Source organism: Massilia sp. BAP21, assembly GCF_057801335.1.
Map to the genome: position 1 here is coordinate 3,609,730 of NZ_CM173596.1, position 227,617 is coordinate 3,837,346.

General features: G+C 65.7%; 195 protein-coding genes, 1 tRNA gene, 1 other RNA gene and 1 riboswitch (2 of these 198 running past the window's edge). Of the genes, 131 read left to right on the forward strand and 66 right to left on the reverse strand.

Features of this window, described 5'->3' with window-relative positions; translation table 11 throughout:
- On the forward strand, window positions 1-47 hold the final stretch of the coding sequence (locus tag ACWYRN_RS15940) for a CsbD family protein (protein WP_488688571.1). 130 nt of this gene lie to the left of the window's left edge; the window shows 47 of its 177 coding nt (coding positions 131-177); its start codon lies beyond the left edge, outside the window; its stop codon occupies window positions 45-47.
- A gap of 96 nt (window positions 48-143) precedes the next feature.
- Here ACWYRN_RS15940 and ACWYRN_RS15945 read toward each other — a convergent pair whose 3' ends face one another.
- Window positions 144-1,238: an AI-2E family transporter gene (locus ACWYRN_RS15945; RefSeq protein WP_488688572.1), complete on the reverse strand. Its 1,095-nt coding sequence runs from the start codon at window positions 1,236-1,238 to the stop codon at window positions 144-146.
- Window positions 1,239-1,436: 198 nt separating this feature from the next.
- Between ACWYRN_RS15945 and ACWYRN_RS15950 the strand changes: the two genes are divergently transcribed.
- Complete coding sequence (locus tag ACWYRN_RS15950; RefSeq protein ID WP_488688573.1) at window positions 1,437-1,622, forward strand: CsbD family protein; 186 nt, start codon at window positions 1,437-1,439, stop codon at window positions 1,620-1,622.
- A 118-nt stretch (window positions 1,623-1,740) separates the two neighbouring features.
- On the opposite strand, the gene ACWYRN_RS15955 is transcribed toward ACWYRN_RS15950, so the two are convergent.
- The gene (locus ACWYRN_RS15955) at window positions 1,741-2,937 is read right to left on the reverse strand and encodes a right-handed parallel beta-helix repeat-containing protein (RefSeq protein ID WP_488688574.1); all 1,197 of its coding nucleotides are present in this window, start codon (window positions 2,935-2,937) and stop codon (window positions 1,741-1,743) included.
- A gap of 393 nt (window positions 2,938-3,330) precedes the next feature.
- On the reverse strand, window positions 3,331-5,550 hold the full coding sequence (locus ACWYRN_RS15960) for a S9 family peptidase (protein WP_488688575.1): 2,220 nt from the start codon (window positions 5,548-5,550) through the stop codon (window positions 3,331-3,333).
- Window positions 5,551-5,682: 132 nt separating this feature from the next.
- Here ACWYRN_RS15960 and ACWYRN_RS15965 point away from each other — a divergent pair, with 132 nt between their 5' ends.
- Entirely contained in the window at window positions 5,683-6,222 is a 540-nt protein-coding gene (locus ACWYRN_RS15965) for a hypothetical protein (protein WP_488688576.1), read from the forward strand.
- Between the two features lie 10 nt (window positions 6,223-6,232).
- Here ACWYRN_RS15965 and ACWYRN_RS15970 read toward each other — a convergent pair whose 3' ends face one another.
- Window positions 6,233-7,639: an MATE family efflux transporter gene (locus ACWYRN_RS15970; protein ID WP_488688577.1), complete on the reverse strand. Its 1,407-nt coding sequence runs from the start codon at window positions 7,637-7,639 to the stop codon at window positions 6,233-6,235.
- A gap of 167 nt (window positions 7,640-7,806) precedes the next feature.
- Between ACWYRN_RS15970 and ACWYRN_RS15975 the strand changes: the two genes are divergently transcribed.
- Together ACWYRN_RS15975 and ACWYRN_RS15980 are read left to right on the forward strand one after the other, a co-directional pair.
- Window positions 7,807-8,718: a DnaJ C-terminal domain-containing protein gene (locus tag ACWYRN_RS15975; protein WP_488688578.1), complete on the forward strand. Its 912-nt coding sequence runs from the start codon at window positions 7,807-7,809 to the stop codon at window positions 8,716-8,718.
- A gap of 87 nt (window positions 8,719-8,805) precedes the next feature.
- A complete protein-coding gene (locus tag ACWYRN_RS15980) occupies window positions 8,806-9,435 on the forward strand; it encodes a type 1 glutamine amidotransferase domain-containing protein (RefSeq protein WP_488688579.1) in 630 nt (209 codons plus the stop codon).
- A 111-nt stretch (window positions 9,436-9,546) separates the two neighbouring features.
- Here the strand turns inward: ACWYRN_RS15980 and ACWYRN_RS15985 are convergent, their stop codons facing one another.
- From ACWYRN_RS15985 to ompA, 6 genes are all read right to left on the reverse strand, one after another.
- Entirely contained in the window at window positions 9,547-9,960 is a 414-nt protein-coding gene (locus ACWYRN_RS15985; RefSeq protein ID WP_488688580.1) for an STY0301 family protein, read from the reverse strand.
- A 479-nt stretch (window positions 9,961-10,439) separates the two neighbouring features.
- Window positions 10,440-10,798, reverse strand: a transfer-messenger RNA (tmRNA) gene (gene ssrA / locus ACWYRN_RS15990).
- Window positions 10,799-10,969: 171 nt separating this feature from the next.
- Window positions 10,970-11,590: a glycine zipper 2TM domain-containing protein gene (locus ACWYRN_RS15995; RefSeq protein WP_488688581.1), complete on the reverse strand. Its 621-nt coding sequence runs from the start codon at window positions 11,588-11,590 to the stop codon at window positions 10,970-10,972.
- Window positions 11,591-11,822: 232 nt separating this feature from the next.
- Window positions 11,823-12,527, reverse strand: coding sequence for an HAD family hydrolase (locus ACWYRN_RS16000; protein ID WP_488688582.1), 705 nt, complete (start codon window positions 12,525-12,527; stop codon window positions 11,823-11,825).
- Window positions 12,528-12,543: 16 nt separating this feature from the next.
- Window positions 12,544-13,245, reverse strand: coding sequence for a bifunctional 2-polyprenyl-6-hydroxyphenol methylase/3-demethylubiquinol 3-O-methyltransferase UbiG (ubiG, locus tag ACWYRN_RS16005; RefSeq protein WP_488688583.1), 702 nt, complete (start codon window positions 13,243-13,245; stop codon window positions 12,544-12,546).
- 140 nt (window positions 13,246-13,385) lie between these two features.
- Window positions 13,386-14,093 (reverse strand): outer membrane protein OmpA, encoded by a 708-nt coding sequence (gene ompA, locus ACWYRN_RS16010; protein ID WP_488688584.1) that lies wholly within the window; start codon window positions 14,091-14,093, stop codon window positions 13,386-13,388.
- A gap of 408 nt (window positions 14,094-14,501) precedes the next feature.
- Here ompA and gyrA point away from each other — a divergent pair, with 408 nt between their 5' ends.
- The 17 genes from gyrA (at window position 14,502) to cysM (ending at window position 33,901) form a co-directional block, all read left to right on the forward strand.
- Window positions 14,502-17,117 carry a DNA gyrase subunit A gene (gyrA, locus tag ACWYRN_RS16015; RefSeq protein WP_488688585.1) on the forward strand — a complete coding sequence of 872 codons (2,616 nt, stop codon included), beginning with the start codon at window positions 14,502-14,504 and terminating at the stop codon, window positions 17,115-17,117.
- Between the two features lie 168 nt (window positions 17,118-17,285).
- A complete protein-coding gene (locus tag ACWYRN_RS16020; RefSeq protein ID WP_488688586.1) occupies window positions 17,286-17,828 on the forward strand; it encodes a DUF2059 domain-containing protein in 543 nt (180 codons plus the stop codon).
- Window positions 17,829-17,844: 16 nt separating this feature from the next.
- On the forward strand, window positions 17,845-18,933 hold the full coding sequence (serC, locus tag ACWYRN_RS16025) for a 3-phosphoserine/phosphohydroxythreonine transaminase (protein ID WP_488688587.1): 1,089 nt from the start codon (window positions 17,845-17,847) through the stop codon (window positions 18,931-18,933).
- Between the two features lie 209 nt (window positions 18,934-19,142).
- Window positions 19,143-20,213: a prephenate dehydratase gene (gene pheA / locus ACWYRN_RS16030; protein WP_488688588.1), complete on the forward strand. Its 1,071-nt coding sequence runs from the start codon at window positions 19,143-19,145 to the stop codon at window positions 20,211-20,213.
- 25 nt (window positions 20,214-20,238) lie between these two features.
- Window positions 20,239-21,342 carry a histidinol-phosphate transaminase gene (gene hisC, locus ACWYRN_RS16035; RefSeq protein ID WP_488688589.1) on the forward strand — a complete coding sequence of 368 codons (1,104 nt, stop codon included), beginning with the start codon at window positions 20,239-20,241 and terminating at the stop codon, window positions 21,340-21,342.
- Window positions 21,343-22,257, forward strand: coding sequence for a prephenate dehydrogenase (locus ACWYRN_RS16040; RefSeq protein WP_488688590.1), 915 nt, complete (start codon window positions 21,343-21,345; stop codon window positions 22,255-22,257). It begins immediately after the preceding gene.
- A complete protein-coding gene (gene aroA, locus ACWYRN_RS16045) occupies window positions 22,254-23,591 on the forward strand; it encodes a 3-phosphoshikimate 1-carboxyvinyltransferase (protein ID WP_488688591.1) in 1,338 nt (445 codons plus the stop codon). The genes ACWYRN_RS16040 and aroA overlap by 4 nt, the downstream gene beginning before the upstream one ends.
- A gap of 22 nt (window positions 23,592-23,613) precedes the next feature.
- A complete protein-coding gene (gene cmk, locus ACWYRN_RS16050) occupies window positions 23,614-24,276 on the forward strand; it encodes a (d)CMP kinase (RefSeq protein WP_488688592.1) in 663 nt (220 codons plus the stop codon).
- Between the two features lie 181 nt (window positions 24,277-24,457).
- The gene (gene rpsA / locus ACWYRN_RS16055; protein WP_229439863.1) at window positions 24,458-26,134 is read left to right on the forward strand and encodes a 30S ribosomal protein S1; all 1,677 of its coding nucleotides are present in this window, start codon (window positions 24,458-24,460) and stop codon (window positions 26,132-26,134) included.
- A gap of 31 nt (window positions 26,135-26,165) precedes the next feature.
- Window positions 26,166-26,471 (forward strand): integration host factor subunit beta, encoded by a 306-nt coding sequence (locus ACWYRN_RS16060; RefSeq protein WP_056344442.1) that lies wholly within the window; start codon window positions 26,166-26,168, stop codon window positions 26,469-26,471.
- Window positions 26,472-26,829: 358 nt separating this feature from the next.
- A complete protein-coding gene (locus ACWYRN_RS16065; RefSeq protein ID WP_488688593.1) occupies window positions 26,830-27,138 on the forward strand; it encodes a LapA family protein in 309 nt (102 codons plus the stop codon).
- A 68-nt stretch (window positions 27,139-27,206) separates the two neighbouring features.
- Window positions 27,207-28,382, forward strand: coding sequence for a lipopolysaccharide assembly protein LapB (gene lapB / locus ACWYRN_RS16070; RefSeq protein WP_488688594.1), 1,176 nt, complete (start codon window positions 27,207-27,209; stop codon window positions 28,380-28,382).
- Between the two features lie 2 nt (window positions 28,383-28,384).
- Window positions 28,385-29,362, forward strand: coding sequence for a D-glycero-beta-D-manno-heptose-7-phosphate kinase (gene rfaE1, locus ACWYRN_RS16075; protein WP_488688595.1), 978 nt, complete (start codon window positions 28,385-28,387; stop codon window positions 29,360-29,362).
- Between the two features lie 298 nt (window positions 29,363-29,660).
- Window positions 29,661-30,014 carry a ComEA family DNA-binding protein gene (locus tag ACWYRN_RS16080; protein WP_488688596.1) on the forward strand — a complete coding sequence of 118 codons (354 nt, stop codon included), beginning with the start codon at window positions 29,661-29,663 and terminating at the stop codon, window positions 30,012-30,014.
- Window positions 30,015-30,169: 155 nt separating this feature from the next.
- Window positions 30,170-31,543, forward strand: coding sequence for a M20/M25/M40 family metallo-hydrolase (locus tag ACWYRN_RS16085; protein WP_488688597.1), 1,374 nt, complete (start codon window positions 30,170-30,172; stop codon window positions 31,541-31,543).
- Between the two features lie 375 nt (window positions 31,544-31,918).
- Window positions 31,919-32,899: an IS110 family RNA-guided transposase gene (locus ACWYRN_RS16090; protein WP_488688451.1), complete on the forward strand. Its 981-nt coding sequence runs from the start codon at window positions 31,919-31,921 to the stop codon at window positions 32,897-32,899.
- 99 nt (window positions 32,900-32,998) lie between these two features.
- The gene (gene cysM, locus ACWYRN_RS16095) at window positions 32,999-33,901 is read left to right on the forward strand and encodes a cysteine synthase CysM (RefSeq protein WP_229438727.1); all 903 of its coding nucleotides are present in this window, start codon (window positions 32,999-33,001) and stop codon (window positions 33,899-33,901) included.
- Window positions 33,902-34,015: 114 nt separating this feature from the next.
- On the opposite strand, the gene ACWYRN_RS16100 is transcribed toward cysM, so the two are convergent.
- From ACWYRN_RS16100 to ACWYRN_RS16120, 5 genes are all read right to left on the reverse strand, one after another.
- Window positions 34,016-34,363, reverse strand: a complete 348-nt coding sequence (locus ACWYRN_RS16100) for a hypothetical protein (RefSeq protein ID WP_229438728.1) — start codon at window positions 34,361-34,363, stop codon at window positions 34,016-34,018.
- Window positions 34,364-34,818: 455 nt separating this feature from the next.
- Window positions 34,819-36,009 (reverse strand): lytic murein transglycosylase B, encoded by a 1,191-nt coding sequence (mltB, locus tag ACWYRN_RS16105; protein ID WP_488688598.1) that lies wholly within the window; start codon window positions 36,007-36,009, stop codon window positions 34,819-34,821.
- Window positions 36,006-38,027, reverse strand: a complete 2,022-nt coding sequence (locus ACWYRN_RS16110) for a transglutaminase TgpA family protein (protein ID WP_488688599.1) — start codon at window positions 38,025-38,027, stop codon at window positions 36,006-36,008. Before ACWYRN_RS16110 ends, mltB begins: the two co-directional genes overlap by 4 nt.
- Complete coding sequence (locus tag ACWYRN_RS16115) at window positions 38,024-39,043, reverse strand: DUF58 domain-containing protein (RefSeq protein ID WP_488688600.1); 1,020 nt, start codon at window positions 39,041-39,043, stop codon at window positions 38,024-38,026. The genes ACWYRN_RS16110 and ACWYRN_RS16115 overlap by 4 nt, the downstream gene beginning before the upstream one ends.
- A gap of 5 nt (window positions 39,044-39,048) precedes the next feature.
- The gene (locus ACWYRN_RS16120) at window positions 39,049-39,969 is read right to left on the reverse strand and encodes an AAA family ATPase (RefSeq protein ID WP_488688601.1); all 921 of its coding nucleotides are present in this window, start codon (window positions 39,967-39,969) and stop codon (window positions 39,049-39,051) included.
- Window positions 39,970-40,139: 170 nt separating this feature from the next.
- Here ACWYRN_RS16120 and ACWYRN_RS16125 point away from each other — a divergent pair, with 170 nt between their 5' ends.
- The 4 genes from ACWYRN_RS16125 (at window position 40,140) to ACWYRN_RS16140 (ending at window position 44,721) form a co-directional block, all read left to right on the forward strand.
- Entirely contained in the window at window positions 40,140-41,069 is a 930-nt protein-coding gene (locus tag ACWYRN_RS16125) for a histone deacetylase family protein (protein ID WP_488688602.1), read from the forward strand.
- A 454-nt stretch (window positions 41,070-41,523) separates the two neighbouring features.
- Window positions 41,524-42,402 carry a hypothetical protein gene (locus ACWYRN_RS16130; RefSeq protein ID WP_488688603.1) on the forward strand — a complete coding sequence of 293 codons (879 nt, stop codon included), beginning with the start codon at window positions 41,524-41,526 and terminating at the stop codon, window positions 42,400-42,402.
- On the forward strand, window positions 42,392-43,666 hold the full coding sequence (locus tag ACWYRN_RS16135) for a choice-of-anchor X domain-containing protein (RefSeq protein ID WP_488688604.1): 1,275 nt from the start codon (window positions 42,392-42,394) through the stop codon (window positions 43,664-43,666). The genes ACWYRN_RS16130 and ACWYRN_RS16135 overlap by 11 nt, the downstream gene beginning before the upstream one ends.
- A gap of 161 nt (window positions 43,667-43,827) precedes the next feature.
- The gene (locus tag ACWYRN_RS16140) at window positions 43,828-44,721 is read left to right on the forward strand and encodes a hypothetical protein (RefSeq protein ID WP_488688605.1); all 894 of its coding nucleotides are present in this window, start codon (window positions 43,828-43,830) and stop codon (window positions 44,719-44,721) included.
- 254 nt (window positions 44,722-44,975) lie between these two features.
- On the opposite strand, the gene ACWYRN_RS16145 is transcribed toward ACWYRN_RS16140, so the two are convergent.
- Entirely contained in the window at window positions 44,976-45,257 is a 282-nt protein-coding gene (locus ACWYRN_RS16145; protein WP_229438737.1) for a hypothetical protein, read from the reverse strand.
- A gap of 170 nt (window positions 45,258-45,427) precedes the next feature.
- On the opposite strand from ACWYRN_RS16145, the gene ylqF reads away from it, so the two are divergent.
- Window positions 45,428-46,348, forward strand: a complete 921-nt coding sequence (ylqF, locus tag ACWYRN_RS16150; RefSeq protein WP_488692826.1) for a ribosome biogenesis GTPase YlqF — start codon at window positions 45,428-45,430, stop codon at window positions 46,346-46,348.
- A gap of 152 nt (window positions 46,349-46,500) precedes the next feature.
- On the opposite strand, the gene ACWYRN_RS16155 is transcribed toward ylqF, so the two are convergent.
- Window positions 46,501-47,316 carry a DODA-type extradiol aromatic ring-opening family dioxygenase gene (locus tag ACWYRN_RS16155; protein ID WP_488688606.1) on the reverse strand — a complete coding sequence of 272 codons (816 nt, stop codon included), beginning with the start codon at window positions 47,314-47,316 and terminating at the stop codon, window positions 46,501-46,503.
- Between the two features lie 180 nt (window positions 47,317-47,496).
- A riboswitch (cobalamin riboswitch) is annotated at window positions 47,497-47,723 on the forward strand.
- Window positions 47,724-47,793: 70 nt separating this feature from the next.
- Between ACWYRN_RS16155 and ACWYRN_RS16160 the strand changes: the two genes are divergently transcribed.
- From ACWYRN_RS16160 to ACWYRN_RS16185, 6 genes are all read left to right on the forward strand, one after another.
- Window positions 47,794-49,740: a TonB-dependent receptor family protein gene (locus ACWYRN_RS16160; RefSeq protein ID WP_488688607.1), complete on the forward strand. Its 1,947-nt coding sequence runs from the start codon at window positions 47,794-47,796 to the stop codon at window positions 49,738-49,740.
- A gap of 12 nt (window positions 49,741-49,752) precedes the next feature.
- Window positions 49,753-50,811, forward strand: coding sequence for a FecCD family ABC transporter permease (locus ACWYRN_RS16165; RefSeq protein ID WP_488688608.1), 1,059 nt, complete (start codon window positions 49,753-49,755; stop codon window positions 50,809-50,811).
- An 8-nt stretch (window positions 50,812-50,819) separates the two neighbouring features.
- The gene (locus ACWYRN_RS16170; RefSeq protein ID WP_488688609.1) at window positions 50,820-51,623 is read left to right on the forward strand and encodes an ABC transporter ATP-binding protein; all 804 of its coding nucleotides are present in this window, start codon (window positions 50,820-50,822) and stop codon (window positions 51,621-51,623) included.
- Complete coding sequence (locus ACWYRN_RS16175) at window positions 51,620-52,495, forward strand: cobalamin-binding protein (RefSeq protein ID WP_488688610.1); 876 nt, start codon at window positions 51,620-51,622, stop codon at window positions 52,493-52,495. Before ACWYRN_RS16170 ends, ACWYRN_RS16175 begins: the two co-directional genes overlap by 4 nt.
- 364 nt (window positions 52,496-52,859) lie before the next feature.
- Entirely contained in the window at window positions 52,860-53,525 is a 666-nt protein-coding gene (locus ACWYRN_RS16180; protein ID WP_488688611.1) for a thiol:disulfide interchange protein DsbA/DsbL, read from the forward strand.
- Window positions 53,522-53,836, forward strand: a complete 315-nt coding sequence (locus ACWYRN_RS16185; protein WP_488688612.1) for a hypothetical protein — start codon at window positions 53,522-53,524, stop codon at window positions 53,834-53,836. Before ACWYRN_RS16180 ends, ACWYRN_RS16185 begins: the two co-directional genes overlap by 4 nt.
- Window positions 53,837-54,048: 212 nt before the next feature.
- Here the strand turns inward: ACWYRN_RS16185 and ACWYRN_RS16190 are convergent, their stop codons facing one another.
- Window positions 54,049-55,344: an ATP-binding protein gene (locus tag ACWYRN_RS16190; protein WP_488688613.1), complete on the reverse strand. Its 1,296-nt coding sequence runs from the start codon at window positions 55,342-55,344 to the stop codon at window positions 54,049-54,051.
- 435 nt (window positions 55,345-55,779) lie between these two features.
- Here ACWYRN_RS16190 and ACWYRN_RS16195 point away from each other — a divergent pair, with 435 nt between their 5' ends.
- Both ACWYRN_RS16195 and ACWYRN_RS16200 read left to right on the forward strand, forming a co-directional pair.
- Window positions 55,780-56,622, forward strand: a complete 843-nt coding sequence (locus tag ACWYRN_RS16195) for a MipA/OmpV family protein (RefSeq protein ID WP_488688614.1) — start codon at window positions 55,780-55,782, stop codon at window positions 56,620-56,622.
- A 2-nt stretch (window positions 56,623-56,624) separates the two neighbouring features.
- The gene (locus tag ACWYRN_RS16200; RefSeq protein ID WP_488688615.1) at window positions 56,625-57,323 is read left to right on the forward strand and encodes a hypothetical protein; all 699 of its coding nucleotides are present in this window, start codon (window positions 56,625-56,627) and stop codon (window positions 57,321-57,323) included.
- 6 nt (window positions 57,324-57,329) lie between these two features.
- Here ACWYRN_RS16200 and ACWYRN_RS16205 read toward each other — a convergent pair whose 3' ends face one another.
- Window positions 57,330-58,016, reverse strand: a complete 687-nt coding sequence (locus ACWYRN_RS16205; protein ID WP_488688616.1) for a response regulator — start codon at window positions 58,014-58,016, stop codon at window positions 57,330-57,332.
- A gap of 452 nt (window positions 58,017-58,468) precedes the next feature.
- On the opposite strand from ACWYRN_RS16205, the gene ACWYRN_RS16210 reads away from it, so the two are divergent.
- From ACWYRN_RS16210 to ACWYRN_RS16225, 4 genes are read left to right on the forward strand one after another with little or no spacing between them, the layout of a single operon-like run.
- Window positions 58,469-59,323 carry a HEAT repeat domain-containing protein gene (locus ACWYRN_RS16210; RefSeq protein ID WP_488688617.1) on the forward strand — a complete coding sequence of 285 codons (855 nt, stop codon included), beginning with the start codon at window positions 58,469-58,471 and terminating at the stop codon, window positions 59,321-59,323.
- Between the two features lies 1 nt (window position 59,324).
- A complete protein-coding gene (locus ACWYRN_RS16215; RefSeq protein ID WP_488688618.1) occupies window positions 59,325-60,260 on the forward strand; it encodes a hypothetical protein in 936 nt (311 codons plus the stop codon).
- Between the two features lies 1 nt (window position 60,261).
- The gene (locus ACWYRN_RS16220) at window positions 60,262-61,275 is read left to right on the forward strand and encodes an ATP-binding cassette domain-containing protein (RefSeq protein WP_488688619.1); all 1,014 of its coding nucleotides are present in this window, start codon (window positions 60,262-60,264) and stop codon (window positions 61,273-61,275) included.
- Window positions 61,272-62,033, forward strand: a complete 762-nt coding sequence (locus ACWYRN_RS16225; RefSeq protein ID WP_488688620.1) for a hypothetical protein — start codon at window positions 61,272-61,274, stop codon at window positions 62,031-62,033. The genes ACWYRN_RS16220 and ACWYRN_RS16225 overlap by 4 nt, the downstream gene beginning before the upstream one ends.
- Window positions 62,034-62,120: 87 nt before the next feature.
- Here ACWYRN_RS16225 and ACWYRN_RS16230 read toward each other — a convergent pair whose 3' ends face one another.
- The 3 genes from ACWYRN_RS16230 to xseA form a co-directional block, all read right to left on the reverse strand.
- Window positions 62,121-63,584, reverse strand: a complete 1,464-nt coding sequence (locus tag ACWYRN_RS16230; protein WP_488688621.1) for an aminotransferase class V-fold PLP-dependent enzyme — start codon at window positions 63,582-63,584, stop codon at window positions 62,121-62,123.
- 587 nt (window positions 63,585-64,171) lie between these two features.
- Window positions 64,172-64,750, reverse strand: a complete 579-nt coding sequence (locus tag ACWYRN_RS16235; protein WP_229438751.1) for a superoxide dismutase — start codon at window positions 64,748-64,750, stop codon at window positions 64,172-64,174.
- Between the two features lie 93 nt (window positions 64,751-64,843).
- Window positions 64,844-66,205, reverse strand: a complete 1,362-nt coding sequence (xseA, locus tag ACWYRN_RS16240) for an exodeoxyribonuclease VII large subunit (RefSeq protein ID WP_488688622.1) — start codon at window positions 66,203-66,205, stop codon at window positions 64,844-64,846.
- Window positions 66,206-67,456: 1,251 nt separating this feature from the next.
- Between xseA and ACWYRN_RS16245 the strand changes: the two genes are divergently transcribed.
- The 7 genes from ACWYRN_RS16245 (at window position 67,457) to ACWYRN_RS16275 (ending at window position 73,721) form a co-directional block, all read left to right on the forward strand.
- Complete coding sequence (locus tag ACWYRN_RS16245) at window positions 67,457-68,062, forward strand: MotA/TolQ/ExbB proton channel family protein (protein ID WP_229438753.1); 606 nt, start codon at window positions 67,457-67,459, stop codon at window positions 68,060-68,062.
- Window positions 68,062-68,502, forward strand: a complete 441-nt coding sequence (locus ACWYRN_RS16250) for an ExbD/TolR family protein (RefSeq protein ID WP_488692827.1) — start codon at window positions 68,062-68,064, stop codon at window positions 68,500-68,502. Before ACWYRN_RS16245 ends, ACWYRN_RS16250 begins: the two co-directional genes overlap by 1 nt.
- A 60-nt stretch (window positions 68,503-68,562) precedes the next feature.
- Window positions 68,563-69,597 (forward strand): tetraacyldisaccharide 4'-kinase, encoded by a 1,035-nt coding sequence (gene lpxK, locus ACWYRN_RS16255; RefSeq protein WP_488688623.1) that lies wholly within the window; start codon window positions 68,563-68,565, stop codon window positions 69,595-69,597.
- Window positions 69,578-69,748: a Trm112 family protein gene (locus ACWYRN_RS16260; protein ID WP_229438755.1), complete on the forward strand. Its 171-nt coding sequence runs from the start codon at window positions 69,578-69,580 to the stop codon at window positions 69,746-69,748. The genes lpxK and ACWYRN_RS16260 overlap by 20 nt, the downstream gene beginning before the upstream one ends.
- Before the next feature lie 5 nt (window positions 69,749-69,753).
- Complete coding sequence (kdsB, locus tag ACWYRN_RS16265) at window positions 69,754-70,506, forward strand: 3-deoxy-manno-octulosonate cytidylyltransferase (protein WP_488688624.1); 753 nt, start codon at window positions 69,754-69,756, stop codon at window positions 70,504-70,506.
- Window positions 70,507-70,726: 220 nt separating this feature from the next.
- Window positions 70,727-71,383: an adenylate kinase gene (gene adk, locus ACWYRN_RS16270; protein ID WP_488688625.1), complete on the forward strand. Its 657-nt coding sequence runs from the start codon at window positions 70,727-70,729 to the stop codon at window positions 71,381-71,383.
- A gap of 187 nt (window positions 71,384-71,570) precedes the next feature.
- Window positions 71,571-73,721, forward strand: coding sequence for a sodium-translocating pyrophosphatase (locus ACWYRN_RS16275; RefSeq protein ID WP_488688626.1), 2,151 nt, complete (start codon window positions 71,571-71,573; stop codon window positions 73,719-73,721).
- Window positions 73,722-74,001: 280 nt separating this feature from the next.
- On the opposite strand, the gene ACWYRN_RS16280 is transcribed toward ACWYRN_RS16275, so the two are convergent.
- Complete coding sequence (locus tag ACWYRN_RS16280) at window positions 74,002-74,529, reverse strand: DsbA family protein (RefSeq protein ID WP_488688627.1); 528 nt, start codon at window positions 74,527-74,529, stop codon at window positions 74,002-74,004.
- A gap of 82 nt (window positions 74,530-74,611) precedes the next feature.
- Complete coding sequence (locus ACWYRN_RS16285) at window positions 74,612-75,910, reverse strand: acetyl-CoA hydrolase/transferase family protein (RefSeq protein ID WP_488688628.1); 1,299 nt, start codon at window positions 75,908-75,910, stop codon at window positions 74,612-74,614.
- A 180-nt stretch (window positions 75,911-76,090) separates the two neighbouring features.
- Here ACWYRN_RS16285 and ACWYRN_RS16290 point away from each other — a divergent pair, with 180 nt between their 5' ends.
- The 7 genes from ACWYRN_RS16290 to ACWYRN_RS16320 all read left to right on the forward strand — a co-directional run bounded on the left by ACWYRN_RS16290 (window position 76,091) and on the right by ACWYRN_RS16320 (window position 87,164).
- Complete coding sequence (locus ACWYRN_RS16290) at window positions 76,091-76,774, forward strand: hypothetical protein (RefSeq protein ID WP_488688629.1); 684 nt, start codon at window positions 76,091-76,093, stop codon at window positions 76,772-76,774.
- A gap of 112 nt (window positions 76,775-76,886) precedes the next feature.
- The gene (locus ACWYRN_RS16295) at window positions 76,887-77,645 is read left to right on the forward strand and encodes a 3-hydroxyacyl-CoA dehydrogenase (RefSeq protein ID WP_488688630.1); all 759 of its coding nucleotides are present in this window, start codon (window positions 76,887-76,889) and stop codon (window positions 77,643-77,645) included.
- Between the two features lie 119 nt (window positions 77,646-77,764).
- Window positions 77,765-79,600 (forward strand): gamma-glutamyltransferase, encoded by a 1,836-nt coding sequence (ggt, locus tag ACWYRN_RS16300; protein WP_488688631.1) that lies wholly within the window; start codon window positions 77,765-77,767, stop codon window positions 79,598-79,600.
- A gap of 167 nt (window positions 79,601-79,767) precedes the next feature.
- Window positions 79,768-84,132 carry a two-component regulator propeller domain-containing protein gene (locus tag ACWYRN_RS16305; RefSeq protein WP_488688632.1) on the forward strand — a complete coding sequence of 1,455 codons (4,365 nt, stop codon included), beginning with the start codon at window positions 79,768-79,770 and terminating at the stop codon, window positions 84,130-84,132.
- Between the two features lie 12 nt (window positions 84,133-84,144).
- On the forward strand, window positions 84,145-84,861 hold the full coding sequence (locus tag ACWYRN_RS16310) for a response regulator (protein WP_488688633.1): 717 nt from the start codon (window positions 84,145-84,147) through the stop codon (window positions 84,859-84,861).
- A gap of 124 nt (window positions 84,862-84,985) precedes the next feature.
- Complete coding sequence (locus tag ACWYRN_RS16315) at window positions 84,986-86,662, forward strand: AMP-binding protein (protein WP_488688634.1); 1,677 nt, start codon at window positions 84,986-84,988, stop codon at window positions 86,660-86,662.
- Window positions 86,652-87,164, forward strand: a complete 513-nt coding sequence (locus tag ACWYRN_RS16320; RefSeq protein ID WP_488688635.1) for a MarR family winged helix-turn-helix transcriptional regulator — start codon at window positions 86,652-86,654, stop codon at window positions 87,162-87,164. The genes ACWYRN_RS16315 and ACWYRN_RS16320 overlap by 11 nt, the downstream gene beginning before the upstream one ends.
- A gap of 48 nt (window positions 87,165-87,212) precedes the next feature.
- On the opposite strand, the gene ACWYRN_RS16325 is transcribed toward ACWYRN_RS16320, so the two are convergent.
- Complete coding sequence (locus ACWYRN_RS16325; protein ID WP_488688636.1) at window positions 87,213-87,851, reverse strand: DedA family protein; 639 nt, start codon at window positions 87,849-87,851, stop codon at window positions 87,213-87,215.
- A gap of 263 nt (window positions 87,852-88,114) precedes the next feature.
- Here ACWYRN_RS16325 and ACWYRN_RS16330 point away from each other — a divergent pair, with 263 nt between their 5' ends.
- A complete protein-coding gene (locus ACWYRN_RS16330; protein WP_488688637.1) occupies window positions 88,115-89,164 on the forward strand; it encodes a sugar-transfer associated ATP-grasp domain-containing protein in 1,050 nt (349 codons plus the stop codon).
- A 6-nt stretch (window positions 89,165-89,170) separates the two neighbouring features.
- Here ACWYRN_RS16330 and ACWYRN_RS16335 read toward each other — a convergent pair.
- Window positions 89,171-89,245: transfer RNA gene (locus ACWYRN_RS16335), tRNA-Arg, on the reverse strand.
- Between the two features lie 222 nt (window positions 89,246-89,467).
- Between ACWYRN_RS16335 and ACWYRN_RS16340 the strand changes: the two genes are divergently transcribed.
- The 28 genes from ACWYRN_RS16340 to ACWYRN_RS16475 all read left to right on the forward strand — a co-directional run bounded on the left by ACWYRN_RS16340 (window position 89,468) and on the right by ACWYRN_RS16475 (window position 126,747).
- Entirely contained in the window at window positions 89,468-91,390 is a 1,923-nt protein-coding gene (locus ACWYRN_RS16340) for an ATP-binding cassette domain-containing protein (RefSeq protein WP_488688638.1), read from the forward strand.
- Window positions 91,391-91,619: 229 nt separating this feature from the next.
- Window positions 91,620-92,816: an XrtB/PEP-CTERM-associated polysaccharide biosynthesis outer membrane protein EpsL gene (gene epsL / locus ACWYRN_RS16345; protein ID WP_488688639.1), complete on the forward strand. Its 1,197-nt coding sequence runs from the start codon at window positions 91,620-91,622 to the stop codon at window positions 92,814-92,816.
- A gap of 10 nt (window positions 92,817-92,826) precedes the next feature.
- The gene (locus ACWYRN_RS16350; RefSeq protein WP_488688640.1) at window positions 92,827-94,209 is read left to right on the forward strand and encodes an undecaprenyl-phosphate glucose phosphotransferase; all 1,383 of its coding nucleotides are present in this window, start codon (window positions 92,827-92,829) and stop codon (window positions 94,207-94,209) included.
- A 203-nt stretch (window positions 94,210-94,412) separates the two neighbouring features.
- A complete protein-coding gene (fcl, locus tag ACWYRN_RS16355; protein WP_488688641.1) occupies window positions 94,413-95,387 on the forward strand; it encodes a GDP-L-fucose synthase in 975 nt (324 codons plus the stop codon).
- Window positions 95,388-95,467: 80 nt separating this feature from the next.
- The gene (locus tag ACWYRN_RS16360; RefSeq protein WP_488688642.1) at window positions 95,468-96,559 is read left to right on the forward strand and encodes an EpsD family peptidyl-prolyl cis-trans isomerase; all 1,092 of its coding nucleotides are present in this window, start codon (window positions 95,468-95,470) and stop codon (window positions 96,557-96,559) included.
- 31 nt (window positions 96,560-96,590) lie between these two features.
- Window positions 96,591-97,379 (forward strand): polysaccharide export protein EpsE, encoded by a 789-nt coding sequence (gene epsE, locus ACWYRN_RS16365; RefSeq protein ID WP_488688643.1) that lies wholly within the window; start codon window positions 96,591-96,593, stop codon window positions 97,377-97,379.
- Window positions 97,380-97,392: 13 nt separating this feature from the next.
- Window positions 97,393-98,802, forward strand: a complete 1,410-nt coding sequence (epsF, locus tag ACWYRN_RS16370; protein ID WP_488688644.1) for a chain length determinant protein EpsF — start codon at window positions 97,393-97,395, stop codon at window positions 98,800-98,802.
- A gap of 9 nt (window positions 98,803-98,811) precedes the next feature.
- Window positions 98,812-99,678 (forward strand): chain length determinant protein tyrosine kinase EpsG, encoded by an 867-nt coding sequence (gene epsG, locus ACWYRN_RS16375; protein ID WP_488688645.1) that lies wholly within the window; start codon window positions 98,812-98,814, stop codon window positions 99,676-99,678.
- Entirely contained in the window at window positions 99,679-100,608 is a 930-nt protein-coding gene (gene xrtB, locus ACWYRN_RS16380; protein WP_488688646.1) for an exosortase B, read from the forward strand.
- Entirely contained in the window at window positions 100,605-101,483 is an 879-nt protein-coding gene (gene epsI / locus ACWYRN_RS16385) for an exosortase-associated protein EpsI, B-type (RefSeq protein WP_488688647.1), read from the forward strand. The genes xrtB and epsI overlap by 4 nt, the downstream gene beginning before the upstream one ends.
- Window positions 101,480-102,997 carry an O-antigen ligase family protein gene (locus tag ACWYRN_RS16390; protein WP_488688648.1) on the forward strand — a complete coding sequence of 506 codons (1,518 nt, stop codon included), beginning with the start codon at window positions 101,480-101,482 and terminating at the stop codon, window positions 102,995-102,997. Before epsI ends, ACWYRN_RS16390 begins: the two co-directional genes overlap by 4 nt.
- 17 nt (window positions 102,998-103,014) lie before the next feature.
- Entirely contained in the window at window positions 103,015-104,565 is a 1,551-nt protein-coding gene (locus ACWYRN_RS16395; RefSeq protein ID WP_488688649.1) for a lipopolysaccharide biosynthesis protein, read from the forward strand.
- 1 nt (window position 104,566) lies between these two features.
- Entirely contained in the window at window positions 104,567-105,934 is a 1,368-nt protein-coding gene (locus ACWYRN_RS16400; RefSeq protein WP_488688650.1) for a glycosyltransferase family 4 protein, read from the forward strand.
- The gene (locus ACWYRN_RS16405; RefSeq protein ID WP_488688651.1) at window positions 105,924-106,703 is read left to right on the forward strand and encodes a glycosyltransferase family 2 protein; all 780 of its coding nucleotides are present in this window, start codon (window positions 105,924-105,926) and stop codon (window positions 106,701-106,703) included. Before ACWYRN_RS16400 ends, ACWYRN_RS16405 begins: the two co-directional genes overlap by 11 nt.
- Before the next feature lie 313 nt (window positions 106,704-107,016).
- Window positions 107,017-109,254 carry a heparinase II/III domain-containing protein gene (locus tag ACWYRN_RS16410; protein WP_488688652.1) on the forward strand — a complete coding sequence of 746 codons (2,238 nt, stop codon included), beginning with the start codon at window positions 107,017-107,019 and terminating at the stop codon, window positions 109,252-109,254.
- A gap of 217 nt (window positions 109,255-109,471) precedes the next feature.
- Window positions 109,472-110,737 carry a glycosyltransferase gene (locus ACWYRN_RS16415; protein ID WP_488688653.1) on the forward strand — a complete coding sequence of 422 codons (1,266 nt, stop codon included), beginning with the start codon at window positions 109,472-109,474 and terminating at the stop codon, window positions 110,735-110,737.
- A complete protein-coding gene (locus ACWYRN_RS16420; RefSeq protein ID WP_488688654.1) occupies window positions 110,719-112,002 on the forward strand; it encodes a phenylacetate--CoA ligase family protein in 1,284 nt (427 codons plus the stop codon). Before ACWYRN_RS16415 ends, ACWYRN_RS16420 begins: the two co-directional genes overlap by 19 nt.
- A gap of 127 nt (window positions 112,003-112,129) precedes the next feature.
- Window positions 112,130-113,242 (forward strand): glycosyltransferase family 4 protein, encoded by a 1,113-nt coding sequence (locus tag ACWYRN_RS16425; protein ID WP_488688655.1) that lies wholly within the window; start codon window positions 112,130-112,132, stop codon window positions 113,240-113,242.
- Entirely contained in the window at window positions 113,239-115,200 is a 1,962-nt protein-coding gene (locus ACWYRN_RS16430; protein WP_488688656.1) for a heparinase II/III family protein, read from the forward strand. Before ACWYRN_RS16425 ends, ACWYRN_RS16430 begins: the two co-directional genes overlap by 4 nt.
- Window positions 115,201-115,285: 85 nt before the next feature.
- On the forward strand, window positions 115,286-116,392 hold the full coding sequence (gene wecB, locus ACWYRN_RS16435; protein WP_488688657.1) for a non-hydrolyzing UDP-N-acetylglucosamine 2-epimerase: 1,107 nt from the start codon (window positions 115,286-115,288) through the stop codon (window positions 116,390-116,392).
- 7 nt (window positions 116,393-116,399) lie between these two features.
- Complete coding sequence (locus ACWYRN_RS16440; protein ID WP_488688658.1) at window positions 116,400-117,143, forward strand: WecB/TagA/CpsF family glycosyltransferase; 744 nt, start codon at window positions 116,400-116,402, stop codon at window positions 117,141-117,143.
- Window positions 117,144-117,307: 164 nt separating this feature from the next.
- Window positions 117,308-118,312, forward strand: a complete 1,005-nt coding sequence (gene galE / locus ACWYRN_RS16445; RefSeq protein ID WP_488688659.1) for a UDP-glucose 4-epimerase GalE — start codon at window positions 117,308-117,310, stop codon at window positions 118,310-118,312.
- 128 nt (window positions 118,313-118,440) lie between these two features.
- The gene (locus ACWYRN_RS16450) at window positions 118,441-119,610 is read left to right on the forward strand and encodes a nucleotidyltransferase family protein (RefSeq protein WP_488688660.1); all 1,170 of its coding nucleotides are present in this window, start codon (window positions 118,441-118,443) and stop codon (window positions 119,608-119,610) included.
- Window positions 119,607-121,025 carry a mannose-1-phosphate guanylyltransferase/mannose-6-phosphate isomerase gene (locus ACWYRN_RS16455; protein ID WP_488688661.1) on the forward strand — a complete coding sequence of 473 codons (1,419 nt, stop codon included), beginning with the start codon at window positions 119,607-119,609 and terminating at the stop codon, window positions 121,023-121,025. The genes ACWYRN_RS16450 and ACWYRN_RS16455 overlap by 4 nt, the downstream gene beginning before the upstream one ends.
- A gap of 145 nt (window positions 121,026-121,170) precedes the next feature.
- The gene (locus ACWYRN_RS16460; protein WP_488688662.1) at window positions 121,171-121,890 is read left to right on the forward strand and encodes a PEP_CTERM-anchored TLD domain-containing protein; all 720 of its coding nucleotides are present in this window, start codon (window positions 121,171-121,173) and stop codon (window positions 121,888-121,890) included.
- Between the two features lie 10 nt (window positions 121,891-121,900).
- Window positions 121,901-122,959, forward strand: a complete 1,059-nt coding sequence (locus tag ACWYRN_RS16465) for a TIGR03790 family protein (RefSeq protein WP_488688663.1) — start codon at window positions 121,901-121,903, stop codon at window positions 122,957-122,959.
- A gap of 198 nt (window positions 122,960-123,157) precedes the next feature.
- A complete protein-coding gene (locus ACWYRN_RS16470) occupies window positions 123,158-126,145 on the forward strand; it encodes an ExeM/NucH family extracellular endonuclease (protein ID WP_488688664.1) in 2,988 nt (995 codons plus the stop codon).
- 17 nt (window positions 126,146-126,162) lie between these two features.
- Window positions 126,163-126,747 (forward strand): NF038129 family PEP-CTERM protein, encoded by a 585-nt coding sequence (locus tag ACWYRN_RS16475; protein WP_488688665.1) that lies wholly within the window; start codon window positions 126,163-126,165, stop codon window positions 126,745-126,747.
- Between the two features lie 86 nt (window positions 126,748-126,833).
- Here the strand turns inward: ACWYRN_RS16475 and ACWYRN_RS16480 are convergent, their stop codons facing one another.
- Window positions 126,834-127,127, reverse strand: coding sequence for a hypothetical protein (locus tag ACWYRN_RS16480; protein WP_488688666.1), 294 nt, complete (start codon window positions 127,125-127,127; stop codon window positions 126,834-126,836).
- A 318-nt stretch (window positions 127,128-127,445) separates the two neighbouring features.
- On the opposite strand from ACWYRN_RS16480, the gene ACWYRN_RS16485 reads away from it, so the two are divergent.
- The 13 genes from ACWYRN_RS16485 (at window position 127,446) to ACWYRN_RS16545 (ending at window position 138,629) form a co-directional block, all read left to right on the forward strand.
- Window positions 127,446-127,877 (forward strand): hypothetical protein, encoded by a 432-nt coding sequence (locus tag ACWYRN_RS16485; RefSeq protein ID WP_488688667.1) that lies wholly within the window; start codon window positions 127,446-127,448, stop codon window positions 127,875-127,877.
- Window positions 127,878-127,931: 54 nt separating this feature from the next.
- Entirely contained in the window at window positions 127,932-128,954 is a 1,023-nt protein-coding gene (locus ACWYRN_RS16490; protein ID WP_488688668.1) for a hypothetical protein, read from the forward strand.
- Window positions 128,955-129,121: 167 nt separating this feature from the next.
- Window positions 129,122-129,562 (forward strand): type II secretion system major pseudopilin GspG, encoded by a 441-nt coding sequence (gene gspG, locus ACWYRN_RS16495; RefSeq protein ID WP_488688669.1) that lies wholly within the window; start codon window positions 129,122-129,124, stop codon window positions 129,560-129,562.
- A 48-nt stretch (window positions 129,563-129,610) separates the two neighbouring features.
- Complete coding sequence (locus ACWYRN_RS16500) at window positions 129,611-130,798, forward strand: type II secretion system F family protein (protein ID WP_488688670.1); 1,188 nt, start codon at window positions 129,611-129,613, stop codon at window positions 130,796-130,798.
- A gap of 35 nt (window positions 130,799-130,833) precedes the next feature.
- Window positions 130,834-132,492, forward strand: a complete 1,659-nt coding sequence (locus tag ACWYRN_RS16505; RefSeq protein ID WP_488692828.1) for a GspE/PulE family protein — start codon at window positions 130,834-130,836, stop codon at window positions 132,490-132,492.
- Entirely contained in the window at window positions 132,485-133,297 is an 813-nt protein-coding gene (locus ACWYRN_RS16510) for a hypothetical protein (protein ID WP_488688671.1), read from the forward strand. The genes ACWYRN_RS16505 and ACWYRN_RS16510 overlap by 8 nt, the downstream gene beginning before the upstream one ends.
- Window positions 133,294-133,851, forward strand: coding sequence for a PilN domain-containing protein (locus tag ACWYRN_RS16515; RefSeq protein WP_488688672.1), 558 nt, complete (start codon window positions 133,294-133,296; stop codon window positions 133,849-133,851). Before ACWYRN_RS16510 ends, ACWYRN_RS16515 begins: the two co-directional genes overlap by 4 nt.
- Entirely contained in the window at window positions 133,848-134,417 is a 570-nt protein-coding gene (locus ACWYRN_RS16520) for a hypothetical protein (protein WP_488688673.1), read from the forward strand. The genes ACWYRN_RS16515 and ACWYRN_RS16520 overlap by 4 nt, the downstream gene beginning before the upstream one ends.
- A complete protein-coding gene (locus tag ACWYRN_RS16525) occupies window positions 134,414-134,926 on the forward strand; it encodes a hypothetical protein (RefSeq protein ID WP_488688674.1) in 513 nt (170 codons plus the stop codon). Before ACWYRN_RS16520 ends, ACWYRN_RS16525 begins: the two co-directional genes overlap by 4 nt.
- A complete protein-coding gene (locus tag ACWYRN_RS16530; protein ID WP_488688675.1) occupies window positions 134,926-136,932 on the forward strand; it encodes a secretin N-terminal domain-containing protein in 2,007 nt (668 codons plus the stop codon). The genes ACWYRN_RS16525 and ACWYRN_RS16530 overlap by 1 nt, the downstream gene beginning before the upstream one ends.
- Before the next feature lie 74 nt (window positions 136,933-137,006).
- Entirely contained in the window at window positions 137,007-137,471 is a 465-nt protein-coding gene (locus ACWYRN_RS16535; RefSeq protein ID WP_488692829.1) for a type II secretion system protein, read from the forward strand.
- A 4-nt stretch (window positions 137,472-137,475) separates the two neighbouring features.
- Window positions 137,476-137,862 (forward strand): prepilin-type N-terminal cleavage/methylation domain-containing protein, encoded by a 387-nt coding sequence (locus tag ACWYRN_RS16540; RefSeq protein WP_488688676.1) that lies wholly within the window; start codon window positions 137,476-137,478, stop codon window positions 137,860-137,862.
- A 50-nt stretch (window positions 137,863-137,912) separates the two neighbouring features.
- The gene (locus tag ACWYRN_RS16545; protein WP_488688677.1) at window positions 137,913-138,629 is read left to right on the forward strand and encodes a type II secretion system protein; all 717 of its coding nucleotides are present in this window, start codon (window positions 137,913-137,915) and stop codon (window positions 138,627-138,629) included.
- Here ACWYRN_RS16545 and murJ read toward each other — a convergent pair whose 3' ends face one another.
- Complete coding sequence (gene murJ, locus ACWYRN_RS16550) at window positions 138,630-140,180, reverse strand: murein biosynthesis integral membrane protein MurJ (RefSeq protein ID WP_488688678.1); 1,551 nt, start codon at window positions 140,178-140,180, stop codon at window positions 138,630-138,632. It abuts the gene before it with no gap.
- 209 nt (window positions 140,181-140,389) lie between these two features.
- On the opposite strand from murJ, the gene rpsT reads away from it, so the two are divergent.
- Window positions 140,390-140,656, forward strand: coding sequence for a 30S ribosomal protein S20 (rpsT, locus tag ACWYRN_RS16555; RefSeq protein WP_056339242.1), 267 nt, complete (start codon window positions 140,390-140,392; stop codon window positions 140,654-140,656).
- 248 nt (window positions 140,657-140,904) lie between these two features.
- Here the strand turns inward: rpsT and ACWYRN_RS16560 are convergent, their stop codons facing one another.
- Window positions 140,905-141,708 (reverse strand): DUF2243 domain-containing protein, encoded by an 804-nt coding sequence (locus ACWYRN_RS16560; protein ID WP_488688679.1) that lies wholly within the window; start codon window positions 141,706-141,708, stop codon window positions 140,905-140,907.
- A gap of 365 nt (window positions 141,709-142,073) precedes the next feature.
- Here ACWYRN_RS16560 and ACWYRN_RS16565 point away from each other — a divergent pair, with 365 nt between their 5' ends.
- Window positions 142,074-144,305 carry an NADP-dependent isocitrate dehydrogenase gene (locus ACWYRN_RS16565; protein WP_488688680.1) on the forward strand — a complete coding sequence of 744 codons (2,232 nt, stop codon included), beginning with the start codon at window positions 142,074-142,076 and terminating at the stop codon, window positions 144,303-144,305.
- A gap of 310 nt (window positions 144,306-144,615) precedes the next feature.
- Here ACWYRN_RS16565 and ACWYRN_RS16570 read toward each other — a convergent pair whose 3' ends face one another.
- Window positions 144,616-145,182, reverse strand: coding sequence for a pseudouridine synthase (locus ACWYRN_RS16570; protein WP_488688681.1), 567 nt, complete (start codon window positions 145,180-145,182; stop codon window positions 144,616-144,618).
- A gap of 180 nt (window positions 145,183-145,362) precedes the next feature.
- Between ACWYRN_RS16570 and icd the strand changes: the two genes are divergently transcribed.
- Window positions 145,363-146,619: an NADP-dependent isocitrate dehydrogenase gene (icd, locus tag ACWYRN_RS16575; protein ID WP_488688682.1), complete on the forward strand. Its 1,257-nt coding sequence runs from the start codon at window positions 145,363-145,365 to the stop codon at window positions 146,617-146,619.
- Between the two features lie 78 nt (window positions 146,620-146,697).
- On the forward strand, window positions 146,698-146,949 hold the full coding sequence (locus tag ACWYRN_RS16580; RefSeq protein WP_488688683.1) for a hypothetical protein: 252 nt from the start codon (window positions 146,698-146,700) through the stop codon (window positions 146,947-146,949).
- A gap of 61 nt (window positions 146,950-147,010) precedes the next feature.
- Here ACWYRN_RS16580 and cspE read toward each other — a convergent pair whose 3' ends face one another.
- Complete coding sequence (gene cspE / locus ACWYRN_RS16585; protein ID WP_020653506.1) at window positions 147,011-147,214, reverse strand: transcription antiterminator/RNA stability regulator CspE; 204 nt, start codon at window positions 147,212-147,214, stop codon at window positions 147,011-147,013.
- A gap of 332 nt (window positions 147,215-147,546) precedes the next feature.
- Here cspE and clpS point away from each other — a divergent pair, with 332 nt between their 5' ends.
- The 4 genes from clpS to ACWYRN_RS16605 all read left to right on the forward strand — a co-directional run bounded on the left by clpS (window position 147,547) and on the right by ACWYRN_RS16605 (window position 155,780).
- Window positions 147,547-147,849 carry an ATP-dependent Clp protease adapter ClpS gene (gene clpS, locus ACWYRN_RS16590; protein WP_229438817.1) on the forward strand — a complete coding sequence of 101 codons (303 nt, stop codon included), beginning with the start codon at window positions 147,547-147,549 and terminating at the stop codon, window positions 147,847-147,849.
- On the forward strand, window positions 147,846-150,146 hold the full coding sequence (gene clpA / locus ACWYRN_RS16595) for an ATP-dependent Clp protease ATP-binding subunit ClpA (protein ID WP_229438818.1): 2,301 nt from the start codon (window positions 147,846-147,848) through the stop codon (window positions 150,144-150,146). Before clpS ends, clpA begins: the two co-directional genes overlap by 4 nt.
- A gap of 429 nt (window positions 150,147-150,575) precedes the next feature.
- Window positions 150,576-153,929, forward strand: coding sequence for a S41 family peptidase (locus tag ACWYRN_RS16600; RefSeq protein WP_488688684.1), 3,354 nt, complete (start codon window positions 150,576-150,578; stop codon window positions 153,927-153,929).
- A 243-nt stretch (window positions 153,930-154,172) separates the two neighbouring features.
- Window positions 154,173-155,780 (forward strand): methyl-accepting chemotaxis protein, encoded by a 1,608-nt coding sequence (locus ACWYRN_RS16605; RefSeq protein WP_488688685.1) that lies wholly within the window; start codon window positions 154,173-154,175, stop codon window positions 155,778-155,780.
- A gap of 30 nt (window positions 155,781-155,810) precedes the next feature.
- Here the strand turns inward: ACWYRN_RS16605 and ACWYRN_RS16610 are convergent, their stop codons facing one another.
- Window positions 155,811-157,004 carry a trans-sulfuration enzyme family protein gene (locus tag ACWYRN_RS16610; protein ID WP_488692830.1) on the reverse strand — a complete coding sequence of 398 codons (1,194 nt, stop codon included), beginning with the start codon at window positions 157,002-157,004 and terminating at the stop codon, window positions 155,811-155,813.
- 2 nt (window positions 157,005-157,006) lie between these two features.
- Window positions 157,007-158,395 (reverse strand): pyridoxal-phosphate dependent enzyme, encoded by a 1,389-nt coding sequence (locus ACWYRN_RS16615; protein WP_229438821.1) that lies wholly within the window; start codon window positions 158,393-158,395, stop codon window positions 157,007-157,009.
- A 368-nt stretch (window positions 158,396-158,763) separates the two neighbouring features.
- On the opposite strand from ACWYRN_RS16615, the gene ACWYRN_RS16620 reads away from it, so the two are divergent.
- A complete protein-coding gene (locus ACWYRN_RS16620) occupies window positions 158,764-159,450 on the forward strand; it encodes an Lcl C-terminal domain-containing protein (RefSeq protein WP_488688686.1) in 687 nt (228 codons plus the stop codon).
- A 77-nt stretch (window positions 159,451-159,527) separates the two neighbouring features.
- Here ACWYRN_RS16620 and ACWYRN_RS16625 read toward each other — a convergent pair whose 3' ends face one another.
- Window positions 159,528-159,767, reverse strand: a complete 240-nt coding sequence (locus tag ACWYRN_RS16625; protein ID WP_488688687.1) for a DUF2251 domain-containing protein — start codon at window positions 159,765-159,767, stop codon at window positions 159,528-159,530.
- Window positions 159,768-159,904: 137 nt separating this feature from the next.
- Here ACWYRN_RS16625 and ACWYRN_RS16630 point away from each other — a divergent pair, with 137 nt between their 5' ends.
- Window positions 159,905-160,363 (forward strand): DUF2127 domain-containing protein, encoded by a 459-nt coding sequence (locus ACWYRN_RS16630; RefSeq protein WP_488688688.1) that lies wholly within the window; start codon window positions 159,905-159,907, stop codon window positions 160,361-160,363.
- On the opposite strand, the gene ACWYRN_RS16635 is transcribed toward ACWYRN_RS16630, so the two are convergent.
- The 4 genes from ACWYRN_RS16635 to prpR all read right to left on the reverse strand — a co-directional run bounded on the left by ACWYRN_RS16635 (window position 160,353) and on the right by prpR (window position 164,485).
- Window positions 160,353-161,201, reverse strand: a complete 849-nt coding sequence (locus tag ACWYRN_RS16635; RefSeq protein WP_488688689.1) for a hypothetical protein — start codon at window positions 161,199-161,201, stop codon at window positions 160,353-160,355. The two genes, ACWYRN_RS16630 and ACWYRN_RS16635, sit on opposite strands and share 11 nt — an antisense overlap.
- Window positions 161,202-161,218: 17 nt before the next feature.
- Window positions 161,219-161,686 carry a hypothetical protein gene (locus ACWYRN_RS16640; RefSeq protein ID WP_488688690.1) on the reverse strand — a complete coding sequence of 156 codons (468 nt, stop codon included), beginning with the start codon at window positions 161,684-161,686 and terminating at the stop codon, window positions 161,219-161,221.
- Window positions 161,687-161,706: 20 nt separating this feature from the next.
- A complete protein-coding gene (locus ACWYRN_RS16645) occupies window positions 161,707-162,633 on the reverse strand; it encodes an ADP-ribosylglycohydrolase family protein (RefSeq protein ID WP_488688691.1) in 927 nt (308 codons plus the stop codon).
- A 217-nt stretch (window positions 162,634-162,850) separates the two neighbouring features.
- Window positions 162,851-164,485: a propionate catabolism operon regulatory protein PrpR gene (gene prpR / locus ACWYRN_RS16650; protein ID WP_488688692.1), complete on the reverse strand. Its 1,635-nt coding sequence runs from the start codon at window positions 164,483-164,485 to the stop codon at window positions 162,851-162,853.
- 201 nt (window positions 164,486-164,686) lie between these two features.
- Between prpR and prpB the strand changes: the two genes are divergently transcribed.
- From prpB to ACWYRN_RS16675, 5 genes are all read left to right on the forward strand, one after another.
- A complete protein-coding gene (gene prpB, locus ACWYRN_RS16655) occupies window positions 164,687-165,571 on the forward strand; it encodes a methylisocitrate lyase (protein ID WP_488688693.1) in 885 nt (294 codons plus the stop codon).
- Between the two features lie 22 nt (window positions 165,572-165,593).
- A complete protein-coding gene (gene prpC, locus ACWYRN_RS16660; protein WP_488688694.1) occupies window positions 165,594-166,748 on the forward strand; it encodes a bifunctional 2-methylcitrate synthase/citrate synthase in 1,155 nt (384 codons plus the stop codon).
- Between the two features lie 27 nt (window positions 166,749-166,775).
- Entirely contained in the window at window positions 166,776-169,376 is a 2,601-nt protein-coding gene (gene acnD / locus ACWYRN_RS16665) for a Fe/S-dependent 2-methylisocitrate dehydratase AcnD (RefSeq protein ID WP_488688695.1), read from the forward strand.
- A 289-nt stretch (window positions 169,377-169,665) separates the two neighbouring features.
- On the forward strand, window positions 169,666-170,856 hold the full coding sequence (gene prpF / locus ACWYRN_RS16670; RefSeq protein ID WP_488688696.1) for a 2-methylaconitate cis-trans isomerase PrpF: 1,191 nt from the start codon (window positions 169,666-169,668) through the stop codon (window positions 170,854-170,856).
- Between the two features lie 174 nt (window positions 170,857-171,030).
- Entirely contained in the window at window positions 171,031-173,901 is a 2,871-nt protein-coding gene (locus ACWYRN_RS16675; RefSeq protein WP_488688697.1) for a sensor domain-containing protein, read from the forward strand.
- A gap of 24 nt (window positions 173,902-173,925) precedes the next feature.
- Here ACWYRN_RS16675 and xth read toward each other — a convergent pair whose 3' ends face one another.
- A complete protein-coding gene (gene xth, locus ACWYRN_RS16680; protein WP_488688698.1) occupies window positions 173,926-174,690 on the reverse strand; it encodes an exodeoxyribonuclease III in 765 nt (254 codons plus the stop codon).
- A gap of 454 nt (window positions 174,691-175,144) precedes the next feature.
- On the opposite strand from xth, the gene ACWYRN_RS16685 reads away from it, so the two are divergent.
- The gene (locus ACWYRN_RS16685) at window positions 175,145-175,489 is read left to right on the forward strand and encodes a phiTE_015 family protein (RefSeq protein WP_488688699.1); all 345 of its coding nucleotides are present in this window, start codon (window positions 175,145-175,147) and stop codon (window positions 175,487-175,489) included.
- Complete coding sequence (locus ACWYRN_RS16690; protein WP_229438838.1) at window positions 175,489-175,677, forward strand: DUF1653 domain-containing protein; 189 nt, start codon at window positions 175,489-175,491, stop codon at window positions 175,675-175,677. The genes ACWYRN_RS16685 and ACWYRN_RS16690 overlap by 1 nt, the downstream gene beginning before the upstream one ends.
- Before the next feature lie 259 nt (window positions 175,678-175,936).
- Here the strand turns inward: ACWYRN_RS16690 and ACWYRN_RS16695 are convergent, their stop codons facing one another.
- The gene (locus ACWYRN_RS16695) at window positions 175,937-177,433 is read right to left on the reverse strand and encodes a leucyl aminopeptidase (protein ID WP_488688700.1); all 1,497 of its coding nucleotides are present in this window, start codon (window positions 177,431-177,433) and stop codon (window positions 175,937-175,939) included.
- A 79-nt stretch (window positions 177,434-177,512) separates the two neighbouring features.
- Here ACWYRN_RS16695 and lptF point away from each other — a divergent pair, with 79 nt between their 5' ends.
- Genes lptF through ACWYRN_RS16710 form a run of 3 tightly spaced genes read left to right on the forward strand, consistent with a single transcriptional unit; the run spans window position 177,513 to window position 180,261 of the window.
- On the forward strand, window positions 177,513-178,664 hold the full coding sequence (lptF, locus tag ACWYRN_RS16700) for an LPS export ABC transporter permease LptF (protein ID WP_488688701.1): 1,152 nt from the start codon (window positions 177,513-177,515) through the stop codon (window positions 178,662-178,664).
- Window positions 178,661-179,854: an LPS export ABC transporter permease LptG gene (lptG, locus tag ACWYRN_RS16705; RefSeq protein WP_488688702.1), complete on the forward strand. Its 1,194-nt coding sequence runs from the start codon at window positions 178,661-178,663 to the stop codon at window positions 179,852-179,854. Before lptF ends, lptG begins: the two co-directional genes overlap by 4 nt.
- Complete coding sequence (locus tag ACWYRN_RS16710) at window positions 179,854-180,261, forward strand: sirohydrochlorin chelatase (RefSeq protein WP_488688703.1); 408 nt, start codon at window positions 179,854-179,856, stop codon at window positions 180,259-180,261. The genes lptG and ACWYRN_RS16710 overlap by 1 nt, the downstream gene beginning before the upstream one ends.
- On the opposite strand, the gene ACWYRN_RS16715 is transcribed toward ACWYRN_RS16710, so the two are convergent.
- Window positions 180,233-181,285: an alpha/beta hydrolase gene (locus ACWYRN_RS16715; protein ID WP_488688704.1), complete on the reverse strand. Its 1,053-nt coding sequence runs from the start codon at window positions 181,283-181,285 to the stop codon at window positions 180,233-180,235. The genes ACWYRN_RS16710 and ACWYRN_RS16715 overlap by 29 nt on opposite strands.
- Before the next feature lie 270 nt (window positions 181,286-181,555).
- Here ACWYRN_RS16715 and ACWYRN_RS16720 point away from each other — a divergent pair, with 270 nt between their 5' ends.
- Window positions 181,556-182,002 carry a hypothetical protein gene (locus ACWYRN_RS16720; protein ID WP_488688705.1) on the forward strand — a complete coding sequence of 149 codons (447 nt, stop codon included), beginning with the start codon at window positions 181,556-181,558 and terminating at the stop codon, window positions 182,000-182,002.
- A gap of 42 nt (window positions 182,003-182,044) precedes the next feature.
- On the opposite strand, the gene cobA is transcribed toward ACWYRN_RS16720, so the two are convergent.
- From cobA to ACWYRN_RS16750, 6 genes are read right to left on the reverse strand one after another with little or no spacing between them, the layout of a single operon-like run.
- Window positions 182,045-182,758, reverse strand: coding sequence for a uroporphyrinogen-III C-methyltransferase (gene cobA / locus ACWYRN_RS16725; protein WP_488688706.1), 714 nt, complete (start codon window positions 182,756-182,758; stop codon window positions 182,045-182,047).
- 12 nt (window positions 182,759-182,770) lie between these two features.
- Window positions 182,771-184,102 (reverse strand): sulfate adenylyltransferase subunit 1, encoded by a 1,332-nt coding sequence (locus ACWYRN_RS16730; protein WP_488688707.1) that lies wholly within the window; start codon window positions 184,100-184,102, stop codon window positions 182,771-182,773.
- Entirely contained in the window at window positions 184,102-185,040 is a 939-nt protein-coding gene (gene cysD / locus ACWYRN_RS16735) for a sulfate adenylyltransferase subunit CysD (protein WP_488688708.1), read from the reverse strand. Before cysD ends, ACWYRN_RS16730 begins: the two co-directional genes overlap by 1 nt.
- Window positions 185,041-185,076: 36 nt before the next feature.
- Window positions 185,077-185,793, reverse strand: a complete 717-nt coding sequence (locus ACWYRN_RS16740; protein ID WP_229438848.1) for a phosphoadenylyl-sulfate reductase — start codon at window positions 185,791-185,793, stop codon at window positions 185,077-185,079.
- A gap of 10 nt (window positions 185,794-185,803) precedes the next feature.
- Window positions 185,804-186,364, reverse strand: coding sequence for a DUF934 domain-containing protein (locus ACWYRN_RS16745; protein ID WP_488688709.1), 561 nt, complete (start codon window positions 186,362-186,364; stop codon window positions 185,804-185,806).
- Window positions 186,357-188,042 carry a nitrite/sulfite reductase gene (locus ACWYRN_RS16750; protein ID WP_488688710.1) on the reverse strand — a complete coding sequence of 562 codons (1,686 nt, stop codon included), beginning with the start codon at window positions 188,040-188,042 and terminating at the stop codon, window positions 186,357-186,359. The genes ACWYRN_RS16745 and ACWYRN_RS16750 overlap by 8 nt, the downstream gene beginning before the upstream one ends.
- Before the next feature lie 170 nt (window positions 188,043-188,212).
- Between ACWYRN_RS16750 and ACWYRN_RS16755 the strand changes: the two genes are divergently transcribed.
- Window positions 188,213-189,151 carry a CysB family HTH-type transcriptional regulator gene (locus tag ACWYRN_RS16755; RefSeq protein ID WP_488688711.1) on the forward strand — a complete coding sequence of 313 codons (939 nt, stop codon included), beginning with the start codon at window positions 188,213-188,215 and terminating at the stop codon, window positions 189,149-189,151.
- Between the two features lie 5 nt (window positions 189,152-189,156).
- Entirely contained in the window at window positions 189,157-189,801 is a 645-nt protein-coding gene (locus tag ACWYRN_RS16760) for a class I SAM-dependent methyltransferase (RefSeq protein ID WP_488688712.1), read from the forward strand.
- A 218-nt stretch (window positions 189,802-190,019) separates the two neighbouring features.
- Here ACWYRN_RS16760 and ACWYRN_RS16765 read toward each other — a convergent pair whose 3' ends face one another.
- The 4 genes from ACWYRN_RS16765 to ACWYRN_RS16780 all read right to left on the reverse strand — a co-directional run bounded on the left by ACWYRN_RS16765 (window position 190,020) and on the right by ACWYRN_RS16780 (window position 194,636).
- Complete coding sequence (locus ACWYRN_RS16765; protein WP_229438853.1) at window positions 190,020-191,033, reverse strand: porin; 1,014 nt, start codon at window positions 191,031-191,033, stop codon at window positions 190,020-190,022.
- Window positions 191,034-191,163: 130 nt separating this feature from the next.
- Window positions 191,164-192,318, reverse strand: a complete 1,155-nt coding sequence (locus ACWYRN_RS16770; RefSeq protein WP_488688713.1) for a PAS domain-containing sensor histidine kinase — start codon at window positions 192,316-192,318, stop codon at window positions 191,164-191,166.
- Window positions 192,319-192,534: 216 nt separating this feature from the next.
- On the reverse strand, window positions 192,535-193,296 hold the full coding sequence (locus ACWYRN_RS16775) for a LytR/AlgR family response regulator transcription factor (protein WP_229438855.1): 762 nt from the start codon (window positions 193,294-193,296) through the stop codon (window positions 192,535-192,537).
- A 77-nt stretch (window positions 193,297-193,373) separates the two neighbouring features.
- On the reverse strand, window positions 193,374-194,636 hold the full coding sequence (locus ACWYRN_RS16780) for a sensor histidine kinase (RefSeq protein ID WP_488692831.1): 1,263 nt from the start codon (window positions 194,634-194,636) through the stop codon (window positions 193,374-193,376).
- A gap of 323 nt (window positions 194,637-194,959) precedes the next feature.
- Here ACWYRN_RS16780 and ACWYRN_RS16785 point away from each other — a divergent pair, with 323 nt between their 5' ends.
- Complete coding sequence (locus ACWYRN_RS16785; protein ID WP_488692832.1) at window positions 194,960-195,895, forward strand: exopolyphosphatase; 936 nt, start codon at window positions 194,960-194,962, stop codon at window positions 195,893-195,895.
- 324 nt (window positions 195,896-196,219) lie between these two features.
- Here ACWYRN_RS16785 and ACWYRN_RS16790 read toward each other — a convergent pair whose 3' ends face one another.
- The 3 genes from ACWYRN_RS16790 to ACWYRN_RS16800 form a co-directional block, all read right to left on the reverse strand.
- Complete coding sequence (locus ACWYRN_RS16790) at window positions 196,220-198,622, reverse strand: sensor domain-containing protein (protein ID WP_488688714.1); 2,403 nt, start codon at window positions 198,620-198,622, stop codon at window positions 196,220-196,222.
- Between the two features lie 142 nt (window positions 198,623-198,764).
- Entirely contained in the window at window positions 198,765-200,030 is a 1,266-nt protein-coding gene (locus ACWYRN_RS16795) for a nitronate monooxygenase (RefSeq protein ID WP_488688715.1), read from the reverse strand.
- A gap of 163 nt (window positions 200,031-200,193) precedes the next feature.
- On the reverse strand, window positions 200,194-200,679 hold the full coding sequence (locus ACWYRN_RS16800) for a YajQ family cyclic di-GMP-binding protein (RefSeq protein ID WP_229439434.1): 486 nt from the start codon (window positions 200,677-200,679) through the stop codon (window positions 200,194-200,196).
- Window positions 200,680-200,816: 137 nt separating this feature from the next.
- On the opposite strand from ACWYRN_RS16800, the gene murB reads away from it, so the two are divergent.
- Complete coding sequence (gene murB / locus ACWYRN_RS16805; protein WP_488688716.1) at window positions 200,817-201,845, forward strand: UDP-N-acetylmuramate dehydrogenase; 1,029 nt, start codon at window positions 200,817-200,819, stop codon at window positions 201,843-201,845.
- 161 nt (window positions 201,846-202,006) lie between these two features.
- On the opposite strand, the gene ACWYRN_RS16810 is transcribed toward murB, so the two are convergent.
- The gene (locus ACWYRN_RS16810) at window positions 202,007-202,996 is read right to left on the reverse strand and encodes a GGDEF domain-containing protein (protein ID WP_488688717.1); all 990 of its coding nucleotides are present in this window, start codon (window positions 202,994-202,996) and stop codon (window positions 202,007-202,009) included.
- Between the two features lie 150 nt (window positions 202,997-203,146).
- On the opposite strand from ACWYRN_RS16810, the gene ACWYRN_RS16815 reads away from it, so the two are divergent.
- Window positions 203,147-203,872 carry an SDR family oxidoreductase gene (locus ACWYRN_RS16815; RefSeq protein ID WP_488688718.1) on the forward strand — a complete coding sequence of 242 codons (726 nt, stop codon included), beginning with the start codon at window positions 203,147-203,149 and terminating at the stop codon, window positions 203,870-203,872.
- Window positions 203,873-203,885: 13 nt separating this feature from the next.
- Here ACWYRN_RS16815 and ACWYRN_RS16820 read toward each other — a convergent pair whose 3' ends face one another.
- The 7 genes from ACWYRN_RS16820 to ACWYRN_RS16850 form a co-directional block, all read right to left on the reverse strand.
- Window positions 203,886-204,440: a hypothetical protein gene (locus ACWYRN_RS16820; RefSeq protein WP_488688719.1), complete on the reverse strand. Its 555-nt coding sequence runs from the start codon at window positions 204,438-204,440 to the stop codon at window positions 203,886-203,888.
- A 140-nt stretch (window positions 204,441-204,580) separates the two neighbouring features.
- Window positions 204,581-204,898 (reverse strand): YkgJ family cysteine cluster protein, encoded by a 318-nt coding sequence (locus ACWYRN_RS16825; protein ID WP_488688720.1) that lies wholly within the window; start codon window positions 204,896-204,898, stop codon window positions 204,581-204,583.
- A gap of 130 nt (window positions 204,899-205,028) precedes the next feature.
- Window positions 205,029-206,261 carry an argininosuccinate synthase gene (locus tag ACWYRN_RS16830; RefSeq protein ID WP_488688721.1) on the reverse strand — a complete coding sequence of 411 codons (1,233 nt, stop codon included), beginning with the start codon at window positions 206,259-206,261 and terminating at the stop codon, window positions 205,029-205,031.
- A gap of 130 nt (window positions 206,262-206,391) precedes the next feature.
- Entirely contained in the window at window positions 206,392-207,318 is a 927-nt protein-coding gene (argF, locus tag ACWYRN_RS16835; RefSeq protein WP_229439420.1) for an ornithine carbamoyltransferase, read from the reverse strand.
- 180 nt (window positions 207,319-207,498) lie between these two features.
- Window positions 207,499-208,386, reverse strand: coding sequence for a ribosome small subunit-dependent GTPase A (gene rsgA, locus ACWYRN_RS16840; protein WP_488688722.1), 888 nt, complete (start codon window positions 208,384-208,386; stop codon window positions 207,499-207,501).
- The gene (locus ACWYRN_RS16845) at window positions 208,383-208,712 is read right to left on the reverse strand and encodes a 4a-hydroxytetrahydrobiopterin dehydratase (RefSeq protein WP_488688723.1); all 330 of its coding nucleotides are present in this window, start codon (window positions 208,710-208,712) and stop codon (window positions 208,383-208,385) included. Before ACWYRN_RS16845 ends, rsgA begins: the two co-directional genes overlap by 4 nt.
- Window positions 208,709-209,971: a M48 family metallopeptidase gene (locus tag ACWYRN_RS16850; protein WP_488688724.1), complete on the reverse strand. Its 1,263-nt coding sequence runs from the start codon at window positions 209,969-209,971 to the stop codon at window positions 208,709-208,711. The genes ACWYRN_RS16845 and ACWYRN_RS16850 overlap by 4 nt, the downstream gene beginning before the upstream one ends.
- 48 nt (window positions 209,972-210,019) lie before the next feature.
- On the opposite strand from ACWYRN_RS16850, the gene orn reads away from it, so the two are divergent.
- Window positions 210,020-210,640: an oligoribonuclease gene (orn, locus tag ACWYRN_RS16855; protein WP_488688725.1), complete on the forward strand. Its 621-nt coding sequence runs from the start codon at window positions 210,020-210,022 to the stop codon at window positions 210,638-210,640.
- An 81-nt stretch (window positions 210,641-210,721) separates the two neighbouring features.
- Window positions 210,722-213,187, forward strand: a complete 2,466-nt coding sequence (locus ACWYRN_RS16860) for a hybrid sensor histidine kinase/response regulator (protein WP_488688726.1) — start codon at window positions 210,722-210,724, stop codon at window positions 213,185-213,187.
- Window positions 213,188-213,302: 115 nt separating this feature from the next.
- Here ACWYRN_RS16860 and ACWYRN_RS16865 read toward each other — a convergent pair whose 3' ends face one another.
- Window positions 213,303-214,268: an MBL fold metallo-hydrolase gene (locus ACWYRN_RS16865; RefSeq protein WP_488688727.1), complete on the reverse strand. Its 966-nt coding sequence runs from the start codon at window positions 214,266-214,268 to the stop codon at window positions 213,303-213,305.
- Window positions 214,269-214,436: 168 nt separating this feature from the next.
- On the opposite strand from ACWYRN_RS16865, the gene ACWYRN_RS16870 reads away from it, so the two are divergent.
- Both ACWYRN_RS16870 and ACWYRN_RS16875 read left to right on the forward strand, forming a co-directional pair.
- Window positions 214,437-215,564 carry an HPP family protein gene (locus ACWYRN_RS16870; RefSeq protein WP_488688728.1) on the forward strand — a complete coding sequence of 376 codons (1,128 nt, stop codon included), beginning with the start codon at window positions 214,437-214,439 and terminating at the stop codon, window positions 215,562-215,564.
- Window positions 215,565-215,660: 96 nt separating this feature from the next.
- A complete protein-coding gene (locus ACWYRN_RS16875) occupies window positions 215,661-216,812 on the forward strand; it encodes a sensor histidine kinase (RefSeq protein ID WP_488688729.1) in 1,152 nt (383 codons plus the stop codon).
- A gap of 160 nt (window positions 216,813-216,972) precedes the next feature.
- Here the strand turns inward: ACWYRN_RS16875 and ACWYRN_RS16880 are convergent, their stop codons facing one another.
- Window positions 216,973-217,665: a UPF0149 family protein gene (locus tag ACWYRN_RS16880; RefSeq protein ID WP_488688730.1), complete on the reverse strand. Its 693-nt coding sequence runs from the start codon at window positions 217,663-217,665 to the stop codon at window positions 216,973-216,975.
- An 88-nt stretch (window positions 217,666-217,753) separates the two neighbouring features.
- Here ACWYRN_RS16880 and ACWYRN_RS16885 point away from each other — a divergent pair, with 88 nt between their 5' ends.
- From ACWYRN_RS16885 to ACWYRN_RS16895, 3 genes are all read left to right on the forward strand, one after another.
- Window positions 217,754-218,764 carry a serine/threonine protein kinase gene (locus ACWYRN_RS16885; RefSeq protein WP_488688731.1) on the forward strand — a complete coding sequence of 337 codons (1,011 nt, stop codon included), beginning with the start codon at window positions 217,754-217,756 and terminating at the stop codon, window positions 218,762-218,764.
- Between the two features lie 61 nt (window positions 218,765-218,825).
- Complete coding sequence (locus tag ACWYRN_RS16890; RefSeq protein ID WP_488688732.1) at window positions 218,826-219,269, forward strand: DUF3592 domain-containing protein; 444 nt, start codon at window positions 218,826-218,828, stop codon at window positions 219,267-219,269.
- A gap of 104 nt (window positions 219,270-219,373) precedes the next feature.
- Window positions 219,374-221,773, forward strand: a complete 2,400-nt coding sequence (locus tag ACWYRN_RS16895) for a coiled-coil domain-containing protein (RefSeq protein WP_488688733.1) — start codon at window positions 219,374-219,376, stop codon at window positions 221,771-221,773.
- 260 nt (window positions 221,774-222,033) lie between these two features.
- On the opposite strand, the gene ACWYRN_RS16900 is transcribed toward ACWYRN_RS16895, so the two are convergent.
- Together ACWYRN_RS16900 and ACWYRN_RS16905 are read right to left on the reverse strand one after the other, a co-directional pair.
- The gene (locus ACWYRN_RS16900) at window positions 222,034-222,453 is read right to left on the reverse strand and encodes a DUF8785 domain-containing protein (protein ID WP_229439396.1); all 420 of its coding nucleotides are present in this window, start codon (window positions 222,451-222,453) and stop codon (window positions 222,034-222,036) included.
- A gap of 139 nt (window positions 222,454-222,592) precedes the next feature.
- Window positions 222,593-223,660 (reverse strand): DUF475 domain-containing protein, encoded by a 1,068-nt coding sequence (locus ACWYRN_RS16905; RefSeq protein ID WP_488688734.1) that lies wholly within the window; start codon window positions 223,658-223,660, stop codon window positions 222,593-222,595.
- A 148-nt stretch (window positions 223,661-223,808) separates the two neighbouring features.
- Between ACWYRN_RS16905 and ACWYRN_RS16910 the strand changes: the two genes are divergently transcribed.
- The 3 genes from ACWYRN_RS16910 to ACWYRN_RS16920 form a co-directional block, all read left to right on the forward strand.
- Window positions 223,809-224,228 (forward strand): divergent PAP2 family protein, encoded by a 420-nt coding sequence (locus tag ACWYRN_RS16910; RefSeq protein ID WP_488688735.1) that lies wholly within the window; start codon window positions 223,809-223,811, stop codon window positions 224,226-224,228.
- A 244-nt stretch (window positions 224,229-224,472) separates the two neighbouring features.
- On the forward strand, window positions 224,473-225,621 hold the full coding sequence (locus tag ACWYRN_RS16915) for an efflux RND transporter periplasmic adaptor subunit (RefSeq protein ID WP_488688736.1): 1,149 nt from the start codon (window positions 224,473-224,475) through the stop codon (window positions 225,619-225,621).
- A gap of 3 nt (window positions 225,622-225,624) precedes the next feature.
- Window positions 225,625-227,617 carry the 5' portion of an efflux RND transporter permease subunit gene (locus ACWYRN_RS16920; RefSeq protein WP_488688737.1) on the forward strand. Its footprint extends 1,259 nt past the window's final position, so only the first 1,993 of its 3,252 coding nucleotides appear in the window; the start codon lies at window positions 225,625-225,627; its stop codon lies off the right edge, out of view.

Genomic DNA, 227,617 nt, shown 5'->3' on the forward strand with positions numbered 1-227,617 from the left:
AGGAGAAGGTCGGCGACGCCAAGGACATCGTCAAGGGCAACCGCTAAGCGCGCCGCGCCCAACCGCGCCTTTCAATGAACAACAGCCGCGATGCGTCGCGGCTGTTTTGTTTTATGCGGGCGCCATCCGCGCCCGTGCTGCATTCATGACTTGTCGTCTTCCTCGACCTTGTCTCCCAGCATATCTTCCACGTACAGCATCTGCACCAGCACCTTCAGCGCGGCCGTCAGCGGCGTCGCCAGCGCCACGCCGGCAAAGCCGAACAGCGTGCCGAACACCAGCTGCATGGCGATGATGAGCGCCGGCGGCAAATCGACGGCGCGCGACTCGATCATCGGCTGCAAAATATAGCCCTGCACCAGCTGGATGCCGGCGAACAGCAGGACCACGTACAACGCCATGTCGGGACTGATCGAGAACGCGATCAACACCGCCGGCACGCCGGCCATGATGGGCCCGACGTAGGGAACGAAATCCAGCAGCCCGGCAATGATGCCGAGGATCAGGGCCAGCGGCACGCCCAGCAGGCTCAGGCCGACCGAGGTGACGACGCCGACGATCAGCATCGAGACCGAGGTACCCAGCAGCCAGCTCGACAAATTGCCGCCCATTTTTTGCAGCACCTGGCGCGCGCGCGGACGTTTCGGCTGGGGTATCAGCTTGACGAAGCCGCTTGTATACAAGTGTGGCGAGGCGGCGAAATAAATGCCGACAACCATGATGATGACCACGTTGCCGATGGCGCCGAAGATGCCCGTAAAGAACAGCCCGGCATTCGGCATCATCGAGGACATCTGCTTCATGGCGTCTTCCGGTGCAGGCAGTTCCGAGGCCAGGCGCTGCAGGATCGGATGCTGCTTGACGAATTCCTGCAGCTTGCCGATCGACTGCGGCACCGCCTCGGCCAGCTTGTTCGACTGTTCGGCGATCTGCGGCGCCATGGCCCAGCCGCCCAGCCCGATCACCGCGAACAGCAGCAGCACCACGATGGCCAGGGCGATGGGCCGCTTGATGCCGGTGTAGCGCGCCAGCAGTTGGCTCAGCTTATACAGCAGGACAGAAAACAGGATGCAGGCGAAGAGTAGCAGCAGGGCATCGACCGCGAACCAGGCGGCGGCCAGGCCGAGGATGAAGAGGACGCCGACGCCGTCAATGATGGCGGTGCGTTTCATCAGCTTGCGCTTGGGTATGGCTTCGGGTTCACCGCGGCCGGGGAGAGTGGACATCTGTTCATTCATGCTGGTGCTCGATTATCAAAAGGATAATGTCAGCCTACCATCACGTAAGGACAACCGGCGCATGGATGGGCATCAAGGTGCACTTCTGCGATATGGACGAGCTGTGTGCGTGGCCGTACAGATGGGCAGGTTGGGCGGGCGTATTCTGGACCCATCGCGCGGCACATCGACCGCGCCTTTTACGCAAGGAGAACGACCATGAACGAAGATCAAGTCAAAGGCAAACTGAAAGACATCGGCGGCAAAATCCAGGAAGAAGCCGGCAAGCTGGTCGACAACAAGGAAACCGAAGCGAAAGGCCTGAAGAACCAGGTCGAAGGCAAGACCCAGGAAAAATACGGCGACGCCAAGGAAACGCTGAAAGACGGCATCGACCGCATCTAATGCACCTGGCCGCCAGGCCGCGCCGGGTTATCCCGGCCGGCGGCGGCCTGTAACGAAAAACGGGCCCCGGCGTCTGCGACGCGCGGGGCCCGTTTGCTGTTGATTTTGCCGCCGGCGATTACTGGATTTCGTAGGCGCCGATGTCGATCGTGCCACCCTTGGTCGAACGCGAGGAGTAGGTCGCGGTGTGCTTGTAGCTGGCAGTCGGCTTCAGGGCCAGGCCGCCGGCCGAGTTGCCCGGGTTCGAGCCGGCATTCACGATCTGCGCGTTGCTTGCCGGGCGCAGGTCATACGTTGCCTTGTTGACGAAGTTGCCTGCCACCGAGCGGTAGTTGGTCTTCTGGATTGCCGTGGCCTGGGCCGTGACCGTGCCGCCGCCGACGAAGATGTTGTTGATTAGCTTGGCTGGCGTGGTTGCGTTGCGGATCGTAACGAAGGTGCCGCGCGAGCTTTCGTCGTTGACGAAGGTATTGTTGATCACGTACAGGTCGGTCTTGCGGGTGCCCACGCCTTCTTCGCCGTACGACACCATGGCCGGGTTGTTGTTCGACGCCGGTTGCTGGATCACGTTGCCGATCAGGTAGGTGGTGCCGCCGTTCGGCACGTTGACTTCGTAGCTCGGCTTGCCTGCCGCGGTGCTGCCGGTTTCGCCCGAGCGCAGGCTCGAGAAGCGGTTGTAGGCAATCATGTTGTACAGGCCACGGGTCTTCAGGTTGTGGCCGACGTTTGCGTCGTGCGAGAAGTTGTAGCGGAAGTAGAGTTTCGCGACCTTGCCGATGTACACGTTGTGGGTGTAGCCGTCGCCGCGGCCGTTGCGGCCGAACTCGTTGTATTCCATGGTCACGGTGCTGGCTTCGTTCACGCCGCTCAGGACACCGTTCTCGTTGTCGTGCAGGAAGGAGCGACGCAGCGTGAAGTTGGTGCCTTCCAGGCGCAGGGCGGCGCCATTCTTGTCGGGGACTGCGGCGCCCGACATCTCGACGTTGTCGATCGTGATGTCATTGCCGCGCACGACCCAGATCGCCTTGCCGCCGGAATGCTTGCCGCCGGCCTTGATGTGCGGACGGCCGTTCACGCCACGGATGGTGAGCTTGCTGGCGGAAATCGCGCAGACGTCGCCGGAATAGGTGCCGGCCTGGATGTCAACGGTGTCGCCGGTCTTGGCGGCGGCAAAGGCCTTGCATGGGGTGGCGTAGGTCTTGCCTGCGCCCACGCTCAGGGTAGCAGGCGAAGCCGGTGCCGCGATGGCGGCGCCGAGCACGAGAGCGGAGGCGGCGAAAGCGATGCGGTTGGTGCTGATGCGGATCGATTGCATGGTATTCCTCGTGTAATGCACGCTCTGGAGAAGAGCGTCTGTGAGATCAGGAACACGCAGAATACCGTGCGGAATTAATTCCGTGGGGACATAATTTGTTACAGGAAACCTAAACAGCCGAGTTCAATTTATCACATTCCTATAGGAAAGAACGTGCTTTAAAGCATGCGAATCGGGTACGAAAAAATATTGAACAACGTCGCCTGAACGCAACAGAAAGTGTTGACTTTTTGCGTAATGACGAACTAATTAATTCCTCTTCGGAAAGACATTTTTTCCACGAGGAAAAAGTAAAGGCCGGAATAGCTACAATTCATGCGGCTTTCCGGCCTTTTGCCAGGGTTCAAGCAAAGTGCGCGAGCTTGCCGCAACCTTGCCGATAACAGATAAGCATTACTGCGGTGCGGTACCGCCCAGGTTCTTCTTGAAGAAGGCTTCGATCAGGCCATACACGTGGCGCTGGCTGGTACGGCCCGAGATGCCGTGCTTGGCGCCCGGATAGGTCATCAGGTCGAACTGGACGTTGCGCTTGACGAGTTCGTCGATCAGGCGGGTGCTGTTGGTGAACAGGACATTGTCGTCAGCCATGCCGTGGATCAGCAGCAGCGGCGACTTCAGGCCATCCAGGTGGGCGAATACGCCGCTGCGCGCGTACGCGTCCGGGTCCGACTTCGGCGTGGCGCCGACGAACTGTTCCGTGTAGTGGGTGTCGTACAGTGCCCAGTCGGTGACCGGCGCCACCGACACGCCCATCGCGATCTTGTCCGACGCCGCCGCCAGCAGGCGCAGGGTCATGAAGCCGCCATAGCTCCAGCCGAACACGCCCACGCGCTTGGGATCGACAAAGCTCTGCTGGGCCAGCCAATCGATGCCGGTGACCTGGTCTTCGACTTCGTTCTTGCCGAGGTTGTTATAGATGACGTCGGTGAATTGGCGCTCGCGGCGGCTCGAACCACGGTTATCCAGGCGGAACACCACGAAGCCTTGCTGGGCCATGTACTGGTCAAAATAATTGCCCCAGGTACGGGTCACGCGCTGCGAGTGCGGGCCGCCGTAGGTGAACAGGAAGACCGGGTACTTTTTCGTCGCATCGAAATTGGCCGGCTTGATCATCGAGTAGTGCAGGGTTTGGCCATCGTGCGCCTTGATCGTGCCGAATTCGGTCGGCAGCAAGTCGGGCAGGTACTTGGCGAACGGGTGGTTCGCGTTCAGCTCATTGTGCTGCAGCCACTCGACCATGGCGCCATCGGCGCGGCGGATCGACACTTGCGGCGGGGTGGTCGGGTTCGAATAGGTATCGACAAAGATCTTGCCGTTGCCTGCGAACGCGGCCTCGTGCCAGCCGTCGCCCTTGCTGATGCGGACCGGCTTGTTGGCGTTGCTGCCGTTCAGGGCCAGCGCATAGGTCTGCTTGTCGATGACGGCGTCGCGGTTCGACGACACGTACACCTTGCCGGCCTTTTCGTCGACGGCCAGCACGTTGTCCACGCCCCATTCACCGCTGGAAATCGGGTTGATCAGCTTGCCGTTCAGGTCGTACAAATACAGGTGGTTCCGGCCGCTGCGCTCGGAAGCCCAGATAAAGGCCGGGCGGTTCTTCAGGAAACGCAGGTCGTTGTGGATGCTGACCCAGGTCGGCGAGGTTTCGGTGAGCAGGGTGCGCTGGGCCAGGCTGGCGGCGTCGACGGCCACCAGGTCGAGGCGCTTCTGGTCGCGCGTCTGGCGCTGGTAGGCCAGGGTCTTGCCGTCGGCACTCCAGTCGGCGCGCACCAGGTAGATGTCCTTATCCGCGCCGAGGTCGACTTTGCGCGAGACGCCGGTGTCAGGCGACACGATGAACAGATCCACCAGCACGTTCGGGTCGCCGGCGGCAGGGTAGTGCTGGTCGATCACTTCGGTGCGGTCGGCAAAGATCTCGAAGCGGCGCGCCACCGGCACCGGCGCTTCGTCGTAGCGTTTATAGGCAATGGCCGAATCGTCCGGCGCCCAGTAATAGCCGGTGGTCTGGTCCATTTCTTCCTGGGCGATGAACTCGGCTTCGCCGTTGTGCACGGTGCCCTTGCCGTCCGTCGTCAGCTGGCGCTCGGCGCCGGTTTTGAGGTCGATGACGAACAGGTTCTGGTTGCGCACGAAGGACACGTAGCGGCCCTTCGGCGAAATCTTTGGATCGAGCACATTGCCCGAGGCAACCTTGCGCGCGGTGTCGGGGCTGGCGACATCGACCAGGTACAGGTCGCCGGCGATCGGCACCAGCAGTTGCTTGCCGTCAGGCGACCAGCTGTAGGAGATGATGCCCGACAGGCTGGCGGTACGCGCGCGTTCGCGGCGCGCCTTTTCCTCGAGCGACAGTTCCTCGTTCGGGACCAGTTTCTTGGAGTCGACCAGGCGGCGCGTGGTCTTGTCCTTCATGTTGTATTCCCACAGGTCTTGCTGGAACTGGTTGTCGTCGCGGCCGCGCAGGAAGGTGACGCGCTCGCCGTCGGGCGAGACCTTCAGGGTTTTCACGCCGGGACCGGCAAGCGAAGGCTCGCCATGGATACGGTCGAGGGTCAGGCGTTCCGCCGAGGCGGGCGCTGCCGCAAGCGCGGCCAGCAGGCAAAGGATTAAGCGCATTGTGTGTCTCGTTAAAATTAGCTAAATGCAACGGACGAGACAATAACAGAGGTGGCCTCCAAAAGCAGTATGTATCGCCTCTCTCACGGCTGGGTTTGCAACTATACTGCTTGTAAATTTATAAGGAGAACCATGAAGACACGCATCATTGCCCAGTGCGCCGCGGCCCTGGCCGCGCTGTGCATGAGCGCAGCGGCGATGTCCTTGCCGCTGGCGCAGTTCGAGGGCCAGTACAACCTGGTGTCCTCGACCACCGAACCCGATTCCAGCTGGCGCTATACCAAGGGCCGCATCGCGATCAAGAAGCTCGACGACCGGCACGTGTCCATCCTGCACGCCTGCGAATGGATGAAGAGTCCGAAGGAAGTCTGCAGCCAGCGCTATGTGGCGCAATGGCGCAACGGCGCGATTTATCTGCAGGACAGGAATACCTGGCACGAGCGCATGGGCTTCGAACCGGCGGCGCGCCGGCTGACCGTGCTGACGCAGGGCGTCGACGGCACGCTGCGGCGCGATGTCTACGAAGCGACGACGGCTCCGCTGACCGACAGGGCGCTGGTGCGCCGCATGAAGCGCGAGCAGGACGCGGTGGACGACCTGATCGACGAGCCGGCCTTCGGCGAGTTCGGCAAGTGGGAATACCGCAAGAATCGCATCGAGGTCGCACGCTGAGCCAGGCCCTTCAGGCGAGGTGCGCTGCGCGGACCTTCTGACGCGACAGGCGGTCGAAGGACCAGGTCAGCAGCACGGCGGCAATCGTCAGGCCCAGTACCAGGCCGATCCAGAAGCCGGTGGTTTCCATCGGCGCCGCCGGCGACAAACCGAACCAGGCCGGCGCAATACCCAGGATATAACCCAGCGGCAGCGAAAAGCCCCAGAAGGCGACCAGCTGGATGATCATCGGCGGGCGCGTCACCTGGTAGCCGCGGATGGCCGAGGCGGTGGCGACCTGGGTTGCGTCCGACAACTGGAACAACGCTGCGAACAGCAGCAGGTGCACGCAGGCTTCCTGCACCGCCGGGTCCGAGGTATAGGCGCGCGCGATTTCCCAGCGGAAGATCGCGATACAGGCCGCCGACAGCACGCCGAAGGCAACCGACATGCCCACGCCGACCCAGGCGACGAAACGCGCGCGCACCGGATTGCCTTCGCCCATCGCCTGGCCGACGCGGGTCAGCAGGCCGATGCCAAAGCTCATGGGCACCATGAACACCAGCGAGGAAAAGTTCAGCGCCACCTGGTGCGCCGACACCTGCACCACGCCGAAGCGCGCCACGAGCAGGCTAATCAGGCCGAAGGCGCTGACCTCGGCAAAATAAGTCACGCCGATCGGCAGGCCGAGGCGGAACATCTCGCGAATCTCCTTCCAGTCCGGCCCTTCCATCTTCGTGAACGGGTAGGTCATGCGGTAGGCGCTGGAGAACTTGATCCACATCACCATCGCGACCAGCATCAGCCACATGCCCACCGCCGTCGACACCGCGCAGCCAACCGCACCCAGCTGCGGGAACCCCCAGTTGCCGAACACCAGCAGCCAGTTGCTGGCGATAACGAACAGCAAGCCGAAGATGGCGATGATCATGATCGGCTTGGTCTGGTTGATGCTGGTGGTGTAGCCATACAGCGCGCGGTAGCAGGCAAAGGCCGGCATGCCAACGCTGGTCACGTGCAGGAACAGGGACGCGCGGTCGGTCACTGCCTGGTCGAGGCCGATGTGGTCGAACAGCAGGGTGGCCAGGTTGGCCGCGAGGCAGGCGACCAGGCCGACGATCAGGCCCTTCCACAGCGACTGGCGCACCGAATGCGGAATCCTGTCGTAGCGGCCGCCGCCGATCTCGTGGGCGACGACGGTGTTAATCGCCATCATCGTGCCCATCACGGTGACCAGCACGATCGACCACACCGATGCGCCAAGCGACACGGCGGCCAGCTCCTCGGCGCTGACGTGGCCGGTCATCGCCACGTCGGCCACACCCATGCCCACCGTCGCCAGCTGCCCGACCAGCATCGGCCAGGACAGCTTCCAGAGCGTGGCGATTTCGGCGCGGACGGGGGAAGAGGTATTGCTGAGTGTGGCGCTGCTGCTCATGGGCGATTTCTTGCTCTTGGAAACCCTCGATTTTACTGGCTAAGCGACAAGTTCGTGGGGGCAGGTGTCTGGCGTGCGCCGCAATGGTGCGAGGGTAGACATCTTTAATTTTGTATTGACGGCCCCATATGGGACGCATTCGTGAACACTGCTTTTGGGAGTGCACTGTGGAATACAAGGACTATTACGAGACCCTTGGTGTCGACAGGACGGCGTCGGCAGACGACATCAAGAAGGCGTACCGCAAGCAGGTGCGCAAGTACCACCCGGATGTCAGCAAGCACAAGGACGCGGACGCGAAGACAAAGGAAATCAACGAGGCCTACGAGGTGCTGGGCGACGCCGACAAGCGCGCCGCCTACGACGCCCGTGGACGTGCCTATGCGGGCGCACAATACGCGGGTGAGCAGTACGAGGCGCCGGACTGGAACGGGCATTTCGACTTCGGCGGCGCCGGTGCCGACGAGTTCTTTGCCGATCTGTTCGCCAAGGCCGGCGGTACGCGCCGCGGCGGCTTCCAGATGCGCGGCGACGACATCCACGCCGCCATTACCATCGACTTGGCGGACGCCTACCACGGCGCAACGCGCACCGTGAACCTGCGCCTACCGCAGCAGGACGGTCGCGGCCGTACGGCGCTGCGCGACAAGACGCTGAACGTGACCATTCCGCGCGGCGTGACGCCGGGGCAGCAATTGCGCCTGGCGGGGCAGGGGCATGAAGGGCATGGCGGCGCCGGTCCGGGCGATTTGTATCTCGAAATCCAGTTCGCGCAGGATGCGCGGTATCGCGTGGACGGTGCGCACGTGTACGAAACAGTGCCGGTGACGCCGTGGGAAGCAGCGCTGGGCGGCAGCGTGTCGGTGCAGACGCCATCGGGCAAGGTCGAGGTGGCGCTGCCGGCCGGCTCGCAGAGCGGGCGCAAGCTGCGGCTAAAGGGCAAGGGGATTCCGGCAGCGACGCCAGGGGACCTGTTCCTGGTGCTGGAAGTCGTGCTGCCGCCGGCCGACAACGACAAGGCGCGGGCGTTTTACCAGGCGATGGCACGCGACCTGGCGTTCAATCCGCGCGTCGCGTAGCGTGCCGCGTAGCGCGCGCCATTTCCCGATGCGGCCTCCTACAATCGATAACAAATGATTCACAGTTATTCATCTTGAGGAGGTCGTATGGAGCAGAGTAATCATGGCGGCGTTGACCAGGCGGTCGAAGGCGTCGGTGTGGCACGCACGCTGCAGGGCAAGCGCATTGCCGTGCTGATGACGGACGGCGTGGAGCAGGTCGAATACACGGGGCCGCGCAGCTTTCTCGAAGAGCAGGGCGCGCAGGTGATCCTGGTTTCGCCGAAGGGCGTGGGCGAGGAAGTACAGGGCATGAACCACGACCAGCCGGGGGACACCTTCAAGGTCGAGATGAACGTCAAGGATGCGGTGCCGGGCGACTTCGATGCGCTGGTGCTGCCGGGTGGCGAAGAAAATCCGAAGCTGCTGCGCAAGGACGCGGACTCGGTGGCGTTTGTGCGGAATTTCTACGCCGAGGACAAGCCATTGGCCGCGATCTGCCATGGGCCGTGGGTGTTGATCGATGCGGGGATTGCCGAGTCGAAGCACCTGACCAGCTATCCCGAAATCCAGGACGACATGCGTGCGGCCGGGGCGGAATGGGTCGACCAGGAGGTGGTGATCGACGACAAGCTGATCACGAGCCGCAAGCCGGATGATATTCCGGCGTTTAACGAGGCCTTGTTCAAGGCCTTGCGGGTGGATCCGCAGGCTGCGGATGCGGGCGCGAGTTCGTGATCTGAAACGTATCGATATTGCGCTGGCGAGTGCCGGCGCAATGCCCGATTGCTTGCTTCTTCGTCGATACCTCAGCGATTGTATGCGCCGGTTATCCCTTGCCGGCTTGCCTTAATCCCGGCAGATGAGTTTTACAGTTGACGCATCTGGAAACTTTGGATTCTTGTGTGTCAGCTCACATGCCGTGGCGGTATCCGCTACACGGCGCATCAGTTGCACATGCCCGTAATAGCAGACGAACCATTTTCCGGGTGGACGCTGATCGCGCTCGAAGCCAAAGTGCGTGACAAAGCCGCCTTTGATCCGCCGTTCGCTTCCGCGCAGTTCACCACGACGTTGAATTGGCCCGGCGTACATGCCACCGCCGTCGAGTGGAATCCCGGCAGGTACGAGGCCGGTTTCCCATTGTCCGCTTTGTGGAAGCGCGATGTCTTCCGCCGGATAGCGGGCAGGGCATTCGATGTGCTGCTCTGCAGCGAATGCCGGAGGGCATAGGGAAAAGATCGCAAGTAAGAGTGTTTTCATTTCACGACGTAGAAATGGTCGGCGTTATCGGAATCGTCGATTCGGTTTCCTGCCGAATGCAACTGCGCTCCACGTGGATAAATGCTGCGTGCACTGATTCTTGGCTTTCGGGTCCACTGGTCCCGGGATTCGCCTTCGATGGAGCTACAGGTATGAGGCGCTTGTCGTGATGTTTCAGGGTATGTGCAGGAGGCCATTTTGCGTTCATGACGGCGCACACGATTTGATTGTGCTTAACGCAAAGGGATGACATCCGGGAGTGAAACATGCGAGAAGGGAACCACCCGATGGATCGTTTGCAGCAGACGAACCGGGAAACCTCGCAGTAGATGCGCGAGTTGCTCACGGGTTAGTTACAGCGAAGGTCGAATCCGCTATTCACCCTACGCGTCCGTGGATTCAATGCCGACTATCTGGCACAAGGTATTCAAAAACAAAGCCCCGTTGACTTGCGCCAACGGGGCTTTGTTTTTGAATACTGGTGGAGGCGGCGGGAATCGAACCCGCGTCCGCAAGCACTCTACAGACAGTTCTACATACTTAGCACTATCAATTAATTTAACCTGGACAACGGGGATGTGCACCCTTTGTACAAGCGAGTTACCTTAAATTTCGGAAGCACCCAAGTAACCCGAGTGATTCCTAGCCTCTGTAAATGACTCTACTTGCCTTGCGGCCCACCCCAGAGGCGAGGTAGTGTAGAGCTAGCAGCAATTAAGCTGCGAGTGCGTACGAGTTATCGTTTGCAGTTATTGATTTCTGGGTGTATTTACGAGGTAACCAGCCCTCGGTATGCCCTGCGCTGCTTTGCAACCCACGTCGAAACCAGGTCGCCCCCCAACGAAAGAACCTTCATTGTACTCCAAAGCGGGTACGTGTGCACTGCGTGTTGCTTCCATGCGTAACGCTAGCAATGATCACCGTTCCGCGTGGGCACAGCGTGCCCACCCTACGGTCCACGCTGGCGGAAGAACTGCTGCGCGTTAGCGCGGCAGTTCCTTGCGTCGGCTTAGCGGTTGCCGGCGTTGCGCTGGGCGATCTCGTTGCCGAGGTAGCCGCCGCCGATCACACCGGCCAGCGTTGCCAGCTTCTTGCCATTGCCGCCGCCAACCTGGTTACCGATCAGGCCGCCGATGACGGCGCCGGTGGCAACGCCGACGTAGCTCGGGCCTTGCTGGACCGGGGCCGGGGCCGGCGCCGGGTGGTAGGCCGGTTCGGCGTAGCGGACCGGCTGCGGGGCAGGGCGGTGCTCGACGACGCGCGGCTTTTGCACGACGGTCTGCTTGACCACGGTGTGCTTCACCACTGGCGCCGGTTCCTGCTTGACCACGATCACCGGGGCGTTGGCGGTGGCCGGCTGGATGGTGGTCGTCGTGCCTGGGGCGGCGCTGACAACGACCGGGGCCGGGGCAGCTGCCAGCTGGGTCGGCTGCAGCTGGGCGGAAATCGGGGCTGCCAGCGGGGCAATCGGGGCGGCAGCCAGCGGGACGGCTTGCGGCTCGGGTGCGCTGCGCGACGAGGGCAGCAGGCCGGTAATGGCGGCGGCGCCGGTCAGGCTGACGATGATCACCGAGGCGGCAGCGGCGGCCATCAGGGGATGGATACGGGTGGTGGCTTGGGTGGTGGTCATGTTCTCTGCTCCATGTGGTGTTGCGTTGTTCGATGGATGCAGATTACGGAAATCGACGGTTACACGGTAGACCTGAGGCTGTATCAGTCGTAATCAGATGTAAGGGCGGGTAGGGTGGGCCGGGCCGCGAAAGGCGGGTGTCCCGTTCACGCGTTCAGATGGAGATAGGGAGTCGCAGCGGGGCTGCATAGGGTGGGGGACGCGTGGACGGCGAAGCCGTCCACCCTACGGTTCACGCAGCCGATACGGCTGGGGCGGAAGTCACTGAAAGCGAACGCAGCAGTTCGAGCAGATCCAGCGGCGTGGCGCACAGGAAGTCGGCACCCCAGGTCGACGGTTCGACCGAGCCGCAATAGCCCCAGGCGCAGGCGACGGTGACCATGTTGGCGGCGCGGCCGGCTTCGATGTCGCGCAGGTCGTCGCCGACGTACCAGCAGTGCTCGGGCGCGATGCCGAGGCGGCGGGCGCCTTCCAGCAGCGGGGCCGGATGCGGCTTCGAAAACGGCATCGTATCGCCAGACACGATACACCCCGCGTGGTCAAGCTTAATCTGCGGAATCAGGGGGTCGGTGAAGCGCGCGGGCTTGTTGGTGACCACGCCCCAAGCCATGTCGGCGTCCGTAATGCCCTGTAACAGTGCGTCGACGCCCTCGAACAGGGTGCTGTCGACGGCCATGTGGTCCTGGTAGCGGTCGAACCAGGCGAGGCGCAATTCCTCGTAGCCGGCGTCGCCCGGCGCCAAGCCGAAGGCGGCGCCGATCATGCCGCGCGCGCCGGCCGAGGCGGTGGGGCGCAGGATGGCGTAGGGCGTGGGCGCGAGGCCGCGCTCGGTGCGCAGCCAGTTGACGGCGGCGGCGAGGTCGGGCGCGGTGTCGGCCAGCGTGCCGTCGAGGTCGAACAAAACGGCGCGCGGCGCGGGCGTGGCAGGGGAGGTCATCGTGTCTGGCGCAGGGTCAAAGCGGTTTCGTGCACGCCACCATGTAGTTCACATCGGTGTCGTTGTTGAGCGAATAGATCTTGGTGAGCGGGTTGTAGCTCAGGCCCTTCATGCCGTCCACCTGCAGGCCGGCCAGGCGCAGGTATTGCGACAGTTCGGCCGGGGTGATGAACTTGCCGTAGTCGTGGGTGCCGCGCGGCAGCATGCGCAGCACGTATTCGGCGCCGATCACGGCCAGCAGGTAGGCCTTCGGATTGCGGTTGATGGTCGAGAAGAACAGCTTGCCGCCCGGCTTCGCCAGGGCAGCGGCGGCGCGCACGATGGAAGCGGGATCGGGCACGTGCTCGAGCATCTCCATGCAGGTGACGACGTCGTACTGGCCGGGTTCCTCTGCGGCCATGTCTTCGGCGGCGATCAGCTTGTAGCGCACTTCCACGCCCGACTCCAGGCTGTGCAGGTCGGCCACTTTCAGCGCCTTTTTCGACAGATCGATGCCGGTGACCTTCGCGCCCTTGCGCGCCATCGATTCGGACAGCACGCCGCCGCCGCAGCCGATGTCGATCACGTTCTTGCCGGCCAGCGGCGCGCGCGCGTTGATCCATTCCAGGCGCAGCGGATTGATTTCGTGGAGCGGTCGGAATTCCGAGGTCGGGTCCCACCAGCGGTGGGCCAGTTCACTGAATTTCGAGATTTCGAGGGGGTCGGCGTTCGTAGTCATAGGTCGGAATAATAGCGGGAAACTCTGCGCCGTGAGGTACAAGCGGGCGACAAAAGTGCCGGGGACGAAAAAAACCCCGCGTGAGCGGGGTTCGAAAGCTTGTTGCAAGCGGGTGGCAGGCCACCCGCTCCTACGCCCGATTACTGCTGGCGGCTGCGGGTGCCGACCACTTCGATCTCGACGCGGCGGTTCTTCGCACGGCCTTCCGAGCTCTTGTTGTCTGCAACCGGCTGGCCTTCGCCCTTGCCTTCGGTGTAGATGCGGTTGGCATCGACGCCCTTGCCTTGCAGGTAGGCCTTGACGGCTTCGGCGCGGCGGATCGACAGTTTCTGGTTGTAGGCATCGGTGCCGATCGAGTCGGTGTGGCCGACGGCGATGATGACTTCCAGGTTCATGTCGCCCAGCTTCGAGGTCAGTTCGTCGAGCGAAGCCTTGCCTTCCGGCTTCAGGACGGCCTTGTCGAAGTCGAAGAAGGCGTCAGCCGAGTAGCTCACTTTTTCCGAGGTCGGGACCGGAGCCGGTGCCGGGGTTGGTGCCGGTGCCGGCGGAGCGGCTTCGACCGGCGGCGGCGGGGCCACGCACTTGCCGTTTTCGAGTTTTTCAGGCGGGACGCACAGCGGCGCGTCGCAGCCAGGGACCGCGTCGGCCGGGGTCCAGTAGCCGGTACGCCAGCACAGGCCGAAAGGATCGCGCGCGATCACGCCGCGGCTGTCCTGGACGTAGGCGCTGTACGGCTTGTTCGCCTGGATGTCGGTGGTCAGCGGCGCGTATGGCGGTGCGCTTTGAGCAAACGCACTGCCAGCCATCGCTGCCGAAGCTGCGAGCATGAGGGTTGCAATTTTCTTCATATTTTTCTTCCTTTCGGTTTTAAATCTATCCGTTGCGGGCTGGGCATACGCACTGACGTAAGCAGAATATTAACATCCATGCAGCCGTGTACGGTTCGCATTGCGAAATTAGCAATTAACTTCTCATCCATTTTGCCATATGCGCCATGACCGCACGACCGCACGATGCCCATTTGCGGTGCATCACATTTTGACACGTTGTTTCTGCGCAACAATGCATTGCCAGAGCACGCTAGCTTGACGAAGGTTTATGACAAGCATGTGTCAAAAGGTCAATTGTGTGTACTTGGCAAGTGGCTGGCGGAGAAGAAGAGTTGCCTGCGAATTACGCTGCGGGAGGGGCGCCCATGGTAAAATCCTCCGCTTGTAATTCATAAATCCACAGCCTGAAAGCAGTCGACACGCCCAATGGATCAATTCGCAAAAGAAACAGTCCCGATTTCCCTCGAAGAAGAGATGCGCAAGAGCTATCTCGATTACGCGATGAGCGTGATCGTGGGCCGTGCGCTGCCGGATGTGCGCGATGGCCTGAAGCCTGTGCACCGCCGTGTGCTCTACTCGATGCACGAGAGTAATTACAACTTCAACCGCCCGTACGTGAAGTGCGCGCGCGTGGTCGGCGACACCATGGGTAAGTACCACCCGCACGGCGACTCGTCGATCTACGACACGCTGGTGCGCATGGCCCAGGACTTTTCGCTGCGCTACACGCTGGTCGACGGCCAGGGTAACTTCGGCTCGATCGACGGCGACAGCGCGGCGGCCATGCGTTACACCGAGTGCCGCCTGGACAAGATTTCCAGCGAGCTGCTGGCCGACATCGACAAGGACACCGTCGACTACCAGCCGAACTACGACGGCAAGGAAAAAGAACCGACCGTCCTGCCGACCAAGATCCCGAATTTGCTGATCAATGGCTCGTCGGGCATCGCGGTCGGCATGGCCACCAACATTCCGCCGCATAACCTGTCGGAAGTCATCAACGGCGCCCAGCACCTGCTGCGCAACCCGGACTGCACCATCGACGAACTGATCGAGCTGATCCCGGCGCCGGACTTCCCGACCGCCGGCATCATCTACGGCGTCTCGGGCGTGCGCGACGGATACCGCACCGGCCGCGGCCGCGTGGTGATGCGCGCCAAGACCCACTTCGAAGAGTACGGCAAGGATGGCGGCCGCGTGGCCATCATCATCGACGAGCTGCCGTACCAGGTGAACAAGAAGTCGCTGCTCGAGCGCATCGCCGACAACGTCCGCGAGAAGAAGCTTGAAGGCATTTCCGACATCCGCGACGAGTCCGACAAGTCGGGCATGCGCGTGGTCATCGAACTCAAGCGCGGCGAAGTGCCGGAAGTGGTGCTGAACAATTTGTACAAGCAGACCCAGCTGCAAGACACCTTCGGCATGAACATGGTCGCGCTGGTGAACGGCCAGCCGAAGCTGCTGAACCTGAAGCAGATGCTGGAGTGCTTCCTGTCGCACCGCCGCGAAGTGGTCACGCGCCGCACCGTGTTCGAGCTGCGCAAGGCGCGCGAGCGCGGGCACATGCTGGAAGGCCTGGCGGTGGCGCTGGCGAACATCGACGACTTCATCGCCATCATCAAGGCGGCGCCGACGCCGCCGGTGGCGAAGGTCGAGCTGATGCAGCGCGCCTGGGATTCGTCCCTGGTGCGCGAAATGCTCACGCGTACCGACCTCGGCGCGTCGGGCGGCATCGAGGCCTTCCGTCCCGAGCACCTGCCGAAGCACTACGGCATGCAGCACGACGGCCTGTACAAGCTGTCCGACGAGCAGGCCCAGGAAATCCTGCAGATGCGCCTGCAGCGCCTGACCGGCCTGGAGCAGGACAAGATCGTCAACGAGTACAAGGAAGTGATGGCCCACATCGCCGACCTGCTCGACATCCTGGCGCGTCCGGAACGCGTGACGACCATCATCAGCGACGAGATGGCCCAGATCAAGTCGGACTACACGGAAAACGGCAAGGACGCGCGCCGCTCGGCCATCGAGCACAACGCCAACGAGCTCGAGACCGAAGACCTGATCACGCCGCAGGACATGGTGGTCACGCTCTCGCACACCGGCTACATGAAGTCGCAGCCGATCGCCGAATACCGTGCGCAGAAGCGCGGCGGCCGCGGCAAGCAGGCGATGGCGACCAAGGACGAGGACTGGATCGACCAGCTGTTCATCGCCAACACCCACGACTACATGCTGTGCTTCTCGAACCGCGGCCGCATGTACTGGCTGAAGGTGTGGGAAGTGCCGCAGGGTTCGCGCAACTCGCGCGGCAAGCCGATCGTGAACATGTTCCCGCTGCAGGACAACGAGAAGATCACCGTGATCCTGCCGCTGTCGGGCGAAAACCGCACCTTCCCGGAAGACCATTACGTGTTCATGGCGACCTCGCTCGGCACCGTCAAGAAGACGCCGTTGCGCGACTTCAGCAACCCGCGCAAGGCCGGCATCATCGCGGTCGACCTCGACGAGGGCGACTTCCTGATCGGCGCCGCCCTGACCGACGGCGAGCACGACGTGATGCTGTTCTCGGACGGCGGCAAGGCGGTGCGCTTCGACGAGAACGACGTGCGTCCGATGGGCCGCCAGGCGCGCGGCGTGCGCGGCATGAACCTGGAAGAGGGCCAGAACGTGATCGCCCTGCTGGTGGCCGAGAACGAGCAGCAGTCGGTGCTCACCGCCACCGAGAACGGCTTCGGCAAGCGTACCCCGATCCTGGAGTACACCCGCCATGGCCGCGGCACCAAGGGCATGATCGCGATCCAGCAGTCCGAACGCAACGGTAAAGTGGTGGCCGCGACCCTGGTCGACGTCAACGACGAGATCATGCTGATCACCACCGGTGGCGTGTTGATCCGCACCCGCGTGGCCGAGATCCGCGAGATGGGCCGTGCGACCCAGGGCGTGACCCTGATCGCGGTGGAAGACGGCACCAAGCTGTCGGGCCTGCAGCGCGTGGTCGAGACCGATCTCGAAGAGGTCGAACTCGAAACGCCGCCGGAATAAGGCGGGGCCGGGCATGATGCGAGCGACGTGTTGCGCACATCGATCTGTCCCGGCCGTGTCGTGTATTCTGTGTTCCAAAGACCGCCTGTGCGCTTCCTCTTCCGGGGTCGCGGCAGGCGGTTTTTTATTTGACCGGCCATCAGAGCCGCTACCTGAAGGAGAACAACAATGAAGAAATTCCTCGCCGCCTTTGCCACCGTGATCGCCCTGAGCGGCGTCGCCCCGGCGTATGCCGCGCCGGCCGTCGACCCGCAGGTCAGCGCCGCCGTGCGTTCGATGTTCGAGGCAATGAAATACCGCGACCTGATGACGGCTACCTTCGCCCAGATGGAAGCCGCGCTGCCGGAGAACATGCGCGCCGGCGCCACCGCCGCGATCAATGCCGACCCCAAGCTCGATGCCGAGGCGAAGCAGGCAAAGCTGGCCGAACTGGAAAAAGAGGTTCCCCAGGTCCGCGCGGCCATCCACCAGGTGTTCAACGCCCCTGGACTGATGGAGGAAATGCTCGACGCCTTGGTGCCGCTGTATGCCAACACCTATACCCTGGAAGAAGTGCGCCAGATGAGCGCTTTCTACCAGAGCCCGGTCGGCCAGAAGATGCTGGCCACCACGCCGAAGCTGATGGGCGAAGGCATGGCGATCAGCAACCAGATCATGGCGCCGCGCATCAACAAGCTGATGCAGTCGCTGACCAAGGACGCCAAGAAATAAGACAGAAAGGACCACGATGACCCAGGTATTCAATTTCTCCGCCGGCCCGGCCGTCTTGCCGAAGGCCGTGTTGCAGCAGGCCGCCAGCGAAATGCTCGACTGGCAGGGCAGCGGCATGTCGGTGATGGAGATGTCGCACCGTGGTCCCGAATTCATCTCGATCTACCGGCAGGCCGTGGCCGATTTGCGCGAGCTGCTGGCCGTGCCGGCCAACTACCGCATCCTGTTCATGCAGGGCGGGGGGCTGGGGCAGAACGCCATCATCCCGATGAACCTGCTGGGGCGCGTGCGCGAGCCGGCCGTGATCGACTTCGTGCACACGGGTTCGTGGTCGGGCAAGTCGATCAAGGAGGCGGCGCGCTATGCGCAGGTAAATGTCGCGGCGTCTAGCCAGGCCGGCGGCTTTGTCTCGGTGCCGGCGCCGGAATCGTGGCAGCTGACCGAGGGCGCGGCTTACCTGCATGTGTGCACCAACGAAACCATCGACGGGGTTGAATACAACTTCGTGCCGCAACCGCTTGCCGGCGTGCCGCTGGTGGCGGACATGTCTTCGCACATCCTGTCGCGCCAAATCGACGTGTCGCAGTACGGTGTGATCTTTGCCGGGGCGCAGAAGAACATCGGGCCGGCCGGGCTGACGCTGGTGATCGTGCGCGAGGATTTGCTGGAGCATGCGCTGCCGATCTGTCCGTCCGCCTTTAACTGGAAGAACGTCGCCGAGCACGAGTCGATGTTCAATACGCCGCCGACCTACGCGATCTATATCGCCGGCCTCGTGTTTGCGCACCTGAAGGCGCAGGGTGGCGTGGCGGCGATGGAAGCGCGTAATATCGAAAAGGCGCGCCTGCTGTACGAGGCGCTGGACCGGGACGATTTCTATGCCAACCGCGTGGATGAATCATGTCGCTCGCGCATGAATATCCCCTTCTATTTACGCGACGAATCACTGAATGAGCAATTCCTGGCCGGCGCCAAGGCGCGCGGGCTGCTGCAGCTGAAGGGCCACAAGTCCGTCGGCGGTATGCGGGCATCCATTTACAATGCGATGCCGATCGAAGGTGTGCAGGCACTGGTCGATTATTTGAACGAGTTTGCGGGGCGGTAAATGTCGGCCTATGGCCGATGGTAAATCGCTTTTGATTTTCGTAGGGTGGGCACCTGTGCCCACGCTGTCTCATCGCTTGATATGCGGCGGCACCCGACTTCGGCCAGGCAATCGCTGCTCAACCGCCGTACCGCGTGGGCACAGGTGCCTTACGTGGCCCGGCCCACCCTACAACTGCGAACACCACACCAGTCTTAACTAGCACAACAATGAACGACAAACTCCTCCCCCTGCGCCAGCAGATCGATGCCATCGACGCCCAAATCCTCGAGCTGCTGAGCCAGCGCGGCCGGCTGGCCCAGGAAGTCGGCCACGTGAAGGCCGAGACCGACGCCCCCGTGTTCCGCCCCGAGCGCGAAGCCCAGGTATTGCGCGGCGTGGCCGAGCGCAACGGCGGTCCGCTCAACGACCACGACCTGCAGACCATTTTCCGCGAAGTCATGTCCGCCTGCCGCGCCCTCGAAAAGCGCGTCACGGTCGCCTACCTCGGCCCGGCCGGCACCTTCAGCGAGCAGGCCGTCTACCAGCAGTTCGGCAGCGCCGTCGAAGGCCTCCCTTGCGCCTCGATCGACGAAGTCTTCCGCGCCGCCGAAGCCGGCACCGCCGACTTCGGCGTGGTTCCGGTCGAGAACTCGTCGGAAGGCGCGGTCAACCGCACGCTGGACCTGATGCTGGCCACCACCACCATCATCAGCGGCGAAGTCTCGATCCCGGTCCACCACAGCCTGATGAGCAAGAGCGGCAGCATGGACGGCATCACCACCATCTGCGCCCACTCGCAGGCGCTGGCCCAGTGCCAGGTCTGGCTGAACCTGCACCACCCCGGCATCGCGCGCCGCGCCGTGGCCTCGAATGCCGAAGCGGCGGTGATGGCCAGCCGCGACCCGTCGGTGGCGGCGATTGCCAGCGAAATGGCGGGCGAACAGTATGGGCTCGGCGTGGTGCAGGCCCACATCCAGGACGACCCGCACAACCGCACGCGCTTCGTGGTCATTGGCCAGCACGCCACCACGCCCTCGGGCAAGGACCGCACCTCGCTGGTGCTGGCGGTGCCGAACAAGGCGGGCGCCGTCTACAACCTGCTGGCGCCGCTGGCCACGCACGGCGTGTCGATGAGCCGGTTCGAATCGCGCCCGGCGCGCACCGGCAACTGGGAGTATTACTTCTACGTCGACGTCGAGGGCCACCGCCAGGACGCGCCGGTCGCGCGCGCCCTGCAAGACCTGCAGGACAATGCCGCCTTCTACAAGCTGCTGGGTTCCTACCCGGTCGGCCTCTAATTTTTATCTTTTTTGAGATCTCACCATGACGCAATTCGGTCCAGAGTACGTTCGTGCCATCGCCCCTTACCAGGCCGGCAAACCCATCGCTGAAGTCGCCCGCGAATTCGGTCTCGACGAAGCTTCCATCGTCAAGCTCGCATCGAACGAGAACCCGTTCGGCGTGCCGGAATCGAGCAAGGCCGCGATGGCGAAAGCGGCAGCAGAGCTGGGCCGCTACCCGGACGCCAACGGCTTCGAGCTGAAGTCCGCGCTGGCCGAACGCTACGACGTGCCGGCCGACTGGATCACCCTCGGCAACGGCAGCAACGACATCCTGGAAATCGCCGCCCACGCCTTTGTGCAAAAGGGCGAGGCGGTGGTGTTCTCGCAGTACTCGTTCGCCGTGTACGCACTGGCCACGCAAGGCGTAGGCGCGCGCGCCATCGTGGTGCCGGCGGTGAAGTACGGCCACGACCTCGACGCCATGGCCGCCGCCATCGATGCCGACACCCGCCTGGTGTTCGTGGCTAACCCGAACAACCCGACCGGCACCTTCATCGGCGCGCAAGAGATCGAAGCCTTCCTGAACAAGGTGCCGGCGAATGTGATCGTCGTGCTGGACGAAGCCTACAACGAGTACCTGGCGCCGGAAAACCAGTTCGAGTCCGCCAGCTGGGTGCGCAAGTACCCGAACCTGGTCGTGTCGCGCACCTTCTCCAAGGCCTATGGCCTGGCCGGCCTGCGCGTCGGTTTCGCGATTGCCCAGCCGGCGGTCACCGATTTGATGAACCGCATCCGCCAGCCCTTCAACGTGAATTCGCTGGCCCAGGCGGCGGCGATTGCCGCCCTGAACGACAAGGAATTCCTGGCCAAGGGCGCCGAGAACAACGCGGCAGGCTACAAGCAGCTGACCGCCGCCTTCGATGAGCTGGGCCTGGAATACGTGCCGTCGTTCGGCAACTTCGTGCTGGTGCGCGTCGGCGACGATGAGGGGGCCGGTGCACGCGTGAACCTGGCGCTGCTGAAGCAGGGCGTGATCGTGCGTCCGGTGGGCGCCTACGGCCTGCCGCAATGGCTGCGCATCTCGATCGGCCTGCCGCAGGAAAACGCGGCCTTCATCGACGCGCTGAAGAAGACGCTCGCGTAAATGCTGGGCAAAGTCGTCATCGTCGGCGTCGGGCTGATCGGCGGGTCGTTCGCGCTGGCCCTGAAAGCCGCCGGCGCCGTGCGCGAAGTGGTGGGCCTGGAGCGTTCGCCGCAAGCGCTGGCGCGTGCGCTGGAGCTGGGCATCGTTGATGTGGCGACCACCTCGCCGCAAGAGGCGATGAATGGGGCCGACCTGGTGCTGCTGGCCGCACCGGTGGCGCAGACGGCGCGGATACTCGAAGCGCTGCTGCCATACCTGGAGCCGGGCACGGTCATCACCGACGCCGGCAGCACCAAGTCCGACGTTGCCGCCACCGCGCGCGCCGTGCTCGGCGAGCGCGCCAGGCAGTTCGTGCCCGGCCACCCGATCGCCGGCCGCGAAAGCAACGGCCCCGACGCCGCGCTGCCCGATCTCTACCATGGCAAGAAAACGGTGATCACGCCGCTGCCGGAAAACGCACCGGGCGACGTCGGCCTGGTGGCCGCCGCCTGGCGCCTGTGCGGAGCGGTCATCCACACGCTCACGCCCGAACAGCACGACAGCGTGTTCGCCGCGGTCAGCCATTTGCCGCACCTGCTCGCCTTTGCCCTGGTCGACGACATCGCGCAGAAACCGCATGCGGACCTGCTGTTCCAGTACGCCGCCAGCGGCTTCCGCGACTTCACGCGCATCGCCGGCTCCTCGCCCGAAATGTGGCGCGACATCAGCCTGGCCAACCGCGATGCACTCCTTACCGAGCTGGATGCATATCTGGCACAATTGACAGCATTGCGCGCACGCCTGGCCGCGAACGACGGTCCCGGGCTGGAAGCCATCTATACGAATGCGCAGCGCGCCCGCCGGGCCTGGAGCGAGGCCATCGAGACAGCCGAGCCTCCGGTCCCAGGATCAGCTTCAAATCAGGAACCTCAATGACGCAGCAAAAGCCGAAACACTACCCGCAGCACATCGACCTGGAACCCGTGATGCACGTGGAGGGCACGGTGCGCCTGCCGGGTTCGAAAAGCATTTCGAACCGCACGCTCCTCCTTAGCGCGCTCGCCGAAGGCACGACCACGATCCACGACCTGCTGGCCTCGGACGACACCCTGGTCATGCTGGGCGCGCTGCGCTCGCTCGGCATCGAGTGGGAAGAGATCGACGAACGGACCATCATCGTCCACGGCAAGGCCGGCGAGCTGCCGAACCACGAGGCCGACCTCTTCATGGGCAATGCCGGCACCGCGATCCGTCCGCTGACGGCGGCCCTGGCCGTGATCGGCGGCAGCTACACCCTGCACGGCGTCTCGCGCATGCACGAGCGCCCGATCGGCGACCTGGTCGACGCCCTGAACGAAGTCGGCGCCCAGATCGAGTACACGGGCGAACCGGGCTTCCCGCCGCTGCACATCAAGCGCGGCCACATCCACGCGAACCGCATGTCGGTGCGCGGCAACGTGTCGAGCCAGTTCCTCACGGCCCTGCTGATGGCTGCGCCGCTGATGACGCGCGGCCACGCCGTCACCATCGACGTGGAGGGCGAACTGATCTCGAAGCCCTACATCGAGATCACCCTGAATCTGATGCGCCGCTTTGGCGTCGAGGTGGAGCAGGCCGGCTGGTCTTCGTTCACCGTGCAGCCGGGTCAGCGCTACCGGAGCCCGGGCAGCATCCACGTCGAGGGCGACGCGTCCTCGGCTTCCTACTTCCTGGCCGCCGGCGCGATCGGCGGCGGGCCGGTGCGGGTCGAGGGCGTGGGCGAGCACAGCATCCAGGGCGACGTGCGCTTTGCCGACGCGCTGGAGCGCATGGGCGCCACCATCACGCGCGGCGACAACTGGATCGAGGCGCGTTCGAACGGTGTATTGAAAGCCATCGACGCCGACTTCAACCACATTCCCGACGCGGCGATGACGATTGCCGTGGCCGCGCTGTATGCCGACGGCACCAGCACCCTGCGCAACATCGCCAGCTGGCGCGTAAAGGAAACCGACCGCCTGGCGGCGATGGCGACCGAGCTGCGCAAGGTCGGCGCCATCGTGGAAGAGGGCGCCGATTACCTGCGCGTGACCCCGCCGCACGAACTGCTGCCAGCCACCGTCGACACCTACGACGACCACCGCATGGCGATGTGCTTCTCGCTCGCCGCGCTCGACGGCAAGGCGCGCCGCGGCAACGCCATGCGCATCAACGATCCGAAGTGCGTCGCCAAGACCTTCCCCGATTACTTCGAGGCGTTTGCCGGCATCGCCAGGAACGAATTGTTTTGAACTGTTTTTAAAAAGAAAAATCATGTCTAACTCCCACATCCCCGTCATCACCATCGACGGCCCGACCGCCTCGGGCAAGGGCACCGTTGCCGCGCGCGTGGCCGACCGCCTCGGCTACCACCTGCTCGACTCGGGCGCGCTGTACCGCCTGACGGCGCTGTCCGCGATCCGTACCGGCGTTGCGCTCGACGACGAACACGCGGTGGCGAAACTGGGCGCCGAGCTGCCGGCTACCTTCGCCAACGGCGACATCTTCCTGGCCGGGGAAGAGGTGGGAGCGGCGATTCGCGCCGAGGAAGTGGGCAATAGCGCCTCGAAGATCGCGGCCTTGCCGGCGGTGCGCCAGGCCCTGTACGCGCTGCAGCTGGGCTTCCGCAAGGCGCCCGGCCTGGTAGCCGACGGGCGCGACATGGGAACCGTCATCTTCCCGAACGCCCGCCTAAAAGTGTTCCTGACCGCAAGTGTGGAAGCACGTGCGGAACGCCGATATAAGCAATTGATTGGCAAAGGAATTTCTGCTAATATGGAAGGTCTGCTGGCTGATTTGCAGGCGCGCGACGAACGCGATACCCATCGCAGCGTCGCCCCGCTGGTGCCGGCAGAGGGTGCGTATATCCTCGATACGTCAGACATGACGGTCGATGAAGCAGTGGAACAAGTGCTCCATTGGAACGCATTGTTGTAAATACCTGGATGTTTCCGGATGCTTTAATTCGGACCCGTAGTACAGCCGTAAAGGAGCCTGTGAGGCGTTTGCCGCACGGGCATTTGTTTCAACCTGACCCAGTTCAGAACCACACCATCGCTGGTCCTGCTGGCTAACATGTAAATCACCTATGTCTACTGCAACCACCCAAGATACCGGTATGGAAAGCTTCGCAGCCCTCTTCGAGGAATCGCTGCAACGCCAGGATATGCGTTCGGGCGAAGTCATCTCGGCTGAAGTCGTCCGCCTGGATCATAACTTCGTCATCGTCAACGCTGGCCTGAAGTCGGAAGCCTTCATCCCGGTCGAAGAATTCAAGAACGACCAGGGCGAACTGGAAGTTCAAATCGGCGATTTCGTTTCCGTGGCTATCGAGTCGCTGGAAAACGGCTTCGGCGACACCATCCTGTCGCGCGACAAGGCCAAGCGCCTGGCGTCGTGGCTGGCACTGGAAAAAGCGATGGAATCGGGCGAAATCGTCACCGGTACCGTCAACGGTAAAGTCAAAGGCGGCCTGACCGTCCTGACCAACGGCATCCGTGCCTTCCTGCCGGGTTCGCTGGTCGACACCCGTCCAGTCAAGGACACCACCCCGTTCGAAGGCAAGACCCTGGAATTCAAGGTCATCAAGCTGGACCGCAAGCGTAACAACGTCGTCCTGTCGCGCCGCGCCGTCATCGAAGCATCGATGGGCGAAGAACGCGCCAAGCTGATGGAAACCCTGAAAGAAGGCACCGTGGTTACCGGCGTCGTCAAGAACATCACCGACTACGGTGCGTTCGTTGACCTGGGCGGCATCGACGGCCTGCTGCACATCACCGACCTGGCATGGCGTCGCGTGCGTCACCCGTCGGAAGTCCTGTCGGTTGGCCAAGAGATCACCGCTAAAGTCCTGAAATACGATCAAGAGAAGAACCGTGTTTCGCTGGGCGTGAAGCAACTGGGCGATGACCCATGGACCGGTCTGTCGCGTCGTTACCCACAAGGCACCCGCCTGTTCGGTAAAGTCACCAACCTGACCGACTACGGCGCGTTCGTCGAAGTGGAACAAGGCATCGAAGGCCTGGTCCACGTGTCGGAAATGGACTGGACCAACAAGAACGTGGCCCCGAACAAAGTCGTGCAGCTGGGCGACGAAGTCGAAGTCATGGTCCTGGAAATCGACGAAGAGCGTCGCCGTATCTCGCTGGGCATGAAGCAGTGCAAGGCGAACCCATGGGACGACTTCGGCATGACCCACAAGAAGGGCGACAAGGTCAAGGGTTCGATCAAGTCGATCACCGACTTCGGCGTATTCATCGGCCTGCCAGGCAACATCGATGGTCTGGTGCACCTGTCCGACCTGTCGTGGACCGAAGCCGGCGAAGAAGCTGTCCGCCGCTTCAAGAAGGGCGACGAGCTGGAAGCCGTTGTCCTGGCCATCGACGTCGAGCGCGAGCGTGTTTCGCTGGGCGTCAAGCAGCTGGAAGGCGACCCGTTCAACAACTTCGCAGCCCTGAACGACAAGGGTTCGCTGGTCACCGGCACCGTGAAATCGGTTGAGCCAAAAGGCGCCGTGATCGCCCTGAACGAAGAAGTCGAAGGCTACCTGCGCGCTTCGGAAATCTCGCGCGACCGCGTGGAAGACGCTGGCACCCACCTGAAAGTGGGCGACAAGGTCGAAGCCCTGGTCATCAACATCGATCGCAAGGCTCGCAGCATCCAGCTGTCGATCAAGGCGAAAGACAGTGCCGACACCCAGGAAGCGATGAGCAAGCTGGCTTCGGACAGCAGCGCCGCATCGGGCACCACCAGCCTGGGCGCACTGCTGAAGGCCAAGTTCGATAATAAGAACTGAGCAAGAACTAATAGTTCTCTAAGGCGACCAGATGACCAAGTCCGAGCTGATTGCACGACTGGCTGAGCGTTACTCTCAGCTGGTCGCCAAGGATGCGGAGTACGCTGTCAAGACCATCCTCGATGCGATGACCAACGCTTTGGCCACGGGCCAGCGCATCGAGATCCGTGGTTTCGGCAGCTTCGCGTTGAACAGCCGTCCGCCCCGCATCGGACGCAACCCGAAGTCCGGCGACAAGGTGATGGTGCCCGAAAAACGGGTGCCCCACTTCAAGCCGGGCAAGCAGTTGCGCGAGCGGGTGGATGCGATGGTCGGGCAACCGATCATCGAAGACTGATTCGTCTGCCAGCCAAGCAAGAACGGCGTCCTTCGGGGCGCCGTTTTTTTATGCCGGTTGCTGACGCATCTCTCGTCGAAATGCATATTGATATGGATGCGTTGACCGTACGGTGGGCACCCCGTGCCCACGCGGAACGATGAGTATTGTTGGCCTTGTTCATGCAAACCCGTTGCGCCCGCAAATTGGCGCTGCGGGGTGTGCATTTGCGCGGCCAACACTGTGCAGGCTTCCGCGTGGGCACGGGGTGCCCACCCTACGACCGTGGCTTCGGCCCGGTCGGTGGCATGCGGCTTTGAAAGAATTCTGTAGATATGCGACACTGCGCCTTTGCAGACCGCTCCAGGCAACCCACCCGATGAAATTCGTCTCCACCATCGCAGGATGCATCCTGTTCGTCCTGTTCTTCGGCTTCGCGCTGAAGAATACGCAGGCAGTCGACCTTCACTTTTTCCTCGGTTATGAACTGCGCGGCCCGCTGGTGCTGATGCTGCTCGCGTTTTTCGTGGCCGGCGCCGCCCTCGGCATCCTGGCCGTCACGCCCACCGTGTTCCGTCACCGCCGCGAAACCTCGCAGCACAAGAACACCATCCAGGCCCTGCAAAGCGCCGCCGGCACCGGCGCCGCCCAGCCTGCCTCGGACGCGGTCGCGCCGACGCCGCGCTGACCCTCTCCGCGCAGCCCGCTACACTGCGCTACACTGCGCACTCGGTAACACAACATAAAAAGAAACTCATGGAAGCTGAAATCTGGTGGCTGCTGGCCATTCCCTTCTTCTTTGGCCTGGGCTGGATCGCCGCCCGCGTCGACATCCGGCAACTCGTCTCCGAATCGCGCACCCTGCCGCGCGCCTACTTCAAGGGCCTGAACCACCTGCTGAACGACCAGCCCGACAAGGCCATCGACGCCTTTATCGAGATCGTTACGCTCGACCCGGAAACGGCCGACATGCACTTTGCGCTCGGTAACCTGTTCCGCCGCCGCGGCGAGATCGAGCGCGCGATCCGCGTCCACCAGAACCTGCTGGCGCGCCCGGACCTGCCGCTCGAACAACGCACCCACGCCCAGTACGAACTCGGCATGGACTACCTGAAGGCCGGCCTGCTCGACCGCGCCGAGGAAACCTTCAACGGCCTGGTCGAAGGCAGCTACAGCGTCCAGGCACGCAAGGCTCTGCTCGAAATCTACCAGCGCGAAAAGGAATGGAGCCGCGCCATCGACGCCGCCAGCGGCCTGCAATCCTCGGGCGCCGGTGCGCGCCAGAAGGAAATCGCGCAGTTCTATTGCGAGCTGGCCCAGGACGCCCTGGTACGCAGCGACTTGCCGGACGCACTCTCGCTGCTGGACAAGGCCCTGCATGCCGACCGCAACAGCGTGCGTGCCACGATGCTGCTGGGCGATGCGCTCCTGGCCCAGGGCGAGGTGGAAAGCGCGCTCACCGTCTGGAAGCGCGTCGAGCAGCAAAGCGTACCGCACGTGGCCCTGGTCGCCGGGCGCCTGATGGATGGTTACCGCCGCGTCGGCCGTCCGCAGGAGGGCGTGAACCTGCTGCGCTCCTACCTGGCCGAAGCCTCGTCGATCGACCTGATCGACGTCATCTTCAAGGCCGTGCTCGAGCTCGACGGCGTGGAGGCGGCCAAGGCCCTGGTGGTCGACGAGTTGCGCCGCAACCCGACCCTGCTCGGCCTGGACAAGTTGTTGGAGGCGCGCCTCATGGATGCGCCGGCCCACATCTGGGAAGAGCTGTCGATGGTGAAGAACCTGATCCACGGTTACACGGCGAAGCTGGCGCGTTACCAGTGCAGCCACTGCGGCTTCAAGGCGCGCCAGTACTACTGGCAATGCCCGGGCTGCAGCAACTGGGAAACCTATCCGCCGCGCCGCACCGAAGAACTAAACGTGATGAACTGACCATGGACATCGTCATTCCATCCCGCCTGCTGGCGGCAGCAGATTATCTCGGCCCTGCGCCGGCACAGTTGGACACGGTGCGCATGCTGGTGGTCGGCGACGTCATGCTCGACCGCTACTGGTTCGGCGAGGTCTCGCGCATTTCGCCGGAAGCGCCGGTGCCGGTGGTGCGCATCGAGCGCCGCGAAGAGCGCCTTGGCGGCGCCGCCAACGTGGCGCGCAACGCGGCCGCGCTGGGCGCGCACAGCGGGCTGCTGGGCGTGGTCGGCAAGGACGAGGCGGGTACGCAGGTGGAAACCCTGCTGCGCGACTCCAGCATCCACAGCTACCTGCAGCGCGACGAGGCGATCTCCACCATCATCAAGCTGCGCGTGATCGGGCGCCAGCAGCAGATGGTGCGCATCGACTTCGAGGATGCGCCAACCGAAACCGTGTTACGCGACAAGTTCACCCAGTTCAAGGCACTGCTGCCGCGCTACGACGTCCTGATCTTCTCGGACTACAACAAGGGCAGCCTGGTGAACGTGGCCGAGATGATCCGCGCCGCGCGCGAGGCCGGCAAGTTCGTGATGGTCGACCCGAAGGGCGACGATTTCTCGCCGTATGCCGGGGCCAGCATCCTGACGCCCAATAAGTCGGAGCTGAAGCGGATTGTCGGCAACTGGAAGACCGAGGAACAGCTGACGCAAAAGGCCCAGGCATTGCGCGACGAGCTGGGCCTGGAAGCCTTATTGCTGACGCGCTCGGAAGAGGGCATGAGTTTGTACACGGCGCAGGAAGTGCTGCACGTGCACGCCGATGCGCGCGAAGTGTTCGACGTGTCGGGCGCCGGGGATACCGTGATCGCGACCATGGCGGCGATGCTGGGCGCCGGCGCGCCGATGGATGTGGCGCTGGCGACCGCCAACCGGGCCGGCGGGATTGTGGTCGGCAAGCTCGGGACCGCGACCGTGACGCGCGAGGAGTTGTTCGGCGCTTGAGGTCGTGGTGCTCACCTCGCTCGGGTAAGCACAGGTACGACCGCGTGGGCAGCAGGGCTGGCTAAATGCCAGCACTGCGAATGCCCACCCTACGAAAAACAGAAGTACGGCACGGGTGGCGAGCCGACGAGCCCGTAGGGTGGGCACTCGTGCCCACGCGGTACCACCTCCGCACCCTGGAAACGCCGGCCAACATCCGCTTGATCTCCATCAACCGCAACACGTCAACAGCGCCGCCGCTCAGCCGTTAAGCGCGCTGGACGGCAACCGCCGTCCCTGTCACGACTATGGAGACCACATGATCAAGCAACTGATGCTCGCATTCGCCGCGCTGGCCGCCTCGGCCAGCTTCGCCTTCGCCCAGGTCGACGTCAACAAGGCCGATGCCGCCGCCCTCGACGGCGTGAAGGGCGTGGGCCCGAGTATGTCGAAAGCCATCCTCGACGAGCGCGCCAAGGGCGAGTTCAAGGACTGGGCCGATCTGCAGAAACGGGTGAAGGGCATGGGCGACAAGAAGGCAGCCAAGCTGTCCGAGGCCGGCCTGCAGGTGAATGGCAAGGCGAAAGAAGGCGCGGCCATGGCGGCGAAGACCGACAAGCCGGCCAAGGGTGCCAAGGAAGCCAAGCCGGCCGAGGCCAAGGCCAGCATGTAATGGAAGAGGGTGAGCCGGCGTGGCTGCAGGCAGCCGCGTTGGCTTGCCTTCGTCACTCGACCAGACAGCTTTTTCGCCTGTAAAGACTGCAAGACCAGGCGTGTGCGTGAGAAGATACGTTGCTTGATTGAAGCGCAACGATAAGAAGGAAACGCATGCCTCACGTCCGCCGCATTACTCTCCTCGTCGCCGGCCTGTTCGCCGCCGCCGTCGCCGCACCGGCCACCTCGGCTACCTCGGGTCCCGACACCACCCGTCACCAGGCGCAGATCGACAAGATCGTCGCCGAGATCTCGCCGAAGCGCATCGAGAATTACATCAATAAACTGGTCAGCTTCGAGACCCGCCACACGATGTCCGATACCGTGTCCGAGACGCGCGGCATCGGCGCCGCCCGCCGCTGGATCAAGAGCGAGCTCGAGCGCTGCGGCGCCGGCAAGCTGCAGGTGAGCTTCGACAGCCACGTCGCGCCGGTGTCGGCCCGCATCTCGCGTCCGACCGAGATCGTCAACGTGGTCGCCACGCTGCCGGGCACGCAGGAGGCCTCGAAGGAGCGCCTGTACGTGGTCAGCGGCCACTACGATTCGCGCAACACCGACGTGATGGATGCCGAAGGCAAGGCGCCGGGCGCCAACGACGACGCGTCCGGCACCGCCGCCGTCATGGAAATGGCCTGCGTGATGGCCAAGTACAAATTCGATGCGACCCTGGTCTTCATGGCCGTGGCCGCCGAAGAGCAGGGCCTGCTGGGCGCCGGCCACTGGGCCAAGCAGGCGCGCGCCAACAACCTGAACGTGGCCGGCATGTTCACCAACGACATCATCGGCAGCTCGCGCGCCGACGATGGCCGCGTCGACAACAAACAGGTGCGCCTGTTCGCCCAGAGCATCCCGGCGACCAAGGAAATGAGCGACGCGGTGCGCCAGCTGGTGGCCACCGGCGGCGAGAACGATTCGATCTCGCGCCAGCTCGCGCGCCATGTGAAGGAGCAGGGCGAGCGCTACGTGAAGGGCTTCAAGGTCAGCGTGATCCAGCGCCACGACCGCTACCTGCGCGGCGGCGACCACATGCCGTTCCTGGAGCAGGGCTATGCCGCGCTGCGCTTCACCGAACCGAACGAGGACTTCTCGCACCAGCACCAGAACCTGCGCACCGAAAACGGCAAGGTGTATGGCGACCTGATCGAGTTCGTCGACTTCGACTACACGGCCAAGGTGGCCAAGGTGAATGCCGCGGCCCTGGCCTCGCTGGCCCTGGCCCCGAGCGCGCCGAAAGACGTCAAGGTGCGCACTGACAAGCTGGTGAACGACTCGACCCTGGTGTGGGCGGCGAACCCGGAACCGGACGTCGCGGGTTACCGCATCGTCTGGCGCGATACGACCGCGGCGCAGTGGGAAGGCTCGCAGTACGTGGGTAACGTGACCGAGGCCACGGTCAAGCTGTCGAAGGACAATGTGTTCTTCGGCGTGCAGGCGATCGACAAGGACGGCAACGTCAGCCCGGCGACCTATCCGGCGCCGCTGCGCTGATCGTGCACGGCGCTTGCGCCGTGTGATTTTCGTAGGGTGGGCTCTTGAGCCCACGCGGTCTCACCGTGTGACCGGATGCAGCCTGAAACGGATTGCGAACGTTCGCGTCCTCCGTTGAACGCCTTTGGATATGCATCGGTACCATACCGCGTGGGCACAGGTGCCCACCCTTGTATCTTGACCGAGTTGGTGGTTAGCTACTGCCAGCAGAGGTGAAGACCAGCTTGGGCCCACCCTTAAGGCTCGACCTTGGAAGGTAGATCAAGCCCTTCACCTCGTTCCCACACCATGCCAAACACTGGACGGTAGCCAAGGGCAATGACCCTGTATGCACAAGGAGAGTGGGTGTGTTGATCGAGGACGCAAGGAGAATTTATGTTTTATCTAGGTGTAGACGTTGCCAAGAAAAACCTTGACTGCATGCTGCTCGATAGCGAGACCGGCAAGCTCAAGTCGAAGAGTAATATTCCAAATACAGCTGCTGGCTTTGTGGAGTTGCTTGACTGGCTGAACGAAAAGAAGGCGTCCAATCCACACGTGGTGATGGAGCCGACAGGGATGTATCACGAAGCCGCTGCATTGGCCCTGGCCGATGCTGGACTGGTCGTATCGCTGGTTAATCCAGCTCAGCTGCGCGCTTTCGCGCAAGGACTGGGGGTGAAGAACAAGACCGATAAGCAAGACAGTGCGGTGCTGGCTCGCTTCGGCATGGCCCAAAATCCTGCACCATGGCAGCCACCATCGCCGTCAGCACGTCACCTCAAAGCCCTGCTGGCGCGCCGTGATGCAGTCGCCGACGATCTACAGCGCGAACGCAATCGCAAGGAAGCAAACGACTTTAGCTCGGTACCAGAAGCTGTAAGCGCCTCTATTGCAGAATCAATCGCTTTTCTGCAGGCCGAACTGAAGCGGTTGGAAAAGATGATTGCCAAGCACATCAATGACGACCCGGACCTGCGCAACAAGAAAGAACTACTCGAAACGATACCTGGTGTCGGTCCTCGTGTTTCGACCCATATGACGACGTTATTTGCTGGTCGAACGTTTGAGAGCGCCGAGCAGCTGGCAGCCTATCTGGGGCTCGTGCCAGTTGTATGGGAGTCAGGATCTTCGGTACGTGGCCGGCCGCATATGTCGAAAGCCGGCCCTGCTTACTTACGCAAAGTGCTGTACATGCCTGCCGTCGTGGCAACACGCTGTAATCCGCATATTAAGGCGCTGAATGAGCGACTGCTCGCCAAAGGTAAAACCGCGATGGCCGCAATTGGAGCCGCTATGCGCAAGCTGGCACACCTGTGTTTTGGTGTCATCCACTCCGGCAAGCCCTACGACCCAAAATTTGCATGTAGGGCTTGACGGGTAAGACGGTATCTACAACCCCTCCCGCCTCCTCGCCATACGCCCATCCGCTTCCCGGTTTAAAATGGTGTTTTAAGGAACAGCAAGAGAGCGAACATGGCCTACAAGACCATCGAAGATACGATCGGTAACACCCCGCTGGTGCAGCTCGTGCGCCTGCCGGGCGCTGAGATTGCCGCCCGCAACAACATCATCCTCGGCAAACTGGAAGGCAACAACCCGGCGGGTTCCGTGAAGGACCGCGCCGCCATGTCGATGCTCAGGCACGCCGAGGCGCGCGGCCAGATCAAGCCGGGCGACACCATCATCGAGGCTACTTCAGGCAATACCGGCATCGCGCTGGCGATGGCCGCCTCGATCCGCGGCTACAAGATGGTCCTGCTCATGCCCGACAACCTGTCGATCGAGCGCCGCCAGAGCATGGCGGCCTACGGCGCCGAAATCATCCTGACCCCGAAGACCGGCGGCATGGAATACGCGCGCGACATGGCCGAGCAGATGCAAAAGGACGGCAAGGGCATCATCCTCGACCAGTTCGCCAACCAGGACAATCCGCTGGCCCACTATGAAACCACGGGTCCGGAAATCTGGCGCGACACCGAAGGCCGCATCACCCATTTCGTCAGCGCCATGGGCACCACCGGCACCATCATGGGCGTGTCGCGCTACCTGAAGGAACAGAACGAGAACGTGCGCATCGTCGGCGCCCAGCCCGAAGAAGGCTCATCGATTCCCGGCATCCGCAAGTGGCCGCAAGCCTACCTGCCGAAGATCTTCGACAAGAGCCGCGTCGACCAGGTGGAAAACGTGAGCCAGGCCGCAGCCGAGCAGATGGCGCGCCGGCTGGCGGCGGAAGAGGGCATCTTCTGCGGCATCTCGGCCGCCGGCGCCTGCGAAGTGGCGCTGCGCATCGCGCAGACCGTGGAAAACGCCACCATCGTGTTCATCGTCTGCGACCGCGGCGACCGTTACCTGTCGACCGGCGTGTTCCCGGCCTGAGGGCGGCCAGCCTGCCGCGGCAGGCAGTGTACAAACGACAAAGGAGCCACAAGGCTCCTTTTGTTTTTCTCGCAAGCTTAATGCAAGATCGGGCGCTCAGCCCGAAACAGCCGATTACGACTGGTCGCTGCCGCTCGACGGTGCTGCGCCTTCTTTCGGCTTGAACTGCTTGTCGCTGATGCGGAACTTGTTGCGGCGGTCGCCCATCAGGTAACGCAGGTCGCGGATCGACAGGTCGCTGACTTCGTGCATGCGGATCAGCAGCGAAGCGCCGACCGGCAGGCGGTGGTGGCGGATTTTCGAGATCACCGGCGGCGCCACTTCCAGGGCGCGCGACAGGGCGGCGTCGTTCTTCAGGCGCAGGTTCTCGATCAGGGTGTCCAGCAGGCGGTTCGGGTTGTATTGCAGCAGTTCGTCCGATTCCGCATCGCTGTTCATATCAATGCCGACTTGGTTTGTCATGATTTGAATAATTCCTATATGGGTTTACGGAAAGTCGCTAGCGGCGGTTCGATTCCGGAAGGTCTTTCGAAAAAATCTACTCAATTGTACAACTATTTTTGAGTCTAGTACTTATGAGCAATAGAATTCGGTAGTAAAGTCTCTGTTTGTTGTCTAGTCGCAACAATAGCCGCAATGCAATTCTCTCACAAACTCACGGAAAAAATAATTGTTTTTTCGTTAAACTTGAGTGTAAAGGAAACAGGTTTTGCCTGCCGCACGTTTCAAATTGATATGCTTGATTGACAAGACTTAGGGGGGTATGCAGCTCCACGGAAAGTTTCCATAGAGTATAGAAAAGAAAACACGAGGGGTACACCGGGGGAGTACCCGGTGTCAAAAAGCGTTTATTAGAACAAACTTAAGCCTCAGGTGTTACAGGCTGTTACAAATTTCGTGCTCTACAACAGTGCATGCTAGCGTGCTTCGCGCACCGCCCGGCCCAGGTCGAGCACCGACATCGCGTAAAAGTAACTGCGGTTGTAGCGGGTGATGGCAAAGAAGTTTTCGCTGGCCGCCCAGTATTCGGTCGCCTCGGCGCCATTCTGCAAGTCGACCAGGCCGTACAGGCGCTCGCCCGGCAGCGGCACGTCGGGCGTGATGCCGGCGCTTAGCAATTCCTCGGCGCGCAGGGTGGCGCTCAGGCCGCGCTCCAGCAATGGTTCCCAGGCACGGCTCGGCGCCACTGATACCTGGAGCACGGTTGGGGCCTTGTCGAGCGGGTTCCAGCCGTGCTGGATCAGGAAGTTGGCCACGCTGCCGATGGCGTCGGCGGTCGAGCCGCGCAGGTCGATGTGGCTGTCGCCGTCGAAGTCAACGCCGTATTTGAGGATATTGCCCGGCATGAACTGCGGCAGGCCGACGGCGCCCGCGAACGAGCCCAGCAGTGAGAACGGATCGATCTTCTCGTGGCGCGCCAGCAGCAGGGCCTGTTCCAGCTCGCTGCGGAAGAAAGCGGCGCGCGCCGCCCGGTTCGGCGCTTCCGGATAGGCAAACGCGAGGGTGGTCAGGGTGTCGATCACGCGGAAGCGCCCGGTGTCGCGGCCATACACGGTTTCCACGCCGATGATGCCGACCAGGATCTCGGCTGGCACGCCATAGGTCGCCTCGGCACGGGCCAGCGCTTCGGCGTTCTCGTTCCAGAAGCGCACGCCGGCGTTGATGCGGATCGGTTCGATGAAGCGCTCGCTGTAGGCCTGCCAGTTCTTCGGTTTGCCCGGCGGCGCCGGTTTCACCAGTTGCACCGCCGACTCGACGAAACGCACCTGGCGCAGCAGCGCATCCATCTCGCCGCGCTCGAAACCGTGTTTCGCCACCATCTCGTCGCCGAAGTCGCGCACCGCCTGCCACTCGGCGAAGTTGACCTGCTCGCCGTCGTAGTCGATGGGTTTGGCTGCGGCTGCGGCCGCCACGGCCGGCGCTTTCCTGGCGGGTCTGGCTTTCGGCTTGGCGGCCTTGGCCTTCGCCGGCTTGCTCGCCTTGGCCGTTTTGGTGGCCTTGGCCGCCTTGGCATGATGGGGCTCGGCAGCGCCAGCCTGGTGGAGCGGTGCTGCCGAAAGAACGAACGCTGCGAACAGAGATGCAAATGCGGGTACGAACTGTTTCATCTGACCTGGGAAAGTAAGCGCTTCAGGGTCGCGGCGAGATCGGCATCGGCGCGGCGCGGTGCATAGCGCCAGGCACTGTAGCGGCGCAGGAAGTCCTGCGCGGCGGCCTGCGCGCCCGGCGCCAGCCGGCCCGCCGCGCCGATCCGCTCGGCATAGGCATGCGGGCCTTCGTCCGGCGCGCGCGCCAGCCCCAGCCGGGACAGGCGCGTGCACAGGGCCGAGTATAGCGCATCGATCGGATCGATCCCGCGCCGGCGGCGCCAGGTGCGTACCAGCAACAACAGAATTGCCAGCGAGGCAAGCCAGGCCGGCAGGCGCCAGTCCAGCAGCGACGACTGCAGCTGCTCGACCATGCCGCGCTGGCGCTGCGGCGTGTAGTTCAGCACCCACTGGTTCCAGCCATTGTTCATGGCGCCGGCCGCGTAGCGCATCTGCGCCAGCCAGGGGTTGGCTTCGCCGTCGATGCGCATGAAGCGGCCCAGGCCTTCGATGCCGAAGGGTGGGCGTGGCGGCACTGCACCCTCCAGCCCGCGCTGCACACGTTCGGGCGCCACCGCCGCGGTCGGGTCGATGCGCACCCAGCCGCGCCGCGCCAGCCACACCTCGGCCCAGGCGTGGGCATCGGACTGGCGCACGGTGAGGTAGCCGTCGAGCGGATTCATGTCGCCGCCCTGGTACCCGGTGACCACGCGCGCGGGCACACCGGCGGCGCGCATCAGGAACACAAAGGCGCCGGCGTAATGCTCGCAAAAGCCGGCGCGGCTGCCGTACAGGAAGCCGTCGACGGCGTCCTTGCCGAGCAGCGGCGGGTTCAGGGTGTAGACGTAGTTTTCGGTGCGGAAGCCGCGCAGCACCGATTCGACGCGCCGGCCCGGGTCGGGAATCGCGCGCAGCTGCAGGCCGGCCATCAGCGCGCGCGGGTTGCTGTCGGCCGGCAGCTGCAGCCACTGGTCGGCATCCTGCGGCAAGCCGTCGGCCTGCAGGCGGTAATGGATGAAGGAGGAGACCTGGTAGCGCAGCCGGCTGTCGATCGGGGCCAGCGTCGTCATCTCGACTTCGCCCGACAGCTGGGCGGCGTTCCCGGTGATCGCCGGCAAGCGTTCGGGCATCTCGAGCGCGAACAGCCAGCGGTTGTTGGCCGGCTCCAGCGTGACTTCGTAGCGCAGCGGCTCGCCCGCCACCGACAGCGGCAGGCGCCGGTTCGCGAGCGCCTGGCGCTGGGCCGGGCCGCGCTGAGCAGGACTGAGCCTGGTCCAGGTGCGGCCGTCGTAGTCGCCGAGCACCGGGCCGCGCCAGTACAGCTGCTCGCGCTCCGGCGGCGCACCCTCGAACTTCACGCGGAAGGCGGTTTCCGGCGACTGCGCCAGGTTCGCCAGCATGCCCGGCGCCATGGTCTCGGACAGGCCCGAGCGCGCGCCGTTGGCGTCGCCCGGCAGGCCCCAGAGCGGTCCTTGGATGCGCGGGAACAGGAAGAACAGGGCCAGGGCCACGGGCGCGGCCAGGCCCAGCATGCGCGCGCTCATCCGGAAGCGTTCGCGCAGCGGCGGCAGGCTGCCGGCGAACTGGAAGCTCATCTGGGTGGTGAACAGCAGCAGCACCGAGGCCGACATCAGGAGGGCGGTGGCGATGCCCTGCTCGTAGAAGAAGTTGGTCAGCACCAGGAAGAAGCACAGGAAGACCACCACGAACAAGTCGCGCCGCGCATGCATCTCCAGCATCTTGAAGGCCACCAGCAGCACCAGCATGGCGACTCCGGCATCGCGCCCGAGCAGGGTCTGGTAGGTGTGCATCACGCCGAGCATGGCGCCGGCCGCCAGCGGAATCAGGATCAGGCTGGGCGGCATGCGCTTGCCGCGCAGGGTGATCGCGGCGCGCCAGGCCAGGGTGGCGCCGCACAGCAGCGAGACCCAGAGCGGCAGGTGCAGGGTATGCGGTGCCAGCACCAGCAGCGCGCTGGCGAGCAGCAGCAGGGTGTCGGCTTTATCGCGCGGCAGGTTGGCCAGGTGCGCCAGGTTCATGGCATGCTCCCGTTGCCGGGATTGTCATACAGGGCCAGGGCGCGCAGGCAGGCCGCCTGGTGCGCGGCGCCATTGCCCGCATCGTAGCGGTCGGCGCCGAGGCGGAAGGCATAGGGCAGGGCGTGGCTTTCCGCTTCCAGCACCCAGCGCGTCAGGCGCGACAGGCGCGCCTCGAGATCGAGCTGGACCGGCAGCGCGGCCAGGTCGAGCACCAGTTCGTCGCGCGCGCCGCCTTCGAAATGCTTGGTGGCGAGCTGGCCCCCCTCGGCCGGGTCGAGGCGCGCGATCTGGCGCCAGGCCAGGCGCCGCATCGCGTCGCCCGGCTGGTAGGGGCGCACGCCGGCGAAATCGTCGCTGCCGGCCTGTCCGGTGCCGTCGCTGCGCCCGCCCGCCACCTGGGGCAGGGGCGGCGCGCCTTCCTCGGGGAAGGGATACACCAGCCCGTGCAGGTCCGGATGCCAGTAGGCCCAGGCGCGGAACAGGCCGAGCGGAAAGCGCGTGCTGAGGGTCAGGCGCGGCGCCGCCAGCGGGCCGCGATGTTCCGTCGGCACGGCGATGCGCACGGCCGCGCTGGAACCGGCCGGCACGTCGGCCACGTGGCGCGGCTCGGCCACACCGGCCACGTCGACCCACACCGCATAGCGCGTGCGCGGGCCGGGGTTGGCCAGTTGCAGTTCGAACGGCGCTTCCTGGCCGCAGAACACGTTCGGGGCGCGGCCCGGCGTGAGCACCAGGTGGGCCAGGTTGCGCCAGGTGAGCACCATGTCGACCAGGGCGCAGGACAGGGCCGTGAAGGTGAGGGCATAGCCCAGGCCCAGGTTGTAGTTGATCGAGCCGACCAGCAGCACCAGGATCAGGGCGCCGAAGCCCAGCCCCGGCCCGGTTGGCAGGATGTAGATGCGGCGCTGGCCGAGCAGCAGCGATCCCGTATCGCGTTCGCGCACCAGGCGGCTGCCCGCCTTGCGGCGCAGCCGGCCAAGGAAGGAGCCCGCGGTGTCTGCCTGTGCCTGCGCCATGGCGCTTATACCGGCACCGATTTCTGCAGCTGCAGCACCAGGTCGCGGCTGGCCAGGGCCATGCCCTGCGCCGAGCGCAGTGGGCGCAGGCGGTGGGCGCAGACCGGCACCAGCACCGCCTGGATGTCTTCCGGCAGCACGTGGTCGCGCCCTTCGAGCGCAGCCCAGGCGCGCCCGGCCTGGAGCAGGGCCAGGGTGGCGCGCGGCGACAGGCCTTCGGCGAACAGCGTGCCCTGGCGCGAAGCCTGGGCCAGGGCCTGCACGTAATCCACCAGCGCGTTCGATGCATGGATGCGCCGCAGCGCGGCCTGCGCCTCCATCAGTTCGGCCGGGCTGGTGGCGGCCTGCAGGGTGCGCAGCATGGCGCGCCGGTCTTCGCCCAGCAGCAGGGCGCGTTCGGCGGCCGGGTCGGGGTAGCCGAGCGAGAGGCACATCAGGAAGCGGTCGAGCTGGGACTCGGGCAGCGGGAAGGTGCCGACCTGGTGTGCCGGGTTCTGCGTGGCGATGACAAAAAAGGGTTCCGGCAGATCGCGCGTGACGCCGTCGAAGGTGACCTGGCGTTCTTCCATCGCCTCGAGCAGGCCCGATTGCGTTTTCGGCGTGGCGCGGTTGATTTCGTCGGCCAGCAGCACCTGGGTGAAGATCGGGCCGGGATGGAACACGAAGCCGTTCTTTTCGCGCTCGTAGACCGAGATGCCGGCCACGTCGGCCGGCAGCAGGTCGCTGGTGAACTGGACGCGGTTGAACTTCAGGCCGAGCGAGAGGGCCAGCGCGTGCGCCAGCGTGGTCTTGCCGACGCCGGGGACGTCCTCGATCAGCAGGTGGCCGCCGGCCAGCAGGCAGGTAAAGGCCAGCCGCACCTGCTGGTCCTTGCCGACGACGATCTGGCCGACCTGGCGGGCGGCGGCGTGCAATTTGTTGAACATGCTTGGGTTCCCATGGTCGAATGGTGCGACGGCCCGGGCGGCATGGTAGATTAGCGATATTGGCAACTATTCTTCCACGCGGGGAGGGCCGTCCGGATGATTCTATGCGAGAACGGATATTTCCGGTGTATGGATGAGCAGGGCAGTCACCCACGCTTGACGAGCGCACCATGAGCACAGCTATTTTCAGCCATCCCGATTGCCTGAAGCACGACATGGGCGACTGGCACCCGGAGTCGCCCGACCGGCTCCAGGCCATCGAGGACCAACTCATCCTGGCCCGGCTCGACGGCCTGGTCGAACGGCGCCTGGCGCCGCTGGCCGAGGAAGCGTCCATCCTGCGCAACCACACGCCGGGCGCGCTGGCGCTGGTGCGCGACCATGTGCCGGTGGAAGGCGAGTTCTATCCGCTCGATGCCGACACCATCCTGTGCCACGCCAGCTACGGGGCCGCCCTGCGCGCGGCCGGCGCGGCCGTGGCGGCGACCGACGCCGTCATCGCCGGCAGCATCGCCAACGCCTTCTGCTCGGTGCGCCCGCCGGGGCACCACGCCACGCCGAAGGAGCCGATGGGCTTTTGCCTGTTCAACAATGTGGCGATCGCGGTGCGCCATGCGCTCGAGGTGCACGGCCTGGCGCGGGTGGCGATCGTCGACTTCGACGTCCACCATGGGAACGGCACCGCCGACGCCTTTCGCAATGACCCGCGGGTGCTGATGGCGAGCTTCTTCCAGCATCCTTTCTACCCGTATTCCGAGCCTGAGCCGATCACGGCCACCAGCGTGAATGTGCCGGTGGCGGCGCGCAGCGGCGGGGACGTGGTGCGCGACGTGGTTCGTGACCAGTGGCTGCCGGCCCTGCACGCGTTCCGGCCGCAGATGATTTTCATCTCCGCCGGCTTCGACGCCCACCGCGACGACGACATGGGCGGCATGGACCTGGTCGAGGCCGATTATGCGTGGATCACGCGCGAGGTGATGGCGGTGGCCAGGGAGCATGCGCAGGGAAGGATCGTCAGCTGCCTGGAGGGGGGATATGACCTGTCGTCGCTGGGGCGCAGCGTGGTGGCGCATCTGAAGGTGCTGGCCGAGCTGGACTAGCACCAATCCCAGTCGCTGACGCCGCGTTGGTGACGGCTTTGACCGTACGGTGGGCACTCCGTGCCCACGCGGTTACGTGCGTGTCCTTGAATCGTTGGCTGGTGATGCTCGCTCCGCGGCTTTCGCCCTTGACGATACGTTAGCGAGACGCTTCTGGACACGCCGCGAGGCCGCATTCATTTCGATATGGCGCGCGCCAACACGGATCATCGTTCCGCGTGGGCACGGAGTGCCCACCGTACGGGAACCGTCAACATATATACCGACGTTGCCATCCATCTTGCACTGGCGTTAACGCGACACATCCACAAACGATGTTTCGTCTTACCTTCGCACAATTGACTCTCATACATACGCATCCTACAGTCGACCCAGCCGTAACAAGCGGCTGCGCCTGCGTCAGCCGGCAGCGATGGCGGCCGAAACAGGCGTCCACTCAGACAAGGAGGAGATGGTGAAGAAAGCACTTCAACTGGCCATGGCGCTCTGCCTGATGGCCGCATCCGGCATGGCCGCCGCGGCCAACTACACGCTGTGGATCAACGGCCGTACCGGCGGCGGGGTGGTCGGCAACTACAACAGCTTCACCTACTGGGGCCCCGGCACCACGGCCGCCGGCGTCAACAAGAAGTCGGTCAACTGGGACGGCCGCAGCAGCATCGCTTCGCAAAGCGGCAAGATCCGCGACGCGCTCGACTGCTTCTGCACCGGCGGCAACTGGTGCTACATCGCCACCCACAGCGCCGGCGATCTGATCCTTGGCTACACCCTGGCCAACTACGGCGGCTCGGCGCGCGTCAAGAAGAACGCCAGCGCCAACGCCTCCGGCGTGTGCGGCAACCTTGATGGCAGCTCGCAAACCGGCTGGAACATCAAGTGGGTGCGCGCGGCATCGGGCGCGGGCGGCGGCTCGGAACTGTCCGACGCCGGTTCCTGGGCCGTGTCGGAAGCCCTGGTCAAGGACCTGAAAACCACCACCGCGCGCGCCATGTACAACCACAACACCACGCGCAACATCTGGTTCTACATGTACGCCGGCGCCAAGGGCACGGCCTATTCCGGCATCCTGCCGGGCCAGGACGACGAAGCCGTGGCCTACCACAGCACCGGCGGCGTGGCCGGCACCTCGGGCGGCTCCTACTGCAACCCGAGCGACTGGCTGTGCAACGACCTGACCCTGGGCACGGCGGCCAACGAGGGCGGCTCGGCCAAGTGGAGCTACCACTCGGTCAGCTTCCGCGACGACGCCGAGGCCTACAACCACTACGCGAACGGCAACTGGGGCGGCATCGTCGGTGTCGTGCGCAATGCCGTGGTGAACAGTGCCCTCTGAGCATCCACAGGGCCGCCCGGGCGGCGGCCCGTCCTTCCTGCGCCGCTGGCTGCCGCTGGCGCTGCTGGCGGTGCTGGTCGCGGCCCTCGCCTGGCTGGCCTTGAGGGGAAGCGGAGAGTCCGCAGTAGCCGAGCCTCGCACGGCTTCTGCTCCCTCTCCGCAAGGGCCGCAGTTCTTCGGCCAGGTCGACGGCCAGCCGGCGCAGCCGTCCGCCGCCGAGCGCGCCCAGCGCCGCCAGCAACTGATCGAGCACGTGCAACTGACGGATCACACCTATTGCAGCTACCTTGAAGGCAGCAAGTACCCGGCCGGCTCGCGGCCGATGTCGCAGAATCCCGACCAGGCCTACCCGAACAGGCCGGTCACCGAAATGACGCCGATGCGGACCAGCGATCGCAACAGCGACCCCAACATCCTGCTCCAGACCTCGCAGTCGCGCGTCTACATGGCGGCCAACGAATCGGTCGCCTTCTCGCTACGCGCGGTGGCGCCCGACGGCACGCTGGTGCCACTGGTGGTCACGCGCGCCGTGGCCGCCGGATTGATGACGACCGGCGCGCGCCCGACCACCCAGGTGGCGCTGGCCTTTGCCGACGATGGCGGTGGCGCCGACCCGGTGGCCGGCGACGGCGCCTTTGCCGCCGTGCTCACGCCGGCCCAGACCGGACTGGCCGGCTTCCACGGCACCATCCGCACCGAGGTGCGCTATACGGCGGGCGGCAAGAACGGCGCGCTGATCTTCGACGTCATCTATTCGCCGCGGCTGCCGGCGGTGTGGGCCGGGCCGCCGCGCGAAGTCGTGACCGACGGCTCGCTCGCCTTTGTGCTGCGCGCCGACGTGCGCACGCCGGGACGCTATGTGGTGACCGGGCGCATCGACGATGCGAAAGGGCGCCCGTTCGCGCTGGCCACCTTCAACGAGGTGCTGGGACCGGGACCGAACGACATCAAGCTGGCCGTGTTCGGCAAGCTGATGCACGACGGCGCGCCGGCCCTGCCGCTCACGCTGCGCGACGTCGACGGCTACCTGCTGAAGGAAAACACCGATCCCGACCGCGAGCTGATGCCGCGCCTGGAAGGGCCGGTGCTGAAGAGCCGGACGCAGTCGCTGGACGGCATCTCGGATGCCGAGGCCGGCGGCGAGGAACGCGAGCGCTACCTGGCCGAGTTCGGCAAGGACCGCAAGCTCGCGCGCGACAGCCTGGACGCCTTCGATCCGTCGCAACCGCTGCCGCCGAGCGAATGCGGGGCGCCGGCGCGCTAGTGCACGCCTGAGCCATGCCTGCACGAGGGTGGCGGCGTTTCGATGCCGCCATTCCTTCCTCCTCGCTGTTCGGTATCCTTCCCACGACGCCCACGCTGCGCGCGATTGACGCAGCGCCTCCCACGTTGTTCGATGGCCGTTACAACAACACGGAGGAAGACATGGGACGTCCTGCACGCGGTTTGCGTCAACTCGCACTTGCGCTGTGCCTGCCCGGCATGCTTGCTGCCGGCGTGGCGAGTGCCACCAACTTCACCCTGTGGGTCCACGGCCGCACCGGCGGCGGCGCCATCGGCAACTACAACGACTTCGCCTACTTCGGCCCGAACGCCACGCCGGCCGGTGTCAACAAGAAGTCGGTCAACTGGGACGGCAGGAGCGGCATCGCCTCGCAAAGCGGCTACGTCCGCAATGCGCTGGACTGCTTCTGCACCGGGCAGAACTGGTGCTACATCGCCGTCCACAGCGCCGGCGACATGCTGGTCGGCTATACCCTGGCCAACTACGGCGGCTCGGCGCGGCCGGTGACCAACGCCCAGGCGAATGGCGCCGGCGTGTGCACCGGGACCGGCGGCAGCCAGGCCGGCTGGAACATCCGCTGGGTACGCGTGGCGGCCGGTTCCGCCGGCGGCAGCGAGCTGGCCGACATCGGCGCCTGGGTCACAAGCGAACCGCTGGCCCAGCAGCACAAGGTGGCCACCGCGCGCGCGCTCTACAACCACAACGACACGCGCAACATCTGGTTCTACATGTACGCGGGCGCGAACGGCACCCTGTACTCGTTCGCGCTGCCTGGGCAGGACGACGAGGTGGTGGCTTACCATAGTTCAGGCGGTGCGTCGGGGAGCTCGGGCAGTTCGCTGTGCAATCCGGGCGACTGGTTCTGCAACGACCTGACCCTGGGCGCGGGCAACAACCAGGGCGGGCGGCCGAAGTGGGCGTACCACGCGGTGGTGTTCCGCGACGATGGGGAAGATTACGGGCACTACACGGGGCGGAACTGGGGTGGGATTACGTCGGTGCTGCGGCGGGATATGGAGAACCTGGCGCGGTGAAGCAAGCACGAGCAACGATGTGATCTGGCTGCAGCGGCAACCGTACGGTGGGCACCTCGTGCCCACGCGGAAACCTGCACGGTGTTAGCGCTCATCACTGTCGAAACGTGTGAATGACGCCGGAGTATCAGGAGCACATCGCTAGCTCTTCCATGCTGCAAGCGTTTCGAGCGACATCGCGCGGCAGCAGACTCCGGATAAACACGTAACCGCGTGGGCACGGAGTGCCCACCGTACGGGATATGCCGCGGGCGTTAACCCGCGCTGCCTTTGCGCATCTGCGCCTTCTCCGCCGCCGTCGGCCGTTTCCCGACCACATACACCGTGTACATCGGCTGGCGCGGGTCGATCGGCAGCGCCATCTCGCCTTCGACCGCGGCATTCGCCACCGGCGCGGGCGCCGCGCGTTCGGCCGGACCGCTCAGGCAGGCCACCAGGCCCAGTACCAGGAATGCCCCGAAAATCCACACTTCCACGTTGCGACCGATCCCCATGATCTTCTCCTCGACCCGGCCACCGGCGGCCGGTCTCGTCATGGTGCCGGGCTGGCACTGCGTCGCTATTGCAACAGATCAAAGGATTTCGTTCCGTGTGGAAACATTCCGACATGCAGGAGGCGACGCGGCAGGGACAAGCCGCGTAGAATACCGCCTCGTCAGAAAGAATTGGAAAGCACAGCATGTCGATACAATGGTTCCCGGGCCACATGAACTCCGCCAAGAAGCAGGCGGAGGAGCAGATGGAAAACATCGATCTCGTGATCGAGGTGCTCGACGCACGCCTGCCTGAAGCGAGCTGCAACCCGCTGGTTGACCGCATGCGCAAGTTCCGCCAGCGTCCCGTCCTCAAGATCCTGAACAAGATCGACCTGGCCGATCCGGTGGCCACCGCCGCCTGGAAAGCCTATTACGATGCCCAGGACGGCGTGACCGCCTACCCAATGACGACCAAGAAACCGCTCGACGTGGCGCGCATCCCGCAACTGGCGCTGTCGCTGGCGCCGCACCGCGGCGTGCCGACCAAGCCGCTGCGCATCATGATCATGGGCATCCCGAACGTAGGCAAGTCCACGCTGATGAACGCGCTGCTGAAAAAGCGCGTGGCCAAGGTCGGCGACGAGCCGGCGGTGACCAAGACCCAGCAGAAGCTCTACCTCGACAAGCACACCGTCCTTGTCGATACGCCCGGCCTGATGTGGCCGAAGATCGAGATGGACAGCGACGGCATGATGCTGGCCGCCAGCCACGCGATCGGCACCAATGCGCTGATCGAGGAGGAGGTCGCCTTCTTCCTGGGCGACCTGCTGCTGGAGCGTTACCCGCAACTGCTCACCGCACGCTACGGCTTCAAGACCGAGGGCATGGACGGTATCGCGGTGGTGGAAAACGTCGCGGCGCGCCGCGGCTTCCGCGTACGCGGCGGCGAGTTCGACGTCGAAAAGGCGGCCCACGTGCTGCTGCACGACTACCGCAGCGGCGCCCTCGGCCGCATCAGCCTCGAAACCCCGGAAACCCGCGCCGCCCGCATCGCTGCCCATGAAATCGCCATGGCCGAAAAGGCGCGCATCGCCGCCGAAAAAGCCGCCGCCAAAGCCGAAGAAGCCGCCCGCGGCAAGCGCGGCACATAAGTCTCGAAGCCGGCATTCCACCGGCGTCACCGCGGTCCGTGGCTTAATTCGTAGGGTGGGCACTCCGTGCCCACGCGGAAGCATGCGTCGCGGCTGCGGTTTTCCCTATCGTATCGGAGGCATACCGCTATGGCGTCCAAGTGATCAGCCACCTACGCCTCCACCTCCCCAAACCTGAAACTCGACACCGCCAGGCTGCCAAAGAACGCATCCTCGTGATACACGTTCTCAGCCCGTTCCTGCTCCGCCGCGCCCAGCGCCACCATCAAAGGAATCAAATGCTCCTCCCTCGGATGCGCCGCCCTGGCTGAGGGCGCCTCCTCCCAGCGCAGCAGCGCCGCCGTCCGCTCGGCCGGCGCCAGGTCCAGCAAGGTCCGGTTCAGCCACCCATCGAACCCGTGCGACGCCTCGCGCCCGCTCGCCCCGAACTGGCGCAGGTTATGGAACGACAGCCCGCTGCCGATGATCAGCACCCCTTCGTCGCGCAGCGGCGCCAGCGCCCGCCCGGCCTCGACGTGGGCCAGCGGATCGAGGTCGCGCCGCAGCGACAGCTGCACCACCGGCATGTCGGCCTGCGGATACACCGGATACAGCATCGAGAAGGTGCCGTGGTCGAAGCCGCGTTCGGCGTCCAGCGCGGCCGGATGGCCGGCTTCGTTCAGCAGGGCGGCCACGCGCGCCGCCAGTTGCGGCTCGCCCGGGGCAGGGTAGCTTACCTGGTAGGTATGCGGCGGAAAGCCGCCGTAGTCGTAGATCATGCCGGGCGCGTTCGATGACGAAACCATGAAGCGCGCCGCTTCCCAGTGGCTGGTCACCACCAATACCGCCTTCGGGCGCGCCTTCAGCTGGCGCGGGATATCGACCAGCGAGGCTTCGAGCTTGTCGTAGGCGTTGCCGAATTCCTTCTTCAGCCAGGGCCAGGGGCCGCCGCCGTGGGAGACGAAATAGGTGGGCAGGCGGGTGGGCATGGCGGGGCTCCTTCATGTGGCGACAGAGTTTGATGGTAGCCGATCCGGCGATTCGGTGTGGTGGTGGGTTCGAGAACCCAACCTACGAGATTCGCCGTTGTAGGGTGGGTTCTCGAACCCACCGTGTTCCAAACATGCACCGCGCGGCCCATGACCATGAACGTAAGCCCTTGCTCGTTATATAATCCGCCCCGTTCTGGTGCCCGCGCGCGCAATCCGCGTGCGCAGTTAAACGGGAAACACGATGCTCCTGCGCCCCCGGCGCACGGCCCAGGTGTGCTGCCCCCGCAACGGTAAACAAGCGTCGCCCCGGCGACAGGCCGCCTCGAAGACCACTGTGCACGGCATAGGAAGGTGAGGCGGTCCGACTTGCTAGCCCGGATACCGGCCAGGACAGGTGGACATTCCCAGGGAATGTCCGTTGAATCCGGCCTGCGGGGACGCAGGCTGGATGCACACTAATCGAATAACGACATCATGACTTCTGCTGTTCCGACCAGCGCGCCGGCGATCAAGCCGCTCGTGCTTGCCTGTGCCTTTTCCCTGTTCGCCAATGCCGCCAGCGCCGAGCAGGCCATTGCCACCGTCAACGTCACCGGCGCCCGCTTCGCCAGCGACGCGGCATTGAATCCGATCGGCGCCACCGTGATCACCGCCGACGACATCCGCCGCGCCGGCGCCAACGACGTCAACAGCGCGATCCGCAAGATCGGCGGCGTGTTCGGCCGCCAGAGCCTGGACGGCTCGCCCGACTTCGGCCTCGACCTGCGCGGCTTCGGCTCGAACAGCAGCCAGAACATGGTGATCCTGGTCGACGGCGTGCGCCTGAACGAGAACGAACTGGCCGGCACTATCCTGTCGTCGATCCCGGTCGAGACCGTCGAGCGCATCGAGATCACGCGCGGCGGCAGCAGCGTGCTGTACGGCGAAGGCGCCACCGGTGGCGTCATCAACATCATCACCAAACGCGGCGCCGACGACGGCTACCACGGTTCGCTGAGCCTGGAAGGCGGCCGCTTCGACCAGTACGATGCGCGCGCCTCGGTACGCCACGGCGAAGGCCCGCTGTCGTTCGACCTGGCCGCCGACAAGCAGGGCACCGACAACTACCGCAACAACAACGCCTTCCGCCAGAAGAGCATCAGCGGCGGCTTCCAGTGGGCCGTCGATGGTTCGCGCCTCGGTTTGCGCGTGGAAAGCGCACGCCAGCACGGGCGCCTCCCGGGTTCGCTGACCCAGGCAGAATTCGACGCCAACCCGCGCCAGACCAACACCCCGAACGACTTCGGCTCGCTCGACAGCGACCGCGTCACCCTGTTCGGCGAACACCGCATCGGCAGCGTCGAACTGGCGGCCGAGCTGTCGCACCGCGAACGCGAAGTGAAGTCGGCCTACGACTTCGGCAGCGGCCCGTCCGAGTCGACCTACCGCAGCCGCCAGACCCAGTTCTCGCCACGCCTGCGCCAGATTTCGCGCCGCGACGGCATGCTGAACGAGTTCGTGGCCGGCGTCGACCTGACCCGCTGGGAGCGCAGCACCAGTTTCGGTTCGGAGTCGAGCCAGGATGCGAAGGCGGTCTACGTGCGCGACGAAATGCGCTTCGCCAGCGTCTACAATGCGCGCCTGGCCGTCGGCGCCCGTCACGAGCGCTTCGACAAGGAAGACGATAGCGGCTTCGGAAGCCCGGAACAGGGCGAACAGTCGCAGAACGGCTGGAGCGTCGAAGGCAGCATCGACCCGGTCGCCGGCATCACCGTGCACGCCAAGGCGGGCGAAAGCTACCGCATCCCGAACGCCGACGAAAACGGCTACCGTGCATCAAGCGGCCTGCTCGACGTGCAGACCTCGCGCGACCTGGAACTGGGCGTCACCGCCGGCAGCGATGCACGCCGCATCAGCGCGCGCGTGTTCCGTCACCGCCTGACGAACGAGATCTTCTTCGACCCGACCCTGAACGGCTTCGGCGCCAACACCAACCTCGACCCGACGCGCCGCCAGGGCGCCGAAGTCGAAGGCCACCTGACGTTTGCCGGCGACTGGCGCATCACCGGCCAGCTGCAGCACGTGGAGGCGAAGTTCACCGACGGCCCGAACGCCGGCCGCGAAATGGTACTGGTGCCGAAGAACGTCGTCACCGCGCGCCTGGCGTGGATGCCGGCGACCGGCCAGACGGCCGACATCGGCGCCCAGTACGTGTCGAACCAGCGCGTCGGCAACGACTTCGCCAACACCTGCAGCGCGCGCATCCCGTCGTACACGACGATCGACGCACGCTTCGCGCAGAAGGTCGGCAACTGGGAGTTCGCGGTCAATGGCCTGAACCTGGCCGACCGCCAGTACTACAGCAACGCCTTCGGCTGCCGCAGCGGCATCTACCCGAGCGACGGCCGCCAGCTGAAGCTCTCGGCGCGCTACGACTTCTGATGACGTAAGCGCATGAGCGTCCTGCCGGCAGCGTCGACGACCCAGCCTGTGCACAGCCAGCGTGGAACGCTGGCTGTGCTGAGCGCGCTCGCTTTCGTTTCGCTGCTGGTGTTCGCCGCCGCCGGCCTGGCCGGCTCGGTGCCGGTGCCGCTTGCCGACCTGCCGCAGGCCTTCATCAACCTGGTCGCGGGCGAGCCAAGCGACATGTCCGCCACCTTGCTCGACCTGCGCCTGGGCCGCGCCAGCGCCGCCTTTGTCACCGGCGCCGCGCTGGCGCTGGCCGGCGTCATGATGCAGGCCCTGGTGCGCAATCCGCTGGCCGACCCTTACGTGCTGGGCGTCTCGGCCGGCGCCGCCGTCGGCGCCCTGGCCGCGCTGCTGTTCGGCGCGGCGCTGTGGATGGTCGATCTCGGCGCGCTCGCGGGCGCGGTCGGGATCTCCTTGCTCCTCTACCTGCTCGCGCGCCGTGACCTGGGCGGCGGGCGTGGCGCGGTGCGCACCGGCGAGTCCGGCGTGCTGCTGCTCACCGGCGTGGTGCTGGCCTCGGCCTGCATGGCGCTGGTGACGCTGATGCTGTCGGTGGCGCCCGAGTCGCGCCTGCGCGGCATGGTGTTCTGGATGATCGGCGACCTGGCCGGGTCCAGCTGGCGCCTGCTGCCCTGGCTCGTGCTGGCCGCCGCCGTGCTGCTGGCCCTGCGCCGCGCGCGGGCGCTGAACGTGATGGCCCTGCATGCCGACGCCGCCGCCGCGCTCGGTGTCGATGTCCCGGCCCAGCGCCGCTTCCTGTTCCTGTGTTCGGGCCTGCTGACCGCCTGCGCCGTCACCAGCGGCGGCAGCATCGGCTTCGTCGGCCTGGTGGTGCCGCATGCCTGCCGCTATGCATTCGGCCCCGACCACCGTATTCTCTTGCCGGCCGCCACCCTGGTGGGCGGCAGCTTTCTCGTTCTCGCCGACACCCTGGCGCGCACGGTACTCGCGCCGCAGCAGCTGCCGGTGGGTGTGCTGACCTCGCTGATCGGCGTGCCCGTGTTCCTGTTCCAGCTTCATCAACTTCACCTGCGCCGCCGATGACTCTGCCGATGATTTCCACCCAAGACCTGACCCTGCGCGTCGATGGGCGCCTGCTCGTCGAGCGCCTGGACTGGCGCGTGCACGCCGGCGAGAGCTGGTGCGTGATCGGCCCGAACGGCGCCGGCAAGAGCACGCTGCTGCGCACCGTGGCCGGCCTGCGTGCGCCCGACGGCGGCAGCGTGGCGCTGGCCGGCAAGCCGGTCGGCGACTGGGCCTTGCCGGCGCTGGCGCGCGAACGGGCCTACCTCGCGCAGTCGCGCGGCGACGCCTTTGCCTACCGCGTCATCGAAACCGTGCTGATGGCGCGCCACCCCTATCACGCCGACCGCTACTGGGAAGGCAGCGACGACCATGCCGCCGCCGAAGCGGCGCTGCGCACGCTCGACGTGGCGCACCTGGCCGAGCGCGACGTGCGCACGCTGTCGGGCGGCGAGCGCCAGCGCGTGGCGATTGCCGCGCTGCTGGCCCAGGACACGCCGCTGCTGCTGCTCGACGAACCGGCGAATGCCCTCGACCTGGCGCACCAGGTGGCCGTCACCGAGCTGATGGCGCGCCTGTGCCGCGAGGGCAGGGCGGTGGTCAGCGTCGGCCACGATTTGAACCTGGCCTGGAGCGGCGCCACCCATGCGCTGCTGCTGAATGGCGACGGCAGCTGGCACGCCGGCACCACCCGGGACGTGATGCGACCGGAGCTGCTGAGCGCCTGCCTGGGCCATCCGATCGCGGCGATCGCCCACGGCGCGCGCACCGTATTCCTGCCGGATGCGCCGGCATCCATCCCCAACCTTGCCCCTGTCAGGAATAGCCAATGAAAGCGCTTTTCTTTGCTCTGCTGATGTTTGCCGCTTCGGCGCAGGCCGCCATCAGCGTGGTCGACGATGCCGGCCAGCGCGTCACGCTGGCGCGTCCGGCCCAGCGCGTGATCTCGATGGCGCCGCACGTCACCGAATTGCTGTTCGCGGCCGGCGGCGGGCCGCGCATCGTCGGCGCCATGAACTACAGCGATTACCCGGCGGCGGCGCGCAGCATTCCCCTGATCGGCTCGAACAGCCAGATCGACATCGAGCGCGTGATCGCGATGAAGCCGGATTTGCTGATCGTCTGGCAGAGCGGGAACACGGCGCGCCAGATCGCCCAACTGCAGGGCCTGGGCATCCCGGTCTTCCACAGCGAGCCGCGCAGGCTCGACGAGGTGGCGACCAGCCTGCTGCGCCTGGGCCAGCTGCTCGGCACCGAGCCCGTCGCGCGCGCAGCGGCAAACGCCTATACGGCGAAGCTGGCGGCCCTGCGCGCCCGCTATGCGCAGCGCCCGCCGGTGACGGTGTTCTACCAGACCTGGGACAGCCCCTTGTACACCCTGAACGGCGAGCAGATCGCCAGCGACGCCATCCGCGCCTGCGGCGGCCGGAATATCTTTGCCGAACTGAAGACGGTGGCGCCGCAGGTCGGCGTGGAAGCCGTGGTACAGAAGGACCCCGAGGCCATCGTCGGCGGCAAGCTGTACACACCGCAGGACCGCGGCCTGTCGATCTGGCAGCCGTACAAGGGCATGACCGCGGTGCGCCGCAACAACCTGTTCACGCTCGACGAGGAAATGCTGACCCGGCCGGGCCCGCGCGTGGTCGATGGCGCGGCCACGCTGTGCGCACGCCTCGATGAAGCCCGTGCACGGCGCACACGGTAGGGTGGGCCGGGCCGCGCTAGGCACCCCGTGCCCACGCGGAAGCATGCACCGTGTTGGCACGGCTCCAGCTGCAAAATCCGCCACGTGTCAGCGCCGCCAAATGATCATTCGAACACGTTTCGATATGCCAGCGTTCGTAGGTAAAATCGAGCCAACCATGCTCATCATTACGCGTGGGCACGGGGTGCCCACCATACGGTCATCGACGATGCCAGCAGATCCGGGGCCAGCAATGGCCCACATTCGCGCAGACGCTGCGTTACAGCCGTAAGCAATTGCAAAAAATCGTGTCCGCCTTAGAGGGGAGGGCGAAAAAGTGGTAATCTCGCGGTCGTTTTCTTCAACTTCACACAGAAGGATTTTTATGCGCCGCTCCCTGCGTTTCGCCATCGTCGCTGCCAGCCTGGTTGCCAGCACTGCTTTCGCCTCGCCAACCAATCCGCAGAACGGCGTCGAATACACGACCCTGGCAACGCCGCAGCCGGTCCAGGCGACCGGCAAGAAGGTCGAAGTGGTGGAATTCTTCGCTTACCACTGCCCGGCCTGCTACGCGCTGGAACCTGGCCTGAACGAATGGGTCAAAAAGCAGGGTGACAAGATCGTGCTGCGCCGTGTCCACCTGCCGTTCCAGGGCCCGGCCGATCCGGAAGCGCACCTGTTCCTGACCCTCGAAGCCATGGGCAAGCTGGCCGAATTCCATCCGAAGGTCCTGCACGCCGTGCACGTGCAGCGCGTGCGCCTGATGAAGGACGAGCAGATCATCGACTGGGTGTCGAAGAACGGCATCGACCGTGCCAAGTTCCTCGAAGTGTGGAACTCGTTCGGCGTGACCACCAAGCTGCGCCGTCTGCCGCAACTGGCCACGGCCTACCAGGTGAGCGGCACGCCGACCATCATCGTCGACGGCAAGTACCAGACCTCGCCGGGCCAGGTGTCGGAAAAGCTGAAGATCTCGGACCGTAACCAACTGATGCAGGCGAGCTTCCAGGTGCTGGACGCCCTCGTCGAGAAGGCAGCCAAGACGAAATGAGCGATACCGAAGGCAAGGTCCTGGCCATGTACGAGGGCGCCCGCCCTCGTGAAGAGGACCTGTTCGAGACCAGCAACGTGAACCACATCGCGTGGTCGCTGGTCGTGATCCTGCTCGGGCTGGTGATCTGGCTCTGCATCACGCTTGTGAACGCGGAAAACCAGCGCTACGCCCTGATCACGAATCAATGCCCGGACCCGGTGTTCAAGAGCGGGGTCGACAAGGCCTGCCTGTACACCGTGAAGTCGCGCGCGCACTGGTGGGAACACCTGTGGTACGGCTTCACGCACGTGAAGCCGGAACGCAAGTAGGGTGGTCGGCTCCACCCGGGTGGGTGGAGGGCAAGCTGCGTGTGCGCCGCCCACGCGTTCAAACCTGGTCCGATCGCTTGTACCGTTGAGCGGAGCTGCTTTTCGGTACAGACCGCCCTCCGCTAAATGCTGCCATGGGGCAGGCACTGACTGAACGCGTGGGCGGCGCACACGCAGCGTGGTTGCGGCCGCCAAAGGTGGAGCCGACCACCCTACAGCGCGATCACGAATCTGGCGCCGCCCAGCGCCGAGTCTTCCACCGTCAGGCTGCCGCCGTGCAGCAGCACCGCCTTGCGCGCGATCGACAGGCCGAGGCCGAAGCCGCCGGTGGCGCGGTCGCGGCTGCGGTCGAGCCGGTAGAAGGGCTCGAAGATGCGGTCGCGTTCCTCTTCGGGAATGCCTGGCCCGTCGTCCTCGACCGCGATCAGCAGCCGGCCGCCCTCGCGCGCGGCCGACAGGCGGATCGATGCCGCCGCGTATTTCTGCGCATTCCTCAGCAGGTTCGACAGCGCCCGGCCCAGCAGGCGCGGGTCGGCCTCGACCGTGCCGAGATCCTGCCCGGCGGCGACGGCCAGCGCCTGCGCACCCGGGGGCAGCGCGGCCGCGGCGCCCTCCAGCAGGCCGGCCACGTCCACCGTTTCGCACCGCAGCGCCTGCTCGCTGTCGAGGCGCGCCATGCCCAGCAGTTCGTTGACCAGGTCGTTCAGTTCGCGCACGTCGCCCTCCATTGCCGCGATGCGCCGGCGCAGGGCCGGGTCGCCGGCTTTCGCATCGAGCAGTTCGAGCGCGAATTCGAGGCGCGCGATCGGCGTGCGCAGTTCGTGCGACACCGAATGCAGCAGGTTCTTCTGCGTGACCAGCAATGCCTCGATGCGGTCGGCCATGTGGTCGATCCGTTCCGCCAGCGGATAGATGCTGGCCGAGCGCGGCATGCGCGCCCGCGCCGACAGGCGGCCGGCGCCGAATTCGTCGGCCACGCGCGAGAGCTTCTGCAAGCCCTGCCAGTGCGAACGCGACCACAGCGCCACCGGCACCAGGAGGGCCAGCGCCACGATCACATAGCGCACCGCTTCCATCTTGAGGGCCAGGTTGACGTCGATCGGCAAGTCGCGCGCATGGATCACTTCCTCGTCGCTGCCGATGTAGCGCTGGCCGTCCAGGTCCACGCGGCGGTAGAAGGCCTTGTTGCCGACGTCGAGCACGACCTCGCCGCGCTCGAGCGCGCGCAGGCTGGCGCGCGGCAGGGCGGCGCGGGCAGCGTCCAGGGAAATCAGGTCGAAGCGCGTGTCCGACACCTCGCGCACGCGGTTCAGGCGCACCAGCCATTCGTCGGCCGGCGCTTCGTCGACGTATTGCTCGATCAGGAAGATCTGGGCCGAGGACTGGCGCCGGGCGATGTCGTCGAGCGGGTCGCCGAACAGCCGGCTCATCGCGAAATAGATCACGAAGGTGGCGGCCGTAATCGACAGCATCACCAGCACGAAAAAGCGGAAGAAAATCCGGTTCACCCGATTTCCCTCCAACATCGGCCCTTCTCTACGACGCCAAGAAACATTGTTTTTCTCCTAACGCCATTGTATAGGAGCAATGATGACAACGGTAAATTACAAATTTGCGACAAAGTGGCGACATCTGCAGGGAGAATAAAACATGCCAGACGGATAACCTAGCCAGGATTCAGGTTTTCCGTTTGCCCACTCGATACGCGAGTGTCGGTGGGTTTTTTTATTCGGGCCGCCGCCCTGGCGCGTGGCCAGCCGAAGGGAGGACGAGATGAGGCCGTGCTGCTCGCCACTCCCCGGCCCCGGGCGCTTCCCCGCCACCTCTTTTTCTTCCCCGATCGGCACCGGGCGCCCCGACGCGACCGTAAATCATGCATTCAGGACATTTCGGGCAAGGCTAGCTCAACGTAGAATATGGGCAACCGATCTTCCGACTCCACCATGAACAAGTTCACCGCCCTGGCCTTGGCATTCCTGTCGGGCAGCGCCGCTGCCCAGACGCCGGCCACCAATCCCATGCCCGACGGCAGCCGCGACATGTATGTCGGGCTGGGCCTGGTTTCGGCCGCGCGCTACGAAGGGGCACAGCACAGCGAGCGCAAGGCGCTGCCGGTGCTGCAGGTGCAGTGGAGTAATGGCGTGTTCGTGTCCGGCATGTCGGCCGGCATGCACCTGTCGCGCGACCCGCGCGTCGAATTCGGCCCCCTGGTCGAGCTGCAGCGGCGGCGCGACGAGTCGGGCAGGGGCGGCGGCGTGGACGGCATGCTGATGCGCTATTCGGTCGTTTCGCTGCCGGACGCCGCACTGAGCGAGAACCGCCTGACCGGCATGACCCCGGTCGCCACCCGCCTGCTGGGCGGCGGCTTCCTGAACGCCTACCTGACGCCCGACTGGCGCGTCACCGGCAGCCTGCTGTATGGCGCCGGCAACGAACGCGAGGGCGCGCGCCTGGACCTGGGCGTGCAGCGCCTGGCGATGCAGGCCGGGGCCCAGCACCGGATCTCGGTGGCAGCCGGCGTGAGCCTGGTCAACGCCGGCTATAACCGCGCCTTCTTCGGCGTCGACGAACTCGATTCCCTGCGCAGCGGCCATCCGGTGTACCGCCCCGGCGGCGGCCTGAAGGACGCCCACCTCGGCCTGCGCTGGAACTGGGCCTTCACGCCGTCCTGGATGCTGACCTCGAACCTCCAGCTGGTGCGCCTGGCTGGCGACGCCCGCCACAGCCCGCTCGTCGAGCGGCCGACCAACCTGACGGTTTCCACCGCCATCGCCTACCGGTTCTGACGATGCCCCCGGCCCGCCACCTGTTCGCCACCTGCATCCTGACGCTGAGCGCCCTCGGCGCCGGCGCGGGCGCGCACGCGGCCGACTGGGTCAGCTACCGCGACGCCTACCGGGCGATGGTCGTGTTCGAGAAATACGGCGGGCCGAAGCACGGATTGCAGCATCACCTGCAGGTGGTGCCGCTGGACAAGGGCGTGGCGCTCGAAGGGGTGCAACTGACCCTGGCAGGCAAGGCCAACCAGGTGAACCTGGCGCTCGACCCGCTCGGCCGCACCGCCTTCCCGTTGCTGAAGGCGGCCTACGACGAGAATGCCGCCTTGTACCTGAGCCGCAAGATCGGCGCCTTCAGCGTGCGTCCGCGCGTCTCGCTGCTGCCGCAGGCCGACGGCGTGTACGATGCGGCCCAGCTGCGCGCCGGCTGCGAGCAGGCGCTCGGCTTCGCGCGCCATGCCGACGCCTCGCAGCGTGCGCTGCAATGCGGCGGCGTGCGTTTCGTGTTTGCCCGGCGGGCAGGGGAGATCGCGGTGCGCCTGCACCGCCCGGACGGCGCCGACCAGGTCCTGGCGCCGGTGAATGGCCCCGCCTTCCAGGGCGACGCCGACGAAGGTTTCCCGACGGTGGTCTACCGCTTCGCCGGCGCCGGACGCGCCCAGGTGATCAGCGCCAACGTACCGCTGGCGATCGTGCCGCTGTTCGAGTAAGAAGCTTTAGTTCCAGGCCGACGGCGAGAACAGGTAGCCTTCGCCCCACACCGTCTTGATCTTTTCCGAGCGCCCATCGTCGAACTTGCGGCGCAGCTTCGAGATGCAGTTGTCGATGCTGCGGTCGAGTCCGTCGAACTCGATGCCGCGCATCTTCTTCAGCAGCTCGTCGCGCGAGAGCACGCGCCCGGCCGCCTCGGCCAGCACCAGCAGCAGCTTGTATTCGGTATTGCTCAGCACGCAGAGCTTGTCGCGCCAGAACACGGTGCGGTCGGCGCCGACGATCCGCAAGCCGCCGAACACCAGTTCAGCCGATTCGGGCGCGCCCTTGGGCTGGGTACGGCGCAGCAGGGCGCGCAGGCGCGCCAGCAGCACGCGCGGCTGCACCGGCTTGTTGACGAAGTCGTCGGCGCCTTGCTCCAGGCCCGAGACCTCGTCGTAGGAATCCTCGCGCGCCGTCAGGATCAGGATCGGCACATCGGACAGCTCGCGGATCCTGCGGCAGACCACCATCCCGTCCAGCCCCGGCAGCATCAGGTCGAGCACCACGATGTCGGGCGCAAACGCCCCGAAGCGCGCCAGCGCCGCGTCGCCGCGCGTGACCAGCTCGACGGTAAACTCGTAGGCGGACAGGTATTCGGTCACCAGCTCGGCCAACCGGGCATCGTCTTCCACCAGTAAAACTCGGTACATGCGTTTTCTCCTTCTTTCGGCATTGTATAGAAGCAAGGGCATGCAAGCACACTTACTACATTGACACGACACTTGGAGACACTTTCGCGACATCTCATTGTATGCCTAGGCATTTTCTTTTAAATAATTATTATTAGGAATATCGAAATCCGGATTGCCGAAGTTTGCGATAAGCGAAAGCGCTATTTCGCCGTCAATGAGATCGTTATCACCAGCGCGCAAGATGTTCCTTATCGATTCACTTTATTGGAGGATATATGGAAGAGCCGGCATTCGACGAACTCGAAGTAACGCTTGCTCCTGTCGGAAGTGCCAATACCATTGCTGGCCTGCCGTGTGTCAGGGTCATTATTTGGCTGATCACGCGCAAACCGCTTTAAGCGCATGCGAGGGCCTGCCTCGATCGCCGGGGCACGCTCTTGCTGTCTCATTCCGGAAAAACAGGGCAAGAAATGAAGACAATGATTTCCGTTCCAGACGATGTTCGCCTTTTCATCGATCTCGCCAATGCGCAATTGAACGATGCGAAAGCATGCGATTTCGCCGGGCTGGTTCCCGCATTCGAACGGCTGGCGTGCCGGGCCAGGCGCGGTGCCGAAGAACTCCTGTTGGCCGAACTGGCGGAATTGCACGAACGGCCGCATTATCATGCCGAAGGTTGGGATACAAACCAGCTTTTATTGGAAGTCAATCAGAACTTTTCGCTCGGCATTTCGCTTCTCCAGGCGACCCCGGCACACCTGTTGAACGCAGTCGCCGATGCCGCGTATATCGTCCTGGGAAAAGCCCCGTTTTCCTATTCCTTGTACAAAATGCCCGCAGACATGGACCGGAATGTTTTCCGGGCCAACCTGGAACCGCGTTTTCACGCGTCCAGAACCGTATTGCCGGGCCAGATGCTGCAGTTACAGGCCGGTATCGACATCATCGACTGGCGCGTCGAGGAACCCGTCATGCTGCTGCGCCTGATTGCGGCACCCTCCGAGAGGGTTCAGTGGGTGTACCAGAAGCATCCTGTTCGCTCCTGGTTCATCGCATCGGTCGATCCCGGCGTCACCCAGTTATCGGCATTGTCGGCCTATTTCGCCGATGCGCGCTACGTGCCGGCGCTGGGCGCGCTCGAGGAACTGCTCCGGCATCCAAGTCATCAGGTGCGATGGGAGTCGGCCGGGACGCTCTGGAAGATCGACCGGAACGCCGGTCTTGCCGCCCTCAGGCAATTACTGGACGATCCTCATCCGCATGTTCACCGGGCCGCGGCGCGTACCTATGCGCGACTGGGCACCTCTGTCACGCATGGAGCTTGATATGGCATTGACCATCGAATGCAATACGGATGAGGCATGCAGTATCGAGGAGTGTGTCGAGTTCGCACTCGATAACGTCGATCCTCATGCTTTCGACAGCGTCCTCGCCGTGGCGCCGGTATTAAAAAAACTATCCAACAACAAGAATGCCGTGGCGGCGGGCCTGTGCGCATATCTCAAGGTGTTTGCACATACGGAGCATGGCGGTTTGAGCTATTCCCCAAGCAGCTTCCTGTTATCGGATGCGCATCCGAACATCATTTTGCGGGCAAATATCTGGCGACCATTATGTAAGGAAAAAGAGCGCCAGTCATTCGAAGCCAAGCTGTTTGCCTACCACCATGCGCATAACCACAATTTTCATTTTCTCACTGTCGGCCATTTCGGTCCCGGCTATGACACCGATATCTACGAATACGACAGAAATGCATTGGCCGGGCATATCGGCGAGCCGGTAATGCTGCTGCATGCCGAGCGTACCCGCCTGTCGGTCGGCAAGATCATGGCGTATCGCGCCGACCGGGATATCCACACGCAGTTTCCCCCAGAATCCGTTTCGGTATCGCTCAACCTGGTGGTGGCGTCCGATGATGACAGAAACCGTGATCAATATTTCTTCGACACAGACAAAGCGCTGCTGTCCGGTTATTCCGATACCCTGCCAACCAAGCGTGTCTCACTGCTGCAAATGGCGGCCCACCTTGCCAATGAAAACATCGTCGACGTCCTGGCCCACATCGCGCTCGCCCATCCTTGCAGCCGGACACGCTTGCAGGCGTTCCGGTCGCTCGCGATCGCTTCTCCCGGCGAACTCGCCCATTGGCAGGCCCTGTCGCGCAAGGACACAGCGGAAATGGTACGCACTTTCGCTTCCGGAACACTGTCCGTGTCGAATCGCCAGGAACACTTCGATCCCGCTTTCCTGCAGCTGGTCTGATATGGAAAAGCGCTACAGCATCCCTTCATCGGCGCGCGTTTCCAGCGGCACGCACGATGAAGCGCATCCCTGTACGCCGTCCGCGCGCGCGCTGCGCGATCCCGCCATCCATGCCATGTCCGGCGTGTGCAAGCATTATCGGCGCGGCGGCGTGCAAATCTGGGCGCTGCGCGATATCGGCATCGATTTCCGCACGGCCGGCGTGACCGGTGTGCTGGGACCGAACGGTTCCGGCAAGAGTACGCTCATCAAGATATTGAGCGGCCTGTGCACGCCCGATAGCGGCCACATCAGCCCGCCCGGCGCACCGGCCCGATGGCGTGACATCGGCGTGTTGCTGGAAGGGCGGTCGAACGTCAACGAGCGGCTTTCCACATTCGAAAACGCGCGCTATTACTGCACGCTGCGTGAGCATCGCTTCGATCGCCCCTATTTCGAGCACCTGGCGCGGCAACTCGCGCTGGCGGACCCGTACTGCCCGATACGCCAGTTGTCGACCGGCCTGAAGCTGCGGAGCTCCTTGTTGCTTGCCTTTATCCACCGGCCCTCGATGCTCTTGCTCGATGAACCCACGCTCGGGCTCGATGTCAGCGGCGTCGCCTGCCTGGAAGCGCTGATTGCCAGCTGCGCGGGCGAAGGTGCGCGCGTCCTCGTCGGTTCCCACGATCTCGCTTTCCTCGAGAGGATATGTCAGCGCATCATTTGTCTTAATGAAGGCAAGATCGTTTTCGATGGCTCGGCAGACGCGTTCCGCTCGATCGAGTATGCCTACAAGGTCAGCGCGCGCTTTGCCTCTCCCGATCCGTCTTGTATTCCGGAAGAATGGAAGGAGGCACGCTTCGTGGGACACCAGGCCACGCTGTTGCTCGAGAAGCATGAAGATCTGTGCCGCTTCATGCAGCGCGCCCAGCACAACCTGTCGCAGCTCCAGGCCTTCGAGGTGTCGCGGCTGACGCTGCATGACAAATACATGCAGCTCCTGGCTGGCGGCATGGGGCCGGAGACCGGGCCATGAACATGCTCGCGCATGCCAGGAACGAACTCGGCTTGCGCCTTTACCTGGCGCGGCGTTACTGGCTCGAATCCGTCTCGGGCTTCGTCCTGATACTCGGGAGTTTCGTCGGCCTGCTGCATGCGGTCATGGCCGCCGGAGAGATGTCGATCCATTCCGAACGCCTCAATGGCTTGATATTGGGCTTTGTCCTGTGGATGTATGCCGGGATGGCGTATTCGAGCACCTCCAGCGAGGTCGCCGAAGAAATCCGCGCGCGTTCGCTGGAGCAGTTGTGCATGGGGCCGCTTCCTTTGTGGCGGATACTGGCAATCCGGGCCATCCTGCATATCGCCGGCGGCACGCTGATCCTGCTCCTGTCGTTCACCGTCATCGCATGGCTGGGGCGCGAAGAACTGCATCTCCTCGATCCTGCGGTCCTGGGCATTGTCTTGCTCGCGGCACCATCGCTGCTCGGCTTCGGCTACATGGTGGCCGGTGTCTTGCTGGTGATACGAAAGATGGAAACCCTGCAGTTGCTGGTGTACCCCGGACTGATCGCCCTGATCGCCTTGCCGGCCTATCCGCTGAACGGGTTCGCGGCGCTGCCGTTTGCCTATGGCGCGTCGGCAGCACGCTTTGCCGTCGGCGGCGGTGCGCTCGGCACACTCGATTTCATCGTCGTGGCAAGCAATTCCCTCGGGTGGCTGATGTTGGGTGTCGCCGTCTTCAAGCGCTTCGAGCGCGAGGCGCGCCGCCTTGGCGTCATGGGACATGGTTGAGCGATGCGCCCCTGCCTGCCGCCGGGCGCCGGGCAGGGGCGGCGGGATGGAAAGCCCCGCGGCGGCTTTGCGGGGAAGGACCGGACCTTATCCCATCTTCCCGGCCAGGTCCGCCATCGCCCCCACCAGGCGGTCGATGTCCTCGACGCTCGTCCACAGGTGAGTCGAGATGCGGATCGCATAATGGTCGCTGGCCGCGCCGATGACGGGGAAGTTGACGTTGCGGATCACGAAGCCCGGGCTGTAGTCGCTCAACATGCGCGCCACGAATTCGCCTGACTTGGCGCTGTTCATCACGTCGGCCGGGTTGATGAAGGGGTTGAACGAGGTGACGGCCGAGACCAGCTTCGGATCGTCCTTCGGCGAATACAGCCGCTCCACGCCCCAGATCCCGGTGATGCGTTCCTTCAGGTAGGCCGACAGGGCCAGGTCGTAGGTCTCGATCTTCTTGCGGCCGATCCGATCCCACAAGGTGCAGCTCGATACCAGCGCGTGGAACAGCGGCGTGTGCAGGCTGCCGCAGGCGGTGATGGTGGCGCCGATGTCCCAGGTGGCGGTGCCGTTGGTAGTGCGCGCGCGCGGCGTCCAGCTGCTGGTGTGGATCGGGTACCAGTTCGGCAGCGGCAGCGGGTTCGAGGCGCGGATCTTGTTGCGCACGATCAGGATGCCGGTCGAGCCGGGGCCGCACTGCCACTTGTGGCCGGCGCCGGACATGAAGTCCATGCCGAGCTGGGCATAATCGTAGGCCATCATGCCGGGCAAGTGGGCGCCGTCGACGATCGAGACCAGGCCGTGCAGCTTGGCGATTTCCATCAGCTCGGCAATCGGCAGCATGGTGCCGGTCTTGTACGAAGGCGCGGAAAACATCATGGCGCGCACGCGCTTGCCTTGCGTGCGCAGTTCGCGGATGCGGCTGTCGAACAGCGTGGCGTACAGGGCCGCGGTCTGGTTGTTCCCGACCGGCATGGCCACGCGGGCGATCTCGATGCCGTAGCGCGCCACGGCGATCGCCATCGGCGTCTCGCCGCCGCCGTGCTCGTGGTTGGTGGTGACGATCACGTCGCCCGGCTGCCAGTCCAGGCCCAGGATGGCGTGGCACATGCCGGACGAGGTATTCGCCGAGAAGGCCAGTTCGTCCGGGTCGACGCCGAAGCCGGGCGCCACCTGCGTGCGTTCGGCCAGCAGGTTCAAATAGCCATTGCCGGATTCGCGCGCCTTGGCGCGGTTCTCGCTGTCGAACAGGTCGAGCGACACGTTCGGCATCGAACCGGCAGTGCCGACGTTCATGAAGCGGCGCGCCGGATCGAGCGTGAACATGCCGGCGACGTCGGTCCAGAAGCGCTCGTCGGCCAGCAGCTGGTTGCGCAGCTCGTCGCTGCGGCTGGCGGCGTGGCCGCTGCTGCAGGCGGCTAGCGGTCCGAGGGCGGCGAGTGCCGCGCCGGAACCCAGGATGCGCAGGAAATCGCGCCGGTTGCGGCTCCAGTGCGCGGGAATGTCATTAACGTCATGGAGCGATGTGGTGCTGCCCCGGGCGATGCTGTGCTCTTGCATTCCTGTCTGCTAGCGAGAACGTGCACAAAAGTGCGCAGCGTTCTCTTCCTGCCCCGAACCGTCCTACCGACCGTGTTCGTACCTGACAGGCGTTACTTTCCCACCTCCCGCCGACAACTGGCCGGCGGCAGTGCCCAGCGTCGCCGCTGGACTCGCCACGGGTAGCGCCTGTCCTGCCCCAAGGGCAGCGGTGGCGAGCCGTTTAAAATTGACCGCCGCGTTGACGCCGCGGTTGTGGTGCGCACCGGCGGGATCAGCCCCCTCGCGCTCCCAGCGCTGCAGCGTCTTGTCCGTAATCCGGAGCAATGTCGTTGCGTGTCCAATGCAAATGGTGCTTTTCACGGTCTTTATTCGACACTTATGAGAACATGAAGTTCGACCAGGGTCTAATGTAGTGGTGCATTAGCCGCGTTCACTGCCTTCGCTCAAGGTTTGCATGGGGCGACGTTGTTTGCAGGCAGCGCCGGGCAGGGAGAGCCAGCTGCGCCGGTACGTGCTGAAGGTAGCTGCACAAAAGAAACGGCCCGCCAGGTGGCGGGCCGTTGCGGGCGCTTCCTTCCGGCGTTGCGCCGGAAAGACGCGGTGGATCAGCCCAGGTTCGCGTTCACGAATTCCCAGTTGACCAGGTTCCACCACGATTCCACGAACTTGGCACGGGCGTTGCGGTAGTCGATGTAGTAGGCGTGTTCCCAGACGTCGCAGGTCAGCAGGGCCTTGTCGTCCGAGGCCAGCGGGGTGTGGGCGTTCGAGGTGTTGACGATGTCGACGCTGCCGTCGGCCTTTTGCACCAGCCAGGTCCAGCCCGAACCGAAGTTGCCGACTGCCGACTTGGTGAACTCTTCCTTGAACTTGTCGAACGAACCCCATTTCGCGTTGATGGCGTCAGCGACCTTGCCGGTCGGTGCTCCGCCGCCGTTCGGGCTCATGCAGTTCCAGAAGAAGGTGTGGTTCCAGACTTGCGCCGAGTTGTTGAAGATGCCGCCCGAGGACTTCTTGACGATTTCTTCCAGCGACATGTTTTCGAACTCGGTGCCCTTGATCAGGTTGTTCAGGTTCGTCACGTAGGTCGCGTGGTGCTTGCCGTAGTGGTATTCCAGGGTCTCGGCCGAGATGTGCGGCTGCAGGGCGTCTTTGGCGTACGGCAGTGGCGGCAGGGTATGTTCCATGTCTTTGTCCTTGTTGGTTAGAAAGTTATTGTTCGGAAACGGCGCTTATTCTAAACCGGATGGACCGACGTTGCATGCTTGCCCAGATTGCCGTCATTCCAACTCGGCTTGCACGCTCGATACCCGTACCTGCGCGCTGCCTTCGGCCAGGCGCACCGTGAGCGCGGTGCGCGCCTTGATTTGATCCGGCGAACGCAGCGCCTCGCCCTTGGCATTGCTGACGATGGCATAGCCGCGCTCGAGCGTGCGCTGCGGGTTCAGCAATTCCAGCTGGGCTGCCAGCGCACCCAGGCGGTCGCGCCGCTGGGCGACCTGCGTGCAGATACCCGCATTCAGGTGGCGCCCCTCGGCCGTGAGCTGGGCACGCAGGGTGCGCAGGTCCGGACGGTGGCGCGCCCAGCGCTGCTGGAGCTGGGCCAGGGTCACGCCGCCGCGGCCCAGCGGCGTGCGCACCGCGTGCGTGAGCGAGGCGGCCATGGCGCGCAGCTTCAGGCGCTGGTGGGCGATCTGGGCCGTGGGGCTGAGCAGGCGCCGGCTGAGGTTATCCAGGCCCTGGCTCGCTTCCGACAGCTGGCGCGCCATGGCGCGGCGCAAATCGAGGGCATCGGCCGACAGCGAGGCCATCCAGTCGTCGCGCGGCGTGGCCGCCAGTTCGGCTGCCGCCGTCGGGGTGGCGGCGCGCATGTCGGCGGCGAAGTCGGCGATGGTGACGTCGGTCTCGTGGCCGACGCCGGAAATCACGGGGATGCTGCAGGCGGCGATCGCGCGCGCCACGCATTCCTCGTTGAAGCTCCACAAATCCTCGATCGAGCCGCCGCCGCGGCAGACCAGCAGCACGTCGACCTCGGCGCGGCGCGAGGCTGTCATGATGGCTTCGGCGATCTTGTCGGCGGCAAACTGGCCCTGCACCGGGGCCGGATACAGCACGATGTTGACGTGCGGCGCACGCCTCTTCAGGGCAGTGAGCACGTCGCGCAGGGCGGCCGCCTGCGGGCTGGTGACGATGCCGATGCTGCGCGTGAATAGCGGCAGCGGGCGCTTTCGGTCGACGTCGAACAGGCCCTGGCTGTTCAGCTTTTCCTTCAGGCGCAGGAAGGCCTCGTACAGTTGGCCGACGCCGGCGCGGCGGATCGCCTCGACATTGATCTGGTAGTCGCCGCGCGCGCCATACAGCGTGACCAGCGCGCGTACCTCGACCTTGTCGCCTTCGCGCGGACTGAAGCCGGCGTACTGGGCGCGGCTGCGGAACATTACCGCGCGCACCTGGGCCGCATCGTCCTTCAGCGTGAAGTACCAGTGACCGGAACTGGCACGCGTGAAGTTCGAGATTTCGCCGCCGATCCAGACCAGCGGGAAGGAACGCTCCAGCAGGCGCGCGACCTGTCCGTTCAGTGCGGTAACGGAGAGGACGGGTGGGGCGGCGTAGGCGGTGTCGGAATCGGTATCGTTGAGCATGTGTGGGCATCCTGGTGCATGAGCGGTGAAGCTTATGGCATATTCGCGCCGCGCCGACAAGGGGTATTTGTAGTGTGCAGGTGCGCCTTTTTTGCAGGCACGGCAGGGCGATTCGTTTGAAATCAATGGTTTATGTAGGGCAAGGTTCACTTGGGCACAATGTTATCCACAAAAAATGTGAGGAACTCGGCAGTAAAACTGTCCTGCTGCCGAAAATGCGTGCATGCATACATATGTCTTTTGAAATCAATGACTTGCTTGTGGAGCACCTGCCTTGCGCACATCTTTTTCCACAGTTTGTGTGAAGAGTTCGCTTCGAATGGACTTATCCAGGGCAGTCAAGTCCGCCCTGAGCTCGGGGATGCCGCCTGTCTTACCAGGCTTTTCAGCTGTGCCAAAAATTGAAGCAACAGATTTTTTCTCTTTAAAATCAAACAGTTTGTGCTAACGCAAGAGGCTTCCTCACAATTTTGTCCACAGAAAATGTGAAGAAGCGCAGATCTGTTCACATTCCACACCTTGCCCAGCCCAGCGCGCAAGAGTGCCTTGCAGAGGCCGCGATAATGGACCAGGCTCGGCGCTACAGCATTTTTCGCGGATAACTCTTGAGCTTGCTCAAAAAGCAGGCGTCATCACAAAGCATAGAAGAATCAATCACTTGTGGTTCAAGGAAGGGCTTTGCTCACATTCTTTTCCACAGAAAGTGTGCATAGACTGCAGCCTGGTTCGTGCCGGCACCAACCGAACCGGGCTTCCTGTAGTGCAGTGGGGATAAGTCAGTCTGCTTACTTTCTTTGCAGCACCATTTTTCCCTTTGAAATCAAAGGTGTCAGCTGGCCTGCCTGGCCTTGCTCACAATTTTGTCCACAAAAATTGTGGGGAAACGCCTTTCAATCGAATCCAGGCGACGGATGAGCCGGTGCTGCATTCTTCAGCAGTAAAATATTGATGAGTTAAATCAACTACTTAAGTCTGCAAGACTGCCATTGCGCACATTTTTATCCACAGAAATTGTTTGCAACTCCAAGGCATGGGGAGGCCGCATCGAGTGCCTGGACGCCATCGCATCCTGCCAATCCACCTGCTTCTTTCTTGCGCACGCAGAAAATTCCCTTAAGAATCAACGTACTTAGCGTATGAATATGTCCTTGCGCACAATTTTATCCACAGAACTTGTGCAGAACTACTCTTGCTCAGGCGGCGGCAACTTGCTACATTGCCGGATTCGTTTCCATTCTGTCAGGAGTTCACTTGCTCGCCATCTTACAAGCCGCAGGCTGGCCCATCTGGCCATTGCTGATTGCCTCGATCGTTGCCCTGGCATTGATCATCGAACGCCTGATTTACCTGCGCCGCGAAAAGATCCTCCCGAAAGCCCTGCTCGGCGAAGTCATCAACGTCTATCGCAACAACAAGGTCACCCCGGACATCATCAACACCCTGGAAACCAACTCGCCGCTCGGCACCGTGCTGGCGGCCGCCCTGCGCAACGTCGACGCGCCGCGCGATGTGATGAAGGAGTCGATCGAGGAAGCCGGCCGCGGCGTCGCCCACGTGCTGGAGCGTTTCCTGACCACGCTCGGCACCATCGCCTCGCTGGCGCCGCTGATGGGCCTGTTCGGCACGGTGGTCGGCATGATCGAGATCTTCGGTTCGCAAAACGCCTCGGGCGCAAATCCCGCGCAGCTGGCGCACGGGATTTCGATTGCCTTGTATAACACCGGTTTCGGCCTGGCGATCGCGATGCCGGCCCTGGTCTTCTACCGCCACTTCCGCGCCCTGGTCGACAGCTTCATCGTCGACATGGAACTGCAGGCGGTGAAATTCGTCGACGTCGTTCACGGTGCCCGCAAATGATGGACTTTCGCCGCGGCCGCAAGCGCGAGGATCCGGAAATCAACCTGATCCCGTTCATCGACGTGCTGCTGGTCGTGCTCATCTTCCTGATGGTGTCGACCACCTACAGCAAGTTCACCGAACTGCAGATCACGCTGCCGACGGCCGACGCCGACAAGGTGGTCGACAAGCCTTTCGAGATCAATGTCACGATCGACGCCAAGGGTAACTACACGGTGAACAACACGCCGGTCTCCTTTCACGGCGTGAACGGCCTGGCCGACGACCTGAAGGCTGCCGCGCGCTCGGGCCCGAACGGCCAGCCGGTGGCCGATCCTGTCATCATCGTCAACGCCGACCAGTTCGCGATGCACCAGATGGTCATCAACGTGCTGGAGGCAGCGCGCCTGGCCGGCTACGACAAGCTCACCTTTGCTGCCCAGACCGGCGGCAAGAAGTAAGGCCGTCGGTAACACCGTCCAGGCGGGCAGCGACTGCGCGCCTGGCGTTCCATTCCCTTCATGTCCAAGAACCATTCCCTCGAATCCGTCCTGACCCGCGCCTGGCTGCGCCGCGGTCCGCTCGCCTGCGCGCTGTGGCCGTTGTCGCTGCTGTTTCGCGCGCTGGCGGCCCTGCGCGCCGGCCTGTACCGCGCCGGCCTGCTGACGTCGGCGCGCCTGCCGGTGCCGGTCGTTGTCGTCGGCAACATCTTTATTGGCGGTACGGGCAAGACCCCGCTGACGATCTGGCTGGCCGAGGCGCTGGTCGAGGCCGGCATGCGTCCCGGCGTGATTTCGCGCGGCCACGGGAGCGAGGGCGAGGCGCCACGCGCCGTGACGCCCGCATCGGATGCGGCCCAGGTCGGCGACGAGCCGCTCCTGATCGCGCGCCGCACGCGGGTGCCGGTGTTCGTCGGGCGCCGGCGTGCCGAGGCGGGCAGGGCGTTGCTGGCGGCGCATCCGGAAGTGGATGTCCTGTTCACCGACGATGGCCTGCAACACTACGCCCTGGCGCGCGACGTCGAGGTGGTGCTGTTCGACGGGCGCGGCGTGGGCAATGGCTGGCTGCTGCCGGCCGGCCCCTTGCGCGAACCGCCCGCGCGCCGGCGCGACTTCACGGTGGTGAATGCGCCCGAGATAGGGCCGCAGCTGGCGCGCGCCGTCGGCGGCCAGCCGTACCGAATGACGCTGGCCGGCGACACGGCCGAGCAACTGGTCGACTCCAACCGGCGCCTGCCGCTGGCCGATTTCGCCGGCCGCCGCATCCTGGCCGCTGCCGGCATCGGCAATCCGGGACGCTTCTTTGCCATGCTGCGCGGCGCCGGTCTGTCGTTCGAGGAACTGCCCTTGCCCGACCACCACGACTTCCGCGACGACCCGTTTGCGGGCGTGGACGCCGATGTCATCCTGATCACCGAGAAGGATGCAGTAAAATGTGGGCAACTTGAAAACCTGAAGCACGACCCGCGCCTGTGGGTGGTGCCGGTCAGCGCGCGCATCGATGCCGCGCTCGCCCAACAAATTGTGGAGAAATGTCGTGGACGCTCGACTGCTTGATATCCTGGTCTGCCCGCTGTGCAAGGGCCCGCTCGAATACGATAAAAAAGGCCAGGAACTGACCTGCCGCCCCGACCGCCTGGCTTACCCGATCCGCGACGGTATCCCGATCATGTGGGCCGACCAGGCGCGCAAGATCGAAGCGGTCTGAATCGCATGCGCTTTACCGTCATCATCCCGGCGCGCCTGGCCTCGACCCGGCTGCCGAACAAGCCGCTGGCCGACCTCGGCGGCAAGCCGATGGTCGTGCGCGTTGCCGAGCGCGCGCGTGAGTCCGGCGCGGCGCGCATCATCGTCGCCACCGACCACGCGGATATCGCCGCCGCCTGCGCCGCGCACGGCGTGGAAGCCGTCATGACGCGCGCCGACCACCCGTCCGGCACCGACCGCATCGCCGAAGTGGCGCGCGCGCTGAACCTGCCGGCCGACGAAGTCGTGGTCAATCTGCAGGGCGACGAGCCGCTGATCGACCCGGCCTTGCTGGCGGCCTGCGCCGCGCGCATCAGCCTTGAGGTGCCGATGGCGACCTGCGCCCATCCTTTGACCGACGTGGCCGACGTGTTCAACCCGAACGTGGTGAAGGTCGTGCTCGACAAGGCGGGCCGCGCCCTGTATTTCTCGCGCGCCAGCATTCCCTGGGCGCGCGACGCCTTTGCCGCCAGCCGCGACACCTTGCCTGCCGGGTATGCGCCGCTGCGCCACATCGGCCTTTATGCCTACAGCAACGCCTTCCTGCAAGCCTATCCGGGCCTGGACGTTTCGCCGCTGGAGCAGATCGAAGCCCTGGAGCAATTGCGTGTTCTCTGGCATGGCGTGCCGATTGCCGTGCACGTGACCGACAGCGCGCCCCAGGCCGGCGTTGACACCCCGGAAGATTTAGCACGGGTGCAATTGCACTACGCGTCTTGAGCTTTATTGCAATTGATTAGCGGCTAGTCTGCGGTACATCAAAAAAGCAAGAAATCGCGACCGAAGCCAGCCGCTGGAATTGGCGTTGACGCTGCCTTTTGTGGTAAGTTTCGTATCAAGCCAGGCAGGTCTGCATCAATAAAGCATCAAATGCAATGCGTTGCCAACACAATAACGATTTTCAACATTTCACCATTTCAACATCCGTTTAGGAATCTTCATGCGTCTCATTTTGTTAGGAGCGCCTGGCGCCGGTAAGGGCACCCAGGCTAACTTCATCAAGGAAAAATACAATATCCCACAAATCTCCACCGGCGACATGCTGCGCGCGGCGATCAAGGCCGGCACCGAGCTGGGCCTGGCAGCGAAAAAGGTAATGGATGCAGGCGGCCTGGTTTCCGACGACATCATGATCGGCCTCGTGAAAGACCGCCTGCAGGAAGCCGACTGCGCCAACGGCTACCTGTTCGACGGCTTCCCGCGTACCATCGCCCAGGCCGACGCCATGAAGGACAACGGCATCAACGTCGACTACGTGCTGGAAATCGACGTGCCCGACGACCTGATCGTCGAGCGCATGAGCGGCCGCCGCACCCACCAGCCTTCGGGCCGCGTGTACCACACCAAGTTCAACCCGCCGAAGGTCGCCGATACCGACGACGTCACCGGCGAGCCGCTGGTCCAGCGCGACGACGACAAGGAAGAAACCGTCAAGAAGCGCCTGTCGGTCTACCACAACCAGACCGAAGTGCTGCTCGGCTACTACAACAAGTGGGCCCAGTCGGGCCTGCCGGGCGCGCCGAAATACCGCAAGATCACGGGCGTGGGCCCGGTCGAGCAAGTACGCGACGCGGCGTTTGCCGCGCTTTCCGAGTAATCGGGAGCAAGACCGAAGCGGACAGCGATGTCCGCTTTTTTTATACCCGGATGACGCGCGATGCCATCCGTCGTATCGCTGGTTTGAATCAAATGTGTGCAGTACGCAGTGAGGCAGACTGCTTCGCCGAAGAGGTGGGCATCTTTCGTTGTGTGGTGTTGCTTGATTAAAAAACTAAGGGGACGACATGGCAGCAAACCTGATCACGTTTACCGTGGCCTGCGGCGTCATCGCGGTCATCTACGGGCTGTGGGCCCGCGCCTGGATCCTGCGCCAGGACGCCGGCAACGCCCGCATGCAGGAAATCTCGCTGGCCATCCAGGAAGGCGCCGCCGCCTACCTCGGGCGCCAGTACCGCACCATCGGCATCGTCGGCCTGGTGCTCCTCGTTGCCATCTACTTTTTGCTGGGCGCCTGGACCGCGGGCGGCTTCCTCGCCGGCGCGGTGCTGTCCGGCGCCTGCGGCTTCATCGGCATGAACGTCTCGGTGCGCGCCAACGTGCGTACCGCCCAAGCCGCTGCCAAGGGCATGAACGAGGCGCTCGACGTCGCCTTCAAGGGCGGGGCGATCACCGGCATGCTGGTGGTCGGCCTCGGCCTGCTGGGCGTGACCCTGTTCTACTGGGCCCTGTCCGCCAATGGCGACGCAGCCCTTTCGCGCCATGACGTCATCAAGCCCCTGATCGGCCTCGCCTTTGGCGCTTCGCTCATCTCCATTTTCGCGCGGCTGGGCGGCGGCATCTTCACCAAGGGCGCCGACGTCGGCGCCGACCTCGTCGGCAAGGTCGAAGCCGGCATTCCCGAGGACGACCCGCGCAACCCGGCGGTGATCGCCGACAACGTGGGCGACAACGTCGGCGACTGCGCCGGCATGGCGGCCGATCTGTTCGAAACGTACGTGGTCACCCTGATTGCCACCATGCTGCTCGGCGCGCTGATGATCGTCGACGGCGCCGGCGAAGCCATGCTGTATCCGCTGCTGCTGGGGGCGGTGTCCATCCTCGGTTCCATCGTCGGCTGCGCCATGGTGCGCCACAAGCCGGGGCGCAAGATCATGTCGGCCCTGTACACCGGCCTGTGGTGGGCGGCCGGCCTGTCGCTGATCGGCTTCGCCGTCGTCACCTGGCTGGTCTGGGGCGACGAAGCCATGCGCGGCAGCATGCTCGGCTGCGCGGTGGTCGGCATCGTGCTGACCGGCCTCATGGTCTACATCACCGAGTACTACACCGGCACCGATTTCAAGCCGGTGCGCCACATCGCCGAAGCGTCGACCACCGGCCATGGCACCAACATCATCGCCGGCCTGGGCGTGTCAATGAAGTCCACCGCCTACCCGGTGCTCGCGGTCTGCATCGCCATCCTGGTCGCCTTCCAGCTGGGCGGCCTGTACGGCATTGCGATTGCCGCTACCTCGATGTTGTCGATGGCCGGCATCATCGTCGCGCTCGACGCCTATGGCCCGATCACCGACAACGCCGGCGGCATCGCCGAAATGAGCGGCATGCCGGATTCAGTGCGCGCGATTACCGACCCGCTCGATGCGGTGGGCAACACCACCAAGGCGGTCACCAAGGGCTATGCCATCGGCTCGGCCGGCCTGGCGGCGCTGGTGCTGTTCGCCGACTACACCCACGCGCTCGATTCGGTCGGCAAGTCCGTCGTCTTCGAACTGTCGAACCCGATGGTGATCGTCGGCCTGTTCATCGGCGGCCTGGTTCCCTACCTGTTCGGGGCGATGGCGATGGAAGCAGTGGGGCGCGCGGCGGGCGCGGTGGTGGTGGAAGTGCGGCGCCAGTTCCGCGACATCGTCGGCATCATGGCCGGCACCGGCAAGCCGGAATACGACAAGGCGGTGGACATGCTCACTGCCTCGGCGATCCGCGAAATGGTGGTGCCGTCGCTGCTGCCGGTGATCGTGCCGATCCTGGTCGGCATGCTGCTGGGGCCGGCCGCGCTTGGCGGGCTGCTGATGGGCACCATCATCACCGGGCTGTTCGTGGCGATCTCGATGACCACCGGCGGCGGCGCCTGGGACAACGCCAAGAAATACATCGAGGACGGCAACTACGGCGGCAAGGGTTCCGACACGCACAAGGCGGCCGTGACCGGCGACACCGTGGGCGACCCCTACAAGGACACGGCCGGCCCGGCGGTGAACCCACTCATCAAGATCATCAACATCGTCGCGCTGCTGCTGGTGCCGCTGTTGCCGGCGGCGGGCTGGATCGCGGTGTCCGAGCCCCAGCTCGCGCAGATGCGCAAGCCGGCGCACACGACCACGGCGCCGTCGGTGACTCCGACACGGGTTGCTGCTGAACAGCCTAGAACCCAGCCTTGAAGGAGAGGCCGGCAAGGCGGTAGGGTGGACGGCTTTGCCGTCCACGCGTCCAGCATACGGCAATGTTCGTAACGCAAGCCGGCACCGGAACGCAGGCTACAAAATTGTAACTAACCGACCTAAGCATTGCTGCCAACGTTGGCCGCCAGGGCCGATCACGCCGGCGTCAACGCAGCGCAGGCGTTAACACTGTGCCAACGCAGTGCAGCGTCAAGACTGCGTCGACGCTGCGCCAATCAATACTGCGTCGACGCTGCGCCAACGTGGATGCAAACCAGCTTCAACGCTGCTGCATGGCCTCGTCGATCGCCTGCGCCAGCGACGCATGGTCCGAATCCCCATGGTAGCGCTCGCCATTGATGAAGAAACTCGGCGTTCCGCTGGCTCCGGCGGCGCGTCCGGCTTCCGCTTGCGCCAGCACCTTGTCGCGATACCGCCCGCTCTCGAACTCGTCGCGCAAGCGCCCGGCATCGATCCCCATGGCGGCGGCGAGCGCGGGCAGGGCGTCCTCGTCCAGCATGCCCTGGTTCTCGAACAGCGCATCGTGCATCTCCCAGAACTTGCCCTGGGCGCCAGCGGCCTCGGCGGCTTCCGCCAGCGGCTGGGCGAGCGGGTGCAGGTCTGAGAGCGGCAGGTGCCGGTAGACCAGCCGCAGGCGGTCTCCGTGCTGGCGCCGCAATTCGCCCAGCGCCGCGTGCGCGCGGGCGCAATACGGGCACTGGAAATCGCCGTATTCGACCAGCGTGACCACGGCGCCGCTGCCGCCGCGCACGTGATCGTCCTGGGTAATGCCAAGTTCCTTGCTCATCCTGCCTCCATGATGGTGCCGGCCAATGCGGCGTCGATCTCATCATGGCACGGCCGGGCAGGGCGGTGGCGCAGGTTTCCCGTCAGAACACACACATCTTGCCGGCTTCCTCGCGCAGCCAGCCGCGGAAGTCCGGGTGCGCGATCGCGATCAGTTCCTGCGCCCTCTGCTTGGCCGACTTGCCGCGCAGCTGGGCCACGCCGTATTCGGTGACCACGTAGTTGACGTCGTTCTTGCTGGTGGTGGCGTGGGTGCCCGACGTGAGCGTGGGCACGATGCGCGAGATGGTGCCGTCCTTTGCCGTCGAGGGCAGCACGATAAAGGACTTGCCGCCGCGCGAACGGTTGGCGGCGCGCACGAAGTCGACCTGGCCGCCGGTGCCGGAATAGGGCAGGTGGGCAATGCTTTCGCTGCCGCATTGCCCGAGCAAGTCGACCTGCAAACTGGCGTTAATCGACACCAGCTTGTCGTTCTGGCCGGCGATGTAGGGGTCGTTGGTGAAGTTCGACGGGTGCATTTCCAGCATCGGGTTCTGGTGCATGAAGTCGTAGAGCTTGCGCGAGCCGAGCGCAAAGGTGGCCACCATCTTGCCGGGCAGGAGGGTCTTGCGCCGGTTGGTCACGGCGCCGCATTCGACCAGCTTCAGGATGCCGTCGCCGATCATCTCGGTATGGATGCCGAGGTCGTGCTTGTGGGTCAGCTGCATCACCACGGCGTCGGGAATGCCGCCATAGCCGATCTGCAGGGTCGAGCCATCCTCGATCATGTCGGCCACGTGCTTGCCGATGGCTTCCTGCACCGCGCCGATCGCCGGCAGGCCCACTTCCAGGATCGGCGTGTCGTCCTCGATCAGCGCGGTCACCTGCGAAATGTGCACGTGGCACTGGCCATGTGCGAAGGGTACATGCGGGTTCACTTCCAGCACCACCACGCGCGCCTTGGCCACCGCCGCCATGGTGTAGTCGGTGCCCAGGCTGAGCGAAAAGAAACCCTGGGCATTCATGCTCGACGCCATGGCGAAAACCACGTCGGCCGGCATCAGGCCGCGCTCGATCAGGGTCGGGATTTCGGAAAAATAATTCGGGATGAAGTCGCACCAGCCGCCCTGGCCACCCCCGCGCGAGGCGCCGCCGAAGAACAGCGCCGCGTGGCGCACGTGCCGGGCCGTGTCCTGCTCGAAGTAGCCGTACTTGCGCATCGCCAGGATCTGCGCCACCCGGATGCCTTGCCAGCGCGTGCGCGCTTCCGACAGGGCCGTGAGCAGGGCAGGCGGCTCGCCGACCCCGGTCGGCACGATGATCATGTCCTGGTCCTGCAGGTGCGCCAGCGCACCCGCGGCGTCGGTGCGTTTGGCCTGGTAGAGCTCGTGAACTGTCTGCATTGCCGTCTCCATCGTTGTGATTATCGTCGCGGCAATCATCACGCACATTGCCGGATTGTCCCCTTAGCGTAAACCGCGAAACTGACACGGACTTGACGCGGCGGCCATGCTGGCGCGCGCCATGGCGGGCAGGGGCGGCCGATAATCCCCGTATCGGCCCCAGGCCGCATGGAGGACGCCATGAAGCACACACCCCACCTCAAGCACTCGAAGCCCTTCCGGGCCACGCAAATCGCCCTGGCCCTGATGGTGGCGCTGGCCGCCGCAAGCGCGGCGCAACCGGCCCACGCGCAAACGCCGTCCGGGCAGCAACCCGAGCCACAGCGCCAGGCCGCACAGGCCGCCCAGGCCGGACAGGCTGCGCGCCAGCCGGCCCCGGCCACCGGCCCCAGCTACGGCCCGGTGCTGCATCCGCAGACGACCCGGGCCGAGCCCGGCGCCCAGCCGGAACAGACCCCGCAGGCCCAGGAAGAAAAAGCCGGCGGCCTGCCGCAACAGCAGCCGCACAAGGAAGCCGATCCGTCGGCGCGCCCGGCGCCACAGCAGCAGGCCCCGGCCAGGACGGATGGCAAGGAGCCGAAGAAGCAGGCGAATGCCACGCCGCGCCGCCCGGTCCAGTCATCGATTGCCCGCATGCCCGAAGGGCAGTCGAACCCGGCGCCGAATACGGTCGTGACGCCTCCCCCGCCTACGGTGGGCCCGCCGGCCGCGCCGCAGCCCAGTTCCGCCCGGCTCAACAGTTGCCTCGGCAACACCTGCACCGACAGCGGCGGCACGACCTACCAGACGAATGTCGGCAATGCCGGCGTCAGCAGCGAAGGACGCCTGTGCACGCGCAACGGCGCCAACGTGCAATGCTTTTAAGTCAGCGGTGGCTTTTCCCGCCAAAAGTTCGCTACAATCCTGTGGATTGACGTTTACGTAAACGTCAAAGCCAAGCGTCCTAGCGAACGCACAGAGACAAAAAGGGAAAACCATGCAAATTCAAGACAATGTGTTCATCGTCACCGGCGGCGCGTCGGGCCTGGGAGCGGCCACCGCGCGCATGATCACCGAAGCCGGCGGCAAGGTCGTCATCGCCGACGTGCAGGCCGAGGCCGGCGCGGCCCTGGCGGCGGAACTGAACGGCCAGTTCGTGCGCTGCGACGTGACCTCCGAGGCCGATGGCCAGGCGGTGGTGGCAGCGGCGGTCGCCCTGGGCACCCTGCGCGGCCTGGTCAACTGCGCCGGCGTCGCCCCGGCCGTGAAGACCGTGGGCAAGGACGGCCCGCACCCGCTGGACGTGTTCCAGCGCGCGGTGAACATCAACCTGGTCGGCACCTTCAACATGTCACGCCTGGCGGCCGAAGCGATGGGCAATACCGAAGCGGGTGAATACGGCGAGCGCGGCATCATCATCAACACCGCCTCGGTGGCGGCTTTCGACGGCCAGATCGGCCAGGCGGCCTACGGTTCCTCGAAAGCGGCCGTGGCCGGCATGACGTTGCCGATGGCGCGCGACCTGGCGCGCAGCGGCATCCGCGTGATGACGATCGCCCCGGGCATCTTCGAGACCCCGATGCTGATGGGCATGCCGCAGGAAGTGCGCGATTCGCTGGGCAAGATGGTGCCGTTCCCGCCGCGTCTCGGCATGCCGAAGGAATACGCGCACCTGGCCAAGGCCATCATCGAAAACGTGATGCTGAACGGCGAAACGATCCGCCTCGACGGCGCGATCCGCATGCAGCCGAAGTAAAGACGCTCTCTGAGCACTTTACATGGTGCCATGAGCCGTTTGACAATTTGATGTAGGATGCCAGACGGTATCGGGCGTGCGGCCCTGGTCGCACGCCCGTTTTGCTTTTTGGAGAATCGATGATCAAGTTGAAGATGCGCGCCAGCGCCGCGCTGTTGTCCGCCATGGCCACCCTGGCCGGCGTCACCTTGCCCGCCAGCCCGGCGTTTGCCCAGAAGACGGCGGAGCGCCCAGCCGCGGCCCAGGACACCGCCCAGCGCGCCCCCGAGATCGCCACCGGCTACGAAGAAAAGGCCGGCTGGGCCGCGAAGAAGTACATGGTCGCCGCCGCCAATCCGCTCGCGGTCGAGGCCGGCTACGAGATGCTTAAGAAGGGCGGCAGCGCCATCGACGCCGCCATCGCCACACAAATGGTGCTGACCCTGGTTGAGCCGCAAAGCTCGGGCATCGGCGGCGGCGCCTTCCTGGTTCACTACGACGGCAAGAAAACGCAGGCCTTCGACGGCCGCGAAACCGCGCCGATGGCGGCCGACGAGCACCTGTTCGAAAAGCCGGACGGCACGCCGCTTTCGCGCACCGCCGGCGTGGTCGGCGGGCGCTCGGTCGGCGCACCGGGCGTGCTGCGCATGCTGGAACTGGCCCACAAGCAGCACGGCAAGCTGCCCTGGAAAACCCTGTTCGGGCCGGCGATCCGCCTGTCCGAGCGCGGCTTCCCGGTCAGCGCTCGCCTGAACGGCATGCTGATGTGGGACGCCCATATCCGCAAGGACCCGACGGCCGCCGCCTACTTTTACGACAAGGAGGGCAACCCGCGCCCGGTCGGCTACCTGCTGAAGAACCCGGCCCTGGCCAAGACCCTGCGCGAGATCGCGGGCGGCGGTGCCGACGCCTTCTACAAGGGCCACATCGCGCGCGACATCGCCGCCAAGGTCAAGGCACACCCGACCAACCCGGGCCTGCTCACCGCGAAAGACATTGCCGACTACCGCCCGAAGGTGCGCGAGCCGGTCTGCAGCGACTACCGCGTGTACACCGTGTGCGGCATGCCGCCGCCATCCTCGGGCGGGATCGCCGTGGCCCAGATGCTGGCCATGTTCGAAACGCGCGACATGCGCGCACTCGCGCCCACGAACGGCGTGCCAGGCGCCGACGCCGTGCACCTGTTCTCGGAAGTCGGCCGCCTGGCCTACGCCGACCGCAACCGCTACGCCGCCGACACCGACTTCGTGCCGCTGCCGGGCCGCGGCCTGCCCGGCCTGATCGACAAGGCCTACATGGCGAAACGCGCCGCCCTGATCGGCGAAAAGTCGATGGGCGAGGCGCCGGCCGGCAATCCGCCGGGCATGGAAACGGCCTGGCTCTGGGGCAAGGACAACGCCATCGAGACGCCGTCGACCTCGCACCTGGTGGTGGTCGACGGCCATGGCGCCGGGCTGTCGATGACAACGACCGTGGAAGACGCTTTCGGCTCGCGCCAGATGGTCGATGGCTTCATCCTGAACAACCAGCTTACCGACTTCAGCTTCGCGGCGCGCGACAAGGATGGCCCGGTGGCGAATCGCGTCGAGCCGGGCAAGCGTCCGCGTAGCGCCATGTCGCCGACCATCGTCTTCGACACCAGGACGGGCAAGCTGGTGCTGGCGGTCGGCTCGCCCGGTGGCCCGGCCATCATCAACTACGTCGCCAAGACCCTGGTCGGCACCCTCGACTGGGGCCTGAACATGCAGCAGGCGATCGCCTTGCCGAACTTCGGCAGCCGCAACGGCCCGACCGAGATCGAGGCCGGCCGCTTCCCGCAGGCCACCGTCGACGCCCTGAAGGCGCGCGGCCACAAGGTCCAGCAGACCGAGCAGAACTCGGGCCTGCACGGCATCATGCGCATGGCCATCCATGGCGAGTCCTGGTGGTTCGGCGGCGCCGACCCGCGCCGCGAGGGCGTTGCAAAAGGAGACTAAAAGTCTGCAAAAATGCAGGAAACGATTGATCGGAGAGCAATAATTTCCCTCTAGACTCACTTTGTTTGCTACCCTTACGGAGTGGATAGGGAACAGACAAGTCGATCGGCCGTGAACAGGGCAGGGGCGCCAGCTGCCTGCCCTGCTAGCGCCTGCCTTGCGTTTGCATGTACCTTGCAGCGGGCGCTGCTTTCCGCATGAAGGCGCTGCTGTTCATCCTGCTGCTGGCCGTGGCCGGCGGGTTCGGCGCGCCGGCCCCGGCCTGGAGCGCGCCGGCCCCGACCATGCGCTTCGAGCACCTGAGCGTCGAGGATGGCCTGGCCCAGGAATCGGTGCTGGCCATGGCCCAGGACAGCGACGGCTTCATGTGGTTCGGCACCCAGAACGGCCTGTCGCGCTTCGACGGCTACCGCTTCGTCAATTTCCGCAACGCCGTCGGCGACCCCGCCACCCTGCCCAGCAACTGGATCCGCGTGCTGCACGTCGACCGCGAAGGGCGGCTCTGGGTCGGCACCGACGGCGGCCTGGCGCGCTACGACGCGGCGACCCAGGGTTTCCAGCACTTCCTGCCCGAGGAGCCGGCCCGGCGCGGCAACGGCAACCGCCACGTGCGCGCCATCATCGACGACGGCAAGGGCGGTTTCTGGCTCGGCACCGGCGACGGCCTGCAGCACTTCGACGTCGCCAGCGGCCGCTTCACCACCTGGCACCACGTGCCGGGCGACCCCGACAGCCTGGCCAGCGACGACATCAATGCGCTGGCGCTCGACCGCAGCGGCCTGCTGTGGATCGGCACCACGGCCGGCGTCGACAGCTTCGACCTGGCGCTGAAGCGCTTCGAGCACCACGGCAGCGGCAGGCCGGAGCCGCGCGAGGCCGCGCGCGAGACCGCGCACGAGACCGCGCACGAGACCGTACATGCGCTGCTGGTGGACGCCGCCAACACCCTGTGGATCGGCTCTCTCGGCGGCCTCGAGCGCATGGCCCTGGCCGGACCGGAAGTCGGACGGCGCCAGCGCCTCGGGCCGCAGGAGGGCATCCCGCGCGCCTGGATCAGCGCGCTCTACCAGGACGCCCAGGGCCAGGTGTGGGTCGGCTCCCACGACGAAGGCCTGTACCGCTGGGACGCGGCGCAGGCGCGTTTCGAGGTGCACCGCCAGGTGGTCGCCGACAGTCACAGCCTGGCCGACAACCACATCGCCGCGCTCTACCGCGACCGCGTCGGTACCTTCTGGGCCGGCACCTGGTATGCCGGCGTGTCGCGCGTGGACCTGGGCAGCGGCGGCTTCGCGCGCATCGTGCGCGAGCGCGACGGCGCCGCCACGGCCGACAACCGCGTCAGGGGCATCGAGAACGACGGCAGCGGCAAGCTGTGGCTGGCCTCGACCACCAGCCTGCAGCTGTACGACCCGGCCGCGCCCGGCCAGGCCAACCGCATCTGGCGCCATGAGCCGGGCAACCCGAACAGCCTGATCGACAACACCGTGAACGCCGTGGTGCGCGACCGCCAGGGCCTGCTCTGGGTCGGCGGGCGCACCGGCATCACCAGCTTCGATCCGAAGACGGGGCGCTTCGTGCGCCAGGTACTGGCGGCAAACGACAGGAACGGGGCGAACGCCAACAACGTGCGCGCCATGAGCCTGGGCCGCGACGGCATGGTGTGGATCGCCACCAAGGGCGGCCTGCACATGCTCGACCCGGCCACGCGCCAGGTGACCAGCTACCGCCACGATCCGGCGCGCCAGGCCAGTTTGTCCGACAATTCGGTGCGCCCGGTGCTGGAAGACCGGCGCGGGCGGCTCTGGGTCGGCACCTTTAATGGTCTCGACCTGCTGGACCGCGCCAGCGGGCGCTTCCGCCATTTCCGCCACGACGGCTACGACCCCACCAGCCTGAGCCACGACGAGATCCACTACCTGATGGAAGACCGCGCCGGCAACGTCTGGGTCGGCACCGCGGTCGGCCTGAACAAGATGGTGACGGCCGCCGACGGCTCGGTCAGTTTTGTCCGCTACACCATGCGCGACGGCCTGGTCGACGACGCCGTGGCAGCGATGCTGGAAGACGCCGACGGCGCAATCTGGATCAGCACCACCAACGGCCTGTCGCGCTTCGACCCTGCCACCAACACCTGGCGCAGCTACACGGCCGCCGACGGCACCGTCGACGGCGCCTATTTCGACGCGGCGGCGGCGCGCGCGCCCGACGGCAGCCTGTACTTCGGCGGCTTCAACGGCATCACCGCTTTCGACCCGCGCGCGCTGCGCTACAACCGCATTCCGCCGCGCGCCGTGATCACCGGCTTCCAGATCTTCAACCGCCCGGTACAGCAGGCCTGGCCCGAGCTGCTCGACGGCCCGATCGAGAATGCGCGCTCGATCACGCTGTCCTCTAGGCACTCGGTGTTCTCGCTCGAGTTCTCGGCCCTGCACTATGCGGCGCCGAAGCGCAACCGCTTCGCCTACAAGCTCGAGGGCTTCGACCAGGCCTGGGTGAGTGCCGACGCCAGCAAGCGCTTTGCCACCTACACCAACCTCGACCCGGGCCGCTACGTGTTCCATGTGCGCGCCGCCAACAAGGACGGTGTCTGGAGCGAGACCCCGGCCACGCTGGAAATCGTGATCGAGCCGCCGGCCTGGGGCACCTGGTGGTTCCGCGTCGCCGGCGCCTTGATGCTGCTGAGCGCCGGCTACGGCGGCTACCGCCTGCGCATCGGCAGCCTGCACCGCCAGCAGCTGCGCCTGGAGCGCCAGGTCGGCGCCCGCACCGAGGAAATCGGGCTGCAGAACCGCCTGCTCGAACGCCAGACCGCCGAGCTGCGCGAGCGCGAGCAGCAGGTGCGCCAGAACACCATCGAACTGGGCGAGGCGAACCGCGCCCTGCACGAGAACGAGCGCCGCCTGCAGCTGGCCGCGCGCCGCGCCGAGGACGCCGCACGCCAGAAGTCCGAGTTCCTGGCCAACATGAGCCATGAGATGCGCACGCCGCTGGCCGGCGTGATCGGCATGCTCGGCTTCGCCCTGCGCGACGGCCAATTAAAAGAAAGCACACGCGAGCAGATCGCGCGCGGCCAGGCGAATGCCGAGGCGCTGCTGGCGATCATCAACGACCTGCTCGACTTTTCCAAGATCGAGGCCGGCAAGCTCACCGTCGAGACCATCGACTTCGGGCTCGACGCGGCCATCGGCAACGTGGCCGCCCTGTTCGAGGAGCAGGCCGCCGCCCTCAGCATCGACTTCGCGATCGAGCTGGCGCCCGACCTGCCGCGCTTCGTGCGCGGCGACCCGACCCGGCTGCGCCAGGTGCTGGTCAACCTGGTCGGGAATGCCTTCAAGTTCACGCCGGCCGGGCAGGTGCTGCTGCGCGTCGAGCGCCGGACCGAGGACCAGGCCTGCACGGAGGACCTCGAGCAGGACAGGACTCCGCACTTCATCCGCTTTTCGGTGCAGGACACCGGCATCGGCATCGCCGCCGAGGCCTTGCCGCGCCTGTTCCAGAAGTTCGAGCAGGCCGACGCCACCACCACGCGCCGCTACGGCGGCACCGGCCTGGGGCTGGCGATCTGCCGCCAGCTGGTCGAGCTGATGAACGGGACGATCGAGGCGCACAGCGAGCCTGGCAAGGGCAGCACCTTCAGCTTCGTGCTGCCGTTCGACGAAGGCATCGAACCGGCCCGGGCCGAACCTGCGGTCTTCCTGCCCCACACCCACCGCCTGCATGTGCTGTGCGCAGAGGACTTCGCCACCAACCAGATCATCGCGCGCATGATGGTCGAGGATATGGGCCACAGCATCGACGTGGTCGAGAACGGCGCACTGGCGGTGGCGGCCTGCGCCCGCACGCACTACGACATCGTGCTGATGGACGGGCGCATGCCGGAGATCGACGGCGCCACCGCCACGCGCCTGATCCGCGCCGGCGGCACGCTCGACGCGCCGGTGCTCGACCCGCGCGTGATGATCGTGGCGCTGACGGCGAACGCCAGCAACGAAGACCGCGACCGCTACCTGGCCTGCGGCATGGACGCCTTCCTCACCAAGCCGATCGACGAGGCGGCCCTGCACCGCCAGCTCGGCCTGGCCATCGAACGCCAGCTGGCGCGCGGCATCGCGCTGGTGCCGATGGCGGCGCCGCTGCCGCCATCGGCACCAGCAGCGGCGCCGACGACGGCCGAACTCGACGCCCTGTTCGGGATCGCGCCGGAGGAGGCGCCGCCGGCGGAGGCTGCCCCGGCTCCAGCTGCGGAGCATCCGGCCGGCGACCTCCAGGCCCGGCTGCGCGCCGCCTTTGCCGCCGACCTGCCGCGCCGCCGCCGCGAGCTGCGCGCCGCGCTCGACGACGGCGACGACGAGGCCTGCGCACGCGTGCTGCACGGCTTGCGCGGCAGCGCCGGCCACCTTGGTGCGCGCGAACTGGCGGTGCTCTGCGCGCGCCTGGAAAAGGCGGCCGACAGCGGCCGCCGCGACGAACTGCGCGCCGGCCTGCCGCGCCTGGATGCGCTGCTCGACGCCTTCGACACCTCCCTTACCTGATCCTCCGAACCGATGTCTTCAACAAGTAACATCATGCCGGCGGCGCCGGCGCCCATGCCCCAGGTGCTGGTCGTCGACGATGACGTGGTCTCGCGCATGATGCTGATGCATCTGGTCGATACCTGCGGCCGGTTCGAGATCCTGGAAGCGGAAGACGGCGCCGACGCCTGGCGCCAGCTCGAGGCCGGCCTGCGTCCGGCCATGGTGTTCTGCGACCTGCGCATGCCGCACCTGTCGGGCACCGAGCTGCTGGCGCGGGTCAAGGCGCACCCGCAGCTGGCCGCGCTGCCCTTCGTGCTGGTCTCGGCCGCCAACGACGGCGACAGCATGAGCGAAGCGGCCGCGCTGGGGGCCGACGGCTACGTGGTCAAGCCCTTCCGCGTGGAGCAACTGCGGCCCTGGCTGGCGGCCCTGGGGCAGGCCGAGGCGCCGCAGGACAGCGCGCGCCGCCTCGGCATCGACCTGGCGCGCCTGCGGCTCTACCTCGGCGGCCTGGCGCGCCAGCTCGACGACACGGCAACCGGCCTGGCGGCGCTGCTGGCCGATGCGCCGGCGGCGCGCGCGCGCCTGGCGCGCCTGGAAGAGGGCTGCGTCACGCTCGGCCTGCACGCGGCGGCGGCGCGCCTGGCGCAGGCGCGCGCATCTATGGCGCCCGCCGCGCTGGCCGAGGCGCTGGCCGCGGCCAGTACAGCGGTCGGACGCCAGGCGCAGCGCGTGGACGGGGCCTGACCCCGAGTCCCGAATCCAGGTTCGCACTGCAGGGCCTGGCCATCCCGACAATTCGCTTGTCGGCACGATCGTTTAGACTTAAAGTATCTCCCGGATATTGGCTGATCACCCAACCGGGACGACCATGACAAGCTCGCAGACGGTAGAACCCAGAGCAGCACTCAGTCCTTCCTCGCACGTCGACGGCTTTGCCCGCGACCATCTTCCGCCACCCGGCGAGTGGCCCGAATTCCTGTTCGATCTCCCGGCGCTGCGCTACCCGCAGCGCATCAACTGCGCCGTCGAACTGCTCGACGCGGCGCTGGCGCGCGGCTGGGGCGAACGCACGGCCTTGATCGGCGCCGGCGAGCGCCTGAGCTATGCCGGGCTCGCGGCGCGGGTCGACCGCATCGCCCATGTGCTGCTGCGCGATTTGCACCTGGTGCCGGGAAACCGCGTGCTGCTGCGCGGCGCGAATTGCCCGGCCATGGCGGCGGCGATCCTGGCCGTGTTCAAGGCCGGCTGCATCGCGGTGCCGACCATGCCGCTGCTGCGCGCGCGCGAACTCGGCGCCATCGCCGCCAAGGCGCGGGTCAACGCGGTGCTGTGCGCCGCCGGCCTGCGCGCCGAAATCGACGCCCTGCACGAAGTCCTGGGCGAAGGCGCGCCGCCGGTAACGTTGTTCGACGCCCCCGGCAACCCGGCCGCATTGGAAAACCTGATGGCGCGCCACGGCGACCCGTTCGCGGCCACCGACACCGCGGCGGACGACGTCTGCCTGATCAGCTTCACCTCGGGCACTACCGGCGTCCCGAAGGGCACGATGCATTTCCACCGCGATCTGCTGGCGATCTGCGATTGCTTCCCGGTGCACACCCTGGAGTCGCGCGGCGACGACATCTTCATCGGCACCCCGCCGCTGGCCTTCACCTTTGGCCTGGGCGGGCTGCTGTTGTTCCCGCTGCGCGTGGGTGCGGCCGCGGTGCTGATCGAAAAGCCCACGCCCGAGACCCTGCTGGCCGCCATCGCCGCCGAGCACGCCACGGTTTGCTTCACGGCGCCGACCTTCTACCGCCAAATGGCGCAGCTGGCGGCGAGCCACGATTTGTCCAGCCTCACGCGCACGGTGTCGGCCGGCGAGGCGCTGCCGCTGGCCACGCGCGAAGCCTGGCAGGCGGCGACCGGCCTGGCCATGATCGACGGCATCGGCGCCACCGAGATGCTGCACATCTTCATTTCCGCGGCCGGCGACGCGATCCGTCTTGGGGCCACCGGCAGGCCGGTGCCGGGCTACCAGGCCTGCGTGCTCGATGCCGAAGGCAAGCCGGTGGGGCCAGGCGTGATCGGGCGCCTGGCGGTGAAGGGGCCGACCGGCTGCCGCTACCTGGCCGATCCGCGCCAGCGCGACTACGTGCAGGACGGCTGGAACCTGACCGGTGACGCCTACGAAATGGACGGCGACGGCTATTTCTATTACCGCGCGCGGATGGACGACATGATCATCTCGGCCGGCTACAACATCGCCGGCGTCGAAGTCGAGGAAGCGCTGCTGCGCCACCCGTCGGTGGCCGAATGCGCGGTCATCGGCCGCCCGGACGAGGAACGCGGGCAGGTGGTCGAGGCCCACGTGGTCGTGCGCGGCGGGCAGGAAGGGGGCGCGGCGCTGGAGCGCGAATTGCAGGAATTCGTTAAGCGCCAGATCGCGCCGTACAAATATCCGCGACGCATCGTGTTCCGCGACGCACTGCCACGCACCGAAACCGGTAAACTGCAGCGTTTCAAACTACGCGCCGAAGCGGCGCCGGCGCAGAATGCAGGATGAAAACAGGCAGGGAACAGGCACACCGCAGGGACTCGACCTGGCCACACGCTTGAGCAGCGAGCACCACCAGTCGCTCAAGCTATGGCTGCGCATGCTCTCGTGCACCGTGCGCATCGAGAACGAGATCCGCAGCCGCCTGCGCGCCGGCTTCGGCATCACGCTGCCGCGCTTCGATCTGATGGCCCAGCTGGAACGCCATCCCGAGGGTTTGCGCATGGGCGAACTGTCGCGGCGCATGATGGTCACCGGCGGCAACATCACCGGCATCACCGACCAGCTCGAACGCGAGGGGCTGGTGGAACGCGTGCCCGACCCGCAGGACAAGCGCGCCTTTGCCGTCAGGCTCACCGCGGCCGGCCAGGCGGCGTTCGGCGCCATGGCGAGGGTGCACGAAGGCTGGGTCGAGGAATTGCTGGGACATGTGGCGCCCCAGGACAAGGAGCGCCTGATCGCACTGCTCAGTGCAATGAAGGCGGGGCTGGACGAGCGCGGCGGCGCGTAAAATTCGCCGCGCCGGCTCGCCGCGCCCGCTCATTGCGGGGCAGCGTCCTCAGGTGCGTTCGTGCTGTTCCTGCTTTTGGGACGACTCCTTGGCCGCCGGCTTGTAGGTGACCACGCGGTACAAATACCAGGCCAGCATCGCGCCGAGGATGGTCTTCGATACCGGGTCGACGTATTTCGCCACATCCTTGTAATTGTCCTCGAGCAGGAAGCCGGCCGCCGTCAGCAGGCCGGTCCAGGCCAGCGAGCCGATCGTCGAATACAGCAGGAACTGGCCCAGGTTCATGTTGCCGAGCCCGGCCGGCACCGAGATCAGGGTGCGCACCGCCGGCACCAGGCGCCCGAACAGCACCGCCTTCTTGCCGTGCTTGTGGAAGGCGTCGAGCGCCTTGTCGATGTCGTCGGGCGTGATCGTCAGCCAGCGCGCGCGGCGCCCGGCCAGCTTCTTCAGGCGCTCGCAGCCATACACCTTGGCCGCGTAGTACCAGGGCAGGGCGCCCACCACCGAACCGGCAGTGCCGGCGATCAGTACGCCCACCACGTTCAGGTCGCCGCGCGCGGCAACGAAGCCGGCGAAGGGCATGATCATCTCGGATGGAATTGGCGGAAAGATATTCTCCAGCGCCATCAGTGCAAAGACGCCGAGATAGCCGCTTTTCTCCAAGAAATTCGTGATGAAGTCGAACATGGATGCCGTCCTCCAGATCAGTGATAAGGCCATCCTAACCGCGAATACGGCGGCTTTATGTTCGGCAGGGCACGCTTGTGCGCAATCGCACCGGGCAAACGATGTATACCGTTTATCCGCACCAGGATGAGGCAAGCCTGCACCGGCGGTGCGCCCGGCAAGGCATCATGCCTCCCCGGAATGGTGCATTCGATTGGACAAGCCCCCGCCCACTGGTTAACATAGCAATTTATTAAGAACAGTGCTTCCCGGAGACACAACGAATGAAACGCGCTTACGAAATGGCCCAGCTGCGCCGCCCGCCAAACCGCCTCTCTCCCAAGGAGTATGACATGTACGGCCTGGCCGGCATGAGCTGGGAAGAAAAATCGCAGTTCCTGGGCGAGAAGTCGTCGACGGCCACCACGTCGAACAACGACCTGCGTGCACAGGCGCTGACGGCGGACAAATTGATTGCCTATGGCATCCTGCGCCTGCACGATTTTCCCTTCCCCCCAATCCAGGCGATCGGCCATCCGACGCGCAGCTTTCCCGGCGCTGTGTCGCTGCGCTCCGTGGAGGAGGTGACCGAATACCTGGCGAGCCGGGCGGTCTTCCCGGTCTTCATGAAGCCGATTGCCGGCAACGGCGGCGCCGGCTCGGTCTGGGTCGATGGCTATGCCGACGGCAAGCTGCAGCTGCGCAATGGCGAAACCATCGCCGTCGACCAGTATTTCAAGCGCTGGCTGAGCCGCGAAGGCATCATGCTGCAAAGCGTGGCGCGTCCGCACCCGGAACTCGACGCACGCTTCGGCCCGCGCCTGGCAACGGCGCGCGTGGTGGTGCTGGTCGACGACAGCGGGCCGCTGGTCCACCGTGCCGTGCTGCGTATCCCGGTTGGCAAGAACATGATCGATAATTTCCGGCATGGCGCCACCGGCAACCTGCTGGGCGCCATCGACGTCGATACCGGTGTCCTGTTCAATGTCATCGGAAGGAAAGGTTCACGCCTGGAACCGGTCCCGGCGCACCCGGATACCGGCCAGCAGATCGTCGGCTGCACGCTGCCCGACTGGCAGCAGGCGGTCGCGATGTGCCTGCGCGCCGCGCCCTTGTTCCCGGGGATCATGTACCAGTCCTGGGACATCGCGTTCACTGACCAGGGGCCGCAAACCATCGAGGTGAATTCGGGCGGAGACGTGGACGTGCTGCAACTGGCCTCGGGACGCGGCATTGCGGATGAAACGTGGTGGAAATTGTTCCGGGAACCGAAACCGCAGAATGTGGTGCGGCGCTGGATGATGCGCAGCGGGCCGTGGAGCGACGGGCGCTGAGAGGTTTGGTCCCCCCGACTGGAATCGAACCAGTATCCCACGCTTAGGAGGCATGTGCACTATCCATTGTGCTACGGGGAGGACGCGCGTGCTGCCGGGGCGGCACGAAAGCAGGACAGGCCTGCAGTTCGGCGAGCGGACCCTGCAAGGCAGGCCGGTATCGTGAACCGAGTGCAATTATAGCCGAGGAAAGCGGATTCTTTGGAAGTGTGCGTGCCGCAATCGGTACAATGTCGGCTTCTTTCAATTGATTCCGCCGCGCCGCTGCTCGACCACGAGCGTCGAGCGGCCCGCACACAGATTATGGCTGTCATTTCCCTTACGTCCGCGCAATTGGCATTTGGCCACGTCGCACTGCTCGACCACGCGGATTTTTCCCTTGAAACCGGCGAGCGCGTCGGCCTGATCGGCCGCAACGGCACCGGCAAGTCCTCGCTCCTGAAAACCATCGCCGGCCGCTTCAAGCTCGACGATGGCCTGCTGGTCATGCAGCAGGGCCTGAAGATCGCCTATGTCGAGCAGGAGCCGACCTTCGATCCGGAGTCGACGGTGTTCGACGCGGTGGCCGCCGGCATGGGCGAGCTGCAAGGCATGCTGGCCGAATACGAAGCGCTGACCGGCCAGTTCGGCCAGGGCGACGACGAGGCGCTGATGGAGCGCATGCATGTGATCCAGGTGAAACTCGACGCCACCGATGGCTGGAACCTGGGCAACAAGGTCGACACCACCCTCGACCGCCTGGGCCTGGCGCGCGATGCGAAAATGGGCACGCTCTCGGGCGGCATGCAAAAGCGCGTGGCGCTGGCCGTCGCCCTGGTCTCGGCACCCGACGTGCTGCTGCTCGACGAACCGACCAACCACCTCGACTTCAAGTCCATCATGTGGCTGGAAGGCCTGCTGCGCGAATTCCGCGGCTCCGTCCTGTTCATTACCCACGACCGCAGCTTCCTCGACAACGTGGCGACCCGCATCATCGAACTCGACCGTGGGCGTCTGCTTTCGTTCCCCGGCAATTTCTCGACCTACCAGGAACGCAAGCGCGAACTGCTGGCGAACGAGGAAGTGGAGAATGCCAAGTTCGACAAGTTCCTGGCCCAGGAAGAAGTGTGGATCCGCAAGGGCGTGCAGGCGCGCCGTACCCGCGACGAAGGCCGCGTGCGCCGCCTGGAAGCCCTGCGCCTGCAGCGCGCCGCTCGGCGCGAGACGCAAGGCCAGATCAAGCTCGACGTCGGCACCGGCGAGCGTTCGGGCAAGATCGTGGCGGAACTGGAAAACGTGTCCAAGGCGTATGGCGAAAAGGTGATCGTTACCAACTTCACGGGCACCATCCTGCGCGGCGACAAGGTCGGCCTGATCGGCCCGAACGGCGCCGGCAAGACCACGCTGCTGAAGATGATCCTCGGCGAGGAAAGCGCCGACAGCGGCACGACCCGCCTCGGCACCAAGCTGAACGTGGCGTACTTCGACCAGATGCGCACCCAGCTGAACGAGGAGGCCAGCCTGGCCGACACGATTTCTCCGGGCAGCGACTGGGTCGAGGTCAATGGCCAGCGCAAGCACGTCATGACTTACCTGAACGATTTCCTGTTCGCACCGGAACGCTCGCGTTCGCCGGTGAAGTCGCTGTCCGGCGGCGAGCGCAACCGCTTGCTGCTGGCGCGCCTGTTCGCCAAGCCGGCCAACTGCCTGGTGCTGGACGAACCGACCAACGACCTCGACATCGACACCCTGGAACTGCTGGAAGAGCTGCTGGAAGAGTACACCGGCACCGTGTTCCTGGTCAGCCACGACCGCACCTTCCTCGACAATGTCGTGACCCAGGTGATCGTGGCCGAAGGACAGGGCCAGTGGCGCGAATACGTGGGCGGCTATAGCGACTGGGAGCGGGTCAAGGCAATCGAGCCGAAGACGGCCGCCCCGGCCCCGGCTGCAGCCAAGGCCGCGCCGGCACCGGCTGCCGAGGCCCCGGCGGCGGCATCTGGCGCCAAGAAAGTGAAGCTGAGCTACAAGGAGCAGCGCGAGCTGGAAGAGCTGCCCAAGCTGATCGCTTCGCTCGAGGACGAACAGGCCCTGATCACGGCCCAGCTGAACGCGCCGGACTTCTATAAAACCAATCCGGCCGACGCGCGCCGCATCAACGCGCGCTTCAGCGAGATCGACGAGCAGTTGATGGAAGCGCTGGAGCGCTGGGAGCAGATCGAGGCGCGCGCCCGCGGCGACGCCTGACCCGGCTGCGATCCCGGGGGGCGCCAACGCGCAACCCCGGTCGCGTTGATCCAGCACAGATCGCATTTCAGGGGTTTCGTCAGTATCGGCCTTGGCGTGTCGGACCGCCGCTGCTCCGGTCCGCGCCGGAACCGCTGCGCTCGCCTCCCTGCCATCGCCGCCGGCATGCGCGGCGCTGGAAAGCGGCGCCGGTTTCCCGTCCGACGCAGCGCTTTCCGAGACGAACATCATGTCGCGATTTTGCCTGCGCCCGCCTGTGCTCCTGGCCGGGGTACTCGTTTGCGGTCCCGCACTTGCCGTGCCGGGCACCGGGCTGGACCTGTACGGCCGCATCGGCTGGGCCTACGACGACAATCTGCTGCGCATTCCCGACGACGCGCCGGCCTTCGATAACCAGCGCTCCGATTCCTGGCGCACCCTGGAAGCCGGCGCCGTCTACGACCGCACGATCAGCCGCCAGCGCCTGGTGGCCCATGCCAAGCTGTCGAAGGTCAAGTTCGACCATTTCCGCCAGCTCGACTACGACGGCCGCGACATCCAGGGCACCTGGTACTGGCAGCTCGGCAACCGCTTCGAGGGCCAGCTCGGCGTCGTGCATGCGCAGACGCTGGCGCCGTACACCGACTTTCGCAGCGACCAGCGCAACCTGCGCAAGCAGCGCCGCGGCTTTTTCGAGGGCGGCTGGAAACTGCATCCGCGCTGGGAAGCGCACGCCGCCTTTTCGCGCGACAAGTATGACTACGACCTGGCGGCCCAGGCCTTCAACGACCGTACCGAAGACGTGGCCGAGCTCGAAGGGCGCTACCTGGCCCGCAGCGGCAGCGCGGTCGGGCTGGTGCTGCGCCGCATCGAGGGCAGCTATCCGAACCGGCGCCCGTTTTCCCTCAGTCCGCTCACCGACGACTTCACCCAGGACGAACTGAAGGCGCGCGTGGACTGGAAGGCGAGTGGCGCCACCACGGTCCAGGCGCTGGCCGGCTATGCGCGGCGCGAGCAGCCCTCGTTCGGCAGCGGACGCACGAGCGGCGCCAACGGGCGGGTGACGCTGCTGCACGACCCAAGCGGCAAGCTGCATTACCGCGCCTCGCTCTGGCGCGACTTCGCGCCGATCGAAAGCACGCTCGTCAGCTATACCCTGAACAAGGGGGCGAGCGCCGGCGCTACCTGGGATGCGCGCGCCAAGCTGCGCGTAGAGGCCGACGCGGCCTACGAGAAGCGCGCCTACAATGCGCGCGCGGCGCTGCCCGCCGCCGGCGGCCTGGACGATGCGCTGCGCACCGCCAGCCTGAAGGCGACCTGGGCGCCGCGGCAAGCCGTCTCGCTGTCGGCCGGCTGGTTCTACCAGGCGCGCAGCGGCTCGCGCCTGCTTGGCATCGGCAAGTTCGAGTCGCATTCGTTTGCCGTCAACGCCAGCGGACAGTTCTGAAGACCAGGCAATGACGGTCAACGACATTCCGATCATCTCGTTTTTCCAGCGCGTGCTTGATCCCCTGATCATCATGGGGTCGCTGTACGTGTCGTCGATGGTCTTCAACGAACCGTTTTCCGGCTATTTGCTGGTGCTGATGATCCTGGCCTTCTTCATTTCCTCGGCCGTCTACCAGCACATCGACCCTTATCGCACCTGGCGCAGCGGGCGCATGCTGGCGTATGCGCGCGATACCCTGTTCGGCTGGTGCCTCACGGTGGGCGTGCTTTACTTCCTCGGCTCGGCCAGCGGCCTGAAATACTATTACGACGCGCGGGTCCTGCTGGCCTGGGCGATCGCCGCGCCCAGTACCTTGCTGGTTTGCCATATCGCGGTGCGGCTGGCAGCCGGCCGGCCCGGACGCAGCCGCGAAGTGCGGTCAACCGTGATTGTCGGCGCCAACGACGTCGGCCTGAAGTTCGCCGCCATCTGCGACCGCCAACCAAACTTGTTCATGCAGGTGCACGGTTTCTTCGACGACCGCGCCGGCGAGCGCCATCCGCCCGGCTTGCGGCACCCGATGCTGGGCAGGATGTCGGACCTGAGCCAGTATGTGCGCGCACACAACATCAAGCTGATCTTCATCAGCCAGCCGGTATCGGCGCAGCCACGCATCCGGCGCCTGATCGACGAGCTCCAGGACACCACCGCCTCGGTATATTTCCTGCCCGACGTCTACGTGTTCGACCTGATGCAGGCACGCTTCGACAACGTCGGCGGCATGCCGGTGATCGCGATCCGCGAGACGCCCTTCATGGGCCTGAACGGCTTGGTAAAACGCGTCAGCGACATCGTGCTTGCCAGCGTCATCCTGGTCGGGCTGGCGCCCCTGATGCTGGCGGTGGCGGCCGCGGTGAAGTGGACCTCGCCGGGGCCGGTGATCTTCAAGCAGCGCCGCTACGGCCTGTACGGGGATGAAATCTGGGTCTACAAGTTCCGCTCGATGACGGTCATGGACGACGGCAAGGACATCGTCCAGGCACGCCGCAACGACGGCCGGGTGACGCCGATCGGTCGCTTCCTGCGCCGCACCTCGCTCGACGAGTTGCCGCAATTCGTCAACGTGCTGCAGGGGCGCATGAGCATTGTCGGGCCGCGTCCGCATGCCGTCGCCCACAACGAGCAGTACAGGAAACTGATCAAGGGCTACATGCTGCGCCATAAGGTCAAGCCGGGCATTACCGGCTGGGCCCAGGTAAACGGCTTGCGCGGCGAAACGGCCACGCTCGACAAGATGGAAGCGCGCATCCAGCACGACCTCGACTACCTGCGCAACTGGTCGCTGTGGCTGGACCTGTGGATCATTTTAAAGACAGTCAAGGTTGTTTTGACGCGTGAGAACGCGTTTTAAAACGAAGCGCCGCCGCGTGACAGCTGAGGGAGCTCCGAGTTCATTTCTCGGCCTTTGCGCGCTTCGATCCTTGTCAAAGGTTGCGCTGCGTTCGACGGGTAGGCTTGCAACGGTATTGTGCCCAACCGTACGGGTGTGCGGACGGGCTTGCTGCTTCGCATTTTTTGCCGCAAACGAGACCTCGTATCCATCAGGAGGGCAGCTTGAATCTTCCAGATCCCCGCATTTATGTGGCCGGTCATCGCGGCCTGGTCGGCTCGGCCATCGTGCGCGCACTGCAGGCGCGCGGCCACGCCAACCTCGTCATGCGCAGCCACGATGAACTCGAACTGACCGACCAGGCCCAGGTGCGTGCATTCTTCCGCAGCGAGCGTATCGACCAGGTCTACCTGGCGGCGGCCAGGGTGGGCGGCATCCACGCCAACAACACCTATCCTGCCGAATTCATCTACGACAACCTGCTGGTGGAAACGAACGTCGTCCACGAAGCCTGGCGCGCCGGCGTGAAGAAGCTCCTGTTCCTGGGCTCGTCCTGCATCTATCCGCGTATGGCGCAGCAGCCGATCCAGGAAGACTACCTGATGGCCGGCGAGCTGGAACCGACCAATGAACCGTACGCGATCGCCAAGATCGCCGGCATTAAACTGTGCGAGAGCTACAACCGCCAGTACGGCACCGACTACCGCAGCGTCATGCCCACCAACCTGTATGGACCGGGCGACAACTACCACCCCGAAAACAGCCACGTGATCCCGGCCATGATCCGGCGCTTCCACGAGGCCAGGATGGGCGCCGTGCCCGAGGTCGCGATCTGGGGCAGCGGCAAGCCGATGCGCGAATTCCTGTATGTCGACGACATGGCCGCCGCCAGCGTGCACGTGATGAACCTTCCGCTTGACGCCTACCGCGGCAGCACCGATCCCATGCATTCGCACCTGAACGTGGGCACCGGTGTGGATGTCAGCATCGCCGAACTGGCCGGGCTGGTGAGCGACGTGGTCGGCTACGCGGGGCGCATCGTGTTCGACACCTCGCGCCCCGACGGCACGCCGCGCAAGCTGCTCGACGTATCGAAGCTGCATGCGCTGGGCTGGCGCGCCAGCACCCCCCTGCGCGAAGGCTTGCGGCGCACCTACGCGGCATTTCTCGAAACGCAGGCCATGGAGACACCGGCCTGAACCGGGACCGGTACAGGCATCGGCAGTAATGCAGCGGCAGTAACGCAGCGGCAGCAACGCATCATTCACGAGGAGTCATCTTGAAGAACCTTCATCAGGCCCGCAAGGCATCGCTTTCGGCCGCCATCCTGCTGGCGGCGGTACTGGCCGGTTGCGGCGACCAGGAAAAGGAATCGAAACCGGGCCAGGCGCTTGCCAGCGTCAACGGCGAGGAAATCACCGTGCTGCAGCTGAACGAGGAGATCCAGCGCGCCGGCGTGCCGGCGGCGCGCCAGCAGGAAGCCAGCAAACAGTTGCTGCAGGCGCTGATCGACCGCCAGCTGCTCGAGGGCGCGGCCGAACAGGAAAAGCTCGACCGCGACCCGAAGGTGGTGCAGGCCATCGAAAGGGCGCGTTCGCTGATCGTGGCCCAGGCCTACATGCAAAAGCGCTTGGCAAATGTCGCGCGGCCCACGCCGGCCGAAGTCGAGGATTACTTCAAGCAGCATCCCGAGTTCTTCTCGGACCGCAAACAGTTCCAGATGGACCAGCTGGTGCTCGCTGCCAAGGACCTGACACCCGAGGCGCGCGCCGCGGCCGATGCCGCCCGTTCGCTGGAAGAAGTGGCGGTCTGGCTCGACGCACACCAGGTCAAGTACGGCCGCGCCCAGGTCACGCGCAGCACTTCCGAGCTGAATCCGCAACTGTCCAAGAAGCTGCTGGGCATGCCGAAGAACCAGCTGTTCAGCGTGCGCGAGGGCGAGCGCGCCATGCTGCTGGCGGTGGCCGATGTCCGCGACGCACCGGTGCCGCTGGAAGTGGCCGCGCCCCAGATCGAGAAATACCTGATGAGCAACAAGAACAAGGAACTCGCTGCGGCCGAGGTCGAGCGCCTGCGCCAGCACGCGAAGATCGAATACCTGAACAAGGACCTGGCCGCAGGGCCGAAGGCTGCGCCGGCCAGCATGACGGCGCCGGCAGCTGCGGCGCCATCCGCGGCGGCAGGCACGGCGCCGGCGCAGGAGGGCACGGCGCAGGGCATGGCCGCGGGCATTGCGGAAGGGCATTCCGAGGGCAAGGCGCCTGGCGCGGCGGCCGATGGCGCAGCCCCGGATACGCTGGCGCCCGATGCGCCGATGGCGCCCGCGCCCGACCATGCCACCGTCGACCGCGGCGTGGCCGGCCTGAAGTGAATCCGACCAGACGCATACAGGAGGAAGGACCATGAAACCACTTGCACACTGGATGGCCGCGGCCGTGCTGGCACTGGGCGCAGGGGTAGCCAGCGCCGCCGAAGTCCTGCTCGGTCCGGGCGACGTGGTGCGCCTGTCGGTCTACGGCAGCCCCGATTTGTCGATCGAGACGCGGGTCAGCGAAAGCGGGGCGATCACTTTTCCGCTGCTGGGCCAGGTCGGCGTCGGCGGCCTGTCGGTGGCCGCCGCCGAACGCAAGATCGGCAACCTGCTGGAAAAGGGCGGCTACCTGAAAAAGGCCGAGGTCAACATGATCATCACCACCCTGGCCAGCCAGCAGGTGTCGGTGCTGGGCCAGGTCAACCGGCCCGGGCGCTATCCGGTCGAGGGCCGGCGCAAGGTGCTCGACCTGCTGGCCATGGCGGGCGGCGCCAGCGCCGACGGCGGCGACCTGATCAGCCTGGTGCGCACGCGCGACGGCAAGACCACGCGCGAAACCATCGACGTGGTCGACATGGTGCGCAAGGGCGAACTCGACAAGGACTACGAGGTGGCCGGCGGCGACATCATCTTCGTGGAACGGGCGCCGCGCGCCTATGTCACCGGCGAAGTGCAGCGGCCCGGGGCCTTCCGCATCGAGCGCGGCATGACGGTCCAGCAGGCGATCTCGGCGGGCGGCGGCCTGACCCCGCGCGGCAGCGACAGCCGCATGCGCATCACGCGCCGCGACGCGGCCGGCAACCCGGTCACCATCGAAGCCCGCGCCAGCGACCCGGTGCAGGTCGACGACGTGATCACGGTGCGCGAAAGCTGGTTCTGAGCGGGAGCACGCCATGCACCTCTACCAATTCCTCCTGCTGCTGCGCGCGCGCAGGAAACTGATCCTGGCCACGCTGTGCACCACCATCCTGCTGGCGCTGGGCTGGAGCCTGGTCCAGGGCAAGACCTATACCGCCACCACCTCGGTGCTGCTGAACTACAAGGGCGTCGACCCGCTGACCGGCCTGACCATGCCCGGCCAGCTGCTGCCCGGCTACATGGCGACCCAGATCGACATCATCAGCAGCAAGAACGTGGCGCTGCGCGTGGTCGAGCGCCTGCGCATGGCCAGCAACCCGGCCGTGCTCGCCCAGTTCCAGGAGGCGACCGAGGGCCGCGGCACGGTGCGCGACTGGCTGGCCGACCTGCTGCTGCGCAAGCTCGACATCAAGCCCTCGCGAGAGTCGAGCGTGGTCGAGATCAGCTTCAAGGGCGCCGACCCCGGCTTCGCGGCGGCGGTGGCGAATGCCTTTGCCGAGGAATACCAGAACGTCAGCGTGCGCCTGAAAACCGAACCGATGAAAAAGGCATCGAGCTATTTCAACGAGCAGACGAAGCAATTGCGCGACAACGTGGAAACCGCGCAGGCGCGCTTGTCCAAGTACCAGCAGGACAAGGGCATCGTCAGCCTCGACAATAACCGCGTCGATATCGAACTCTCGCGCCTGAGCGATTTGTCCGCGCAACTGGTGGCGGCGCAGACGCTGGCGCTGGAAGCCACCTCGCGCGAGCGCATGGCCGGCGGCGGCAATGCCCAGTCGCCGGATGTCGCCAACAACCCGCTGATCCAGAACCTGCGCGTGTCGCTGTCGGCGGCCGAAGCCAAGCTGGCCGAAAGCGCCTCGCGCTACGGCCGCAACCATCCCGCCTACCAGGCCGCCAGCGCCGAAGTGGCCAAGATGCGTTCCGACCTGAACGCGGCGCTGGCGACCGTCTCGCGCAGCGTCGGCGGTAATGCCCAGGTGCTGCGCCAGCGCGAGGAAGACTTGCGCAACGCACTGGCCGCGCAAAAGGCGAAGGTGCTGGAACTGAACCGCACGCGCGACGAGCTCGGCGTGCTGCTGAAAGACCTCGACAGCGCCCAGCGCGCCTTCGACGCCGCCGCCGGGCGCTTCTCGCAGACCCGCATCGAGGCCCAGTCCGAGCAGTCCGACATCGCCGTGCTCAATCCGGCCGTGCCCCCGGCCGAGCCTTCCGGGCCGCGCATCCTGCTCAACACCCTGGTGGCGGTGCTGCTCGGCACCGTGCTCGGCGTCGGGCTGGCGCTGCTGCTCGAATTGCTGAACCGTCCGGTGCGTTCCAGCGGCGACGTCCAGGAACTGCTTGGCATCCCAGTGCTGGGCACGGTGGCCTGGCAGCCGACGCGCCCGCGCAGCAGCCTGCGCGCCCTGATGGCGCCGCGCCGCCTGTTGCGCCTGAACTAGGAGGCATCGATGAATTCCCCTATCCTGTCGCCGCTGCCGGTCGATCCCCTCGATTCCAGCATGGGCGCCCTGCTGGTGGACGCCGGCAAGCTCACGCTCGAGGGCGCCGAACGCGCCTTGCGCATGCAAAAGGACCTGGGCATCCGCTTCGGCGAGGCCGCCGTGCGCCTGGGCCTGGTGAGCGAGGACGACGTCCAGGAAGCGCTGGCGCGCCAGTTTGCATACCCGTATTTGCCGAAAGGGCAGGCGAATCTGTCGCCGCGCCTGGTGGCCGCCTACGAGCCGTTTTCGCCCCAGGTCGAGTCGCTGCGCGCGATCCGCAGCCAGTTGATGCTGCGCTGGTTTGCGCGTGGGCACCGCGCGCTGGCCGTGCTCGGCGCAGATCCCGACGACGGCGCGGCCCTGTTCGCAGCCAACCTGGCCGTGGTGTTTTCCCAGCTCGGCGAGCAGACCCTGCTGGTCGACGCCAACCTGCGGGCGCCGCGCCAGCACGATGTGTTCGGATTGCGTGCACGCCAGGGCCTGTCCGACCTGCTGGCCGGACGCGCCGACCTCGACGTGGTGCTGCGCGTGGGCGGCTTCGTCGATCTCTCGGTGCTGCCGGCCGGCACGTTGCCGCCGAACCCGCAGGAGCTGCTCAGCCGCGACACCTTCCGCACCCTCGATGCCTCGCTCGCCAGCCGCTACGACGTGGTGCTGTACGACCTCGCACCCTTCGGCGCCGGAGCCGATGCGCTGGCGGTGGCGGCGCGCGCCGGCGGCGTGCTGCTGGCGGTACGCAAGGACCATACCCGCGTGGCCCAGCTGGCGCGCATGAGCGAGCAACTGGCCGAGGCCGGGGCCGAAGTGGTCGGCGCGGTGGTCATGGAGTTCTGAATGACGACCCAGGTGCGTCCCGGCCCGGCAGCGCCGTCGCTGGCACCAGCAGCGCCAGGGCCGGCCGATCCGCCACTGCAGGCACGCCTGCGCGGCGCGCTCCCCGAATGGTGGCCGGTGCTGGCCGGGCTGGCCGCGCTGTTCCTGCCGACCATGTATTCGCTGTTCACCGGCGCCTGGATCGGCGAGGAACAGGCGCATGGGCCGATGATCTTCGCGCTGGCGTTGTGGCTGGGCTGGCGCAAGTGGCCCGATGTCCTGGCCGGGCTGGTCGCACCGTCCTGGCTGGCCTGGCCGCTGCTGGCGCTCGGCCTGGCGCTGTACCTGCTGGGCCGCTCGCAACAGATATTGATGTTCGAGATCGGCTCCATCATCGTGGTGCTGGCAGCGGTCGTGCTGGCCAAGCTGGGCACGCGCGCCCTGCGCGTGCTGTGGTTCCCGTTCTTCTTCATGCTGTTCATGGTGCCGCTGCCGAGCGAAGTCGTGGCCGCCGTCACCATGCCCATGAAGATGGCCGTGTCCTGGGCCACCGAGCACTTGCTGTTTGCCGCCGGCTACCCGATCGCGCGCTCCGGTGTGATCCTGCAGATCGGCCAGTACCAGCTGCTGGTGGCCGACGCCTGCGCCGGCCTGCAGACCCTGCTCACGCTCGAGGCGCTTGGCCTGTTCTACCTGAACCTGATGCGCCATCCTTCGGCCTTCCGCAACATCGGCCTGGCGATCCTGATCATTCCGATCTCGTTTTCCGCAAACGTGATCCGCGTGATCACCCTGACCCTGGTCACCTATTACCTGGGTGACGCCGCCGGCCAGGGTTTCCTGCACGGCTTTGCCGGCATGGTGCTGTTCCTCACCGCGCTGGTGCTGATCCTCGCGGTCGATTCAGGCTTGCAATGGTATGTCGCACGGCGCAGGGGAGGGACCCGATGAACCGCCGCTTCCTGGCCAGCCTGGTGCTCGGCCTGGGCATGGCCGGCACCTCGGCGCTCACCGGCGCGCTAACGCCCGGCGTCAGGCTGGCCCAGGGACAGGCGCCGTTCCAGCTCGAGACCATGATCCCGCAGCGCTTCGGCGCCTGGCAGCTCGACCCCAGCGTGGTGCCGCTCACGCCCGATCCCGAGCAGCAGGGCATGCTCAAGAAACTCTACGACCAGACCCTGTCGCGCACCTACATCGATGCGGCGGGGCGGCGCGTGATGCTGTCGATTGCCTATGGCGGCGACCAGAGCAAGGCGCTGCAGCTGCACTTGCCCGAAGTCTGTTATGTGGCCCAGGGCTTCCAGCTGGTGCGCGACGGCGCCGGCAGCCTGGCCACGCAATACGGCGCGTTGCCGGTCAAGCGCCTGGTGGCACGCCAGGGGCAGCGTAACGAGCCGATCACCTACTGGATCACGATCGGCGACAAGGCCACGCGTTCGGGCATCGAACAAAAACTGCGTCGCCTGGCCTATGGCCTGTCGGGCGAGATTCCCGACGGGATGCTGGTGCGGGTGTCCAGCATTGGTATGGACGACACCCGCGCCTACGCATTGCAGGACCAGTTCGTGGCCGAGATGCTGGCCGGCCTCGATGCGCCCAGCCGCGCACGCCTGATCGGCAGTTCGGTGGCGGGGCAGGCCGGGCAGGGCGAAGGACCCGCCACGCAGCAGCCGCTGCAGCGGGAGCCTCGGCAACAGGCGCGGCAGGAAGCGCGGCAACCAGCGCATCAAGAGGCGCGGCAAAATACGCAGCAAGCCGTGGCCCGGGCGGCACGGCACCAGGCGCAGCAAGCCGTGGAGCAAACCATGGAGCACAAAGCGCGATGAGCGAAACCCTGCTCCAGTACCTGTTCACCTCGCTTCCCTTCATTGTCGTGGTGCTGCTGGCGCTGCTCGCCGTGCTCGGCATCGGCCTCGGCCTGGTATGGCCGCGCCTGCTCGTCTATCCCTATTTGTGCATCTTTTTCTGGATGAATTCGACCAGCTACGGCAACCTGTCCGTGTTCGCCACCCCCGGCGTCTACAGCCGCGGCTCGGGCATGCTGCTGTTCCCGGTGGTGCTCTGGTATGTGCTCGGCGCCTGGTGCTGCGCGCGCATCGCGGCAGGCTTCAGCGCAGGCCTGGCATCCGGCGCGGCACAGGGGGGCAGGCCGGTCAGGGCGCAGGCGCAGCTTGCCGGTAGCGCCGCGCCCTGCGACCTGCTGCCCTGGTTCTGGGGCTGGGCCGTGCTGCTGGCCTGCCACACCGGCGCCGCCTTCGTCGCCGGCGTACCGGTCAAGGACGCGCTGGCCCCGTCCGGCTTCTCGAACATCGTCTGGATGGGCCCGCTGGTTGCCCTGGTGCTGCTCTCGTTCCGCACCCGCGAGCAGGCCCTGGAACTGGCCCGCTTCGTGATGCTGGCAGGCCTGGGCCGCGCCCTGTTCGGCCTGGGGCGCTGGGCCGCCTTCGGAGGCGACCCGAACAATGTGTATGCGAACATGAATGCGATCCGCATTCGCCTGACATTCTTCGACATTAACGACAGCCTGCTGTGCATGCTCGCCTTTTCGATTGCCGCGGTGCAGCTATTCCAGGCCGCGCAGGTGCGGCGCGCCACGCTCTGGCGCCTCCTCGAGTGGCTGACCCTGGGCGCCACCGCCGCCTGCATCGTGCTGTCCTACCGGCGCAGCGCCTGGTTCGGCTTCATGCTCGGGTTTGCCATCGTGATGCTGCGCTTCCCGCCGCGGCGCCGGGTGCAGCTGGCGCTGGCGGCGCTGCCCCTGGCCGGCGCCGCGCTCGGCTATGCGGCCCTGCGCCGTCTCGGCCAGACACGCGGCGGCAGCGGCCTGTTCTACGACATGCAATCGCGCCGCTTCGGTCCCGAGAGCGAACGCGTGCTCGAACTCAAGCTGGTGCTGGGCGACATCCTGGCGAAACCCTTTACCGGCATCGGCTCCTGGGGCCGCTATTCCGGCTACGAACAGATTTCCTGGCAAGCCAATCCGGACGGCGGCCTGTTCCTGCACAGCGGGATCCTGCACGTGGCCCTGAAATGCGGCCTGCCCGGCATCGCGCTGCTGGCCGGGACGGTGGTGGCCTTCGTGCTGGCCGCGCGCCGCGCCCTGCGCAGCCTGCCGCCCGAGCTGCTGCCGCTGGGCACGGCGGGCGTGGCGGCGCTGGCCTTCATGATTCCCGACGTGCTGGTCGGCACGCCGTTCCCGCAGGTGCGCACCACGCAAATGTTGGCCATTGCGCTGGCGCTGCCCTATGTGGCGCTGGCCGCCGCGGCCCGCCCGGCGCTGCCGGCGCCGCCGTCACGTGCCAGGGCGCCGCGCCCCCGTATCCAGCCGGTGCCGGCCTGAGTGCCGCGTAGACCGCCATGCAACTGCGCCTGTTCCGCAATGCCTGGTCGAACCTGCTCGGAGCGGCGGTGCCGGCATTGGCGGCCCTGGCCACCGTGCCCCTGGTCGTGGCCGGCCTGGGCGAGGCCAACTACGGCCTGTATGCGCTGGTCACGGCCATCGTCGGCTATTTCGCCGTCATCGACATCAACGTCACCGCCGGCTCGGTGAAATACATCGCCGCCCAGCATGCGCGTGCCGAGGACGAGCAGATCGCCCGCACGCTGAGCTTCGGCGCCGCCATCTACGCGCTGATCGGCGCGCTGGGCGGCTGCGGCCTGTTGTTCGGCGCCCGCTTCCTGGTTGCAGGGGTGTTCGCGGTGCCGCCGCACCTGGCCGCCGACGCCGTCGCCAGCCTGCAACTGGCCGCGCTCGGCTTTTTCCTGGGCCAATTGCAAAGCTACCTGCACAGCGTACCGCAGGCGCTGATGCGCTTCGATGTTTCCGGACGGCTCGAGATGGTGTTCGGCACCCTGGTGCCGCTGCTGACGGTCGGCGTACTGATGCTTGGATATGGCCTGTTCGAGATCATCGCGCTGCGCGTGGCGGCGAGCGCCATCCATTGCCTGCTGCTGTGGCGCGGCATCGCACGCCTGCTGCCGGGCCTGCACTGGCGCTGGCCCGGGCGCGCGCTGCGGCGAGGCATCCTCGGCTTTTCCGCCTACTCCTTCCTGTCGCGCTTTGCCGCGCTGTCGTATGCCCATGCCGACAAGCTCATTATCGGTGCCCTGGTCGGGGTCACCGGGCTGGCCTATTTCACGGTCGCGGCCACGCTGGCAAACCGGGTGCTGGGCTTGAGCTTCCGCCTGTCCGGCGTGTTCTTCCCGGCGGCGAGCATGCTGGCCGCGGGCGGCGAGCTGGCGCGCCTGGACCACGCCTACCTGAAGGCGACCCGCTACGTGGTCTATCTGAACGCGGCCATGCTGGTGCTGCTGGCGGTGTTTGCCGAACCCCTGCTGCGCTACTGGATGAACCCGGACTTCGCCGCGCATGGCGCCGCCGTGCTGGCGCTAATGGCGCTGGCCCAATTCGTCGATTCCCTTACCAGCCTGCCGTCGCTGGTGAACGACGGCATGGGCCACCCGCGCGTTTCCGGCCTGTTCGCGGTGGCGCGCGCCCTGGCCGGGCTGCTCATCGTCTACTTGGGCGTGGCGGGGTGGGGCATCGCCGGGGCGGCCTGGGGCCACCTGCTCGCTTCCGTGCTGTTCACGGGCGCCTTCCTGGTCTTCGTGCACGGGCGCACGGTGCCGACCCCGCTGGCCCGCCTGTGCGCGCACGGCCTGTTGCCCGGCATCGCGGGCGCCGCCGGCGTGGCGCTGGCGGCGGCGCTGGCCGAGGCCTGGCTGCACCGCGGCGCATCCGACTTCGTGCTGGTCCTGGCATCGACCCTGGTGCTGCTGGCGCTGGCCGGCGTGCTGGTCGCCGAGCGCGAGGACCGGCGCTGGGCCTGGGCGCAGCTGCGGCTCCGGCTGCGGGCGCGTATCTGGGCACGTATGCGAGCGCGTATGCGGGCGCGGGCGGGAGGCTAGGGTGCGCATCCTGCTAGTCTCCGAAGACTTGCCCGGCGAACAGATCGGCGGCCTCGGCAAGCACGTGGTCACGCTCGGGAATGCCTTGCTGGCGCGCGGGCACGAGGTACGCATCCTTGGCCGCAACGACCGCGGCAATCAACATGAAAATCGGAGTGGCAATCACAGCAGCAATTGCAGCAGCGGCAATACCAGGGAGGTCGGCACCAGAGGCGGCAGCACGGGCGGCGCCGGCCATGGTTCCGCCGGCGCCGCGCAGGCCGCGCGCGCCGCGCACGACGCCGCGCGCGCCCCGCACGACGCCGCGCGCCAGATTGGCTTCCACGGCGCTTTCGTGCCCGGCTTCGACTACGCCCATCCAGGCTGGAAGGAAAGCCAGCTCGGCGTCTTCAATCCGCTGAAGCGGCCCTATTTTGCGCGCAAGATCGGTACCGCCATCAACCGCCACGCCGCCGATGCCGACGTCGTGCACTACCACGGCCATCTGCCGATGGTCGGCCTGCACGTGGCGCCCGGCATGAACTACGTACAGACCCGCCACGACCAGGGCAGCGAATGCCTGACCCACCTGCGCTTTCGCGACGACTCACCCTGCACCACGCTGGCGCCGCGCGACTGCTCGGCCTGCATCTGCGCGCATGCCGGTCCGCTGCGCAAGAGTGTCACGGCAGTGGCAGTGCGGCGCTACCGCGACCAGACCGCGCGTGCCTTTGCCATGCACAAGACCGTGTTCGTCTCGCACTTCCTGCAGCGCCAGTTCCTGCGCGCCGTGCCGCATGCCGACCTGGCGCGCTGCCGCGTGATTCCGAATTTCGTCGATTATCCGCGCCTGGCCGCCACCGTCGATGGGGCGCTGGCGCCGGTGGCCGGGCGCGTGGTGCTGGTAGGCCGGGTCGATGCCGGCAAGGGCTTCGGCGAATTCCTGGCCGCGGCAGCAGGGCGCCTGCCCGAACTGGCGCAGGTGCTGGTGGCCGGCGACGGTCCGCAGCGCCCGCTGCTCGAAGGCCGCCATGCGGGGCCGGGCGTGCGCTTTCTGGGCTGGCAAGACTACGCCGGCGCGCTGGGCCTGGCCGCCAGCGCCCATGTGTGCGTGGTGCCTTCGGTATGCGAGGAGGCCTGCAGCACCACGGTGCTGGAAGCGCTGGCCCTGGGCCGGCCCTGCATCGCGCTGGCGCGCGGCGGCACGCCGGAACTGGCCGCCTACCAGCAGTATCCGGGCCAGTTGCAATTGGCCTGGAACATGCCCGACCTGGTCGCGCGCGTGCGCCGCCAGCTGGCCACGCCGCCGGCCCGGCGCGCCCGTGCGGCCGCGTTCGGCGCCGACGCCGCCCACATTCTTCCCCGCCTGCTGGAGCTGTATGCCGAATGAACTGCTGAATGAACTCCCCAAGCCGCCGCGCTTCTCGATCGTCACCTGCACCTGGAACAGCGGCGCGACCCTGGCCGACACCCTTACCTCGGTACGCACGCAAACCTGCCAGGATCTCGAGCATATCTTCGTCGACGCCGGGTCGGGCGACGCCACTCTGGGCCTGATCGACGCCCACCCGGTCGCCAAACGCGTGCTGCACGGCGTGGACGGCGGCATCAGCCGCGCCATGAATGCCGGCATCCTGGCCGCGCGCGGCGACTACATCGCCCACCTGCATTCCGACGATTACTATGCCGCCCCCGACGTGCTGGACAGGGTGGCGCGCTGCGTCGAGGAAACCGGCGCGGCCTGGGTGGTGGGCCAGGTGCGCGTGCTGAAGGATGGCCGGCTGGCCGAACCGTATCCGATGCGGCCGTTCAGCTACCGCGCCTATGCTTCCGGCCACGCGGCGATCGCCCATCCGGCCGTGTTCGTGCGCCGCGACCTGTTCGCGCAGGTGGGCCTGTTCGACGAGAGCCTGCGCTATGCGATGGACATCGACCTCTGGCTGCGCCTGGCCGCGCATGCGGCGCCGGTCCAGCTTGCCCAGCCGCTGACGGTGTTCCGCGAGCATGCCGGCAGCGTATCCAGCGCCAACAAGCTGCGCGCGCGCCAGGAAGAGTTCGCAGTGCGGCGCCGCTACCTGCACAAGGCGCCGCTCGCGTTCGCCATTTACTGCCTGCGCTACCTGAAACGCCTGCGCGCAATACGCGCCTGCGCAGCCTGAAATCCCGGCGACAAAAGAAATTGCACGTACAAAAACGAAAGTTGGCAGGACGTCTTTGTGAACACAACACAGCTATTACCAGTGTGAAAATGATGCTGAAACAAGCTTAATATTCTGGCGTTGGATTTCTGCGATGCACACAAAAAAGGATGATTTCGGGAAAAAAGTTGCCGCTGTTCAATTTCTTACTGCGGTAACATCAGTTTGTAGCGATCGACATTGTTCAGTAAAAAGCCTCGATCGTCGGCAATATCGGGCCATCCACGGTGTTTGGCCCCTCGACAAGTCATCCCATCGTCCGGAGCATCATTCAATGAAATTCAACCGACAGGGCCTGTTCCAGGCCCTCGCCCTGGCATCCCTGTGCGCACTGTCGCTGAACGCGCGTGCCGACTGGGCGCAGTCGACCGACCCGCTGATCGTCCAGCCGGGTCCCACCAACAATGCCGTGCAGGCCCAGAACCCGCCCGGTTTCACCTGGGCGCGCCACCCGACGGGGCCGGCCGCCTACGAAATCGAGATCACCCCGGTCGGCGGCGCGCCGGTCAAGGCGGTCGTCGAACGCAACTGGTATATGCCGGCCAAGGTGCTGCCGCTGGGCAGCTACACCTGGCGCGTGCGTCCGAACGGTAGCAACGACTGGTCCAGCCCGCGCAGCTTCCAGCTCACCAGCCGTTCCACCGTGTTCGAAGTGCCCGACAACGCCACGCTGCGCAACCGCATCGCCGCCAAGGCGCGCCCGCGCGCACTGCCGCCCTCGTTCACCCTGTACACGAGCTGGAACGCAAGCAAGAAGGCCGAGCTCGACCCTTACGTGAGCCGCATGACCAACGAGATCAAGCTCCAGATCAATGCGTTGCCGCTGCTGAACGACGCGCGCTGGCCGATCGCCATCACCACGCCGCTGACGGCTGCGATGGCCTCGCAGCAGACCGATATCCGCCAGCGCATCAACGAAGCCAGCCGCCAGCTGGAAGCGGCCGCCATCATGTGGCGCATGAAGCGCGATCCGATGTTCCTGAACGAAGCCCTGCGCAAGGGCGACCAGCTGGCCAGCCTGAATCCGACCGGCCCGACCAGCTATGCCAACCAGGACCAGGCCACGCGCCAGATCTCGGTGTCCCTGATCAAGGCCGTCGACAGCCTGGCCGGCGACCTGGACGCACCGCGCAAGGCGCGCTGGCTGGAAACCGTGCGCGTGCGCACCGAGGAAATCTACCGCAACCTGGCGGACGACAACGGCCGCCTCGACCAGTACCCCTTCGATTCGCACGGCAATACCAGCCTGGTGTTCCTGGTGCTGATTTCCTCGCTCTCGCTGGGCGACATCCCGGAAGCGCAGAAGTGGTTCGACTTCTCGTTCCGCGCCTATGCGAATGCGCCGTCGCCCTGGGCCGGCCCGGAAGGCGGCTTCGCCAACGGCACCGCCTATGCCGAGTACGCGGCCGGGTACCTGGTGCAATTGTGGGACCCGCTGACCCAGGCCACCGGCGTGAATTTCTATGCCAAGCCCTGGGCCCTCGGTTTCCTGGACTTTGCCACCCAGTTCACGCCGCCGGGCTCGAAGATCCACGCCTTTGGCGACGGTTCCGAGACCAAGCCCGATACCCGCGTGTTCCACGCCTTCGGTTCGCGCATGGTATCGCCGCGCGCGGCCTGGTACGTGGACAAGCTGGGCGGCACCGAAGACACGCTGTCGCTGCTGCAGGCGCCGTATCCGATGCCGGTGGCCGACACCAAGACCCAGGCGCCGCCGTCGAGCAGCGCCTATTACCCGAGCATCGGCTGGGTTTCGATGCACAGCGACATCGGCTCGACCGCGCGCAGCTCGCTCTACTTCAAGTCCAGCCCGTATGGCTCCTTCAACCATAGCCATGGCGACCAGAACGGCATCCTGCTGTCGGTGGCCGGCCAGCCGCTGCTGGTCAAGGCCGGCTGGTACGACTGGTACGGCTCGCCCTACTGGACCGACTGGTACCACCAGAGCCGCTCGCAGAACGCCATCACCTTCGACGGCGGGAAGGGCCAACTGGTGAACGGCTACCGCGAGCAGCTGCAGCGCAACGGCAAGATCACGGCGTTCTCGGCCCAGCCCGGCTACGACTATGCCGAAGGCGATGCCACCGCGGCCTACGGCGGCCAGTTGACCATGGCCAAGCGCCAGGTCTGGCACCTGCGCAATGCCGGGAATGCGATCCTGGTGCGCGACCGCCTGTCCGCGAGCGTGCCGCATACCTATGAATTCAACCTGCACGCCCCGGTGGCAATGACGGTGGAAAACACGGGTGCGGTGAAGATCGCCGCCAACGGCCAGTCGGTCTGCGTACGCAGCCTGAACGGCAACGCCAGCTTCGCCAAATGGGCCGGCCCGGCGCCGAAATCCGGCGTCACCGAGGACCATGGCGCCTTCTACCTGCCGAACGACGGCAAGTCGACTGCCGAATTCCTGGTGCTGCTCGACGTCGGCTGCAAGCGCCCGCCGGTGCAGGTGGCGGCCTCGGGTTCGGTGCGCACGGTCACGGTAGCGGGGCAGGCGGTCACGCTGAACTGACCAGGGGCCCGATTCCCGGCCGCGCCCCGGCGCGCTGCACATCCCCACAGCCTTCATGCTGTGGGGATTTTTTTATCCCTGCAGCCTGTCGCTTTCCATCGTCAAATAGTTCCCGCGCTTGAGCGGCCGCAAAGGCGCCGTGCGCTCGCCTGCCTGGGCGGCTTTTGCGGCAGCGTGCTGCGCTAGTATCGATTGGTCATCACCAGCCGACACCGACATGCGCTCCAGTCCGCTATCGATTGCCTACATCGTCCGCGACCCCTTGCCGCCGCGCCGGGCCGACGTGCTGACCTTGTTCGGCGCCGAATTGCCGCGCCATGGCGTGCATGCCGAATTCGTCGGGCAGGCCGGCCCCGATGCCGCCGACGGCCCCGATGACTCGGATGGCACCGGCAGCACCGGGCAGCGGGACCGGGGCGGCATGCAGGTGGTCGGCCGCCTGGGCAGCCGTTTCGCCGCCGTATTCTCTCCGTTCTGGGACGTGCTCGGCCTGCTGCGCGCCTGGCGCCGCGTGCGACCGGACTGCGTCCAGGTGCGCGACAAGATCGCCAGCGCCTTCGTGGCCTGGCTGGCCGCGCGCCTGCTGGGCGTGCCTTTTGTCTACTGGATGTCGTTTCCGATCGTCGAAGGCTTCGAGGTGCGGCGCGACGCCATCGGCAAGCGGGGCAGGGGAGCGCTGTGGCTGGCGCACGCGCTGCGGGCGCAGGCCTCGCGCCTGCTGCTGTACCGCCTGGTGCTGCCGCACGCCGACCACGTGTTCGTGCAGAGCGAGGCGATGCGCGCCTGGCTGGCCGGGCGCGGCATCGCTCCAGGGCGCATGACGGCGGTGCCGATGGGGGTGGACAGCGCCGTGTTCGCACGCAGCGCCATCGTCCCCAGTACCGACCCGCACCTGGACGGGCGGCGCGTGGTCGTCTACCTGGGCAGCGTGGCGCAATCGCGCCAGTCCGGCTTCCTGCTCGACGTTGCGCTGTTGCTGCGCGCGCGCCTGCCGGATGTGTTGCTGGTGATCGCCGGCGACGCCCCCTCGCCCGACGAAATGGCCTGGATGCGGCGCGAGATCGCCAGCCTGAAGCTCGGCGAACACGTGCTGCTCACCGGCTGGCTGCCCCAGCGCGAGGCGCTCGGCTATGTTGTGCGCGCCGAAGTCGGGCTGTCGCCGATCCCGCGCGGGGTGCTGTTCGACGTGTCGTCTCCCACCAAGCTGGTCGAGTACCTGGCACTGGGCATCCCGAGCGTGGCCAACGACATTCCCGACCAGGCCCTGGTCCTCGGGGAAAGCGGGGCCGGGCTGTGCGTGCAGATGCAGGCCGGGGCCTTTGCCGAGGCCACGCTGCGCCTGCTGGACGACCGCGCGCTGGCGGCCGCGCTGGCCGCGCGCGGGCCGCCCTGGGTGCGCGCACACCGCAGCTACGCGATCCTCGGCCGCAAGGTCGCGCAGGCCTACAGCGCCATCTGCCCGCCATGTGGACCTACTCGCTGAAGTTCACGCTGCGCTCGCTGGTGCGCGAGCTGCTGCGCGGCTTCTGGGGCCGCTACCTGGTGTATCCGCGCCTGGCCGCCGTGGAACGCTCGGCGGCGCTACTGAACGCCGCGATCGCGTGCCGCGCGCGCCGCATCGGCGTGCCCGTGGAGCCGGACGGCACCCGCCTGCGCCGCCTCGGCCCCGGCGCGGCGCTGCTGGACAAGAGCGAGCTGCGGCGCCACCCGGAGCGCTTCCTGCGCGCGCGCAGCCTGGGCACGCTGCTGCGCAGCACGATCCGCACCAGTGGCACCTCGGGCAGCCCGCTGGCGCTGGTGCAGACCCTGGGCGCCGTGATCCGCGAGGAAGGCTTCATCCAGCGCCAGCTGGCCTGGATCGGCTGGCGCCACGGACAGCGGCGTGCCTGGATCCGCGGCGAGATCGTCTGCCCGCCGCAGCCGCCCGACGGGCGCTACTGGTGCCAGGACTGGTTCGGCAAGATGCTCATGATGTCGTCCTACCATTTGTCGAACGCCACCATCGGTGCCTATGTCGGCGCGCTCGAGCGGCACGACCCGGTGGTCATCCACGCCTACCCGTCCTCGGTCGGCGCCCTCGCTGCCTGGCTGAACGCGGCCGGGCAGCGCTACCGGGGCCGGGCCCTGCGCGGCGTGCTGACGTCGTCGGAAACCCTGGAGCCGGAAGTGCGCGCGTCCGTGGAAACCGCCTTCGGCGTGCCCGTCTTCGACTGGTATGGCCAGGCCGAACGGGTGGCGGCGATCGGCAGCTGCGAGCGCGGCAACTACCACGTGCTTACTGACTACGGGGCCGTCGAGTTGCTGGAAGGCGAGGACGGTAGCTGCGAACTGGTCGGCACCACGCTGAACAACGCGGCCATGCCCCTGGTGCGCTACCGCACCGGCGACCGTGTCGTGCCCGGCAACGGCCGGCCCTGCGCCTGCGGCCGGGTCTTCCCCACCGTGAAAGCCGTGATCGGGCGCCAGGAACGTATCGTGAACCTGCCCGACGGCCGGGTCATCGCCCGTCTCGACCGCGTGTTCCAGGGCCATGAACGCGGCCTGCTCGAAGGTCAGGTGTTGTATCGCGGCGACGCCCGGTTCGTGCTGCGCGTGGTCGCCACCGAGGCCTTCGGCGCGGCAGACGAAGCGGCCCTGCTGGACAAGTTTCTCCTGCGTGTACCCGGCGTGGAGGCGGTCGTGGAGCGGGTTGCGGCAATTGCGCGCGGGCCGAACGGCAAGTATGAATTTATTGCGTTTGAAATATGAATTCTGCGGCGAACCGTGCGCGGGAGGGGAAATTCTTGATGTATGATCGAAATATTGTACCTTTATTAAGAAACGTGAACCACTTCCTTCGCACCAGATTGCTGCCAACGCCTGCCGGAGCCTGCGCATGAAAGCGCGCGCGCCGCGCATCCTGATGGTCGGCACGGCCCTCGACGGGCGGGGTGGGGTGGCAGCGGTATTGTCGGTGCTGCGCGCCGGCGGCCTGTTCGAACGCGAGGCGGTGCGCTACGTCAGCACCCACCGCGAGGGCGGCGCGCTGGCCAAGCTGTGCCAAGCCGGCGCCGGCCTCGGGGCGACGCTGGCGGCCTGCCTGCTGTGGCGCCCGGCCATCGTCCACGCCCATGCTTCCTCGGGAGCCAGTTTCGTGCGCAAGTCGCTGGTGCTGCTGCTGGCGCGCGCCAGCGGCTGCAAGACCATTTTCCACCTGCATGGCGGCGCCTTCCGCGAATACGCACTGGAGCGCTCGGGCGCCCTGATGCGGCGCTGGATCCGCCATACCCTCGAACGCAGCTCGCTCGTCATCGCCCTGTCCGACAGCTGGGCCGCCTTTCTCGCAGGCTTCGCCCCGAAGGCGCGCGTGGCTGTGGTGCCGAACGCGGTGTCCCTGCCTCCGGCACGCGCCAGCGCCGCCCCGGCAAGCCTGGCGGGCCCGGCAGATTCGGACGCCGCCGTCCCGGGCCGCATCCTCTTCCTCGGCCGGCTCGAAGCCGCCAAGGGCACGGCCGAACTGCTGGACGCCGTTGCGCACCTGGCGCCGCACTTTCCGCAGCTGCGCTTGGTGATGGGCGGCAGCGGCGACCTGGAAGGCTTCCGGCGCGGCGCCGAGCGGCGCGGCATCGGCGCGCGCATCGACTTGCCCGGCTGGCTGGACGCCGCCGCGCGCGACGCCGAACTGGCGCGCGCCAGCGTGTTCTGCCTGCCTTCGCATGCCGAGGGCTTGCCGATGGCGGTGCTGGAAGCGATGGCGGCCGGCAAGGCGGTGGTGGCCAGCAGCGTGGGCAGCATCCCGGAACTGGTGCGCGACGGCGAGAATGGCCTGCTGGTGCCGCCGCACGACGGCGCCGCCCTGGCGCGCGCCCTGGCGCGCCTGCTCGAGGACGAGGGCCTGCGCAGCCGGCTCGGCGCCAGCGCGCGCAAGACGGTCGAAGCGCAGTATTCGACACAGGCAGTCTGCGGCCGCCTGGCCGCGATCTACAACGATTTGGCGGGGACGCGATGAACGCAACAGTACGCATGGTTTGGCTGGTCAACCGTTTGCGCTGCATGTCGGTGGCCGAGATCGGCTACCGGGTGCGCCAGGCAGCGCGCACAAGGATGAGCCGGGGCGCCGCCCACCGGGCCGCGCCCGCGCCCCTGCCGCGCGCCCGCACCTTCGATGTCCACGGCGCCCCGGCGCTCGACCCGGTCCAGATCGAGGCCCTGCTGGCCGAAGCCGACCGCGTCTGCGCCGGCCACGTGGTGCTGTTCGCCGACCGCAGCTTCGACGTCGGCGTGCCCACCGTCTGGAACCGCGACCCCGACAGCGGCATCACCGGCCCTTCGGTATTCTCGGGCGACATCGCCATCGACAGGCAGGAACTGGTCGGCGACATCAAGCACGTCTGGGAACTGAACCGCCACCTGCACCTGGTGCGCCTGGCCCAGGCCTGGAGCGTGTCGGGCGAGGTGCGCTGGCTGCACGCGCTCGAGCAGCAGCTGCGCAGCTGGCTCGACCAGTGCCCGCCGCTCACCGGCCCCAACTGGACCAGCCCGCTCGAAATGGGCATCCGCCTGGTTAACTGGGCCTTGCTGTGGCAACTGGTGGGTGGCGAGTCCAGCAGCCTGTTCGCCGGCGAATCCGGCGGGCGCCTGCGCGCCGACTGGCTCGACAGCATCCACGCCCATTGCCGCACGATCGCGCGCAATTTGTCGCGCCACTCCTCGGCCAACAACCACCTGATCGGCGAACTGACCGGCCTGTTCGTCGGCGCCTCGGTCTGGCCTTGCTGGAAAGAATCCGGCGCCTGGATGGAGCAGGCGCGGCGCGAGCTCGAGCAGCAAGCGCGCCTGCAATATTCCCTCGACGGCGTCAACAAGGAACAGGCCTTTGCCTACCACGTGTTCTCGGCCGAGTTCCTGTTCGTGGCCGGCCTGGTAGGGCAGGCAACCGGCGTGCCGTTCTCGCGCAACTACTGGGGCGTGCTGCAGCGCGCGCTGCGCTTCCTGCGCTCGGTGCGCGACGTCGGCGGCCACGTGCCGATGGTGGGCGACGCCGACGATGGCATCGTGTTCCGCCTCGACGCCGCCGGCAGCGACCGCGCCGCGCAACTGCTGGCGCTGGGCGACACCGTGTTCGGCGCCGCCCCCGACAAGCACCCCGGCGTGCGCTGGCTGCTGCACGCGCTGCCCGGGCGTCGGCCCGACGCCGACGCCCACGAGCCCGACACCGGCTGGGCCTTCCCCGACGGCGGCTACTTCCTGTTCGGCTCGCACTTCGGCGCGCCCGACGAAATCAAGGGCATGCTCGACTGCGGCCCGCTCGGCTACCTCGGCATCGCCGCCCACGGCCACGCCGACGCCCTGTCGATGACGCTGTCGGTGGCAGGCGAAGAGGTGCTGGTCGATCCCGGCACCTATTCCTACTGGCAAGACCAGAAGTGGCGCGACTACTTCCGCGGCACCTCGGCCCACAACACGGTGCGCATCGACAACCGCGACCAGTCGGTCTCGGGCGGGCGCTTCCTGTGGCTGAAAAAAGCGCGCGCCAGCATCGAGCGCATGCCGACCTCGCCCCACGAATTCGATTTCCGCGGCTCGCACGATGGCTACGCGCGCCTGGCGGACCCGGTGCGCCACGTGCGCAGCGTGCGGTTCGACGCCGCCAGCTCCACGCTCACGGTACGCGACGAGGTGGCAGGCAAGCGGCCGCATCCGCTGGAGCTGTTCTGGCATTTCGCGCCGGAACTGAACGTGCGCCTGACCAGCACCGGCCTGCACGTGCGCGGCAAGCGCTTCGCGCTGCAGATGCAGGCCAGCGGCGCCGATCTGAAGCTGGAACTGGTGCGCGGCGCCGAAAATCCGCCGCTGGGCTGGTATTCGCGCTGCTACGAATCGAAAGAACCGTGCGACGTGCTGCGCATCAGCACCGTATCGTCCGCCGTTCCTGTCGAGTGCAGGTTTACAATAACGTTTTTCTAACTAGTTTCAACCCTGTTAAGTTTCACACGCTCACGTTCTCATCGATACAGTTTTTATAATTACTACAGTGCAGGATCGTCCAAACATGCTTATTTACCTGGTCGCGGGCGCACGCCCGAACTTCATGAAAATCGCGCCGATCGTGCGCGCATTGCAGGCGCAGGACAAGCTGGCGTTCAAGATCATCCACACCGGCCAGCACTATGACCGCGAGATGAACGACGTCTTCTTCGAGGAACTCGGCATTCCCCAGCCCGACGTGTTCATGGCCGCCGGTGGCGGCAGCCACGCCCAGCAGACGGCGAAGATCATGGTCGGCTTCGAGGAGCTCTGCGTGGCCGAGCGCCCCGCCGCCGTGCTGGTGGTGGGCGACGTGAATTCCACGCTGGCCTGCTCGATCGTCGCCAAGAAACTGAACATCCCGGTGGCCCACGTCGAGGCCGGCCTGCGCAGCGGCGACATGTCGATGCCGGAGGAAATCAACCGCCTCGTCACCGACAGCATCTCGGACTGGTTCTTTGCCACCGAGCCGGCCGCCGTCGAGCACCTGCGCCGCGAAGGCAAGGCGGAGTCCGCCGTACACTACGTCGGCCACGTGATGGTCGACAACGTGCTGTACCAGGCCGACAAGCTCACCCGCGCCGACACCTCGGGCTTCGAGACCGCCGCCTTCAAGGCAGCAAGCCAGGAAAACGGCGGCCGCTACGGCGTGGTCACCATGCACCGCCCGAGCAACGTCGACGAGCCGGACACCTTTGCCCGCATCGCCGGCGCGTTGAAGGAAATCGCGCAGGAGCTGCCGCTGATCTTCCCGGTGCACCCGCGCACCCGCGCGAACATCGAGAAGTTCGGCATCGACCTCGGCCCGAACATCACCCTGGCCGGCCCGCAAGCTTACATGGCCTTCCTGAACCTCTGGAAAGACGCGGCCGTGGTCCTCACCGACTCCGGCGGCCTGCAGGAAGAAACCACGGCCCTGGGCGTGCCCTGCGTGACCATCCGCGACAACACCGAGCGCCCGGTGACGGTGGACGAAGGCTCGAACGTGCTGGCCGGCACCAACCCGGAAAAGATCCTGCTGGAAGCGCGCAAGGTCTTGCGCGGCGAAGGCAAGCAGGGCCGCCGCCCGCAGCTGTGGGACGGCAAGGCCGCCGAACGCATCGTCGCCATTCTCGCAGGCGAACTGGGATAAGACGGCAATGACATCCGCCATCACGATGATGGGCTGCAGGATCGACAATTTGTCGATGGAGGAAACCCTCGTGCGCATCGAGGAATTCATCCGCTCCGGCCAGCCCCATCAGCACGTGGTGGTGAATGTCGACAAGCTGGTGAAAGCCAGCCGCGATCCTGACCTGCGCCGCATCATCAACGAGTGCGCGCTGGTGAATGCCGACGGCATGCCGGTGGTGTGGGCGGCGCGCCTGCTGGGTAAGCCGCTGAAGGAGCGGGTGGCGGGCATCGATTTGTTCGAGGCGCTGATGCGGCGCGCCGGCGAAAAGGGCTGGCGGGTGTTCCTGCTCGGCGCGTGCGAGGAAGTGGTGGCGGCCGTGGCCGATACCTACCGCCGCCGTTATCCCGACCTGGCGATCGCCGGCTGGCGCAACGGTTACTGGACGGTCGACGAGGAGGCGCATGTGGCCGCGCAGGTGCGCGCCAGCAGCGCCGACCTGCTGTTCGTGGCGATCAGCTCGCCCAAGAAAGAGCAATTCCTCGGCCGCTGGCAGGCCGAGATGCGGATTCCGTTCGCCATGGGCGTGGGCGGCACCTTCGACGTGGCGATCGGGCGGGTAAGGCGCGCGCCGCGCTGGATGCGGCGGGCCGGCCTGGAGTGGTTCTACCGATTCCTGCAGGAGCCGCGCCGCATGTTCCGCCGTTACTTTATCGACGACATGGCGTTCATCTGGCTGTTCATCAAGGAAGCGGCCGGACGCAAGGTGTGACGCAAGGTGTGGTAAGTGCGCGCAAGGGAAAGTGAACGATAGGGGAAGGCGGCCACAGAAAGCCGCTGCCGAAAGAACGAGGGGGGACGGCATCGCGCCGTCCTGGAGCGCCGAAACAGGCGCGTATCGACAGTGCATCAAAGTACACACAGAGAGTGACGACAATGAAGATTCTGGTTACGGGCGGCGTGGGCTACATCGGTTCCCACACCGTCGTCGAGTTGCAACATGCCGGGTACGACGTGGTCGTGGTCGACAATCTCTCGAATGCCCAGCGCTCGGTGCAAGAGCGTGTGCAAAAGATCACCGGCAAGCCTTTCGAGCTGGTCGAAGCCGACATCCGCGACCGCGCGGCCATGGAAGCGGTGTTTGCCGCCCACAAGGTCGACGCCGTGGTCCACTTCGCCGGCCTGAAAGCCGTCGGCGAATCGGTGGCGCAGCCGCTGCGCTACTACGACAACAATGTCTCGGGCAGCGTGGTGCTGTTCGAAACCATGGCCAAGTTCGGCGTCAAGACCCTGGTGTTTTCCAGCTCGGCGACCGTCTACGGCGACCCGGCCTCGGTGCCGATCCTGGAAGACTTCCCGCTCTCGGCCACCAATCCCTACGGCCGCAGCAAGCTGATGATCGAAGACATCCTGCGCGACCTGATCAAGGCCGAGCCGGACTGGCATATCGCGCTGCTGCGCTACTTCAACCCGGTCGGCGCCCATGAAAGCGGCCTGATCGGCGAAGAGCCTTCCGGCATCCCGAACAACCTGGTGCCCTACATCGCCCAGGTGGCCACCGGCCAGCGCGAAAAGCTGTCGGTCTACGGCGGCGACTACCCGACCCCAGACGGCACCGGCATGCGCGACTACATCCACGTAGTCGATTTGTCGATCGGCCACGTGAAGACCCTGGAAAAGCTGGCCAAGGCGCCGGGCCTGCTCACCTATAACCTCGGCACCGGCCGCGGCAACAGCGTGCTGGAAATGGTGGCCGCTTTCGAGAAGGCCTGCGGCCGTCCGATTCCCTACCAGATCGTCGACCGCCGCCCGGGCGACATCGCGAAGTGCTATGCCGACCCGGCGCGCGCACGCGACGAGCTCGGCTGGGTAGCCACCCGCGACGTTGCCCAGATGTGCACCGACACCTGGCATTACCAGACCGTCAACGGCAAGGCATGACGCCTTCCAGATAGTCTTCAAGCACCAGACCACGGAAAACCCATGCAGTCGGACGACAAACGGTAAAAGAATCCAGACAAAGTTTGACAGTCCGATTGCTCAACACCCCATAGAATGAGGAAGCTTCAATGAAAGCAATGATTCTCGCGGCAGGCAAGGGCACCCGCGTACGCCCGCTCACCTACGATCTTCCGAAACCGATGATTCCGCTGCTCGGCAAGCCCGTCATGGCTTACCTGGTCGAGCACCTGAAGAAGCACGGCATCACCGAGATCATGGTCAACGTCAGCTGGCTGCACGAAAAGATCGAAGAGTATTTCGGCGAAGGCGAGCAGTTCGGCGTGCAGATCGGCTATTCCTTCGAAGGCTACATGACCGACGACGGCACGATCGTGCCCGAGCCGATCGGCTCGGCCGGCGGCATGAAGAAGATCCAGGAATTCGGCGGCTTCTTCGACGACACCACCATCGTGCTGTGCGGCGACGCCCTGATCGACCTCGACCTGAAGGCGGCCCTGCTGGAACACCGCCGCAAGGGCGCGATGGCCTCGGTCATCACCAAGGAAGTCCCGTGGGACAAGGTCTCGTCGTACGGCGTGGTCGTCACCGACGAAGAAGGGCGTATCAAGCAGTTCCAGGAAAAGCCGAGCCAGGAAGAAGCGCTGTCGAACTACATCAGCACCGGCATCTACATCTTCGAGCCGGAAGTGATCGACCTGATCCCGCCGGGCGTATCGTTCGACATCGGCTCCGAGCTGTTCCCGCTGCTGGCCGAGCGCGGCCTGCCGTTCTATGCCCAGACGCGCCCGTTCAACTGGCTCGACATCGGCACCATGAGCGACTACTGGGAAGTGCTGCAGGCCGTACTGACCGGCGAAGTGAACCACATGGACGTGCCTGGCATCCAGATCGAGCCGGGCATCTGGACCGGTTTGAACACCAGCATCGACTGGAGCGGCGGCACGAAAATCGAGGGCCCGGTGTATATCGGCTCGGGCGTGCGCATCGAAGCGGGCGCCCACATCGTGGGTCCGACCTGGATCGGGCATGGCAGCCACATCTGCGAAGGCGCGGAGATTGTGCGAAGTGTGTTGTTTGAATATACTCGCGTGTTGCATGATGTAACCTTGCATGAAATGATAGTCTTTAAGGAATATAGTGTCGACCGTGCCGGAGAAATGAAGCACGCGTCGGAGTACGGTTCCGAAGAATGGCTGAATGCGCGTGACCGCCGGCGCAGCAGCCGCAAGGAAATCGCGAGTCAGAAAAGTAATAACCTAGAGAAAGCGAACGCATGAAGATTTACCCAGTGATCCTCTCCGGCGGCGCCGGTACCCGTCTGTGGCCCTTGTCGCGCGCCGTGCTGCCCAAGCAGCTGTTGCCGTTGGTTGCGGACAAGACCATGCTGCAGGAAACCGCGTTGCGCGTTTCCGGCTTGCCTGGGCTGATGGCGCCGCTCGTCGTGTGTGGCAACGACCACCGCTTCATGGTGGCCGAACAGCTGCGCGCGGCCGGCATCACGCCGCTGGGGATCCTGCTCGAGCCGGTCGGCCGCAACACCGCGCCGGCCGTCGCCGCCGCAGCGCATTTCCTGAAATCCGTCGATCCGGAAGCGGTCATGCTGGTGCTGCCGGCCGACCACGTGATCACCGACCGCGAAGCCTTCAAGGACGCCGTGCTGCGCGCCGCCAGCATGGTGCAGGGCGGCGGCCTGGCCACCTTCGGCATCGTGCCGAAGTCGCCTGAAACCGGCTACGGCTACATCCGCCGCGGCGCCGCGCTGGCCAACTGCGCCGATTGCTACGCGGTCGAACGCTTCGTCGAGAAACCGGACCTGGCCACGGCCCAGGCCTTCCTGGCCGACGGCGGCTACTACTGGAACAGCGGCATGTTCATGTTCGCCGCCGAGCGCTATCTGTCCGAGCTGGCGAAATTCGCGCCGGAAATCGCCGACGCCGCCGACAAGGCGGTGAACAACGGTTACCGCGACCTCGATTTCTGCCGCCTCGACGATGCCGCCTTCACGGCTTGCCCGTCGGATTCGATCGACTACGCCGTCATGGAACACACCCAGGACGCCGTCGTGGTGCCGGCCGACATCGGCTGGAGCGACGTCGGTTCCTGGTCGGCCCTGTGGGAAGTGCAGCCGCACGACGAGAACGGCAACGCCCAGCGCGGCGACGTCTACCTCGACGGTGTGAAGAACTCCCTGGTGCGCGCCGAAAGCCGCATCGTGGCCGTGGTCGGTGTCGAGGACATCGTGGTCGTCGAGACCGAAGACGCGGTGCTGGTCGCGCACAAGGACCAGGTCCAGCGCGTCAAGCAGGTGGTCGACCACCTGAAGTCGAAGGAGCGCACCGAGCACCTGCATCACACCCGCGTCTACCGCCCATGGGGCCACTACGAGGGCATCGATGCCGGCGACCGTTTCCAGGTCAAGCGCATCACCGTCAAGCCGGGCGAGAAGCTGTCGCTGCAGATGCACCACCACCGCGCCGAGCACTGGGTGGTCGTGTCGGGCACCGCGCGCGTCACCTGCGGCGACAAGGTCAGCCTGCTGTCGGAAAACGAATCGACCTATATCCCGATCGGCATGAACCACCGCCTGGAAAACCCGGGCAAGCTGCCGCTGCACATCATCGAGGTGCAGTCGGGCAGTTATCTCGGCGAGGACGACATCGTCCGCTTCGAAGATATCTACAAGCGTTCGTAAGGGCGGTTTTTGTAGAACAGGAACGGGCCGAGAGGCCCGTTTTTCATGTTTGGCGTACAGCGCAACATCCTTAAGTCAACAGTGTGAGACCCTCCCACGGTCAGGCATACAATGCCCCGGTCAGTGCATCCTCTTGGGAGTGATCATGAAGACGCTTTTCGCCGCCGGCGCGCTCGCGCTGGCCTTGTCCTCGGCGGCGCCGCAGGCCGCCGCGCAAACCGGCGCACCGCCACTCGATCCCCTGCTCGAAGGCCAGCTCGAACGCTGGCTCGGCGCCGGCGACCAGGTCTTTTCGAATCTCTACACGCGCCAGCCGGGCGACGATTCGCTCGACTTCCACGCCGCCGCCGACGGCCGCGGCGACACCTTTACCCTGCTGCGGGTAAGCGACCCGCAAGACAACAGCTGGCTGGTCGGCGGCTACAACCCGCAGAGCTGGGAACGCGACGGCGGCTGGAACATCACCCCGCGCGACTTCCAGCGCACCGCCTTCCTCTTCAACTTCACCGAGCCGGCCGTCTACCGCCAGGTACCCACGAGCTTCGAGCTGCCCAGCCAGGGTTCCTTCCAGACCTTCAATACGCCCGACCAGGGACCGACCTTCGGCGCCGGCGCCGATTTGTTCGTCAATGACCGGCTCGACACCGCCTTTTCCTGGCGCCTGAGCTACGGTGATCCGGACGGGGAGGGGCAGAGCATCGTCGACGGCAGCGTCGGCGGCCGGTTCCTGCGCATCGACGCGCTCGAGATCTACGCGGTGTCGCCGATCCCCGAACCGGCGCAGGCGGCCATGCTGGCGGCGGGCCTGGGCCTGCTTGGGCTGGGGCTGGGTGCGCGCCGGCGGACCCGGACGCGTTTCGCCTGACGGCCGGCCCATGGCCCGGCTCCTGCGCGCGGCGCTGCTCCTGCTTTTCCTGGCCCTGCATGGCGCCGCGTTGGCGCAGATACCTGCGCAGGTATCTGCGCATGGTTCTGTGATGGACAGCGGCGCGCTCGGGCCGGCGCAGCTGGCCATCGTGGTGAACGACGCCGACCCGGCCAGCATTGCCGTGGCCGCCTACTACCGCGAGCGGCGCGGCATCCCGGCCGAGAACGTGGTCCATGTGCACATTCCGGGCAAGCCGCACAGCCTGGAGCCGGCGCGCTTCCGCCTGCTGAAGGCGGAGATCGACAGCCAGCTCGGCCCCGGCATCCAGGCCGTGCTGATGGTCTGGACCGCGCCGTATGCCGTGGCCTGCAACAGCATCACCGGCGCCTACACCCTCGGCTTCGACGCCGCCCTGTGCCGCGATACCTGCGCCGCCGGCCAGCCCAGCGCCTGGTTCAATGCGCCCGCTGGGCAGCGTCCATTCACCGGCCACGGCATGCGCCTGTCCATGCTGCTGCCGACGGAATCGGTGGCGGCGGCCAGGGCGCTGATCGACCGCGGCGTGACCAGCGGCTTTCGCCCGGTGCCGGCGAGCGCCTATTACCTCACCACGGGCGAGGCCGCGCGCAACAGCCGCGCCGCCTTCTTCCCGCCGGCCGGCCGCATCGGCGCGAAACAGCTCGACATCCGGCGCCTCCAGGCCGAGGCGCTGGAAAACGCGCAGGACGTGATGGTCTACCAGCTGGGCAAGGCCAGCGTCGACAAGCTCGATACCCTGCGGTTCCTGCCCGGCGCCCTGGCCGACCACCTGACATCCTACGGCGGCGATTTGCTGGGAAACAGGCAGATGAGCAGCCTGCGCTGGCTGGAGGCCGGCGCCACCGCCAGCTACGGCACCGTCAGCGAGCCCTGCAGCCACTGGCAGAAGTTCCCGAACCCGGCCGTGCTGCTACGCCATTACCTGCGCGGCGACAGCGCCATCGAGGCCTACTGGAAAAGCGTGGCCTGGCCGGCCCAGGGCCTGTTCATCGGCGAGCCGCTGGCCGCTCCCTACCGGCGGCGCTGATGCTCCACTGTTGCGCGCGCGGGCCTGGCGGCTGCGCGAAATCCGTGCATCTGTTGTCGGGATACCTCATCCGCGCACCAGGGTGGAGATTGCTTGTCATTATCTTGTCAAATTGTGGTTTTAGTATCGTTTCTGATAATAAAATGACTAGCCGTAAAGACAAGAATGCTTTGCTTTTCCACCACACCCAGGATGCCCATGAAAATGCACGTTGCAAGGAATAACCCAGCCGGCCGGTTGACTGTCCTGGCCGCCTCGTTGGCAGGATTACTCAGCGGCCTGTCGGCGCCGGCCCTGGCCGCTCCGGCCGATGTGGTCATCAGCCAGTACTACGGCGGCGCCGGCAGCAACGGCGCCCTCTGGAACAAGGACTTCGTCGAACTGTTCAACCGCAGCAGCGCACCGGTCAGCCTGAATGGCTGGAGCGTGCAATACCAGTCGGCAACGGGCAGCACCTGGCAGGCGATTGCCCTGACCAACACGGTGCTGCAGCCGGGCCAGTACTACCTCGTTACCGCACAAACCGCCAGCACCGGCACCGACGTCGGCCAGGGCGACGCCACGGGCGGCCTGGCGCTGTCGGCGACCAGCGGCAAGGTGGCGCTGGCCAGCGTGGCCCGGGCCATGACCACCGCCGAAGGCGAAGCCGTGATCGACCTGGTCGGCTTCGGTACTGCGAATCGCTTCGAGGGCAGCGTGGCGCCGGCGCCGTCGACCGCGAATGCCATCCAGCGCGGCGAACTCGGCTGCCTCGACACCGACGACAATGGCAGCGACTTCAGCGCCGCGCCGGTGGTCGGCCCGCGCCGTACCAGCTCGCCGCTGAACGCCTGCGCCGGTGGCGGCGGTCCGGTTGCCTACCCGATCGTGCTGAGCTGCCCGGCCGGCGTGCAAGTCGAATTCGGGCGCGGCACGAGCGCCGCGCTGTCTGCCAGCGACCGCGACAGCATCGTCAACAGCGCCATCATCGCCTCGGGCGCCGTGCCCGGCATCAGCATCACCGGCTTCACCCCGGCCGGCGCGGCCGGCGGTACGGCGAATGCCACCCTCAGCATCGACCCATCGCTGGCTGCCGGCAACTACCCGCTGACGATCACCTTCGCCAACAACGATGGCCAGGATGCCAGCTGCAACGTCGCCGTGAGCGTGGCCGGCCAATTGAGCATTCCGCAAATCCAGGGGCCGAACCCGAAGAGCGCCTACAACAACACCGTGCAGACCACGCAGGGCGTCGTGACCCATAAAGTGGGCAGCGGCTACTTCATCCAGGACCAGAACGGCGACGGCGACCCGGCCACCTCGGACGGTATCTTCGTCTTCAGCAGCAACACCGGCGTGAACGTCGGCGACCTGGTGCGCATCACCGGCACCGTCACCGAATACACGCCGAGCGGCGCATCGCGTTCCTACACCGAATTCAAGGACCTGACCGCGACCACCAAACTGGGCGCCGGCTACAGCATCGCCCCGACCAACATCGAACTGCCGACCGACCTGGCGCGGGTGGAGGGCATGCTGGTACGCTTCACGAATGCGCTGACGGTGAACGGCAACGCCTACCTGGGCGACCGTGGCGAACTGGTGCTGTCGAACGGCCGCCGCGAAATCCCGACCAACCGCTATCCGGCAGGTTCGCCTGAAGCGATTGCGCTGGCGCAGGCAAACGCGGCAAATGTGATCGTCCTCGACGACAACATCTTCACGACGCCAGCCACGATTCCTTATCTGGCGGCTGACGGTACCGTGCGCAGCGGCGACACCGTCACCGACCTGACGGGCGTGATCGACTACGGCGCCCAGGGCGGCGGCGGTGCGGCCTTCAAGCTACAGCCGACCGTGGCCCCGACCTTCTCGCGCACCAACGAGCGCACCCCGGCGCCGGTACTGGCAGCCGGCAACGTGAAAGTCGCCAGCGCCAACGTGCTGAACTTCTTCACCACCTTCACCAACGGCGGCGATGCCTGGGGCCGCAGCGGCCAGGGCTGCACGGTCGGCGGCACCACGCGCGCCTCGAACTGCCGCGGCGCCGACAACCTCGCCGAGTTCGTGCGCCAGCGCGACAAGATCGTCGAGTCGCTGGGCGCCATCAATGCCGACGTCGTCGGCCTGATGGAAATCCAGAACAACGGCGACACCGCCGCCTCCTACCTGGTGGAGCAGCTGAATGCGAAACTCGGCGCCGGCACCTACGCCGTCGTGCCGAAGCCGGCCACCACCGGCACCGACGCGATCCGCGTGGCGATGATCTACAAGCCGGGCGCGGTCAGCCTGGTGGGCAATGCGCTGTCGGATGGCGACGCCGTCAACAACCGTCCGCCGATGGCGCAAACCTTCAAGGCCACGAACGGCGGCAAGTTCTCGCTGGTCGTGAACCACCTGAAGTCGAAAGGCAGCTGTGGCGGCGGCGCCGGCAACACCGACAGCGGCGACGGCCAGGGCTGCTGGAACGCCACCCGCGTCGAACAGGCCGCGCGCCTGCGCGACTACTTCCTGCCGCAGGTGGCAGGCGCCGCCAACGATGCCGACATCCTGGTGGTGGGCGACATGAACGCCTATGGCCACGAAGACCCGATCCGCCTGCTGAACGCGGCCGGCTACGTCAACGAGATCGAGCGCTTCGTGCGTCCGCAGGGCATTCCTTACTCGTACGTGTTCGGCGCCGAAAGCGGCTACCTCGACCATGCGCTGGCCAGCGCGAGTCTCTCGGGGCAAGTGGCGGGCGTGACCGAATGGCACAACAACGCCGACGAGCCGGAAGCGATCGACTACAACCTGAACGACACCGCCGAGGACCCGTACGTGAAGAACGCCTACCGCGCCTCGGACCACGACCCGGTGGTGGTCAGCCTGAACCTGGCGCCGACCTATGCCGACGTCACGGCAGCGGTGGCGATCACCAGGTCGGGCATCACCCTGGGCCGTGTCGGCGGCAAGTACAGCGGCACCGTGACGGTCAAGAACACGTCCGGCGCGGCGATCACCGGCCCGCTGCACCTGGTATTGCAGGGCTTGCCAAGCGGCGTCACGCTCGACAACAAGAGCGGCATGGTCGACGGCGCGCCTTACCTGACGCTGGCGAACACCACGCTGGCGCCGGGCGCCTCGGTCACCGTGACCACCACCTTCACCAATCCGTCGAAAGCCGGCATCGGCTACAACGCCAAGCTGCTCTCGGGCTCTTTCTAAGACTAAGGAACTGAACCATGTTTAACCTGAAAAACCTGTTCGCCCGCGCCATGCTGGCCCTGATGCTGGTGACCGGCGCCGGCGCCGCCTCGGCCGGCCCGACCTACCAAGTCACGATCGACACCGAGGGCCTGAGCGGCACCGGCAAGCTTGACTTCTTCTTCGGTGGCCTGGAATCGGCCGGCGCCGCCACCGCCTACCTGAGCAACTTCAGCGGCAACTACGGCATCTTCGAGCTCGAAGGCGACGCCAGCGGCGACCGCGACACTGGCATTACCCTCGGCAACTCGGTCTTCTTCACCGACTACCTGCAGACCGTAACCCTAGGCGGCATCTTCCGCTTCAACGTGATGTTCGACTTCGCGGGCGAAGGCGAGGGCATGACCCTGGGCGTGGCGCTGTACGACGAGTTCTTCACGACCTACCTGGGCGCGGAAGGCAACCTGGTGCAGTTCGACCTGCTGCCGGGCAGCGGCGTGACGGTAACGGCTGCCGACGGCGTGGCCCGCGTGGCCGAAGTGCCGGAACCGGCCTCGATGGCCATGCTGCTGGCCGGGCTGATGCTGCTGGGCTGGACGATGCGCCAGCGCCGCATGCGCTAAGTCCTGGTGCCCGCTGCCGGCATGGCGCCGGCGTAAAAAAGGCCCGCCCGGCTCAGCCTGGGCGGGCCTTTTTCTTGTTTCGTTACTCAGCCCTGGTCCTGGGCCGCGCGGCGCATGGCGTCGATGCGGAAGGCTTCGGCGTTGCCGTCGATGATGCGCAGGCCCGCGCAGCCGTCGGCCGCGCAGTCGGGGGCAGGGGTCTGGCCGACGGCGGCCGGATCGACGGAAAGATCGATGGCAGGGGCAGCGCTGGCGGATACCGTGACAGCGGCGGTCTGGACCGGTGCGCCGGCGCTGCCGGTCGCCGCGCCGCCGCAGGCGCTGAGGAAGACGACAAACAGGGAAGCGGCGAGAAGGGTGCGGATGTGTTGGGTGGTCATGGTGGAAGAGGCAGGCTCGTCAGTGAATGCGACGATTGTAGCCGCTAATTTTTCCGTGAATCAATTTATTTTCGTAAAAATAAGCGAAGATAAAAGATAATGAACGCGAAAAGACATCAAGATAGGCGCAGATGAATGGTGATTGTGAGAAATATCCTACAAGAAATATTAGATGCACCAGAGCATCACACATCGCGCTGCGTCGCTTTCATGCCACATCTGATGCCGGGCAGGTGGGCAGGGCAGCCGGGCCGTAATGCTTCGCGATCGGCACACCGACAGGCTTGACCACGCATGCGACAAGCGTATGATGAGCTGATGCGAAAACTTGTTCTTCTTTCATTGCTGGCCTGCGCGGCCTGCACCACCCGGGCCGACGCGCCCGCCGCGTCTCCGGCCGCATCTCCGGTCACGCCGCAGGCTGCCCAGCCGGCCGCTTCCGCACCGCCGTCCAACACGCTGGCGCAGATCACCGGACTCATCGGCAAGGCCGCCTGCACCTCCGACCAGCAATGCCAGGTCCTGCCCGTGGGCGCACGTCCCTGCGGCGGCCCGGCCAGTTATCTGGCCTGGTCGACTGCCGCCACCTCCGGCGCGGACCTGCAGGCCCTGGCCGACCGCTACCGCAGCGAGCAGCAGGCGGGCAATACGCGTTCGGGCATGGTGTCCGACTGCCGCGCCATCGCGCCGCCGGCGGCGGCCTGCCGCGCAGGGGCCTGCCAGCTGATCGACGCCGTGTCCGCCCAATAAGCGTTTGGCCGCCTTCCCCATGCCCGGACCTGCCGCGCCGCCGTGCGAGGCCGCATGCTGACCCTCATCCGCAAGCTGTTCGGCGCGAGCGCCGGCCCCGCTGCGACACGGGAACAGGCGCCGGCCGTGCACGCCCTGGCCGCGCCCTCCGAGGTGGCGAGCGGCGCCGCGCCCGCGTTTCGCATCGCCGCGCACTGCCGGTTGCAGCAGGGCTACCCCATCATGGACTGGGCGGCGGCCGGCGGCTGGGCCGATGCGCTCGCGGAGGAAGAACAGGCCCCGGCCTGGCGCGCAATCGAGCGCGCCTGGCTGCTGCATCTGCGCGATGCGCTCGGCGCCGGCTTCCAATTGCTGGAGTCCGACAACTGCCTGTTGCTGGCCGCCGTGGAAGAGCATGTCGCCCATGCCACGCTGGCCTTCATGGAACGCACGCGCAAGCGCGTCGTCCGCACGCTCGACGGCATCGCCCGGGTGACGCCCGAGGGCAAGGACATCCTGGTCGTGTTCGACGACGAGGACAGTTATTACCGCTATGTCTCGCACGCCTATCCGGACGGCGGCGAATTCGCCAGCAGCGGCGGCATGTACATCGACGGCGGCTGCGGCCATTTCGTCACGGTGCGGCGCGACCTGGGCGCGATCGAGCCCGTCATCGCCCACGAAATGACGCACGGCTGCCTTGCCCACCTGCCGATTCCGCTCTGGCTGAACGAGGGCCTGGCCGTGAACACCGAGCAGCGCCTGACCGGGGTGCAGCCAGCGCTCTTCAGTGCCCGTGACATGCACGACAAGCATTGCGCATTCTGGGGCGCGGCCGAGATCCAGGAATTCTGGTCGGGGTGGTCGTTCCAGCGCATCGACGACGGCAACCTGCTCTCGTACGACCTGGCGCGCATCCTGGTCGCTTACCTGGGCAAGGACTGGGCGTCTTTCCGCCGTTTCGTGCTGGCGGCGAACGCGGCCGACGGGGGTGGCGCGGCAGCGTCCGAGCACCTGGGCGCGGACCTGGGGGAACTGGTGTGCGCCCTGCTCGGGCAGGCGCATTCGCCCGGCTGGAGCCCGGCAGCGGCGGCCTGAGTTTTCTCTCCGGCTTGCCTGCCTCAGGCAAGTGTCAGGCGTGTGACAGGAACGCAAAAAAAGTCGCATGCGTGGCGCCTGCCGGGCGCGCTTTTTAATTGCTTGGCAGATAGCGCCATGGTAGTCTGGACAGGTACGGCCGCCGGGCCAAATCAGGAGTGTTCTGGATGTCGGAAGCAAGCTTCGCTGGAACCCGCCGCAAGCGCGTAGCGGGCTTTACCCTGCTCGAATTGCTGGTGGTGATCGTGATCATCGGCCTGCTCGCGGCCTACGTCGGGCCGAAGTATTTTTCCCAGCTCGGCAAGTCGGAAGTGACGATCGCCAGGGCCCAGATCGACGCCTTCGAAAAGTCGCTCGACACCTATCGCCTCGACGTCGGCCGCTACCCGAGCGGCGAGGAAGGCCTGGCGGCGCTGATGACCGCCCCGGCCAGCGCCGGCGCCAAGTGGAACGGTCCCTACCTGAAGAAGGGCGTGCCGCAAGACCCGTGGGGCCATCCATATCAATACCGTTCGCCCGGCGCCAAGGGAGAATACGAGATTGTCTCGTTCGGCAAGGACGGCCAGCCAGGCGGCAGCGGCGACAACGCCGACATCTCCTCGCTCTGAGCGTTCGCCGTCCCGCGTTTTCCTATCTTACTCACCCGGCAGGTCTTCATGCAGTTTGCAGTACGCACCCTCGCGCCCGACCTGTCGATCGCCAGCGTCGTCGTCGACGCACTCGACGAAGCCGACGCGCGCCGCCAGGTTGAAATGCGCGGCCTGCATGTCAGCGCGGTCGAGCCGGCTGGCGGCGGTGGCCTGCAGCGCGCGCGTGGCGGCAAGCTCTCCATCGTCCTGTTCAGCCAGGAGTTGCTGGCGCTGCTGAATGCGGGCCTGGGCATCGTCGAAGGCCTGGAAGCGCTGCTGGAAAAGGAGGCCAATCCGGCCGCGCGTGTGGTGCTCGAACGCCTGCTCGCCGGCCTGCGCGAAGGCAAGCGCTTTTCCAGCGTGCTCGCCGGCCAGCCGGCGCTGTTCCCGCCGCTGTACGTCGGCATCGTGCGCGCCGCCGAAGGCACCAGCGATTTGCCGCGCGCGCTGGCGCGCTACATCGACTACCAGCAGCGCATCGACACCGTGCGCGCGAAGATCGTCAGCGCCTCGATCTACCCGGTGATCCTGCTGTGCGTGGGCGGCGGCGTCAGCGCCTTTTTGATCGGCTACGTGGTGCCGCGCTTCGCCGAGGTGTACCAGGGCGCCGGGCGCAACCTGCCATGGATGTCGCAGCTGCTGCTCGAATGGGGCCAGTTCGCGTCCAGCCACGGCGTGCCGATCCTGCTGTGCGCGCTGGCGCTGCTGGCGCTGGCCATCGCGGGTGCGCGCCGCGTGCTCAGGAGCGGCGGCATTGCACGCCTGCTGGCGCGCCTGCCCGGCATCGGCGAGCGCGCCCGCATCTACGAACTCTCGCGCCTGTATCTCACGCTCGGCATGCTGAGCGAGGGGGGCATCACCATCGTCAACGCCATCGAGACCGTGCAGTCGATGGTGTCGCCGACGCTGCGCCAATCGCTGGCGAACGCGCGCGCGGCCATCGAATCGGGCCGCCCGCTGTCGGACGCCTTCGAAGCCCATGGCCTGACCACGCCGATCTCGCTGCGCATGCTGCGCGTGGGCGAACGCACCGGCGACATGGGGCCGATGCTCACGCAATCGGCCGCCTTCTACGACGGCGAGATCAGCCGCTGGATCGACCGTTTTACCCGCACCTTCGAGCCGCTCCTGATGGCCGCCATCGGCCTGGTGGTGGGCGCCATTGTGGTGCTGCTCTACATGCCGATCTTCGATCTCGCAGGGGATATGTCGTGAGTGCGTCCGGTACGGCGGTCTCCCTCGATGCAGCCATGCTGGCCCGCGCGCGCTCGCAAAGCCGCCTGTCCCACCGTTCGCCCGTGGCCGAGCTCGAAGCCATCAGCGGCCTGGAGCCGCGCCAGCTCGTGAGCGCGCTGGCCGAACCCTTCGGCTTGACGGTCATGGAAACGGCCGAGATGCTGATGCAGGAGCCGGCCTTCGATTTGCTGCCGCTGGCCCAGGCCATGGCGCGCCACTGCGTGCTGCTGCGCGGCGCGGGCGGCCAGGTCACCGGCGTGATCGCCGACCCCTTCGACCTCGACCAGCAGACCTGGCTGTCAAGCATGGCCGGCGCCACGCCGCGGGCCCCGCTGCACCTGCGCCTGGCGCTGCAGTCCGACATCCAGGCCTATTTGTCGCGCCAGGAAGCCTCGGCGCGCGCGGTCGACACCCTCGCGCCCAGCGGCAACGATGCCCGGCGCGACGGCAAGACCGCCGCCGTGCTGTCGTTCGCCTCGGTGTCGGAAGCCGGCAGCCCGGCCGTCAAGCTGGTCAACTCCACGCTCTACGACGCCCTGAAGGCCGGCGCCTCCGACATCCACCTGGAAAGCACAGCCAGCGGCATCGCCGTGAAGTACCGCGTGGACGGCGTGCTCGATCATGCGGCCTCGGTCGGCGGCATCGAGCTGGCCGAGCACATCATCTCGCGTTTGAAGGTGCTGGCCGAACTCGACATCGCCGAGCGCCGCATCCCGCAGGACGGGAGCTTCCGCGTCGAATCCGGCGGGCGCGAGATCGATTTGCGCGTCTCGATCATGCCCAGCATCCACGGCGAGGACGCGGTCATCCGTATCCTGGATAAGCGCGCCATGATCGAAGCCTATGGCGCGCTGACGCTGGAAGCCCTGGGCTTCGACGCGCCTTCTCTGGCCACGCTGCGCATGCTGGCCCAGGAAGCCTACGGCATGCTGCTGGTGACCGGGCCCACCGGCTCGGGCAAGACCACCACCCTGTACGCGGCGCTTACCGAAATCCACAACGGCCGCGAAAAGATCATCACCATCGAAGACCCGGTCGAATACCAGCTGCCCGGCATCCTGCAGATTCCGGTGAACGAGAAGAAGGGACTCACGTTCGCGAAGGGCCTGCGCTCGATCCTGCGTCACGATCCCGACAAGATCATGGTCGGCGAGATCCGCGACCACGAGACCGCCGAGATCGCGGTGCAGTCGGCGCTCACCGGCCACCTGGTGCTGACGACGGTCCATGCCAACAACGTGTTCGACGTGTTCGGCCGCTTCACCCACATGGGCATCGACCCCTACGCTTTTGTTTCGGCCCTGAACGGCATCTGGGCCCAGCGCCTGGTGCGCATGAACTGCCCGCACTGCGTGGTGCGCTACACGCCCACCGACCACGAGCTGGTAGCGGCGCGCCTGGAGCGCGAGGCCGCCGAAGATTACCTCTTCATGCGCGGCAAGGGCTGCGGCGACTGCCGCGGCACCGGCTACAAGGGCCGGCGCTCGATCGCCGAGATCCTGACCCTGAACGACGAGATCCGCGAGCTGATCGTCGACAAGCAGCCGATCCGGCGCATCAAGGCCGCCGCCCACGCCAACGGCACGCGCAGCCTGCGCATGGCCGCGCTCGACCTGGTGCGGCGCGGCGCCACCACGCTCGACGAAATCAAGCGGGTGACCCAGCATGCCTAGACTGCCCGGACAATCGCTGCGCCTCGGGCTGGGCCACGACAGCCTGGCCCTGGTCCGCGTCGGCCGCGTGTTCGGGCGCGGCGCGACGGTGCTGGCCGAAGCGCGCCTGGCCGATACGCACGATTCGGCGTCGCTGCGGCAAGGGCTGCGCGCGCTGCTGGCCGAGGTGAAAGTCGCCGGCTGGCCGCTGAGCGTGGTGCTGGCCGACGAGCTGGTACGCATGTGGCAGGTGGCGCCGCCGCCGAACGCGGCCCGGCCGGCCGACCTGGAAGCGGCTGCAAGCATGCGCTACCAGGCCCTGTTCGGCGCGCCGCCGGGCGGCTGGAAGATCGCCGCCGACTGGCAGGCCACGCGGCCCTTCCTGGCCGCCGCGCTGCCGCTGGCGCTGGTCGAGGCGCTCGAGGAAGCGGCGCGCGAGGCGCGCTGCCACTTGGTCGAGATCGTGCCGCAATTCGTCGTCGCCATGAACGCCTGGCGCCGCCAGCACCGCCCCGGCGCCTGGTTCGGCCTGGTGCATGGCCAGGTCCTGACCCTGGCCGCCTACGATGGCCGCGCCCTGGCCGCGCTGCGCACGGCGGTGGTGCCGCCCGGCGCCGACCGCGAGTGGCTGGAAAGCCATGTGGCGCGCGAGGCGCTGCGCGTGGGCGTGGGGCGGCCCGAGCGGGTACAGGTGTGCGGGCCGGCGCCGCGCAGCTGGGCCAGCCACGAGGGCCGCCTCAAGTTCGGCTGCACCCTGCTCGACGACGAGGGCAGCAGCGGCCAGCCGGCCGCCGTGCGCCTGGCCCGTACCGGGAGCCCGGCATGAAGCGCGTGCGTCTCGATTTCGCCCGGCCCGGCCTGCGCCGCACCCTGTTCCTGGCGCCGCCCGCCGTGTGGGGGCCACTGCTGGCCGCCCTGGTCGTGTGCGGCGTGGCGCTGGCGCATGCGCTCGATTACCGCGAGGCGCGCGAGGAAGTCGACGCGCTGCAGGCGGCCCTGCGCGCCCGCGCCGGCGCGCCGCCCGTGCAGCCGGCGGCCCAGCGCACCGGGAGAACGAATACGCCCGTCAGCGAGCAGCAGGCCGCGGCCGTGAATGCCGCCGTGATGCAGTTGAACCTGCCCTGGCGCGCGCTGCACGACGCCGTGCGCGAGGCGACGCCGGCCACGGTGGCGCTGCTGGCGCTGGAACCCGATGCGCGCAAGCGCGTGCTGCGCATCACCGCCGAAGCACGCGGCAGCGACGACATGATCGCTTACGTGGAAAAACTGCAAACGCAGAAATGGTTCGGCGCCGTCACCCTGGTGCGCCACGAGATCGGCGAGCAGGACCCGAACCGGCCGATCCGCTTCCAGATCGATGCCCAGTGGGGTGCGCCATGAAGCGGCTGAAGGCGTCTTCGCTGGCACTGCGCCTGCGCCTGGCCCTGCGCGCCACCAGCCCGGTGCTGCTGGCGGCGCTGCTGCTGGGTGCGAGCGGCATCGCGGCGCTGGCCTGGCTGGTGCCGGCGCGCGAAGCGCTCGAAGCGCAGCGCCAACTGGCGCGCCGCGCGGCCGCCGCTCCGCCGCCCGCGCCGCGCGCCGAGCCGGTCGCCAGCGCCGACGCCAACCTGGCCCTGTTCTACGCCTCGCTGGGCGAGAAACGCGTCGCCGAGCGGCAGGTCAGGACGCTGTTCGACATCGCCGCCAAAACGGGCCTGACCCTGCGCCAGGGCGAGTACAAGAGCGGCTACGACCGCAACGGCAAGCTGTACACCTACCAGATCAACCTGCCGGTGCAGGGCAGCTATGGCCAGGTGTGGCGCTTCGCGCTGCTGGCCTTGCGCGCGATTCCCTTCGCCTCGCTGGACGACATCAGCTTCAAGCGCGACAGCATCGGCCAGGCCCAGGTGGATGCGCACCTGCGCCTGACGCTCTACCTGGCGGATGCGCCCGAGGTGCCTCGATGAAGCCGCGTCACATCCTGATGGGCGCGGCGCTGGCGATTGCCGCGGGCCTGGCCGCGTTCGGCGACACGACCCCGCAGGAAGACGTGGCCGAAGCGGTCGAGCGCCCGGCGCAGCCGGCACGCGCCCCGGTCGCGCGCGCAGCGGCCGCAGCGGCCACCATCCTGCGCCTGCAGCCGCGCGCGGACCTGATCGGCGATTTGTCCGCCAGCGGCGACGACCTGTTCGGCAGCCAGGACTGGACGCCGCCGGCGCCACCTCCGCCCGCGGCACAAGCCGGTCCGCCACCGCCGCCAATGGCGCCGCCGCTGCCCTTCATCTTCATCGGCAAGTCGCTGGAGGAGGGGCGGTGGGAGGTCTACCTGGCGAGCGGCGAGCGCACCCATATCGCGTTCGAAGGCGGCACGCTCGACGGTGCCTGGCGTGTCGAGCGCATCGCGCCGCCGTTGATGACCTTGACTTACCTGCCGCTGAACCAGGTTCAGCAGCTCAATATTGGAGCATTCGACTAATGGTTCGTTCCCGCATCCGTTCCACGCCGCTGGCTGTGGCGGCAGGCCTGGCGTGCACGCTGCTCGCGGGCTGCGCGGCCCAGCGCGCCTACCAGGAGGGCAATGCGCTGGTCGCCCGGGAAGAGGTCGGTGCCGGCCTGGCGAAATACCGCGAGGCGGTGGCCGCCGACCCCGGCAACCCGCTGTACCGCGCCGCCTACCTGCGCGCGCGCGACGGCGCCACCGTGCGCCTGATCGACGGCGCCGAGCGCGATTTGGCCGCCGGCCGCGCCGAGGAAGCGCGCACCGCTTTTGCGCGCGTGCTCGAGATCGACCCGGCCAACGAGCGTGGTCGCGCCGGCATGCGCCAGCTGGAAGCCGATGCGCGCCACAGCGCGCTGATCGAGGCCGCCACGCTTGACGTGGAAAAGAAGGACTACGAGGCCGCGCGCCAGAAGCTCGCCGCCATCCTCACCGAACGCCCGCTGCACGAGCGCGCGCGCCTGATGCTGAACGATGTGAACGAAGCGGCGGCGGTGCCGACCTCCGAAGCCACGTTGTCCGCCGCCTTCCGCAAACCCATCAGCCTGGAGTTCCGCGACGCGCCGCTGCGCCAGGTCTTCGAGATCATCGCGCGCCACTCGGGCCTGAACTTCGTGTTCGACAAGGACGTGCGTTCCGACCAGCGCACCTCGATCTTCCTGAAGAACAGCACGGTGGAGGCGGCCGTCCACTTCCTGCTGGTGACCAACCAGCTCGAGCGCCAGGTCATGGACGGCAATACCATCCTGGTCTACCCGAACGTGGCCGTGAAGCTCAAGGAATACCAGGAGATGACGGTGAAAACCTTCTACCTGGCCAACGCCGAGGCCAAGACCATCGCCAACACCTTCAAGACCATCCTGAAGTCGCGCGACGTGGTGATCGACGAAAAGCTGAACCTGGTGATCCTGCGCGACAGCCCGGAGGCGATCAAGCTGGCCACGCAGCTGGTGGCCCTGCAGGATGTGCCGGAGCCCGAAGTCATGCTCGACGTGGAGGTGCTGGAAATCAAGCGCAGCCGCCTGATGGACCTGGGCCTGAGCTGGCCGCCCAGCCTCGGTTTCACGCCGCTGATCGCGGCGCAAGGCGCACCGATCACGATCAACGAACTGCGTGGCTTGAACAGCGACAGCATCGGCGTCACCGGCATCGGCGCCACCCTGAACGCGAACAAGACCGACACCGATTCGAACACCCTGGCCAACCCGCGCATCCGCGTACGCAACAAGGAAAAGGCCAAGGTCGTGATCGGCGACCGCGTGCCGAACATCACCACCACGGTCTCGACCGGCGTGGGCGGCTTCGCTTCGCAGTCGATCACCTATGTCGACGTCGGCCTGACCCTGAACGTCGAGCCGACCATCTACCTGAACAACGAAGTCGGCATCCGCATCTCGCTCGAAGTGAGCAACCTGATCGACTCGATGACGACCAACGACGGCTCGGTGGCCTACCGCATCGGCACGCGTTCGGCCCAGACCATGCTGCAACTGAAGGATGGCGAGAACCAGGTGCTGGCGGGGCTGATCAGCAGCGAAGACCGCACCAGCGGCAGCAAGGTGCCTGGCGTCGGCAGCCTGCCGGTGCTGGGGCGCCTGTTCGGCAGCACGCGCGACTCGAACGACAAGACGGAAATCGTGCTGTCGATCACGCCGCACCTGGTGCGCACCATCCAGCGTCCGCCGGCCGGAGCGTCCGAATTCGGCGCCGGCACCGAGGCCAGCTTCCGGCGCCGTCCGGACACCACGGTGCGCTTGCCGGCCGTGGCGCCTGTTCCCGGCACGCGCGCACTGCCGCCGCCCGCGCAGCCGGCAAACAGCCAGCCGACCGCGCCGCCGCTCGGCCAGCCCGCCACCGCGCCAGGCGTGCCGCCGCCGGTCACCGGCATCCCGCTGTCGCAACCGGTCGGCACCACGCCGCCCGCCGCGACGCCGCAGGTAACGCCGATCCCGGCGCCGGCCACGACCCCGCTCCCCAACCAATGACGGCAAATCGTAGGGTGGACGGGTTCCCCGTCCACGCGTCCAACCCACGCCCATGTCGACGCGACCGACGCGTCCTGCGCGGCTTCACCCTGATCGAACTCCTGGTCACCCTCACCATCCTGGCCCTGCTCGCCACGCTGGTGATTCCGGTCGGCCAGACCGTCGTCCAGCGCCGCAACGAAGCCCAGCTGCGCCAGTCCCTGCGCGAAATCCGCTCCGCCATCGACGCCTACAAACGCGCCAGCGACGAAGGCCGCGTCAAGAAGAACGCCGGCGCCACGGGTTATCCGGCGAAACTGGAACTGCTGGTCGAAGGCGTGACCGACCTGCGCAGCCCGAAGCAGGCCAAGATCTACTTCCTGCGCCGCCTGCCGCGCGACCCGTTCAACCCCGACCCGGAACTGGCCGATGCCGACACCTGGGGCAAGCGCAGCTACGCCAGCGAAGCCGAGGAGCCGAAGGAGGGCGACGATGTCTACGACGTGTATTCGACTTCGGGCAAGACCGGCCTGAACGGCATTCCCTACAAGCGCTGGTGAACCCATGACGAGACTGCACCGCAAGCGCGGCTTCACCCTGATCGAACTGCTGGTCGTGCTCGGCATCGTCGCCTTGCTGCTGACCCTGGCCGTGCCGCGCTTCTTCCCGAGCGTCGACAAGACGAAAGAGACCATCCTGCTCGACAACCTGCGCAACACGCGCGCCGTGATCGACCAATACCACGCCGACACCGGCCGCTATCCGGATTCGCTGGAACAGCTGGTCGAGAAAAAATACCTGGCACGGGTGCCGGTCGATCCGGTCACCGAGAGCGAGACCACCTGGGTGATTGTGGCGCCCGAGGCCGACGGCGAGCAGGGCGCCGTGTATGACATCCGCAGCGGCGCGCCCGGCAATGGCCGCGACGGCCGGCCCTACGCCGAATGGTAGCGCGGCCCTCACCCGCAGGGTCAAGGGAAGCCGGCTTCACCTACGTCGGCATGGTGTTTTTTGTCGCCATGCTGGGCCTGGTCGGCGCCGCGACCCTGAAGGTCGATACGCTGCTGCGCCGCGCCGCCGCCGAGCAGGACCTGCTCGAGATCGGCGCCGAATTTAGCGAGGCCCTGCGCAGCTATGCCGCCGCCACGCCGCGCGGCTACCCGACCGCGCCGCCAACCCTGCAGGACCTGCTGAAAGACCCGCGCTTTCCCGGCACGCGGCGACATTTGCGGAAAATCTTCGTCGACCCGGTCACGGGCAAGGACGAGTGGGGCATCGTCTACCAGGGCGACAAGGTGGGCGTGCTGGCCGTGTACAGTTTGTCGCAGGCGCAGCCGCTGAAGCTGGCGAACTTCGACGCGCGCTTCCTGAATTTCGAGAACAAGGAGCACCTGTCGGAGTGGAAGTTCACGGCGACCGGGCAGGGCGTCAGCGTGACGGCGCCGAACAACATCGCGCCGCCGGGCACGCCGGGCACGCCCGGTGCGCCGGCCCCGCTGTTCCCGGCCCCGGGCATGCCGTCGACACCGAGTACGCCTGCCGTGCCGGTTCCGCCGTCCGTCCCGCCCGAGCAGCCGGCCCAGCCGGAACCCGAGGCCGAAGCGCCGTCGGAACCCGAGGAGCCGCCAGCGCAGCCGGAGTCGCAGGAAGAGCCGGAGTCCAGCCCGCCGCCCACCGACCCGGCGCCGGCCGAACCGCCGCAGCCGGTCGAGCGCTGATTACTTGGCGCGGCGTTTGAAGTCGCGCGGACGGAAGCCGAGCACACCCAGGACGCCGAAGTAGGTGATCCCGCACAGGGCGATGATGCCGAGCAGGGCGCCAGCGCGCAGCAGCGGATGGGCGCGTAGCGCGATCCAGTCGAACTGCACCTGGCCGAACCAGGCCACGGCCCCCATCACCGACACCGCCACCATCAGTTTGATGAAGAAGGCGCCCCAGCCCGGCAGCGGCACGTAGATGCCGCGCTTGCGCAGGCCGCGGAAGAGCAGGGCAGCGTTCAGGCAGGCGGCAACGCCGATCGACAGCGCCAGTCCGGCCACGCCCAGCAGCGGCACGAAGACCAGGTTCATCAGCTGGGTCGCGACCAGCGTACCGACCGCGATGTACACCGGCGTGCGCACTTCCTGGCGCGCGAAAAAGGCCGGCGCCAGGGTCTTGACCAGGATGAAGCCGAGCAGGCCGGCGCTGTAGGCCATCAATGGCAGCGAGGAGGCATCCACGTCGGCAGCGTCAAACGCGCCGTAGTGGAACAGGGTCGAGATCATGGGCGTGGCCATGGTGGCGAGACCGACCGCCGCCGGGATCGACAGCAGGAAGGTCAGGCGCAGGCCCCAGTCGAGCAGCGACGAGTATTCCTGGGTATCGCCTTCGGTATTCGCCTTGGCCAGGCCCGGCAGCAGGATGGTGCCCAGGGCCACGCCGAGCAGGGCGGTCGGCAGCTCCATCAGGCGGTCGGCGTATTGCAGGGCGGTGACGGCGCCGGCGGCCAGGCTGGCGGCAATCGTCGTGTTGATCAGCAGGCTGATCTGGGCCGCGGCGACGGCGAACACGGCCGGGCCCATCTTGCCGAGCATGCGGCGCACGCCAGCGTCGCGCAGGCCGACCAGGGGATTGATCGACAGGCGCGGCAGCATGCCGAGCTTGATCAGCGGCGGCAGCTGGAGCGCCACCTGCAGCACGCCGCCGATGCACACGCCGACCGCCATCGCATAGATCGGCTGCTCGAAATAATCGGACAGCACGACGGCGGCAAAGATGAAGGAGAGGTTCAGCAGCACCGGCGTGAACGCGGGAATCTTGAACTGGCGCCAGGTGTTCAGCACGCCGCTGGCCATGGCGACAAAGGCCATGCAGGCGATGTAGGGGAACATCATGCGCGTCATGACCACCGCCGCGTCGAAGGCGGCCGGCTCGCGCTGCAGCCCGCCGCCGATCCAGAGGATCAGCACCGGGGCGGCGATGATGCCGACGATGCTGGTCAGCACTGTCGCCCAGATCAGCACGGTAGCCACGTGGTCGACCAGGGTCTTGGTGGCTTCCTGGCCGTGCTTGGTCTTGTATTCGGTGAGGATGGGCACGAAGGCCTGGGAGAAGGCGCCCTCGGCGAACAGGCGCCGCAGCAGGTTCGGCAGGCGGAACGCGATGTTGAAGGCATCGGTGAAATTCGAGGCGCCGAAGGCGGCGGCGAACAGGCTTTCGCGCAACAGTCCGGTGATGCGCGACACCATGGTCATGCTGGAGATGGCGGCGAGGGTCTTGAGCAGATTCATGGGCCGAGATTATAACTGTGCAACACCCGGCGCGGCCCTGCTTCAGTGGCTTTTGTGAATAATGAATTGCTAGGAGGGGATTCCTTCGCTATAATCGTGGGCTGTACTGAATTCTGTTAGCAGACACTTATGTTTGGCAGGCACTGGAATGGGCCAGTTTGACTCGCTAATGTTTGCAAACGCAACTTGACCCCGATTTAGGAAATTCCATGGCAAATACCGCACAAGCACGCAAGCGCGCTCGTCAAGCAGTTAAGCAAAACGCACACAACAGCGCCCAGCGCTCGACCCTGCGTACCGCAATCAAGGCCGTCCGCAAAGCCATCCAGGCTGGCGACAAGGCCGCTGCAACCAGCATCTTCCAGTCGTCCGTGTCGACCATCGACAGCATCGCCGACAAGAAGATCATCCACAAGAACAAGGCCGCTCGCCACAAGAGCCGCCTGGCTGCTGCCCTGAAAGCCCTGTCGGCCTAATAGACCGGTTGGCGCGCGGCACACGCCGCGCTGGCAGTACAGTGGAAGAAAGACCCGCCCGATGAGAATCCGGCGGGTTTTTCCGCTTTGTGCCGTCGGGGTTGATGTTGGTTGTCGTAGGGTGGGCACCTGTGCCCACGCTGTCTGACCTTGTGATCATCGGCGAAATAATGCGTAGCTCCGCGACACGGTGCGGTATGCATGAGTACGACCGCGTGGGCTCAAGAGCCCACCCTACGACTCCCGCGTCACTTTCGTGCCGAGGTCCACGCCAGGCACCCGGCCACCCAAGCCGAATTGCTCACCACCCAGGCCCCATGCCGGTAGAGCTGGCCAGTCCGGCTCTTGTCCCGCACATCGAGCGCCCACACATCCCCCGACGGCGCCGACCACAAGATCCGCCCGTCCACCGCCTCGATCCCGGCAAACACCTGCGCCGGCGTCGTCCCCGGCTTGAAGAACACCATCACCGTGTTCACGTTCGGCGGCGGCAGCGCCGCCACCGGTCCACCGACCAGCACCGCCGCCACCAGCATCGCTGCGCCGGTCTTGCCGCCGAGCGCGCCGCCGTTCCGGTCGCGCCCCAGCCACCAGCCCAGCGCCACGAACGCCACCCCGAACACGAAGAACCACAGCAAGTCCCAGAACAGCACGTTCTCGCTGTCGAGCCGGATGCGGTGGATGCCCAGCAGCCAGTGCGACAGTACCCCGTCGAGCATGTGCCAGGCCCCAAACCCGATCAGGGCCTTGGCCAGCAGCAGCCGGTCGCCGCCCGGTGCGGACAGGCTGTGCCGCCCTTTCCACAGCTTCCACAGCCCGGCAAAGGCGATCACGTACATCAGCAGGTGGAAAAAGCCGTCGGCCATGATCTGGACCCGGATGTCCTCGAAGGGTGGGCGCGTGACCAGCGACAGCAGATGGTGCCACTGCAGGATCTGGTGCAGCAGGATGCCGTCGAAGAAGCCGCCCAGCCCGAAGCCCAGCAGGAAACCGGCCCAGCCGAGCGAGCGCAGCGCGGAAATGGCGAAAGCATCGGACTGGCGTACGCTCATGGCAGCTCCTGGCAAATGGTGGGGAGGGAAAACCTGGGCACATGCTAGCGCGTTCGCGCACTGCCGAGCGCCCGGCAGGCGGTGCGGGGAGAGGGCTATTGGGATGCTAAAGCTATAGCGTCTAGTAAAATACTGGTGCATAATGTGAAACGCGCGTCTTATGTCTTATAGAAGAGTTGACGCAGTGCTCCAGGAGAGCCGAGCAGCGGGCAGGCCCGGACGTATCGTCCATCGCGCTGTCCATCGCGCGCCAAGCGGAGTAGTATCGGCGCGTGGATGGCGTGCCGCCCGACAGCGGGCGCAGACAGGCCTTATTTATTAGTTAGACATTCGCGATACCGTCGCGAGAACCGAGGAAATAGTGCATGAGCAGTGATCCGACCATCATCTACACCCTGACCGACGAGGCGCCGCTGCTGGCGACCCACGCCTTCCTGCCTGTCGTCAGCACCTTCACCAAGGCTGCGGGTATCCGCGTCGAGCAGGCCGATATCTCGGTCGCCGCCCGTATCCTGGCCCAATTCCCGGAAGCCCTGACCCCTGAGCAACGCGTCCCTGACGTGCTGGCCGAGCTGGGCAAGAAGACCCTGGAACCGGACGCGAACATCATCAAGCTGCCGAACATCTCGGCATCGGTGGGCCAGCTGACGGCCGCCATCAAGGAACTGCAGGGCAAGGGCTACAACATCCCCGACTATCCGGCCGATCCGAAGACCGACGAAGAGAAAGCCATCAAGGCCAAGTACGGCAAGTGTGTCGGCTCCGCCGTGAACCCGGTCCTGCGCGAAGGTAACTCGGACCGCCGCGCCCCGCGCGCCGTGAAAGAATACGCACGCAAGAACCCGCACTCGATGCAGCCATGGTCGCAGGCCTCGCGCACCCACGTCTCGCACATGACCCACGGCGACTTCTACCACGGCGAAAAGTCGATGACGGTGAACGGCGCGCGTGAAGTCAAGATGGAACTGGTCACCAAGAGCGGCCAGACCATCGTGCTGAAGCCGAAGGTCGCGCTGCAGGACGGCGAGATCATCGACTCGATGTTCATGAGCCGCAAGGCCCTGCTCGAGTTCTACGAACAGCAGATCGAAGACGCGAAGGAAACCGGCGTCCTGTTCTCGCTGCACGTGAAAGCCACGATGATGAAGGTCTCGCACCCGATCGTCTTCGGCCACGCCGTGCGCATGTTCTACAAGGACGCGTTCGCCAAGCACGGCGCGCTGTTCGACAGCCTGGGCATCAACGTCAACAACGGCATGGCCGATCTGTACAACAAGATCGCCGACCTGCCGGCCTCGCAGCGCGAAGAAATCGAACGCGACCTGCACGCCTGCCAGGAACACCGTCCGGCGCTGGCCATGGTCGACTCGGCCAAGGGCATCACCAACTTCCACTCGCCGAACGACGTCATCGTCGACGCCTCGATGCCTGCGATGATCCGCGCCGGCGGCAAGATGTACGACGCCAACGGCCGCCTGAAGGAAGTCAAGGCCGTCATTCCGGAATCGACCTTCGCCCGTATCTACCAGGAGATCATCAACTTCTGCAAATGGCACGGCGCCTTCGATCCGAAGACCATGGGCACGGTGCCGAACGTCGGCCTGATGGCACAGCAAGCCGAGGAATACGGCTCGCACGACAAGACCTTCGAGATCGCCGAGGACGGCGTGGCCAACATCACCGACCTCGCTACCGGCGAAGTGCTGATGAGCCAGAACGTCGAGCAGGGCGACATCTGGCGCATGTGCCAGGTGAAAGACGCGCCTATCCGCGACTGGGTCAAGCTGGCGGTCACCCGCGCACGCAACTCGGGCATGCCGGCCGTGTTCTGGCTCGACCCGTACCGTCCGCACGAGAATGAACTGATCAAGAAGGTCAAGACCTACCTGAAGGATCACGACACCACCGGCCTGGACATCCAGATCATGTCGCAAGTGCGCGCCATGCGTTACACCCTGGAGCGCGTCAAGCGTGGCCTGGACACCATCTCGGTGACCGGCAACATCCTGCGCGACTACCTGACCGACCTGTTCCCGATCATGGAACTGGGCACCTCGGCCAAGATGCTGTCGATCGTCCCGCTGATGGCTGGCGGCGGCATGTACGAAACCGGCGCCGGCGGCTCGGCACCGAAGCACGTGCAGCAGTTGACCGAAGAAAACCACCTGCGCTGGGATTCGCTGGGCGAGTTCCTGGCCCTGGCTGTGTCGCTGGAAGACCTGGGCATCAAGACCGGCAACGCGAAAGCCAAGGTGCTGGCCAAGACCCTGGACGCCGCCACCGGCAAGCTGCTCGACAACCGCAAGTCGCCTTCGCCGAAGACCGGCGAGCTCGACAACCGCGGCAGCCAGTTCTACCTGTCGCTGTACTGGGCCCAGGAACTGGCCGCGCAGAGCGAGGACGCCGAGCTGGCAGCCCGGTTCGCGCCGCTGGCCAAGAGCCTGGCCGAGAACGAGCAGAAGATCGTTGCCGAGCTGCTGGAAGTGCAGGGCAAGCCGGCCGATATCGGCGGCTACTACAAGCTCGACGAAACCAAGGTGACGGCCGTGATGCGTCCGAGCGCGACCTTCAATGCGGCGCTGGAAACGGTTGCTTGAGTAAGTTGACTGCGTGAGTTGATTGCGCGGTGATGCCGCGCAGTGTGAAGTAAAAAGAAAACCCGCCCGATCAGCCTGATCTGGCGGGTTTTTGTTTTTCGTATCGGCGGCGTTATCCGTACGGTGGGCACTCCGTGCCCACGCGGACGTGTGCGTCGTGTTGGCGTTTAAACGCGGCGATGACGTCCGTGGATGTTGTCCGGCGTTCGCGGAGCATCCCGGGTAGCGCCGGCGGCCGGCAGCTCGTCGGGTGCAAACCTGACCAACACCGCGCAGGTTTCCGCGTGGGCACGGAGTGCCCACCGTACGTTCACTTCCCCGGCCGCAAAGCCGCCACTGGCACCTCGATGTATTCGCCCGGCATCAACGGATGCGTCGCCAGCGAAAACGGCCCGATGCTGCTGCGCACCAGCCGCAGCGTCGGCAAGCCCACCGCCGCCGTCATCCGCCGCACCTGCCGGTTCTTGCCTTCCTCCAGCGTGATCGCGATCCACCCCGTAGGCTTGTCCGCGCGCGCCCGGATCGGCGGATTGCGTGGCCACAGCCATTCCGGCTCGGCAATGCGCACCGCGCGGCAGGGTTTCGTGACGAAATCGCCCAGGTCGAGCGGCGCCTGCAGCCGTGCCAGCGCATCGGCATCGGGTACGCCATCCACCTGCACCAGGTAGGTCTTGGCTTCCTTGTGGTCCGGATGGGCGATCTTGTGCTGCAGCTTGCCGTCGTCGGTGAGCAGCATCAGGCCTTCGCTGTCGGCGTCCAGGCGGCCGGCAGGGTAGATGTTGGGAATGTCGAGGTAGTCGGCCAGCGACTGCCGGCCTTCCTGCGGGCTGAACTGGCACAGGACCTGGAAGGGTTTATTGAAGAGAATCAGGGACATGGAAAGGCTGAAAAGGGTTCGGACTGCCGAGCGTGGCGCGCCGCACAAGACTGGTGCATAATGCAAGACGCCATCTCTTATAGAGGACCAAGCTGGCATTGTAATGTAATCGAAGACCATGCCTGCAGCGCCAGAAGCAGCGAGCTGTCACCCTGCCACGCGACCATTTCGGAGAACACGATGTACCAACATATCCACGTACCCGCCGACGCCCAGAAAATCACCGTCAACGCCGATTTTTCGCTGACTGTACCAGACAACCCGGTCATCCCCTACATCGAGGGCGACGGCACCGGCGCCGACATCACCCCGGTGATGCGCAAGGTGGTCGACGCGGCGGTGGCAAAGGCGTATGGCGGTGCGCGTCAGATCAGCTGGATGGAAATCTTTGCCGGCGAAAAGGCGACGAGCGTGTACGGTCCGGACGTCTGGCTGCCCGAGGAAACGCTGGCGGTGCTGAAGGAGTACGTGGTCTCGATCAAGGGCCCGCTGACCACGCCGGTCGGCGGCGGCATCCGTTCGCTGAACGTGGCCCTGCGCCAGGAACTCGATTTGTATGTCTGCCTGCGCCCGGTGCGGTATTTCGCCGGCGTGCCGTCGCCGCTGAAGCAGCCGGAAAAGACCGACATGGTGATCTTCCGCGAAAACTCGGAAGACATTTACGCCGGCATCGAATGGGCGGCAGGGTCGGAAGGCGTGCAGAAACTGATCGCCTTCCTGACGAACGAGATGGGCGTGAAAAAGATCCGCTTCCCGGAAACCTCGGGCCTGGGCATCAAGCCGGTCTCGCGCGAAGGCACCGAGCGCCTGGTGCGCAAGGCGATCCAGTACGCGATCGACAACGACAAGCCTTCGGTGACGATCGTCCACAAGGGCAACATCATGAAGTACACCGAAGGTGGCTTCCGCGATTGGGCCTATGCGCTGGCGCAAAAGGAGTTCGGCGCCGAATTGATCGATGGCGGCCCATGGTGCAAGTTCAAGAATCCGAAGACCGGACGCGACATCATGATCAAGGATTCGATCGCCGACGCCTTCCTGCAGCAGATCCTGCTGCGCCCGGCCGAATACAGCGTGATCGCCACCCTGAATTTGAACGGCGACTATATCTCGGATGCGCTGGCGGCCCAGGTCGGCGGCATCGGCATTGCGCCGGGCGCGAATATGTCGGATTCGGTGGCGATGTTCGAAGCCACCCACGGCACCGCACCGAAATACGCGGGCAAGGATTATGTGAATCCGGGGTCCCTGATCCTGTCGGCCGAAATGATGCTGCGCCATATGGGCTGGGTCGAAGCGGCCGGCCTGATCATCGCGGCTATGGAAAAAGCCATTCAGTCGAAACGCGTGACCTACGATTTCGCGCGCCTGATGGAAAATGCGACCCAGGTATCGTGTTCCGGATTCGGCGACGTCATGATCGAGCAGATGCAGTAAGCATGAGCAGGTCGCCCCTGTTACTATTAACAGGATAGCGATTCCCGGTATCGTCGAAATGCGGATGCGGAGAATGCCATGGATCAGGTTCCGAATTACGAGAAAATCGGCCGCTTCATTTATGGCATGGCGCGTGCCGGACTCGGCGAGGCAGAGTTGAGCGCCATGGCCGCAGACGGCGCGCATCCCGAGCGCGCCGCCCGCGCCGCCCGCCTGCTGCGGCACTACGCCCGACTGCGCAGCGGCGTGAACCTGGATGTGCTGGCGCAGGAATGCGCCGCCGCCCTGGAAGAGGGCCAGCGCCTGGCGCGCGGCGAAGGCGCGTTATAAACAGGCGAAAAAAAACCCCGCCGGAGCGGGGTTCTTCGCAGTGGCTTTCCGCCAGGGCCGATTACATGCCCTGGATGTTGGAAGCTTGCTTGCCTTTAGGGCCTTGCGTGACTTCGAATTGGACTTTCTGACCTTCTTTGAGGGTCTTAAAACCGTTCATGTTGATCGCGGAGAAGTGTGCAAACAGATCCTCGCCGCCGTCATCTGGAGTGATGAAGCCAAAGCCTTTGGAATCATTGAACCACTTAACAGTACCAGTTGCCATAAAAGAACTTTCAAATAAAAACAAATCACACGAGCCATAAAAGCAAGAAGCTTCTTGCCCCCTCCTCAGCCTGCTCACTTCTTATCAACAAGTACATAAGTACATGTCAATGTTTGCATTGTTGATGCACTAAAGTTGTAAGTCAAGCCCTTTAAAGCAACTGTTGCTAAATTCTTCACACGACCTGCATCGTCCCCTCTTGATTTCTGCAATCGGAACGCCATCTGCGCTTTCAACGGAAAACAAGTAAGATGAAGGCAAGTCGAAGTGATCTGATCGCTGCGTCTGATCTTTACGCTTGGCATCATCCTTGAAAGCATTAGAATACGCCCATGGCAACGAAGCACGATACCGAACAGCTGCTGGAGCGGCAGACGATTAAACCACCGCCCCTGTATCAGGTGGCGTTGCTGAATGACGACTACACGCCGATGGAATTCGTGGTGGCCATCATTCAGGAGTACTTCAACAAGGATCGCGAGACGGCGACGCAGATCATGCTTTCCGTGCACCGCCATGGTAAAGGCGTGTGTGGCGTGTTTTCCAAAGATATAGCGTGTACCAAAGTGGAGTTTGTCTTAACGCATGCGCGCAAGGCGGGTCACCCCCTGCAGTGCGTGATGGAGGAAGTATGATTGCGCAGGAACTTGAAGTATCCCTACACATGGCCTTTGTCGAAGCTCGACAGGCACGGCACGAGTTCATTACCGTGGAGCACCTGCTGCTTGCGCTCCTCGACAATCCCTCGGCCGCGGAAGTCCTGCGTGCATGCGCGGTCAACATCGATGACCTGCGCAAGACCCTGACCAATTTCATCGGTGACAACACCCCGACCGTGCCCGGCACGGGCGAGGTCGACACCCAGCCGACGCTCGGCTTCCAGCGTGTGATCCAGCGCGCGATCATGCACGTGCAGTCGGCGTCGAACGGCAAGAAGGAAGTCACCGGCGCGAACGTGCTGGTGGCGATCTTCGGCGAGAAAGACTCGCATGCTGTTTACTACCTGCACCAGCAGGGCGTGACCCGTCTCGACGTGGTGAACTTCATTTCGCACGGCGTGCGCAAGGACCAGCAGATCGACAGCCAGAAGGCGTCGGAAGGCGTGGAAGAAGCGCAGGTCGAAGGCGCGACGAAGGAAAGCCCGCTCGACCAGTTCACCCAGAACCTGAACAAGTCGGCTGCCGACGGCAAGATCGATCCGCTGATCGGGCGCGAAGAGGAAGTGGACCGCGTCATTCAAATCCTGTGCCGCCGCCGCAAGAACAATCCGCTGCTGGTCGGCGAAGCCGGTGTCGGCAAGACCGCGATTGCGGAAGGCCTGGCATGGCGCATCGTCCAGGAAGACGTGCCTGAAATCCTGCAGAACGCCGTCGTGTTCTCGCTCGACATGGGCGCGCTGCTGGCCGGCACCAAGTACCGCGGCGATTTCGAGCAGCGCCTGAAGGCCGTCCTGAAGCAACTGAAGGACACGCCGAACGGCATCCTGTTCATCGACGAGATCCACACGATCATCGGCGCCGGCTCGGCCTCGGGCGGCACGCTCGACGCATCGAACCTGCTGAAACCGGCCCTGGCCAATGGCCAGCTCAAGTGCATCGGCGCGACCACGTTCACGGAATTCCGCGGCGTGTTTGAGAAGGACCATGCACTGAGCCGCCGTTTCCAGAAGGTGGATGTGAACGAGCCGTCGGTCGAGCAGACCGTGCAGATCCTGCGTGGCCTGAAGTCGCGCTTCGAAGAGCACCACGGCGTGAAGTACTCGTCGTCGGCGCTGTCGACGGCTGCGGAACTGGCGGCACGCTTCATCAACGACCGTCACCTGCCTGACAAGGCAATCGACGTCATCGACGAAGCGGGCGCGGCCCAGCGCATCCTGCCGAAATCGAAGCAGAAAAAAACGATCGGCAAGACCGAGATCGAGGAAATCATCGCGAAGATCGCGCGGATTCCCCCGCAGACCGTCAACCAGGACGACCGCAGCAAGCTGCAGACGATCGACCGCGATTTGCGCAACGTCGTCTTCGGCCAGGACCCGGCCATCGAAGCCCTGTCGGCGGCCATCAAGATGGCGCGTGCGGGCCTGGGCAAGCAGGACAAGCCGATCGGCTCCTTCCTGTTCTCCGGTCCGACCGGCGTCGGCAAGACCGAGGTGGCCAAGCAGCTTGCCTTTATCCTCGGCATCGAGCTGATCCGCTTCGACATGTCGGAGTACATGGAGCGTCACGCCGTGTCGCGCCTGATCGGTGCGCCGCCGGGCTATGTCGGCTTCGACCAGGGTGGCTTGCTGACCGAGGCCATCACCAAGAAGCCGCATGCGGTGCTGCTGCTGGACGAGATTGAAAAGGCCCACCCGGACATTTTCAACATCCTGCTGCAGGTGATGGACCACGGCACGCTGACCGACAACAACGGACGCAAGGCCGACTTCCGCAACGTGATCATCATCATGACCACGAACGCGGGCGCCGAGAGCCTGACCAAGCGTTCGGTCGGCTTCGTGGATGCGCGTGCGACCGGCGACGAGATGGCCGACATCAAGCGCATGTTCACGCCGGAGTTCCGGAATCGCCTGGATTCGATCATCAGCTTCCGTGCGCTCGACGAAGACATCATCCTGCGCGTTGTGGACAAGTTCCTGATGCAGCTGGAAGAGCAGCTGCACGAGAAGAAGGTGGAAGCCATCTTCACCGAGAAACTGCGCAAGTTCCTCGGCGCCAAGGGCTTCGATCCGCAGATGGGTGCGCGTCCGATGTCGCGCCTGATCCAGGACATGATCCGCAAGGCGCTGGCCGACGAACTGCTGTTCGGCCGCCTGGTCAACGGCGGGCGTGTGACGGTGGACTTGAACGAGAAGGACGACGTGGTGCTCGAGTTCCCGGAAGGGGACGCACTGCCGCCACCGGCACCGGCCGAGACAGTCGAGATCGAATGATTGGGATGAACTGAGCTCGATCGCTTCACAAAGAACCGCGCCTTGTGCGCGGTTTTTTTATGTCTGCGTAATCGAGAACTTCGCATATCTGGCTACGTTCCCCGTAGGGTGGGCACCCCGTGCCCACGCGGAACGATGCGCATGGTTGACACATCAGAGCGACGCAGATGATGCATTCCAGCTAAGCATCCAAAGGCGGCTCGGTAGCGCCAGCAATCATCGTGAAGCCGCGGAGCGAATCCCCGCCGCCGCCGACTCCAGATAAGCACGTAACCGCGTGGGCACGGAGTGCCCACCCTACGTTCGCGTCCGCAACTTCGGATGACCGCAACTCGACACACACCGTCAGGTTTTTTTGCATGTATGCACGCCACCTCATGCATTCCATATGGCAAACTCATTTTCTTTTGCCAACTTGCCACCACTCGCATGAACCTGTCCCGCACCATTCTCGCGCTGTCCCTGGCGCTCGTCGGCAGCCAGGCCGCCGCCGCCGATCCGTATTTCCGTTTCCCTGCCGTGCGCGGCGACACGGTGGTCTTCACCGCAGAGGGCGACCTCTGGCGCACCACCACGAATGGCGGCAAGGCCACGCGCCTGACCACCCACCCGTCCGCCGAAACCCATGCCGCCATCTCGCACGACGGCAAGTTCGTCGCCTTTGCAGCATCGTATGAAGGCGCGCAGGAAGCCTACGTGATGCCGATCGAGGGCGGCCTGCCCAAGCGCATCACCTTCGAAAACGGCGGCGTCACCGTCCTTGGCTGGACCAGGCAAGGCGAGGTCCTGGTCAGCACCGAGAACTCGGTTGGCCCGTCGAAGCACCGCGTGGTCGCCGCACTCGACCCGGTGAAACTCGCGCGGCGCGTGCTGCCGCTGGCCGACGCCAACGACGCCACCCTGAGCGACGACGGCAAGACCGTCTGGTTCACGCGCATGGGCCTGGCCATGACCAACGATAACGTCAAGTCCTACCGCGGCGGCGCCACCGCCCAGCTGTGGCGCTACGAACTCGGATCGAAAGGCGAAGCCCAGCAACTGTTCAAGGGCGACCCGGCCAACAACCGCCGCGCCATGCTCTGGCAGAACCGCCTGTACTTCATCAGCGATGCCGGCGGCGCCGACAACCTGTGGTCCGCCAACCCGGACGGCTCCGACCGGCGCCAGCTCACGCATCACCGGGAATGGGACGTGCGCAGCGCCTCGCTCGGCGACGGCCGCATCGCCTACCAGCTGGGCGCGGATTTGCACGTGTACGACATCGCCAGCGGCCAGGACAACCGCGTGAACGCCAGCCTGCTGTCGGACTTCGACCAGCAGCGCATGCGCCGCGTGAAGTCGCCGCTGGAGGCGCTGACCAGCATCGAACCGGCCAGCAAGGCCGAGCGCATCGTGATCACCGCGCGCGGGCGCGTGACGATTGCCGGCACCGGCAAGCACCGCCGCGTGGAGATCGCCGTGCCGGACGGCGCCCGCGCCCGCAGCGCCGTCTTCAGTCACGACGACAAATGGGTGTATGCGATTGCCGACACCAGCGGCGAAAACGAAATCTGGCGCTACGCCGCCGACGGTTCCGGCAGCGGCGAACGCCTGACGACGGACGGCGCCTCGCACCGCGCCGCCCTGTATCCTTCGCCGGACGGCAAATGGCTGGCCCACACCGACAAGAAGGGCCGCACCTGGCTGCTCGACCTCGACAAGAAGACCAACGTCATCATCGACGACGCCGGGCAGGCCGGCATCGACCGCCCGGACCAGGTGGTGTGGTCGCCGGACAGCCGCAACCTGGCGTTTGTGCGCGCCGGATCGAGCGAGCAGCGCAACCAGATCGGCATGTTCAACCTGGCCGGCAAACAGATGGCATTCGTGACGACCGACCGCTACGAATCGAATTCGCCGGTGTTCTCGCCGGACGGCAAATGGCTGTACTTCCTCTCGGCGCGTAACTTCAACCTCGGTAACGCCTCGCCCTGGGGCGACCGCAACATGGGGCCGGTGTTCGACAAGCGCGTCGGCGTGTATGCGCTGGCGCTGCAGCCGGGCAGCCGCTTCCCGTTCAAGCCCGAAGACGAGCTGACCAAGCCGGAAGAAAAATCGCCGGAAGCCGCCGCGCGCGAAGCGATCAAGTCGCCGGACGACCGCGATGCCGACAAGAGTGCAGCGGTTGCAGCAGCGGTGGCCGCCACGGCCAAGACTGCAGCCGCCGAGAAGCCGAAGGCGCCGACCCCGGCCATCGTGTATGCCGGCTTGCGCGAACGCCTGTACGAAGTGCCGGTCGAGGCGGGCAACTACAGCGCGCTGGCCGTCGACGACAAGCGCCTGTACCTGCTCGATGCGGAAGAAGGCGGGAAGGGCACGTTGAAGACGCTGGAAATCGCGCGCAGCACGCCGAAGCTGGAAACCTTTGTCGCCAACGTGCGCGAGTTCGGCCTGACCACGGACCGCAAGCACGTCTTCTACCGCACCTTCGCCAAGGGCACGCCGGGCGACATGCTGATCGTCGACACCGGCGCCAAGGCCCCGGCCGACCTGACCAAGGCGAAGATCAAGGTCGACGACTGGGCGGTGAGCTCGAACCCGCGCATGGAGTGGGTGCAGATGTTCAACGATGCCTGGCGCATGCACCGCGACTTCCTGTACGACGCCAACATGCGCGGTATCGACTGGAACGCCGTACGCAAGCGCTATGCGCCGCTGGTCGAGCGCGTGACCGACCGCGCGGAACTCGACGACGTGCTCGGCATGATGGTCGGCGAAGTCGGTGCGCTGCACTCGCAGATCCGTCCGGGCGACGTGCGCCGCGCCGCCGCCGAAGGCACGCCATCGAGCCTGGGCGCGGTGCTGACCCGCACCAATGAGGGCTACCGCGTCGACCGCGTCTACCGCAGCGAGCCGGAACTGCCGTCCGAAGCCGGGCCGCTCTCGATGCCGGACGTCGACGTGAAGGAAGGCGACATCATCCTGGCCGTGAACGGCAAGTCCCTGGCGGACGCACGCGACATCGCCGATCTGCTGCTGGACCAGGCCGACAAGCAGGTGCTGCTGCAGGTGAAGAGCCCGGGCGGCAAGCCGCGCCAGGTCATCGTGACGCCGGTATCGATGACGAAGCACGCCAGCCTGCGCTACGCCGACTGGGAACAGGGCAGGGCCCAACAGGCCGATACCGCCTCGAAAGGCAAGATCGGCTACCTGCACCTGCGTGCGATGGTGGCGCGCGACATCAACGCCTTTGCGCGCGACTTCTACGCCAACATCAACAAGGAAGGCCTGATCATCGACGTACGCCGCAACAACGGCGGCAACATCGACAGCTGGATCATCGAGAAGCTGCTGCGCCGCTCCTGGGCTTTCTGGGCCTCGAACGGCAAGCAGCCGCAGTCGAACATGCAGAACACCTTCCGCGGCCACCTGGTGGTGCTGGTCGATGAGCTGACGTATTCCGACGGCGAGACCTTTGCCGCCGGCGTCAAGGCGCTGAAGCTCGGGCCGCTGGTCGGCAAGCGCACCGCCGGCGCCGGCGTGTGGCTGAGCGACGGCAACGGCCTGCTTGATAACGGCATGGCGCGCGTGGCCGAGTTCGGGCAGTTCTCGACCGATGGCGAATGGCTGATCGAAGGCGTGGGCGTGGCGCCGGACGTCGAGGTCGACAATTTGCCGCACGAGACCTTCGAAGGACGCGACCGCCAGCTGGAAGTGGCGATCGAGCTGCTGCAGAAGAAGATGCAGGAGCAGCCGGTCAAGCCGTGGAAGCCGGCGGCGATTCCGGCGTTGAAGCGGCAGTGATGTGGTCAGCGGCGTCCCGGTGGCGCCGCAGGTTTGCATAGCGTGATCCGCGTGGGCAGTGGGGCTGGCTAAATGCCAGCACCACGAATGCCCACCCTACAAATTCGGGTTGGTAGGGTGGGCACTTGTGCCCACGCTGTCTCATCGCTAGCGCATCGGCGAAACCACAATTACACCAACGTTCACATCCTTGTCACATTAAGTTTCTACACTGCAAGTATTCCTTCACTCCACCCCACCGTGATGCGACTTGCACGACTCCACACCGGCACCAAGCTCCTCGCTTCCTTCGCCATCGTTTCCCTGCTCATCGTCGTGATTGCCCTAGTGGCACTGTGGCGCATGCAGGCCGCCGACGCTCTCACCGCCGACCTGGTCGACGACAAGCTCGCCAAGCAGCAACTGGTTTCCGACCTGCTCGGCCTGGAACGCCTGAACGGCTCGCGCACGGTGGCGATTGCGCGCAGCGACAGCCTGGAACTGGCCGACTACTTCCAGGCCCAGTTGGCCGAGGGCCGCAAGCTGCGCGCCGCCGTCACGGCCAGGCTGGACAAGCTGCCCGCCAGCGACCGCGAGCGCGCCCTGAAAGCCGCCGCCGCCCAGCACGACAAGACGCTGGCCAGCGCCCAGGCCGACCTGTTCCGCGCCAAGGACCTCGGCCAGACCAACGTGGTCGAAGAGATCATCGCCTCGCGCTGGGAGCCGGCCTTCAAGGCCCAGACCGCCGCGCTCGACGCCCTGCTGGCCCACGAGGCGAACGAAGCGCACCGCCTGGCCGATGCATCGGCCGCCAGCACCGCCTTCAGCAAGGCCCTGCTGCTGGCGCTCGGCGCCGCGGCGCTGGCCATCGGCGCGCTGCTGGCCTGGCTCCTGACGCGCAACATTGTCGGCCCGCTGCAGCAGGCGGTTAGCCTGGCGGAACAGGTGGCGCGCGGCGACCTGCGCCCGACCATCGAGCACACCCGCAGCGACGAGATCGGCCGCCTGTTCGACGCCCTGAACGGCATGACCGGCGGCGTCTCGCAGACCGTGGCCCAGGTGCTGCGCGGCGCATACGCCATCGATTCCGCGTCCAACGAGATCGCCGACGGCAACCTCGACCTGTCGCAGCGCACCGAACGCCAGGCCGCCTCCCTGCGCCGGACCGTCAGCGCGATGGACGCGCTGACCGGCGCCATCGCCGACAACAACGCCAGTTCGCAGCGCGCCAACAGCCTGGCCCAGACCGCGTCGAACGTGGCCGGCGAAGGCGCGCAGGCCGTCGAGCAGCTGGTGGCGCGCATGGAGGCGATCAAGGCGTCGGCCGCGCGCATCGTCGACATCACGGGAATGATCGACAGCATCGCCTTCCAGACGAATATCCTGGCCCTGAACGCGGCGGTCGAAGCGGCGCGCGCCGGCGAGCAGGGGCGCGGCTTTGCGGTGGTCGCATCCGAAGTGCGCCACCTGGCCCAGCGCTCGGCCCAGGCGGCGAAAGAGATCAAGACCCTGATCGGCGCATCGAACGCCGAAATCGCATCCGGCACCGGCATCGCCAGCGCGGCCGGCGCCACCATGCGCGCCGTGCTCGCCCACGTGCGCGAGGTGGCCGCGATCCTGGCCGCCATCGACAGCGCCAGCGCCAGCCAGGCCGGCGGCGTGGCCCAGGTCGGACGCGCGATCGCGGAGATGGATGCCTCGACCCGGCAGAATGCCGCAATGGTCGAGGAAGCGGCGGCCGCCGCCGAAGCGATGCGCGAGCAGGCGGCGGAACTGGCGCACCTGGTCGGCACCTTCAAACTGCGTGGCGCCGAAATGGAAGAAGCCGCTGCAGTGCTGGAAGCACCGCAGCGGCTGGCATTGGCTGCCTGAGGGGGCAGCGGGCCGCAGCCCGCCGTGCGCTCAGACTGCGTCGAGCGCGCGCTGCAAGTCCATGCGCTGGTCTTCCAGGTGCTCGATGCCCACCGACAGGCGGATCAGGCTGTCCCCGATCCCCAGTTCCGCGCGCTGCGCCGGCGGGATGGTCGCATGCGTCATCAACGCCGGATGCTCGATCAGGCTCTCGACGCCGCCCAGGCTCTCGGCCAGCGTGAACACCTTGCAGGTTTCGAGGAAGCGGCGCGAACCGGCCAGGTCGGTATCGAGCTCGATCGAGATGATGCCGCCGAAAGCATCCATCTGGCGCCGCGCCAGCGCATGCTGCGGGTGCGACTCCAGCCCCGGGTAGTGCACCTTGCGTACCTTGGGTTCGCGCTCGAGCCACTGCGCCAGGTTCAGGGCATTCGCGCTGCTGCGCTCCACGCGCAGGGCCAGGGTCTTGATCCCGCGTAGCACCAGGAAACTGTCGAACGGCCCCTGGATCGCGCCCACCGCGTTCTGGATGAAACCCAGCCCTTCGCGCAGCCCGGCATGGTGGGCGGCATTGCCGACCACCGCCACGCCGCCGATCACGTCCGAGTGCCCGTTCATGTACTTGGTGGTCGAGTGCACCACGATGTCGATGCCCAGTTCCAAAGGGCGCTGGTTGATCGGGCTGGCGAAGGTGTTGTCGCACACGCTGACGATGCCGCGCTCGCGGCACAGGGTGGCGATCGCCCGCAGATCGGCCAGCTTCAGCATCGGGTTGGTCGGCGTTTCGACCCAGACCATCTTTGTCTCGGGCGTGAGCGCGGCGGCCAGCGCTTGCGGGTCGGCCAGGTTCACGTAGCTGAAGGTATGGCCCGCGCTTTTACGGCGCACGCGCTCGAACAGGCGGTAGGTGCCGCCGTACATGTCGTCGCCGGCCACGATGTGCGAGCCGGCCGGCAGCAGTTCCAGCACCGCGGAAATCGCCGCCAGGCCCGAGGCGAAGGCAAAGGCGGCGCTGCCGCTTTCGATGTCGGCCACGCAGCGCTCCAGCGCCCAGCGCGTGGGGTTGTGCGAGCGGCCGTAGTCCAGGCCCTTGTGCACGCCCGGGCTCTCCTGCACGAACGTCGAGGTGGCGAAGATCGGCGGCATGACGGCGCCGGTACTTGGGTCGGGCGCCTGGCCGCCGTGGATGACGCGGGTGGCGAGGTGCTGTTTGTTATCGGTGTCGGTGGTGTCGGTCACAGTCAAGCTCACGATAAGGTCCTGCGCAGGTGGTTGAGAAGGTCGAAGCGGGTGATCAGGCCGTAGAACTGGTCGCCGTCCGCGATCACCGCGGTCAGGCCGCGGTCGAGGATGCTGCGCAACTGGGCCATGCTGCTCGACGGTTTCAGGGTTTGCAGATGCGCCGTCATGGTCTGCGCGACCGGCGACTTGAAGTGCCCCGGCTCGTCGATTACGTGCAGCAGCAAGTCGGATTCGTCGATGATGCCGGCCAGGCGGCCGTTCTCGATCACGGGCAGCTGGGCCAGGTCGCTGCTGCGCATGCGGTTGAAGGCGGTGAGCAGGGTGTCGGTCGGCGCCACGGTGACGACTTCGCCGGCGTCGAAGCGGCGTCCGATCAAATCGCGCAGGTCGCCCAGCTTGGGCCGCTGCAGCAGGCCCTGGTCGACCATCCAGCCGTCGCTGTAGACCTTGGTCAGATAGCGGGTGCCGGTGTCGCACACAAAAGTGACGACGCGCTTCGGCGTGGTCTGCTCGCGGCAGTAGCGCAGGGCGGCGGCGAGCAGGGTGCCGGTCGACGACCCGGCCAGGATGCCTTCGCGCTGCAGCAGGGTGCGTGCGGTGTTGAAACTTTCCTCGTCGCTGATCGAGTAGGCGCTCTTCACCCGCGACAAATCGGCGATGCCGGGAATGAAGTCTTCGCCGATGCCCTCGACCGCCCAGGAGCCGGCGTCCTTCGACAGGTGGCCGGTCTGTACGTATTCGGTGAGGATCGAGCCCTGCGGGTCGGCCAGCACGAATTCCAGGTTCGGCTGGGCGGTTTTGAAGAAGTTGGACAGGCCGGTGAGCGTGCCGGAGGATCCGACGCCGACCACGATGGCATCGAGATGGTGGTCGGTCTGCTGCCAGATTTCCGGGCCGGTCGTGGTTTCGTGGGCGCGCGGGTTGGCGAGGTTGTTGAACTGGTCGGCGAACCAGGCGCCGGGAATGGATTGCGCCAGGCGCGCCGCCACGTCCTGGTAGTACTCGGGATGACCCTTGCCGACGTCCGAGCGGGTCAGGTGGATTTCGGCGCCCAGGGCTTTGAGGTGCAGCACCTTTTCGGCCGCCATCTTGTCGGGCACGACCAGCACCACGCGGTAGCCCTTGATGCGCGCCACCAGGGCCAGGCCCAGGCCTGTATTCCCGGCAGTGGCCTCGACCACGGTGCCGCCGGGTTGCAGGCGGCCGTCGAGCTCGGCCGCTTCGATCATGGCCACGCCGATGCGGTCCTTGATCGAGCCGCCGGGATTTTGCGATTCCAGTTTCAGGAACAGCTGGCAGGGGCCAGTGTCCATGCGTGTGACTTGCACCAGCGGGGTATTGCCGATCAGCGAGAAAATCGCTGCTTGCGTGGGGTGTTCCAGATCGCGTTGCATGTTGCCTCCGAAGGAGCGCCTTGTGGACGCCGTGAACGCAGGAAAGAGGGCGCAGATGGGCGCCGGTCGTGAAGAACAAGACATCTTACGGCGATCCGTGCGCGCGGGTTTGAACTGGCGCGAACGGTGTACGAATGGCGCCGCGAGACATCGAAGGGCGTTACCTTAACATGTATAGTCATGTTTTTTTAATAAGATAATCGCATATCGGTATGCGGTTCATGCGCTCAGCTTCTGAAGGCATGGTTGCGGCCGGGGCGCCATGTGACCGCTCAATCGCGCTACCCGGCTGGCATATGATTTTGTCAATTGTTATTGCCGCCGGGTGCTATACTGCCCCATCTTTCTTCCCTGGATAATCGGACACCATGAGCTTCAAGCGCCTCCTTTCCCTGACCGCAGCCGCCGCGCTGCTCGTACTGTCCGCCTGCGGTGGCCACGGCGTCGAGCTGGGCGACTTCACGGTGCCGAACAAGGTGGAAGGCGATGCGCCTTTCGAGCTGACGCCCCCCAGCTCGAAGAGTCCCGGCGCATTCACTTTTACCAGCAGTAATCCGCAAGTGGCCAGCATCGCCGGCAGGACCGTGACCGTGCACCTTGCCGGCACTACCACCATCACCGCATCGCAGCCCGAGGTCGGCAGCTACAATCCCACCTCCACCAGCACCGTGCTCACCGTAACGGAACGCGTCTGCGAAGCGCCGTCGGTGCGCCAGAACGGGCAGTGCGTGGCGCCGGCCACCACCGCCGGCTTCGTCACGCGCGGCGAGATCGTCTGGATGCCGGCCTCTTTCGTGCTGGACTGGGCCAAGGCCGATGCCTTCTGCAAGAACACGACGATCCAGGGCAAGACCGGCTGGAAACTGCCGACGCAAGCCGACCTGGCCGCGCTGATCGAATCCGGGCAATTGACGGGGCAGGACTGGGCAGCGGGCAACGCCTGGACGGCGGATGCCGGCACCGGTACGAGTACCCACGTGGCGCTGAATCTGGCAACCGGCACGGCGAACGCTTCCGGCAGCGAGGCCAAGGCCTACGTAACCTGCATGCGCTGAGCCTGCCGATGGATGGCCGGGCGCGCTTCCACGCGCGCCAGGACGCCTACGCTTGAACAGCCGTGCCCTGGTCCGCGCTAGGCGAACAGGGCGATCATCGCATCGTCCCAGGCGTGGCCTGCGGACGACCATGCACCATCGGGTGCAACCGGCGGAAAGCCGGTCCGGCACCGCCCCTGGCGCGCGCTGAAGTCGAAGACAGCGTGCGGATAGTCATTGATGAGCAGGACCGTCTTCAGGCTGTCTTGCGACCAGCCGATCCTCGCCATCGAAGGACGGGCGCGGTCCGTCACGTTGCGGGCGTTATAGATGTGCATTTTGGTGGCGCTGCAGACGTGCCGAACTCGCTAGCATGCACACTGTACATGATTGTTTCTGGTTACTTGTAAAGTTCCGCGGGCGAGGGCGAGCGACACGGTGCCGCCGCCAGGACAGTCGATACGAGGTTGAAACGATGCGCTTGTCGCAAGGTATCCGCACCGTCGCGGCGATCGAGGCCGCCAAGGGCTTGGTTGTGCTGCTGACCGGTTTCGGTTTGTTCGCATTGGTGCACCGGAATGTGCAGCAGCTGGCGGAGGCGCTGGTCGCGCACGCGCACCTGAATCCCGCTTCGCACACGCCGCGCGTGTTCCTGGAATATGCCGGCAAGCTCGACGACGCACACCTGATGCAACTGGCGGCGGCGGCGCTGGCTTATTCCGCCGTGCGCATGATCGAGGCCTATGGGCTGTGGTACGAGCGTACCTGGGGCGAAGGCTTTGCCGCGGCAAGCGGCGCGGTCTACCTGCCTTTCGAATTCCGGGAACTGTTCCACCAGCCCAGCATCCTTGGCGCCTGTCTCGTGACCGTGAACCTGGGCGTGGTCGGCTTCATGATCTACAGCTTGCGCCAGCGGCGCGCGCTCAGGGCGTGAACGTGCCAGTCCTGAGAATGTCGAGCCGGCGCTGCTCCGGGGGCTTCGCAGGGCGCAGGTCGTGGCCATGCTTGCCCCCCGGGAGCGATGGCGCCGGGACTCTCGGAACGTTGCCGGCAACGGTGCGTTCAAGAGGTCTGATGGTCAGGGACGCAGGCTTCTGGAGGTTGATATAAGGAAAAATGTCGATCAATGGATACGGCGCTCCCGTATCGGCAACCTGTGCATTGAATATCTCTGCCTGCTGCAATGCGCCAGCCGGTAGGCTGAACCGGACGCCATGGCGCAGTGCGATATCGAGCGGCAGCCTGGGATTGTAGTAGATCGATTGCCCTTCTTCGCGCAGAAAACCGCTGGTTGCAAATGACGGTGCATAGGTCACCTGCGTTCCTGTCCTGAGCGGCTTGAGCAGCACGAATATCTCGCCACCGTAGTAGTGTTGCTCGATGAGTAGCGGACGGGACAACGTAACGCTCCCAGTGACATTGCCGCCACGTCGATCCTCGAAGTAAAGCGTGTCAATCTGCGTAAAAGGAAGCAGTGCATCCGCCAGCAGGCTTGCGCTGCCGTTGCCGCCCGCGGCCGGCTGCTCGCCGGGCAAGCGAGGAAGGCGGTAGCAGGCCGATGTCGAGCAAAGCACCAGCCCGCCAAACCGGAGCGGCGGGAGTGGTGCGGCATCCTCCGACGCCGCAGCGATCCTCAGGCGCGCGTGGCTGAGCCGATGGCTGGGGTTGGAAACGCTGAAGTCCGGAAGCGGGGCCGGATTGAAAGGATGATGCTGTGCATGCAGCTCGCTGGCGAATAAGGCCATCCCGATCAGTCCGAGCATCGCTCTCATGGCAGTCTTCTCGCTTCTCAGTGCAGCGGGCGCTCGCCGGCAGGGACCGCTTGCACATCCAGGCGCGCAGCCGCCAGCGCCCGCAGTACGCGTTGACCGCGGCGGGCAATCCAGGCCAGGCGCAGGCCGGCGTAGCCCAACAGCCCCAGCAGTGCTGCAAGCGCGGCGGCAGGCCCGGCAAACAACAGCACGCCGCCCAGCAGGAAGGGCGCCAGCCAGGCAAGCGCGCCGATCTCGTCCAGCATGGCAAGCCAGGTCATGTCCTTGAGCCTGCTTGTTCCGGATTGCAAGTCAAGCCAGCCGAGGAGGGTAGACCAGTCGCCCGGCCTGGCAAATGCAATCAGGTAGGCGGCGCCCGCTTGCGGAATCAAACCGCGGCGCAGGTGCACGGCGTACTGTGTCTGTCCGTGACTCCTGAAACTGAAGTTGCCCGGCCCCGGTTGGGCATCGAAGACTTCGTCGAAGTGGATGCGCTTGATGTGCATTGACTCTCCGTGAATGCGTATTATTGGCTGGCAGGCGGGGCGATCCTGTATCGTTCGGCGAGAAGCCTGTCCGCGAGTGCCAGGATATCGCTACCCATCGCCAGTTTCGCCATCCACGCTTCCGGAATATCCCGGAAGCCGTAACAGGCGCCCGCCAATTGTCCGCAAATGGCCGCCGTCGTATCCGCATCGTCGCCCAGGTTCGCCGCCTTCAATACCGCATCCTTGAAAGACGCCGTGTGCCAGAAGCACCAGAGCGCGGCCTCGAGCGACTCGACGCAATAGCCGCTTCCCTTGATTTGCCCGGCTGGTTTATCGAGGAAATCGCGGTTGGCGATCGATGCCACCCGGGCGCTCAAGGGTTCCGGATAAGCGACGGACAGGATGGCTTCCTTCGAGCCGCCGTGCAAGGCCGCGCACAATTGCAGGCCGAACAGGCGCGAGCATTCGATCGCCTCTTGCGCGCCATGCGTCGTTCGCGTGCTGTCGCCGGCATAGCGAAACACGGCCGTTTCGTCGTCGGCGTAATACATCGGCACTGGCGCCAGCCGCATCAGGCCGCCGTTGCCGGCAGACGCCGCATCGGTCGAGCCTGCGAATGGGTCCTGGTTGTCGAGATACCTGCGCAGGGCTTGCGCAGTCGTGTTGCCGATATCAAAGCATTCGCCGGTGCTGCTCATGTAGCCCCAGTTATACCAGTTGCAGTAGCGGTTCATCTGGTCGAACGGGTCGAATCCCTGGCGGTACAACAGGCTGTGCGCAAGGCACAGCGCCATCGAGGTATCGTCGGTCCACGCTCCCGGTTTCAGGTCGAACGGACCGCCGCCGACCATGTCGGTCAGAACCGGGAAGGTTCCGCGCGCCTGGAACTCGGCAGTCGTACCGATCGCATCGCCGCAGGCGAGTCCGGCGAGCGCTCCACGGTAGCGGTCTTGCATGGCAATCATTGCTGCTCCTGATGGATAGTCTTGTTTGCAGCAGTAGGCAAGCCGGCTCCCGCAACTGGAGGATGGGACAAGGTGATGCCGCAATCAACCCGGCGGACAGCGCTACGGGGCAATGCTGCGTCAGCGGCCCGCCAGGCGGCCGGCACGACAACGAGCGCATGCTGCTCAGTCTAAAAGAATACTTGCTTTCCAGGCAAGTGGCTTGTTGAGCACCTGCTCACGTACCGTTTTTCAGTCGCCGCCACAAGGTGGTCCGGCTGATGCCCAGATGCCGGGCGGCTGCGTCGCGCGCGCCGCCGAAGCGTGCCACGATGTCGGCCGCTGTTTCAGTCGACGCAGCCTCCGCAGCCGGCAGGGGCGGCGCGGTAACTGGCGCTTCAGGGAAGGCCGGGAGTGCGGGCTGCCCCAGCTCCGGCGCCACCGCCAGCAGGAAGCCCGGCGTCAGCGCCTGCAAGGGCTCCGCCGCCAGGAACAGGGCCAGGCGCTCCATCAGGTTGCGCAGCTCGCGCACATTCCCCGGCCAGCCATAGCGCTCCAGCAGCGGCGCGCAGGCCGTCAGTTCCGCATGCAGGTTCGGATGCGGCCGCGCACCCAGCGCCGCCAGCGACTGCTTCAGCGACCATTCCGCCAGCGGCGCGATGTCCGGCAGGCGCGCCCGCAGCGGCGGCAGCGCCAGGCGCAGCACCGCCAGGCGATAGAACAAATCGGCCCGGAAGCGCCCCTCGCGCACGCGCGCTTCCAGGTCGCAGTGGGTGGCGCTGATCACGCGTACCTCGATCGGCACCGGCCGCGTGCCGCCCACGCGCATCACTTCGCGCTCTTCCAGTACGCGCAGCAGGCGCGTTTGCAGGGCCAGCGGCATTTCGCCGATCTCGTCGAGGAACAGCGTGCCGCGATTGGCCGCCTCGAACAATCCCGCATGGCCGCCACGGCGCGCGCCGGTGAACGCGCCTTCCTCGTGCCCGAACAGTTCCGATTCCAGCAGCGACTCGGCAATCGCGCCGCAATTCACCGCCACGAAGGGCCGGTTCGCGCCCAGGTTGCGCGGCCCTTCGCGGTGGATGGCCTGGGCCACGAGTTCCTTGCCGCTGCCGGTCTCGCCCTGGATCAGGACCGTCGCCGGCGAGCGCGCATACAGCACCACCGATTGGCGCAGTCTTTCCATGGCTTCGGATTCGCCGCGCAGGTCGTTCAGGCCGCGCCGTGCGCGCCGCGGCTCGTTCGCCGGCCCACGCCGGATGCGGTTCGCTTCCAGCTGGGTCAGGCGGGCGAGCTCCAGCGCATCGTCGAAAGCCTGGCGGATCGAAGCCGCCGAGTACAGGAACACACCGGTCAGTCCCGCTTCCTCGGCCAGGTCCGTAATCAGGCCGGCGCCGACCACGACTTCGATCCCGGCCGTTTTCATCTCCTTGATCGCCGCGCGTGCATCCTCGCGCGTCACATACGTGCGCTGGGCGATGGTGAGGCCGAAGGTAGTGCTGAAGTCGGCCAGTTCGGGCAAGGGCTGCTGGTAGCTGATCACGCCGATGCGACTCGACACCTTGCGCGCCCGCGCCAGTGCCTGCATCACGTCGAAGCCGCTGGCCTTGGCCACCACCACCGGCGCCGAGACGCGGCCCTTCAGGTAGGCGCCGTTCGAGCCGGCGGCAATCACCACATCGCAGCGCTCGCTCGCCATGCGTTCGCGGATATGACGCGCCGCTTCATCGAAACCGAGGTTGATCGGCTCGATCGTGGCGAGGTGGTCGTACTCGAGCGTGATGTCGCGCAGCAGGTCGGACAGGCGCGAGACCGAGACGGTCCAGATGACCGGCTTGTCGACTTCCTGGGGGAGAGGAGAGAGAGGGCGCATGTTGCAATTCTACTGCAACGATGTTGCAGGGATGTTTCACGGTGAAACATCGTTGAAACACCATGGATATTGATGCAGGAGGCTGCTCCACGCTAAACCCCTGAACTATCAGGCTTTTCGACAGCCCAAACCGTGTCGGCCGCGCTGGCACGCTCTTTGCAATTACCAGCTTATTCATTTGTCGAACCATCAGGAGACCCCATGATCCAATCGCCAGGCGCACTGTTCCGTCGCGCCGTCCAGGAAGAATCGCCGCTGCAGGTTGTCGGCGCCATCAACGCCAACCACGCCCTGCTGGCCAAGCGCGCCGGCTTCAAGGCCATCTACCTGTCGGGTGGCGGCGTCGCGGCCGGTTCGCTCGGCCTGCCTGACCTGGGCATCTCGAACCTGGACGACGTGCTGACCGACGTGCGCCGCATCACCGACGTCTGCGATTTGCCGCTGCTGGTCGACGTCGATACCGGCTTCGGTTCCTCGGCCTTCAACGTGGCGCGCACTGTGAAGTCGATGATCAAGTTCGGCGCCGCCGCCATGCACATCGAAGACCAGGTCGGCGCCAAGCGCTGCGGTCACCGTCCGGGCAAGGAGATCGTGTCCAAGCAGGAGATGGTCGACCGCATCAAGGCGGCAGTCGATGCCCGTACCGACGAGAACTTCGTGATCATGGCGCGTACCGATGCGCTGGCCGTGGAAGGCATCGACGCCGCCATCGACCGCGCCGTGGCCTGCGTCGAAGCCGGCGCCGACATGGTCTTCCCGGAAGCGATGACCGACCTGGCCATGTATTCGAAGTTCGCGAAAGCCGTCGGCGTGCCGATCCTGGCCAACATCACCGAGTTCGGCTCGACTCCACTGTTCACGGTCGACGAACTGAAGACCGCCGACGTCGGCATCGTGCTGTACCCGCTGTCCGCTTTCCGCGCCATGAACAAGGCGGCCGAAAACGTCTACACTGCGATTCGCCGCGATGGCAGCCAGCAAGCCGTGGTCGACACCATGCAGACCCGCGCCGAACTCTACGAGCGCATCAATTACCACGACTTCGAACAGAAGCTCGACGCCCTGTTCGCAGCCCAGAAAAAATAAACCGACTGAATTGGAGACCAACATGAGCGAACAACAAACCCCAACCTTCAAGCCGAAGAAATCCGTGGCCCTGTCGGGCGTCGCCGCCGGTAACACCGCCCTGTGCTCGGTCGGCAAATCGGGCAACGATTTGCACTACCGCGGCTACGACATCCTGGACGTGGCCAATTCCTGCGAATTCGAAGAAATCGCCTACCTGCTGGTGCACGGCAAGCTGCCGACCGGCGCCGAACTGCGCGGCTACAAGGCCAAGCTGAAAATGCTGCGCGGCCTGCCGCAAGCGGTGAAGCTGGCGCTGGAAGCCCTGCCGGCCGGCAGCCACCCGATGGACGTGATGCGCACCGGCGTCTCGGCGCTGGGCTGCGCGCTGCCGGAAAAGGACGACCACAACGTCGCCGGCGCGCGCGACATCGCCGACCGCCTGATGGCCTCGTTCGGCTCGATGCTGCTGTACTGGTACCACTACAGCCACAACGGCAAGCGCATCGAAACCGAAACCGACGACGACTCGATCGGCGGCCACTTCCTGCACCTGCTGCACGGTCACAAGCCGTCGGACGAATGGGTGCGCGCGATGCACACCTCGCTCATCCTGTACGCCGAACACGAGTTCAACGCCTCGACCTTCACCGCGCGCGTGATCGCCGGCACCGGCTCCGACATGCACTCGGCGATTACCGGCGCCATCGGCGCGCTGCGCGGACCGAAGCACGGCGGCGCCAACGAAGTCGCGCTCGACATCCAGAAGCGCTACGAAAACGCCGACGAAGCCGAGGCCGACATCCGCAACCGTGTGGCGAACAAGGAAGTCGTGATCGGCTTCGGCCACCCGGTGTACACCATCAGCGACCCGCGCAACGTGGTCATCAAGGAAGTGGCGCGCACGCTGTCGCAAAGCGCCGGCTCGATGAAGATGTTCGACATCGCCGAGCGCCTGGAATCGGTGATGTGGGAAGTGAAGAAGATGTTCCCGAACCTGGACTGGTTCTCGGCCGTGTCGTACCACATGATGGGCGTGCCGACCGCGATGTTCACGCCGCTGTTCGTCATCTCGCGTACCTCCGGCTGGGCCGCCCACATCATCGAGCAGCGCATCGACAACAAGATCATCCGCCCGAGCGCGAATTATGTCGGTCCGGAAGACCTCCAATTCGTACCGATCGCCGACCGTAAATAACGCATTGCCTGGATACCGAGCTTCACCATGAACAACGCATACCGCAAACCCCTGCACGGCACCAATCTGCATTACTTCGATGCGCGCGCAGCCGTCGACGAGATCGAAGCCGGCGCCTGGGACAAGCTGCCCTACACCTCGCGCGTGCTGGCCGAAAACCTGGTGCGCCGCTGCGATCCCGTGTCGCTGGTGCCGTCGCTGAAGCAACTCATCGAGCGTAAACGCGACCTCGACTTCCCCTGGTTCCCGGCCCGCGTGGTCTGCCACGACATCCTGGGCCAGACCGCCCTGGTCGACCTGGCCGGCCTGCGCGACGCCATCGCTTTGGAGGGCGGCAACCCGGCGCTGGTGAATCCGGTGGTGCCGACCCAGCTGGTGGTCGACCACTCGCTGGCGGTGGAGTGCGGCGGCTTCGACCCCGACGCATTCGCCAAGAACCGCGCCATCGAGGATCGCCGCAACGAAGACCGCTTCCACTTCATCGACTGGACCAAGAAGGCCTTCCAGAACGTGGACGTGATCCCGCCCGGGAACGGCATCCTGCACCAGATTAACCTGGAACGCATGTCGCCGGTCATCCAGACCAAGGACGGCGTGGCCTTCCCGGATACGCTGGTCGGCACCGACTCGCACACCCCGATGGTCGACGCGCTGGGCGTGATCGCCATCGGCGTGGGCGGCCTGGAAGCCGAAAGCGTGATGCTGGGCCGCGCGTCCTACATGCGCCTGCCCGACATCGTCGGCGTCGAACTGACCGGTAAACCGCAGCCGGGCATCACCGCCACCGACGTGGTGCTGGCCCTGACCGAGTTCCTGCGCGCCTCGAAAGTGGTGTCCACCTACCTCGAGTTCTACGGCGAAGGCGCGGCCAACCTGACCCTGGGCGACCGCGCTACCATTTCGAACATGGCGCCGGAATTCGGCGCCACTGCCGCGATGTTCTACATCGACGAGCAGACCATCAAGTACCTGAAGCTCACCGGCCGCGAAGACGAGACCGTGAAACTGGTCGAGCTGTACGCGAAGGAAACCGGCCTGTGGGCCGATGCGCTGGTCACCGCCGAATACGAGCGCGTGCTGCGTTTCGATCTGTCGACGGTCGTGCGGAATATCGCCGGCCCGTCGAACCCGCACAAGCGCGTGCCGACCTCGGAACTGGCGGCGCGCGGCATCGCCGGCGTAGTCGAGAACGAGCCGGGCCGCATGCCGGATGGCGCCGTCATCATCGCGGCCATCACCAGCTGCACCAACACGAACAATCCGCGCAACATGATCGCCGCCGGCCTGCTGGCCCGTAACGCGAATGCGCGCGGCCTGCTGCGTAAACCCTGGGTCAAGTCCTCGCTGGCGCCGGGCTCGAAAGCCGTGTCGCTGTACCTGGAAGAAGCAGGCCTGATGCCGGAACTGGAGAAGCTGGGCTTCGGCGTGGTGGCCTTTGCCTGCACCACCTGCAACGGCATGAGCGGCGCGCTGGACCCGGTCATCCAGCAGGAGATCGTCGAGCGCGATTTGTACGCAACCGCCGTGTTGTCGGGCAACCGCAACTTCGACGGCCGTATCCACCCGTACGCGAAGCAGGCCTTCCTGGCCTCGCCGCCGCTGGTGATCGCCTACGCGATTGCCGGCACGATCCGCTTCGATATCGAGAAGGACGTGCTGGGCATCGACAACAATGGCCAGCCGGTAAAGCTGGCCGATATCTGGCCGAGCGACGCCGAGATCGACGCCGCGATCGAACAGAGCGTGAAGCCCGAGCAGTTCCGCAAGGTCTATACGCCGATGTTCGCACGCGTGGCCGACGATGGCGAAACCGTCAGCCCGCTGTACGACTGGCGCGAGATGAGCACCTACATCCGCCGCCCGCCGTACTGGGAAGGCGCGCTGGCCGGCGTGCGTTCGCTTACCGGCATGCGTCCGCTGGCGCTCCTCGGCGACAACATCACCACCGACCACCTGTCACCGTCGAACGCGATCATGGGCGACAGCGCGGCCGGCGAATACCTGTTCAAGATGGGCTTGCCGGAGGAAGACTTCAACTCCTACGCCACCCACCGCGGCGACCACCTCACGGCCCAGCGCGCGACGTTTGCGAATCCGACCTTGAAGAACGAGATGGTACGCAATGCGGACGGTTCTGTCCGCGCCGGTTCCCTCGCGCGCATCGAACCGGAAGGGCAGGTCACGCGCATGTGGGAAGCGATCGAGACCTATATGGAACGCAAGCAGCCGCTGATCGTGGTGGCCGGCGCCGACTACGGCCAGGGCTCGTCGCGCGACTGGGCGGCCAAGGGCGTGCGCCTGGCGGGCGTGGAAGCGATCGTGGCCGAGGGCTTCGAGCGCATCCACCGCACCAACCTGGTCGGCATGGGCGTGCTGCCGCTGGAGTTCCTGCCGGGCGTGAACCGCTTGACGCTGGGGCTGGACGGGACCGAGACCTATGACGTGGTCGGCGAGCGTACGCCGCGTGCGCAGTTGACGCTGGTGGTCAATCGCAAGAACGGCGAGCGGGTCGAGGTGCCGGTGACCTGCAGGCTGGATACGGCGGAAGAAGTGTCGATCTACGAGGCGGGCGGGGTGCTGCAGCGGTTTGCGCAGGACTTCCTGGCGTCGTCGAAGGTCGCGGCCTGACGGAGACGTTCGCGGGCGGGTAGTTACCGTCCGCGGCGTTGTTTGGAACACGTAACCGCGTGGGCACGGAGTGCCTTGCGCGGCCCGGCCCACCCTACGATATCCGCAGCCCCGGACCGATGCATCCGTAGGGTGGACGGGTTTCCCGTCCACGCGTTCAAGCGGCGGATGATCGTTCGATACACGAGCAGCGAAGCGCATGTAGGTTGAACGCGTGGACGGCAGAGCCGTCCACCCTACCAAATACGGCACATCGTCGCCTGCGCAATCAAACAGGATCAACGAACACATGGCACACCAACCCCAAATCAAAATCCCCGCCACCTACATGCGCGGCGGCACCAGCAAAGGCGTCTTCTTCCGCCTGCAAGACCTCCCCGAGGCTGCCCAACAACCTGGCCCGGCCCGCGACAAACTCCTGCTGCGCGTGATCGGCAGCCCCGACCCCTACGGCAAGCAGATCGACGGCATGGGCGGCGCCACCTCCAGCACCAGCAAATCCGTCATCGTCGCGAAAAGCACGCAACCGGAGCACGACGTCGACTACCTGTTCGGCCAGGTCTCGATCGACAAGGCCTTCGTCGACTGGTCCGGCAACTGCGGCAACTTGTCCTCGGCCGTCGGCTCGTTCGCCATTAGCGCCGGCCTGGTCGACAGGGAGCGCGTGCCCGACAACGGCATGGCCACGGTCCGCATCTGGCAAGCCAACATCGGCAAGACCATCATCGCCCATGTGCCGATCACGAACGGCGAAGTCCAGGAAACCGGCGACTTCGAACTCGACGGCGTGACCTTCCCGGCCGCCGAAGTCCAGCTCGAATTCATGGACCCGGCCGCCGACGAGGAAGGCGCGGGCGGCTCGATGTTCCCGACCGGGAACCTGGTCGACGACCTGGAAGTCCCGGGTGTCGGCACGTTGCGCGCGACCATGATCAACGCCGGCATCCCGACCATCTTCCTGAACGCGGCCGACATCGGCTACACCGGCGCCGAGCTGCAGGACGCCATCAACGGCGACCCGAAGGCGCTGGTGCTGTTCGAAACTATCCGTGCCTGCGGTGCGGTGCGCATGGGCCTGATCAAGCACGCCGACGAAGCGGTGGGGCGCCAGCACACGCCCAAGGTGGCCTTTGTCGCGCCGCCGCTGGATTACACCGCCTCCAGCGGCAAGGCAGTGGAGGCCGACGACATCGACCTGGTCGTGCGCGCGCTCTCGATGGGCAAACTCCACCACGCGATGATGGGCACGGCGGCAGTGGCCATCGGCACCGCCGCCGCGGTGCCGGGCACGCTGGTCAACCTGGCCGCCGGCGGCGGCAAGCCGAGCGCGGTGCGCTTCGGCCATCCGTCGGGCACCCTGCGCGTGGGCGCTGAGGCGGTCGAGGCGAATGGTGAATGGAGCGTGACCAAGGCAGTGATGAGCCGCAGCGCGCGCGTGCTGATGGAAGGCTGGGTGCGGGTGCCGGGCGACACTTTCTGATCGGGATGCACAAAGGAGCGGGCAGGTGGCGTCAATACGACGCCACCTGCCCGTTTTTGCTTCTAATATTTCCTTTGTGCTAGTAGTTTTTCTCGAACGTGGTTTATCATCTGGCAACGAAAAGCGGCCCGGATTCAGAGGCTGCAGTCTGGGATGCACCTGAAGATGGACAGAATGCCGAGCCAACCCGCCCTCGTCGCCGATGCCTTGCGGCTGCTGGGCGCACCTGCCTGCGCCTGCGACGGCGCGGGCCTCATCATTGCCGCCAACGATGCGCTGGCGGCGCTATTCGACGATTCGCCGCTGGGCCGCACGCTGCCCGGGCTGTTTCACGACACCGCCGTCCAGACCGCGGCCGGCCAGCTGGCGCAAGCGCTGCACCTGCCTTGCCACTGGCACGGCGTGCTGGCCACGCGCCGCGGCGAAGTGCCGGTGCAGGTGCAGGGCCAGCCGCTGCGCGAGGGTGGCGGCGCCAGCTTCGTCTTTGCCGATGTCAGCGCCTACGAGCAGGGCCGCGAGACACTGCGTACCACGGTGCTGGAGCAGCGCGTGCTGATCGAGAACGCGCCGGTCGGCATCCTGTTCACCCAGGACGGCCGCATGCTCAGCTGTAATCCGCGCCTGGCCGCGATGGCCGGCTACAGCGCGCAGGAGCTGGCGCAGGTGGAGCCGGTCGAGATGTTCGAATCGCCGCAAGCCTTTGCCAGCTTCATGGACGGCGCCTTCGGCACCCTGGCCCAGGGGCAGGTGTTCGAGAAATCGGGCCAGCGCTTCCGCCGCCGCGACGGCACGCTGTTCTGGTGCCACGTGCGCGCCCACCTGGTCGAACCGGGACGGCGCGAGGCCGGCACCATCTGGATCGTCGAGGACATCACCGAGGCGCGCCGCGCCCAGCTCGAAGTCGAGGCGCTGCTGACCAATTCCGCGCTGGCCATCATCTTCACGCGCGAACGCGCCATCACCCGCTGCAACGGCGGCTTCCGCGAGATGTTCGGCTACCCGGCCGGCAGCGCGCTGCCGGTTCACGTGCGCGGCCTGTATGCCGACGACGCGGCCTGCGACGCCATCGGCGCCGCGGCCTTTGAACAGTTCGCGCTGGGGCGCTCCTACACCACCGAGACCGCAATGGTACGCGCCGACGGCACGCCGCTGTGGGTGCAGCTGATCGGCTTCATGGTCAATCCCGACGAGCCGTCGCACGGCAATGCCTGGATCGTCGAGGACCGCACCCGACACAAGCGCAGCGAAGAATCGCTGCGCGACGCGCTGCTCGAAAACCAGGCCATCCTCGACAGCGCGGTGCTGGGCATCGCCGTGGTCGAGAACGGCCACATCCTGCACTGCAACCGCAAGATGGAAGAGCTGTTCGGCTGCGGCGCGGGCGCCATCAGCAGCGTGTCGGTGCGCTCGCTGTATCCGGACAGCGACGGCTGGCAGGCGGCGCGCGCCGAGACCGCGCGCGACTTCGCGGCCGGGCGCGTGCACGTGTCCGAACACCGCCTGATGCGGCGCGACGGCGAAGTGTTCTGGGCGCGGCTGTCCGGCCGGCCCTTCGACCTGGACAACCCCGGCGGACGCAGTGTCTGGATGGTGGACGACGTGACGGCGCAACGCGAAGCGGCCGAGGAAGTGCGGCGCGCGCGCGACGAGCTCGAAGTGCGGGTGGCCGAGCGCACCGCCGAACTGGCCGGCGCGAATGCCCTGCTGCAGGACGAGATCCTCGAGCGGCGCCAGGCCGAGGCGCGCGTGCACCACATGGCCTACCACGACAGCCTGACCGGCCTGCCGAACCGCGCGCTGCTCGCCGACCGCATGGAGCAGGCGATCCTGGCGGCAGGGCGCTCGGGCACGAAACTGGCCGTGATGTTCATCGACCTCGACCGCTTCAAGACGATCAACGATTCGCTCGGCCACCTGACCGGCGACTACCTGCTCAAGGAAGTGGCGAACCGCCTATGCCGCGCGGTGCGCGCCAGCGATACCGTGGCGCGCCTAGGCGGCGACGAATTCGTGGTGCTGGTGCCGGGCGTGCACGCCAGCCTGGAATGCGATGCGGTGGGCGACAAGATCATCGAGGCCCTGGCCGCCCCGGTGCCGGTGGACGGCCACAGCCTGCACATCTCGCCCTCGATCGGCATCTGCCTGTATCCGGACGACGGCAAGGATGTCGAGACCCTGATGCGCCATGCCGACGCCGCGATGTACCACGCCAAGGCGGCCGGGCGCAACAACTACCAGTTCTTCAACCAGCGCATCAACCAGGCCGCGGCGCGCCACTTCGAGCTCGAAACCAGCCTGCGCACGGCGCTGGCGAACGGCGAGTTCGAACCCTACTACCAGCCGATCATGGACATGGCCACGCGCCGCGTGCATGCGCTGGAAGTGCTGCTGCGCTGGCGCCGCCCGGGCCTCGGCCTGGCGCTGCCGGACGACTTCATTCCTATCCTGGAGGAGAACGGCATGATCGTGCCGGTGGGCGAATGGGTGATCCGCCGCGCCTGCGAGCAGAGCATGGCCTGGCAGCGCCAGGGCTTGCCGGCGGTGCCGCTGGCGATCAACCTGTCGGCACGCCAGTTCATGCACCGCGCGCTGGTGGCCTCGATCCGGCGCATCGTCGAGGAGACCGGGATCGACCCGACCCTGGTGGAATTCGAGATCACCGAATCGGCGCTGATGCAGCACAGCGAGCAGACCCTGGAGATCCTGGGCCAGATCAACCGCATGGGCATGCGCCTGTCGATCGACGACTTCGGCACCGGCTATTCGAGCCTGGCCTATTTGAAGCGCTTCCCGGTCCGCAAGATCAAGATCGACCGCGCCTTCATCCGCGAACTGGAGGCGAGCAGCGAGGACCGCGCGATCGTGGCGGCCGTGATGGCGCTGGCGAACAGCCTGCAGCTGCAGGTGGTGGCGGAAGGGGTGGAGACCGAAGAGCAGCTGGCGCTGCTGCGCGGCTACGGCTGCCAGTACGTGCAGGGCTGGCTATTTGCCAAGGCGCTCGATAGCGAGGCGACGCGCGCTTTGCTGGCCGACGATGCACGCTAGGGTGGCCCGGCCCACCCCACGATGTCAACCCAGGGTCGCAATCACCGGCGTATGGTCCGACGGCTGCTCCCAGGTGCGCGGCTCGCGGTCGATGGTGCAGGCCGTGCAGCGCCTGGCCAGCTCGGTCGACAGCAGGATGTGGTCGATGCGCAGCCCGCGGTTGCGGCGGAAGGCCATCATGCGGTAGTCCCACCAGCTGTACTGCTTTTCCGGCTGCTCGAACATGCGGAAGGCATCCACCATGCCGAGGTCGACCAGGGCCGTCATGGCGGCCTTTTCCTTGTCCGAGAAATGGATCTTGCCTTCCCACTCGGCCGGGTCGTGCACGTCGCGGTCTTCCGGGGCGATGTTGTAGTCGCCCAGCAGGGCCAGTTGCGGATGCTGGCGCATTTCCTCGCCCAGCCACTCGTGCAGGGCCTTCAGCCAGGCCAGCTTGTAGACGTACTTGTCCGAATCAACCGCCTGGCCGTTCGGGATGTAGGCGCACACGAAACGTACGCCCTCGATGGTGGCGGCGATGATGCGCTGCTGCGGGTCCTCGAAGCGCGGGTTGTTCTTGACTACGTCAAGGATCGCGAATTTCGAGAGGATGGCAACGCCGTTGTAGGTCTTCTGGCCGGTGTAGGCAACCTGATAACCGGCAGAATTAATTTCCGCAAGTGGGAACTTATCGTCGGTCAGCTTGGTCTCTTGAAGGCAGAGTACGTCAACCGGACTGGTCTCGAGCCACTTCAGCAAGTGGGGCAGGCGGACCTTCAGCGAATTAACGTTCCAGGTGGCTATTTTCATGTATGCGCGTGGTAGGTAAGGCGCCAGGCGGACCCTCCGGCCTGGCAGGTGCGCAGTATCGGTGCTGGCCACGAATCCTGCAAGCTCCCACAAGATGCGCCTCCGCCCGCCGCCCCGTCATGCGATTTGCTTAAAATGCAATCCCGATGCTCAAGAGCCAGATTTGTGATTTAAAATATATGAGTGCGACATCCGGGGCCGGCGACGGGGCGGAATGTAACATTTCAATCGTGGAAACCCACAGCCGGCAATCGTTACTATTCTGGAACTTGTAGTTGTTTTCGCATAACTTGCGATGTAGTATGCCATTTGGCGGGCTGAACCATTCAATGTCCACTCCGGCAGGCCCGCACGATTGCATGCATTCGTGACAATAGTTTTGCAACAAAATGGTACTATAGGAAATATTGCTGTTTCGATAGCGAGTTTCCGTACCCATATGAAAAGGACAGAGATGCGCAGTGCATTTGAAGCGTGGGCCCAACGCGATGGCCACATTGTTCGACGTCGTGAAGACAAGCCCGAGGAATACCTCGTCTACGAAACCCAGCGCCGCTGGGTGATCTGGCAGGCGGCCCTGGCGCACGGTGCCAAGGCGGCAGGCGAGACGCCGTCGAAATTCCCCGAGCAGGGCGCCGCCCCAGCCATGCAGCAGGACGAAGCCGCGGTCCGCAACCGCGTGCTCAACGAGGTGCTCGACGCGTTCAGCGACCTCGACGAGACTGCCGGCATGGAAGGCGTGCTGAAGGTCATCCAGGGCCTCAAGAAGCGTCAAAAAGCAACGGCCGACCAGGCCTGATGCAATACCGGCACTACAAGGGTGGCCTCTACGAGCTGGTCTGCGAAGCCACGCTCGAGGCCGACCTCACGCCCATGATCATCTACCGCGCGGCGGATGGGTCGATCTGGGCGCGTCCGAAAAGCGTGTTCTTCGAGCTGGTCGATGTCGATGGCGTGATGACGCCAAGGTTTGCGCCGGTGTCGTGATTCGCGCCGCGTGAACTGACCACCGGTTCGCCGTTGTAGGGTGGGCACCTGTGCCCACGCTGTCTCACCGTTCGCGTTCACGCGGCGGCCGCCAACATCCCATGTGCATACGTATCGGCGTTGATTGACGTCGATATCATTCGGCTGTGCTATACCGCGTGGGCACAGGTGCCCACCCTACAAAAACCGCCATTTCACCGTCGCTGCATAAAAAACGGGCCGCATCTGCGGCCCGTTTTCATTCCAGTCTAACCGTCAATCACACACGGTTCATCAGGAAGGTCGTCAGCAGCGGCACCGGACGGCCGGTCGCGCCTTTCGATGCGCCGCTCTTCCACGCCGTACCCGCGATATCCAGGTGGGCCCAGGTGTAGTTGCGGGTGAAGTTCTCGAGGAAGCAGGCCGCGGTGATCGAGGCGCCGCCCGGGGTGCCGATATTCGCCAGGTCGGCGAAGTTCGACTTCAGCTGCTCGTTGTACTGCTCGCCGATCGGCAGGCGCCATGCGCCGTCGCCGGTTTCCTTACCTGCCTGCAGCAGCTCGTCGGCCAGGGCGTCGTGGGCGGCGTCGTGGCGGGTGAACAGGCCGCTGTTGTGGTGGCCCAGCGAAACGATGCAGGCACCGGTCAGGGTGGCGATGTCGACCACGGCCGCCGGCTTGAAGCGCTCGGCGTAGGTGAGGGCGTCGCACAGGATCAGGCGGCCTTCGGCGTCGGTGTTCAGGATCTCGATGGTCAGGCCGTTCATGGCGGTGACGATGTCGCCCGGCTTCGAGGCGCGGCCCGACGGCATGTTTTCGCAGGCAGCCACGATGCCGATCACGTTCAGTTTCAGGCCCATCTCGCCGATGGCGCGGAAGGTGCCCAGCACCGAGCCGGCGCCGCACATGTCGTACTTCATCTCGTCCATGCCAGGACCGGGCTTCAGCGAAATACCGCCGGTGTCAAACGTGATGCCCTTGCCGACCAGGACCACCGGCGCATCCTTCTTGCCGCCGCCCATGTGCTTGAGGACGATGAACTTCGGCGCTTCGTCGCTGCCCTTGGTCACCGACAGGAAGCTGCCCATCTTCAGGGCTTCGAGCTGCTTGCGCTCCAGGACTTCGATGTCGAAGCCGTGGTCGTCGGCCAGCTTGCGGGCGACGGTGGCGAGGTAGGTCGGGGTGCAGACGTTCGGCGACAGGTTGCCCAGTTCCTTGGTCAGGGCCATGCCGTTGGCAATCGCGATCGACTGCGCCAGCGAGGCCTTGGCCTGCGGGCTGGCCAGCGGCACGGCGACGGTGATCTTGCGCACGCCGGTCAGGGCAGGGTCCTTCTTGCTCTTTTGCGTATCGGTGCGGAATTCGCTTTCGTTGGCGGCCACCACGATGCTGCGCAATGCCCATTCAGGCTCGCGCTCTTTCACTTCGGTGGTTGGAAATGCGATAATGGCATCCGCAGTGCCGAGCGAAGCAAAGGCCTTCAGGGTCGCGTTCACGGCGGTGCTGAAATTCTTTTCGCTGACCACTTCGTCCGCGCCCATGCCCACCAGCAGCACGCGCGCCGCAGTCACGCCGGCCACGCCACGCAGCAGCAGGGTCGAGCCGGCCTTGCCGCTGATGTCGCCCGATTTCAATGCCGCCGTGATTTCACCGGTTTGATCGAGGGCTTTCGCAGCCTGCGACAGTTTTTTGTTTTCGAACACCGCCACTGCCACACAGCCGGTCTTGGCCGCGGCCAGGGTGTTTTTTGTGTCGAATGCTTTTATGCTAAAGTCCATTTGATTCTCCCGTTTCGTTTTGTGCGCAGCATGCGAATACAAGTGCGGCTACTGCTCAACCTGCAATTATAACTATCGAATGATTTTTTCACGCGCCTTGTACCGTGAACTGGCCAGCGCGGCCGGAGCAACCTTCACGGTGCTGTTCTCGGTATGTATTACCTGGACCCTGATCGCCATTCTTGGCCGGGCCGCTGGCGGGCGTGTCGCATCGGGCGACGTGGTCGCCCTGATCGCGTTCCAATCCCTGAATTATCTGCCAACTGTCCTGACTCTCACCAGCTTTATTTCGGTGCTGGTCGTGCTCACGCGGACCTACCGCGATTCCGAAATGGTGGTCTGGTTCGCCTCGGGCCAGTCGCTGCTGCGCTGGATCCGCCCGGTGCTGGTGTTCGGCATTCCGATGGTGCTGCTGGTGGCCGTGCTGTCGCTGTTCGTCACGCCCTGGGCCAAGATGAAGAGCACCGAGTTCGTGCAGCGCTTCGAGAAGCGCGAAGACCTGAAGCGCGTGGCCCCCGGCCAGTTCCGCGAGTCCTCGTCGGCCGACCGCGTGTTCTTCGTGGAGGGCAGCGCCAACGGGTCGACCGTGGTCCAGAACGTGTTCGTCAATTCCCTGCAGGGCGCCAGCAACTCGGTGGTCGTGGCCAAGGAAGGCGTGATCGAATCCGACGGCAAGGGCGGCCAGTTCCTGGTGCTGAAGAACGGCCGCCGCTACCAGGGCGTGCCGGGCCAGGCCGACTACCAGTCGATGGAGTTCGAACGCTACAGCATGCGCGTGGCCACCAAGGTGCCGGTGCTCGGCACCGACGTGCCGCTCGACGCCCAGTCCACCGCCATGCTGCTGGCCGTCGACAACCAGTACACGCGCTCGGAGCTGCTGTCGCGCATTTCCTCGCCCATCGTCTGCCTGGTGCTGGTGCTGCTGGCGATCCCGCTCGGCTTCGTCAACCCGCGCGCCGGCAGTTCGGCCAACCTGATCCTCGCCCTGCTGATCTTCTTCACCTATAACAACCTGGTCAAGATGGTCGAGGCCAGCGTCAAGAAGGACAAGCTCGACTTCGCGCTGGCCTGGTGGCCGCTGCACCTGGTCGTGGCGCTGATCGTGGTGATGCTGTTCGCCTGGCGCCTGAACGTGAACCACCGCTACCACCCGCTGGTGTGGCTCAATACCTGGAAGCGCCGCCGGATGCTGCGCAAGTCGCCCGAGCTGGCGGGAGGAAGCGCGCGATGAAAGTCCTGCAACGCTATTTTGCGGTGAACATCGCGCAGGCCGTGGTCTTCGTGCTGTTCGCCTTCCTCGGTCTGATCGCCTTCATGGACCTGACCGGCGAACTGCCGTCGGTCGGCAAGGGCAACTACCAGTTCCAGCATGCGCTGATCTACGTGGCGCTGATGCTGCCCGGGCACGTGTACGAGGTAATGCCGGTGGCGGCGCTGATCGGCACCATCTACGCGATGGCGCAGTTCGCGCAAAGCTCGGAATTCACCATCATGCGCGCGTCCTCGATGTCGACCCGCATGGCCGGCTGGATGCTGTTCAAGATCGGCATCGTGTTTGTCGTGATCACCTTCATCTTCGGCGAGCTGATCACGCCGCGCACCGCGCCGCTGGCGGAAAAGGTGCGCCTGTCGGCCAAGGGCGCGACGCTGGCCTCGGAGTTCCGCTCGGGGATGTGGACCAAGGATAACGTGCACGCGCCGGGCCCGAACGGCGCGCGCGGCCCGGTCACCGGTTCGCGCTTCTTCAACGCGCGCCAGATCGCCGCCGACGGCCAGCTGCTCGACGTGCGCGTGTACGAATTCGACCCGTCGATGCGCATGCGCGCCATCTATACCGCGGCCAGCGCCAGCTTCCGCGGCAACGGCACCTGGCGCCTGCAGAACGTCACCGAAACCGTGTTCTCCAACAGCCGCACGCTGCCCGAGCCGGGCGCGCCGGTGCCGGCCGGGCAGACCATCCAGAGCACCTTCGGCCAGGAGACCAGCGCGGTGGCCACGCGCCGCGTCGAGAGCCTCGACCTGGCCTCCGAGATCACGCCGAAGATTTTGCAGGTCTCGCGCCGCGACCCCGAGCGCATGTCGGCCAACGAACTGGCCGTGTATTCGCGCCACCTGGTGGAAAACCGCCAGGAGAGCGAGCGCTTCCAGATCGCGTTCTGGAAAAAGCTGATCGACCCGCTGGCGATCTTCGTGCTGATGGCGCTGGCGCTGCCGTTCGCCTACCTGCACACGCGCAGCGGCGGCGTCAGCCTGAAGATCTTCATCGGCATCATGATCGGGGTGAGCTTCATCCTGATCAACTCGCTGTTCTCGCACCTGGGCGTGCTCTCGACCTGGCCGGCGTTCGTGACGGCGGCGGCGCCGAGCCTGCTGTTCCTGTTGCTGGCGATCGGCGCGCTGCGCTGGGTGGAGCGGCACTGATGAACGCACCCATCGACAAGCGCGCACTGGTCCTGTTCGCCCACGGCGCGCGCGCTGCATCCTGGGCCGCGCCCTTCGAGCGCCTGCGCGCCCTGATCGAGGCGCAGACCGCGGTGCAGCAGCCCGGCACCGAGGTGGCGCTCGCCTTTCTCGAACTGATGGAGCCGCGCCTGCCCGAGGTGGTCTCCAGCCTGGTTGCGCGCGGCGTGCTGGACGTGACGGTGGTGCCGGTGTTCCTGGGGCAGGGCGGGCATCTGCTGCGCGACCTGCCGCAGCTGGCCGATGCACTGCGCGCGGCGCATCCGGAGCTGCGCCTGCAGGTGGCCGGCGCCGTTGGCGAAGACGCCAACGTGCTGGCGGCGATGCGCGACTACTGCCTCAGCATGCTCGGCCCGGCGCCGGGCTGATTGCCTCCACGGCGAGACTGGCCGTCTCGCTTTCTTCTTCCTCTGTCTCCCGTTTCGCATGGCGCGCGATCTGCTCGCGCATCCAGGCATGGCTGCGCGCCAGCGCCAGTTGCGCCATGCGCGTCGGGAAGTGGACGAAGCCGTGCGGCGCGTCCGGCAGCACATTCAGTTCCACGTCCGCCACCTCGCGCCAGCGCTGCGCCAGTTCCAGGGTATCGTCGCGCAGCGGGTCGATGTCGCCGACGGCCATCCAGGCCGGCGGCATGCCGATCAAGTCGCCGTACAGCGGCGACAGCGGCGCACGGCGCCGTTCGGCGTCGCTCATGCCGGGCGTGAGCAGGCGCAGCGCCGCCGGCATGCCGGGGCCGTCCAGCACCAGGGTATCCGGCCCGGCGGCCTGCACGCTCGGGCTGCCGGCCAGGTCGTAGACGCCGTAGAACAGCACCGCGCCGGCGATGCGCCGCAGCAGGCCCGGGCGGGCCTGCAGGCGCTGCAGCACGCCCGCCGCCAGGTGGCCGCCGGCCGATTCGCCGACCACGAACACGGGCAGCGCGCGGTATGCCGGCAAGCCGCCGTCCAGCACCCAGTGCACGGCCGCCAGGCAGTCGTCCATGATGTCGCGCAGCGGCGTGCGCGTGGCCAGGCGGTAGTCGACCGAGACCACCACCGCGTCGAGCGCCTGCACGCGCGCGGCATTGAAGCGGTCGTCCATGCGCGCATTCCCGATCACCCAGCCGCCGCCGTGGATGTCGATGACCAACGCCTTCGGCGTCGAGGGGCCAGGCGCCGGCCGCAGGATCCGCACCGGCACGCGCAGGCCATCGGCTTCGGCGATGCGCTGTTCGACGCGGATGCCGCTTCGTTCCAGCCTGGCGTCGGCGCCGATTTGCGACACGCGCAGCAGGGCCTGGCCCAGCATCGGCATAAAGCGGTTGCGCACACCGAAGCGCGGCGCCCATGCGAGCTTGCGGTTGAAGCGGCCGGCTTCGGCCAGGGTGGCGGCGTCCAGCGGTATCGTGTTCATCGTGGTGTGTTATCAGGAGCGATGGGCCCATGCTAACCGCCGCGTTGCGCGCGCACTGTGCGCTGGCGTCCCTCCGGGCGCAGGAAGCTGCCGTTCCGGCAAGGTTTCCGATGCGGTCTTGACAAGGAATGCGGCGAACACGCCACGGATTGTTCCGAATCATGGCATCGCACCGCGCGCCGGTTTGACACTTGTTCGGAAACCACCCACACTGCTCGGGCATTTCCGGCTCATCCATACGGGCCGCCTTCCAACCAACCGGCCCGCACCATGCTTCCACCGTTCCTGAAGCACCTTGTTGCCACGCTGCTGGGGCCTGTCCAGGCCTTCTTGCGCCGTGCTGCCCGCCTGCCGGCGGCGCTGGTGGTCGAGATCCGCTGCGCGCGCCGCATCGATGCCGCCGCACGCCGCGTCGGCGCCATGCGCACCAAGATCGGCATCATGTCGGGCCACCTGAACGCCGGCAGCATCGAGGGCCGGGTCGACGCCGACCGCAACCTGCGGCGCATGCTGAGCGAACTGAAGGACGACCTGAGCGAGATGCGGCGCGACCTGGCGGCCTGGCACGTGAAGGAATGCCGCGGCCGCACCGGCGCGCGGCTGGAAGCGGCGATCGCGCAGCTGAACCGGATCGCGGCCGATACCTGGGCGGCGGCCGATAAGCTGGTGCTGCAGATCGAGGAATACGATGGGGCGCGGGCGCATTGCCCGGGGTAGCTTGATAGCGTGCTCGTAGGGTGGACGGGGAACCCGTCCACCCTACAAAGCCTGGTGCTCGCGCAGCCGCAGCGCTTCCCCGATCATCACCAGCACCGGCCCCTGCGCCGCATCCAGCCCACGCGCCAGGTCGGCCAGCGTCAGGCGCGCAATGCGTTCATCGGCGCGGCTGCAGTTTTCCACCACCACCACCGGCGTGTCCACGCTGCGCCCTTGCGCCAGCAGGCGTTCCGCCGTGGCCGCGGCTTCGCGTCCGCCCATGTACTGGATCATGGTGTCGGTATGGGGCAGGGCGGGTTGTTCCGGCTCGTCCGGCGCGGTGCTGGAGGTGAAGAAGGCGACGCTGCGCGCCACGCCGCGCTTGGTGAGCGGCTGGCGGGTCGCGGCGGCGGCGGCCACCGCGGTGGTAATCCCGGGCACGACCTCGACCTCGATGCCTTCAAGCTCGAGCGCGCGCAGTTCCTCGTCGGCGCGCCCGAACAGCATCGGGTCGCCGCCCTTCAGGCGCACCACCATCCTGTACTTGAAAGCGCAATCGACCAGCAGCTTGTTGATCGCATCCTGCGCCGTGGAGCGCTGGCCGGAACGCTTGCCGACCGAGATCAGCTCGGCCTGCGCGCACAGTTCCAGCATCTCGGGTGTCACCAGTGCGTCGTACAGCACGACCTCGGCCTGTGCCAGTAAACGCGCCCCGCGCACCGTGATCAGGTCGGCCGCACCAGGGCCGGCGCCGATCAGGTAGACCTTCCCCGCCATCCGCTACTCCTGTTAGTTATCCAGGCGAATCATACCCGCTGCGACAGTCTGGTGGGTGACTTCGTCGATGAGGATAAAGGCGCCGGTGGCGCGGATGTCGGCGTAGGCATCGGCGGCAAGAGGCTGCTGCACGGTCAGGTGGATGCGCGCGATGTCGTTCAACTTGAGGCCCTGGGCCGCGCCGTCCACGGGCTTGCGCTCCTGGGTGTTCACGTCGAGCAAGGTGTCCACCTTCGTCACCTTGGCCGCGGTCTGGCGCGTGCCGTGCTTGATCCAGTACTTGCGGCGCACATCGAGCGGCTCGTCCGACATCCAGCAGACGTCGGCCACGACCTGCTTGAGCAGGGTCGCCGGGGCCGCGGCGCCGGCCAGCGTGTCGCCGCGCGAGATGTCGAGGTACTCGTTCAGCAGCAGGGTCACCGACTGGCCGGCGCTGGCCGTTTGCAGCGAACCGTCGAAGGTGACGATGTCCTTCACGGTCGCGGTCTGGCCGGAGGGCTGCACCGTCAGCGTGTCGCCAACCGCCACGCGGCCCGATTCGATGCGGCCCATGTAGCCGCGGAAGTCGTTGGCTTCGTGGCCGTTGTGGCGGGCGACCAGCTGCACCGGGAAGCGGAACGGTGCATCGTGGGCTTCGTCGTACACCGACAGCGACTCCAGCAGCTCGATCAGGGTCGGGCCGGTATACCAGTCCATGTTGTCGCCACGGTCGACGACGTTGTCTCCGGAGAGGGCCGACAGCGGGATCGCGGTCACGTCCTTCAGGCCCAGCGATTGCGCAAACTCGCCGTAGGCAGCGACGATGCGCTCGTACACGGCCTGGTCGTAGTTCACCAGGTCCATCTTGTTGACGGCGACGATCACGTGCTCGATCTGCAGCAGCTTGGCGATGGTCGAGTGGCGCTTGGTTTGAATCAGAAGGTCGACACCACCGTCTTCACGGAGTTTGACCTTCGACACGTCGACCAGGATGATCACGGCGTCGGCGGTCGAGGCGCCGGTGACCATGTTGCGCGTGTACTGCTCGTGGCCGGGCGTATCGGCGATGATGAACTTGCGCTTCGGCGTGGCGAAATAACGGTAGGCGACGTCGATGGTGATGCCTTGCTCGCGCTCGGCTTCGAGGCCGTCGGTCAGCAGCGAGAGGTCGATGGTGTCGCCCACGGTGCGCTTGTGCTTCGAGCGCGATACCGCAGCCAGCTGGTCGGCGAAGATGCCCTTGCTGTCGTACAGCAGGCGGCCGATCAGCGTGCTCTTGCCGTCGTCGACGGAACCGGCGGTGATGAAGCGCAGCAGGCTATGCTGGGTCAGGTTGTCAGCGGGGGTGTCAATGCGTGCGTTCATCAGAAATATCCTTGCTTCTTGCGTTTTTCCATCGAGGCTTCCGAGGTCTGGTCGTCCATGCGCGTGGCGCCGCGCTCGGTCACCTGGGTGACGGCGGTTTCGGCGATGATCGCTTCCACGGTGGCCGCATCGGACGATACCGGGCAGGTGCAGGAGATGTCGCCCACGGTACGGAAACGCACGGTCTGGGTTTCCACGGTCTCGCCTTCCTTTGCCGGGGTCAGCGGGGTCAGCGGCACCAGCAGGCCGTTGCGCGGGATCACCTGGCGTTCGTGCGCAAAATAGATCGGTGGCAGGGCCAGCTTTTCGCGGGCGATGTATTGCCACACGTCGAGCTCGGTCCAGTTCGAGATCGGGAACACACGCATGTTTTCGCCCGGGTGGACGCGGGTGTTGTACAGGTCCCAGAGTTCCGGACGCTGGGCCTTCGGGTCCCATTGGCCGAATTCGTCGCGGAAGGAGAAGATGCGCTCTTTCGCACGCGCCTTTTCCTCGTCGCGGCGGGCGCCGCCGATACAGGCGTCGAAGCCGTGTTCGGCGATGGTTTCCAGCAGCGTTACGGCCTGGGCCGCATTGCGCGAATCGGTGGCCGGGTTACGCAGGCGCACCGTGCCCTTCCTGATCGAATCCTCGACCGAGCCGACGATCAGGCGCTCGCCGAGTTCCGCCACGCGCGCATCGCGGAAGGCGATGACTTCGTCGAAGTTGTGGCCGGTGTCGATGTGCACCAGCGGGAAGGGAAATTTCCCTGGGCGGAAAGCCTTTTCAGCCAGGCGCAGCAGCACGACCGAGTCCTTGCCGCCCGAGAACAGCAGGGCCGGGTTGCTGCACTCGGCTGCCACTTCGCGCAGGATGTGGATGGCTTCGGATTCGAGGGCGTCGAGGTGGCGCGCGTTGACGTCGGCGAGGACGGCGTTGCTGTCAGAAAGATTCGTCATGAATTCTGCCTTGTATTCTTGAGTAGCGGAACTGAATCAGGCCGCCACGGATTTGATACGAATGAGTTTGCCGTCGACCACGTGCAGGCCGCATTCCTTCGATTCCGGGTTTTCCCACCACCAGCGGCCGGCGCGCACATCCTCGCCCGGCTGGATCGCGCGGGTGCAGGGTTCGCAGCCGATCGACGGGTAGCCGCGGTCGTGCAGCGCGTTGTACGGCACCTTGTTGGCGCGGATGTATTCCCAGACGTGTTCTTCGGTCCAGTCGGCCAGCGGATTGAACTTGGTCATGCCGTGCGCCGGATCGTCTTCCTGGGTCGACAGCTCCGAACGGGTGGCGGACTGGGCGCGGCGCTGGCCGGTGATCCAGGCCTTGTTGCCGGCCAGGGCGCGGCCGAGCGGCTCGACCTTGCGGATGCGGCAGCATTCGCGGCGCATCTCGACGCTGTCGTAGAAGGCGTTCAGGCCGTTCTGGGCCACGTAGGCGTCGACCGCTTCGGTTTGCGGGCGGAACAGGGTGATGTCGTGGCCGTAATGGGCCTTGACTGCATCCAGCACCGCCAGCGTTTCGCTGTGCAGGCGGCCGGTTTCCAGCGAGAAGATGCCGATTGGCAGATTGTTCTTCAGGATCAGGTCGGTCAGCACCATGTCCTCGGCCGCCAGGCTGGACGCGAACACGGCCGGGGTGTACTCGGCGGCGATGCGTGCCAGGATGGCTTGCGTGTCGGCGACGCGGTTGGCGAGATCGCTCATCGTCCTGTCCTTAGATGCCCGCACCAATGTCGGTGTGCTCGGGCTTGGCGTCGCGCTCGGCGCGGCGGAACAGCGGCAGCGGCTGGTCGACCGAGGCCTGGTAGGTTTCCGAGAACACGGTCAAGCCCTTCAGTGCGTCGTGGATCGAGCGGTCCTGGCGCGTGGCATAGGCATTGAAGCCGACACGCGACATCGAGAACAATTGATCGCGCAGCACGTCGCCGATGGCGCGCAGTTCGCCGGTATAGCCCAGGCGCTTGCGCACGTTGTAGGCGATCGAATAGCCGCGGCCATCGGAGAATTTCGGGAAGTCCACCGCGATCACGGCGAAGCGGTCGGCATCGCCCTTCAGCGCTTCGAAACGCTCGTCGGCGGCGATCCACACGCCGAGCTCCGCGCGCTGCGACAGGGTTTCCTTCTGCGCCAGCCAGACCGTCAGCGGGACAATGACCTTGCCTTCAGGGACGACAACCGCGTCAAGCGCCTCGTTTTCTTCGAGGCGCAGCACGCGCCAGTCGTCGGCCACGACTTCACGGCCGCGAATAATATGTTCGTGAACTACTTCAAGCATGGTCTTCCCCAACCAGTTCGCCCGCCGGGATCGGCGTGGCATACACGTGTTCCTTGAATGGTGCCAGCCCCAAGCGCTGCGCGGTGTCGACGAAGCGCTCGTCTTCGAAGCGGTTCTGCACGTACACATTCAGCAGGCGGCCAATGACTTCCGGCATCTGGCCGGCCGAGAACGACGGGCCGATGATCTTGCCGATGGCCGCGTTGTTGCCCTGCGCGCCGCCGATCGACACCTGGTACCACTCGCTGCCGTCCTTGTCGACGCCGAGCACGCCGATCGAACCGACGTGGTGGTGGCCGCAGGCATTGATGCAGCCCGAGATGTTCAGCTCGATGTCGCCGATGTCGTGCTGGAAGTCGAGGTTGTCGAAGCGCTCGGCAATCGCCGCCGCAATCGGGATCGACTTGGCATTCGCCAGCGAGCAGAAGTCGCCGCCCGGGCAGGAAATGATGTCGGTCAGCAGGCCGATGTTCGGCGTCGCCAGGCCTTTCGACTTGGCCAGTTGCCAGACCTCGAACAAATCGCTTTGCTTCACATCGGCCAGCACCAGGTTCTGCTCGTGGGTCACGCGCAGTTCGCCAAAGCTGTACTTGTCGGCCAGGTCGGCCACGAAATCCATCTGTTCGGCGGTGGCGTCGCCCGGCGGCACGCCGGTTTTCTTCAGCGACAGCACGACCGCGGCATAGCCCGGCACCTTGTGCGGCTTGACGTTGCGGCCCAGCCAGTTGGCAAAGGCCTTGTTGTCGGCATGCGCGGCCAGCGGGTCGATGGCGTCCAGGGTTTCATACGGCGGCGCCACGAAATAGGCGGCCACGCGGTCGTATTCTTCCTGGCTCAGGGTTTCCGGGCCATCCTTCAGGTCTTGCCATTCTTCTTCGACCAGGCGCGAGAATTCCTCCACGCCCAGGGCCTTCAGCAGGATCTTGATGCGGGCCTTGTACTTGTTGTCGCGGCGGCCGTACGAGTTGTACACGCGCATTACGGCTTCGGTATAGGTGAGCAGGTGCTGCCACGGCAGGAAGTCGCGGATCACGCTGCCGATGATCGGGGTGCGGCCCATGCCGCCGCCGGCCATGAACTTGAAGCCGACTTCGCCCGCTTCGTTGCGGGTGAGCGTGAGGCCGATGTCGTGGATCGCAATCGCCGCGCGGTCTTCCACCGAACCATTGATCGCCACCTTGAACTTGCGCGGCAGGGCGATGAATTCGGGGTGGAAGGTGCTCCACTGGCGCAGGATCTCGGCGAAGGCGCGCGGGTCCATGATCTCATCGGCAGCCACGCCGGCGAACTCATCAGTGGTAATGTTGCGGATGCAGTTGCCCGACGTTTGAATCGCATGCATTTCCACGGACGCGAGGTCGGTCAGGATGTCCGGCGTCTGCTCCAGCTCGATCCAGTTGTACTGGATGTTCTGGCGCGTGGTGAAGTGGCCGTAACCGCGGTCGTACTTGCGCGCGATGTGGGCGAACATGCGCATCTGGCTTGTGGACAGCAGGCCGTAGGGCACGGCAACGCGCAACATGTAGGCATGGCGCTGCATGTACAGGCCGTTTTGCAGGCGCAGCGGCACGAATTCTTCTTCGGTCAGCTCGTCGTTCAGGCGGCGCGCCACCTGGTCGCGGTACTGCGCAATGCGCTCGCGCACGATGAGATGGTCGTATTTGTCGTAGCGGTACATAAAGATTTCCTGATGAGGAAGGGCCAGGCGGCCCTTTAGGCTAGATGGAATGGTAAGGGCGGCAGGCTTTATTCCAAACTACTGACAATTTATTTGCTTATATACGGTAGGGGTATAAGCATTCGCATAAAATAGCGGCTGGCGTTTTCACACATCAGACAACAACAGGAATGAACCTTCATCAATTGCGCTTCGTACGCGAAGCCGTGCGCCAGAACTACAACCTGACCGATGCGGCGAAGGCCTTGTTCACCTCACAGCCCGGGGTGTCGAAGGCCATCATCGAGCTCGAGGAAGAGCTGGGCGTCGACATCTTCACGCGCCACGGCAAGCGCATCCGCGGCCTGACGGAACCGGGCCGCCTGGTGCTGGCCTCGGTCGAGCTGATCATGCAGGAAATCGAAAGCCTGAAACGGATCGGCAAGGAATACGCGGCCCACGACAGCGGCAGCTTCACCATCGCCACCACCCACACGCAGGCGCGCTACATGCTGCCGAAGGTGGTGCAGGCCTTCATGGCCAAGTTCCCGAAGGTGCGCCTGTCGCTGCTGCAGGGCAACCCGAAGCAGATCGCCGACATGGTCAAGAATGGCCAGGCCGACCTGGCGATCGCCACCGAGTCGATCGCCGCCATCGATGGCCTGATCACCCTGCCGTGCTACCAGTGGGAACACGTGCTGGTGCTGCCGCCGGAACATGACCTGCTGCGCTCGAAGGCGGTGTCGCTGGAAGAAATCGCCACCTATCCCTTGATTACCTACGACGGCGCCTTTGCCGGCCGCAGCAAGATCGACCACGCCTTCAACCTGCGCGAACTGAAGCCGGACGTGCTGCTCGAAGCCATCGACGCCGACGTCATCAAGACCTATGTCGAGCTGGGCATGGGCGTGGGCATCATCGCCGGCATGGCGTTTGACGCCGAGCGCGACCGCAACCTGCGCGCGATTCCCGTCGGGCACTTGTTCGGCATGAACGTCTCGCGCGTGGCGGTGAAGCAGGGCGCCTACCTGCGCAGCTATATCTATACCTTCATCGAGCTGCTGGCCCCGAGCCTGAACCGCAAGATGGTCGAAGCCGCGATGCGCGGCGGCGAAAACTACGAACTGTAAACAACATGAGCACGACACTAGCCAAATACTATGCCCAGCTGGGCGACGCCGTCGAAGACATCTACCTCGAGCCCGACATGGACGAGGACATCGACGACATGAGCATCCACCTCGGCAATTTGCTGAGCGGGCACACCGTGCTGGAACTGGGCTGCGGCACCGGCTACTGGACCGAAGTCGTGGCGGAGTCGGCGACGTCGGTGCTGGCGCTGGACATCAACGCCAACCTGGTCGACATCGCCCGCGAACGCGGCATGCCGGCCGACAAGGTGAACTTCCGCGTGGCCGATGCGCTTGATTTGCCGGAAGACATCGGCAAGTTCTCGGCAGTCTTGGTCAGCTTCCTGTGGTCGCACCTGACCAAGGGCGAACAGGAAAAGCTGCTGGCCTCGTTGAAAAAGCGTCTTGGAAAAGATGTGCTGCTGGTGATCCTCGACGAATCCTTCGTCGAAGGCTTTAGCGAAACCACGGCGCGCACCGATGCCGAGGGCACGACCTGGGAAATCCAGACGCTCGACGGCGAGCGTTACGAGCTGCCGAAGAGCTACCCGTCGGACAGCGCCCTGCGCAAGCGCATCGGCAACGTCGGCAAGGAAATCAAGATCGAGCGCGTCGAGTTCTTCTGGATCCTAACCTGCCGCCTGAAATAAGGTAAACATGTAGGGTGGGCACTTGTGCCCACGCGGTACGACTGTTGAACGTCAAAATGCCTGTTTATGACAAAGGCCGATGATCATCGCATCTCTGCGAGATCATCGGCCTCGTTGTTTCAAGCTTCGCACCGCGTGGGCTCAAGAGCCCACCCTACGCGTATCGGGCCAGAGCCAACACGATAGCCCCGCGCATATCGGGCGGCGACACCGTCAACTTAGAACGTGTGACGAATACCCAGCGTGAAGGCGCTCGGATCGGTGCCCAGCGCAGTCGCGGCCGGGGTGATGCTCGGGGTCGATGCGGTCAGGCCGAACACGCCGCGGGCGTTGTTGCGCATGGTGCCGTAGGTCGTGTAGACGTTGGTGCGCTTCGACAGTGCGTAGCTGTAGGCCACGGCCCAGGCATTGCCCTTGGCGCCATTGTCGATTTCGTTGCGCTGCACGTTGGCGTAGAACTTGTTCGCGCCCGCGGTGTACACGCCGCCGACGTTGATCTGCTCGAACTTGTTGTTGTTGCCGGTCTGGTCGGCGACCAGGTAGTTACCCTTCAGGTCGAAGTCGCCGAACTTGAAGCCGGCGCCGAAGGCGTATTCCTTGTCGTCGCCGGTCGCCAGGCGCTCGTAGTTGTGGTAACCGGCGCCCAGGTACAGGCCGCCGTTCGCGTATTCCACGGCCACGCCCCACAGGTCGGCCGACGGATCGGTGGTGCGCTCGCCGGCCGAATAGGCCGCCAGGACGCTGAAGCCGCCCATCGGGTTGCTCTTGTAGTTGACCGAGTTGCTCAGGCGGCGGGTCATGCGGTTGGTGCCGAATGCCGAGAGGTTGCTGCCGTAGAAGCCCTGGCCGAAGGCGTCGGTGGCGGCGGCGACCGAGGCGATCGGGCTGTACTCGCGGCCCACGGTCACTTGGCCGAAGGCGCCTTGCAGGCCGACCACGGCGCGGCGGCCGAACAGGTCGGTATCGGCGGCGCCGGTATCGAGGCGTACGCCGGATTCGATGTTGAAGATGGCTTTCAGGCCATTGCCCAGATCTTCGGTGCCGCGGAAGCCGAGGCGGCTGCTCGACTGGTTGCCCGAGTTGACGACGGTACGGCGCGATTCGCCCGGCGCGTCGGTGTCTTCGACAGCGATGGCCGCATCCATGACGCCGTAGATGGTGACGTTGCTCTGCGCATGCGCGAACAGCGGGAGGGACGTGATCAGCGCTGCGGCCAGGGCTTTGTATTGCATGAAGATCTCCAATAAGGTTCGACGAAGGATTGAGTTAGCTTGCGGCAAACTCAAGGTCGAGCGAATCTTATCGGAACATTATGTCGATTTGATGACAGTGTTGTAAAAATAACGCATTGACAAAAACCGGCTAAACCGTATGCCCGCGAATCGGCAGCACGATGTCGATGCGGGTGCCGCCGCTGCCATTGTCGGGCCCGATGCTGATCTGTCCCTGCAGGCCCCAGACCCGTTCGCGCATCCCCACCAGGCCCAGGGACTCGGCCTTTTCCATGTCGGCATCGACGATGCCGCGGCCATCGTCGCGGATGGTCACCAGCAAATCGCCGTTGCTGCGGTAGAGCGTGAGCGTGACATGGGTTGCCTGTGCGTGGCGCGCCACATTGGTCAGCGCTTCCTGCACGATGCGGAAGATGGCGGTGCTGGCGCCGTCGTCGAGGCGCAGTTCGGCTTCGTCGGCCAGCAGCTCGCAGGCAATCCCGTGGCGCTCGACGAAATCGTCGCGCAGCCCTTGCAGTGCGAAATACAGGCCGCCTTCGTCGAGCGCGCGCGGACGCAGGTTGGTGGCGATGCGGCGCAGCGAGGCGATCGCGGTCAGCAGGTTGGCATCCATGCCGCTGATCAGGCGCGCCGCGTCCTCGGCGTTGCCGCAGGCTTCGCGCAGCAGGGTCAGGTCCATGCGCAGCGAGGCCAGCAACTGGCCGAGGTCGTCGTGCAGTTCGCGCGCGATATGGGTGCGCTCTTCCTCGCGGATAGTCTGCAGGGCCGCCGACAGCTGGCGCAGCTGGTCGTGCGAGCGCGCCAGCTTCTGCTGCACGCGCTGGCGCTCGGACACGTCGCGCAGGATGATGGTATACAGGGTGACGCCGTCCTGGAAGGCGTCGGTGATCGAGCCTTCGATGGGGAAGGTGCCGCCAGCGCGGATACCGACCGCGGCGTAGTCGGTGGAACGGCGCCCGGCGCGCCCGCCCTGGAAGTGGTCGAGCGGACTATGGCCGGCGTCGGCCGGGGCACGGATGAAGCGCGCCAGCGGCTGGCCCAGCATCTGCGCCACGCTCACGCCGAACATGGCCGCCGCCGCCGGGTTGGCCAGCACCACGCGGCTGAATTCGTCGGCCGAGATGATGGCTTCGCCGGCATTGTCGACGATGCGGCGGCTGTGCTGGGACGGCGCATCGCCGTGGCTGTCGGTGTTCAAGCGGGCAACCATGTGCCCGCCGAGCAGGCCGAGCGCGAAGAGTGCCGCGCCGCGCCCGCGCCGGCGCGGGTTGCGCTGTAGAGTCATGGAAAGTCCTGCGTCCGAGATGAAGCGAAGCGGTCCGCGGCGCGGACCAATCGCTACGATACGGCGCGAACCGATGGGCAGGTTTGAGGGGCGACAAGCACGCGGGGAGGGCGTGGGGGCGGAACATGGTGGGTACAAGTACCCACCCTACGAAAGCCAACGGTAGGGTGGGTCGGTCCGCGTGCGGCTCGAACCCACCGTGCCAAGCTGACACCTTTACATCTGCTTGAACAGATGCAGGAAACTGCGGCTCACTTCCAGCTTCTCCGGCCGCCCCTTGATCAGCACCAGGTGCCGCCCGCGGATATCGCGCGTCACGCCTTCGATCGCATTCACGTTCACTAGCGTGGCGCGGTGGATTTGCCAGAACAGCGAGGGGTCGAGCTCGTCGGCCAGGTCGCGCACGGGTTTGCGGATCAGGGCCTCGAACTTCTCGGTCTGGACGCAGGTATATTTTTCGTCGGAACGGAAGAACAGGATTTCCTCGACCGGGATCATGCGCAGGTCCGAGCCGATGCTGGCCTGGATCCATTGCAGATGCTTGGGCTTGGGCGCCGCGATCTTTTCCGCCAGCTGCGACAGCATGGCCGTCACGCTGTCGTTGACCACCGCCCCCGGCTTGTCGAGGCGCGCCTTCAGGCGCTCGACGGTCACCTTCAGGCGCTCGGGCTCGGACGGTTTCAGCACGTAGTCCACCGCGCCGCGCTCGAAGGCCTCGACCGCATACTGGTCGTAGGCGGTCACGAACACGATCTGGCTGCGGTCGCCGATCTCGGCCGCCGCTTCCATGCCGGTCTTGCCCGGCATGCGGATGTCGAGGAAAGTCAGGTCGGGCTTGAACTGGCCGACCAGCTCCACGGCTTCCTCGCCGTTCTTGGCCTCGCCCACGATGTCCAGTTCCGGCCACACCTGTTCCAGGCGCATGCGCAATTGGTCGCGCATCAGTCTTTCGTCGTCGGCAATGATTGCGGTAGGCATGGCGTGGTCCGGTCGGTGAGGGAAGAGAGTGACAATTATTCAAGAAAACAGCGCGGCAGGCAAGGTATCCGGCCTGCTTATCTGGACACCTCGTAAGGCACCTCGACCATGGCGATCACGCCGGTCGGGCTGTTCGAGGCGATGTGCAATTGCCCCGCGTCGCCGTGCAGCAGGCGCAGGCGTTCGCGGATGGTCGGCAGGCCCAGGCCGGTGCCATTGCTCGGCACCACGCCAAAGCCCACGCCATCGTCGGTCACGGTCAAGCGCAGCTTGCCGTCGGCCACGTCGGCCACGATCTTCAGGGTGCCGCCTTCGGGCTTGCATTCCAGGCCGTGCTTGATCGCATTCTCGACCATGGATTGCAGCATCATCGGCGGGAAGGCGGCGTTGCGCAGGCCCTCGGGAATCTGCATGTCCACCGTCAGCCGTTCTTCCATGCGCATCTTGAGCAGGTTCAGGTAGGCGCTGACCATGTCGACCTCGCGCCCGAGGTTGGTGACCAGGATGTTGTCGCGCATCTGAGGCAGCACGGCGCGCAGGTACTGGATCAGGCTGCGCTGCATGGCCGAGGCGCGCGGCGGGTTGGTTTCGATCAGGTGCTCGACCGAGGCCAGGGTGTTGAACAGGAAATGCGGTTCCACTTGCGCCTGCATCATCTGCATCCTGGTTTCGGAGAGCTGGCGCTGCATCGATTCGCGCTCGGCAGCGGCATTCGCGGTGCGGGTCTGCAGTTCCGCGCGCTTCTTGCCGCCAACCAGGGCCTTGGTGCCGAACAGGGCCAGCACCAGCAGCCAGACGAAACTCGTGAACCAGGTCGAGGCCTGCTTGTGATAACGCGACACCCTGGCCTCGGCCGCATCGTCGACCGCGCCTTCGATCGCCACCGACAACTCCTCGGCGATCTGCGGCGGCAGTTCGATGTGGACTGAGTCGCCGCTCGGGTGCACGCCTTTCGGCAGGCTGAGTTCGGGAGCAGCCGGCGCGGCGGGTGTGCCGGGGGCTGCGGGCGCCGCCGGGGCGCCAGGCGGGGCGGGCGGGGCCGGGGGCGCGCCGGGCGCGGCCGGCGGATTCTTGTTGCGCGAATTGAAGCGGATGCCGCTGTCGTCGATGGTGATGCTGGCCCGCTCCTTGCGCTCGCCGCGTTCCAGGCGCGGCTCTTCGTCGCTGCCGGAAAACAGCTCTTCCTGCAAGATGGTGCCGGCGATCAGCATCAGCGCGGCGAACAGGAAAAACTTCCACCACGACAGTTGCGTCACCCAGGTGGCCACGCTGTCGAAGGCGCGGTACAGCCACGACAAGGTGCCGGAAAAGTAGTAATGGGCAGAGCTGCGCGCTTGCATGGTCAGGTGTTTGTCAGGTGTCATTGCGGGTGCGAGTGTACCGCGTTGCCGCCGCCCGGTGACGAAAAAGTGATGCCTGGAATACATCGCCGCCGGTCTCGCTGTGTTGGAATGACACAACTCTAGCGCCAGGATGCTCACCCCGCACGCGCTGTGCGACAGCCTGCACAAAGCGGGCAACAGGCTGCATGCAGACGCCTGCCGCGGCGTTGTAAGTTGCCGAATATACACACAAAAGCTGTCCATCGGAAATTTTGCGCGGTATGATGAATTCACTTCCTGGCCGCGCCAGCCCATGATCCGTTCGATGAAAGGGTATGCCGATGTCTGCCGTTCCTGCTCGATTCCGTCTCGTCACCCGCAGCGATTTCGATGGCCTGGTCTGCGCCGTCCTCCTGAGACACCTGGACCTGATCGACGACATCCTGTTCGTCCACCCCAAGGACATGCAGGACGGGAAGATCGCCATCACCAGCCGCGATATCACCACCAATTTGCCGTATGTGGCCGGCGCGCACCTGGTGTTCGACCACCACCTGTCGGAAACGATGCGCAATACCGGACTGCGCGCCAACCACGTGATCCAGCCGAACGCCCCCTCGGCCGCGCGCGTGGTCTGGGACCATTACGGCGGCGCTGCCTTCCCGGCCAGCTGGGCCGAGATGATGACGGCGGTCGACAAGGCCGACGCAGCGCGCTTTACCCGCAGCGAGGTACTGGAGCCGAGCGGCTGGAACCTGCTCAACTTCCTGATGGACGCGCGCACCGGGCTGGGGCGCTTCCACGACTTCCGCATTTCCAACTACCAGCTGATGATGGCGCTGATCGACGCCTGCCGCACCTTGAACATCGACCAGATCATGGCGCTGGCCGACGTGCAGGAGCGGACCCGGCTGTATTTCGAACACAGCGAGCGCTGCAAGGAACAGATCCGCCGCTGCGCGCGGGTCGAGCGCAACCTGGTGGTGCTGGACTTGCGTAATGAAGAAACGATCTATGCGGGGAACCGCTTCATCATCTATGCGCTGTTCCCGGAAACGAACATCTCGATCCACGTGCTGTGGGGATTGAAGAACCAGAATACGGTGTTCGCGACGGGCAAGTCGATCCTGAACCGGAGTTCGCAGACGAATATCGGGGCGCTGATGCTCGAATATGGCGGCGGCGGGCATGAGAATGCGGGGACCTGCCAGGTGGCGAACGAGATGGCGGAGGATGTGCTGGGGGCCTTGATTCATCGAATCACCAGCGAAGGTTGATTCGACTAGCGGCGATGTCCGTACGGTGGGCCGGGCCGCGCAAGGCACTCCGTGCCCACGCGGTTACGGGCGTGTGCTTTGATACGGAGCGGTGAATGTTCGCTCGCAGGCGCATGCGATAGACGGTAAGGTATCGATGCGTTTGGGTTGGCGTTACGAATCATTGCATACGCCAGCGAGCGAAGCGCACCCGCCAACGGAAGTGGAGTAACACGTAACCGCGTGGGCACTTCGGTGTAGAGCCCCCCGGGCTCTACACCCCCACCGTACGGGATACGCTGTGGCTGAAATCGCTTTCTCCGCAGCGCATCTGCAGCGTCAACATCACGCCGGCATCCGGTCCCGCACCAGCTCGCGCGCTGCCTCCGCCTCCATCGGCTCGCCCAGCCACGTCCCCTGCAAGCCCTCGCAGCCATGCGCCTTGAGAAACTCCATCTGCGAACGCGTTTCCACCGCTTCGCCGATCACCGGCATCTTGAGGTTGTGTCCGATATCGATGAGCGTGCGCGCCATGACGCTGCCTTCGCGCGCATCGTCGTCGGCAATTGCGTGCACGGCCTGCTTCGACAGTTTCAGCTGCCCCACCGACAGTTCGCGCAAAAAGCCGAGGTCGCTCATGCCGTGCCCGAACTCGTCCACCGACAGCGTCAGCCCGAGTTCGCGCAGCTGCGCCGCCAGGTCGCGCACCTGGCCCGGGTTGCGGATTAGCGCTTCCTCGCGCAATTCGATCTGCAGGCTGTCCGGCGCCAGCCCATGCGCGGCCAGGCGCCGGGCGATATTCGCGACGAAATCCTGCTGCACGTATTCACGCGCCGAGACGTTCACCGATACCGGCACCCCGGTCACGCCGAGCTCCTTCAATTCGTGCAGGAAAGCGCAGGCCTGGTCCAGCACCCAGGCGCCGAACTGGACGATGCGGCCGTTCTCCTCGGCTTCCAGCAAAAAAGCCGACGGCAGCAGCACACCGCGCTCGGGATGGCGCCAGCGCAACAGCGCCTCGAAGCTCTTCACGCTGCCGCTGCGGGCGTCGATGCAGGGCTGGTACAGCATGAAGAGCTCGCCGCGCTCAATGGCCTGCGCCATGCCGGCGTCGAGCTGCTGGCGCGCGTCGGTGGTCGACTTCATGTCGTTGGAAAAGAAATAGATCTCGTTGCGGCCGGTGGCCTTGGCGTGGTACATCGCCACGTCGGCCGAGCGCACCAGCTCGGCCGCGGTGTGGCCGTCGTGCGGATATACCGACACCCCGAGGCTGGCGCCGACCGCGATTTCCTTGTGCATGAACGAGACCGGCTGGGTCAGGCCCTGGCGCAGGCGCTCGATCATGCGCAGGGTGAAGCGCAGCGAGGGCTGGTTGACCAGCACCAGCACGAATTCGTCGCCGGACAGGCGCGCTACGGTATCGCTGTCGCGCACCGAGGCCAGCAGGCGCTTGGCCACGACCTTCAGCACCACGTCGCCGGCTTCGTGGCCATGGGTGTCGTTGATGGTCTTGAAGTTGTTCAGGTCGATCAGCACGATGGCCACCAGCGACTTCTGGCGCTGGGCCAGGTGCAGGGCCTGTTCCAGGCGGTCCCACAACAGATTGCGGTTGGCCAGGCCGGTGAGGGCATCGTGGTTTACCTCGTGTTCGAGGTGGGCGGTACGCTGCCTGCTGGCGGTGACGTCCATGATGACGCCGATGAAGTGGCAGGACTGGCCGTGTTCGTCGAGCACCGGGGTGATGCTCAGGTCGTTCCAGAACAGCTCGCCATTCTTGCGCATGTTGCGAAACACCACGTTGATCGGGCGCCGCGCGGCAATGGCGTCGCGCACTTGGGCGCGTTCGTTGGTGTCCATGCCGGGCGCCGCCATGAAACGCGAGTCGCGCCCGATGACTTCGGCTGCCGGATAGCCGGTGATGCGCTCGAAGGCCGGGTTCACGTATTCGATCGGGCAATCGTTGCCGTCGATGCGGGCGATGACGATGCCGTTGCTGGCCGCGTGCAGGGCTCGCTCGCGCAGGCGCAACTGGTGCTCCTGGGCGCGGCGCCGGGTCAGGTCGAGCCCCATGCCGAACAGGTATTCGCCGCCATTGCAGGCGACGCGCGAGCCGCACAGCAGTACCGGTGTAACGCGTCCGCTGCGCGAGGTGAAGTCGGCTTCGATCTCGATTTCCTCGTTGTCCTCGAATACGCGGCGGATGCTTTCCGCGATGAGCGGCCGGGTCTTGAGGTCGAACAGTTCGACGGCGTTGGTGGCCGCGAGTTCGTCGGGCATCATTTCAGTGATGCGCTCGTGGTTGCGGTTCCAGAGTACGTAGCGGCCCTCGCGGTTGATCGCATAGAAAGTGCCGGGCAGGGTGTCGACGATGGTGGCCAGCGGCGCGCGCCCGACCTGCACCGCCTCGGGCGTGGAATCGTCGTGCACGTTGTCGATGGCTGCGACCCAGTAGTGGACGGCGCCGTCGGCCCCGGCCTGGGGCGAGAGCGCGAGCTGGGCATATACATCCTTGCCGGCCGCATGGCGCAGCACGACCTTGTTGGTGCGCCCGTGGTCGGCCACCATGCCACGCCAGCGCTCGGCCTTGTCCTCGATCGTAACGCCGACCAGCAGGGCTCCAACGGGTTGCCCGATTGCATCAAACGACTTGAAGCCGAGCAGGCGTTGGCAACTGTCGTTCCAGGTCATGATGATGCCGGTCTCGTCGACGAGAAAGGCCGCATTCGCGGTCGGAAGGGACATGAACATGCTGGGCGCCTTTGATCGAAGGAGACCTTAGTTGGACTCGTCAAGTCCGCTTGCGTTCCCGAAGTTCCTCTGGCCGAGCACAAATAAAAAAAGCCACGGCTGACCGTGGCTATTCTAAACCTGTATTTACCCGAAATGGGTATTATGCGGCTGCGCTTTCCTGCTTTTCCGGCAGCGCCACCTGGTCGTCCACGCTGAACTGGTAGTCCTTGAACACGTGCTCGGCAGACAGGATCTGGTAGGAGCCGTCGGCCAGCTTGTGGGTCGTGTCCTTCAGGCGGTAGGTGTAGTGCCCGCAGGTCCAGCAGTTGTAGTTGCGCATGTGCGTGCACAGGCAGGTCTTGTCCATCACCGGCGGATTTTTCACGTCCGGATTGGCCAGTACTTCGCGGTTGTACGAATTGATGTAGGCGCAATTGCCGGTCGCGTCCAGCAGGTAGCCGTAGGATTCGCAGCCCGGGCGGATGCCGGAACCGATCGCCGGCGTGCTCTTCAGCATGCGCATCGGGTAGCCGGTCGGCGAGATGCCGTTGACGATGATGTCTTCCTCGCTGGCGCGGAAGTATTCCTGCTTCACGCTGTCGGGCATGCCGCACTCGTGGGTCACGGTGAAGCGGGTCGCCACCTGCACGCCGCCCACGCCTTTTTCCAGGAAGCGCACGGCGTCGGAGCCGGTGAACACGCCGCCGGCCGCGATCAGCGGGATATCGATGTTCTCCGCGCGCATGTAGGCGAGGATCTCATCGATGATGGTGTGCAGGTCGTATTCCTTCCAGTCGAAGCCGAAGCCCAGGTGGCCGCCGGCCAGGGGACCCTCGACGATGATGAAATCGGGCGGGCGGTTCAGCTTGGCAACCTTGCGCAGGAACAGCTGCAGTGCGCGCACCGAGGACACGATGATGCCCAGCTTGGCTTCGCGGAAGCGCGGGTGGTCCTTGATCAGCTCGAAGGAACCCAGGTGCAGGCCGGCCGACATGGTGATGCCGTCGATGCCGGCGTCGAGCGCCGAGGCCAGGCGGGTGCGCAGGGTTTCCTTCGGCGCATTCATGGTCAGCTTTTCCATGACGTTCACGAAGATCAGGCCATCCCCCTTTTTCGCTGCCATGGTGGCGCCCACGTGCAGGCGGGTCGCCTCGGCCAGGCGCTCGAGGTCGAACTGCACCACGGCCTTGTCCATGTTGTTGATGTTGAACTTGTAGAGCTTGGTCTTGTCCTTGACGAAGGTGGTATCGAACTTGCGGTCCGACACGTCCTGCACCATGGCGTCCGAGATGTGGCCGATGCCGCCGAGGCGGGCTGCTTCCAGCGCCAGCTCGGAGGTCGAGATGTCCACGCCCATCCCGCCGATCATGATGGGCACATATTCCTTGTTGCCCAGACGCAGGCGGAAATCATCTACACGTTTCATTGCTATCCTTAACACTACCGAATGTGCGCTCGTTCAATCTGGCGACGCCAAATCCGGAACGAGTTTATGCGGCCTCAATTCTACCCCAGCTCATTGTGGGTGAGGCGTATGAAAGGACTGCGGCGCCGACCTGGCCGCAGTCCCGCTGCTGTCGGGCGACCGCTCAGTCGCGGAAGTTGTTGAACGCCAGCGGCAGGTCTTGCACGTCCTTGCGCAGCAGGGCGATGGCTTCCTGCAGGATGTCGCGGTCCTTGCCGGTCACGCGCACGGCCTCGCCCTGGATGCTGGCTTGCACCTTCATCTTGCTTTCCTTGATCAGCTTGGTGATCTTCTTGGCGTCTTCGGACTCGATGCCGTTGCGCACCTTGATCACCTGCTTGACCTTGTCGCCGCCGATTTTCTCGACCTTCTGCTCGTCGAGGAAACGCACGTCGACCTTGCGCTTGCTCATTTTATTGATGAGCACATCGCGTACCTGGCCGAGCTGGAAGTCGGAGTCGGCGAACAGCGTCAGTTCGCGTTCCTTCTGCTCGACCTTGGCCGAGCTGCCCTTGAAGTCGAAGCGGGTGGTGATTTCCTTGTTCGATTGCTCGACGGCGTTCTTGACTTCGACCATGTCTGCTTCGCAGACCACATCAAACGATGGCATGGTGTTTTCCTTATAGCTGCTGTATTTGTAAGTGGCGGTATTTTAACGGACAAGCCCCTGTGCGAGGATGGTTTTTGCCTTGGCGCAGCACCTTGGCTCTATAATTCCCCCGATTCCAGCCTCGTCCACCAGCGCTCATGCCGCCCATTCTCTCCATCGAACACGACGTTTCCCTCCAGCCTTTCAACACCTTCGGCCTGCCGGCCCGGGCACGCCACTACCTGCGCATCACCGATCCGGCCCAGCTCGATAGCCTGCGCACCGATGCCGCCACCGCCGGCCTGCCGCGCTTCGTGCTCGGCGGCGGCAGCAATGTCCTGCTCACGCGCGACGTCGCGGCGCTGGTGCTGCACATGGCGATTCCCGGGCGCGCGATCGCCGGCGAAGAGAACGGCGCCGTGCTGGTGCGCGCCGGCGCCGGCGAGAACTGGCATGGTTTTGTCGAATTCACCCTGGCGCAAGGGCTGGGCGGGCTGGAAAACCTGTCCCTGATCCCGGGCACCGTGGGCGCCGCGCCGATCCAGAACATCGGGGCCTATGGCCTGGAAATCAAGGATGTGTTCCATTCGCTCACCGCCTACGACCTGACGACGGGGACACAGCGCGTGCTGAACGCCGCCGATTGCCGCTTCGGCTACCGCGACAGCATTTTCAAGCATGCCGATGGGGCCAGCCTGGTGGTGCTGGACGTGACCTTTGCCCTGCCGCGCGCCTGGCAGCCGAACCTGCGCTACGCCGAACTGGCGAATGCGCTGCGGGAGGCGGGCATTGCCGAGCCGACGCCCCGGCAGGTGAGCGAAACGGTGGTGGCGATCCGGCGCCGCAAGCTGCCCGATCCTGCGCTGATCGGGAATGCGGGCAGCTTCTTCAAGAATCCGGTGGTCACAAGCGAGCAGTGCGCGGCGCTGCTGGCGCGCTTTCCGCAACTGGTGCACCACGCGCAGGCGGACGGGAGCGAGAAGCTGGCGGCCGGCTGGCTGATCGACCAGTGCGGCTGGAAAGGGCGCAGCATGGGCGCGGCCGGGGTGTATCCGAAGCAGGCGCTGGTGCTGGTGAATAATGGCGGGGCGAGCGGTGCGGAAGTGCTGGCGCTGGCCAGGGCGATCCAGGCGGATGTGCTGGAGAAGTTCGGGGTGGCGCTGGAGCCGGAGCCGGTGTTCGTTTGATGTTGTAGGGTGGGCACTTGTGCCCACGCGGTACTACAATTGATCAGTCGAACATGACGCGGAGAGCCGATCCGCACGCATTCGTGCCCCGTTGCACAGATTGGCAATATCCAGGCGCCGTACCGCGTGGGCACCAGTGCCCACCCTACGACCTCATTACATCAGCCGCGCAGCGCCATCACCCGGTTGCGCCCGCGCGCCTTGGCCGCTTCCAGCGCCTCGTCCGCACGTTCCAGCAGCGTTTCCAGCCCGGCATCCTCGGCCGGCACGCTCGACGCCACGCCGATCGACATCGTCACCACGCGCCGCTCCGGCGCCGGATGCGACAGCGCCAGGCGTTCGAGCGAGGCGCGGCAGGCTTCGGCTACGCGCACCGCGCCGTCCAGGCTGGTATCGGGCAGCATGATCGCAAACGCCTTGCCGCTGTAGCGCGCCGCCAGGTCGGACGGGCGCTTCAGTTGCCCGACCAGCAGGCCGGCCAGCTTCTTCAGACACAAGTCCCCGGCATCCTGGCCCAGGCGCTCGTTGAACTGGTCGAAATGGTCGACGTCGCAGACCAGCACCGACAGCGGCTGGCCATTGCGGCGCGCGCGCTGCCATTCGTTCTGGGCCACGTGGTCGAAGCGGCTGCGGCTGGCCACGCCGGTCAGGGCGTCGAGCCCGGCGAGCTGCTCGATCTCGACCTGGGCGCGGGCCAGGGTCGCCTCGCTCGCACGCAGGCGGCAGACGGCGGCGTCGCGCTGCTGGCGCGCCAGGTGGGCGTCGGCGTGGTAGCGCACGCGCGCCAGCAATTCGGTGCGCGCCGGCAGGTGCGCCAGGTAATCGGTGGCGCCGGCGGCAAAGGCCGCTTCCCGTGCCGCCGCCTCGGCCTGCGGCGCGATCACCAGCAGCGGCACCTCCTTCAGCACGTCGCTCTTGCGGCAGACGTGGACGAAGCCGCCGCCATCCTCGTATCCGTGCAGGGCCTGCAGCACCACCGACGGCGCCAGCACGGCGGCGCGCTCGCGTGCCTCGGACTGGTCGGCCTGGTGCAGTTCGACGCCGTCGACGCCCGACAGGGTTTCGGCCAGGGCGGCGGCAACGGGCGATGCGCTGCCGACCAGCAGCACGCGGCAGGGGAGACTGGAGGGGAACTCGCTGTCGGATATCATCGATGGAGAAGGGTTGATCGGAAGACGCCCATTTTACCCTGCGGCATTGACATTTGGTTTGCAAGTCGACGCCGGCGTCGGTTCGGCCCAACAGTGCGCAGGCGCGCGCGATCGTCTATGCTCCTGTTCATGATCATCCTGGAGACAAGCATGAAAGCCATCGTTACCGGACATACCAAAGGCCTGGGCGCCGCCATCACGCAGGAACTGCTGGAGCGCGGCATTCCCGTGCTCGGGCTGGCGCGCGGCCGTTCGCCGGACGCCGCCACGCGCTACCCCGGCCTGCTCACCGAGATCGAGCTCGACCTGTCGGACAGCGCGGCCTTGGCGGCCTGGCTGGGCCGTGGCGAAGCGGGCGCCTGGCTGGCCGGCTGCAGCACCGCGCTGCTGGTGAACAATGCCGGCATCGTGTCGCCGGTCGGCCCGCTGGCCGGGCAGGACCCGCTGCAGGCGATCCGCGCCGTCACCCTGAACGTCGCGGCGCCGCTGGCGCTGGCGGCGAGCGTGGTGGCGGCAACGGCCGGCGCCGAGCGCCGCATCCTGCACGTGTCGAGCGGGGCGGGGCGCTCGGCCTATCCCGGCTGGAGCGTGTACTGCGCCACCAAGGCCGCGCTCGACCGGCACGCGGAGGCGGTGCTGCTCGACGGCGACGCCACCGTGCGCGTATGCAGCCTGGCGCCGGGCGTGATCGACACCGGCATGCAGGCCGAAATCCGCGCCACCGGCGAAGACCGCTTCCCGCTGCGCGAGCGCTTCGTGCAATTGAAGGAGCAGGGCGGCTTGTCCTCGCCCGAGGATTGCGCGCGCAAGCTGGTGGCGTATTTGCTGGCCGATGGCTTCGGCAGCCAGGCGGTGGCGGATTTGCGCGAGGTGTAAGGCTGCACGAAACCTACTTCATCCATTTCCCGAGCACATAGCGAAACCCGAATGCGTCGCCGGTATCGTGCAGGATGTCGTCGCGCGTCACGGTGTGGGTCGCTGGATCGGGCTGCCGGTCGTCGACCGAGATGAAGTAGGACGCCTGCTGCAGCGCCCACCCCTGCTGCGCAAGCGCGTACCTGGCCGTCAGGTGGCACTGCACGCGGATGGGCATCAGGCCCGTGGAGGCCGCCGCTTCTTCCTCGGTGTCGAAGCCTTCGGACTGCGTGATCTCGACGGTGAACCTGGCAAGCGCCTGTGGCGGGCCAGGCGGCCTGGGCTTGAGGAGTTCGTGGCTGCCGAGGCTGCGCTTGAAGTATTGCTTGAACCATGCCCTGGTGTCGTCGTTCCACCGTACATGCACCGACGATGCGTCGAGCGCGGCTTCCGCGACAAAGGCGCCGAATGCATCGGCGGCGGGCGAGGCCGCCGGCGCAGGTCTGGCCGCGGCTGGCTTGCCTGTCGGCGCCGCCGCGGTGGCCGTGGATGCTGCCAGGCACAGAAGGAAGAGAACGGTACGGGTCATGGCAATGTGGCGGGCGCTATCCGGGCGTATGGTCAGATGCCGAGTATAGCCAGCAAGCGATGCCGGAAGTCTCGCCAATTGTTGCGCGCACATCGGGCGGCAGGGCTGAGAACCGCGGCCTGGCGACCGCGTCATGGCCATCACGCCATGTGCCGCAGCGAGGCCAGGCCGTGGCGTTCGCGCGCCCGCGTGCACTTGTCGTCGCCGATCTGGACTTCGCGGCAGGGGCTGGGGCGGGCCTCGTAGACGCCGCAGGCCATCGGGCCGGCGCTACCGCGGCCGAGGGCGGCGCAGCGCGGCGCGGCGGCGTTGGTGCCGGCCATGCAGGCGATGTGCGGCGTGACGTGCTCGGTTAAATCGTCGGGCAGGGCCAGGGCTTCGGCCCAATAGAACGAGACGCGAAAGCTCATGCAGCAGGCGCCGCAGGACAGGCAGGGGTTGTCACTGATGTCGTTCATGGCCGTGGTCGTAAAAACAATATTTTACCCACGTGCGCGATTTTTTAGGGAGGCCCCCCGGTTCCGACGATATAAAAAAAGCCGCCCGAAGGCGGCTTTTCATTCATCAGCAGCGAGTTTATTGGCCGCCTTATTGCCCACGTTTTGCGCGCGCCTTGGCAGCAATGCGCATGCGCAGCGCGTTCAGCTTGATGAAGCCGCCCGCATCCGCCTGGTTGTAGGCGCCGCCGTCTTCGTCGAACGTGGCGATGTTCATGTCGAACAGCGAATCGGTCTTCGAGTCGCGCGACACCACGATCACGTTGCCCTTGTAGAGCTTCACGCGCACCCAGCCGTTCACGGTCTGCTGGGTGTGGTCGATCAGCGTCTGCAGCGCAACGCGTTCCGGCGCCCACCAGTAGCCGTTATAGATCAGCGAAGCATAACGTGGCATCAGGTCGTCCTTCAGGTGCGCCACTTCGCGGTCCAGCGTGATCGACTCGATCGCGCGGTGGGCGCGCAGCATGATGGTGCCGCCCGGGGTTTCGTAGCAGCCGCGCGACTTCATGCCGACGTAGCGATTCTCGACTAAGTCAAGCCGGCCGATGCCGTGCTTGCCGCCGACGCGGTTCAGTTCCGTCAGCACTTCGGCCGGGGTCATGCGCTTGCCGTTCAGGGCCACGATGTCGCCCTTTTCGTATTCGATGTCGAGGTACTCGGCTTCGTTCGGCGCCTGCTCCGGGCTCACGGTCCAGCGCCACATCGATTCCTCGGCTTCGGCGCTCGGGTTTTCCAGGTGCCGGCCTTCGAAGGAGATGTGCAGCAGGTTGGCGTCCATCGAGTAGGGCGCGCCGCCGTTCTTGTGCTTCATGTCCACCGCGATGCCGGCGTCTTCCGCGTACTTCAGCAGTTTTTCGCGCGACAGCAGGTCCCATTCACGCCATGGAGCGATGATCTTGACGTCCGGCTTCAGCGCATAGGCGCCCAGCTCGAAGCGCACCTGGTCGTTGCCCTTGCCGGTGGCGCCGTGCGAGATGGCGTCGGCGCCGGTGGCGTTGGCGATCTCGATCAGGCGTTTCGCGATCAGCGGACGCGCGATCGAGGTGCCCAGCAGGTACTCGCCTTCGTAGACGGTGTTCGCGCGGAACATCGGGTACACGAAGTCGCGCACGAATTCTTCGCGCACGTCGTCGATGTAGATGTTCTCCGGCTTGATGCCGAACTTGATGGCCTTGGCGCGTGCCGGTTCGAGTTCTTCGCCCTGGCCGAGGTCGGCCGTGAAGGTGACGATCTCGCAGCCGTAATTGTCTTGCAGCCATTTCAGGATGACGGAGGTGTCGAGGCCGCCGGAGTAGGCGAGAACTACTTTTTTGATGTCGCTCATTGGTGTTCCAGTGTGGAGGGAGGGGAGGTCGGTCAGCCGGCCCGCCCTTCCTGCTGGGGGCAGGAAGGGCGGCCGACGATCAAACAAAGGGTGGTGCTTTCAAAGGGTATTGCTTAACAATCCGGGTATTTTACTTGTCTTCGATGCGGCCGAGCAGCAGGTATTCGATCAGCGCCTTCTGCACGTGCAGGCGGTTCTCGGCCTCGTCCCAGACCACCGACTGCGGGCCGTCGATGACTTCGGCCGCGACTTCCTCGCCGCGGTGGGCCGGCAGGCAGTGCATGAACAGGGCGTCCGGGGTGGCGCGCGCCATCTTGGCGGCATCGACGATGAAGCCATCAAAGGCCTTCAGGCGCTCGGCGTTTTCCTTCTCGAAGCCCATGCTGGTCCACACATCCGTGCTGACCAGGTGCGCGCCTTCGCAGGCGTCGGCCGGGTTGTCGAACAGGGTGTAGCGGCTGGTGCTCACCAGGCTCGGGTCGAGGTCGTAGCCCTTTGGCGTGGCGATGTTCAGGTGGAAGCCGAACACCTCGGCCGCCTGCAGCCAGGAATACAGCATGTTGTTGGCGTCGCCGATCCAGGCCACGGTCTTGCCGGTAATGGCGCCACGGTGCTCGTGGAAGGTGAAGATGTCGGCCAGCACCTGGCAAGGATGGTGCTCGTTGGTCAGGCCATTGATGACCGGGACGCGCGAGTGCGCGGCAAAGCGCTCGATGATGTCCTGGCCGAAAGTGCGCACCATGATGATGTCGCACATGCGGCTCATCACCTGGCCCGCGTCTTCCACCGGCTCGCCGCGGCCCAACTGGCTGTCGCGCGTATTCAGGTAGATCGCGGCGCCGCCGAGCTGGTGCATGCCGGCTTCGAAGGAAAGGCGGGTACGGGTCGAGCTTTTCTCGAACACCATCACCAGCGTGCGGTCGACCAGCGGGTGGTAAACCTCGTAGGCCTTGAACTTGCGCTTGATGACGGTCGCGCGCTCGATGACGTAATTGAATTCGTCGAGCGTGAAGTCGGAGAACTGCAGGAAGTGCTTGATCGGTTTGGAGCCTGGCATATCGTTGTTCGCTTGTCTGTTATCCCTTCGATTATAAGGGCTTTTGTTTTTTGCGTGGCCGGGGATGTAGGGTGGACGGCTACGCCGTCCACGCGTCGATCGCTATCGGTTCCGGTTTCGCGCTCGATGATCTTGCTGTCAACTATCGACGCGTGGACGGCATAGCCGTCCACCCTACTACTAATACAAGGTCTGCGCCGACTCGTGCAGCAGCTGCGCATACAGCTCGTGTCGATGTTTGGCGATCTTCCCGGCCGCCACCGCATCGAGCACCGCGCACTGCGGCTCGGCCAGGTGACGGCAGTTATAGTACTTGCAGCCGCCCAGGTAAGGCTTGAACTCGACGAACGCCCGTTCCAGCATGCCTTCGCTCAGGTGGTACAGCCCGAATTCCTGGAAGCCCGGCGAATCGATGATCGCCGCGCCGCCCGGCAGCCAGTACAGCCGCGTAAAGGTGGTGGTGTGCTTGCCGGTATCCAGTGCCGACGAGATCTCGCGCACCGCGATGTCGGCATCCGGCACCAGCAAATTGATGAGCGAGGACTTGCCCATGCCCGACTGGCCGATGAAAATCGACGATTGCCCGGCCAGCAGCGGCTGCAGCACGGCCAGCGCGTGCTCCGGATTGGCGCGCGCCGACACCTCATGCACCGGATAACCCAGCGCGCCATACACGGCGGCGCGTTCGCGCGCACGCGGCAGCAAATCGGTGACGTCGGTCTTGTTCAGGATAAGGTGGGCCTCGATGCCCGCCGCCTCGGCCGCCACCAGCGCACGCGACACCAGGTCGTCGGCGAAACCGGGTTCGGTCGCCACCACGATGAACAGGCGCGAGATGTTCGCCGCCAGCAGCTTCGATTTGTACTGGTCGGAGCGGTAGATCAGGGTGGTGCGGTCGGCGATCTTTTCGATCACGGCCTGGTCGTTCGAGGTCTGCTTCAGGTGGACCACGTCGCCCACCGCCACATTGGTCTTCTTGCCGCGCGTGACGCACTGGAATTTGGCGCCGTCGACATCGGCCAGGTAGTGGCGGCCGTGGGCCGCGATGATGGTTCCAAGCATGCTCATGCGCGGCGTTCCTCGTAGATTGCGTCGGCTTTCGCAGCGCAGATAAAGTCGTTCATCGACACGGCATTGCCGGCCGAATGGGTGGTAAAGGCGACCAGGCAGTGGCGGTAGCGCACGCGCAGTTCGGGATGGTGGTCTTGCTGGTGGATCATCGCGGCCAGGGCATCGACGAAGGCGATGGTCTCGTGGTAATCGGTGAAGGCGTACTCGCGCTCGATGCGCTTGCCGGCCAGGCGCCAGTCAGGCAGCGCGGCCAGGTGCGCGTTCACGGCGCCGGCGTCGAGCGCCGGCGCACCGTGGGTGCAATGCTGCTCAACCAGCTTCATGCCGCCGCCGCATTCAGGTGCGCAATCCGGACCGAGGCCGGCGGATGCGAATCATAGAAGGCCGAGTGCAGCGGGTCGGGCGTGAGCGTCGAGGCATTGTCCTCGTACATCTTGACCAGGGCCGAGACCAGGTCGTCGGCGCTGCTGTGCTTTGCCGCAAAGGCATCTGCCTCGAACTCGTGCTTGCGCGAGGTGATCGCGCTCAAGGGGCCGAGCACGAAGGTAAAGATCGGCAGCACCAGCATGAACAGCAGCAGGGCCATGGCGTCGTTCGGCGCGCCCAGCATCGGCGTCACGCCCAGGCCGGTGTAGAACCAGCTTTGTTCCTTCAGGTAGCCGAGCAGGGCCAGGAAGCCCAGCGACAGCGCGAACATGACCACCATGCGCTTGACGATGTGGCGCAGCTTGAAGTGGCCGAGTTCATGCGCCAGCACGGCCTCGATTTCCTGCGGCGCCAGACGCTCGATCAGGGTGTCGAAGAAGACGATGCGCTTGGCCGCGCCGAAGCCGGAAAAGTAGGCGTTGCCGTGGGCGCTGCGGCGGCTGCCGTCCATCACGAACAGGCCTTTGGACGCAAAGCCGACGCGCGCCATCAGGCCTTCGATGCGGCTTTTCAGGCTGTCGTCGGCGAGCGGCGTGAACTTGTTGAACAGCGGCGCGATGACGGTCGGGTACAGCACCATCATCAAGAGCTGGAAGCCGCTCCACACGCACCAGGCCCAGAACCACCACAGCGAGCCGGTGGTTTCCATCAGCTTCAGCACGACCCAGATGAGCGGCAGGCCGATGGCGGCGCCGAGCAGGGTGCCTTTCACCAGGTCGGCGATCCACAGGCCAGGCGTCATCTTGTTGAAGCCGAAGCGCTCCTCGAGCACGAACTGGCGGTAGTAATCGAAAGGCAGGTCGAGCACACCGGAGATGGCGGCAAACGCGATCACCAGCAGGATCTGATGTAGCATCCCAGGGCCGGCCAGCGGCAGCAGGGCGCTGGAAATGACCTGCAGCCCGCCGAGCAGGGTAAAGCCGATCAGCACCAGGCCGCCCCACAGCAGCGCCACGATGCCGAAGCGGGTCTTGGCCACCGTGTAGTCGGCCGCCTTCTGGTGCGTCTCGAGCGAGACCTTGGACGCGAATTCGCCGGGCACGCTGGCGCGCTTGCGCAGCACGTGGCGGATCTGGCGGTTGGCCAGCCAGAAGCGCAGTCCTAGCGTCAGCACGAAGAAAACGACGAAGGTGACCGAAAACGCAAGTGAAGACATTCTGTGCCTGTGAGAAAATGCAGGATTGTTTAAGGCAAAGAGAGAATTATGTCACAAGCTAACGAATCCACCGCATCAGCCAACCCGTCGGCCAACCCGTCGGCCAACCCTGCCGCAGCCCCCCAGCGTCCGAACGAGATGAACCTGGTCTGGGTAGACATGGAAATGACCGGCCTCGATCCGGACAACGACCGCATCATCGAAGTGGCCGTTGTCGTCACCGACGCCGACCTGAACGTGATCGCCGAAGGCCCGGTGTTCGCCATCCACCAGTCCGACGCAACCCTGGACAAGATGGACAACTGGAACAAGGGCACCCACGGCAAGTCGGGCCTGATCGACCGCGTGAAAGCCTCGACCGTCAGCGAAGCCGACGCCGAAGCCCAGCTGATCGCCTTCCTCAAGCAGTACGTCCCGGCCAACAAATCGCCGATGTGCGGCAACTCGATCTGCCAGGACCGCCGCTTCATGGCGCGCGGCATGCCGAAGCTGGAAGCCTTCTTCCACTACCGTAACCTGGACGTCTCGACGCTGAAGGAACTGTGCCGCCGCTGGAAGCCGGAACTGGCCTCGGGCTTCAAGAAGCACCAGAAGCACACCGCCCTGGCCGACATCATCGAGTCGGTCGAGGAACTGAAGTATTACCGCGAGCACTTTATTAAATTGTGATGCGTAAGCTGTAATGCGTACGCTGTAACCCCCGTCCCATTCGTGCATCGTGCAGCGGACATCATGTGAGAAAATGTCAATATGCACGGATTTTTGCGGGCTGCCCATGACGCGGCCCCCGCCAGCCTGCGCGCCCTGATCGGCGCGCACGACTGGCGGCATTCTCCCCTCGGACATCCCGACGACTGGCCGCCCCAACTGGCGACCGCCGTCGCGATGGCGCTCGACTCGGCGCTGCCGATGTTCATCGCCTGGGGGCCGGACCTGCGCATGCTGTACAACGACGCCTATGTGCAGATGCTGGGCGAGCGCCATCCGGCCGCCTTGGGCGAACCCTTCCAGCGCGTCTGGTCCGATGCCTGGCCGCAGCTGGTGCCGATCATCGACCGCGCCCTGTCCGGCAAGGGCGTCCACTTCGAGGACCTGGAAATCCCCATCGTGCGCAACGGCGCGCGCGAGCCGGCCAACTTCACCTTTTCGTATTCGCCGCTGCACGACGGCGCCGGGCGCGTGGCCGGCATGTACTGCACCGCCGTCGAAACCACCGAGCGCCTGCGCGCCGAACGCCGCGCCGCCCTCGAACTGAAGCTCTCCGACGCCCTGCGCCCGCTGCACCTGCCGTCCGAAGTGCTGGCGACGGCCGGCGCGCTGCTGGGAGAAGAGTTGCGCCTGGCGCGGGTGCTGTACGGCGAGGTCGAGGAAGACGGCGCCGCCTTCACGGTGGCCAGCCAATGGCTGCGCGAGGGCATGGAAGGCCTGTCGCAAGCGCGCTACCGGCTCGACGACTTCGGCCCCGACATCGGCGCCGCCCTGCGCGCCGGCGAGCTGGTGGTCGTCGAAGACATCCTGCGCGATCCGCGCACCGCCAACTGGCCGCGCCGCTATGCCGACGAAGCCATCGGCTCGGTGGTGACGGTGCCGCTGGTGCGCGCCGGCCGCCTGGACGCCTTCCTCAGCATCAACCGCGACGCGCCGCACCGCTGGAACGCCGACGAACTGCGCTTCACGCGCGACACCGCCGAACGCACCTGGACCGCGCTCGACGGCGCGCGCACCCAGGCCGCGCTGCGCGCCGAGCGCGACCGCAGCCGCTACATCTTCGACACCATCGGCGAAGGCTTCGCGCGGCTCGACCGCGACTGGCGGATCGTCGAAATGAATGCCGAGGGCCTGCGCATCTGCCGCCTGACCCTGGACCAGGTAATCGGCCGCACGCACTGGGAACTGTTCCCGGAATCGGCCGACGCCGAAGCCAGCCGCATGCTGCGCCGCGTGATGGACGGGCGCCGTGCCGGCGCCGCCGAGTACCGGATGCCGCCGGTCGACGGGCGCTGCGGCTGGAACGAGATCCGCGCCTTTCCGATGCAGGACGGCGGCATCGCGATCTTCTTCCGCGACATCACCGACCGCAAGCTGGCCGAGGAAAAGCTGAAGGCGGCCGACCAGCGCAAGGACGAATTCCTGGCCATGCTGGCGCACGAACTGCGCAACCCGCTGGCGCCGATCAAGTCGGCCGCGATGCTGCTCGACATGGGCATGCTCAACGAAACCCGGGTGCGCCAGAGCAGCGCCATCATCGGGCGCCAGGTGAAGCACATGACGCGCCTGGTCGACGACCTGCTCGACGTGTCGCGCGTGACGCGCGGCCTGATCGTGCTCGACAAGGCCGTGCTCGACGTGCGCAGCATCGTCGACGAGGCGGTGGAGCAGGTCCGTCCGCTGCTGCTGGCGCGGCGCCAGACCCTGGGCGTGCACATGCCTGCCGTGCCCCTGAGCGTGGAAGGCGACCGCGCGCGCCTGGTGCAGGTGCTCGCCAATCTGCTGAACAACGCCGTCAAGTACACGCCCGAGGAATGCGCCATCGACATCGAGGTGCGGCACAAGGACGGCATGCTGGAACTGGCCGTATGCGACGAGGGCATCGGCATGGAGCAGGAACTGACCGAGCGCGCCTTTGACCTGTTCACCCAGGCCAAGCGCTCGAGCGACCGTTCGCAGGGCGGGCTGGGGTTGGGCCTGGCGCTGGTGCGCAACCTGGTCGAACTGCACGGTGGCAGCGTTGCCTGTGCCAGTCCGGGGCCGGGGCGGGGCAGTACCTTTACCGTGACACTGCCGCTGGCCACGCCGGTCGCCGCGCCCGAATCCGCGCCAGCCGGCGCCGCGGCATCGGGCGGGCCATTGCGGGTGATGGTGGTGGACGACAACGTCGACGCCGCCGAGACCCTGGCCATGCTGCTCGATGCGGCCGGGCACGCGGTGGAAGTCGAGCACGATTCGCGCCGCGCGCTGGAGCGCGCGCGTGCGGCGGCGCCGGACGTGTTCCTGCTCGATATCGGCCTGCCCGAGATCGACGGCAACGAACTGGCGCGGCGCCTGCTGGCCCAGCCCGAGACGGCGGACGCGGTGCTGATCGCCGTGTCGGGCTATGGACAGGAACAGGACAAGCGCGCCGCGCGCGAGGCGGGCTTCCGGCACCACCTGGTCAAGCCGGTGGATTTCGACCAGCTGGCCGAGTTGCTGGCCGATGTGCGCGGCGCCCTGGCGTGAAGCACCTGCGGCGCACCCGTAGGGTGGACGGCTCTGCCTGTAACGCCTGAGGTACCCGCGCCGCTTGCGCCGTCCACGCGTCGATCGCTAACGTATCAGCAATCGCCGGCCGCCCTTACCGCATCTGCGTGTAATTCACCGGCACGAAGCGATACCCCTTGCCCTCGGCCCGCAGATGCCCCAGCCCCGGGAACTGCAGATGCGCGCCGCCGACCAGCGCTCCATCCTTGGCCGCCATGTCGAACAGCTTCTTGCGCGCCGCTGCTGCGGCCTTCTGGTCGCCGTCGAAGCCGATCGTCACCGCCGGGTTCTCGAACTGCACCGCCGCCACGTGGATCAGATCGCCGATCAGCATCATCTTTTGCCCGCCGCTCTCGACGACGAAGGTGGTATGCCCCGGCGTATGCCCATGCCCGCCCAGCGCACGGAAGCCCGGCGACACCTCGACATCGCCCTCGAAGGTCTTGAAACGGCCGGCCTTGACGTAAGGGTCGAGCGCGGCCATCGCGTTCTTGAACGTGTCCTTGCCGTCGGCCGGCGCCTTGTCCATGTTCGCCTGGCTCAGCCAGTGATCGGCTTCAGCCTTGGAGGCGCGCACGACGGCGTTCGGGAAGGCTGGTTTCGCCGAGCTGGTCAATCCGCCCAGGTGGTCGCTGTGGAAGTGGGTCAGGTAGACCTCGTCGACCTGCTCGGGCGTGTAGCCGGCCGCCTTCATGTTCGCCAGCAGCTTGCCGAGGGTTGGCCCGAACAGCACGCCGGCGCCGGTGTCGACCAGGATCAGCTTCGTGCCGGTGTTGACCAGGAAGGCGTTGTCCGAGGTTTCGAGCGGGGCTTTCAGGAAGGACTTCGCCAGCGTGGCTTGCGTCTTTTCGGCTTTGTCGCTCAGCAGCTTGTCGACCGGCAGGTCGACGGTGCCATCTGATAGCGGCGTGACCTCGAACTGGCCCAGCATCAGGCGGAAGTAGCCCGGGGCCGGGGTCTTTGCCATCGGGGCGGCAGCGAGGGCAGGGCTGGCAGCGATGGCGGCCAGTGCGGCGGCAGCCAGCGCGCGCAGGGCGGTCTTGCGGAAGGAGGTGGTCATGGATGCTCCGGTGAATGACACGGTTTGTACAAAGGCCAAGATTGCGCATCGTACATCAAGTGCCACGGCGGCGCTGGCCGCCGGCCAGCGTCCGGCTTCAGCAAGGGACAGGCCATTTATGATGTAATGGCGGTCTTTGCTTCAAGCAGCTTCTCATTTTCTCCTGTCATGCAAGGAAGTTTCACCCAATGGCTGCACGGCTTCCTGCCGCAGCCGCTTGCCGCCAGCCGCACCGAGCGCCTGCGCGCCACCGTCGGGGCCTGCGTCGGCCTGTTCGTTACCGCATTGGTCAGCCACATGCTGGCGCCAGGGCTGGCCGCCTGGTTGATTGCCCCCATGGGCGCCTCGGCGGTGCTGCTGTTCTGCGTGCCGGCCAGCCCGTTGGCCCAGCCCTGGTCGGTGGTCGGCGGGAATACCCTGTCGGCCCTGGTCGGCGTCGGCTGCTGGCACCTGGTGCCCGACCCGCTGCTGGCCGCGCCGCTGGCCGGCTGCCTGGCGATTGCCGCGATGTTCGCGCTGCGCTGCCTGCATCCGCCCGGCGGCGCCGTGGCCCTGACCGCGGTGCTGGGCGGCGCGGCGGTGCATGCGGCCAGCTGGCAGTTCGCCCTGTTGCCGGTGGCGCTCAATTCCACCGTCATCGTCGGCGCCGCGCTCCTCTACAACAACCTGACCGGCCGCCGCTACCCGCACGCGCCGCACGCGGCCGACCGCAACATCCACGCCACCGGCGACCCGGCCCCGGCCGCACGCCTCGGCATCACGGAACAGGACCTGGAAGCGGCCATGGCGCGCTATGGCGAGGTGCTGGACATCAGCCGCGACGATCTGCTGGCGATCGTCGACGACGCCCGCCAGTTGGCCTTGCACCGCCACTTCCGCGAACGCAACTGCGCCGAACTGATGTCGCGCCATGTGGTCGCGATCGGCCCGCGCGACACCCTGGAGCATGCGCGCGAACTGCTGCTGCGCCACCGCCTGCAGGGCGTGCCGGTGCTGGACGAGGGGCGGCGCCTGCTCGGCTTCCTGTCGCAGGAAGACCTGCTGCGCCAGAGCGGATGGGGCGCACGCCTGCGCGCACTGGTGCCGGGCGCCGCGCCGCGCGTGGAGGATGCCATGCACCGCATCGTCGCCGTGCTCGACGCCGCCGCGCCGCTGGCGCGCCTGGTGCCGCTGCTGAGCGACGAGGGCCATCACCAGGTGGCGATCACCGGGGAGGGCGGGGCCGTGGTCGGCGTGGTCGGGCGTTCGGACCTGCTGGCGGCGCTGTGCGAGCGGCAGCTGGAGACCGCGGCCTGAAGCGGGGGCGGGCACGCTGTCATGACTGCTGGGCGACATGCGCGGCGCATCCGGCGTACCATGCATACTGGATAAGAAGACGACCAGGAGTCACGCGTGACCTACGCCAGCGACCAGAAAGACGACGGCAGCGGCCTGTCGCCTACCTCGCAGCGCATGCTCGCCCTGCGCGAACAGGTGTTCGCCGATTGGGAACGCGCCGTGCGCGCGAACGTCGAGGAAGCGGCCCAGCTGCGCCACCCGGTGCTGATCGATACGCTGCCGGTCTTCTACGACAACATCGCCGAAAGCCTGACGCCGGGCTACGGGCGCCAGGGCGGCGCCGACGGCACCACGGTGGCGGCCGAGCACGGCGGCGAGCGCGCGCGCGTGACCAGCTACGACCACGTGGCCCTGATCGACGAGTACCAGATCCTGCGCCGCTGCCTCCTGGAAGCGCTGGCGCGCGACGGCATCTCGCTCAGCCACGCCGAGGTGCTGGTGATCGACAGCTCGATCGATGCCGGCATCAAGGAAGCCGTGAATGCCTTTACGTTGGTGCACCAGGGCCTGCGCGAGCGCTTCACGGCGGCGCTCACCCACGATTTGCGCGGGCCGCTGCACGCGGCCTCGATGGCGCTGGAAATCATCCTCATGACGAACGACCCGGCGCGCATCCGCACCGTGGCGGCCAAGGCGCTGTCGAGCGTGCAGCGCATGGGCGGCATGGTGAGCGAGCTGCTCGATTCGATGGCCTTCCATGGCGGCCAGAAGGTGCCGCTGGAACTGAGCGCCTTCGACATCTGCGAGCTGGTGCGCGAAGTCCAGCTCGACGCGGTGGCGCACGGGGGCCAGCCGGTGCACATGACGCCGCACTCGGTGCACGGCTGGTGGGACCGCAAGGCGCTCTGGCGCGCGATCGAGAACATGCTGTCGAACGCGGCCAAGTACGGCACGCCCGGCACGCCGATTACCATCAAGATCGACGAGGTGCACGAGCGCCTGCTGCTCACCGTCCACAACCACGGCGAGCCGATCCCGCCCGCCGAGCAGGAAAGCATTTTCCAGATGTACCGCCGTGCGGAATCGGCGCGCCAGGGCGTGAAGGGCGGCTGGGGCATCGGCCTGCCCTATGTGCGCGCGGTGGCCGAGAGCCATGGCGGCAGCGTCGGCGTCGACAGTTCGCGCGAGCGCGGCACCACCTTCGTCATCGACATCCCGGTCGATTGCCGGCCTTTTTTGGCCGCGCCGACGCTGGCCGAGGCTTGACGCCCAAGGACTGAAGCGGGCGAAAAAAAGCCGGGGTCGGCCCGGCTCCTTGTGCTTCTTGATGCAGGGTGGACGGGTTCCCCGTCCACGCGTTCAGCTCCGGCATGCTCATTCGCTACGCTTGCCCCGGCTGAACGCGTGGGCGGCGGAGCCGACCACCCTACGCCTGTTCAGCCCCGCAGCATTTCTTGAACTTCTTGCCGCTGCCGCAAGGGCAGTCGTCGTTGCGGCCGGTCTTCGGCCCTTCGTTGCGGATGGTCTCGACCGCCGGCTTGCGCAGCGGCAGCCAGTAGCGGTAGATCGCCGGCAAATTGGCTTCGATTTCCAGCGCCAGCTGGTGCGCCTTGACCGGGTCTTCGACCAGCGGCAATTCGTCTTCCTCGATCTCGTCGGCGCCGAGCAGGTACAGCGGGCGCATCAGCTCGCCGACTTCGGAATCCCAGACCGGGTCCCAGGAGCCCGGACGCAGTTCCATGCCTTCCCAGAAGCCCCAGCACCAGGCTTCGGCGTCGATCAGGGTCTGGCCGTTGTGCTCGTGCTCGCAGTACAGCGGCTCGAATTCCTTCGGCGCGACCTCGAAGGTGATCAGCACTTCGTTCATGAAGCGCATGATCAGGTTGAGGATGCGTTCTTCTTCCTTGGCGTTCTTCCACTTCGGCGCCTGCTTGCCGTCCTGGCCCCAGACGCGCGGCAGCCACTCGGCCGGCATGATGGTTTCCGGGCCGATCGCGATCGCGGTCAGGTAGCCGTGGAGGGTGTCCATCGTCATCGCGTCTTCCGGGCTGCGCTCGGAGAGGAGGAACTGGTCGAGTTCGTCGAATTCTTTTTCGGTGAGGGGCTGTTCGAGTTGCATGGGATGCCTTGTTGCGGTGAAGCCGCCAGTTTAACGCGTGGCGGGCCAGCGGCACACGAAAATCTGCGCGCCGCCTTACAATGGCGGTATGGATAATTTGTCAGGCTTGCCGGATTCATCAGCTTCCCACCCCTTTGCCAGGCTTGGTCCCGAGCGCGTGCTCGACGCCCTGGAAAGCCTGGGCCTGTACGGCGACGGCCGCCTGCTGGCCCTGAACAGCTACGAAAACCGCGTCTACCAGGTCGGGCGCGAAGAAGGGCCGCCGGTGGTGGTCAAGTTCTACCGCCCCGAACGCTGGAGCACGCAGGCCATCCTCGAGGAGCATGCCTTTGTGGCCGAGCTGCACGAACGCGAAGTGCCGGTGGTGCCGGCATTGACGGTCGACGGGCGTACCCTGCACAGCTTCGACGGTTTCCATTTCGCGGTCTTTCCGCGCCGCGGCGGCCGCGCGCCGGAACTCGGCGACCCGGCCACGCTGGAATGGATCGGGCGCTTCATCGGCCGCATCCACGCCGTCGGCGCGCTGGCATCGTATGCCCAGCGCCCGGCGCTCGACCCGCGCACCTTCGGCCAGGAACCCTTCGACTGGCTGCTGCGGCACGACTTCCTGCCGCCCGAGCTGCGCGCCACCTGGGCCAGCGTGGTCGAACAGGCCTTGCAGGGCGTGGCGCGCTGCTACGAGCGGGCAGGGCAGGTGCCGCTCCTGCGCCTGCACGGCGACTGCCACGTCGGCAACGTGCTCTGGACCGGCGACGGCCCGCACTTCGTCGACTTCGACGACAGCCGCATGGGGCCGGCGGTGCAGGACTTGTGGATGCTGCTCTCGGGCGAGCGCCAGGACATGGTGCGCCAGATGGGCGACGTCCTGGCCGGCTACGAAGACTTTTGCGACTTCGATCCGCGCCAGCTTTACCTGGTCGAGGCCTTGCGCACCCTGCGCCTGATCCATTATTCGGCCTGGCTGGCGATGCGCTGGAACGACCCGGCCTTCCCGGCGGCCTTCCCCTGGTTTAACACCCAGCGCTACTGGCAGGACCGCATTCTCGAACTGCGCGAGCAGGTGGCGCTGATGGACGAGCCGCCACTGTGGCCGGTCTGAGGATGGCACGGCCCGCACCGAAGCGCCCGGGTCCGTGAAGACGCGGCTGAAAGGTGCGCTCATGCTGCTGGTTGCGGTGCTGTTCGGCTTCTTCATGATCACGACCGTGGCCGACAAGCTGCGGTTTTCGTCGTGGCCGGCCACGCGCGCCGTAGTCCTGGGGCTGGAGACGCACACGAAGCCGAAATCATCGGATCGGTGCGTCCAGTTGCGCTACCGGTACCTCGTTGGCGGCAAGGAGTTCGTCGCAAACCGGATGACGGTGGCCCGCGCCGGTTCCTGCTACCGCGACCAGGCCGCGCTTGCCGCGCTGACGCAGCGCTACCGGCCCGGAACGCAAATATGGATACGCTACGATCCCGCGCATCCGCACAAGGCGGCGATCCATCCCGACAAGCCGGGCTTCATCGATGTGCTGTTCTGCCTGCTGGCGATCCTGCTTGGCGCGGCCGGCGTCCGGCTGCTCGGGCAGCCCGCGCAACAGACAGTCGGTTGTCATTCCTGAAGGCCGGAATTGCAAGGGTTTTGCCGCGCAGCTCGGCGTGACACGATTCGCGTCTTTCGTCGATAATGAGCTGGCAGGCCCCCTTTTCCAGACCGAGAAATACCATGGAACACCCACCGACTCCCCACGACGATACCGATTTCACGATCGACCTGCCGCCGCTCGCCGGCGGGCACCTGCCATCCGCAGGCAAGCCGGCGCCCGCGCCTGCACCGGCAGCCGCGTCGGCACCTGCAGCCGCATCGGCCCCCGACCGTGGCGCACTGGAAAAGGCCGCGATCAGGGAAGCGATCGCGCGGGTCGAGGCCGAGGCCAAGGCGAATGTCGCCGCCGAAAGCCGCGCCGCCGCCGAGGCCCATGCGCGCGCGCTGGCCGAGGAGCGCGCCGCCATGGATGCCGCCACCGCCGCCGCCGCGCTGGCGAACGCCCAGGTGTCGGAGCAGGCCATCGAAGCCAACCGCGACCGTCTGGAAACCCTGCGCGCCGCCGCCCAGGCATCGAGCGAGCGCCTGGAAGCCATGCGCCAGGAAACCGCCGAGCTGCGCGCGCGCGTGCAGGCCGACACCGAAAGCCGCCTGGCCGCCGAAGCCCGCGCCCGCGCCGCCGAAGAAGCGCGCCGCCGCGCCGCCGAACAGATCGAAGCCGAAGCGGCAATGGCGATGGAAGCGGCGCGCGCCGCCGAGGAATTGCTGGCCCAGACCGAGGAAGCGCGGCGCCACGCCGCCGAGCGCGTGGCCGCCGTGCATGCGGCGCGCGAAGAGGTGCTGCACAGCGCCAGCGCCGATGCGCGCGTGGCGGTGCTGGCGCGCGAGCGCGAGCGTGCCGAAAAGGCCGCGCGCGCCACCGCCGAGAAACTGGCCAAGCTCGAAGCCGAAGCGCTCGAACTGGCGGTGCAGCGCGAGCGCGCCGACCAGATCGCGCTGGCCTCGGCCTTTGCCCGCGCCGCCGCCGAGGCGCGCATGCTGGAAGAAGCGCGCGCCCTGGCCCACGTCGAACAAGAACGCGAAAGCATCGCCCAGGCCCAGGCCGATTCGCAACGGGTGGCCGCCGACACCGTGCGCACGCGCCTGGACCTGGAAAAGGAATTGCGCGACGCCGCCGTGCACCGTGAGCGTCTGGAGCAGATGGCCGCCGCCACCGCCGAGGCGCGGCGCGAGGCCGAAGCGAAGATCGTGGCCGCCACCGAGGCGCGCATCGAGGCCGACCGCAAGCTGCGCGAAGCGGCGCTGTTGCGCGCCCAGGCCGAAGAAGACGCGGGCATGCAGGTCGAGGCCCGCCTGCAGGCCGAGCTGACGGCGGCCGAGCACGCGCAGCAGCGCGCCGAGGCCGACCGCATCGCCGCCGAAGCGGCCGGGCGCGACGCCGAACAGCAGGCCCGTGCGCGCGAGCTGGCCGAAGCCCGCGCGGCCCAGGCCGCAGCCGCCGCCGAGGCGCGCGCGGCCGAGAACGCGGCGGCCGAAGCGGCGCTGGCGCTGGCAAGCGAGCAGGCGGCCATGGCGCGCGACGCGGCAGCCCTGGCCGCGCAGCGCGAAGCCGAGGCCGCCCAGCTTGCGGCGGCCGAGCGCGAACGCCTGCGCACCGAGGAAGCGGCACTGGCGCGCCTGCACGAAAAACGGGAAAACGAACGCGCACTGGCCGCCGCCGCCCAGGCCCGGGCCGAGGCGGAAGAAGGGCAGGCGGCCCTGATGCGCGACGAATTCGAGGCCGAGCACCGCATCGCCGAGGCCCAGCGCGCGGCCCTGGAAGCCAAGCGCGAAGCCGCGGCCAGGGTGCTGGAGGAGGCGGCGCAGGAAGAGGCCGCTGCCGCCGCCGTCCAGGCCGAAGCGGCTGCCGCCGCCAGCCTGGCGCAGTTGCAGGCCGAACGCGCCCGGGCCGAAGCGGCGCGCCTGGCGGCGACCGAGGCCGCCCTCGACGCCGAACGCGCCGCCCTGGAAGCGGAACAGACCGCCGCCGAGGCGGCGCGCGGCGCGCTGGCGCTGGCCGAGCAAAAGCTGGCGGCGCAGCGTTTGCAGGCCGAGTCCGAAGCGCGCGCCATCGAGGAGGCGGCCGCGCGCCTGGCCTCGGAACAGGCCACGGCGGAAAGCGCGCGCCTGCGTGCGGAGGCCGAAGCCGAAGCCGCGCGCCTGGCCCTGGCGCGCGAAGCGGCCGAGAAGGATGCGGCCCAGGCCGCGCTTGAAAAGCGCGACGCCCAGCGCGCGCTGCTCGAACACGCCCAGGCGCACGCCGAGATGCAGCGCCGCACGGCCGCCACCACCCAGCAGATGGCCGACGCGCGGCGCGAACTGCTGGAGCTGGAAACGAAGCGCCTGGAAGAGCAGGCGGCGGAATTGTCGGCGACCGAGGATGCGATCAACGAACGCAAGGCCGAGGCGCGTCAGCGTGCGGCGTCCGAGAACATTACCCGCGAAGTGCTGGGGAGATTGAAGAAGCAGCCGTCGGCCCAGCAGGCGGCGGCCAGGCTGGCGGAAGTGATCATGAACCAGCGGCGGACGAACGGGGAATAAACGCCCGCGCGGCGAGGGTGTTGTAGGGTGGGCACCTGTGCCCACGCGGTCGTACCGTACCGCTTCTGGTAACCATCTGGTATCGGTATCGCATGCATTCCGGTGTTGTAGACTTTCCGGTGCTGCGTTCCCGTAAGCTGCGGAGACGTTGCGGCATGCATCTGTACGACCGCGTGGGCACAGGTGCCCACCCTACGGCCAGCATATCGAATCCGATATGCAATTCGTCTCAATCAGCCTTTATCGATACGTGCAACGAATCACTGCGCCCCGGCCGGCGCATCGCTCGGCGCCACCGGATTCACCGGCCCGGTATTCACGCTCTCGACGAAATACTCGGTCTCGCCAAAGCAGCTGGTCGGCACGCCGCGGTGCTGTTCGTAGCTGATTTCCACACGCTGGCCCATGGTCGACTGCAGCTTCTGCACCAGCTTCTCGTCGCGCACGGTAAACGCGAAACGTTCCGGAATCGCGCCCGGCATGCTGGAAAGCAGGATCTCGCCTTCCCAGGTCTTGCATAGCCAGCCCTTGTTCGAGAACTTCTGCAGGTAGCCGGCGCGCGTGCCTTCCGAGTAGGACCAGGTCAGCGTGAACCAGGTGTACAGGCCGAACACCACCACGAGGGCGACGAGCAGGGACAGCAGGATGGCAAAGGCGCGCTTGGGCAAGGCTTTAGGCATGATCGGTGTGGTTTCGAAAGTGGAAGCGGTGTATGGATGACCTGGCGCGGCAGTACCGCGCGGCGCCCATTCTGCCACGGCCGCGCGGATTGTCAAAAGGTCCAGGCTTAAGTGAAGCTTAGGACCGGAGTCGATGTCCTCAAGCTTCCGACGACACGCCGACACCGGCGCGCGCCTCTTCCGCCTCGACCCGCTTGCGGTAGCGCACCGAGGACCACAGCGACACCAGGATGAAGGCCAGCCCCGACAGGCCCGTGAACCACTCGGGAATATGGAAGTGCACGCTGGCGAACATGATCAGGGCCAGGATGCCGATCGCGTAGTGGGCGCCGTGCTCGAGGAACACGAATTCCTGCAGCGTGCCTTTATAGACCAGGAACACCGTCATCGACCGCACGAACATGGCGCCGATCGCCAGGCCCAGCATGATCACGACCACGTCGTTGGTAATCGCAAAGGCGCCGATCACGCCGTCGAACGAGAACGAGGCATCCAGCACTTCCAGGTACAGGAAGCCGCCGATACTGCCTTGCGAGATCATCTTGCCGACCGTCGGGTCGTGTTCTTCTTCTTCCAGCAAACCGCTGACCCAGTTCACGCCGATGTACACCGCCACCCCGACCACGCCCGAGATCAGCACGGCCAGCTTGCGCTGCTCGGGCATGAGCGACATGGCGAAGAACACCGCCAGCAGGGTCAGCAGCACGGCCAGGCCTTCGGAGCCGTACTTGCCGATTTTTTCCTCGATCCAGCCGAGCCAGTGGAGTTCCTTTTCCTCGTCGAACAGGAAGTTCAGGAAGACCAGCATCAGGAAGGCGCCGCCAAAGGCCGACACTTCCGCATGGTGCTCGGTCAGGTGGCGCGAGTATTCCTGCGGCGTGTCGATGGCCATGTGCCAGACGTCGAGCAGGCCGAGCCCGGTGGCCACCGAGACGATCACCAGCGGGAACAGCAGGCGCATGCCGAACACCGCCACCAGGATGCCGACGGTGAGGAAGAGCTTGCGCCAGAACTCGTTCCAGTGGCGCAGCACCGAGGCGTTCACGACCGCATTGTCGAAGGACAGCGAGACCTCGAGCACGCCCAGGATGGCGGTGATCCACAGCGCCGACAGCAGGCCGCTCACGCCGCCATGTTCGTAGCCCCACCAGCCCGACAATGCCATGAGCACGGCAGTGACGATGAACGATAAACGGAAGTGTTGCATCTGGTTCCTCTTCTTATTCGAATATTGGTTGAAATGACACAGTTTTCAGGCATCTTACCGTTTCGTAGGAGCGGAGGTCGCAGCGCAGGTCGCTCGCGTGCATGCCTTCTGCGATAATTCCGCCCGGCATTTACATTTTGGATAATACATGGACCTTACTTACCTCATCACGCCTTTCCTGACCTGGCTCGTCGTCGGTCCAATCAAGTTCCTGATCAACAGCGCACGCCAGCGGCGCTGGGCGTTCAACCTGGTCGGGAATGGTGGTTTTCCCAGTAACCATAGCTCGGTGGTCACCAGCATGGCGACCCTGATCGCCCTGCGCGAAGGCATGGACCATCCGGCCTTCGGCGTGGCCGTGACCCTGGCCTTCATCGTGATGATCGACGCCAACAGCCTGCGCCAGCACGTCGGCCGCCAGGCTGCCGCCATCAACCGCCTGGCAGTCGAAGTCACCGGCCACATCACCCTGCGTGAACGCATGGGCCATACCCTGGTCGAAATCTGCGGCGGCATCGTCACCGGCATCGGCATGGGCTTCCTGGTCTACCACCTGCTGGTCGCCTGATGAAGTAAGAAAAAAGGCGGCCACTCGCCGGACGGTGTCCGCCGGGTGTCCGCCGGCTGTCCGGCCACCCCGCATTTTATCCGCGCAGATGCAGTCCATCGCGCCAGGACGCAGTTCATCCCTCGAAAACCACAGTGCGCAGGAGCGTCGATTGACGGGTGGGGCCGGCTCCCGGATACTGCGCGCTGGTGAAATCCGCCCCTTACAAATATAAGTCATCAGCGTCCAATTGGAGAGACTCAACATGCTGCGCAACACTCTACTCGTCCTTGCCATCGCGTCGGCCCTGGCCGCCTGCAGCAAGGAGGGCAAGGACCCGGCCAAGGCCGGTCCGAACGCCACCGCCCAGGCCAAGGACAACAAGCCGAGCCAGCTGCTGGTTGCGCCCGAAGACCTGTTGACGGTACAGAGCGATGCGCTGGCCTCGGGCCCGGTGATCACCGGCTCGATCCAGCCGGAACGGCGCGCCGATCTGCGCGCGGAAGTCTCGGCCGTGGTGCTGCAAGTGCTGAAAGAGAACGGCGAGCCGGTCAAGCGCGGCGACCTGCTGGTAAAACTGGATGAGACCGCGATCCGCGATACGCTGCTGTCAGCCGACGAAGCCGTGCGCGCCGCCGCGCAGGCACTCGACCAGTCGAACCGCCAGCTGGAACGCCTGAAGACCCTGCGCGCCTCGGGCATGACCTCGGCCGCCGCCTTCGATGAAGCCGAAGTGCGCAGGAACAGCGCCCTGAGCGAACTGTCGGCCGCGAAGAGCCGCGCCGCCCTGGCGCGCCAGCAGACCAGCCGCACCCAGGTGCGCGCGCCGTTCGACGGCATCGTCAGCGACCGCAAGGTGTCCGCCGGCGACACCGCCACGGTCGGCAAGGAACTGGTGAAGGTGATCGACCCGAACTCCATGCGCTTCGAGGGCCGTGTCTCGACCGACAAGATCGCCACCGTGAAACTCGGCCAGCCGGTCAAGTTCCACATCAACGGCTACGGCAACCAGCAGTTCACCGGCGTGGTCAAACGCATCGACCCCTCGGCCAACGACATCACGCGCCAGGTCGAGGTGCTGGTCGGCCTGACCGGCGAGCAGCCGCGCGTGGCCGGCCTGTACGCCGAAGGGCGGATCGACGCCGAGACCTCGAACGCGCTGATGCTTCCGGAAAGCGCCATCGTGCGCAGCGGCGACGACACCTATACCTGGCGCGTGAAGGGCGGCACGCTGGCGAAAGTGAACCTGGAAGTCGGCATGCGCGACCAGCGTACCGGCAACTACGAGATCAAGGCCGGCCTGGCCGCCGGCGACACCGTGCTGCGCAGCCCGAGCTCGAACCTGAAGGATGGCCAGAAGGTGGAAATGGCCGCTGCGCGCGTAGCCTCCGCTCCCCAGGCCCAAGGGAAATAAGCCATGTTCCTCTCCAATTTCAGTGTCAAGAAGCCGGTCGCCACGATCGTGCTGATCCTGGGCATGATGTGCATCGGCTTGCTGGCCCTGTCCAAGCTGCGCGTCAACCAGAATCCCGACGTCGATATCCCGGTGATCGTGGTCAACGTGCCGTATCCGGGCGCCTCGCCGGAAACGGCCGAGCGCGAGATCATCGACCGCCTGGAAAAGCAGATGCAGAGCGTGCAGGGCGTGACCGAGGTCACCTCCTACGCGAACGAAGGTAGCGCCACCCTGGTGCTGGAGTTCGACTTCAAGCGCAACCTGATCGAAGCCTCGGACGATGTGCGCAACGCCATCTCGGCGGTGCGCTACAAATTGCCGCTGGAAATGCGCGAGCCTATCCTGCGCCGGGTCGACCCTTCGGCCCAGCCGATCATGCAGCTGGCGCTGTCGTCGAGCAGCCAGAGTCACGCGAGCATTTCGCGCCTGGCCGAGGACGTGCTGGCCGACCGCTTCCGCGCCATCGACGGCGTGTCCACCGTCAACGTGAACGGTTCGCTGCGGCGCGAACTGTCAGTGCTGCTGCGCGCCGACCAGCTGCGCGAATACAATGTCTCGGTCAGCGATGTCACGACTGCGCTGAGCCGGCAGAACACGAACGCGCCGGTAGGCAAGGTGCGCGGCGTGCTCGACGAAAAGGGCATCCGCCTGATCGGCCGCATCGAGCGCCCCGAGGACTTTTCCCAGGTCGTGGTGAAACGCAGCGGCGACACCATCGTGCGCCTGAACCAGGTGGCCACGATCCAGGACGGCTTCGCCGACATCGACAGCGCCTCGATCCATAGCGGCAGCCCGAACGTCGGCATCTCGATCGTGCGTACCCGCGACGCCTCGACCGTGTCGATCGCCAAGCGCGTGCACGAGCTGGTGGCCGAGATCAACAAGGAACTGCCGAAGGGCACCACCCTGACCATCACCCGCGACGGCGGCGAGGAAGCGCAAAGCAGCCTGAACAACGTGATCGAGTCGCTGGTGTTCGGCGCCGTGCTGACCGTGTTCGTGGTCTACGCCTTCCTGAATTCCTGGCGCTCGACGCTGATCACGGCGCTGTCGCTGCCGACCTCGGTGCTGGCCGCCTTCATCGCGGTCTGGCTGTGCGGCTTCACGCTGAACTTCATGACCCTGCTCGGGCTGTCGCTGGCGATCGGCGTGCTGATCGACGACGCCATCGTGGTGCGCGAAAACATCGTGCGCCACATGGAAAACGGCGCCGACCGCCGCACCGCGGCCCTGGTCGGCACGGCCGAGATCGGCATGGCCGTGGCCGCCACCACCTTCTCGATCATGGCCGTGTTCATCCCGGTCGCCTTCATGCCGGGCATTGCCGGCGAATGGTTCCGTCCGTTCGCGCTGACCGTCACCTGCTCGGTGCTGGTCTCGCTGTTCATTTCCTTCACGCTCGACCCGATGCTGTCGGCCTACTGGGGCGACCCGCCGGGCCACCACCTGGAGCCGAAGAAGGGCCTGTCGAAGGCGCTGGGCCACTTCAATGCCTGGTTCGACCGCCTGGCCGGCCGCTACGGCAACGTGATTGCGTGGGCGCTGCACCACCGCCGCTGGATGGGTGTGCTCGCGGTGCTGAGTTTTGCCGCGGCGATTGCGATGCAGATCTTCCTTGGCGGCACCAGCTTCCTGCCTGCGGGCGACGGCAACAAGATCATGATCGAGGTGCGCACCCCACCGTCGTCGAGCCTGGCGTTTGCGCGCCTGAAGATGGAGCAGGCGGCCAAGCTGGCCCATACGCTGCCGGAAACCCGCGCCACCGACATCGTTGCGCGCCCGAGCGGCGGCTCGATCTACGTCGAGATCGGCAAGCGCAACACGCGCAGCCGCAGCGCGGCCGCCATCGGCGCCGATTTGCGCGCCAAGGTCTCGCGCCTGGTGGGCGCCGAGTACACCGTCATCGACGATTTGTCGGGCGGCGGCAAGCCGGTGCAGATCGAATTCACCGGCA

What these genes read in the sequence shown, in the direction of transcription:
- ACWYRN_RS16900 (WP_229439396.1), bottom strand. Translation starts at nt 222,453, where the DNA reads ATGCCTAAAGCCTTGCCCAAGCGCGCCTTTGCCATCCTGCTGTCCCTG.
- ACWYRN_RS16200 (WP_488688615.1), top strand. Translation starts at nt 56,625, where the DNA reads ATGCCCCCGGCCCGCCACCTGTTCGCCACCTGCATCCTGACGCTGAGC.
- mltB (WP_488688598.1), bottom strand. Translation starts at nt 36,009, where the DNA reads ATGAAACAGTTCGTACCCGCATTTGCATCTCTGTTCGCAGCGTTCGTT.
- ACWYRN_RS16485 (WP_488688667.1), top strand. Translation starts at nt 127,446, where the DNA reads ATGCGAAAACTTGTTCTTCTTTCATTGCTGGCCTGCGCGGCCTGCACC.
- galE (WP_488688659.1), top strand. Translation starts at nt 117,308, where the DNA reads ATGAAGATTCTGGTTACGGGCGGCGTGGGCTACATCGGTTCCCACACC.
- ACWYRN_RS15945 (WP_488688572.1), bottom strand. Translation starts at nt 1,238, where the DNA reads ATGAATGAACAGATGTCCACTCTCCCCGGCCGCGGTGAACCCGAAGCC.
- ACWYRN_RS16825 (WP_488688720.1), bottom strand. Translation starts at nt 204,898, where the DNA reads ATGAACGACATCAGTGACAACCCCTGCCTGTCCTGCGGCGCCTGCTGC.
- ACWYRN_RS16340 (WP_488688638.1), top strand. Translation starts at nt 89,468, where the DNA reads ATGGCTGTCATTTCCCTTACGTCCGCGCAATTGGCATTTGGCCACGTC.
- ACWYRN_RS15995 (WP_488688581.1), bottom strand. Translation starts at nt 11,590, where the DNA reads ATGACCACCACCCAAGCCACCACCCGTATCCATCCCCTGATGGCCGCC.
- ACWYRN_RS16800 (WP_229439434.1), bottom strand. Translation starts at nt 200,679, where the DNA reads ATGCCATCGTTTGATGTGGTCTGCGAAGCAGACATGGTCGAAGTCAAG.
- ACWYRN_RS16475 (WP_488688665.1), top strand. Translation starts at nt 126,163, where the DNA reads ATGTTTAACCTGAAAAACCTGTTCGCCCGCGCCATGCTGGCCCTGATG.
- ACWYRN_RS16745 (WP_488688709.1), bottom strand. Translation starts at nt 186,364, where the DNA reads ATGCTTGAAGTAGTTCACGAACATATTATTCGCGGCCGTGAAGTCGTG.
- epsF (WP_488688644.1), top strand. Translation starts at nt 97,393, where the DNA reads ATGCACCTCTACCAATTCCTCCTGCTGCTGCGCGCGCGCAGGAAACTG.
- ACWYRN_RS16115 (WP_488688600.1), bottom strand. Translation starts at nt 39,043, where the DNA reads ATGGCGCAGGCACAGGCAGACACCGCGGGCTCCTTCCTTGGCCGGCTG.
- ACWYRN_RS16880 (WP_488688730.1), bottom strand. Translation starts at nt 217,665, where the DNA reads ATGCAACTCGAACAGCCCCTCACCGAAAAAGAATTCGACGAACTCGAC.
- ACWYRN_RS16120 (WP_488688601.1), bottom strand. Translation starts at nt 39,969, where the DNA reads ATGTTCAACAAATTGCACGCCGCCGCCCGCCAGGTCGGCCAGATCGTC.
- ACWYRN_RS16280 (WP_488688627.1), bottom strand. Translation starts at nt 74,529, where the DNA reads ATGAGCAAGGAACTTGGCATTACCCAGGACGATCACGTGCGCGGCGGC.
- ACWYRN_RS16770 (WP_488688713.1), bottom strand. Translation starts at nt 192,318, where the DNA reads ATGACTCTACAGCGCAACCCGCGCCGGCGCGGGCGCGGCGCGGCACTC.
- ACWYRN_RS16625 (WP_488688687.1), bottom strand. Translation starts at nt 159,767, where the DNA reads ATGCACATCTATAACGCCCGCAACGTGACGGACCGCGCCCGTCCTTCG.
- ACWYRN_RS16505 (WP_488692828.1), top strand. Translation starts at nt 130,834, where the DNA reads ATGCTGGCCCGCGCGCGCTCGCAAAGCCGCCTGTCCCACCGTTCGCCC.
- ACWYRN_RS16165 (WP_488688608.1), top strand. Translation starts at nt 49,753, where the DNA reads ATGAGCGTCCTGCCGGCAGCGTCGACGACCCAGCCTGTGCACAGCCAG.
- cysD (WP_488688708.1), bottom strand. Translation starts at nt 185,040, where the DNA reads ATGACGAATCTTTCTGACAGCAACGCCGTCCTCGCCGACGTCAACGCG.
- ACWYRN_RS16710 (WP_488688703.1), top strand. Translation starts at nt 179,854, where the DNA reads ATGAACGCACCCATCGACAAGCGCGCACTGGTCCTGTTCGCCCACGGC.
- ACWYRN_RS16565 (WP_488688680.1), top strand. Translation starts at nt 142,074, where the DNA reads ATGAGCAGTGATCCGACCATCATCTACACCCTGACCGACGAGGCGCCG.
- ACWYRN_RS16390 (WP_488688648.1), top strand. Translation starts at nt 101,480, where the DNA reads ATGAGCGAAACCCTGCTCCAGTACCTGTTCACCTCGCTTCCCTTCATT.
- ACWYRN_RS16865 (WP_488688727.1), bottom strand. Translation starts at nt 214,268, where the DNA reads ATGACCACCTCCTTCCGCAAGACCGCCCTGCGCGCGCTGGCTGCCGCC.
- ACWYRN_RS15985 (WP_488688580.1), bottom strand. Translation starts at nt 9,960, where the DNA reads ATGAAAACACTCTTACTTGCGATCTTTTCCCTATGCCCTCCGGCATTC.
- gyrA (WP_488688585.1), top strand. Translation starts at nt 14,502, where the DNA reads ATGGATCAATTCGCAAAAGAAACAGTCCCGATTTCCCTCGAAGAAGAG.
- ACWYRN_RS16215 (WP_488688618.1), top strand. Translation starts at nt 59,325, where the DNA reads ATGGCATTGACCATCGAATGCAATACGGATGAGGCATGCAGTATCGAG.
- lptF (WP_488688701.1), top strand. Translation starts at nt 177,513, where the DNA reads ATGATTTTTTCACGCGCCTTGTACCGTGAACTGGCCAGCGCGGCCGGA.
- cspE (WP_020653506.1), bottom strand. Translation starts at nt 147,214, where the DNA reads ATGGCAACTGGTACTGTTAAGTGGTTCAATGATTCCAAAGGCTTTGGC.
- ACWYRN_RS16755 (WP_488688711.1), top strand. Translation starts at nt 188,213, where the DNA reads ATGAACCTTCATCAATTGCGCTTCGTACGCGAAGCCGTGCGCCAGAAC.
- ACWYRN_RS16690 (WP_229438838.1), top strand. Translation starts at nt 175,489, where the DNA reads ATGCAATACCGGCACTACAAGGGTGGCCTCTACGAGCTGGTCTGCGAA.
- ACWYRN_RS16685 (WP_488688699.1), top strand. Translation starts at nt 175,145, where the DNA reads ATGCGCAGTGCATTTGAAGCGTGGGCCCAACGCGATGGCCACATTGTT.
- ACWYRN_RS16195 (WP_488688614.1), top strand. Translation starts at nt 55,780, where the DNA reads ATGAACAAGTTCACCGCCCTGGCCTTGGCATTCCTGTCGGGCAGCGCC.
- ACWYRN_RS16810 (WP_488688717.1), bottom strand. Translation starts at nt 202,996, where the DNA reads ATGATATCCGACAGCGAGTTCCCCTCCAGTCTCCCCTGCCGCGTGCTG.
- ACWYRN_RS15980 (WP_488688579.1), top strand. Translation starts at nt 8,806, where the DNA reads ATGGAGCAGAGTAATCATGGCGGCGTTGACCAGGCGGTCGAAGGCGTC.
- xseA (WP_488688622.1), bottom strand. Translation starts at nt 66,205, where the DNA reads ATGCTCAACGATACCGATTCCGACACCGCCTACGCCGCCCCACCCGTC.
- ACWYRN_RS16640 (WP_488688690.1), bottom strand. Translation starts at nt 161,686, where the DNA reads ATGCACATCAAGCGCATCCACTTCGACGAAGTCTTCGATGCCCAACCG.
- ACWYRN_RS16520 (WP_488688673.1), top strand. Translation starts at nt 133,848, where the DNA reads ATGAAGCGGCTGAAGGCGTCTTCGCTGGCACTGCGCCTGCGCCTGGCC.
- ACWYRN_RS16325 (WP_488688636.1), bottom strand. Translation starts at nt 87,851, where the DNA reads ATGTTCGACTTCATCACGAATTTCTTGGAGAAAAGCGGCTATCTCGGC.
- ACWYRN_RS15970 (WP_488688577.1), bottom strand. Translation starts at nt 7,639, where the DNA reads ATGAGCAGCAGCGCCACACTCAGCAATACCTCTTCCCCCGTCCGCGCC.
- ACWYRN_RS16275 (WP_488688626.1), top strand. Translation starts at nt 71,571, where the DNA reads ATGGCAGCAAACCTGATCACGTTTACCGTGGCCTGCGGCGTCATCGCG.
- ompA (WP_488688584.1), bottom strand. Translation starts at nt 14,093, where the DNA reads ATGAAGAAAATTGCAACCCTCATGCTCGCAGCTTCGGCAGCGATGGCT.
- cobA (WP_488688706.1), bottom strand. Translation starts at nt 182,758, where the DNA reads ATGGCGGGGAAGGTCTACCTGATCGGCGCCGGCCCTGGTGCGGCCGAC.
- lapB (WP_488688594.1), top strand. Translation starts at nt 27,207, where the DNA reads ATGGAAGCTGAAATCTGGTGGCTGCTGGCCATTCCCTTCTTCTTTGGC.
- ACWYRN_RS16085 (WP_488688597.1), top strand. Translation starts at nt 30,170, where the DNA reads ATGCCTCACGTCCGCCGCATTACTCTCCTCGTCGCCGGCCTGTTCGCC.
- ACWYRN_RS16155 (WP_488688606.1), bottom strand. Translation starts at nt 47,316, where the DNA reads ATGCCCACCCGCCTGCCCACCTATTTCGTCTCCCACGGCGGCGGCCCC.
- ACWYRN_RS16795 (WP_488688715.1), bottom strand. Translation starts at nt 200,030, where the DNA reads ATGAAACGTGTAGATGATTTCCGCCTGCGTCTGGGCAACAAGGAATAT.
- pheA (WP_488688588.1), top strand. Translation starts at nt 19,143, where the DNA reads ATGAACGACAAACTCCTCCCCCTGCGCCAGCAGATCGATGCCATCGAC.
- ACWYRN_RS16530 (WP_488688675.1), top strand. Translation starts at nt 134,926, where the DNA reads ATGGTTCGTTCCCGCATCCGTTCCACGCCGCTGGCTGTGGCGGCAGGC.
- xth (WP_488688698.1), bottom strand. Translation starts at nt 174,690, where the DNA reads ATGAAAATAGCCACCTGGAACGTTAATTCGCTGAAGGTCCGCCTGCCC.
- ACWYRN_RS16820 (WP_488688719.1), bottom strand. Translation starts at nt 204,440, where the DNA reads ATGACCCGTACCGTTCTCTTCCTTCTGTGCCTGGCAGCATCCACGGCC.
- ACWYRN_RS16580 (WP_488688683.1), top strand. Translation starts at nt 146,698, where the DNA reads ATGGATCAGGTTCCGAATTACGAGAAAATCGGCCGCTTCATTTATGGC.
- ACWYRN_RS16905 (WP_488688734.1), bottom strand. Translation starts at nt 223,660, where the DNA reads ATGCAACACTTCCGTTTATCGTTCATCGTCACTGCCGTGCTCATGGCA.
- ACWYRN_RS16720 (WP_488688705.1), top strand. Translation starts at nt 181,556, where the DNA reads ATGCTTCCACCGTTCCTGAAGCACCTTGTTGCCACGCTGCTGGGGCCT.
- ACWYRN_RS16490 (WP_488688668.1), top strand. Translation starts at nt 127,932, where the DNA reads ATGCTGACCCTCATCCGCAAGCTGTTCGGCGCGAGCGCCGGCCCCGCT.
- ACWYRN_RS16060 (WP_056344442.1), top strand. Translation starts at nt 26,166, where the DNA reads ATGACCAAGTCCGAGCTGATTGCACGACTGGCTGAGCGTTACTCTCAG.
- ACWYRN_RS16845 (WP_488688723.1), bottom strand. Translation starts at nt 208,712, where the DNA reads ATGAAGCTGGTTGAGCAGCATTGCACCCACGGTGCGCCGGCGCTCGAC.
- cysM (WP_229438727.1), top strand. Translation starts at nt 32,999, where the DNA reads ATGGCCTACAAGACCATCGAAGATACGATCGGTAACACCCCGCTGGTG.
- ACWYRN_RS16540 (WP_488688676.1), top strand. Translation starts at nt 137,476, where the DNA reads ATGACGAGACTGCACCGCAAGCGCGGCTTCACCCTGATCGAACTGCTG.
- ACWYRN_RS16220 (WP_488688619.1), top strand. Translation starts at nt 60,262, where the DNA reads ATGGAAAAGCGCTACAGCATCCCTTCATCGGCGCGCGTTTCCAGCGGC.
- ACWYRN_RS16315 (WP_488688634.1), top strand. Translation starts at nt 84,986, where the DNA reads ATGACAAGCTCGCAGACGGTAGAACCCAGAGCAGCACTCAGTCCTTCC.
- ACWYRN_RS16160 (WP_488688607.1), top strand. Translation starts at nt 47,794, where the DNA reads ATGACTTCTGCTGTTCCGACCAGCGCGCCGGCGATCAAGCCGCTCGTG.
- ACWYRN_RS16850 (WP_488688724.1), bottom strand. Translation starts at nt 209,971, where the DNA reads ATGTCTTCACTTGCGTTTTCGGTCACCTTCGTCGTTTTCTTCGTGCTG.
- ACWYRN_RS16510 (WP_488688671.1), top strand. Translation starts at nt 132,485, where the DNA reads ATGCCTAGACTGCCCGGACAATCGCTGCGCCTCGGGCTGGGCCACGAC.
- ACWYRN_RS16040 (WP_488688590.1), top strand. Translation starts at nt 21,343, where the DNA reads ATGCTGGGCAAAGTCGTCATCGTCGGCGTCGGGCTGATCGGCGGGTCG.
- lpxK (WP_488688623.1), top strand. Translation starts at nt 68,563, where the DNA reads ATGTCCAAGAACCATTCCCTCGAATCCGTCCTGACCCGCGCCTGGCTG.
- adk (WP_488688625.1), top strand. Translation starts at nt 70,727, where the DNA reads ATGCGTCTCATTTTGTTAGGAGCGCCTGGCGCCGGTAAGGGCACCCAG.
- ACWYRN_RS16205 (WP_488688616.1), bottom strand. Translation starts at nt 58,016, where the DNA reads ATGTACCGAGTTTTACTGGTGGAAGACGATGCCCGGTTGGCCGAGCTG.
- serC (WP_488688587.1), top strand. Translation starts at nt 17,845, where the DNA reads ATGACCCAGGTATTCAATTTCTCCGCCGGCCCGGCCGTCTTGCCGAAG.
- gspG (WP_488688669.1), top strand. Translation starts at nt 129,122, where the DNA reads ATGTCGGAAGCAAGCTTCGCTGGAACCCGCCGCAAGCGCGTAGCGGGC.
- ACWYRN_RS16185 (WP_488688612.1), top strand. Translation starts at nt 53,522, where the DNA reads ATGAGCGATACCGAAGGCAAGGTCCTGGCCATGTACGAGGGCGCCCGC.
- ACWYRN_RS16080 (WP_488688596.1), top strand. Translation starts at nt 29,661, where the DNA reads ATGATCAAGCAACTGATGCTCGCATTCGCCGCGCTGGCCGCCTCGGCC.
- ylqF (WP_488692826.1), top strand. Translation starts at nt 45,428, where the DNA reads ATGAACTCCGCCAAGAAGCAGGCGGAGGAGCAGATGGAAAACATCGAT.
- ACWYRN_RS16170 (WP_488688609.1), top strand. Translation starts at nt 50,820, where the DNA reads ATGATTTCCACCCAAGACCTGACCCTGCGCGTCGATGGGCGCCTGCTC.
- acnD (WP_488688695.1), top strand. Translation starts at nt 166,776, where the DNA reads ATGAACAACGCATACCGCAAACCCCTGCACGGCACCAATCTGCATTAC.
- epsE (WP_488688643.1), top strand. Translation starts at nt 96,591, where the DNA reads ATGAAACCACTTGCACACTGGATGGCCGCGGCCGTGCTGGCACTGGGC.
- ubiG (WP_488688583.1), bottom strand. Translation starts at nt 13,245, where the DNA reads ATGACTACGAACGCCGACCCCCTCGAAATCTCGAAATTCAGTGAACTG.
- ACWYRN_RS16915 (WP_488688736.1), top strand. Translation starts at nt 224,473, where the DNA reads ATGCTGCGCAACACTCTACTCGTCCTTGCCATCGCGTCGGCCCTGGCC.
- ACWYRN_RS16395 (WP_488688649.1), top strand. Translation starts at nt 103,015, where the DNA reads ATGCAACTGCGCCTGTTCCGCAATGCCTGGTCGAACCTGCTCGGAGCG.
- ACWYRN_RS16750 (WP_488688710.1), bottom strand. Translation starts at nt 188,042, where the DNA reads ATGTACCGCTACGACAAATACGACCATCTCATCGTGCGCGAGCGCATT.
- aroA (WP_488688591.1), top strand. Translation starts at nt 22,254, where the DNA reads ATGACGCAGCAAAAGCCGAAACACTACCCGCAGCACATCGACCTGGAA.
- ACWYRN_RS15955 (WP_488688574.1), bottom strand. Translation starts at nt 2,937, where the DNA reads ATGCAATCGATCCGCATCAGCACCAACCGCATCGCTTTCGCCGCCTCC.
- icd (WP_488688682.1), top strand. Translation starts at nt 145,363, where the DNA reads ATGTACCAACATATCCACGTACCCGCCGACGCCCAGAAAATCACCGTC.
- clpS (WP_229438817.1), top strand. Translation starts at nt 147,547, where the DNA reads ATGGCAACGAAGCACGATACCGAACAGCTGCTGGAGCGGCAGACGATT.
- ACWYRN_RS15965 (WP_488688576.1), top strand. Translation starts at nt 5,683, where the DNA reads ATGAAGACACGCATCATTGCCCAGTGCGCCGCGGCCCTGGCCGCGCTG.
- ACWYRN_RS16455 (WP_488688661.1), top strand. Translation starts at nt 119,607, where the DNA reads ATGAAGATTTACCCAGTGATCCTCTCCGGCGGCGCCGGTACCCGTCTG.
- ACWYRN_RS16765 (WP_229438853.1), bottom strand. Translation starts at nt 191,033, where the DNA reads ATGCAATACAAAGCCCTGGCCGCAGCGCTGATCACGTCCCTCCCGCTG.
- ACWYRN_RS16460 (WP_488688662.1), top strand. Translation starts at nt 121,171, where the DNA reads ATGAAGACGCTTTTCGCCGCCGGCGCGCTCGCGCTGGCCTTGTCCTCG.
- ACWYRN_RS16225 (WP_488688620.1), top strand. Translation starts at nt 61,272, where the DNA reads ATGAACATGCTCGCGCATGCCAGGAACGAACTCGGCTTGCGCCTTTAC.
- lptG (WP_488688702.1), top strand. Translation starts at nt 178,661, where the DNA reads ATGAAAGTCCTGCAACGCTATTTTGCGGTGAACATCGCGCAGGCCGTG.
- ACWYRN_RS16500 (WP_488688670.1), top strand. Translation starts at nt 129,611, where the DNA reads ATGCAGTTTGCAGTACGCACCCTCGCGCCCGACCTGTCGATCGCCAGC.
- ACWYRN_RS16310 (WP_488688633.1), top strand. Translation starts at nt 84,145, where the DNA reads ATGTCTTCAACAAGTAACATCATGCCGGCGGCGCCGGCGCCCATGCCC.
- ACWYRN_RS15960 (WP_488688575.1), bottom strand. Translation starts at nt 5,550, where the DNA reads ATGCGCTTAATCCTTTGCCTGCTGGCCGCGCTTGCGGCAGCGCCCGCC.
- ACWYRN_RS16230 (WP_488688621.1), bottom strand. Translation starts at nt 63,584, where the DNA reads ATGCAAGAGCACAGCATCGCCCGGGGCAGCACCACATCGCTCCATGAC.
- ACWYRN_RS16125 (WP_488688602.1), top strand. Translation starts at nt 40,140, where the DNA reads ATGAGCACAGCTATTTTCAGCCATCCCGATTGCCTGAAGCACGACATG.
- ACWYRN_RS16760 (WP_488688712.1), top strand. Translation starts at nt 189,157, where the DNA reads ATGAGCACGACACTAGCCAAATACTATGCCCAGCTGGGCGACGCCGTC.
- rpsT (WP_056339242.1), top strand. Translation starts at nt 140,390, where the DNA reads ATGGCAAATACCGCACAAGCACGCAAGCGCGCTCGTCAAGCAGTTAAG.
- ACWYRN_RS16890 (WP_488688732.1), top strand. Translation starts at nt 218,826, where the DNA reads ATGCTGCTGGTTGCGGTGCTGTTCGGCTTCTTCATGATCACGACCGTG.
- cmk (WP_488688592.1), top strand. Translation starts at nt 23,614, where the DNA reads ATGTCTAACTCCCACATCCCCGTCATCACCATCGACGGCCCGACCGCC.
- ACWYRN_RS16525 (WP_488688674.1), top strand. Translation starts at nt 134,414, where the DNA reads ATGAAGCCGCGTCACATCCTGATGGGCGCGGCGCTGGCGATTGCCGCG.
- ACWYRN_RS16570 (WP_488688681.1), bottom strand. Translation starts at nt 145,182, where the DNA reads ATGTCCCTGATTCTCTTCAATAAACCCTTCCAGGTCCTGTGCCAGTTC.
- ACWYRN_RS16630 (WP_488688688.1), top strand. Translation starts at nt 159,905, where the DNA reads ATGCGCTTGTCGCAAGGTATCCGCACCGTCGCGGCGATCGAGGCCGCC.
- ACWYRN_RS16425 (WP_488688655.1), top strand. Translation starts at nt 112,130, where the DNA reads ATGAAAGCGCGCGCGCCGCGCATCCTGATGGTCGGCACGGCCCTCGAC.
- wecB (WP_488688657.1), top strand. Translation starts at nt 115,286, where the DNA reads ATGCTTATTTACCTGGTCGCGGGCGCACGCCCGAACTTCATGAAAATC.
- hisC (WP_488688589.1), top strand. Translation starts at nt 20,239, where the DNA reads ATGACGCAATTCGGTCCAGAGTACGTTCGTGCCATCGCCCCTTACCAG.
- ggt (WP_488688631.1), top strand. Translation starts at nt 77,765, where the DNA reads ATGATCAAGTTGAAGATGCGCGCCAGCGCCGCGCTGTTGTCCGCCATG.
- ACWYRN_RS16645 (WP_488688691.1), bottom strand. Translation starts at nt 162,633, where the DNA reads ATGATTGCCATGCAAGACCGCTACCGTGGAGCGCTCGCCGGACTCGCC.
- ACWYRN_RS16415 (WP_488688653.1), top strand. Translation starts at nt 109,472, where the DNA reads ATGCGCTCCAGTCCGCTATCGATTGCCTACATCGTCCGCGACCCCTTG.
- ACWYRN_RS16295 (WP_488688630.1), top strand. Translation starts at nt 76,887, where the DNA reads ATGCAAATTCAAGACAATGTGTTCATCGTCACCGGCGGCGCGTCGGGC.
- ACWYRN_RS16635 (WP_488688689.1), bottom strand. Translation starts at nt 161,201, where the DNA reads ATGAGAGCGATGCTCGGACTGATCGGGATGGCCTTATTCGCCAGCGAG.
- ACWYRN_RS16180 (WP_488688611.1), top strand. Translation starts at nt 52,860, where the DNA reads ATGCGCCGCTCCCTGCGTTTCGCCATCGTCGCTGCCAGCCTGGTTGCC.
- ACWYRN_RS16250 (WP_488692827.1), top strand. Translation starts at nt 68,062, where the DNA reads ATGGACTTTCGCCGCGGCCGCAAGCGCGAGGATCCGGAAATCAACCTG.
- ACWYRN_RS16695 (WP_488688700.1), bottom strand. Translation starts at nt 177,433, where the DNA reads ATGGACTTTAGCATAAAAGCATTCGACACAAAAAACACCCTGGCCGCG.
- rfaE1 (WP_488688595.1), top strand. Translation starts at nt 28,385, where the DNA reads ATGGACATCGTCATTCCATCCCGCCTGCTGGCGGCAGCAGATTATCTC.
- clpA (WP_229438818.1), top strand. Translation starts at nt 147,846, where the DNA reads ATGATTGCGCAGGAACTTGAAGTATCCCTACACATGGCCTTTGTCGAA.
- ACWYRN_RS16305 (WP_488688632.1), top strand. Translation starts at nt 79,768, where the DNA reads ATGTACCTTGCAGCGGGCGCTGCTTTCCGCATGAAGGCGCTGCTGTTC.
- ACWYRN_RS16210 (WP_488688617.1), top strand. Translation starts at nt 58,469, where the DNA reads ATGAAGACAATGATTTCCGTTCCAGACGATGTTCGCCTTTTCATCGAT.
- orn (WP_488688725.1), top strand. Translation starts at nt 210,020, where the DNA reads ATGTCACAAGCTAACGAATCCACCGCATCAGCCAACCCGTCGGCCAAC.
- ACWYRN_RS16110 (WP_488688599.1), bottom strand. Translation starts at nt 38,027, where the DNA reads ATGAACCTGGCGCACCTGGCCAACCTGCCGCGCGATAAAGCCGACACC.
- ACWYRN_RS16440 (WP_488688658.1), top strand. Translation starts at nt 116,400, where the DNA reads ATGACATCCGCCATCACGATGATGGGCTGCAGGATCGACAATTTGTCG.
- prpR (WP_488688692.1), bottom strand. Translation starts at nt 164,485, where the DNA reads ATGCGCCCTCTCTCTCCTCTCCCCCAGGAAGTCGACAAGCCGGTCATC.
- ACWYRN_RS16790 (WP_488688714.1), bottom strand. Translation starts at nt 198,622, where the DNA reads ATGTTCATGTCCCTTCCGACCGCGAATGCGGCCTTTCTCGTCGACGAG.
- ACWYRN_RS16730 (WP_488688707.1), bottom strand. Translation starts at nt 184,102, where the DNA reads ATGAACGCACGCATTGACACCCCCGCTGACAACCTGACCCAGCATAGC.
- ACWYRN_RS16285 (WP_488688628.1), bottom strand. Translation starts at nt 75,910, where the DNA reads ATGCAGACAGTTCACGAGCTCTACCAGGCCAAACGCACCGACGCCGCG.
- ACWYRN_RS16350 (WP_488688640.1), top strand. Translation starts at nt 92,827, where the DNA reads ATGACGGTCAACGACATTCCGATCATCTCGTTTTTCCAGCGCGTGCTT.
- ACWYRN_RS16065 (WP_488688593.1), top strand. Translation starts at nt 26,830, where the DNA reads ATGAAATTCGTCTCCACCATCGCAGGATGCATCCTGTTCGTCCTGTTC.
- ACWYRN_RS16910 (WP_488688735.1), top strand. Translation starts at nt 223,809, where the DNA reads ATGGACCTTACTTACCTCATCACGCCTTTCCTGACCTGGCTCGTCGTC.
- ACWYRN_RS16290 (WP_488688629.1), top strand. Translation starts at nt 76,091, where the DNA reads ATGAAGCACACACCCCACCTCAAGCACTCGAAGCCCTTCCGGGCCACG.
- ACWYRN_RS16860 (WP_488688726.1), top strand. Translation starts at nt 210,722, where the DNA reads ATGCACGGATTTTTGCGGGCTGCCCATGACGCGGCCCCCGCCAGCCTG.
- prpB (WP_488688693.1), top strand. Translation starts at nt 164,687, where the DNA reads ATGATCCAATCGCCAGGCGCACTGTTCCGTCGCGCCGTCCAGGAAGAA.
- ACWYRN_RS16560 (WP_488688679.1), bottom strand. Translation starts at nt 141,708, where the DNA reads ATGAGCGTACGCCAGTCCGATGCTTTCGCCATTTCCGCGCTGCGCTCG.
- ACWYRN_RS16410 (WP_488688652.1), top strand. Translation starts at nt 107,017, where the DNA reads ATGAAATTCAACCGACAGGGCCTGTTCCAGGCCCTCGCCCTGGCATCC.
- xrtB (WP_488688646.1), top strand. Translation starts at nt 99,679, where the DNA reads ATGACGACCCAGGTGCGTCCCGGCCCGGCAGCGCCGTCGCTGGCACCA.
- ACWYRN_RS16320 (WP_488688635.1), top strand. Translation starts at nt 86,652, where the DNA reads ATGCAGGATGAAAACAGGCAGGGAACAGGCACACCGCAGGGACTCGAC.
- epsG (WP_488688645.1), top strand. Translation starts at nt 98,812, where the DNA reads ATGAATTCCCCTATCCTGTCGCCGCTGCCGGTCGATCCCCTCGATTCC.
- ACWYRN_RS16100 (WP_229438728.1), bottom strand. Translation starts at nt 34,363, where the DNA reads ATGACAAACCAAGTCGGCATTGATATGAACAGCGATGCGGAATCGGAC.
- ACWYRN_RS16740 (WP_229438848.1), bottom strand. Translation starts at nt 185,793, where the DNA reads ATGAGCGATCTCGCCAACCGCGTCGCCGACACGCAAGCCATCCTGGCA.
- ACWYRN_RS16145 (WP_229438737.1), bottom strand. Translation starts at nt 45,257, where the DNA reads ATGACGAGACCGGCCGCCGGTGGCCGGGTCGAGGAGAAGATCATGGGG.
- kdsB (WP_488688624.1), top strand. Translation starts at nt 69,754, where the DNA reads ATGCGCTTTACCGTCATCATCCCGGCGCGCCTGGCCTCGACCCGGCTG.
- rsgA (WP_488688722.1), bottom strand. Translation starts at nt 208,386, where the DNA reads ATGAGCATGCTTGGAACCATCATCGCGGCCCACGGCCGCCACTACCTG.
- ACWYRN_RS16545 (WP_488688677.1), top strand. Translation starts at nt 137,913, where the DNA reads ATGGTGTTTTTTGTCGCCATGCTGGGCCTGGTCGGCGCCGCGACCCTG.
- prpF (WP_488688696.1), top strand. Translation starts at nt 169,666, where the DNA reads ATGGCACACCAACCCCAAATCAAAATCCCCGCCACCTACATGCGCGGC.
- murB (WP_488688716.1), top strand. Translation starts at nt 200,817, where the DNA reads ATGCCGCCCATTCTCTCCATCGAACACGACGTTTCCCTCCAGCCTTTC.
- prpC (WP_488688694.1), top strand. Translation starts at nt 165,594, where the DNA reads ATGAGCGAACAACAAACCCCAACCTTCAAGCCGAAGAAATCCGTGGCC.
- ACWYRN_RS16470 (WP_488688664.1), top strand. Translation starts at nt 123,158, where the DNA reads ATGAAAATGCACGTTGCAAGGAATAACCCAGCCGGCCGGTTGACTGTC.
- ACWYRN_RS16775 (WP_229438855.1), bottom strand. Translation starts at nt 193,296, where the DNA reads ATGCCTACCGCAATCATTGCCGACGACGAAAGACTGATGCGCGACCAA.
- ACWYRN_RS16830 (WP_488688721.1), bottom strand. Translation starts at nt 206,261, where the DNA reads ATGAGCGACATCAAAAAAGTAGTTCTCGCCTACTCCGGCGGCCTCGAC.
- epsI (WP_488688647.1), top strand. Translation starts at nt 100,605, where the DNA reads ATGAACCGCCGCTTCCTGGCCAGCCTGGTGCTCGGCCTGGGCATGGCC.
- epsL (WP_488688639.1), top strand. Translation starts at nt 91,620, where the DNA reads ATGTCGCGATTTTGCCTGCGCCCGCCTGTGCTCCTGGCCGGGGTACTC.
- ACWYRN_RS16675 (WP_488688697.1), top strand. Translation starts at nt 171,031, where the DNA reads ATGCCGAGCCAACCCGCCCTCGTCGCCGATGCCTTGCGGCTGCTGGGC.
- ACWYRN_RS16450 (WP_488688660.1), top strand. Translation starts at nt 118,441, where the DNA reads ATGAAAGCAATGATTCTCGCGGCAGGCAAGGGCACCCGCGTACGCCCG.
- ACWYRN_RS16605 (WP_488688685.1), top strand. Translation starts at nt 154,173, where the DNA reads ATGCGACTTGCACGACTCCACACCGGCACCAAGCTCCTCGCTTCCTTC.
- murJ (WP_488688678.1), bottom strand. Translation starts at nt 140,180, where the DNA reads ATGAATCTGCTCAAGACCCTCGCCGCCATCTCCAGCATGACCATGGTG.
- ACWYRN_RS16090 (WP_488688451.1), top strand. Translation starts at nt 31,919, where the DNA reads ATGTTTTATCTAGGTGTAGACGTTGCCAAGAAAAACCTTGACTGCATG.
- ACWYRN_RS16785 (WP_488692832.1), top strand. Translation starts at nt 194,960, where the DNA reads ATGTCTGCCGTTCCTGCTCGATTCCGTCTCGTCACCCGCAGCGATTTC.
- ACWYRN_RS16715 (WP_488688704.1), bottom strand. Translation starts at nt 181,285, where the DNA reads ATGAACACGATACCGCTGGACGCCGCCACCCTGGCCGAAGCCGGCCGC.
- ACWYRN_RS16430 (WP_488688656.1), top strand. Translation starts at nt 113,239, where the DNA reads ATGAACGCAACAGTACGCATGGTTTGGCTGGTCAACCGTTTGCGCTGC.
- ACWYRN_RS16615 (WP_229438821.1), bottom strand. Translation starts at nt 158,395, where the DNA reads ATGCAACGCGATCTGGAACACCCCACGCAAGCAGCGATTTTCTCGCTG.
- ACWYRN_RS16815 (WP_488688718.1), top strand. Translation starts at nt 203,147, where the DNA reads ATGAAAGCCATCGTTACCGGACATACCAAAGGCCTGGGCGCCGCCATC.
- ACWYRN_RS16600 (WP_488688684.1), top strand. Translation starts at nt 150,576, where the DNA reads ATGAACCTGTCCCGCACCATTCTCGCGCTGTCCCTGGCGCTCGTCGGC.
- argF (WP_229439420.1), bottom strand. Translation starts at nt 207,318, where the DNA reads ATGCCAGGCTCCAAACCGATCAAGCACTTCCTGCAGTTCTCCGACTTC.
- ACWYRN_RS16140 (WP_488688605.1), top strand. Translation starts at nt 43,828, where the DNA reads ATGGGACGTCCTGCACGCGGTTTGCGTCAACTCGCACTTGCGCTGTGC.
- ACWYRN_RS16870 (WP_488688728.1), top strand. Translation starts at nt 214,437, where the DNA reads ATGCAAGGAAGTTTCACCCAATGGCTGCACGGCTTCCTGCCGCAGCCG.
- ACWYRN_RS16895 (WP_488688733.1), top strand. Translation starts at nt 219,374, where the DNA reads ATGGAACACCCACCGACTCCCCACGACGATACCGATTTCACGATCGAC.
- ACWYRN_RS16235 (WP_229438751.1), bottom strand. Translation starts at nt 64,750, where the DNA reads ATGGAACATACCCTGCCGCCACTGCCGTACGCCAAAGACGCCCTGCAG.
- ACWYRN_RS16420 (WP_488688654.1), top strand. Translation starts at nt 110,719, where the DNA reads ATGTGGACCTACTCGCTGAAGTTCACGCTGCGCTCGCTGGTGCGCGAG.
- ACWYRN_RS15950 (WP_488688573.1), top strand. Translation starts at nt 1,437, where the DNA reads ATGAACGAAGATCAAGTCAAAGGCAAACTGAAAGACATCGGCGGCAAA.
- ACWYRN_RS16480 (WP_488688666.1), bottom strand. Translation starts at nt 127,127, where the DNA reads ATGACCACCCAACACATCCGCACCCTTCTCGCCGCTTCCCTGTTTGTC.
- ACWYRN_RS16000 (WP_488688582.1), bottom strand. Translation starts at nt 12,527, where the DNA reads ATGACCTCCCCTGCCACGCCCGCGCCGCGCGCCGTTTTGTTCGACCTC.
- ACWYRN_RS16330 (WP_488688637.1), top strand. Translation starts at nt 88,115, where the DNA reads ATGAAACGCGCTTACGAAATGGCCCAGCTGCGCCGCCCGCCAAACCGC.
- ACWYRN_RS16515 (WP_488688672.1), top strand. Translation starts at nt 133,294, where the DNA reads ATGAAGCGCGTGCGTCTCGATTTCGCCCGGCCCGGCCTGCGCCGCACC.
- rpsA (WP_229439863.1), top strand. Translation starts at nt 24,458, where the DNA reads ATGGAAAGCTTCGCAGCCCTCTTCGAGGAATCGCTGCAACGCCAGGAT.
- ACWYRN_RS16885 (WP_488688731.1), top strand. Translation starts at nt 217,754, where the DNA reads ATGGATAATTTGTCAGGCTTGCCGGATTCATCAGCTTCCCACCCCTTT.
- ACWYRN_RS16780 (WP_488692831.1), bottom strand. Translation starts at nt 194,636, where the DNA reads ATGCAAGCGCGCAGCTCTGCCCATTACTACTTTTCCGGCACCTTGTCG.
- ACWYRN_RS16175 (WP_488688610.1), top strand. Translation starts at nt 51,620, where the DNA reads ATGAAAGCGCTTTTCTTTGCTCTGCTGATGTTTGCCGCTTCGGCGCAG.
- ACWYRN_RS16465 (WP_488688663.1), top strand. Translation starts at nt 121,901, where the DNA reads ATGGCCCGGCTCCTGCGCGCGGCGCTGCTCCTGCTTTTCCTGGCCCTG.
- ACWYRN_RS16405 (WP_488688651.1), top strand. Translation starts at nt 105,924, where the DNA reads ATGCCGAATGAACTGCTGAATGAACTCCCCAAGCCGCCGCGCTTCTCG.
- ACWYRN_RS16620 (WP_488688686.1), top strand. Translation starts at nt 158,764, where the DNA reads ATGAGCTTCAAGCGCCTCCTTTCCCTGACCGCAGCCGCCGCGCTGCTC.
- ACWYRN_RS16020 (WP_488688586.1), top strand. Translation starts at nt 17,286, where the DNA reads ATGAAGAAATTCCTCGCCGCCTTTGCCACCGTGATCGCCCTGAGCGGC.